The organism is Sphingomonas sp. PL20, assembly GCF_017875905.1.
Lineage (GTDB): Bacteria > Pseudomonadota > Alphaproteobacteria > Sphingomonadales > Sphingomonadaceae > Sphingomonas > Sphingomonas echinoides.
Genome location: NZ_JAGINH010000002.1, coordinates 3,452,255 through 3,682,940 on the forward strand (window position 1 = coordinate 3,452,255; position 230,686 = coordinate 3,682,940).

The window sequence follows — 230,686 nt, forward strand, 5'->3', positions numbered from 1 at the left end:
ATCTTCCACATCAAGCTTCCCGAAGATGCTTCGCAGATGCGTTTTGACCGTGTCTTCCGAGATCGTCAGCGTTCGCGCGACCTGCTTGTTCGACTGGCCAAGCGCGACCCGGCGCAGGACCTCGATTTCGCGTTCGCTGAGTTGATCTCCCCCCGCGTACAGCGCCATCTCCTGGGCGACTTCTGCCGCAATCGAGCGGCGGCCCGCGTGGACGGTGCGGATCGTATCGAGCAATTCCCGCCGCAATCCGCTCTTTAGCAAATAGCCCGCCGCACCCGCGCGAAGCGCGCGCAACGCTTGGGTATCGCCGACATAGGTCGTGAGCACGATGATCCGGGCATCCGGATGACCACGCCGGATCGCCTCGATCGCACCCACGCCATCGACGCCCGGCAAATGAATGTCCATCAGCGTGACATCGGGAAGGAGGGTCTGGAACAGCGCGATAGACTCTTCGCCGGTCGAAGCTTCGCCGATCACCACCATATCCTCGCGCGGCGCGATGACGGAGGCGACGCCCGCGCGGAGCATCGGATGATCATCGACAATCATGATTCGGATCGGCGGGGTAAGTACGGAGGAAAGCATCTTATGTCTCTGGCCTGTCGCGCGCGCGCAGCGAAGATGCGCGACCCCGCGCTGAGCGATCGTAGGCGATGCGGCCGGGAATACGCAATGCGATGAACAGCGATCCGCCGGTGCGCGGCGATAGCGTAACGCGGCCCTCGAGTCCGCAGGCAAGCGCGCCGAGCGCATCGCCCAAGGCTAAAAGATCGCCGTCAGGAAGCGGAGGATTTGGCGGTGTCAGCCGTCCCCCCTCCTGCTCGAAGGTGATCTCGAGCGACTGGCGCTGGCAGCGCACCCGAACGCTCAGACGATCGGCGTGTTCGAGATGAGTCGCGTGCTGAAGAACGCGTAAAAAGACCTGCGCCACAGCTTCGATCACGCGCTGGTGGACATTTTTGCGACCGGCACCGGCGGTGACGGTTACGATGGTGGGGAAACCGCCGAACAAGCGATGGTCGAGCGCGACCTCTTCCAGCGCACGCACCAATCCGGTTCCCTCCGCATGGTCCCGTAATTCCTGCAGGCGCGTCCGCGACGCGATCAGCAGCCTGTCGGCACTATCCAACGCGGCTTCGAGCATAGCGGCCGCTGGCTGCTGCATCGAGGCCTGGTTTGAGATGGCGTGGAACCGCAGGATCAGTCCCTGAAGATCCTGGAGCAAAGCGTCATGGGAATCGCCGATCGCCTGCGCGCTATCCGCAATCCTTCCCGCGTTACGTCCGTATCTGAAAGCAAGCTCAAATGCGGCGCGTTTCCACGCGCGAGCCCGTCCGTAGGCTTTCCTTAGAAAGCGGTGGGCTGGCACCGCCCAGCGCATGATCAGGCCCGCGAACGCGCCGACCGTGCTCCCGCCGACAATCCGGGCTCGGCAGGTTCACCGAGGGAATTGGCCGCATCGCCTATAACGGGAAAGCTGAGGCCGAACGCGACCCCTTTGGATGTGGCCGCATCAAGCTTGCCCCCCGCCTGCAGGGCGATTGACTCCAGTTCGGCAGGCGGGGCTATCGGAAGCCGCCCGGTGGTGCCCGCATGACAAATCGAGATGTGGACCCGGTCCCCGTCGCGATGCGCCTCCACCTCTAGAACGCAAGGATCTTTCCTCGGCTTCGATCCGGCGGCGGCGTGGAGCAGCAGCTCCAGCAGTATCTGCTGTGCGAGGACACGGTCGGCGCGCACTGCCGCCAGCGCGTCCGGCAGACCGATGCGCACCGAAGCGCGCGCCTGGTGCAGCGCGTGACGCGCGAGGGCTATCGACTGTCCAACCATCTCGGATATCGAGACTTCTGTGATTTCTGGCCGACATGGGGCGCTGAGGGCCGCCACGTCTCGCATCAGGTTCGCCGCCCGCGTGATTTGCGCGATCGCTCTGCGCTCGGCGTTGCGGGCCTCTTCGACGTCGGGTGTGGGACGGGCGCGCCAACGCGTCGCAGCGGCGTTTTCGATCGAAAGCGCCGCTGCGATCTGCGCCAATTCGAAGCTGATTGACGGAGACAGACGTTGAAGCAGCGCGGCGCGTGAGAGATGGCCGGCATCGACAGGCCGAATGCGGTCGAGCGAGGTTTTCATTTCCAGCTTCCCGGCTACGGACAAGGCGGCTGTCATCTCGGCCGCTTCGCACAATGCCATGGTATGCCGGGTGGTGCTGCGGACGGAAACCACCAGCGGCTTAGCAAAACCTCCCCCGACCGAGTGATTGACGAACGCGAGCCCATGTGCACGGGTGCGCGGCGCGCTCCTATCCTGGGGCAACGCCGTAAGCCGAGCGGCCCGCATGCGAGCGATCTGCTTTCCCGAAAGGTGATGGATGGATTTGAGCCCAATGCCGGCGGACAGCGCGATCGGTGCCTTCCTTTTGGCGTTCCCCGCGCTTTTTTCGATCGTCAACCCGATCGGTGCCGCGCTCATCTTCAACGAAGTCACGACCGGGCGGTCGCGCGACGAGCGAAAACGCCTCGTCTCTCGCATCGCGTTCTACTCGTTGGCCGTTCTGCTCACATCGCTCTGGCTTGGCGGTTATATCCTCACCTTCTTCGGCGTGAGCTTGAGCGCATTGCGGATCGCCGGCGGCCTGGTGGTCGCCGTTCGGGCGTGGAGCCTGCTGATGCAACCCGAGGTGCATGAAGAGCGCAAAGCGAGCGCTGCTGGCCCCGCCCATGACTCGCACGAAGATGTTGCTTTCTTTCCGCTGACAATGCCGCTCACGACCGGTCCAGGTACGATCGCAGTGGCGATCGCCTTGTCATCGCAACGCCCGGTCTCGGGGGTCCGGACCCTGGCCTTTTTCGGCGGCCTCAGCGCTGCGGCAATCTGCGTCGCGGCCACGGTGTGGATTTGCTATAGTTCTGCAGGGCGGATCGAGGCCCTGCTCGGGCCAGGCGGCGCGCGCATCATGTCGCGATTGGTGGCCTTTCTGCTGCTGTGCATCGGTGTCCAGATCATGATCACGGGTGTGATCGGGGTTTCCGCGCTGTTGACGTTGCCGATGCCTGCAAGGACCTGAGCAGAGGTGCCGCCAGCCTTTTGCGAAAATCTTGTTGCCGCGCCCCCTGACTATACGCAAGTATAGTCCGCGTCGCCGTGGGAGTGATGGCGTAGCACTCCGACCCAAGCCACACCCGAATCCGCCCGCGCGTTCTACCGCGCTCTCGGAGAACGATCATGTCGTCTACCACCACCCACGCACCTGCCGATCGAGCAATTGATTTTGATTCCGTGCTGAAAGCCAATGCGCAGCGTGTGTTCAGCGAGCCGGATGCCGCCAAGCGCATGGCAGCATTGACCGAGCTCTGGGCGGAAGACGGCGCGTTGGTGGAGCAGGATGCTATCGCCAGCGGCTATGAAGCGATCTCCGCCAGCGTTGGCGCGTTGCTCGCCCATTTGCCGTCTGGAATTCTGTTCGTTCCGCAGGGCGACGCCGCCGGGCACCACGGACTGGCGCGGCTTCGCTGGCGCGCGACGGCGGAGGACGGGACGCCGGTTCCGGTATCGGGCACCGATATCGCCATGATCGAGGATAATCGTATCCAGCGATTGTACGTCGTTCTCGATCCGATGCCGTGAAGCCAGGTCGCGCGTCACCACCGGGCGGCGCTACGCCGCGTCACCACGAAGCGGGGTCGCCAGGATCGTGAGGCGACCCCGTGCCCGCGATTTTCGTTTCGAATGGCCTGTCGCGCGGCTTTTGCAACCGACCCTCCGCGCCCTGCGACACCCCTGCATCTTCCATCGCTTCGGACAGCGTGTGGCGATAGCGGTCTGGGTGATCGGCCTTGCCGCGCTGCCGGTCGCCAGCTTCAGCGCGCCCCGCACCACCCTCGCCAATTACAAACACACGAGATGGACCAAGGAGGAAGGAGCACCGACCGGAATCCGAGGCATCGCACAAACGACCGACGGCTTTCTCTGGCTTGCCGCGCAGGAAGGAGTGTTCCGGTTCGACGGCGTACGCTTCGAGCAAATCGCCGCTCCAGCGGCGCAAGCGGCCCGCGGCAGTCGGCCGATCAGCCTTGCGGCGGACGCGCACGGTTCGCTCTGGGTCGGCTATGACCAGGCGGGCGGAATCGCCGTTCTGCGCCAGGGCCGGCTGATCGATACGCACATGCCCTCACCGCCGCCGATCATCGGCGATATCCAGGTCGACAGCAGCGGCACGCCGTGGGCCAGCTGGGGCGGGTTCGGCAATCGCCTTTGGCGTTACACCGCATCGCAATGGAAACCGGTCGACGCCGCGCTTGGCGTTCCTTTCGGTAGCCTCGCCTACATGTTTCCTTCGAGCAAAGGCGTCCTGCTGATCGGCGTGTCCAACCCGGCGACCCGCAGCAACAGCATTGCCGCTTTGATACCCGGTGCCCGCCGCTTCCGTGAACAATCGGTGCCGAATCAATTCACGACGTTTGCCGAGGACAGTGCGGGCCAGCTGTGGATGTCGGATGTCGCCGGGACGCGGCGGTTTCATATCGATGCTGCGGGACGCATCACCCCGGATGCTACAACCTATCCTGCGTCGCATCAGGTCCGGCCGCCGATCATCCGTGCCGCGCGGGACGGATCGATTTGGGGCAGCACGCGCGGGTCGGGCATTTTCAGAATAGCGCCTGGTGCCGTTCCACCGAGCGCAGTCGAGCGCTATACCTCGGCCCAGGGGCTGACGTCCGACTTCGCCGATACGACCCTGGTCGACCGCGAGGGGAATATCTGGATCGGCACCGAAAACGGGCTCGATCGGTTCCGACAAGTCGACGTCGTGGCGGACGCAACACTTCCGGGCCCAGAGTCGTTGGCCGCGCTGCAGTTGGCGCGAGGATCGGACGGCACCGTCTACGTCAATAACAAGGACGGTCTTTACGAAATCCGCGCGAACATGGAGCCCAAGCGTCGGCTGAGGGTTGACGGGCGCGAGTGGCAGCGCTTCTGCGCCGGCCAAGGCGGATCGGTTTGGCTCGCCCATACGGGCAAGGCCGTGCGGCTCATGGGCACCGCCATGTCGAGTATTCCCGTCCCGGGGCCGCCCGCTGCGATCCTGGATTGCACCGAAGACCCGGCCGGGCGCTTCTGGATGACCGGCCTCAAGCAAGTGCGCTGGCACGACGCAAAGGGTTGGCACACCATACCGACCGCCCCTCTTGGCATCAGCGACGCGTTGGAGATCGCAAACGATCCCGGCGGGGATGTCGTGATCAACCTCGAGGGCACTCGTCTTGGGCGCGTCGTCGGCACCCGCATAACGGCAATTTCGGCGCAAAAGCTTGGGATCGGCTATATTAACGGCCTCAGCACCGGCCGTCATTACGTCCTGGTCAGCGGTTCGGCCGGACTCGGCAGTTTTCACAACGGGCATTTCAGGCTGCTCGATGCGGCGCGCCACCCCTGGGCGACGCGGTTGCGCGATGCGACGGAAAGCCCGTCCGGCGACACCTGGGCGTTCGGCGCGCAAGGCATAGTCCGGGTCAGGACGGCGGCGCTCGACTATGCATTCGATCACCCTGGAACGCCGCTCGCCTTCCAGCAGTTCGATGTGCAGGACGGGCTCAAGGGCTCGATCCAACATTTCGGCATTCGCGGTCCGCAGATCGCCGCAGGGGCGGACGGTCGGGTTTGGGTCGCCACCAAAAGCGGGCTGTTTCGGATCGAAGCGCGGCGTCTGCCGCTCAACACAACGCCGCCCCCCGTCAAGATCACGGCGCTTGTCGCGAACGGTGTTTCCCTGCGCGATCCGGCATCGGTCATATTACCGAAGGGTACCCGCAATGTTTCGATCAGTTACACCGCGCTTAGCCTGAGTTCGCCTTCAAGAAACCGTTTCCGCTATAAATTGGAGGGAATGGATGACAATTGGGTCGATCCGGAAACGCGACGACAGGCGTTCTACACCAACCTCGGGCCGGGCCATTATCGCTTCCGCGTGATCGCCGCCAACAATGACAGCGTCTGGAACCGGACCGGGGCCGAGCTTCGCTTCGAGATCAAGCCGACATTCGTGCAGAGTCCGCTATTCTTGCTGCTCTGCGCAGCAGCCGGGCTCGCCTCGCTGGTAGCGCTCTACAAGCTTCGCGTCCGCTATCTCTCGGATCGCATCCGGACGCGAATCGAAGGGCAGCAAGCCGAACGCGAACGGATCGCGCAAGATCTCCACGATACGCTTCTGCAAAGCGTCCAAGGGCTCCTGCTGCGCTTTCACGGATTCATGCTTCGGCCCGAGATCACCCCCTGCACGCGCCAGGAAATGGCGGACGTTCTCGATGCTGCCGAAGCGGCATTGGTCGATGGCCGCAACCGCGTCGGCGGGCTTAGGAGCGGTGTCACCCAGTCACTTCCCGAGCAGATCGCGGCGTTTGCCGAGCAACTCGATCTGCGGGATCATCCGGTCGCCGTTGCGATACAGGGGGCGGAGCGTGCGATGGTGCCGTCGGTGCAGGAGGAGGCGATCCGGATCGCGTTTGAGGCTTTGCACAACGCCGCGCGACACGCTCGGGCGACGCGGATCCACGTCACCATCCGGTTCGATCGCGATGCGTTCCGGATCGAGGTGACCGATGACGGCGTCGGCATCGAACCGGAAGTGCTGGAACGCGGTGGCCGCGATGGCCATTACGGGCTGCAGGGGATGCGCGAGCGCGCCAAACGCGGCGGCGGCTTGGTGACAATCCGGAGCGGCCCCAGCGGGACGACCGTCGCATTGTGTGTGCCAGCCAAAGCCGCCTATCTCGATCCCCCCAAGCGTAGCTGGCTCCGCCTCGCCCGATGGTTTCGCCAGTGGAGCGGCCTCGGTTAGCCGCGTCTTGAAAGCGCGATCGAGAAACGGCTTTCGTGGCCGTGGGGGTGCTGGACGGAGAGGCCCACCCCGCCAATAGTTGGCGACGCTTTGATCGGTTCTCCTAAGACCCCCGGCCGTTCGCTCATACAGGCGTATGAAGGGCGCATTCGACAGTAGAATATCGGCGCGAGCCCTCACGGGTCCATACCTCCTTTATACATTGAGGAGGCCGAAGTGACGCATGCTAGTACCAGAAAGATCAATTCGGATCGCGCAAAAGCACAGAGTTATCTTTGCTTAGGGAAGTTGGAATGCGGCGTAGCGCTGCAGTCAACGATGAAAGGCTTGGCCGTCGCGGCGCTGCCGGCGTGCTTTGCCTTTATCGGCACCTTCCGAGCGGTCGACGATGCGCTCATCGGCACCATGGTTGCGGGCATCGTGTTTGTGCTGGTGGCGAGCTTCACCTTGAGCGGCCAAAGCCGGAGCGTCCGGCCATGACGCAGATGGCGAAAGCGTCTCGAACGCTGGCAGGGATGCTGCTGCGGCTCTCCCCTGACGAGGCGATGGCGGTGGAACTCGGCGCACGCCATTTCTTCGCGGGCACCGTCACCATCCTCGTCGGTGCGATTGCTGCCGCCTGCCATACCGACGATAAGCCGCGCGCCTTCCGATAGCGGTGCTGCCCCTTATGCCGCGCTCCGTTGCAAGCATCCTCGGATAACGAGCGTAGCCTGTCCGCAGTCGTCAAACTAAGCGGCAGCGCCGCTTCTGCTCACGAATAGCGCTCTTCCGACCACGGATCTCCCCGCATGTGGTATCCATTGACTTCCCAGAACCCAGCTTTGTCGGCAGCCATGAAGTCGATCCCGCGGATCCACTTGGCGCTCTTCCACAGATAGAGGTGCGGGATCAGCACCCGCGCCGGGCCGCCATGCGCGCGGGTCAGCGGCTTTCCCTCCCAGCTATGCACGACCATCGCCTCGCCGTCCGCGAAGTCGGCAAGCGGCACGTTGGTGGTATAGCCGTCATAGCCGTGGAGCAGGACAAAGGCCGCCTCCGCGCTTGGCTGGACGAGATCGAGCAGGTCCCGCGTGGCTACTCCTGTCCAATCGTTGTCGTAGCGCGACCAGGTCGTCACGCAGTGCATATCCGATCGAGTCCGCATCTGTGGCAGGGCCATAAACGCAGCCCAGTCCAGCCTCATTGGGCGGTCGACTAGGCCACCGATTTCCAGCGCCCAATGCTCCCGCGCAACGTCCGGCTGACGGCCCAGGTCGAGCACCGGCCAATCGCTTACCAGATGCTGGCCCGGCGGCAGGCGCTCGTGCGCGTTGCGCGCGTCTTCCCCCGTGATGAATTTATGTTCGCTCGCCCAGCGCTGCTTAGAGCGGGTGAGCTTGCTAACCGTCGGCGGCGTGTCGTCTGTCATGGAGGTCTCCAGCGATAACCGCACCATCGACTACCGCTGCCGCGGGCGCAATCCGATCGAGCAGATGTTCTCCGAGCTCAAGGCGCGGCTCCGTAAAGCCGACGAGCGATCCGTCGATGCAACATGGAAGCGGATCGGCTCCCCTCGCGACCAACCTTTATCGTCATGATTATTAGATGACATTTCCCTGTACAGTCATCAAACTTCACGGCCGACGCTGCGCTGGCTGCCACCGCCCGGCGGTAACCGCGAACGTCATCATGTCATCTGCGCGTGTTTGACGGTCCCAGACAGGTCGAACGGGCGATTCTCACGAACCCGCCCGCCCACCAGCCGCCCATGCGGGCGGGCCGAAATACGATCTTACGAGCGCGCTTTTGTGCAGGATGATTTTCTGCACGACGATGGTGGGGTCCTGCATGAAGACCTTCAGGACGTGGCGGCCCGGCGCGTCGACCGGTAGCGTGAAGCGAATCGTCCGCGCATTGGCGGCGGTATTTGCGGCGTGTTGTTCGCCGAGAAAATCCTGGGCCGCGCGCGTCGTCGGTGTGAACACCGCCTGCGCGACGGGGGCGGCATCGTCGAAGCCAACCGCGACCGCCAAGTGCCGTCCGGGATAGACCTCCAGCGTCGGCGCGGTGACGAGGTCGATGTGGTACGGGCCGCTTTCGCCGAGGAAGACGTCATATTCCAGGCGCGGCGCGTTCGCAGTATCGGTGAAGGGTTCGGCATCGACCGGGAAGACCGACATCGCGGCGTCGCCTTGGCCGTAATCCGGGATGGGCTCCCAGCGGACACCGCGCGCCGCCACGGAACGATCGAAACGTGCCGCAGCGAGCGAAAAAGCGCCAGTGAGCCCCCCGCCTGCCCCCCGCGCCTCGCGCTCCTGCTGCGCAGACGCGCGGAGTGCGGTAAGACGCACCGTGACCGTCTGGTGTCCCTCGACGGTTATCGTCGCTTCTGATCGGCCGGTCTTCACCGCGTTCCAGTCGATATCGACCCAGAATCGGCGATCCCGCGTCGAGACGCCGAACGCCTTGCCTTCCTCGATCACGACCCACGGTTGATCCGCCGTCACGGTGACGGGTGCCGGACCGGCACCGCGCGGGAACACCTCAATGAAGGTTTTCTCGCGCGTCAGGCTATCGAGAATGGGAAGCTCCGGCGGCAGATAATAGCCCGGCCACGACCGCGCGCTGCCGTCGACCGCGACGCCAAAGCCGTTGGCAGGATCGAGGTCGATCTCGGCAACCGGCGGCATAATGTCGGTACCAGGCGGGTACCAGTCGAAATAGCCGATATGCGTCTGGTCCATCATATGGTCCCATTTGCCGCCGGCCATCGTGTGATTGTAATAATCGCGCAGGTCGTGGTCGCGGTGAAAGCGGCGGCGCACCTCGTCCGCTTCCGCGCTTGTGCTGGCGCGCCCCTGTTCGGCGAAGCGGGCGTTCCGCGCCGCCGCGACATACATTTGGGTCAGGTTCGAACAGGCGCGCACGGGATAGAGGACGAGCTGGTAAAAGGCGTCACGCTGGTCGGATCGCAGCGTCTCGTTGACCGCATCAGCGCGGCGTTCGAGCTCACGCCACGCGTCGCAAACGCGCTCCGCCTCGCGATAGTTTTCAAGGCTATAACTGTCGGGCTTGAGCTGTTCGGGCTTTCGCCAGGCATTGTATTTGGCGTAGCGGGCGGCAAGCAGCGCGATCTCCGCGGCATGCTCCGGTCCAAATTGGCGTTCTGCCCAGGCGTGCGTCCAGCCAGCGATCTTGTCCTTTCCAATGTCCGACGGCCGCCACGCCATGGCGAGGAGGAACTCGATCGGCAGTTCGAGCGGCTTGAGATCGCCGACATTGGCGATCCAGATCTCGTTCGCGCCGTAGCGATGGGCGAGATTCATTTGCTCCCAGATCTTGGGCAGCGGGTTCGAATTGATCCACTGGTATGAAAACGGCCCGCCGTGCATGTCCATGTGGAAGTAGATGCCGAACCCGCCGGAGCGGGCGCGCTCCGACGGCAACGGCAGGCGGCGGAGATTGCCGACATTGTCGTCGGCGAACATGATCGTGACGTCGTCCGGCAGCTTCAGGCCCGCATCGTAATATTTGTACACCTCGGTAAACAGGACCCACACTTGGGGAACCTGCTCGGCGCGCCTGCCCATGCCCTCGGCGATGATCCGGCGCTGGTCGGTGATGACGCCTTCAAGCAGTGTCACGTCCGACTGCAGGCTGCCGCTGCTCTCCAGCGCGACGTCGCCGTCGCCGCGCATGCCGACCGTGACGATGACCTCGTTATGCGCGTTGCGATCGATGCCCTCGCGGAAGAAGTCGCGGATCGCCGGAGCGTTCGTCGCATAGTTCCATTCGCCATTGCCATAATGCTGGCGATGGTCGGTCCACTCCTTATGCGCCTTCATCATCGGCTCGTGATGCGAAGTCCCCATGACGATGCCATAGTCCTCGGCGAGCGGCGCGTTGGCCGGATCATCCACGGCAAAGGCGTTGTTCCACATCGCGGGCCACAGATAATTGGCGCGAAGGCGCAGCAGCAGTTCGAACAGCCGCCCATAAAAGGCCGCGTTCATTCCGCCGAAGGTCTTGGCGGTCCATCCCGACAGACAGGGCGCTTCGTCGTTCAGGAAGATGCCGCGATATTTTACGGCGGGAGAATCCTGAACATACCGACCGTTGGCGACGCGAAGCTGGCTTTGCCGCACGACGGGTACGTCAGCCCACCAATACCAGGGAGACACGCCGATCATCCGCGACACGTCGTAAACGCCGTAGATCGTGCCGCGCTTGTCGCTGCCGACAATGACCAGCGCCTCTTTGACGCCGGGCATGGGATTGGCGACGGTCTGGATCAGGAAGGCTTCCCACTTGCCCCGAATGTCATGGACGGCAATCTTCCCGGCTGCGACCAGCTGGTCGATCAGCGGGCTCGTACCGAGCGCGCCCACCAGGATGACGCGATCGGGCAGCGCGCGCGGATCATGCACGATCCGCGCGTCCGTTCCGGTTACCCGGCCGATGTCCGCCGCCAGATCGGCGGCGGCGCGGCGCACACCGGCAAGGTCCGCCGCATCGACGAAGATCGGCGTGATCGCATCCCCGGGAGACGCGATGTCGAAGCCCGGCCTGCGGCGATCGGTCTGGAGCGCGGCAGCCAGCGGGGACCCCAGCAGGCTGCCCGCCAGCGCACCGCCGACCACGCCTCGTCTCGTCAACATCACGCGGCTCCTTGCTGCAGGTGGCGCACACGCGCGGCGGGGCTAAACGCGCCCGATACCGGGGATATACGGGCCCCACACCGCCTCATTGGAAAAGCGCGATCGGGACCGCTTGGCCCATTTTCGCATAGCCTGCCGGGGATGGGTGCAGGCCATCGCCCGAATCGAACGCCGGTGCCAGTCGCTCGGGACGCGACGGGTCGCGCATGACCACGTCGAAATCGACCACCGCGTCGAACACACCGGCGCTGCGGATCCAGCGGTTGATCGCGAGGCGGTCGGCCTCACCGGGTGCGCCGGGGTGATAATAAGCCGATCCGCCGAACGGCAGAATCGTCGCGCCGATCACCTTGATCCCGCGATCATGCGCGCGTGCGACGATCTGGCGATAGCCTTGCTCGAGATCGGCTATGAGCGCTGTATGCTCGGCCTCCGGGACGGGATGGTCGCGCGTCAGCACGCCGAGATCGTTGACCCCCTCGAGCACGATCAGAGAGCGCACGCCCGGCTGCGCCAGAACATCACGGTCGAGCCGCGCGAGCGCGTTGGGCCCGAGCCCGTCACGCAACACGCGATTGCCACCGATCCCCTGATTGACGATCGACAGACCCGCGCCCAGCGGCAGGCGCGCGGCGAGCACGTCGGTCCAGCGATCGTCGCCATCGGTGGTCGCGCCATGCCCGTCGGTGATTGAATCGCCGAGCGCGACGATCGTGCCACCACAGCCGGCGACATCGACGCCCGATAGGAAATACCAATGCTCGACACGTTCGCCGGTGAGCGCCGCATCCGCAGAATGGTTGCCGGCGGCGATGTAGCTGCTCGTGCGCGAACCGGGGTGGCCGGTCACCCCGCTTGGGGCCTGCGGCAGATGGAGGCTGATCGACAGCGTCGCGCGATCAGGAACCGGAAACGCGATCGGATCCGACACATAGTCGGCACCAGCTGGGATCGTCACCTGTGCGCGCCCGCCGAACGACAGCGTGTGATCGCTTCCGGCACGGACACGCGCCGACCCGCTCGCCTCGGCCAGGGCGAGATGCACCGAGTCGATCGTGAGCGGGGCCGTGCCGATAAGGTTGGAGAGGTGGATCCGCAGCCGCGCGCCGCCGCCCGACAGGCGCACCGTCTGACGCAGCGTCGCATCGCGCAATTTGGCGGCGATCCCGGTATCCGCCTGGTCCGGCTCCTTTTGCGACGATGCCCAACTCGTATGCCATTGCGCTGCGCAGGGGTGGCCGGTTGCGGCGCTCGCCAACGCAGGGGCGGCAAGCGCCAGCATCGTGGCCAGAGAACGAAGGATCATCGGCAAGTCTCCCGACTGGATGGCGGCACGGCGCGTCATGCGATCTGCTCGGGCGCGACCGGCGCGTAACGCGGCACAAGCAGGTGGATTACGCCGAGCGCGACCAGATAGGCGCAGGATGCGACGAGGAAGATCGGCTGATAGCTGCCAAGCGTTGCCAGGATCGTGCCCGCAAACTTCGCCATGATCATCCCGCCCAGCGCCCCGGTCAGGCCGCCGAGCCCGATCACCGATCCGGCGCGCCCGCGTGGGAACAGGTCACCCGGCAGCGCATAGACATTGGCCGAAAAACCCTGATGCGCGGCGCAGGCCAAGCCGATCAGCAGCACCGCGACCCACAAACTGGGGGCGTGCGCGGCAAAGGCGATCGGCAGCGCGAACAAGGCGCAGGCGAACATCGCGGTCTTGCGCGCGCGGCCCGTCTGCCAGCCGCGCGACAGCAGCCGCGACGACAACCAGCCGCCGCCGATCGAACCGACATCGGCGAGCAGATACACCGCTACCAAGGGCGGCCCGAAGTCGAGCATCTTCACATGATATTGCCGATTGAAGAAATCGGGCAGCCAGAACAGGAAGGTCCACCACACCGGATCGATCAGGAAGCGCCCGAGCATATAGGCCCAGGTCTGGCGCAGGCCGAGCAGCTTGCGCCACGCGATCGGTCGCGCGCGCTCGGCCGGCTCGCGTTCGATCCAGGCGCGTTCTTCGGGCGAGACCGCCGCATGGTCGCGCGGACGACGATAGAAGCCGAGCCAGGCGATCAGCCACAGGATCGTCAGCGCGCCGGTGGCGATGAACGCCATCCGCCAGCCAAAGGTCACCGCGATCACCGGCACGACCAGCGGGGTGACGATCGCACCGACGTTCGACCCGGCGTTGAAGATGCCGATCGCCAGTGCGCGCTCGGACTTGGGGAACCATTCGCCCGTCGCGGCGAGGGCCGCAGGAAAGGCTCCCGCTTCACCGATCGCGAGCGGCACACGGGCGAATGCCATGCCGAGCGTACTGGTGAACAGCACGTGCGCGACATGGCCGATTGTCCACAACGTCACCGCCAGCGCGTAGCCGATCCGCGCACCGACGCGGTCGACCAGCCGACCGAACAGCACATAAGCGAGGCCGTAGGCACCCTGGAACCAGATGGCGAGATTGGCATAGCCTTGCTCGCTCCAGCCATATTGTGCCTGCAGGCTGGGTTTCAACACCGGCAGGACGAGACGATCGACGTAACTGAGCACGACCGCGGCGAACAGCAAGCCGCAGATGACCCAGCGGACGTTACCGCGCGGTCGCCGCTCGGCGGTCACCAGTTATACATCGTGCCGTCTTCGAGACGGTTCACTGGCAGGTAGGCGCGCTTGTAAGGATATTGCGCAGCGAGCACCTCGTCGAGCTCGACGCCAAGGCCGGGTTTCTCGCCCGGATGCATCATCCCGCGCTCGAAGCTATAGGCATGCGGGAACACCGCATCGGTTTCGGCGGTATGCCGCATATATTCCTGCACGCCGAAATTGGGCACCGACAAATCGAAATGGAGCGCCGCCGCCATGCACACCGGCGAGAGATCGGTCGCGCCGTGGCAACCGGTGCGGATCTGGTACAGATCGGCCAGCGCCGCGATCCGGCGCAAATGCGTGATGCCACCGGCATGGACGACGGTCGCGCGAATATAGTCGATCAGTTGGTTTTCGATCAGATGCTTGGCATCCCAGATCGAATTGAAGATCTCGCCCACGGCAAGCGGCGTGGTGGTGTGCTGGCGGATCAGGCGGAACGCGTCCTGGTTCTCGGCGGGCGTCGCATCCTCGAGCCAGAACGGGCGGTAGGGCTCGAGATCCTTGCCGAGTCGACCTGCCTCGATCGGCGTCAGGCGGTGGTGGATATCGTGCAGCAAATGCACGTCCCAGCCGAGCGCTTCGCGGGCTGCGGCGAACAATTCGGGCACAACGCGCAGATATTTCTCGGTCGACCACAGGTTTTCGGTCGGCAGATCGGCATCGGCAGGTTCGTAGAACATCTTGTCCTTCGACACGCCATAGGTCGAGGGCAGGCCGGGCACGCCGCATTGCAGGCGGATCGCCTTATAGCCTTGGCGCTGATAGTCGCGCGCCACCTCGACCGTCTCCTCGATCGAGACACCATTGGCATGGCCATAGACCATCACGCCGTCCCGGCTCGCGCCGCCGAGCAATTGGTAGAGCGGGAGCCCGGCGACCTTGCCCTTGATATCCCACAAAGCGGTGTCGACCGCCGCGATCGCCGACATGGTCACCGGCCCGCGCCGCCAATAGGCGCCCTTGTAGAGATATTGCCAGATATCCTCGATCCGATGCGCGTCGCGGCCGATCAGCAAGGGCACGACATGGTCGCTCAGGTAGCTGGCGACCGAAAGCTCACGCCCGTTGAGCGTCGCATCGCCGAGGCCGTAGGCGCCGTCCTCGGTCTCGATCTTGAGCGTGACGAAATTGCGGCCCGGGGACGTGACGATCACCTTGGCATCGATAATCTTGGGCATGAGGTCTTTCCGTGCGAGTGGGGGAGGAAGGGGCGTGCTGCAGCAATCAGGTCGACAGGACCGTCGCCGCGCCGATCATAGGATCGAAGCAGGGGCGTGTTGCGCGAGGACTGGTATGTCCGGTCATGGCATCCTTCCTGTCGGCCGCTTCGGAGAAGCGGAGGAACGCTCTGCGGTGGCGTTCTTACGATAGCGCTACCATTCTAGATTGCGCATCATCTTGTCAATGATGTGTGTCAGGCAGGTTGAAGTAAAAAGACGGTAAGGGCCACTCCCGTAACGGAGCCTATGCCAAACCGAAGCGCTGCCGGCGCGCGGTGAGCGTCGCATCCAGCTCGGCGAGCTCCTGCACTTCGGTGGCCTGGATCAAGGCCGCGAGCACTTTGTCGAGATGCGTGCGCATGGCCGCGCGCGCCAGATCCGGGTCGCGCGCCGCAAGCGCCTCGAAAATCGCGAAATGTTCGTCGATTCGCGGGCCTACCCCGGCGCGATGCGCCTTTTGAGACAGCGCCTTTTCTTGCGGCGACCGCAGGCGGGCCTGCCACAGCGCCTCGACCGCGCCGGAAATGGCACTGTTGCGCGTCGCTCTGGCAATGCTGATGTGAAACTGGTGATCGAACGCCTCGGCCTTCGCAACATCTTCGCCCGCGGCCACCAGATTGTCGAAAAGCGTTCTGAGCTGCTTGATGTCGTTCGCATCGACTCGCGTGGCCGCGATCGCGCAGGCCTCGCCCTCGATCGCGCGGCGCGCTTCCAGCAGCTCGAACGGGCCCACGCCGATCGCGGAAAATTTGCCGCCACGCGGAGTCTTTGCGGAAACGTACACGCCCGACCCCATCCGGATGTCGACCAGGCCATCGACCTCCAGCGCGATCAATGCTTCGCGGATCGTCGGGCGCGACACATTGAAGGCCTCCGAGAGCTCACGTTCTGAGGGAAGACGCGTGCCCATCGGATACTGATCAGCGAGAATTTGCCCGCCAATCTGCCGAGCGATTTCCGCATAGAGGCGTACGGTCTTCAATTCCCCATCGTCCTTTCGGTTACCCTGCGGGGCACCCTATCCTCACAAAACGGGCGGCGAGGTCCGCGCGCGCAGCATGCCGCAGCAAGGCGCACAGTGCAATTATCTGAACGATTGGCCTTACAAAATGTGTTTTTGTGTTTGACAGGTTGCGCCTGTCACGCCAGATGGTAGCGCAATCATAGCGCTGGAGAACGTGGCGCGTGCAAAATTAGGAAGGGGATCTGACATGAGCTTTCTCGCCGGTGCCGCACGCCTGACACGGGGCGCGCTTCTTGGAGCGACCATTCTTTCCGGCCTTTGCGCCCAGGGCGCGTTCGCACAGTCCACGCCCGTTCCGCCGCGCACTGGCGAGCAGGCTTCCCCGCAAGAGACCTTGCCGGATACGGCGTCCGCCGAGGACATCGTGGTGACCGGCTATCGCAACAGCCTGGCGCTTTCGACGAATGCCAAGCGCGCGTCGACCGGCTTCACCGATGCAATCTTTGCCGAGGATATCGGCAAGTTCCCCGACACCAACATCGCCGAATCGTTCAATCGCATCTCCGGCGTGACCATTACGCGCGACATTACCGGTGAGGGCACCAACGTCGCGATCCGTGGGCTTGGCTCCAACTTCACCAATGTCACGCTGAACGGCGCGCCGATCGCAGTCGCCTCTTCGGGTGCAACCGACGCGCAGGGCACCGATCGCTCGGTCGACCTCAGCTTTTTCCCGACCGATCTCTTCACCAAGCTGACCGTCAACAAGAGCTATACCGCCGATCTGCTCGAAGGCGGCGCTGCCGGTAACGTCGATCTGCGCTCAGCCCGGCCTTTCGACCGCGCCAAGAATTACCTGGCGTATAATGTCCAAGGGTCGAAGCAAGGAGACGCGGACCGCCTCGGCATCCGTGGGTCGCTGATCGGCAGCTGGCACAATGACACGATCGGCATCCTGGCGGGCGTGTCTGGCCAGCGCTCTTTCACCGATACGCGCGGTTTCGAGACGATCGGCTATACCAATCCAGCACTGACCGCCGCGCAATGCGGTGCCGCAACCGGCTGTAACAGCACCGGCGGCGGCAACTGGACGATCCCCGCCGTCGTGCCAGTCGGCGCGGGTGGCGGACTCGTAGCAGGAACTGTGATCGATCAGGCGTTCCTGCTCGCCCACAATCCCGGTGCGACGATCCAGCAGATCGACAATGCACTGCTTCCGCGGCTTGGGCGTACGTCGGACGAGCGGGGCACGCGCGACCGTGTCAACGCGATCGTCAGCGTGGAATGGCGTCCGAGCGACACGCTGCATTTCTATGTCGATAGCCTGTACGGCTATAAGCATAACAATCTGATCCGCGAGGATATGGCGTGGATCGTGCGCAATAGCGCCATCATTCCGCTCAACGAAACCTTCGACAAGAGCGATTGCAGCGCGGGCTGCTCGGTCACCGGCGGCACCTTTGCCAATGCCCAGTTCTTCGACGAATTCCGCCCCTATATTGAGACGACCAAGCTGTTCAGCGTCAATCCGGGCGGCGAATGGGAAATCTCGGACACGCTCAAGCTGACGGCGCAGGGCAATTACTCGCGCTCGACCTTCCACCGCGAAAGCCCGACGGTCGGCGCGACCACCGCGCTCGGCGTGGGCACGACGGTGACCTACGCCAACACCGATAACGGCCCGGTGATCACGCCGAATATCGATCTCAACAACCCGGCGAACTTCGGCTGGAACGCGGGATCCCGCGTCAACATCTCCGACGAGCGGCGCATCAACAAGACCAAGGGCGCACGCGCCGATCTGACCTGGGGCGGCCCCAAGCTGAACCTCAAGGTCGGCGGTGCCTTTGACGACGTATCCCGCCTGATCCAGGGCTTCGACAACAGCCAGGCGTGGCAGAATGCGGTCTGCGGCAATAACCCGAGCGTCTTCGTCCCGTCGCCGAACACACAGCCGTCGTGCGTCGGACTGAACGCACCCGGCGCGGCACCCGCCGGTTACCCGACCTATCCCGGCTATGGCACCGGCTCGACTGCCGGTTTGTCCGGCCCGGTCACTTATGGCGGCTCACTCGTGCCCAATGCCGCCTTCCCGAGCTATCTGATCCCGGGACCGGCCGGTTTCGTCACGGTGGACTTCCCGAAATTCGCCAATGCGACCAACTATCAGTCGTTCCACGACAACGAACCCACCGTCGGCGCGGCCAACACCGGCGCGAGTGGCGGCTATATCCGCGAGGTTGTGAAGTCGGCCTTCGCGACGCTGAATGGTTCGCAGGAGCTTGGCGGCAACACGCTGCGCTTTAATGCCGGTCTGCGTTTCGTCGACACGATCCAGACGATCACGGGGACGGTGTCGCTGCCGGATCCGCGCAACACGCTGGCCGGCGGTGCTTCGCTGCCCGATGGCAGCCGGTATCCGAACATCTCGACGAGCGTGACCACGCGCAACGAATATCGCAACTGGCTGCCCGCCGCGACCTTCGCCTACGACATTGGCGCGCATGCCGTCGTCCGCGTCGCGGGGTCGCGCACCATGACCCGGCCCGACCCCTCGGCGCAGCTGCCCGGCGTCAACTTCGGCGCACCCTCGGCCGACCAGGCAACGATCGGCAATCCCGCGCTCAAACCCTATCTGTCGACCAATCTCGATCTCGGCTTCGAATATTATACCGGTCGTGAAGGGGTGATCAGCGTCAACGCCTTCCGCAAGTCGATCACCGGCTTCACCACCACCAATATCACGACGGTGCCGTTCAGCTTCCTGGCGCAATACGGCATCACCTACGACACGCTGAACCCGACGCAGCAAATCGCGCTCAATTCGCGCGGCGGCCCAACCCAGGCGCAGGTCCAGCTTACGTCGCAGACCAACGTGCCCGACAAATTGACGATCAACGGCCTGGAATTCCAGTGGGTCCAGCCGCTCGATTTCCTGACCAAGCACATTGGCGTGACCGGCTTCGGCTTCAACGCCAATGCGACGATCGTCGACCAGACGAGCAAGGGCGCCGCGATCGCTTATGGCGTCGCCCCCTTCACCTACAATATCACGGGCTATTACGAGAAGCATGGCGTGATGTTGCGCGTCTCGACGACGTCCCGCCGTGGTTCGCAAAGCAGCGGTGCCGCGCAGAACGGCATCCCGGCTGCGGCGTTGTTCAACAATGACTATACGTCGTACGATTTCTCGTCAGCATTTGATCTCGACAAGATCTTTGGCATCAAGAATCTACCGCAACTGACGGTAAACGTCGCGAACTTCACCGATGCGACGTTGAAATCCTATTTCCAGTTCAGCAACGACACCTTCACCCAGTATAAGCCGGGTCGACAGGTTCTGGTCGGGTTGCGCGGGACTTTCTAATCCCTCCTCGGGACCTCGGCGGGAGCGGCACGGCCGCTCCCGCCTTTTTTTTCGGGCGGGTAAAAGCTGCGCCGCGTCAGAAGTCGGGATCGAAGTTGAAATAGATCGGGTTCGACAGCGCGATCATCTTGCCGCTCAGCACCGTCGAAACCGGCACTTGCGGATAGGGGGTTTGCGGGCCTTCCACCTCGACCCGGTAATAGCTGCGCCCCTTTGCGGCGGGCGTGTCGGCGAAGCTTACGGCGTTGCTCGCCGGGTCGGTGTCATAGGTGCCGAGCGGATCGCCATTCTTGATCACGCGAACGTGATAGACCGCACCGGCCACGCCACCGCCGACCAGACGCACCTGGAACGTGACCGGTTTGCCGGTCGGGCGCGCATTGTCGCCCATCATCATGTCCATACGCCCGTCCCCGTCGAGATCGGCGCGCAGCTCGACGCGCGGGTCATAGGGATTGGCGCTGATCGACACGCGTCCGTTGGTCAGCGCGTCGACCACGCCCTTGGCATTGTGCGTTTTCGCGAACACCCAGGTGGTTGGCGTGCCGACATAATTGGCGCTGCGCTCGCCCGTGTGGGACGTTTTCTGCTCGGGCGTGTCGGGCGTGCCGTGATGCGAGTCACTACCACCCCGCCCGGTCAGCTTGCGCCCCGATTTGAGCATGTCATCCCAGATCATGATGGCGGCGGCATTGTTGGGCCAGATCGCCGAATTCCACACTTCGAGCGAATCGAGCATGTCGAAGCTGAAGCCCCAATGGTCCTTGCCGGCGGGATGGTTGCCCGAAAGGTGGATGCCGAGCGCTTTCTTGACCGCGAGGATCTTCGCGTCGCGCGCATCGCGCACGTCGTACAGGCGCTGATGGTCGTACGGCTTGGCCGAGAAGACGTTGCCATGGCCGCGCTCGGTCGTCCATTCTGCGGCGTAGAGCAGGATTACCGACTTGGATTTGAATTCGGGGTCGCTCCAGGTGTGGTGCGCTACGTCACCGGCGACGTGATTGTCGTGATCGGTGATCGCGAGATAGTCGAACCCCGTATCCTCGGCGAATTTTATGATCTTCGCTTCGGGATTGTTGGTGGAATCCTGGCTGTGACGCGAGTGCAGGTGGAGATCGCCCTTGAGCCACTGGCCATCGGTCAGGCTGGCAACCGGCGGAATGCGCGGGGGATCGCCGGGAGCGGCCAGCAACGGCGTCTGCGCTACGACAAGCGCCAGCAGGGTGAGACCAACACGCACGGCAGGATCCTTTCGAAAAGCGAAAGCGGCGCGCAGCGTGAGGGCGTCACGCCGCGCACCCGCCTCAGAAGCGGTAGGTCAGCGACCCGCGATAGTTCCGTTGGTAGAGCGAGCTACCGATATAGACCGGCTGCCCGGCCTGGCTGTTGTCGATCGTCCCCGCGCGCGGGTTGCCGTTGACCAGACCGAACGCATTGGTGACGTTGGCGACGATCAGCCCGAATTGCAGCTTGGGCGTGATCTGGAATTGCGCGTCGAAATCGACCGACCAATAGGATGGCAGCCGGATCTGGTTGGCGACATCGGTATAGAGAGCGCCAACATAATTGACGTCCGACTGGAGCCGCACCTTGCGGTCGAACAGCGTCAAACCGGGGGTGATGCGGAAGGTATTGTCGGGCACGCCGTTGACCTTGTGGTGCGAATAATCGGTCAGCACACCGGCGCTGTTGGTATAGACGAACTTGCTGAAGCGATTGTCCTGCCACGTCCAGGAGGCGTGCAAATCGAACCAGTCGGTCGGCCGCCACGTCCCCTCGATCTCGGTGCCGGTGGTCTTGGTATCGCCATAGACCGTGACCGGCGACAGCAGACCATTGGCGAGCTTCTGATAATCGCTGATCGCGTAGCTGTTATACACGGTGCGGAAGGCGGTCGCGTAGAGATCGACCTTACCGCGCGAATATTTCACCCCGCCCTCAAGCATGTTGAGCGTCTGCACGACGGGGGTCGCATTGGCGTTGGTGATGAAGCTCGACACCGCCGGTAGCCGGAACGTGTCTGTATAGCGGGCGAACACCCCGAAGAACGAACGGACCTGATAATTGGCGGCGGCGGTCCAGCCGACATGATCGTATTTCCGCGAAAACGGCGTGAACACGCCGGTGCCGACGCCGACCGAGTCATCGGCGCTGGTCGGGCTTTGGCCGAGATTGACCTTCTTGGTGCCTTCGACCTGCCCGCGCGTCTTGATCTGCTCGTAACGCACGCCGCCCTCGAGCCGAAACTTGCTCGTCAGCTGCCATTCGTCGCTGGCATAGGCGGCGATATTGTCCGAACTGCCGCTCGCATTGGCATATTCGGCACCATATTGGATGACGCCATTGTCGCTGATCTTGAACAGCTTGTTGCCCTTCGCATCGACGAGATAGGCATCGAGCACTTCGGCATGCGGTTTGACGTCGGTCAGCACGGCGGCGCTGAGCGCGTTATAATCTTCCTGCTCGCGCGCATAATAGACGCCGAACGCCAGGTTGTGTGTGCCGAACAGATCAACCTTGCCGACCAGACGGGTGTCGGTGATAAATTCGTCAAGCGGCACGGTGTGCGTCCGCGCGAGATCGATCAACGCCAGGCCGTTGCCGTTCTGCTTGGCAAGGTCGAACGCCGCGCCGCTGTCGCGATACACCAGCGCATAGCTGGTGCCCGCCGGGGGCTTGCCGAAGGCACCGGTTACCAACGCGCTTGCCGACGCGGCGACCGAGTAAGGCGTGATGCTGTTCCGCTGCGTCCAGCTCGTGCGATAGCGGACATTCTCCTCGACCTTGAAGCTGTCGGCAATGTCGTAATGCGCCTGGAAGCTCAGCTGGGTCAGCTTGACGCTGCTGCCAATGCCATTGTCGAACTTGACCGTACCGTTCGGCGTCAGGAAATTGAAATAGCGCGTGTCGGGGCCGACGACATTGTCGACCTTATTGTCGAGGCCCACGACATTGCTCGGCGTGCCGTCGACATTGGCCTGATAGATGCCGCCGCCCCAATAGCCGACGCGCTCGTCGATCCGCTTGACGCCGAAGCTGATTCCACCGCGCTCAAACTCTTTGGACAGGTTGACGCGGAACTGCCCGCCACGGTCCTGCGTGTAGCCCGAATTGTGCGGACCATCCGACGCCCGGTAATAGCCGCCGGCGAAGAAATGCCACCCGGTTGCGCCGATCGGGCCGCCGATCCACCCGTCGACCCGGTGCGAATTGTAGCTCGCCGCTTCGTAACGCGCGAGCGCTTCGAGCGTATCGCCACCTTTTCGCGTAATGAAGTTGATCGCAGCGCCGGGCGCATTCGAATAGAAGATCGCCGACGGCCCACCGCGCACCACTTCGATCCGCTCGACGCTCTGGTCGATGCGCAGCGACTGGTCGCCGTTGAGCCAGCCGAGACCCGGATCGCCCTGGATCGGGATACCGTCCTCGAGCAAGGCGACGGTCTGATAGCCGTCGCTCGGAATACCGCGCACGCGCACGCCGCCGGCGACTTCGCCCGAGGTCGGCGCACTATAGAAACCGGGCACTTGCTTGAGCGCCTCGGCAACGCCGATCGGGGCGCGGATGCGCAGATCCTGGTCCGAAATCGTCGAGATTGCGTAGCTCGTCTCGACCTTGCGCTGGCGCGACGTGCCCGCCCGACCGGTCACGACGATGTCATCACCATCGGCGACACGCGTCTTATCCGGTTCCTCCTGCGTCGGCATGGCCTGATCGGCGGTTGCGTTGTGCTGCGCCAGCGCTGGCGTGGCGATCGCGGTGCCAGCCAGCAAGGTGGCGACCAGCGCCGATCGATGAACAAGGGAATGGATCATTGTGCGCCCCGAATGATTCGTGTCGACGCGCATATGATAGTCTTTGGTATCGTTTTTATGACAGGTCGCGAATTGTCCCGTCAGGCCTGGATCGACGCGGCGAGGTCGGACGCCTCGGTGGCACCGCGCGTCGGGGGCACCCTTCCCAAATCGGGGTGATAATAAAGCGAGCGAAAAATATAGGTCAGATCTTCAAAGACGTGTTCCCGCGAACCGGCCTCTTCCTTGAGCATTTCATCGACCGAATAGGCGATCTCGACCGCCAGCCGCGTACGTCGGTGGATCAGCTCGCGGGGGATGCCAGGGAGATAGGTTGCGTACACATCCGTCATCAGATCGGTGACGAAATGATGCGAGGAGAGGCGGATATGCGCGAGGCTCGGCACCGCGCGCAGCGCCCGCATGATCCAGATCGCGCCCGGCTGCTGCCCCGTGATCGCGTCCATTTCGCGAACCAGATCTTCGACATGGTCGACCAACGTATCGTATCCCGCATCCCGATAGCGGTCGATCCAGCGCGTCAGGGCTTCGTTCTGGCGCTGCATCAGTCGTTCCGCCAGCGCCTCGATCACGGCATATTTGTCATCGAAATATCGATAGAAAGCGGGGGAGGTCAGCTTGGCGCGCTGGACGATGAGGTTGCTCGAAATCCGCTCGATGCCAACTTCCTCCAGCAACGATTCCGCGGCCGAGAGGAGGAGCTCATACGTCTTGCGCGACCGCTCCTGCATCGGCTTGCGATGATTGCTCAACCCATCTCTCCCGCCGCGCTCACCCGCCTGCGACCTTCTCACGATCGCACCGTAACGGCAATGCGATATTGATAGCTATCGTTTCCCGAGATTCAACCGCGCGCGGATCATGGGTGCGGAGGGCATCAGCAGCGGGCGCGACCTCCATTTCAGGATCGCCCGACGTCAACGGTGTCGGTCAGGTGGTTACGCCATACTTGTTCAGCCGAAGCTCAAATTCTTCCTGCAACTCCGGCCAAGCGTCAAACGCTGGTTGAATAACCAGCAGCCCTATTTCGGCGAGCGCCGCTGCTATGCCTTTCCGAAGATCGGTATCTTCCGGCAGATTATGCTTCAAAATATCATACAACCGCACCAATTCACGGGAGGCAGCGGTCCCACCATTGGCCAAAATCCGAGCCATATCTTTATCCATATCGCCCTCTCGACCGCCTGGCGCCATCCTGCGGCTGCCCGTTATGTGGTTATATCTTTGAACTTATCCACGCCGCCTAGGCCCTGCCTGCATGCGTAGAGCAAGACATTGCGCTCTATCAACGCCATCCGCAACAATAGCCGCTCATCTTTCCCGGTCCGCTCAACCCGCCAGCCACAGCATGCGCTGGTGGAAATCGAGCGGCGGGTCGACGTCGCGAAAACCGAGCTTGAGGTACAAATCGCGCGCACGGGTGTTGGAATGCGCGACATGCAAATCAAAGCCCTGGCCGCCCGCTGCGGCGAGCAAGGTCTTGGTCCAACGGAGCAAGGCCACGCCAAAGCCGCGCTTGTTCGGCAGAAAACTCATCTCCAGCGCGCGCCACACGGGACCGTGACGATCGAGATAATAGCGCCCGATCGGTGCCACCGTATCGCCCTCCACGCGCTCGACGATCCAATAGTCGCCGCGCGGGAAGGCTTTCAGAAAATGGCGATGCTGCAGGTCGAACTGTTCGCGGATGATACGCTCGCGCGCCTCGGTGCCCCATGGCGCCAGCACGAAATCGGGCGCGCTGATCGCGCGGTGCAGCGCGCGGAGAAAGCCAAGATCGTCACGCCCCGCCGCCCGGAGCCGTACCCCCGCTGCCGCCAGCATCGGCGTCAGCGCGGGCGTCGTGGCGCGCGGATCGGGAAAACGCGGCAATGGGCGATCAATGCGCGTTTGAATGGTTGCGCCCGTCTTTGCAGGCTTTACCATTGCAGGGGCAATCGCAGTGGCGACAAAGCAACGCATAGGGGAAAGACAATGAAACTGCCGGCGGCGGAGGATTTTGAGCCTTGGGTGGGCAAAGCGGTGCGAGTGTTGACGGTGCCTGAACCCGTTGAAGTGCGGCTGCTGCAGATCGACCGCAAAAGCCATTTGGTCAACCACTTCCGCGAACCCTTTACGCTCATCTTCGAATCGCCCGAAACCGTCTATCTGCTCGATGAAACCTATGAGTTCGATTGTGGCAAGGGCGGCCCCTACCCCATTGCCATAAGCCAGTTACAGCCGAGGCCCGGACAGCCCCGACTGTATCAGGCGACCTTTTGTTAAGGGCGCGTCGGCCAAATGCCAGAAGTCGCGATGATGGTGAAGATGCCGATCGATGGCTGAATGTTGGGCACAGGGAAGTTGTTACCCGTTGAACCCGTGGTGACCGTTCCCTGCGGGGTGAAGGAACCACCCGTCACCGTGAGCCCGCCGATATTGACTGCGGTCGTGCCGGATCCGGCGGGCGCATACACTTTAACCGCGCCCGGGCCGCTATTGGGGAACCCGTTGCTAAGCTGACTTCCGGCAGCTGGAGCGTTCGTCACTTGCGTGGTCGTGGCTGCGGTCAGGACCGAGAGGGTGCCCGATGCCGTCGTCGCCCCTGCTGTTCCATGAAACACCGCCGTGTGGTTGTGCTGGGGCAGGTTGCTGAGGGTCAGCACGTTGTTTTCGTCACCGGTCGTTTCCCCAACAATATAGTTGGACAGGCCAGGCCCCTGGCCCGTGCCGACCATGACGCGACTGCGGACATCTGGAATGCCATAGGTGTTGACGCCGTCACCGCCGAAATTTGTGCCGAGCAGCGCAAACAGCGCTTGGTTTTGCGAAATCGGTAAAATCTGCCCAGCACATTGCAGCCAACCTAATGGTGCATAGGTGAAGCCGACCTGCATGATCTGGCCGATAAAAGGGTCGGACATACTGATTCTCCTTGTTTTGTTAAGATTATACAGGACAAGAAACAAAGGTACGCGACGCTACTTGAATCCGCTCGATACACTGCGGCCTGCAAATAATGCGACCAAGGCGGGTGTGTACGCAAGTGTAATGGGCCATACCGCGAAAATTTGAACGGAGATCGCGTATCATGGTGCGGTGCACCATGTAATGTCGCACATAAAGTCTATGAATATTAAGCGCTTTATACGCGCAGAGTGCGCTACACTGCGGAAATCCATCCGCGCCAATTGCGGATACGGGGCAAGCCGATCGGCCAGAAGACCGCCGACTTGCCCCGTTCCTGCTAGGGTCCGTCAGTAGAACCCCTTTTCACGTTAGAACTGGTAGGAAACCTTCATCGTCGCGGTGCGGCCCGAGTCCACGATCGACCCGATCGTCGAGCTGTTGCGCCCGATCGTGGCATAGTAGCTGCGTTGATTGGTCAGGTTCGACAAAGCAGCTTCGAGCTTGGCGCGGCCATAGCGATAGCCGACGTGCAGATCGAGCTGGCTGTTGGCGCGCACCCAGCCATCGAGGTCGCTCTTCCCGTCAATCACCGCATATTGGTACACATAGGACCCGATATAGCGATACGACAGATCGGCCTGGAACGTGCCCAGCACATAGGACAATTGCGCGTTGCCGGTCAGGTTCGGCTGGTTGAGCAGACGTTCGTTGCTCGACAAGCCACCCTTGGGATCGACGCTCGATCCTTCCAGCGTAACGTTCCCCGACAGGATGAAGTGGCCTGGAATGCTGGCCGCAGGATCCAGCACGGTCGAGGCCGCCAGTTCCAGCCCGTAGACATCGCCTGCGCCACCGTTGACCGGTTGCACAATGGTGGTGGAATTACCTGCCGAGACGCCAGTGGCGTTGGTGTAGTTGTTCACTCGCGAATATGTGAAGTTGTCGATGTGTTTGTAAAAGGCGCTGATCGAGCCGGACGTTTTAGCGCTCGAGAACTCGGCGGACGCGTCGACATTGGTGGAATCGAGTGCCTTCAAATTAGGATTACCCATCGTAATTGTGGTCGTCGCACCACCGTCCGAGCGAGAGTAGCGCTGGCCACCAGCCAATTGGAAGAACGACGGCGCGACATAGGAGCGCGACACCGAGAAACGGTACACGCTACCCGCATTCGGCCGATAGTTGACCGCGAAGCTCGGCAAAACCTTGTCATAGGTCGTTTTGCTCGACGCGAAATTGCCGACAGCTTCCGTGCCGTTGGCGGGCAACGGCAGCACCCAGAAGGTATTGGTGATGCCGGTATGCTCATACCGCAGGCCCGCCAGGATTTCGGCGTGACCGGTCTCGAACGTCCCCATAGCGTAGAGCGAGGTGATCCGCTCATGCCCGGTTTGTGTGTTGCAATTCTGGTTGTTGACATTCTTGATCGCGGGATTGGGATCATTGCAACTGTCATCGGCGGCGGCGAAGGAGCCGTAGGTCGCGAGGATCGCCTTGTTGTATACCTGGTCATACGCAGCGCGGCTGATCAGCGGGGCCGCGAAATTGTATACGCCCGGCACGATCGATGGCACGCTGCCCCCGAATATCCCCAGAGTCGTCCAGTTCACCTCGGCACCTGCAGCATTGAAAACGCGCGGTGTATAATAATCGTTATACGTGTGCTTGCGATACGCATCGCGGTATTTGGCACCGAAGCTGATTGTCTTCAGAAAATTGCCATCAACATCAATATCAGCATCGAATTTCGCGCCATATTTGCTCTGGCGGCTGAATTCCGCCGATAGATCGCCGAAGCGACGCGCGTTATAATTGGCGATGTCGTTGATATAAGCATATTGCGCCGCCGACCCGATCAGCAGCGGGATGCCGTTCTGATAGGTGAACATGGTCGAGCCACTATACGGGAGCGCCGCACCGCTATTGGGCTTGCGTGCCGAAATTTCCGCATGGTCCGGCGCGTTATATTCACCATAGCTGAAGAAGACATTGGGCTGCAGCGTCAGCTTGCCGAGCTTCAGCTTGCCGCCGAACTGCGCGGTCGCCAGCAACGCCTGTTCGGGCGAAGTGGTAAAGTAATAGCGTGGCCGGATCTGCCCGATGCTGGGGGCATAGACACCGCTGGTGCCGATCTGGGTCTGGCCGACGCTGTCGCCGTAAATCTGCGCATAATAGGAATTCTGCGTGATCTCGTTCTGGGCATAGGTGCCGCGCAGATACCAGCTTTGGGTGTCGCTTGGGGTCCAATCGAGCGAGAGGCTGCCGCCGTAGCGCTGGTTGGTGCCCTGGGTGAACCCGGCATTCACCCCGGTGGAAGTGAGATTCTGCGCAGGCGACAGACCCGAGGCGCTGGTGCCGTCCTTATTCTGGCTGGCATAGGCCCATTGGCCGTTGGTCGCCGCCGGATAGACACCGTCGATGATGGTGTTGGTGAAGTTGGAGCGGTCATAATAACCGCCGACGTAAATGGTGAAGGCCTTCGACTCCCCAAAGCCGTGCGCGACTTCCAGCGAGGCGGTCTCACCGTCGGACTTCTGGCCATAATCGCGCGCGCGCGTGTTGATGCGACCGGTCACCGATACGTTGAGCGCCGAGCTATTCTCGAAATCCGCCGCAGTCGGCGTGCGGAAATCGATCGAGCCGCCAATCGCGCCGCCGTCTTCGGTGGCGAGGAAGGATTTGTTGACGACCACGCGGTGCATGCCGCTGGGTGGCAACAGGTTGAGCGGCACCTGGCGGCTGAACGGCATGCCCTGCGCGCCTTCGACGCCATTGATCAGGTTGATGTTATATTCGGCCGCCATCCCGCGCAGCGAGACGTAATTGCCCTGGCCGCGACCGGCGATATCGACGAACACGCTGTTGGTGTTGCCCTGGCCGCCGTTGAACACGGACACGCCGGGCAAGCGCGCGAGGGCTTCGGCAATGTTCACATCGGGGGCGCGCTCGATCGTCTCGGGCGACAGCACGGCGATCGCGTTGGGCGAGGCCACCTGTTCCTGCGCTGTGGTCTGCGCAACCTTGCGGTTGCCCGTGACGACGATGGTCTTGGTGCCCGTCGTCTCTGGCTCGGCATCGGTCGGCTTGGTGCTTTGCGCGTGCGCCATGATCGGCATCGCGAAGACCGATGCGATCAGCATGGATTTAAACGTAAAACGACAATGGTTCACAACGACCCCCAATGGATGATTTTTGGTCCGACCGACGTACAAAGCCGATCGGTCGGGGCCGCCTAACAGGGGGGTGTGTCAGCGCGGGTGCAACGCCGCGTCAGATTCGTTACGGTGTCGTTACAAAATAAATCATTCTTAAGGATGACGTCGCCTGTTTGCGAACGGCGTCCGGGCGGTGCCCTAACCGACGGCGTTTTGTTCCATCAACCGCGTCACTTCGGCCAAGGGGCAGAGACCACGCTGCTTGATGGCGGCAGGGATCCCACGACAGGACGGCAGCACCAAAATCTGATGCGCCGGTGCCTCCTTGCCGGAGAATGGGACGAGGTGCCGGATTTGCTGCGGATCGGCGGCTTCGAAGAAGAGCCGGGCCCAGCGCCGCCCGCGCCGATCGCGCAGGACCTCAATCCCGAGCGCACCGCCCGGTGGCGGATCCCCAGCAGCATAGCCGCGCGCCGCCACGCGCACGCCGAGCATGGCCGATAGCGCCGCGACATTGGTGTCGTGGCCCATGAAGATACTCACTTTGGCCGCGCCAGGATCGCGCAGGGTCGCCGCGATCCGCAGCGCCAACGGCCCCGCGACCCGCGCCGCCATATAAGGCGGCCGCGCATAGACATCGAACAGCGCGGCATGGAGCGCGCCCAGCCGTGTAACCGCGGCCGGACTGGTCCGCCCCCAGCCAACGTGCGACAGCGGCATCCCCTCCAGATATTCGAGCAGCAAGATCTGGGCGGTGCCGGAATAGCGGCGGATCGGCCCGGTCAGCGCGATATCGCGGCCATCATCGGCGACGCGAACCTCGGCCGGCACGCCCGCCAGATCGCACGGCGCAGCACCCTGGTCGCAGCCGATGACATGGGCAATCTCGCGCAAGCCAGCTATATGGCGCGCGGTCATGGCGGCCACGCCACCGGTATAGGCCTGGATCGAGGCGAGCGCGGCCGCACCGTCAAAGCGCAGCGGGCTGATATGCAGCGGTTCGAACAGCGGGTCGGTTTGCCCATCCGCGAGATGGCCGATCGGCACGGCACATCCCGGTGCCAGGCCGTTGGCGAGCGCCGCGCCGCTGGCGATGGTGCGCGCGGCGGTGTTGGTCCAGATCGTCAGATCGCGCGGGCCCGGGCATTGCCCGCGCCACAGCCCGCTTTGCACGAACTGCCGTCTGCGCCACGCCCCGATCAGCCGCAGCGCTTCCGCACCGCGCGGGGTGAGCATGCTTGGAGCGACGGGCCAGGCCGGCATGGGGGCATGCGCAAGATCATCGATCGCTGCCTCCGTATCCAACGGTGCGCGCACGCCGTGGCGGTAGAGCAATACCACCTTTTCCACAGTGAACTGCGGACGGGCACGCGCGACGGCCGCGCCGCCTGCACCCAAGAGAAGCGCAAGCGCGGCAATCGCCAGAGTCATGCCGCGCATCATGGCAGCCGCACCGTAAAGCCGAGATGCAGCGGATCGGGCGCGCCCGGATAATAATCCGTACTGATGATCTGCGCGCCCGACCGCAACGCCGCCTGGAACCGGCGATAATCCCCGCGCCGCGCCTCGACCGTGTCGGAATCGGCGCGGGTGCGCACGATAAAGCCCTGCGCGACCGCCCGACGAATGCGCTCTTCCTCCGCAACCGGATTTTGTATGTTGAGGATGGCGGCTTCCGCATCACCTTCGGGATAGGTGCCGAACATCGCGCGGCCACGCAACGCGGCATGGCCATGCCGGTAGACGTCGAGCACGCGATCATTGGTGTCGAGCACCAGCAGCACCTTGCCCCGCGCCGCCGTCAGCCCCGGCCAGCCGCCGTGCAACACCGCCTCGCGCAAGGTCGGCCAATGGCCGCGCACCTGATCGGGCGTGATCAGGCGGGCGGACCCGAAAATCGCGCGCGCGCTGGCATCGATCGCCGCCAAAGCCTTTGCGTCGAAGGGCATTAACTGCGGCATGATCGGATTGTCGCCCTGCCCGTCGCTGGCATTGACCAGCACGGTGATCGGCGTGTGCCCCGGATGTGCCCGTGACCACGCCGCGACTTCAGCGAAACAGGCGTCGAGCGTCAGGCACAGGCTGTGCCGGTCGACAAACGGCACGTGCAACACCTTGGCACCGGGCTGGCGCATCGCCGCAAAGCTGGCGGCATCGCCAACATAAGGCGCGGCGAACAGACCGCCAAATGGGTCCGCAACCGGATCGAATTCGACTTGGCGCAGCCCGAGATCGAGCTGCCGCGCAATCGGCGGATGGCCATATTCCACGCCCGGGGATTCGACACCAAGGATGCGCCGTTGCTCCGCCAACGCCTGCTCGGTCAATTCGGGGCGATAGGAATTGTGCGAGCCGAGCACGCGCATCGCGTTGAGACGCTGGTCCGGTGCCTGCGCGGCAACCGATCCGATCGCGCACAACGTCGCCAGCAAAGCGGCAACGAGTCTAAACACCATCATGCACCTTCTCGTTGACAGCTTCCCACCGGGCGGCGGGCGCTTGGATAAGCCCCACCGCTGTCACCACACGGCAATGACGTCGCCATGACAGGTGCCTTTAAAAAACACGCCGTGCCATCGCATGGCTCGGCCGCAGTCAGAACTGCTGGCGCACCGTCAGCCCGGCGGACCGTGGCTGGCCGATCGTGCCGAAATAGGCCCCATACAGGGTCGCCCCGCCAAGTGGGTAGCTCTCAAGGCGACGGATATCGGCCAGGTTCTTGACCCACAGCTGCACGGTGGTCCCGGAATGGTCGCTCGTCCAACCGAGCTGCGCGTTGGCGATGCCGACATTTCCCAACCGCGAATAACGGCTGTTGTCGATATTGCCGAAATAGGATGACCGGTATCCATAGTCGAACCCGATCGACGCCAGCCCGATCGCCCGCACATGACGGCTATACTGTGCCGATGCGTTCACGATCCAGCGGGGCGCATCCGCCAACGGAGCACCGCTCAAGTCGCAAGCGGTCGCGCCCGCCGCCTCGGGCGGGCACGGGGCGGTGCGATAGCTATCATAGTGCGCATCATTATACGCTGCCGTCATGGAGAGGTCGAAGGCCGGCGCTGCCCGCCAACGCGCCTCCACTTCCACGCCCCGCGTCGACACGCGCCCGACATTCGTCAGGATCGCCCCGAACAAGCGGTTCAGCGTCGCCTGATAATCGCCGATGCGCGTATAAAAGAGCGCAAGGTCGACATGGATCTGCCCACGCAACGCGGTGGATTTCAGGCCAAGCTCGAAGCTGTCGGCATGCTCGGGCCGCACGATCTGATCGTCCTGCGCCGTCGCGACAATCGGATTGATCCCGCCAGCCTTGGTCCCGCGCGCATAGCTTGCATACAGATGGAGGGCGGGAGACCAGGCATAGCTAAGCGCGAGCGTGCCCGAGGGATCGACCTCCTCAACCGCCAGCGCTTGATGATAGCCTGGCTGCGCGGCATTGGCCGAACGATCGATCACGCCGGATTTGCGCTCATACGTGCCGCGCACACCGAGCGTCAGCGCGAGCTTGGGATCGAGGTGCCATGTGCCCTGCACAAACGCTGCGGCACTTTGCGCGTTCAGATCGGATTCGGTCGAGCTGGTGGTGCCATTAAAGGCGGCGAGAAAGGGCGGCGGGGCGACCGTATTGCCCAGGAAATTCGCCGCTTTCCCGGCAAAGACGAGACGCAGCGCCGATTGCAGCGATTGCCGGAAATAATACACCCCCGCCGTCACATCGATCTTGCCGCCGCTCCGATTGGCGATGCGAAGCTCCTGGCTGAATTGCCAGTCGTCGGTCGGCACGGCGGCGTTGGCATAGGCGTCTGCGCTCGACAGATCCCCGTCAAAGCCCGCGCGATAATGCCATTCGCGATACCCGGTGATGGCGGTAACCTCGGCCGCGCCCAGATCATAAACCAGGTTGGCAGTGATCCCGCCTTGGTGAACGCGCACGAATGTGGGGGCATTCACGCTGGTCCGATAGGCGTCGCCACCCAGCACCGCACTGCCGCCAGCAGCGACCACGCGCGCCACATAGGTCGCCGATGGTGGCCCGAACGAGCCCGCGACCAGGCTGCAGCAGCTGTCCTGCTCTTCATGATAGTCCGCGATCAAGCGCAGGCGAAGGCGCGCGGTCGGCTCGATCAGAAACTGGAGGCGAGCCCCGGTCCGATCGGTGCCGTTCAGCGGACTGGGGTTGTCGATCCGGTTTATCCACCCGCGTTGCCCGGTGTGGTACACCGACACGCGCGCCGCGAGCACATCGTCGATCAGCCCGGTTGATACGGTTCCGCGCAGCTGCCCATAGGCATTCGTCCCCCCCGATAGGTCGGCACTGCCCTCGCGCGTGAAGGTCGGCGCTTTGGAGGTGATCACGATTGCCCCCGCCGTCGTGTTCTTGCCGAACACGGTGCCCTGGGGTCCGCGCAGAATTTCGACAGCGTCGATGTCCGCCAGATCATAGGCGGCCATGCCAGGCCGCCCGAGATATACGCCATCGACGAAAATCCCGACAGCGGGTTCCAGTCCATCGCTCGCCGGATTGCGACCGATACCGCGGATCGAGACGTAGTTTCCGCGCGGGTTGAAATAGCTGATGTTCAGGCTGGGAGAGAGCTGTTTGAGGTCCTCAATCTGGTAAAGCCTGCGGCGATCGAGCGTTTCCCCTGTGACCTTGGTAAGCGCCACCGGGACATCCTCGGCCTTTTCGTCGCGTTTGCGTGCCGTCACGACGATGTCGTCCTGCCGCTCGGCCGCCAAGGCATCGGTCGCGCCACAGGCCGCGAACAGGCGGCACGCCCCCGCCAGCAGCAGCAATCTATGCGTGTTTGTGCCGCCCGCCATTCGCTTTGAGTCTCGCCCCCGCGCCACGCATCATAACGGTGGCCTCGGGGGTGCGAAAGGGCGCGACCGGCGCTCGCCATATGTCGTCCCCAAGAGGCACCACAAATCGGTTGACGATCACCTCCTTTATGTTAGTTATACTAACATGGAGTTGGCATCACCACCCCGATGAGTCGTTCGACACGGTCAGGGTAGTGCCGCCGCACATAAGCGGAGGCTGAGACATGTTCGACGAGGTAAGCGCGCGCGACGATGCAGATACGCCTGTCGATGGCGACAGCGCATCACGCCAAGCCGACATCGACCCGCTCGGGCTTTTGCTCTTGCGGGTGCGTCACGGCGACCAACGCGCCTTCAAACGGGTCTATGACATGACCGCGCCGCGCCTCTTGTCCAAAGCCTTGTCGATCCTCTCGACGCGCGACACGGCGGAAGACGTGCTCCAGGAAACCTATGTCCGGATCTGGCGCAATATCGCGCAGTTCGATCCGGCGCGCGGCAGCGCCGCGACGTGGATCCTGCGCATACTCCGCAACGCGGCGATCGACCGGCTTCGGCACGATCGAACGATCGCCCGCTACCAGACCACCACCGACACCCTTCCCGACCTGCCCATCGCGCCGGAGCCGGTCACCGACCGCATCGATCTTGACCGGGCACTGGCCCGGATTTCGCCCGAGCAACGCGCGTCGATCTGCCGCGTCGTCGTCCATGGCTGGACGCATGACGAAGTCGGCAAGCTGGACGGCGTGCCGACCCCCACCGCCAAGGCCCGTGTGCAGCGCGGCCTTCGCCGCTTGCACGCCGCCCTCACCGACATCCCCCCGGACGCAAGGGTGGCAAATGCGGCGGAAAAGGCGCTAGCATGATCGGTGCTTTCGACCGCGATACTGGCAGGTTTGGTAGAGAATGACGAACGACGCCGCCAAGGCACCGTATCAAAGCCCGCTCCGCGCGCGCCTGAAAGAGCAGACGTCGCTCATCATCCTCGAAGCGGTCGGCTCGGTTATCCGCGATGCCGATCTCGCAGCGGTGAGCATCGCCGAAGTCGCACGCGTCGCCGAAGTGACCGAACAGACCGTTTACCGGCATTACCGCACGCGCGACGAACTGATCCGCGCCTTCATCAAATGGCATTTGGAACGCGCGGTCGGCGGGCCCGAAATCCAGCTTCCGCGAACGATCGACGAGCTGCTCGCGTGGTTGGAAGGTCGGTATCGCGCCTGGGAACAGGATGGACAGATTGTCAGCGAGACGTACCTCTCGGCAATCGGGCGCGAGCTGCGCAAGCCCCTGTACGACCTTGGCTATCAAAACCTGAACCGGATGCTCAGCAACGAACATCCAGAACTGAGCGATGCGATGCGCAATTACGTAGCGTCGGCCATGCTGACGCTGATGAGCACCGAGAATTTCGTCTTCCTGCGCTACAACCTCGGATATGACGCGCATGCGGTGCATGGCAGCGTGGTCAACGCCATCAACGCTATCCGTCGCGGCCTCGAGCCGGATCTGCCCGCCGACTATATTTGAGCAGGGCTCCGGTCATCCGTTCGCGGACGTGGTAAGCCGCGCCTCGATCGCCGCCCATACGTCCGGCGATGGCAGCTCGGACGCGGCCTCCTCTCGCGCCGTCGCAGCGGGCGAGACCAGCGAATCGAGTACGGCACGGTAACCGTCAACAAGATCTCGAAACACAGCATCGTCGATCAACCGATCCTTTGCCTGGTTGAGCAAAGGTGCCCGCAACACCCCCAAAACAAAATCCAGCGCCAGCGCCTGTTCCGGTAAAAGAGACGTCGCATTCCTGAACGACGGGATCGCCATATGGCCAGGCATGCTTTGCTTTTCCATCACGCCATACGCCATCTATATTTGGTGATTTTCAACAAAATTCGAAGCGACCTCGGCAATAGGATGTTCAGCGACGGCGGAGACATCACGCTTCCGAAGCTGGGGACGAAAATACGGGGAGCATCGCTCCCCGTATTCCGGACAAACGCACACACCGCCGGACGCTCCCGTATCGGGGGAAGCGGTTGCGTCCGCCCGGTATGCGCCCCGATCACAAATGCCGATCCCCGGGGTTGGGACAGATCGGCAGTGTCAGGCCGACATGGCTGACGCTTTTTCTACGGAAGTCCTCGGGCGTTTGGATGCATGCCCGCGAAAATTTCGCGGCTACCGCCAACACCCGCCCAAAAAATTGCGAAGCCTGTGCATCCACGGTCAGTGCGCGGCCGTAATAAGGGCATCGGCGGGCAGATTTCTAAGATCCTGCTTCCTCCGGTCGCACAGATGACGTGTGCGCTCCTCTGCATCTTTAGACTTACTGCCTGAACATTTCATCATCTTGCAACATTGAAGGATTTTTTCATGAACAAGACCATTCTTGCTTCGATCATGCTTGCCACGGCAAGCGTTGCCGGCGTCGCTACCGCTGCAATGGCGATGCCCGCGCCGGTCACCGTTGGCGGTGCGCCAATGTATGCCAACAAGAACATCATCCAGAATGCGGTGAATTCGAAGGATCACACCACGCTGGTCGCCGCAGTGAAGGCCGCCGGTCTGGTCGAGACGCTGTCGGGCCCGGGTCCGTTCACGGTGTTCGCGCCCACCAACGCCGCCTTCGCCAAGCTGCCCGCCGCCACCGTTCCGACGCTGCTGAAGCCCGAGAACAAGGGTCAGCTCACCTCGGTCCTCACCTATCACGTGCTGCCGGGCAAGCTGTCCGCCACCGCGCTGCGCGCGAAGATCAAGGCCGGCAATGGCCGCGCAATGTTCAAGACGGTCCAGGGTGAGGAACTGACCTTCACCATAGCGGGCCGCCGTCTCCAGATCACCGATTCCAAGGGTGGCACATCGACGATCACGATCGCCGACGTCAACCAGAGCAATGGGGTGATCCACGTCGTCGACGCAGTGCTACTCCCGTAAGGCATTGCTCCGACCTGGGGGGAGGCCAACCTCCTGCGCTTCCCCCCAGTTTTCTTCATTCGATGGCGCAGGATCCTGACATGACAGCGCGCAGCCTCGCCAGACCACGCCGCGTGACCATCCACCCGCTGATCGTGCGGCTGTGCCACTGGATCAACGCGGTTGCGATGATCGTGATGATCCTGAGCGGCTGGGCGATCCACAATGCGGACCCAATCGCGCCGTTCGTCTTCCCCAATGCGATCACGCTCGGCGGCGGGTTGATCGGCGGGTTGCAATGGCATTTCGCGGCGATGTGGGTGCTGTTCGTCAACGGCATCCTGTACCTGGTCTATGGTTTCGTAAGCGGCCGGTTCGCGCGCAAACTTCGCCCGATCAGCCTGCACGATGCGGTTATCGACGGTCTCGCCGCGCTGCGCGGTCGGCTCGGTCATGCCGATCTGTCGGTCTATAACGGGGTGCAGCGCCTGCTGTATGCCGGTGTGATCGCACTCGGCGTGCTGGTCGTGGCGAGCGGCCTGTCGATTTGGAAACCGGTGCAGTTCGGCTGGCTGACCTGGCTGTTCGGCGATTTCGATGTCGCCCGTATCGTCCATTTCGCGGCGATGAGCGGCATCGTTCTCTTCTTGCTTGTCCATGTTGCGATGTCGCTGCTGGTACCGCGCAGCCTGCTCGCGATGATCCGGGGGGCGTAAGCCATGAACGACGAAACCCGCTATATCCTGAGCGACGCCGCGCGCGGCCTCGACGTGCCGACGCGGCGGCTGTTCCTGCGCAACGCGCTGGGGCTTGGCACGCTTGCGATGCTGAGCGGCTGCGACATGGTGGACGGCCTGAGCGCCGAGCGCGTGCTCGGCGCGATGTCGGATTTCAACGACCGCGCGCAGGCCTGGCTGTTCAACCCCAACACGCTCGCGCGCGAATATCCCGCGCGGATGATCACCCGCCCGTTTCCGTTCAATTCCTTCTACACGCCCAATTCACCCGATCTGGCCCCGCGGATCGACCCGCGCGAGTTCCTGCTCAACGTCACCGGGCTGGTCGAGCGCAAGGACGATTGGACGCTGCGCCAGCTCTACGCGTTGCCGCGCTTCACTCAGATCACGCGCCACGTCTGCATCGAAGGCTGGAGCGCGATCGGCAAATGGACCGGGGTGCGCTTTTCCGATTTTCTGGCGCGGGTCGGGGCGGATCGGCACGCGAAATACGTCACCTTCCGCTGCGACGACAATTATACCACCTCGATCGACATGGCGACCGCGCTCCATCCGCAAACCCAGCTCTGCTTCTGGATGAATGACGCGGTGTTGCCCCGCCAGCACGGTTTCCCGATGAAGTTGCGCGTGCCGACGAAGCTTGGCTTCAAGAACCCCAAGCACATTGGCGAGATCGCGATCGGCAATGACTATACCGGCGGCTATTGGGAGACGTACGGCTATAACTGGTTCAGCGGGCTCTGAGCCAAAGCCCGCGATCAGGCCGGGCGCACGACCAGAATGTGGAACGTGCCCGGCAGCATCGCCGGTCGCCCACCGCCGGCCGGGGCAGGTCCGAATTTCGCGCTTGGCAAATAGAGCGTGCCGGTTTTGGGATCGAGCGCGCCGGTGCGCGCGCCCACTTCGGTCTTGACCGTGCCGACATGCGCAACCGCTGCGCCCGACAGCGAGAGAATATCGAGCACGCCATCTTTACCACAGGGGATGAACGCCAACTGCCGCGCTTCATCCAGGATGACGGCGTCTGGCCCCGCGCCGATCGCGATCAAGCTCGTCAGCGTGCGGGTCGCGACATCGACGACCGCCGCTTTGCCATTGGCGCACGCCGCGATCAGGCGGTTGTGGGGCGTGTCATAAGCAAGGCCGGTCGGCGCGTCGCAGCCGGGCAGCGCAATCGCTAAACCCGCCACCCCGCGCGCGACATCGACCGTCTCGATCTCATTGGCTTCTTCATTGTTGATGAACAGCGTCCCGTCCGCCGCGAACGCCGCATATTCGAGCGCGGGTTTGACGGTGATGGTTTGGGTCAGCTTGGCCGTGGCGAGATCGATCACCGACACGGTGCCGCTGGTCGCGTTCATTACATAAGCGTGGGTCTTTGTGGGATCGAGGATCGCCGCGTCGGGCTTCTTGCCGACGGCGATCGTGGCACTCTCGGTGCCCGTGGCTGGGTCGAGCACGCGCACAGTACCATCGGTCCCGCTGGTCACCAGCAGCGCGCCGCCCGGCAGCGGCACCGCCGCATGGCCGCGCTGAACGTTTCCGATCGACGAAACCTTGCCCGTTGCCAGATCGACCACCGTAACGCTCGTGCCGCGTGCGACATAAAGGTGCGTGCCGTCATCGTCGGTCCGCGCATAATCCCACGGCCCGTCCGGCCCCGCAATCGCAGCGGCGACGCTATAGCGCGGCGCGGCGGCGGCCCCTCCCGCCAAGGGCAAAGCAAGGGCAACGAACGCAGCAAGAAGCGATTGAGGACGCATGGCGGTCTCCACGATAAAGCGAGGCGGCCCTTCTGACGGCATCACCCGCGCGCGTCACGTTAGCGTTTCCTAATGCGGTGTTTTTGTAGCAAAACGGCGATGATCCGCGCAGTATTGGGTCAGATTGTGAAGAATCAATGTCCAATCCCGGCCATCTGCATCCATAGCGCGAGCATCGCTTTCCAACGCCATGCTCGGAATTTCATGAACGGCGAAACACGGCCTGCGCGGCGACTCGCTTCTCGCTTTACGGCGATCCTGCTCGCGGGATTCCTGAGCGGCTGCGCGCATTATGCAGCGCTGCCGCTGGCGACCAACCCGCCGCTCGCCCCCACGATCGCGGCGCTGGATCGCGCAAGTCCCGCGCCGCCGACCGGCCCCTTGTCCGTCGCCGACATTGTCGATCTAGCGCTGGCCAACAATCCCGAGCTCAAGGCCGCCCGACTGAAGCGCGCCCTTGCCGCCGGGCAGGCGAAACAGGCTGGAACCTTGCCCAACCCGTCCCTCACCGGGGCATTTCTGCCACTGCTGTCGGGGGTGGGCACGGTCCCGGCGTGGAATGTGGGGCTCGGCCAGGATCTCAAGACGCTGCTCACCTATCGCACCCGCCGCCGCGCCGCGCAGGATAGCGAGCAGCAAGTCGCCGCCGATGTCGTGTGGCAGGAATGGCAAGTCGCGGGCCAAGCGCGCCAGATCGCGAGCGACCTGATCGTCGGGCGCACCAGCCGCGCGAGCTATCTCGCCGCTTATCAATTGCTCGCCGCGCGCAATGCGAAGCTCGAACAGGCGCTGGCGGCGCGGAACGTAACGCTGGTGACCGTCGCCCCCGATCGCGTCGCGCTGCAGGCGGCGCGCAGCGCGCTCAATGCGCTCGACCAGAAACAGCTCGCTTTGGCGCATCAGCTCAATGCTTTGCTCGGCCTTGCCCCCGATGTCGTCGTGCCGCTGGCGACGCAGGTCGATTTGCCGCCGTTCGACCCGGCTGCGATCCGCACCGGGCTCGCCACGCTGCCCGAACGCCGCCCGGATCTGATCGCGCTGCGCATGGGCTATGCGGCGGCGGACGAGCAAGTGCGCCAGGCGATCCAGTCGCAATTTCCCGATCTGGTGCTCGGCGGCAGCGTCAGCAGCGACAATTCCAGCGTCGTCAGTGGCGGCCCGACCGCGACGCTCAGCCTGCCCGTGTTCGATCGCAACCAGGGCAATGTCGCCATCACACGGGCAACGCGCGCGCAACTCCATGCCGATTATGCCGCGCGGCTGGCATCGACGATCGGGACGGTCGGCGCGCTGCTGCGCGAGATGGAGCAACTCAGCGCCCAGCTTGCCGAGGCGCGCCGCGACCTTCCCGCCGCGCGTCTGGCCGCCGAGCGCGCGCAAGCGGCGTTCGGTGCCTCCAATCTCGACGAGCGCGGCTATGTCGATCTCGTCTCGAACCGCTTTGCCAAGGAACAGGACATTATGACGCTGGAGCTGGCGCTGCTCGACCGGCAGATCGCGCTGCAAACGCTGGTTGGCGACGGTCTGCCGGCGGTCGAGACCGGGACGACCGCGCGATGAAGGCGCTGATCGCGTTAACCGCAGCGTTCGCGCTCGTCGGCTGTGGAGCGGCATCCGACGAGACCAAGGCCGAACCGCAAAGCGTGCTGGTTTCCACCGTCGCGGCAAAGCACGGCGCGCTGCCGCAGACCGTTACCGCTTATGGATCGGTTGCGCCCGCGCTCAACGGCGCGCAGACCTTCAACGAAGCGCAACCGGGGCAACTGACCAAGCTGCTCGTTACGCCGGGCGCGACGGTGCGGCGCGGGCAAGCGCTGGCAGTGTTCGTCCCTGCCCCCGCCAGCCGCAGCGGCTATCTCCAGGCGGTCGAGGCGCTGGATTCGGCGCGCAAGCAGCGCGCGACCACCGCGCAACTGCTCGCGCAGCAACTGGCGACGCAGGATCAGCTCGTCCAGGCGGACAAAGCGGTGGCCGATGCGCGCACCGCGCTGGCCGCGCTGCAAGCCGAGGGTGCTGGCCGCGCCGTCCACACGCTGACCGCGCCATTCGACGGCATCGTAACCACTGTGAGCGTGGCGCAGGGCGACCGTACGCAAGCCGGGGCCACATTGCTCACCGTTGCGCGGGCAGGCGGCATCGTCGTCACCGCCGGGGTCGATCCGGCGGAGCGCGACAAGGTCGCGATCGGCCAATCGGCGTCCTTGCTCCGGCTGTCGGGGGGTGCCGCGCTTTCGGGCCACGTGCTGCGCGTCAGCCAGGCGCTCAACGCCAAAACCCGCATGGTCGATGTCGATATCACCTTTCCCGCAGGGGCCTTGCTGCCCGGCGAAGCGATCCAGGTCGCGATTGCGACCGGGCAGGTTTGCGGCTGGATCGTGCCGCACCGCGCGGTGGTGACGGCGGGCGGTGCGCCGCATGTCTTTCAAGTCACAGGCACCAAGGCCAAGGCGGTGCCGGTCACCATCCTGCTCGCCTCCGATGCGGGCGATGTGGTCACCGGCGCGATCGATCCGAAGCGCCGCCTGATCGTCGATGGGGCGTATCAGGTCGGTGATGGCGATACCGTGCGGTGGGCGCACTGATGCTCGAACGTTTGCTGCGCGAGCAATCGCGCGCCTTCGTTCTGATCGCGCTCGCGGTCGCGCTGGCGGGAATCGTCGCCGCGCTCGCCTTGCCGGTCGGGCTGTTCCCGCAAGTGTCGTTCCCGCGCGTGGTGGTCGATCTCGATTCCGGCAGCCGCCCCGCCGACCAGACCGCACTCACCGTCACCCGCCCGGTCGAGGAGGCGATCCGCGCCATTCCCGGCGTGCGCGATGTGCGCTCGGGCACCAGCCGCGGCACTGCGCAAATCTCGATCGATTTCGGCTGGGGCCGCGACATGACCGCCAGCACCTTGCTGGTCGATTCCGCTTTGGCGCGGACGCTGCCAACGCTGCCGCCGGGCACGCAATATACCGTGCGCCGGATGGACCCGACGGTGTTCCCGATCCTCTCTTATGCTTTGGTGTCCGAAACGGTCGATCCGGTGGCGTTGCAGGAAATCGCCAAATATCAGGTGACACCGTTGCTCTCCGCCATTCCCGGGCTGGCGCGCGTCGGCGTACAGGGCGGCGGCACCGCCGAGGTGCAAGTGCTCGCCGATCCGCACCGACTGGCCGACCACAATCTGTCGATGGCCGACCTCAGCGCGGCGATCAAGAACGGCAATGTGCTGAGCGCGGTCGGGCAAGTGCAGGATCGCGGGCGGCTGTCGCTGGTCATCGCCGATCGCAGCGTGGCGAGCGCGGCGCAAATCGGCGCGATCGTCATCAGCGCCGATCCGCAAGGCGTGCTGCGCGTCCGCGATGTGGCGACGGTGCAGGAAGGCGCGGTTCCGGTGTGGCAGCGCATCGTGGAGGATGGCAAACCCGCCGTGCTGTTCAACATCTATGAACAGCCCGACGGCAATGCCGTGCAAATTGCCCAGGCGGTGCAGCAGAAACTGACCGGGCTGGCGCTGCCGAGCGGCGTCAAGCTGGTGTGCTGGTACGATCAAAGCGCACTGGTAACCGAAGCGGTGGCGAGCGTGCGCGATGCAGTGCTGATCGGCCTGGTGCTCGCCGCCTTGGTGTTGCTGGCGTTCCTGCGGAGCTGGCGCGTCACGCTGATCGCGGCGATCGTGGTGCCGGCGACGCTGGCGGCCACCGTGCTGGTGCTGAGCGTGCTCGGCATGAGCTTCAACATCATGACGCTGGGTGGCATCGCCGCCGCAGTCGGCCTGCTGATCGACGATGTCATCGTGATGGTCGAACATATCGCGCGCCGCGCTGGTGCCACCGGCGCGGATGGCACGCCGCGCGGCGATGCCGCCGTCATCCCGGCGGCGCGCGAGTTTCTGGCACCGCTAACCGGCTCCAGCCTCGCCACGCTGATCGTGTTCGTGCCCTTGTCCTTCCTGACCGGGGTGACGGGTGCCTTTTCCAAGGCGCTGTCGCTGACGATGGCGGCGGCGCTGGCGATCTCCTGGGCGATGACCGCGTTTGTCGTGCCGGTGCTGGTGCGCTGGCTGGTCGATTTCGATTCCTGGCATGATCCCGGCGCGGGCAAGGACGACCACATCGCGCGGCTGCACAGCCGCACGCTCGACCGGCTGAATGCGCGGCCGTGGTTGCTTGCGGTCATCGCGGTGCCGCTGCTGCTGCTTGGCTATGTGAGCTACAGCAATGTGCCGAGCGGCTTCATGCCCAAGGTCGATGAGGGCGGGTTCGTGATGGACTATTATACCCCGCCCGGCACCTCGCTCGACGAGACCGAGCGGCAAGTCGGCCAGATCGATGCGATGCTGCGCGCCAATCCCGATGTCCTCACCTTCTCGCGCCGCCTTGGCACCGGGCTCGGCGGCGATTTGGGGCAAAGCTATCATGGCGACTATTTCGTCCGGCTGAAACCCACCCACGCCCCGACCGAAGAGGTCGCCGCCGACGTCGCGCGGCAAGTGACCGCCAAGGTGCCCGGCGTGCAGATCGAAGTGGCGCAACTGATCGAGGATTTGATCGGCGATCTCACCGCCGTGCCGCAACCGATCGAGGTGAAGCTGTATGCGGCGGATCCGGCAGTGCTGCCGGGCGAAGCGCGAAAGGTCGCCGCGCTGATCGGCAAGATCGATGGCGTGGTCGAAGTGAAAGACGGCGTGCAACTGGCCGGCGATGCGCTCACGGTGCGGGTCGATCCGGTGCGCGCGGGGCTGGAAGGCGTCACCCCCGCCGATGTCGAAACCCAGCTCAATGCCGCATTGACGGGCAGCGTGGCGACCACGCTGGCGCAAGCGAGCAAGGCAGTCGACGTGCGCATACGCCTGCCCGAGGCGCTGACCATGAGCGAGACCGGCCTCGCCCAGCTCCCGATCCGCGCGACCGACGGGCACGTATTCCCCTTGTCGCGCGTGGCCTCAATCCAGCCGGTGACCGGCCAGCCACAGATCGGCCGTGAAAATCTGGAGCCGATGATCGCGGTGACCGGACGCATTCAGGCGCGCGGGATCGGTGCCGCCGTCGCCAATGTCACCGCCGCGCTCGATCGGCCGGGGACGCTGGCCCCCGGCATCCGCTACGAACTGGGCGGGCTGTATCAGCAACAGCAGATCGCCTTTGCCGGGCTGGTCAAGGTGTTCGGGGCCGCGCTGATCGCGGAATTTGCGCTGCTGCTGATCCTCTATCGGCGCTTCTGGCTGCCGGTCATCATCATCGGCTGTTCGCTATTGTCGACGACCGCCGTATTCACCGCCTTGTGGGCGTCGGGGGTCGATCTCAACATCACCGCGCTGATGGGGATGACGATGATCATCGGCATCGGCACCGAAATGGCGATCTTCTACGTGTCCGAATTCGAAGATCTCGCGCGGCACATGCCACCCGCCGAGGCTGCGCGCGCGGCCAGCCGCAATCGCCTGCGCCCGATCACCATGACCACGCTGGCGGCGATCTTCACGCTGCTGCCGCTCGCGCTTGCGATCGGTCAAGGATCCGGCATCCAGCAACCGCTCGCCATCGCGATCATCGCCGGGCTGTTGCTGCAATATCCGCTGGTGCTGCTCGCCATGCCAGTGCTGTTGCGGTTGACGACGGAGCGTCGTGCCACCTGATTGCTCCGCACACCCTCTTTTTGCGAATGGTACCGCAATCGCGGCATCTTGGCGTTTCTGCGGGAGCGCGGTACGACCTCCGCCGAGAGAGGAATTTCGTCATGACATTTCGTGTTGCGGCTATGCCGTTGCTGCTGGTCGCTGCGTCGGCCTCCGCCCAGGTCGCAGCCCCGCCTCCACCGTCTCAGACCGCGCCCGACGCCGGTATGCCCGTGCTGCCCGAATGGACGAAGCCCGCGCTGCGCGGTGCCTGGAACGATATCCGCCTGTCCCCCGATGCGCGCGCCAAGGCGCTGCTCGCCGCGATGACGCGCGACGAAAAGCAGACCCTCGTCTTCGGCTATTTCGGCACCGACTTTCCACGACTGCAATACCGCGCACCCGCCGCCGCGCATAGCGGCTCGGCCGGTTATGTGCCGGCGATCGCACGGCTCGGCATCCCGGCGCAGCATCAGACCGACGCCGGGGTCGGCGTTGCCACTCAGGGCGGTGCCGCAGTAAAGCGCGAGCGCACCGCTTTGCCCTCCAACCTCGCCACCGCCGCAAGCTGGGATGTCGCGATTGCGCGCGCGGGCGGCACCATGATCGGCGATGAAGCGCGGCGCTCGGGTTTCAACGTCATGCTGGCTGGCGGGGTCGATTTGCTGCGCGAGCCGCGCAACGGCCGCAACTTCGAATATGGCGGGGAGGATCCGCTGCTCGCTGGTACGATGGTCGGCGAACAAGTGATCGGCATTCAGTCGAACCATATCGTCTCGACGATCAAGCATTACGCGATCAACGACCAGGAGACCGATCGTAACGCGGGAAACTCGGTGCTCGATCACAGCGCGGCGCGCGTGTCCGATCTGCTGGCGTTCCAATTGGCGATCGAACGTGCGGATCCGGGTTCGATCATGTGCTCCTACAACCGCGTCGACAGCGTTTACGCCTGCGAGAATAGCTGGCTGCTGACCGACGTGCTGCGCAGCGATTGGGGGTTCAAGGGCTATGTGATGAGCGACTGGGGCGCGACGCACAGCACCATCGCCGCCGCCAAGGCCGGGCTAGACCAGGATTCGGGGTTCCCGTTCGACAAGGAACCCTATTTCGGAGGGCCACTGCGCCAAGCAATCGAGCAGGGCACGGTCCCCTCGGCCCGGCTCGACCTGATGGCACACCGCATCCTGCGTGCGCTGTTCGCGCAAGGCGTGTTCGAGCGTCCAGTGAGCGAGCAGCCGATCGACTATGCCGCCCACGCCGCCGTGACGCGTGCCGGAGCGGAAGCCGGGGCCGTGTTGCTGAAGAATGAACGTGGGTTGCTGCCGCTCGCCGCCAGCGCGAAGCGGATCGCGGTGATCGGCGGCCATGCCGACAAAGGCGTGCTCGCCGGGGGCGGATCGTCGCTGGTCTATCCGGTCGGCGGCAATGCCGTGCCGGGCTTGCAACCGACGATTTGGCCCGGGCCGATCATGTATTACCCGTCCTCGCCGCTCGACGAGATCCAGCGCCAGGCCCCGGGGGCCACGGTCCGCTACGCCGATGGCAACGACCCGGCGGCCGCGGCGGCGCTTGCGCGGGACAGCGATGTGGTGATCGTGTTCGCCACACAATGGGCGGGCGAATCGTTCGACGTGGCGATGGCGCTCGACGGCAATCAGGACGCGCTGATCGGCGCGGTCGGCGCGGCCAACCCCAACACCGTGGTGGTGCTCGAAACCGGCGGGCCGGTGGCGATGCCGTGGATCGATCAGGTCGGGGCGGTGCTCGAGGCCTGGTATCCGGGCACGGCGGGGGGCAAGGCCATCGCCAACCTGCTGTTCGGCAAGGCCAATCCGTCGGGCCGCCTGCCGGTAACCTTCGCCCGCAGCGTCGATCAACTGCCCGATCCCGCCAAACCGCATAGCGGCGACGTGGTGTATAAAGAGGGCGCGACGGTCGGGTATAAATGGTTCGACGCCAAGGGCATCGCACCCTTATTCCCTTTCGGCCACGGCCTGTCCTACACGCGCTTCGTCAGCGAGGGCCTGCAGGCAGCAGCGCCGGGCGGCGTGCTCACCGCGACCTTCTCTGTGCGCAACACCGGTGCGCGGGCAGGGGCAAGCGTTCCGCAGCTCTACGTCGCCCCGGTCGCGGGCGGCTGGGAAGCCCCGAAGCGTCTTGCCGGTTTCACCAAGGTCGCGCTGGCACCCGGCGCGCGCAAGGCGGTGACGCTGACGGTCGATCCGCGTTTGCTCGCCACATGGGATGAAGCCCACCATCGCTGGCACATTGCCGGAGGTGCCTACAGGGTCATGCTGGCGGACTCGGCGCGCGACATCCGGCAGACGGTCACGGTGACGCTGCCCGAGCGCACGCTGCCCGCCACCTGGCGCGCCCGCTAAAGCGGGGCGCGTCAGGCGTTGCCGGTTTCGGGGACGCGCAGCATCGCAAGTGCGGCGAGCGCCATCACCGCCGCCGCAAAGGCCATCGTCCAGATCGGCTCGGTCGGAAAGAACGCCTTGAGCACCGACCCCATCACCGTCGCCACAAGCAATTGCGGCACGACGATGAACACGTTGAACAGGCCCATATAGATGCCGAGCTTGGCCTGCGGCAGGCTGGAGGCGAGGATCGCATAGGGCATGGCAAGGATTGAAGCCCAGGCGATCCCGACCCCGATTTCGCTCAAAACCAGCAAATTGGGGTCGCGGATGACGAGGAAGCTCGCATACCCAAGCGCACCGCAAAGCAGCCCGATACCGTGCGTGCGCACTTTGCCGATCCGCGCTGCCAACCGCGGCAACACCAACAGCGCCACGATCGTCGCGACGCCATTATACACTGCGAACAGCACCCCGACCCAATCGCCACCGGCATTGTAGGCGGCGCTGGTCGGGTCGCTCGAGCCGAAGGCATATTGGGCGACGACGGGGGTGGTGTAGATCCACATGATGAACAGCGCCGACCAGCTGAAGAACTGCACCAGCGCCAGCCGCTTCATCACCGTCGGCATGCCTGAAAAGTCGCCGATGATCAGGCTGAGCGGATTATCGGCCTTGCCGCCGCGCGCGAGCAGGATCGCCGCGATGCTGGCGAGGCCATAAGCGATCAGCAACGCCCCCAGCAGATAGACCTCCTTCTGCAGGCCAAGCGTGGGCACCGTGACCACGACGCCCGCGCCCGCTGCGATCCAGCAAAGGCTCGCGCCGAGCCCGCGTGCCGCGAGCGCGTGGACGGGTTGCGTCGCGGGCTCGCCGAGCATCGGCTCGCCAAAGGCCTTCATCTCGGCCGGGCTATATTCGCGCGTCGTGCCGACGGTCCACAGCACCGCCAGCAGCAACGCTGCACCGCCGAACCAGAAACTGTAGCGGACCGTCGCCGGAATCCCGCCCAGCGCGTCGCCCGACACGCCAAGATGGGTCAGTACGAACGGGAAGAGCGAACCGACCACCGCGCCCGCACCAATGAAGGCCGTCTGCAGCGCATAGCCCGCCGTATGCTGGTCCTTGCGCAGCATGTCGCCGACAAACGCGCGAAACGGCTCCATCGACACGTTGATCGACGCATCGAGCACCCACAGCGTCAACGCCGCGAACCACAGGATCCGGGCGTCGGGCATGACGAACAAGGCCAGCGCCGCCAGCACCGCGCCCGCAAAGAAATAGGGGCGTCGCCGCCCGAACCGTGTCCAGGTGCGGTCGCTATAATGGCCGATGATCGGCTGCACCAGCAGCCCGGTGAGCGGGGCCGCGATCCACAGATAGGACAGATCATCCAGCGATCCGCCAAGCGTCTGGAAAATGCGGCTCATATTCGCGTTTTGCAGCGCAAAGCCGATCTGGATGCCGAAGAAGCCGAAGCTGATATTCCACAACCCGCCGAAGCGCTGCACCGGTTTCTCGTTCAAGCCCACCTCCCCTGCTGCGGTTCCGCTCGGTCGGCCGCAGTCTGTCGCGCCTGACTGCCGACAAGCCCGGTAGCGCACAAGGGTGCATACGAATACGCAAACCACCACGCCGCTTGCGAGGATCGTCCCGCGCCGGGCATGACGGTGCGATGTCGATGACCGTAACCCTCCACCACCAAGGCCAGGAGCAGCGCCCGCTGCTCGTGCTCGACTCGTTCTGGAGCGACCCCGAATTGCTCCGCGAAGATGCCGCCGCACTGCGGCTGACCCCGATCGGACCGCATTATCCGGGCCTGCGCGCGCCCGTGCCGCCGCGACTGGCCGAGGCGATGCGGGCGAAGGTAGCACCCCTGCTCGCCACCCATTTCGGGCTTGAGCGCGCGCCGGCGGTGTCGGAGGCTTATTATTCGCTCGTCACCACGCCGCCGGGCGCGCTCGCACCGATCCAGCGTTTGCCGCATTTCGATGGGGTCGAGCCGCGCCGCATCGCGCTGCTGCTGTTCCTGGGCCACACTGCGCAGGGCGGCACCGCCTTCTACCGTCAACTTGCTACCGGTTTTGAAAGCGTCGATGCTATGCGGCTCGAACGCTATTCCGCCGAACTCGACGCCGAGGTGCGCGCGCATGGGTTACCCGCGCCATCCTATATCGCCGGGGACACGCCGCTGTTCGAGCAAATCGTGGTGCAGCCGGGGGCGTTCAACCGCGCGCTCGTCTATGCGGGCAACACGCTGCATTGTGCGTGGCTGCCGCCGGAAGTGGTGCTTACCCCCGACCCGTTGGTCGGGCGGCTGACGCTCAACCTGTTCCTGTTCGACGATTGAGGCTCACGCGCCGCTGCTGGCGCGCGCGATCAACCGGGTCGGCAGCGGCGGCGGTGTGATCGCCGTACCGCGCAGCTGGCCGAGCAAGGTGCTGACGAGCAATGCCCCCGCCTGTCGCGTGTCTTGCGCGACCGTCGACAGCGGTGGCGTCGTCAAGGAGGCCGACGGAATGTCATCAAACCCGACCACCGCGACATCGCCCGGGATGCTCCGCCCCTCCGCCGCCAGCGCCCGCATCGCGCCGATGGCGATGCTATCGCTCGCCGCGAAAATCGCGTCATAGACCGCACCGCGCGCCTTGAGCGTGGCAACCGCCTCGACACCAGCCTCCTCGCTGGTGATCGCATCGACGCGCAGCGCAGGATCGGCGACCAGCCCCGCTTGCGCAAGCGCATCCCCATAGCCGCGATGCCGTTCCTCAAGCTCGGGATAGCGGCTGTCGGCCGAACCGAGGAACGCAATCCGTCGCCGCCCCTGGGCGATCAGATGCGCCGTCGCTTGCGCACCGCCCCCGCGATTGTCCGAACCGACGGTGATGCCCGCAGGCCCCGTCCCGACCGCGCCCCAGCGCACGACATGCGTGCCCTGTTCGGCCAGATGATCGAGCCGCGCGCGATACGCCTCGTAATCGCCATAGCCGAGCAGGATGATGCCGTCGGCCTTGTGGCTGTCCTGATAGTCGACATGCCAGTCGCCCGAAAGCTGCTGGAACGAGATCAGCAGGTCGTACCCAGCTCTCGCACTGGCCCGGGTGATCGAGCCGAGCATCGACAGAAAAAAAGGATTGATCGTCGCGTCCTCATCCGCCGTCTCTTCGAAGAACAGCAGCGCAAGCGTGTTCGACGCCTGGCTGCGCAGGCTCGATGCGTGTTTGTCGACCGCATAATGCAAGCTGTGGGCAATCGCTTCGATCCGCGCGCGCGTTTGCGCATTGACCGATTTCACCCCGCGCAACGCACGCGACACCGTCGGCTGCGAGACCCCGGCAAGTTGTGCGATATCGAACGAAGTCGGCCGCTTGGCCATCCCAGTCATACCAGTGTATTGTTTAAATAATACAGCAGAACCCCCGACCCGCCGCCCCTGTGAATACGTATGCCCGCCACTTTTGCAATGACCCCGTCCGAAATATAGCCTGCTCTTAGCCAATCGACGCGGATGACGACGTCGAGGAAACTGAATTTCGTGAGGATGTGCGGGTTCGTCCCGCTTGAGGGGAAACCAAATGACCAAATTCATGCCGGGCCGCGCCGATCGCGCGGTTGCGCCGACGCGCCACCTGTCCTTGTCCGCGCGGCTCGCGGAATGCGCCAGCATAACCGCGCTCGCCGCCGCACTGGTGATGCCGGGCGTCGCCTTTGCGCAGGCCACCACGCCAAACGCCAACCCGACCGCCAAAGCGCAGGTCGAAGCGACCACCAGCCAGGCCGATCCGACCCCGCAGCCCGGAGCCCCGGCGGTGCCCACGCCTGCCGATGCACCCGCTGCGGTCGATGACTCCATCGTCGTCACCGGCATCCGCGCTGGCCTTGAATCGTCGGCGAAGATCAAGCGCCAGTCGGTGTTGATCGTCGACTCGGTCTCCGCCGAAGACGTCGGCAAGCTGCCCGACGTATCGATCGCGGACTCGCTCGCACGCTTGCCCGGCGTGACCGCGCAGCGGCTTGAAGGCCGCGACCAGCGCTTGTCGATCCGCGGCCTCGGCCCCGATTTCTCGACCACGCTGCTCAACGGCCGCGAACAGGTCACCGTCGGCGACAATCGCGGCGTCGAATATGATCAATATCCCTCGGAATTCTTCAAGACCGTCAACGTCTACAAATCCGCCGACGCCTCGCTCGTCGCCGCCGGCATTTCGGGCACGGTCGACCTGCGCATGCTGCGCCCGCTCGATCAGGGCAAGCGCGTCATCGCGGTCAGCGCGCGCGGGGAAATGAACGGGATCAACAAGCTCAACCCCGATGGCACGCGCTACGGCTATCGCGCCTCGGCGACCTATGTCGACAAATTCGCGGGCGACACGCTCGGCATCGCGCTGGGTGCTTCCGCCACGCTGACCCCGTCGCAGGACGAGCGTTACAACGCCTGGGGCTATGCTGGCAGCGGCACGGCAGCCAGCCCGTTCGTGCTCGGCGGTGCCAAGCCCTATGTCCAGTCGAACGAGCTCAAGCGCTATGGCGGCGTGGCGACGATCGAATGGCGTCCATCGGACGTGTTCCATTCGACCTTTGACGCGCTCTATTCGCATTTCGAGGAAACGCAGCATCTGCGCGGCATCGAATTCCCGCTCGGCTTTTCCAGCCCCACGCAAAGCGGCGTGACGGTGAACGATGGTTTCGCAACCACCACGACCTTCTCTGGCGTGCATGCGATCCAGCGCAACGACTATAACCAGCGCAAGGCCGAGAATTTCTCGTTCGGCTGGAACAACGACCTGAAGCTGACCGAGAAAATCCACCTCAATGTCGATGCGAGCTGGAGCCATGCCACGCGCACCGACTTCCTGCTCGAGACCTATACCGGCGTGGGTTATGGCGGCACCGGTCCCAACGACACCGTCAAGGTGACGCAGCAGGCGAACGGCATCTACAAGATCGTGCCGACGCTCGATTATACCGACACCAGCGTGTTCAAGCTGACCGATCCGCAGGGCTGGGGCTATAACGGCACGCAGGCCGTGGTGCAGTCCGGCTTCCTCAACCGCCCAAGCTTCAAGGACGACCTGAAGTCGCTGCGCGCCAGCCTCAACGGCGAGTTCGATAACAGCATCATCAAAAGCTGGGAGGCGGGTGCCAATTATAGCCGCCGCGAGAAAACCAGCGCCTACCAGTCCTACTTCCTCTGCCCCAAGGGTGCGGGCACGAATTGCACCGTGGCCAGCGGCACGCCAACCTCGGCCCCGATTCCGAGCCAGGCGATCCTCGGCAAGATCCCGCTCGACTATCTCGGTGTGCCGGCGGTGCTCGCCCTCGATCCACTGTATCTCTACAATAACAGCTTCAACACCTTCTACGACAACCGCCCGTCGTCGCTGGTGCGCGACAATGTCGTGACCGAAAACGTCTATACCGGCTATGCCAAGATCACCATTGACGGCGATGTGGGGGGCAAGGCGCTCAAGGGCTCGATCGGCACGCAAGTCGTGCATAGCGAGCAGCGCTCCGACGGGCAGATTGCCAGCGTCGTCAACGGCGTGGTGACGATCGCACCGGCGTCGCAGAAGATCAGCTACACCAACGTGCTGCCCTCGGCGACGATGGCGGTCGAACTGATCCCGCTTGGCTATGTCAAGCTGGGTGCCTCGCAGACGATGGTGCGCCCGCGCCTCGATCAGGAGCGCGTCACGCAGGATGTCGCCATCAACGTCGCCAACATCCAGACCAACAATACCAATGCCGGGCTCAATCCGGTGTTCACTTCGTCCGGCGGCAATGTCGCGCTGAAGCCCTATCAGTCGACCAATATCGACGTGTCGCTGGAAAAGTATTTCCACGGCGGCGGCTATGTCGCGCTGTCGGGCTATTTCAAGCATCTCACCGACTTCGTCGATCCCAACAACAGCTATGCCTATGACTTCTCCTCGCTGCTCGGCGCGTTGACGCCGGCCCAGCAAGCGATCGTCACCGCCAACAAGTTGACCATCGGCAATGTCAGCGCCCCCGCCAACACTGGTCGCGGCACGGTGCTGGGGCTCGAGGCGACGGTGTCGGTACCGTTCAAGTCGCTGACCAAGGCGCTGGATGGTTTCGGGGTGTTCGTCTCGGGCAATTACACCGAATCCGAAATCAAGTTCGCAAGCAACCCGACCCAGCCGATCACCTTGCCCGGCCTGTCCAAATGGACCGGCAGCGGGACGGTCTATTACGAGAAGAACGGCTTCCAGGCGCGCGTGAACTATCGCTACCGCTCGTCGTTCCTGGCCGAGGTGGCCGGCCTTTCGGCCAACCCGACCTATCGCACCGCGCGATCGGAAGGGATTTTGGATGCGCAGATCGGCTATGAGTTCCAGGAGGGCTTCCTGAAGGGCTTCGCGATCCTCGCCCAGGCGAAGAACCTCACCGACCGGCCGTTCGTGACCTATCAGAATGACGACCCGCGCCAGGTGATCGATTACCAGCGCTACGGACGTGATTATTATCTGGGCGTCACGTACAAGTTCTGAACGACGATGCCATCGGCGAGCGGTGGGGGCACCCATCGCTCGCCCTTCCGGTACCTGAAATTGAATAAGCGGGGACGCGGACCATGGCCAATCCTGCGGAGCCGAATGGCTCCAGACCGATCCGGATCGTCATTGCCGGCGGCGGCACCGCTGGTTGGATGACGGCGGCCACATTCGCGCGCTTTCTGGAAGTCGGCTTCGAAATCGACCTGATCGAATCCGAAGAGATTGGCACGGTCGGCGTGGGCGAGGCGACGATCCCGCAAATCCGGCTGTTCAACGACGCGCTGGGGCTGGACGAAGACGCGTTCCTGCGCGCGACGCAGGGGACGTACAAGCTCGGCATCGAATTTGTCGACTGGGGTGCCCCCGGCCAGCGCTATATGCACGCGTTTGGCGACATCGGCCGCGATGTCGGGCTGCTGCCATTCCATCATTATTGGCTGCGCGCGCGAAAACTCGGGCTGGCGGGCGATCTCGCGGCCTATTCGCTGAACAACCAGGCGGCGCTGGCCGAGCGGATGCAGCGCGGGGCGGCGCGCACCGCGCGCGTGCTGCCGGACATGCCCTATGCCTTTCACTTTGACGCGGGCCTCTATGCGCGCCACTTGCGCCGCTATAGCGAGACGCGCGGCATCACCCGCATCGAGGGCAAGATCGTCCGCGTCACGCAAGATGATACGGGCGACGTATCGGGGCTGGTGCTCGAAGACGGCACCACCGTCAGCGCGGACCTGTACATCGATTGCACCGGTTTCCGAGGCCTGCTGATCGAACAGACGCTCCACACCGGTTATGACGACTGGACGCACTGGCTTCCCGCCGACCGCGCGCTGGCGGTGCCGTCGGCGCGCAGTGCTGCCTTTACCCCCTATACCCGCTCCACCGCCAAGGCGGCCGGCTGGCAGTGGCGGATCCCGCTGCAGCATCGCACCGGCAACGGCATCGTCTATGCCTCGGCGCATCTGAGCGACGACGAAGCGACCGCGACGCTGCTCGCGGGGCTCGACGGCGAGGCGCTCGCCGACCCGCGGCCGATCCACTTCCGCACCGGCAAGCGCCGCAAGCTGTGGAACCGCAATGTCGTCGCGATCGGCCTCGCCGGGGGCTTCCTCGAACCGCTCGAATCGACCAGCATCCATTTGATCCAGTCGGCGATTGCGCGACTGATGAAACTCCTGCCCGGCCGCACCATCGCCGAGGCCGACCGCGTCGAGTTCAATCGCCAGAGCGACTTCGAATATGAGCGCATTCGCGACTTCATCATCCTGCACTACGCCGCCAACGCGCGCAGCGAGCCGTTCTGGCAGAGGTGCCGCGACATGGAGTTACCCGAAACGCTGTCGGCCAAGATCGACCTGTGGCGCGGCAACGGCCACATCACGCGCGAGCATGAGGAACTGTTCACCGAGGTCGGCTGGTTGCAGGTGTTCGCCGGACAAGGCGTGCTGCCGACGGGCCATCACCCGCTCGCCGATGCGATCCCGGCGAGCGATCTCGCCGAGTTCATGGACACGATCGCCAAACTCAATGCGCGCGAGGTCGCCCAGATGCCGAGCCATGCCGATTTCATCGCGCGCCACTGCGCCGCGCCGCAGCCGGTGACGGCATGAGCATCGCCGCCGCGCTGCTCCTCGCGCTGGCTGGTCCGGCCACGGTGCCGATCGAGCAGGTGCGTGCGCGTGCGCCTGAAGACGAGATCATCTATTTCGTGCTGCCCGATCGCTTCGACAATGCCGATCCGACCAACGACACCGGCGGCTTGACTGGCGACCGGCTGGCCACCGGCTATGATCCGACCGCCAAGGGCTTCTATCATGGCGGCGATCTGAAGGGGCTGACGCGGCGGCTCGATTATATCGAGGCGCTTGGCGTTACCGCGATCTGGGTTGGGCCGATCTTCAAGAACAAACCGGTCCAGGGTGCGCCGGGGCAGGAAAGTGCGGGCTATCACGGCTATTGGATCACCGACTTTACTACAGTCGACCCGCATTTCGGCACCGATGCCGACTTTTCCGCGTTCGTTGCTGCGGCGCACGCGCGCGGAATCAAGGTCTATATGGACATCATCGCCAATCACACGGCGGACGTGATCCAGTATCGCGAATGCGTCGGCAAACCCTGCGCCTATCGCAGCAAGGCCGACTACCCGTATCAGCGGCGCGGCGGCGTGAACGGCGCGCCGATCAATCCGGGTTTTGCGGGCGATGCCGTGCAAACGCCCGAGAATTTCGCGCGGCTGACCGACCCGGCTTATGCCTATACGCCCTTCGTCCCCGCCGCAGAGAAGGCCGTCAAAGTCCCGGCCTGGCTCAACGACCCGCATTATTATCACAATCGCGGTGACTCCACCTTTGCGGGGGAATCCGCGCGCTATGGCGATTTCGCCGGGCTCGACGATGTGATGACCGAGGACCCGCGCGTCGTCGCCGGATTCATCGCCATCTATGGAAGCTGGATCGATCGCTTCGGCATTGACGGATTCCGCGTCGACACCGCACGGCACGTCAATCCCGAATTCTGGCAGGCGTTCGTCCCGGCGATGCAGTCGCGCGCGGCGGCACGCGGCATCCCCAACTTCCCGATCTTCGGCGAAGTCTATTCGGAGACCGTCGATCCCGGTTATACCGCGCAATATACCCGCCGCGACGGCTTCCCCGAAATTCTCGATTTCTCCTTCCAGGCGGCAGCGCGCGCGATGCTGTCGGGCAAGGCTGGCACCGACCTTTTCGCCAAGCTGATCGACGGCGACGTCCTCTACGAAGGCGGTGACGCCACCGCGCAGCGCCTGCCGACCTTCCTTGGCAATCACGACATGGGGCGGATCGGGCATATGCTCGATCTCGCCTGGCCCAATGCGACCGAAGCAGAGCGGCTCCAGCGCCTCACGCTCGCGCATGTCCTGCTGCTGTCGGCGCGCGGCGTGCCGACGCTCTATTCGGGCGACGAACAGGGCTTTACCGGCCATGGCGGGGACCAGGATGCGCGCGAGGACCTGTTTGGCAGCCAAGTCGCCAGCTACAATGACAACCGCCTGATCGGCACGACGACCACCACCGCAACCGCGCATTTCGGGACCGAAAACCCGATTTTCCAGACGATCGCCAAACTCGCGCAGATCCGTCGCGACCATGTCCAGTTGCGCCACGGCCGCACGGTGGTGCGCGCCGCATCGGACAAGCCCGGCCTGCTCGCCTTCACGCGCGGTGCCGATGACGGGCATGAAATCCTGGTCGCGCTCAACACGTCGAACCAGCCGGTCAGCGCCAATGTCGAAATCGGTGTGCGCTCGGCCGGCTTCACCACGCTCGCCGGGGCCTGCCCCGCCCGTGCCACCGCGCCCGGTAGCATCTCGATCATGCTGCCCCCGCTCGGCTATGCCATCTGCGCCGCCCTCCCCAGCGAATGAGCCTCATGACCCCATCGACCGCCCAGCCGAAACCCGATCCCGCGCCCACGACGCCGTGGTGGAAGGGGGCCGCGATCTATCAAATCTATCCGCGCAGCTTCGCCGATTCGAACGGCGACGGCATTGGCGATTTGAACGGCATCACCGCGCATCTCGATCATGTCGCGGCACTCGGCGTCGATGCGGTGTGGCTGTCGCCCTTCTTCACCTCGCCGATGAAGGATTTCGGCTATGACGTCGCCGATTACCGCGATGTCGACCCGATCTTCGGCACGCTGGCCGATTTCGACGCGCTGATCGCGCGCGCACATGCGCTGGGGCTGCGCGTGATCATCGACCAGGTCTATTCGCACACCTCGAACGAGCATCCGTGGTTTCAGCAAAGCCGCGCGAGCCGGTCGGGCGACAAGGCCGACTGGTATGTCTGGGCCGATGCCAAGCCCGACGGCAGCCCGCCGTCCAACTGGCAATCGGTGTTCGGCGGCCCCGCCTGGACGTGGGACGCGCGGCGCCAGCAATATTACATGCACAATTTCCTGAAGGAACAGCCGCAGCTCAACGGGCACAATCCGGCGGTGCAGCAGGCCTTGCTCGATACCGCGCGCTTCTGGCTCGATCGCGGGGTGGACGGCTTCCGCCTCGATGCGATCAATTTCGCGATGCACGATCCCGCGCTGACGGATAACCCGCCCGCGCCCGCGACCAACCGCGCACGCACGCGGCCGTTCGATTTCCAGCTCAAGCTGCACAATCAGGGCCATGCCGATATCCCGCCCTTCCTCGAGCGGATCCGCGCCTTGCTCGACGAATATGGCGCAGGGTTCACCGTCGCCGAGGTCGGCGGCGAAGACAGCGACCGTGAAATGAAGCTGTTCACCAAAGGCGGCACGCGGCTCGACAGCGCGTATGGCTTTGACTTTCTCTATGCCGAGCGTCTCACCCCCGCGCTCGTCGCCGATGCGGTGGCACGCTGGCCCGATGCGCCGGGCATCGGCTGGCCGAGTTGGGCCTTCGAAAATCACGACGCCCCGCGCGCCTTGTCGCGCTGGACGACGCCCGAGCACGCGCCTGCCTTTGCGCGGATGAAGATGCTGTTGCTGGCGTGCCTGCGTGGCAACATCTTCCTGTATCAGGGCGAGGAATTGGGGCTGACTCAGGTCGACATTCCGTTCGACGCGCTGCTCGATCCCGAGGCGATCGCCAATTGGCCGATGACGCTGTCGCGCGATGGCGCGCGCACGCCAATGCCGTGGATCGGCACCGCGCCCGATCTTGGCTTTGGCAGCGAGACGCCGTGGCTGCCGTTCGGGGGCGACCATAGCGCGCTCGCCGCCGACCAGCAGCACGCCGATCCGGACTCGCTGCTGCACTGGACCCGGCAGGTGCTGGCGGTGCGCAATGCCCATCCGGCGCTGCGCCAGGGCGACATCCGCATCCTGCACAGCGATGACGCGGTGCTCGCCTTCGAGCGCCGCGATGCGGGCGAACGCTTGCTGTGCGTGTTCAACCTCGGCGATACGACGCGCGGCTGGCCATCCGACCTTGCCCAAACGGGCGCGGTGCTGCTCAGTGCGAACGCCGCCAGCGCCGCTGCGCTCCCGCCCTTTTCGGGGCTGGTGCTGCGAGCGTGACGCGGGCGGCCGCAGGCAAGGCGATCGTCATCCTCGGCGGCGGCACCGCCGGGTGGATGGCCGCCTGTCTGATCGCGCAGCGGTGGCCGCACGCGCAGGTGACGCTGGTCGAAAGCCCCGAGATCGGCATCGTTGGCGTCGGCGAAGGCTCGACCCCGCAATTGAAGCACTTCTTCGACCGGCTCGGCATTGCCGAGGCCGAATGGATGTCGGCCTGCGACGCCACCTACAAGCTCGGCATTGGCTTTCACGGCTGGTCCGACCGGGCCGGTTATACCGCCTATTTCCACCCCTTCCCGACCGCGCTTGACAGCCACACCGCGCCGCATTTCTTCTACAATACGCGCGCGCGGCGGACCGGGCGCGATGTGGTGGCGCATCCTGATCGGTTCCTGCTCCCCGCCCGGCTCGCGGCGGCGGCCTGCGCGCCGCAACCGGACGCCAATTTCCCGTTCGAAGTGAGCTACGGCTATCATTTCGACGCCCACAAGGTTGGCGCGTTCCTGGGGCACCATGCGACGACCAAGCTGGGCGTGGTTCGGCTCCAGCGCACCATCGTCGATGCCGAGCGCGATGCGAGCGGCGATATCGCGGCGCTGCTGTGCGACGATGGCGAGCGTATCCCGGGCGACGTCTTCCTCGATGCCAGCGGCTTTCGCAGCATCCTGTTCGAAAAGACGCTCGGTGTACCGTTTCAATCCTATGGCGACACGCTGTTCAACGATCGGGCGGTCGTCCTGCCCACGCCGCGCGACGAAGCGGCACCCTTGCCCAGCCAGACGCGCGCCACCGCGCTCAGCGCCGGATGGGTGTGGGACATCCCGCTGACCACGCGCACCGGCAATGGCTATGTCTATTCCAGCCGCCATCTTTCGCCCGATCAGGCCGAGGCGGAATTGCGCGCGCATCTTGGGGTGGGCGACGTCGGCAGCGCGCGCCATCTGACGATGCGCGTTGGTCGCGTCGCCAAAAGCTGGTCGCACAATGCACTGGCGATCGGCCTGGCCCAGGGCTTTATCGAACCGCTTGAGGCAACGGCGCTGCACATCGTGATGGCGACGGTCGAGGCATTTCTGGACGCGGTCGATGCAAACGGCTTCACCCCAGCCGCCAGCGCGCCATTCAACGACACGATCGCCGCGCGCTATGACGGCGTGCGCGATTATATCGTCGCGCATTACCGGCTCAACCAACGCGCCACCGACCCGATCGGCTATTGGGCCGCGGCGCGCGCGCTGTCACACCTGTCGGATCCGCTCAAATCGCTGATGTCGGCATGGTTCACCGGGGCCGACATGGCGGCGCTGATCGAGCAAATGGGAATTGGCCGCTATTACAGCGCGATCAGCTGGCACTGCCTGATGGCCGGTTACGGCACGTTTCCCGACGACGCCCGGCTGGTCCCGGCCGGGCCCGAGATCGAGCGGATCGACATGCTCAAGATCGACGATTTCCTCGATCGCTGCGCGCTGAACTTCCGCCCGCACCTGACTCACCTCCCCGGTCAACGAAATTGAGAGATACGCGATGAAACGCCTGATCCTTGCAGCCTTGCTGACCACCGCCGCACTGCCGCTCAGCGCGACCGCCGCGACCGCCACCCCGCAAGCCGCCGTGCTAACCGCGCAGCGCGATGGGGTCGAGGTGACGGCGGGTGCGCTCAAAATGCGCCTGATCGCGCTCGCCGACGGCGTGGTGCGCGTCCGCATCGCGCGCGACGGTGCCTATCCCGAAGACGCCAGTTGGGCGGTGCTGCCCGAGCAGCGCAAGGCGCGCGCCACGGTAACGGCAACCGCAGACGGCTTCACCACCGCCAGCCTGCGCGTCCGCATCGGTGCGGGCGGCGCAATCACCTTCGAAACGCGCGACGGCAAGGTCATATCCGCCGATGCCGCACCCGTCGCGATCGACGGCAAGAGCTTTACGCTGCGCAAAAGCCTGCCGATCACCGAGCATTTCTACGGCCTTGGCGACAAGACCGGCGGGCTCGACCGGCGCGGCAAAGAATTTGTCGACTGGAACACCGACGCGTTCGGTTTCACCAGCGCCGACGACCCGATCTACAAATCGATTCCGTTCTTCCTCTCGACCGGCGCGCCGGGCGGCAGTTACGGCATCCTGCTCGACAATACCTATCGCACCTGGTTCGATTTCGGCCACCGCGATGCCGATACGCTGACCTTTGGTGGCCCCGATGGGCCGATCGATTATTATTTCGTCGCCGGTCCCAGCCTGGCCGAGGTCACGCGGCGCTATGCCGATCTCACCGGTCATGCCCCGCTCGCCCCGAAATGGGCGCTTGGCTATCAGCAGTCGCGCTACAGCTACATGTCCGCCGACGAGATCCGCGAGATCGCGCGCCATTTGCGCGCGGATCGCGTGCCGACCGACGTGATCTGGATGGACATCGACTATCAGGACCGCAACCGGCCCTTCACCACCAACCCCACAACCTTCCCCGATCTGCCCAAACTGACCGCCGACATGAAGGCGCAAGGAATCAAGCTGGTCGCGATCACCGATCTGCATATCGCCAAGGTCGAGACTGGCTATGCGCCGTATACGAGCGGCAAACGCGGCGACGAATTCGTCAAAAACCCCGATGGCACCGATTATGTCGCGCCGGTCTGGCCCGGCGCGTCGGTCTTCCCCGACTTCACGCAAACCAAGTCGCGGACGTGGTGGGGCACATTGTACAAGGGGTTCCTTGAGGACGGCATCGCCGGTTTCTGGAACGATATGAACGAACCGGCGATCTTCAACACGCCGACCAAGACGATGCCGCTCGACACCGTCCACCGCATCGCCAGTGACGATTTCGCGCCCCGCACCGGCGACCACCGCGAGATCCATAATGTCTATGGCATGCAGAATACGCGCGCGACCTATGACGGACTGCTGAAGCTACGCCCCAATGAGCGCCCCTTCGTGATGACGCGCGCCAGCTATGCCGGGGGGCAGCGCTATGCCGTCACCTGGACCGGCGACAACAGCGCGACCTGGGATCACCTGAAGCTGTCGGTGCAGCAGATCATCAATCTTGGCCTGTCGGGCTTTGCCTATAGCGCCGCCGACGTCAGCGGCTTTGCGGGCGGCCCGAGCCCCGATTTGCTGACGCGCTGGTTCGAGATCGGGGCGTTCACCCCGGTCTTCCGCGACCATAGCGCGACCGGCACGCCGCGTGTCGAGCCGTGGGTCGATGGCCCCGATCACCTCGCGATCCGCCGCCGCTTCGTCGAGGAACGCTATCGCCTGATGCCGTATTTCTATGCGCTGGCGGACCAGAACAGCCGCTTCGGCGACCCGATCATGCGCCCGGTCTTCTACGATTACCCCAGCGCCGCGAGCATGGGCTGCAACCAGTCGATGGCCTTCACGCTCGGCAAGGCGCTGCTGATCGCGCCGCCGCCCAGCCCGGAATCGCCACAAACCTATGATGTGTGCCTCCCCGCCGGGGGCTGGTATGATTATTGGACCGGCCTGCGGGCGGGAACGCCCGAAGCGGCCACCACCGGTCCGATCCAGTCGGCAACCCAAGCCGTGCCGACCGAACACGCCAAAAGCGAGCGCGTGCTCGAAACGCCACGGCTTGATCGCTTGCCCGTGTTCGTCCGCGCCGGAACAATCCTGCCGCGCCAGCCGCTCGTGCAGAGCACCGCGCAAACCCCGTCCGGGCCGCTGATGCTGGACATTTATCCCGGCGGGGAGTGCAGCGGTACGCTGTACGAAGACGATGGCACCACGCTTGGCTATCAACGCGGCGCGTTCTTCCGTCAGACCGTGCGCTGCGCCGCCACTGCGACAGGCGTCACCGTTACGTTTGATGGCAAAGAAGGGTCGCTTGCGCCGTGGTGGAAGCAGATTGCGGTGACGCTGCACGGCTGGCAAGGCCCGGGCCGCGTGACGCAAAACGGAGCGTCGCTCAGTGCGGAAAGCGACGTGTCGGCCCAGACGCTGCGCTTCACCGTCGCGGCACCGGGCAAGGCGGCGCGAGTCACGATCGAGAAGAACTGAAGGCAAAAGTCCCGGGCTGGGCCCAGCGCCGCGTATAGCTGCCAGAGGCCGGGATCGTTACCGCAAAGCGCTCGGCGCCGAGCCGGATCTTCACCGTCGATCCGGCCGGTGCCGAAAGCGTGAGCGCGGTCACACGGCCCTGCCGCCAGGTCAGATCGACGCGGACGCCACCGCGTGCCCGGACACCCGCGATCGAACCGTCGGGCCATGCCGTTGGCAGAGCGGGCAGCAAATGCAGTTCCCCGCCCCAGGACTGCACCAGCATTTCGAGAATACCCGTCGCCCCGCCGAAATTGCCGTCAATCTGGAAGGGCGGATGCGCGTCAAACATATTGGGATAAGTGCGCTGCGGGCCGAGCAAACCCTTCAGCACCGCGTAAGCGTGATCGCCCTCGCCCATGCGCGCCCACAGGCACATGCGCCATGCGGTTGCCCAGCCGGTCGACAAATCGCCGCGTTGGCGCAAGCTGACCTTGGCCGCCTCGATCAGCGCAGGCGTGTCGCGGACGTTGATCTGAGCGCTCGGATACACCGCATAAAGGTGCGAAACGTGCCGATGGTGTGGATCGGGGGCGTGCGCATCCCAATCCTCGAGCCACTCCTGCAACTGTCCCCCCGCGCCGATACGATCGGGCGCAATGCGCGCACCGACCTGTTCGAGCATGGCTAGCCATTCGCCGTCCCGACCCAGCGTCCGGCCAGCGACCACCGTATTGGTGAACAGGTCGCGGACGATTTGCCGGTCCATCGCCGGGCCGACGCAGAGCGACGATCCGAACGGATGTTCGTTTTCGGGCGAGAGCGAGGGCGAGGTCACCAGCCCGCGTCCCTTGGTATCCTCGATCAGCGTGTCGACGAAGAAGTGCGCGGCGCCCTTCAGCAGCGGGTATAGCCGCGCCAACAGTGCCGGGTCGCGGGCAAAATCCCAATGCGTGAATAGGGTGTTGCAAAGCCACGCGCCGCCGCACGGCCACAGGCCCCATAACGGCCCATCGATTGGCGCGGTCGCGCGCCAGAGATCGGTATTGTGATGCGCAACCCAGCCCCGCGCGCCGTACATCGTCCGCGCGGTCCGTGCGCCGGTTACGGACAGATCCTCGACCATCCGCACCAGCGGCTCGACACAGAGGCCGAGCCCGCCCGGATCGGCTGCCCAATAATTCATCTCAGTGTTGATGTTGATGGTGTATTTGCTGCCCCAAGGCGGGGTCGTCCCCTCATTCCAGATGCCCTGCAGCGTCGACGGCTGGCTGCCCGGTCGCGACGAGGCGATGAGCAGATAGCGGCCATACTGCAAATACAGCGCCGCCAGCGCGGGATCGACCGCGGTCGCGCCCGCCGCAATGCGCGCGTCGGTTGGCAACGCCGCCGCCGGGCTGGTGCCCAGATCGATCTTCACCCCGCCGAACAGCGCCGCATGATCCGCCACATGCGACCGTCGCAACGCGGGGTAGCCCTTTCGTTCGGCCGCCCGACCAGCGGCACGCACCGCGCCAACCGGATCGCCGCCGGTATCGCTATAGCTGCGATAGCTGGTCGCGGCGGTGATCAGCACGGTCACGCTGCGCGCGCCGGACACGGTTATGCCCTTTTGGTTCGCGATGATGGCGCCGTCCCCCACCGCCTGCACGCGCAGCGCGTAGCGCAACCCTGCAGGCACGCCGAGCGCGGCTTCGTTCGATCCGGTCACCAGCAGGGCATGCGCGCCATCGGCAGCGATCGTCACGTCCGGTCCGGGCCGCTCCGCATCCTCGCGCTGCATCCACTCGGTCGGCCGCGTGGTCTGGGGTGTCGCCCCCTCGGAGAATTGCGCGCGCGGCGTACCGATCGCACGCGGAGCGCGGTAGGCGAGATCGAAGTCGAGCGTGCCACCTTCCGCTTCCAGCCGCATCACGATCACCTGATCGGGGGCCGATGCAAACACCTCACGCCGGTAACGGCCGTCCGCGGTTTCGAACTCGGTTGTGGCGATGCCCGATGCGAGGTCGAGCTCGCGCCGATAGACGGTCGGGACGTGCGCGGAGGCGAAGGTCAGCAGCAGATCGCCGAGCGTGCCATACGGCATCTGCGCCGACGGTTTCCCCATCATCTTTGCTGACGCAAGGTCCGTCGCGTCCTTATAGCGTCCGGCGGCGAGCAACGCTCGAACCTCCGGCAACGCGGCAAGGGCTTCGGGATTGTCCGGATCATAGGGCGCACCCGCCCATAGCGTGTCCTCGTTGAGCTGAAGCCGCTCCTGCGCGACGCGACCGAACACCATTGCGCCCAACCGTCCGTTGCCGACCGGGAGCGCCTCGGTCCAGGCTCCCGCAGGCTGCCGATACCAAAGCCTCAGGTCGCTGCTCGCGTCGCTCGCTTTCGCCGCCAGCAGCGTCGGTGACGCCGCAATCGCGAGCCCCGCCGCCAGCGTCTCGCGTCGATTGACGGCTGCGAACGCATCGCTTGATGGCATCATCGCTCTCCTCATGCGGCTTCGTCCAAGCTCCAAACCGTGTGTGTGGTGCCGATACCCGCATTGGCAAGGCGCTGGTAAATATTTTGTCGGACTATTGACCGCCGAACGAACCGCCGTCTAGCAATGCCGAACGATCCATAAACGCGCGCGCTGCACAATCGGCGAAAACAAGAAGCTCCGGCCAGCCTAAGGCCGGGCGATCGGGAGAAGACCGGATGACCGGAGTGGGGCGATCCGTTGATCGACGTCGTGCTTGGTTCGCATCGCATGGCGCGGGTCGCGCCGCATTGTGCGGAGTGGCGTTGCTGCTGGCCGCCCCCGCCATGGCGCAGGACGCGCGGATGGTGCCGACTGTCGCCCCGGCCGAACCCAATGCGATCCGGCTCGATACCGGCGACGCCGCGGGCGCGACCGCACCGGAGTCGTGGTTCCGCCAATATGGCGTCGCGATGACGCGCAACGTCAGCACGGCAACACTGACGCCCTTCCTCCCCGATCCGGCAAAGGCGACCGGCGCGGCGGTGATCGTGGCACCCGGTGGCGGCTTCTTGATGCTGTCGATGGAGAATGAGGGGTGGCGCGTCGCCCGCGCGCTCGCCGATCACGGGATCGCCGCGTTCGTGCTGAAATACCGCCTGAAGCCAACCCCTGCCGCCATGCCCGACTTCGAACAGGCGGTGGCGGCGATGTTCGCAGGTGCCGGCCGGCCCACATCGCGGCTGCGCCCCGAGGACGCCGCCGCCGGGCTGGCCGAGCCGATCGCCGACGCGCGCGCCGCCTTCGCGCTGATCCGTGCGCACGCCCGCGAATGGCGGGTCGATCCCGCCCGCATCGGGATGATGGGCTTTTCGGCAGGGGCAATGACGACGATGGCCACCGCGCTCACCGCCCCCGAGCTGCACCCGGCGTTCCTCGCGCCGATCTACGGCTCGATGGAGGCGGTCAGCGTTCGCCCCGATGCCCCGCCCCTGTTCGCGGTGCTCGCCGCCGACGACCCGCTGTTCGCGCGCAAAGGGCTCGGCCTGATCGATTCCTGGCAGCAGGCAGGGCGGCCCGTCGAATTTCATTTGTATGGCCAGGGCGGCCACGGCTTCGGCCTTGGCAAAGCAAACACGACGAGCACCGAGTGGTTCGACGCCTTCGTCCGGTGGCTCGACATGAACGGCTTGCTGACACGCCTGCAGGACGGCGGCGCGGCAGGCGCAAGCGGCACGGGAGCACCAAAGCCATGAAACCGACCAAGATCGCGATCGTATTGGCAACGAGCGTCGTTGCGCCGTTGACCGCCGGCTTGGCACAACAGGCACCCGCGCCTGCACCCAGTTTCGAGCCCTATTTTGCCGCGCCGACGAGTGCGCCGCTGGCTCCCGACGCCGACGGGTTTCTGCAACGCTGGCTGCTGCTGGAACCGATCGTCAAGCCAAACCGCAGCAACATCGGTTTCACGCAAAGCTATGTGCGCGCGGCGCTGAGCGATTTCCCCGGCCGCACCGAGGCCGTGCCGCGCGATGGTGCGTTGATCAAGACGCCGGAGCCGCTGCGCTGGCACGCGCTCGATGCGCGCTTGTTCGATGTGAAGCTGTTCAATTTCGCGCAGAGTCTCGGCAAGCCGGTTTATGGTGTGATCTTCCATGCGATAACCGTCGTCGACAGCCCACGCGACATGCACAATGTGCGGCTCGCGGTCGGCTCGAACGCGGCATCGATGTGGTGGGTCAATGGCACCGAAGCCGTCGGCCTGTACGGCGACCGCCGGATGGTGATGGACGATGGCGTATCGCAACCGCTCACGCTGCACAAAGGGCGCAACATCATCCGCGGCGCGGTCATCAACGGCCCTGGGCTCAGTGACTTTTGCGTCCGCTTTGTCGATGCCGACGGGCGACCGGTCCGCGACCTCACGATCGACCTGAAATAGCCCCGACTTCGCTTGAACGCGCGCGATCCCGTTGGAGAGACCATGAAGTACGCTGCGATTGCCGTCCTGTCGGCCCTGCTCGCACTGCCGGGTGCCGCCGCTGCCCAATTGGGGGGCGAGCCCATTATCCATGACCCCTCCACGATCGCGCTGTCGGACGGGAAATATTATACGTTCGGAACCGGTCGCGGTGGCCTCGTGTCCGAAGATGGCTGGACCTGGCATAGCGGTGGCGTGCGTCCCGGCGGTGGGGTCGCGCCCGACATCATCCACATCGGCGATCGCTATTACGTCGCCTATGCGGTCGGCGGCGGCGGGATGAATGGCGGCCATGCCAGCCAGATCAAGGTGATGTGGACCCATTCGCTTGACCCGAGCTCGCCCGCGTTCGGATATCATGAGGTGGGCGTCGTAGCGGAAAGCAACGGCATCGAAGATGCCGACGCGATCGATCCCGCCTTCCTGCTCGCCGATGGCCGGTTGTGGCTGAGCTATGGCACCTATTTCGGCTATATCCGCATGGTCGAGCTCGATCCCGCAACGGGTGCCCGGCGTGCGGGCAACCAACCGGTCGATATCGCGATCGACATGGAAGCGACCGCGCTGCTGTACCGCGACGGCTATTACTATCTGCTGGGAACGCATGGCACGTGCTGCGACGGGCCGAATTCGTCGTACAACATTCGCGTCGGGCGCTCCCGCTCACCGACCGGCCCGTTCGTCGACCATATGGGCGTACCGCTGCTGAAAGGCGGCGGGAAGCTGGTCGTGGCGGCGCGCGGGCGGCGCTATGGGGCCGGCCATTTCGGCCTGATCGACCTTGGCGATGGACTCGAGAAGTTCTCGATGCACTATGAAGCCGACATGGATCGCAGCGGGCGCAGCGTGCTCGCGATCGAGCCCTTGCTCTGGAAGGATGGCTGGCCGGTCGGCGGCGAAAATCTTGCGGCCGGAACATATGAGATCGAATCGCAGCGCAGCGGCGGCGCACTGGAGCTTGCCGTCGACGACACCCGCATCGCCTTCGATGCGCGCCGCAGTTTCTTTGCCCCACCGAACACGCCGGTCAGCCCGATTGCGAACCAGACGCTTGGCGAAGATCAGGCGAGCTGGCCAAGCGGGCCGATCAAGGTCGACCTTGGCGACTATATGATCCGGCCGCATCAGCAATGGACGATCACGCCCGTCGCCGGGGCGGGCGGCTATTTCGGCGCGCCATATTATAGCATCGTCATCGCGGGCACCGGCCGCGCGCTCGCGGTGTCGGGGGACACGGTCACAACCGTGCCGACCTTCACCGGCGCACCCGAGCAATTGTGGCGGATCGATCAACTCACCGACGGCACCTACCGGATAACGCCGAAGGTGACGGGACAAGGCGCGTCGCGCGCGCTGATTGCCGTAGGAGCCAGCACCCCCGCGCTGGCCCCGTTCGACCCCGCCAGCGTCGTCGGCCGGTGGACCTTCAAGCGACCATAGCGGAGCGTGCCACCGCCGGTCTGTGCGGAAAGCCGTCCTACGATAGTCGCAGTTTCCGTCACGACTGGCTGCTGCTAGAGTCCGGCGCTGTGACGATCGAACATTCCCTTTCCCTGGTTGAAGAGGCCGGACCCGCAATCGACAGCGAGCCGCCAACGCGTTCCGCGCGCGGCAAGGGTCGGCGGCTGCGCGGGGCCATTGCCCACAAACTCGGCGTGGCGATCCTGTCAGGCAAATATGCCCCGGGCGAAACGCTTTCCAGCGAGACCGTCTTTGCCGAATCGCTCGACGTATCGCGCAGCGCTTATCGCGAAGGCATCCAGGCGCTGATTGCCAAGGGACTGGTCGAAAGCCGACCAAAAGCGGGAACGCGCGTGCTCCCGCGCGATCGCTGGAATTTGCTCGACCCCGATGTGCTCGGCTGGGCCTTTGCCGGTGAACCCGATCCGCAACTGGTGCGCAGCCTGTTCGAACTGCGCTTGATCATCGAGCCTGCCGCCGCCGGGATGGCCGCCGTCAAGCGCGACCGCAGCGAACTCAAACGCATGAAAGAGGCGCTGGCCGCGATGCGGCGGCATTCGCTCGCAACCGATCTCGGCCGCGCCGCCGACCGGCAGTTTCACGATACGATCCTGCGCGCGACCCGCAATGATGCGTTGGTGGTGCTCAGCGCCTCGATCGGCGCAGCGGTCAGTTGGACAACGCAGTTCAAGCAACGCCTGCGCGCGCTGCCGCGCAACCCGATCCCCGATCACGTCCTCGTTTACGACGCGATTGCCGCAGGCGACCCCGACGCCGCCAGCGCGGCAATGCGCCGTTTGGTCGAACTCGCGCTGGAAGATACCCAAAGCGCGATGGCCAGCTGATCGCGCGGGGGTCAGCGTGTCAGCGCTGCCTCGGACCAGCTCACCGGATCGGGGAAGTGCATCGGCGTCGCGGTGCGTGCGACGAGCTCGATCAGCGTGACGCCGCGCACATCGACCGATAGCGGCGCGGCCGCGTCGCCGTACCGCATCGGTGCCGACTGGCCGAGCAACTTGCCATCGCCATAGACCGCGAAGCGCACCGGCTGGCTGCGGTCACGCGCCGAATCGTCGACCCCGACCAGCGCCGAGAAGCGGGCAAAGCCCGTATTGCGCACTTCGAGCCGCGAATTGGCGAGCACGCCGATCCCGGTAGTGAAGCGCCGCCCAGCCACTTGCAGTGTCTCCCCATAAGGCGTGCCATCCGCCTGCGCCCCGCCCCAGCCGCCATAACGCGGGTGGTCGCCATCGCCGCGCGTCCCGCGCCACGGCAGGATGCCGCGGTGGATCAGCGGTTCATGCTCGGGGACGATGACGCCATCCACCGCCGGATTCACCCGGCCCGGCTGTTCCGACAGATAGAGGCCGCCGGGCAATTGCCGCGTGCCGTGCGCGGTGAACACAAGCGTCTGATGCGGCGCGAGCGCGAGCTTGGTCTCGCCGCGGAAATGCGTCGTGCCCCCATCCCACAGATCGTCGAGGGTGACGTCAGTGTTAGCGGTGAATTTGAGATGGTCGGCCGTCAGCACCGCCTGCGCGGGCGACGCGGTACGGTTGAAGATCGCCACCGCCTTGTCGCCGCTGGCCAACGTCTTGACGAGGATCTGCACATCGTCGGTATCGAACGCCAGCACCGCCTGGTTGCCGGCGGGATCCTGGTCGAGCGCGATGATCCCGGAATTGCCGAGGATTGCCAGCATCGTTGGCGGGGCCTTGCGCAAGTCATAGCCGATGAACAGCGGCGCATTCGCCATCGCCCAGAGCGAAAAATGCGTCCGCGCCTCGGTCCTGTGCGCCGCATCGAAATCGCCGGTGCCGATGAACAGCATGTCGGGGTCGTTCCACGACCCCGGATGCGCGTAGAGCGCGCGGCGCGACACGCTGTCGAAATTGTGCAGCATCCGCGACCAGCTTGGCGAAATGTCCTCGCTGGTGCGCGAGATATTGCCGACATCCTTGCCCCAGGCGCGGACGTCAGCCGCGCCCCACAGGCAGATCGAATAGAGGAAGTCATTATCGGGGTTGTAGCGCTTGAGCGCGCGCCCGACCTCTTCATACAGCCCGCGCACCGCCGCAATGTCGCTACGCCCGACCGATTCGACATCGACCAGCGGTGCGAGCGCGCGATACTGGCCCGCCTTCACGCGCGGATCGCTCTCTGGGAAAGCGCGGATGCCGCAGCCGTCGACCTTGATCAGATCGAAGCCCCATTCCTTGAAATAGAGCGCGATATCCTGGTCGACATGGCCGTAGAGCGCGACCTCGCGCTCGGCGAGCGTGCCCTCGGGCATATTGGCCATGGTCGAGGTGAACGCCTGCCCGCAGGTATTGCGCCCGATATCCGAATAGATGCCGGCCTTGAGCCCCATCGCATGGAGCCGGTCGGTAAAGGGGCGGAAGCTGGTGTCACCGCCCGGCCCCGCTCCCTTGGCCGAGGGAAAGGTCGTGGTGCGGATGACCATCCGCCCGTCGCGCGCGCGGCGCTGGAGCCACCAGCCATCATCGACGTCGATATAGCGATAGCCCTTCGCCGCCAGCCCTGAATCGACGATGATCTGGGCCGAGGCGAGCACCTTTTCCTCGCTGACATCTTCGTAAAAGGCGTTCCAGCTGCTCCACCCCATGGGCGGCACTTGCGCTGCACCCGCGCTATAGGCGCTCCACCGCGCGCTCGGCGCGAGATCGTCAGACTGCGCGATCGCGGGCACGCTCGAAACCGTCGCTGCGAGCAGCGCCGCACCGCCCTGCAAAAACATGCGCACGCTGGGCATCAGCGCGCCCCCTTGGTCACGAGGTTCTTGCCGAAGAAGGGCATGACATAGTCCTGAAAGCGGACCGCGACGTCGCTGACATGCGTCCCGTGGTACAGTTCGAAGCTGTTGGCGACGCCATAACGGTCCAGCGTCGCGTGGAGTTTGGCGGCGTCGTCCTTTAGACCGTCCTGATCGCCGACGTCGATCGCAATCGCGCGATACTGGCGCAAATTGCCGATATATTGGTCGACAAAGGCAAGCGGCGCGTTCGCCGCCCATTTCGCCAGCACCTCGGGCTGCACGACGCCATTCTTGGTCGGCAAATCGAGGAAGAAGGGCGGGTTTTGCGGGTTGGGCGACCAGGCGGCGGCGGTGGCGAATTGCGCGCGCCCGAAAAAGGGCAGCGCGGTGGCTTCCTCGCGGCTATGGATGGCCTCCAGCGCGGCGGCGGCCTTGGGGTCGATCTGGCCGGGATCGCGCGGCGACAGGCAGCACGGGCTCATCATATAGATCGCGCCGAACATGTCGGGATGCCGCATCCCGATCCGCGCGGTGCCGTAACCGCCCATCGAATGCCCGACGAGCCCGCGGCTGCGCCGGTCGGCGATCGTGCGATAATGCGCGTCGACATAATGGATCAGGTCGCGCGCGATGAAGGTCTCGAAATCGCCGGTGGTGACCGAACTCGAATACATCGATCCGTTATGCAGCGTTTTCGAATCGGGCAGCACCACGATCATCTCGGGCACCCCCGTGGCGAACGCGCCCTCGATCGTCTGCGGCACATGGATTTCATGGGTCCATTGCTCTGCACCGATCGAATAGCCGTGGAGCGCGTAGAGCACCGGGTAACGCCGCTTCGGGTTGGCGGCATAGCTTGGCGGCAGCATCACCAGGACATCGCGGTCCGCCGAATCGCCTTCGAGATTGCCGACGATGGTGGGGGCGTGGACCTTGATCCGCTCGATCGTCACGGCCGGAGCACCGGCAACCGGCGGCGGCACGTGCGTTGGCACTTGCCCGATTGCCGACATCGCGCCCAACATCAAGGCGGCCGTGCCCGCGCCTATAATACGCGCGGCACGCCACACCGCGCTTAGCTGCCGATGCGATCGCATATCTCTCTCCCACACCCCATTGGGCCGATATCGCGTCGTCGCGACGCGCCGTCTTGTCTGTCTAAAGCAAGCGCGCGTCAATTCCCTGCCGCGCCTTTTCCCGCCGCTCGCTCACCCGCCGCGCAGCAGCCGCATCACCAGCGCGCGGATCCGCCCATAATTGCCGCTGCGAAGTGGTCCCAGAATGCCATGCTGCTGTTCCGGCAGATGCGCGAGCGGATGCCCATCGGGGCGAAAGACATAATGGTCAAAGAACGCCCGCCATGCCGCGCGCTCGGGTGCCGGGCGCTCGGCAATCGCGATCATCGCGAGCAGCATCGCGGTATGCGGCGCATCCGGACCGCTGGCAAAGCCATCCCACCAGTAATTCACCAGCACGTTGAAAGGCGCGGTCGCTTCAACCGAATGCCACCACAGCTTCGGCAGATACAGCGCATCGCCGGGTGCCAGATCGACGGTGATGGCGCGCGCCCGGGCGTTGGCGAAGGCCGGATAGCGCCCATCGCCCGGCGGCGCACTGGCGGCCAGACTGACCGGTTGCCCGGCCAGCGTATGATCGATCGGCCCGACATACAGGTCGGCAATCGCATCGGGGGGATAGAGCGTAAAACGCCGCCGCCCGGCCACAACGCAGGCAAGGTTGTCGAACGTATCATAATGGCAAGCGACCGACGACGCGGTGCCGAGCCAGATCCGTGCCCCGACATCTGGCGACAACATCGTCAGGGTATTTTCGGCAGAAAAACCAGGAAGATAGTCATCCGTCGGCAGCGAACCGACATAGATTGACGGTTCTGACGGAGACTGGGCAGCCGCCGCGATCCGTCGCAGCGCCTCGCCGAACTGCACGCTTTCCCGCGAAAAGGTAAACCCGCTCAACCCATCAGCATAATCATATCGTCCACCGATCGCAGGGTCGCCGACGAACATCTCGGCCGCGCGGTCGACCGCGAAGCGCGCCAGATAGGCGACGAGCGCCGCCTGCGATTGCGCCTGCGCCGCATAGGCCGGCCAGTGGCGACACACACCGCGCAGCACGACGGGCGCGCAGGGCTCCGCAATATCGCGCAGGAACCGGTCGCGGTCCAACGCGCCACCGTCAAGGGTGCGCAGACGCGGCGAATCGAGCGCTGTCATCCGCCAACAAGGCGATCGTTGCGCAGGTGCGCGAGCCGGGAAATGTGGTGTTGCGACCCAAGCACGGCATGCGCCAGCGCCAGATCGCCCTGTCGAAACAGGTCGATCACCGCAGCGTCATCGAGCTCGGCCAAGGCATCGCGACTGATCGTATAGAGCCCCTCCAACGCGAGTCGTTCGCCATCGTCGAAGCGGAACGACAGGTCGATCGGCTCCACCAGTTTCCGCGCAAGCAGCCGCTTGAGGAACTGCTCGGTCTGCGGCAACCCCGCGTGCAACTGGCTCAGCGCGCTCTGGACGCGTCGCAGCGCCACGGCGGGCGTTCCCCCGTCGTCGAACACCGGTTGCCCGCCCGCGCGCACAAATCGGGTGTGCGCCGGATCGATCGCAATATGATCGCCGGAGATAAAGAAGCCCTGCCGCACCAGATCGAACAGGCGGTCAACAGCGGCGCCATCGCCCGAACCGGCGGCGATATTTTCACCGGGCTTCAGGCCCAGCAGCGCGCCGGCATAAAAGGCCCCGGTTTCCGGATGCTTGGTAAACAGGATCGGAAATCGTGCCGCAACCGACTCGAATTCATCGAGGACAATCTGCACGAAATGACGGTCGGCGGACAGCGGCGGACCAAGCCGCAACCCGGCATGATGATCGGTACTCAAGACCTCAAGCGTCGCCATCCACGTCCTCTCCAACATCTCGCGCCGCTGCTCACGGTCGTCCGACAGGCATAAGCGGCGCACCCGCATCTGGCCAAGTGGGTTGATTGTTTTTTCGCATTACACCGACAAATACCATTGCGCAGCGTCTCTGGTAGCGATAACAATCTCTCCAGCGCGATATGTCGGACAATACCGGCAGCAGTGCAAGTGGCTTCCCCGACGCCAAGAGTTTTGGGTCAAGCCACTGAATAATAATGATAGTTCAAGAGGGAGGGGATTGTGACGTACATGACCGCACGCGGCATTAGCGCTTCATCAGGCTCACGCCGGCGCAAATTTATCCTGATTGGCGCTCCGAGCTTGCTCGCGCTCGCTTTGGCAGACCCGGCTGCAGCGCAAACCAGCGACGCCCAAAATATCCAGACCACGCAAGTGGTAACGCCGCAGGCTGGAGCGGCGACCGACACCGCCACCCCCGACGAGGTCAGCCAGGACATTATCGTCACGGGTCTGCGCGGCTCGCTCCAGCGCAACCTCGACATCAAGCGTTCGGCCACTGGCGTGGTCGACGCCATCTCGTCCGAAGACATCGGCAAATTCCCCGATTCGAACGTCGCGGCCTCGCTGCAGCGCCTGCCGGGCGTGTCGATCCAGCGTTCGGGCGCACGCGGCGAAGCCACCGGCATCACCGTCCGCGGCTTTGGCGGCGACTTCAACACCACGTTGTATGATGGTCGTCGGATCTCGACCGCGACCGGCAACCGCCAGATCGATTTCTCGACCGTCGGTTCCGATTTCATCGGCCGCTTGAGCGTCCTCAAGACGCCCGACGTAGCGCTGACCTCGAGCTCGATCGGCGCGACCGTCAATGTCGAATTTCCCAAGCCGTTCGATCATCCGGGGTTCCGTCTGGCGACCAGCATTGCGGGCTCGATCCAGGATCGCTCGGGCAAGATCGTTCCGACCGGCGGCGTGCTGCTGAGCGACACCTTTGCCAATGGCACGCTCGGCGTGCTGGCCGACTTCATCTACACGCGCCGCGATACCAACACCAACCGTGTCGGCGTGAACGGCTGGGAGGGCGGCTATTACGCGCCGTGCCAGCTGAAGGGCACCACTGCGACCAGTTGCTCGCCAACCAGCGACTCCAAAAGCGCCGCCTATGCCGACGCCCGCAATCGCCAGACGGTGGTCGGCTGGTTCCCGCAGCAATATGTTTACGAGCAGGACCGCACCAAGGACGAACGCTATGACGGGCGCATCGCGCTGCAATGGCATCCGTCGGACGATGTGATGGTCACGATCGACGACAATTTCTCGCGGCAGAAGGTCGTCACCGACATTTACGGCTTCGGCGTGTGGTTCAACCAAGGCGCGCTGCGCAACGTCGAGCTCGACAAGAACGGGCAGACTACCAACTTCACGCAGACCGGCTCACCAACCGACTTCACCTCGGCAATCAACACCGAAGTGCTGCAGACCAACGCCATTGGCGGCAACGTGAAATGGGACGCAACCGAACATCTGACGCTCGAAGGCGATCTCAATTACGCGCAGAGCTGGCGTAATCCGGACGGCAATATCGGCAGCCAGAATGGCGATATCGGCTATGGTGGCGCGCTCGGCACGACGACCGGGCTGCAAATTCTCGGCAACAGCAGCAACGCCATTCCGGTGCTGACCGCCTTTGGGCCCAACGGCACCGCCGCAGATTTCGCCAATCCGGCGCTGATCGGGTCGCATGTCACCGTCAACCAGACCCAGCGCAACACCGATACCCTGAAGCAAGCGCGCTTCAACGCGACCTGGCATCAGGACAATCTGACGATCAAGGCCGGCGGACAGTATATCGAGGACCGCTTCCAGCTCAGCAACCAGAGCACCTTCACCAACAACTTCTGGCAGGCCTATGCCGGCTACGGCACACCGTCCGCGCAGGGTGGTGGCATCGCGCCGCTGCCAAGCAGCCTGTATCAGGGCACGATCTCGACCAACAACTTCATCCCCGGTTTCCAGGGCTCGCTGCCGCCGTCGTTGATCATGTTCAACCCGATCGCCTATCAGAACTATCTGACCAGCCTCGGCAACCCGCAGACCAAGAACATCCCCGGCTATAACTATTCGGGCGTGACAGGCTTCACCGGAACCTTTGACGAAGCGGTCGACCCCGGCAGCATCCAGGACGTTCGCGAAAAGACCTGGTCGCTCTACATGAGTGTCAACTTCACCGCCGATATCGGCAGCATGCCGTTCCACTTCAACGCGGGCGTGCGGAACGAGAACACGCATCTAACCTCGATCGGCCAGGGACGCCTGCCGTTGGTGCTCAGCACCAGCAGCGCCGATCCGACGCTGCTGACGGTGTCGAGCTATACGCCGGTGCAGACGGTGTCGAGCAAGAGCAGCTATTCGTTCCTGCTGCCGACCCTCGACGCGCGGCTTGAAGTCACCGACCGGCTGCAGCTGCGCTTCGACGCCTCGCGTACGCTGACGCGCCCGGCGCTCAACCTGCTGTCGCCGGTGCTCAACGTCGGCAGCGGCCAGCGCGTCAACGCGCTGACGGCAAGCGGCGGCAACCCCAACCTCAAGCCGTATCTGTCGGACAATTTCGACGTCGCGGCCGAATGGTATTACAAGCGCAATTCGTACGTTTCGGTCGATTTCTTCGTCAAGAACGTCAGCAACTTCATCGTTGGCGGCGTGACGCGGCAGTCTATCAACGGCGTGGTCGATCCGACCACCGGGCAGCTCGCCAACTTTGCGGTGACGCAACAGGTCAACGGACCCGACGCGACGGTGCGCGGGGTCGAGGTTGCATGGCAGCAGGTGTTCGGCGAATCGGGCTTCGGCTTCACCGCCAACGCCACCTTTGTCGATACCAACAAGCCGTATGACCCGACCAACATCTCGCAGACCGGTTTTGCCGTGACCGGCCTGGCCAATTCGGCGAATTTCGTTGGCTTCTACGACAAGCACGGCTTCCAGTTCCGGGCGGCCCTCAACTGGCGCGACAAATATCTGCTCCAGTTCGGCCAGAACCAGAATACCGGACAATTCGGGGCCGAGCCGACCTTCGTCAATTCGAGCCTGCAGCTCGATCTGTCGTCGAGCTATGACATCAACAAGCACTTCAGCGTGTTTGGCGAAGTCCAGAACGTCAACAACAACCAGCAAAGCACCCACGGCCGCTTCGACAATCAGTTGCTCGATGTGTTCGACTATGGACGGCGCTATCTGGCAGGCGCGCGCTTCCGCTTCTAGTCTCTGCCACCTCGGGGGTGCCGTATCGGCACCCCCCCATTTTTGGTAGTCGGGAGCGATGCAGAGCGTCAAAAACATCGTCATCGTCGGTGGCGGGACGGCTGGTTGGCTGACGGCCGGCATCATCGCCGCGCGGCATCGCAGCCGGATGGCAGAGGGCTTTTCGGTCACGCTGATCGAATCCGCAGGAACGCCGATCATCGGGGTTGGCGAAGGCACTTGGCCGACGCTGCGCACGACGCTTTCCAAAATCGGTGTGTCGGAAAGCGATTTCTTCCGCGAATGCAACGCATCGTTCAAACAAGGCGCGCGCTTCGCCCGCTGGACAACCGGCGAGCCCGATGAAGGCTATTATCATCCGCTGATGCTGCCGCAGAGCTTCTCGCGGGTTAATCTTGCGACGCATTGGCTGGCCGACGGCCATGGCCAAAGCTTTTGCGACATGGTCTCGCCGCAAGGGCGGCTGTGCGATGACGGGCTTGCCCCCAAGACGATCGCCACCCCCGAATATGAGGCGCTCGCCAACTACGCCTATCATCTCGACGCCGGGAAATTCGCAGGGTTTCTCCAGCGGCACTGCTGCGAAACGCTCGGCGTTCGCCATGTGCTCGCCGATGTCCAGCATGCGACGCAGGCCGAAAATGGCGACATCCTTGCCGTCGTCACAGAACAAGCGGGCGAGATCGCGGGTGATCTGTTCATCGACTGCACTGGCTTTGCCGCGCTGCTGATCGGTAAGACGCTCGACGTGCCGTTCAAGAGTTGCAGCGACACCCTGTTTTGCGACACCGCGCTGGCGGTGCAGATCCCGCATGACGATCCGGACGGGCCAATCGCTTCGCACACCATCTCGACCGCGCAATCGTCGGGCTGGATCTGGGATATCGGCTTGCCGACGCGGCGCGGCGTCGGGCACGTCTATTCGAGCAGTCACATTTCCGACGATGCCGCCGAGCAGGAATTGCGCGCCTATCTCGGCCCGCGTGGCCGCGATCTGGCGGCGCGCAAACTGGCGATCCGGGCCGGGCACCGCGAAACCTTCTGGAAAAACAATTGCGTCGCGATCGGCCTCGCCGCCGGTTTTCTCGAGCCGCTTGAGGCATCGGCGATCGTGCTGATCGAACTGTCCGCCAAGCTGGTGGCCGAACAGATGCCGGTGTGCCGCGAAGTGATGGACATCCTCGCCGCGCGCTTCAACGCTACGACGCTGTACCGCTGGGGCCGGATCATCGATTTCCTGAAGCTGCATTATGTGCTGACCAAGCGCACCGACAGCGATTTCTGGCGCGACAATGTCCGGCCCGAATCGATCCCCGACCGGCTGCGCGATCTGCTGACCCTGTGGAAATACCAGCCGCCCTGGTTCCACGACGAATTTGACCGTGTCGAGGAAGTCTTCCCGGCGGCGAGCTATCAATATGTGCTCTATGGCATGAACTTTCACACCCAAGTCTCGCGCGATGCGATCGCGGGCGAAACCCGGCTCGCGGCGCAGGCACGGCGCGAAGCCGCGACCCAGACCGAACGGCTGCGCGCAGGCTTGCCACGACACCGTGATTTGATCCGCAAGATCGTCGAGCATGGATTGCCGACGATCTGATCCTCCGACGACTCCTTCCCTCCCCCGGATTTGAGGTACAGCATGGCATCGACCGTCTCTTTCGCATCGCGCGCGCTGCTGCTGGTGAGCGCCAGCGTCGCGACCATTGCATCGCAAGCGCAGGACCTACCCGGCGCAGCGCCACCCAGCGTGGCGCGCGCCGAGGCCGACCGCCTTGCGGCAACGCTGGTTGCGCAGATGACGACCGAGGAGAAGTTGCCGCAATTGCTCAACGTCGCGCCTGCGATCCCACGGCTGAAGATCCCGGCGTATAATTGGTGGACGGAATCGCTCCACGGGGCGCTCGGGCCGATCCCCACCACCAACTTCCCTGAGCCGATCGGCCTCGCGGCAAGCTTCGATGCGCCGCTCGTTCATCAGGTCGCCGACGCGATCAGCACCGAGGTGCGCGCGCTCCACACGCAGGGTCGGCAGACGGGCAAGCTCGGCCGGATCGGCACCGGGCTCGATACGTGGTCGCCCAACATCAACATCTTCCGCGATCCGCGCTGGGGCCGCGGCCAGGAGACCTATGGCGAGGACCCCTATCTCGCCGCGCGCATGGGCGTTGCGTTCGTAACGGGCATGCAGGGGCCAAACCCGGATCTGCCGCGCGTGATCTCTACGCCCAAGCATTTCGCGGTCCATAGTGGCCCGGAATCGACGCGCCACGCCGCCAACGTCTATGTCTCGCCGCACGATTTGGAGGATACCTACCTCCCCGCCTTCCGCGCGGCTATCGTCGAGGGGCGCGCGGGTTCGATCATGTGCGCCTATAATCGGATCGAGGGGCAGCCGGCGTGCGCCAGCGACCTGCTGCTCAAGGACCATCTGCGCGGTGCCTGGGGCTTTACCGGCTATGTCGTGTCCGATTGCGACGCGGTGAAGGACATTGCCGACAATCACAAATACGCCCCCGACCAGGCGACCGCCGTCGCGGCAGCGATGAAGGCGGGCGTCGACAATGAATGCAACACGCAGACGATCGGCGATATCGGCGGCCTGCCCGATCGGTTTGGCGACGCGCTCAAGCGCAACCTGATTTCGCAGGGCGATATCGATCGTACGCTGGTACGGCTGTTCTCCGCGCGCCTGCGCAATGGCGATTTGCCGGGCGTGGCGGGCGCACCGACCGTGATGCCGGTAAGCGCGATCCTCACGCCCGATCATAGGGCGCTCGCGCTGGATGCCGCCGAAAAGAGCCTGGTGCTGCTCAAGAATGACGGCGTGCTGCCGCTGCGCCCCGGCGCGCGGATCTCGGTGGTCGGCCCGCTGGGCGATGCGACGCGCGTGCTGCGCGGCAATTATTCCTCGACGCAGTCCGCGCCGCCGGTGTCGGTAGTGGAGGGTCTGCGCCAAGCCGCCGGTGCCAGCACGGTGACGCTGGTGCCCTTCGGGGAATCGATCACCGATGGCGATCGCGTGCCGCCCACAGCGCTGCTTGGGCCAGACGGTAAGCCCGGGCTGCTCGCGCGCTATTTCAACCCGGTCACCCCGCCCGTCCTGCCGTTCAAGCCCGGCACCGACCGGGCCATCCTCGCCGCGCTCGCCTATCAGGATCGCCCCGCCGTAACCCGGCGCGAGGCCGACGTTGCCGCACGCGCCTTCGATCTCCCGACCGTCAACGATTATCACCGCACCGAATGGACCGGGTTTCTGGTAGCACCCGAGACGGGCAGCTATCGCCTTGGCCTCGGCGGCAGCGGGCTGCTCGAGATTGACGGGCACACCTTCCTCGATGTCGGCGGCGAGCATCACAGCCCGCTGCCCACGCTCAAGACGGTGACACTGCAAAAGGGTCAGCGCTATCGCCTGCGGCTGGTCTCGACCGCGCGCGGCTTCGGCAATACCGACCTCGTGTGGAAGCGGATCTCGGCGCAGCCCGAGGCCGATCTCGCCGCCGCCGCTGCCAAGGCCGACGTGCTCGTCGCGGTGGTCGGGCTGACGTCCGACATGGAGGCCGAGGAAACCGGCACCGACATTCCGGGCTTCAAGGGCGGCGACAAGACCTCGCTCGACCTGCCCGCCGAACAGCAAGCGCTGCTGGAACGCGCAAAGGCGACCGGCAAACCGCTGATCGTGATCGCGATGAACGGCAGCCCGATCAACCTTGCCTGGGCCAAGGACAATGCCGCCGCGATCGTCGAGGCCTGGTATCCCGGCCAGTCGGGCGGGCTCGCGGTCGCCAACGTGCTGACCGGCAAGACCAATCCCGCCGGTCGCTTGCCGCTGACCTTCTACCACAGCGTGGCCGACCTCCCGCCCTTCGACGATTATGCGATGACGGGGCGCACCTATCGCTACTTCACCGGCACGCCCGTTTACCCGTTCGGCTATGGCCTGAGCTTCACGCGCTTCGCCTACGCCCCGCTGACAGTGACGCCTGCCGCCGGCGGTGCCGAGACCGGGCTGCGCGTGACGACCGAGGTCAGCAACACCGGCCAGCGCTCGGGCGACGAAGTGGCGCAGCTCTACCTCAATTTCCCCGATCAACCAGGCACCCCGCGCGTCGCCTTGCGGGGCTATCAACGCATAACGCTCAAGCCGGGCGAGCATCGCGTCATCAGCTTCGACCTGTCGCCCCGCGACTTGAGCGCAGTGGCGGTCGACGGAACGCGCCAAGTGATGGCGGGCCAATACCGCGTCAGCGTGGGGTCGGGCCAACCCGACACCGGCGTGCCGACCAGCACCGCCAGCTTCACCACCAGCCGCGCGGTCCGGCTGCCGCTCTGACGAATAGGCAACTTCTCCCCTCCCTGAAAGGGAGGGGCCGGGGGTGGGTCGGCCCGTGGAGGGTGGGACAGGGGTTCGAGGGCGCTCGCCGCGTGGCCCGGCTACTTGGGTCGGCACGAGAGACAAAGGTCTCGCCCTACTGAGGCCAACCCGCCCCCAACCCCTCCCTTTCAGGGAGGGGAGGAAGTCGGGATATTTTCACATAAACCCAGAGCCCCAAAGGCGGTCCGCACCTACAGCGTAGGACCGCCCTCGCGGCCTCACTGCAAATCGAGCACCACGACCGACATAGGCGGCAACGTCGTGCTCAGCGTGCCACCGCTCACATGCGCGCCGGTGAAGGCGACCGCCTTGACCACATCGGGCTGCTCAAAGCTGTTATGCGCGTCCATCGTCGTGCCCGTGACGATCCGTCCCGAAACGCTGCTGGCAGTGACGCCGGCCAGCGCGATCGACAGCGGGATCGCGCGGTTGGGATCGAGATTGACCAACGCGACATGCACTTGCCCGGCCGTGTCACGCACCGCCGACGCACTGATCGCGGGAAGTGCCGTTGCATCCTTGTGATACCAGGGCGACTTCACATCGATCGGCAAGACTGTCGCGTCCTGCCACGGCTTGTACAGATCGAACACCCAATAGGTCGGCGTTTTGACCATCTTCGCGCCGTCGGTGAGCAGCATCGCCTGCAGCACATTCACCATCTGCGCGATCGCCGCCATCTTCACGCGGTCGGCATGATGCGCGAAGATGTTGAGGTTGAGCCCCGCGACCACCGCGTCGCGCACACTGTTCTGCTGGACGAGGAAGCCCGGATTGCTGCCGGGCGCGGGATCGTACCAGGTGCCCCATTCATCGACGACCAGCCATACCTTCTTGGCCGGATCATATTTGTCCATGATCGCCGAATGCTTGGTGACGAACTCGTCCATTTGCAGCGTGTGCGCCATCGTGCTGGCCCATTCGCTCTCCGGAAAGCCGAGCGCGGCCCCCTTGTCCTTCCATTCCTGGTCGCGCGGGCGCGTATAATAATGCAGCGAAAGACCATCGATATTCTTGCCCGACAGCCGCATCAGCGTGTCGGTCCACTCATAATTGGCGTCGCTTGGACCGCTGGCGATCTTGAGCATCTTGCCGGTGCCCGACTTGGCGAAGAGCGCATAGCGATTGGTCAGGTCCGCAGCATATTCGGCGCGCATGTTGCCACCGCAGCCCCACAGCTCATTGCCGATGCCGAAATAGGGGACCTTGAACGGTGCCGCATGACCGTCCGCTGCGCGTTGCTTGGCGAGCGTCGATCCGTTCGGCGAGGTCATATATTCGACCCATTGCGCGGTCTCGCTCGGTGGTGCGCTGCCGACATTGGCGGAGACATAGGCCTCTGCCCCCAGCCGCTCGACAAAGCCCATATATTCGATCGTGCCAAATGCATTGTCTTCGTTGACGCCGCCCCAATTGGTGTTGATCTTGACCGGGCGTTTGCCGCGCGGCCCCACCCCGTCACGCCAGTGATATTCATCAGCAAAGCAGCCGCCGGGCCAGCGCACCACCGGCACCTTGATCGCGCGCAATGCCTCGAGCACGTCGCGGCGATAGCCATGGTCGTTGGGAATCGAGGACGTTTCCCCAACCCAGATGCCGCCATAGATGCCGTGGCCGAGATGTTCGGCAAACTGGCCGAACACTTGCCGGTTCATCACGGGGCCCGGCTGATCGCCATGCAGCGTGGCCGTCGGGCCGCTGGCGCTGCCAATAGTGTCCTGGGCAAAGCCCGCGCCGGGCAGCGTGGCGACAAGAGCAAGGCCGAGCAAAAGGTGGGCGCGACGGATCATGACAGGGGTCCTTTGACGCAGAGCGTGGGGGAAGTCGGCGAAAGCGCGACCGGTATCAGGAAGGGCGAGTGTTTCGGGGCGGCCAGACGCCGCGCGGGATTGCAGATCAAACGCAACACTCCCCCCTCACCCCCGCAAAGAGCGCTGACGAGCCCTTGCGCTTTCCGTTATATTGTCTGAGTATAAGCACAGAGCCAGTGCGTCAACGGCGTGAAACGCGCAATCGTCAGACGGTTCGATGGAGAGGGTCGTTCATGCGTCGCACCTATGCTTTGGGAACGAGCGCGCTCGCGCTGGCCTTCTGCACCCTCGTCGCTCCTGCCGCTGCTGCGCCAACCGTGGGTGGCCTGCTGTCCGACCACGGCGTCATCCAGCGCAACCAGCCGATCGTGGTGACGGGCGACGCGATCGCCGGAGAGCCAGTGACCGTCGTGCTGGCCGGCCACTCCGCCCAAGCCCGCGCGGACCGCGACGGGCATTTCCGCGTCACCGTGCCACCCTTGCCCGCAGGCGGCCCCTATGACGTTCTGGTGATGGCCCCAAGCGGCACAACCGCGCTGCACGACGTGCTGATCGGCGATGTCTATCTCTGTTCGGGCCAAAGCAATATGGAGCTGCCGGTCGAGCGCGCGCAGGACGCGATCGGCGCGATCATGGGGAGCGCCGACAACCAGCTGCGCCTGGTGACCGTCGCCAAGCGCACATCGGCGACACCGCGTGACCGGTTCGCGCAACAGCCCAATTGGAGCGCCGCCGACGCCAAGACGACCGGCGGCTTTTCAGCCGCCTGCTTCTACATGGTGCAAGCGCTGCGCAAGGTGGCCAAGGTGCCGATTGGCGCGATCCACTCGAGCTGGGGCGGGTCGCAAATCGCGGCCTGGATGGGCGAAGAGGCGCAGCGCGCCGCAGGGCGCGGCGCGCAAGCCGACCTGCTGTCGCTCTACGCTCGCGACCCCGCCGCTGCCGAACGCAGCGCGAGCGCCACCTGGGAAAGTTGGTGGCGCGACAAGACCGGCGACGCGCGCGGGCACGAACCGTGGCAAGCGGACGCTGCGCTCGACTGGCAGCCGGTCCCGAAGATCGCCTTTTACGAAGAGTGGGGCGTGCCAGCGCTCGAGACCTATCTTGGCATGCTGTGGTATCAAAAGACGGTCACTTTGACGCCCGACCAAGCCCGCCAGATGGCGACGATCGCCATCGGCGCGGTCGACGATGCCGATCGCACCTGGATCAACGGAAAACCCGTTGGCGGGCGCGGTGGCTGGGACGCGCGGATGTACACCGTCCCCGCCGGCACGTTCGTGGCCGGACGCAATGTCATCACCGTCAACGTGGAAAATGCCTATGCGACGGGTGGCATGCCCGGCCCGGCGGAGGCGATGAAGCTGACCTTCGCCGATGGCAGCAGCGTGCCGATCGCCGATGGCTGGCGCTATGCGGTCGCCAAACACATCAGCGGCACCTCACCTCGCGTCCCTTGGGACGAGATCACCGGCGCGGGCACGATCTACAATGCGATGATCGCCCCGCTCGGCCAAACCGCGCTGGCGGGCGTGGCCTGGTATCAAGGCGAATCCGATACGGACATCCCCGGCTATGCCGACCGCCTGAAGGCGATGATGGCCGAGTGGCGGCATCAAGTGGCGCAGCCGCACTTGCCCTTTGCGATCGTGTCGCTCGCTGGTTTTGGCGCGCCATCGATCGCGCCGGGTGAGAGCGGCTGGGCGCGAGTCCGCGACGACCAGCGCCGCGTAGCGCAGGAAGACGGCCATGCGGCGGTGGCGGTGACGCTCGACCTTGGCGACGCCCTCGATATTCATCCGGGCGAGAAGCATGAAGTCGGGCGGAGGCTGGCGCGCGCGATGGGCTCCCTCGTTTATGGACAAACCGCGTCGGCGTCGGGACCGCAGCCCGTGGCAGCCACGCGCGACGCCGCTGGCACGGTGACCGTGACCTTTACCGGCGTGACAGGGGCGCTGCACTCGCGCAGCGCCGATTACGCGACTGGCTTCGAGCTGTGCGGCGCTGACGCGGGCTCCTGCCGTTATGCCCGTGCGACCGTCGCGGGCAACCAGGTCTCGCTTTCAAGCGACAATCGCCCCGTCACGCGGGTGCGCTATGCTTGGGCGGATTTTCCGGTCGTCAATCTGGTCGACGCGGCGCAATTGCCAGCGGGGCCGTTCGAACTGCCGGTTAAGTGATCGCCGCACCTATACCCTAGCGACAGCCGAGCGCGCCGTTCAGCCCGCCCCCAGCGCCCGCGCGCGGCGGCGCTGCACCGACGACCCGATGCCCAGCGCCTCGCGATATTTGGCGACGGTGCGCCGCGCGATGTCAAAGCCCTTGGCGTTGAGCAGTTCGACCAGCGTATCGTCCGACAGGATCTTGTCGCCCTCGCCCGCGATCAGCGCCTTGATCGCCGATTTCACCGCCTGCGCCGACACCGCATCGCCGCCGTCGGACGATTGGATCGCCGAGGTGAAGAAGTATTTCAACTCATACAGACCGCGCGCGCACGACAGATATTTGTTGCTGGTGACGCGGCTCACCGTCGATTCGTGCATCTCGATCGCATCCGCCACCTGGCGCAGCGTCATCGGCTTCAGATGCGCGACGCCGTGCAGGAAGAACGCCTCCTGCTGTTTCACGATCTCGGTCGCGACCTTGATGATCGTGCGCTGGCGCTGGTCGAGCGCCTTCACCAGCCAATTAGCGCTGGCGAGCATGTCGCCCAGCCACGCCTTGCTTGCCTTGTCGCCGCGCGCGGTCGACAATTCGCTATAATAGCTGCGGTTGACCAGCACGCGCGGCAGCGTGGCGGCGTTGATCTCGATCCCCCAGCCATCCTTGCGCTTGGCCACGAACAGATCGGGCACCACCGCCTGGGTCGGTTCCCCGCCATAACGGCAGCCGGGCTTGGGATCATAGCCGCGCAATTCACGGATCATGTCGGCGAGATCCTCGTCGTCGACATCGCACAATCGCCTGAGCCGCGCGAGATCGCCGCGCGCGACCAGGTCGAGATTGTCGATCAGCCGCGCCATGCACGGATCGTAGCGATCGGCCTCCTTGGCTTGCAGCGCGAGGCATTCGGCCAGATCACGCGCGCCGACGCCGGTCGGATCGAAGGTCTGGATGATGCCGAGCACCGCCTCGATCCGCACCAGCGGCACGCCCAGACGAGTCGCGACATCGAGCAGCGAAGCGGTGAGGTAGCCGCATTCGTCGATCTGGTCGATCAGATGCGCCGCGATGAACAGGTCCGGTCCATCCACCGCCGTCCCCGCTTGGGCGAGCAAATGGTCCTGCAGCGTCAGCGCGGTATCGGCGAAGCTGTCGAAATCGGGGCCATCTTCACCTAGGCCACCACCGCTGCTGGCCCCGTTGAGGCCAAGCGCCCCGTCCATGCCCGCCGCGCCCGGCTGATCGCCGATCGAATCCGATGCGCTGTCGTGGTGGAAGCTCTCGGCGGTGAAATCGACGTCGAGCGAGGCCTCCCCGGCATCGCCGCCGCTGATCAGCAATTGGTCGGCGGTGGCGGGTTCGTCGCGGATCGGCGCATCGGCTTCGCGTTCCTGGGTCGGCCCGTCATCATCGGGTGCTCTTGCCTCGAGCAGCGGGTTGCGCTCGATCTCCTCGGCGAGGAAGCCCTCAACCTCGAGGTTCGACAACGCCAACAAGCGAATCGCCTGCTGCAATTGCGGCGTCATCACCAGCGATTGCGACTGGCGCAGGTCGAGGCGCGGCGCGAGGCTCATCGGCTGGCCACCCAAATACCGTTCGCCCTGAGCCTGTCGAAGGGCCCGCACAGCGAGCGAGGTCCCATCTGCGGCGAGCAGTGCTTCGACAAGCTCAGCACGAACGGATTAAGAGCACTCCGCATACCCTAAAGCGAGAAGCCCTCGCCCAGATACAGCCGCCGCACGTTTGCGTCCGCCACCAGTTCCTCGGGCGAGCCGGTGAACAGCACGCGGCCATCATAGATGATATAGGCACGATCGACGATTTCGAGCGTTTCGCGCACGTTATGATCGGTGATCAGCACGCCGATGCCGCGCTTCTTGAGTTCGCAGATCAAGTCACGAATGTCGGCGATCGACAGCGGATCGATCCCCGCAAACGGTTCGTCGAGCAGCATGATCGAAGGATCAGCCGCGAGCGCGCGCGCAATCTCGGCGCGGCGGCGTTCACCGCCCGACAGCGCCATCGACGGGGAATCGCGCAACCGCGTCAGCCCGAACTCGTCGAGCAAGGTGGTCAGCCGCGCCATGCGCTGCGCCTTGTCGGGCACCGCGAGTTCGAGCACGCTCAGGATGTTCTGCTCGACCGTCATGCCGCGAAAGATCGAGGTTTCCTGCGGCAAATAGCCAAGCCCCAGGATCGCGCGGCGATACATGGGCAGGCCGGTAATATCCTGCCCGTCGAGCATGATCCGGCCCGAATCGGGCTTCACCAGCCCCATCACCGAATAGAAGCACGTCGTCTTGCCCGCACCGTTCGGGCCGAGCAGGCCGATCACCTCACCCTTGCCGACCGACAGCGACACATCGGTCAAAACGCTGCGCTTGTCATAGGATTTGGCGATCGACACGACCGACAAGCCGTCCAGCACCGGCACTTCGGCGATCGGCGGGGCGTTTTCGAGGGTGAGGGTCTCGGTCATTACAGGTCCCGTGCTCGCACTTTAGAGTGAACGAAAGGTTACCGCGCCGTATTTGGCAGGATTCGTGCATGGTCGCGTGCGCAACCTAGGCGAAACCCGTTCGGCTGGGAAGATGCCGCCAGCCGAAGCGTGCGCGCGGTCGCCTCAGTTGTCGCGCTTGGGCACCGAGAAGGTGCCGCTGACGCGACCGCCACTGCTCTTGGTTCCGGTCGCACCGCCGCCCACCGAATTGCCGTCGATCACCGCGCGCCCGGTATCGAGGTTGATCGTCAGCCGACCGCCATTGACGGTGTTGCCGCCCTGGATCAGCGTGACCGCGCCCAGCATCGTCACCACGCGCTTGTTGAGATCGTACACCGCGAAATTGCTGCGCGCGGTCTGGTCGGGCCGCGTGACGGTGACGCTGCCCGAGGCGTCGAGGCGCGACACTTGCGGGCTGCCATCCACGATCTGGCCGGTGTAAGCGACTGTCATCCGCGCGGAATTCAGCGTCATCTCGGCTTGCTTGACCACGACATTGCCCGTCAGCACCGCGCGATTGGCCTTGTCCTGCAGTTCGATATGGTCGGCCGAGAAATTGATCGGCGCAGTCGAATTATGCGCAGTCTGCGCATATGCTGCCCCCGCAAGGGCGGACGACAGGGCGATAAGGGCAAGGGTGCGACGCATGTGCGCTATCTCGTCTTTCGCGGGACGATCCGCAAGCGGGCATTACCGTCCAGCCGAACAACATGATTCTCAAGATCGGCGTTCATCTGGTCGCCGCTGAACGTGCCCTGCGGCACCGTACCCGTAACGGCACCCCCGCTTTTCAACGTCTTGGACTTGAGATCGAGCGTCGAATTCTGCGTATCGAGCCGGTAGCCGCCGCTGCTTTTCACCTGCAACGGCCCATCGATCGTCACTTGCTGACGATCCATATTATAATGGCCGCGATCACCAACCACATCGGCCGGCCCGTCGGACAGCCCGATTTGCGCCGACAATTGCTGCAGCCAGACGATCGGCTCGGCCGAACTCTTCTGGATCGCCGACCCCGCCACCAAAGCGAAGGGCTGCCCCTTATCGTCATTGCCGCGATAGGTGGCCGACTGCACGCGCAGCCGTTCCTTGGCGACTTCGACCTTATTCTTGTCGAGCAGGAAGCTGACATCGCCGCCCGAATACAGCGGCAGCACCACCACAAACGCGGCCAGCACGCCGATCAGAATCGGCAGCACCACGCGCAGCACGCCGATCGTGCGATCGTGGCTGCTGCCCGGCGCGGCCCAGATCAGGCGCTGGCTGCGGATGGCCCCCGAATCAGGCATGCGCGAAAATATCGACCTCCGGCCAACCCGCCAGATCGAGCTCGGCGCGCCATGGCAGGAACTGGAAACACGCCTGCGCCAGCTCGGTGCGCCCTTCGCGCGCCAGCCGCACGTCGAGCTCGTTGCGCATCGCGTGGAGATAGCGCACGTCCGACGCGGCATAATCCTTCTGCGCGTCGCTCAGCACCGGGCCGCCCCAGTCGGACGATTGCTGCGCCTTGGAAATGTCCTGCCCCAGCAATTCGCGCACCAGCTCCTTCAGCCCGTGGCGATCGGTATAGGTCCGCACGAGGCGCGAGGCGATCTTGGTGCAATAGACCGGGGCTGCGGTCACTTCGAGATAATGGCTGATCGCGGCGAGATCGAAGCGGGCGAAGTGGAACAGCTTCACCCGTGCCGGATCGGCCAGCAGCGCACGCAAATTGGGCGCGGCATAATCGCTGTCGGGGGCAAAGCGCACGAGATGCTCGTCCGGCCCGCCATCGGAAAGCTGCACCAGGCACAGCCGGTCGCGCGGCGTGATCAGGCCCATCGTCTCGGTGTCGACGGCAATGTCGACGCCGGGGACGAACAGATTGGCGGGGATGTCTTCTTCGTGGAGATGCACTGTCATCGCGCGGCCCTAGCGGCGAATCGATGCGTGCTCAATGGGGTCCGCCGTTAGCGCTGCCGCGCGCGGGCCTTGCGCGCGGCGATGTTGAGCGTTTCGACCAGCGCCGAAAACGCCATTGCCGCGTAGATATACCCCTTTGGCACATGCACGCCGAAGCCATCGGCGATCAGCACCGCGCCGATCATCAGCAGAAAGCCGAGCGCCAGCATCACCACGGTCGGGTTACGATCGATGAAATTGGCAAGCGGCGTCGCCGCCACCAGCATCACCCCGACCGCGACGATCACGGCGACGATCATCACCGGCAAATCGTCGGTCATGCCGATCGCGGTCAGGATCGAATCGATCGAAAACACCATGTCGAGCAGCAGGATCTGCACGATCGCCGCGCCGAACGACATCGCGACCGAACTCTTCTTGTCGAGCACGTCGCCCGAATCGTCGGGGTCGATTGTGTGATGGATCTCGGTGGTCGCCTTCCACAGCAGAAACAGCCCGCCCGCGATCAGGATCAGGTCGCGCACCGAAAAAGCGGTTTCGAAGGACGGCACGCCGTGCGCATCGACCGCACCGGCAATCCCCAGATCGAACACCGGCTCGACCAGCCCGGCGATCCAGGCGATTGCCGACAGCAGCACCAGCCGAAGCCCCAGGGCCAGCCCGATCCCGACGCGGCGCACCTTCACCCGCTGCCCCTCAGGCAGCTTGTTCGACAGCAGCGAAATAAAGACGAGATTGTCGATGCCGAGCACGATCTCCATGACGATCAACGTGGCAAGTGCCGCCCAGGCGGCGGGATTGGCGAGCAAATGGAGGAGCGACATAGCGCCATCCTGTGCCGGTATTGCCACGCTCGCGCAAGATCGACACAGGAAGCGCCGCATTTTGGACGAATTTGTTCGCAGCGCTTCAAATTTTAGGCTAACACGAGTCGGTGGCACATTTGGTTTGGTGCACGAAGCCCTGCGTCTTTCGTCCGACGCAACGGTTGCTATAACGATGTCGGACGAACCGGGAAGACGAACAGGGCATGAGTTTCGATAAAGGACGCCGCGGTGATCGTGGCGGGCGTGGGCGCGACAAGCGCGACGGTTTCGGCGACAGCGGCGGCTTCGACGGCGGTTTCGGCGGCGGTGACCGGTTCGGTGGCGGCGATCGCTTCGGCGGTGGCGGTGACCGGTTCGGCGGCGGTGGCGATCGCTTCGGCGGCGGCGGCGGTGGCGGCGGCTTCCGCAGCGGCGGTGGTGGCGGCTTCGGCGGCGGTGGCGCAGGCGGCGGTGGCCGTGGCATGCCCCCGCAGGTCGTTGGCGAAGGCACCGGCGTCGTCAAATTTTTCAATGGCCAGAAGGGCTTTGGCTTCGTCGTTCGCGACGATGGCGGCGAAGATGTGTTCGTGCACATTTCCGCAGTCGAGCAAGCTGGCCTGACCGGTCTGGCCGAGGGTCAGCCGCTCGGCTTCACGCTCGTCGATCGTGGCGGCCGCATTTCGGCGACCGACCTCAAGATCGACGGCGAGCCGCTCCCCGTCACCGACCGCGGCCCGCCGCGCGACCGTGACGCAGGCCCCGGCGCACCGCGCGGTGCCGCCCCCGGCGGCGCACCGCAGCGCCAGCTGACGGGCGAAAAGGCGACCGGCACGGTCAAGTTCTTCAACGCGATGAAGGGCTTCGGCTTCATTCAGCGCGACGACGGACAGCCCGACGCGTTCGTCCACATCTCGGCGGTCGAGCGTGGTGGCATGACCTCGCTCAACGAAGGCGACCGGCTTGAATTCGAGCTGGAAGTCGATCGTCGCGGCAAGATGGCAGCGGTCAATTTGACCTCGATCGCGTAAGCGCTCGCGCCACTGGCGAAAAGATTGAACCCGGCGGGCCTTTAGGCCTGCCGGGTTTTTCTTTGTGTGCGAGTTCAACGCGCCACCCTACGACTCGGGCGACCCCGGCAATGGCCGGAAGGACTGTAGAAGGACCCTCTATGCGCCTCGTTCTCGCCGCGATCGCCCTGACCCTCGCCGCTCCGGCCCTCGCCGCCCCTGCTCCAAAGGTCGCCGCGACCAGCTTCACCCAGCTCAAGACCCCGCTCCCGCTTCCTTATGACGAAACCGCCGACGCAAAGGCGCAGGTCGCCGCCGCCCGCGCGCGCGCCAAGGCGCAGCACAAATTGCTGCTGATCGACCTTGGCGGCAATTGGTGCCTCGATTGCCGTCTCCTCGCGGGCACGATGGAATTGCCCGAACTGCGCAGCTTCCTGGCCAAAAAGTATGAGATCGTCACCGTCGATGTCGGCCGCTTCGACAAGAATCTCGACATTGCTGCGAAATATGGGCTGAACGGTCACTTCGGTGGCGGCGTGCCGAGCGTGCTGATCGTCGACCCCAAGACCGATTCGCTCAAGAATGCCGGTCGTACCGCCGCCCTCTCCGATGCCCGCAGCCTCAGCCCGCAGGCGCTCGCCGACTGGCTGGCAAGCTGGACGAAATAAGCGCGGCTGTCCGCACCAATCGCGAGTTCAGCCGATCGCTCGATTGGCTGGACTAGATGTCTCTTTGCGGTGCTCACCTGGGCATTTACAAAGAAACCAAAATACACTGGTTGAGATATGTCGCACTGAATACAGCCATCACTCCCGTTTATTTATCAGCGACTTGACTCTGAATATCAAAGGAGCACTATCGAGGCCTTCTCGAACGGGAGATGGACCATGCTGTCGAAGCTCGTAAAGATAGTGTCTTTGGGATCTGTTATTGCCGGTGCCACGATCGCGCCCGCAGCGGCACAGTATCGGCGTCAGGATTACGTAGTGATTTGGTACACGGACGAAAATGAGACCACCATTTCGGGTCAACGCGTCGTCTTTTGCGACGGCGGTAGCGTCCGGGTCGGCACGCCGACTTTGTATGAAGAAACCATCTATTACGGTTGCAGCTAAAAAAGCGCAGGAAGAGATAATACTGATTTAGCCGTCCGCGAAGCGATCGGTCGCGCGGATCAACTGGTCGAGGATGCCGGGCTCGTTATAGGCGTGGCCAGCGCCCTCGATCAGATGGAACTCGGCCTCGGGCCAGGCCTGGTGCAGCGCGAAGGCGTAGCGCGCCGGGCACGGCATGTCGTAGCGGCCATGCACGATCGTCCCCGGAATGCCCGCGAGCCGACCAGCATCGCGCAGCAACTGGCCCTCTTCCAGCCACGCATCATGCGCGAAAAAGTGATTTTCGATCCGCGCGAAGGCGAGCGCGAAATGCCCGTCCTGGAACGCCTCGCTCAACGCGGGATCGGGCAGCAGCGTGATCGTCTCGCCTTCCCAGATCGTCCATGCCTTGGCGGCTTCGAGCTGGGCCGTCGGATCATCGCCGGTCAGGATGCGGCGATAGGCCTCGACCATATCGCCGCGCTGGTCTTCGGGGATCGGCGCGAGGAAGCCCGCCCATTTGTCCGGGAACATCTCGGACACGCCGAACTGATAATACCAGTCCCGCTCCGCCCGGGTGACGGTGTAGATGCCGCGCAGGATCAGCGCACGTACTCGTTCGGGATGCGTTTCGGCATAAGCCAGCCCCAACGTCGATCCCCACGATCCGCCGAACACCACCCACCGCTCGACGCCGACAAACGCACGCAACCGCTCGATATCGGCGACCAGATGCCAGGTCGTGTTCGCCTCCAGACACGCATGCGGCGTCGATTTCCCACACCCACGCTGGTCGAACAGCAACACGTCATAGCGCGCCGGATCGAACAGGCGGCGATGGCTCGGCGAAATGCCGCCGCCCGGCCCGCCATGCAGGAACACCGCCGGCGTCGCCCCCGGCGTGCCACAGCGTTCGTAATAGACGCTATGCCCATCGCCGACATCGAGCATGCCGGTCGCATAGGGTTCGATCTCGGGGTACAGCGTGCGCAAGTCGGTCATCGGGGATTGATAAGGCCGCACCCCGGCCATGTCACGCCACCTCAGGTGATCATCCGCTTGAGCGCCACCACCGTATCCGCCTCGGCGGCGGGCTTGTCGGTGCGGATGCGCGCGATGCGGGGGAAGCGCATCGCCACGCCCGATTTGTGGCGTTTGGAGGCGTGGATCGAATCGAACGCGATTTCGAGCACCAGCGTCTTTTCCACCTCGCGCACCGGGCCAAAGCGCGCGGTCGTATGGTTGCGCACGAACTGGTCGAGCATCTTCAATTCGTCATCGGTGATGCCCGAATAGGCTTTTCCCACCGGGAGCAACTCGCCGTCCTCGGTCCAGCAGCCAAAGGTGTAGTCGCTGTAGAAAGACGATCGCCGCCCGCTCCCGCGCTGCGCATAGAGCATCACGCAATCGGCGGTCAGCGGATCGCGCTTCCATTTGTACCACAGACCGGTCTTGCGCCCGCCGACATACGGCGAATCGCGCCGCTTGAGCATCACCCCCTCGATCGCGGCGTCGCGCGCGCCCTCGCGGATCCCTTCGAGCGCGGTAAAATCCTCTGCGGCAATCACGGTGCTGAGATCGAACCGCCCGGCATCGAGCCGCGCGACAAACGCCTCCAGCCGCGCGCGCCGGTCACTCCACGCCAGCCCGCGCAGATCGTCTTCGCCATCATAGAGAATGTCGTAAAGCCGCACGAACGCCGGGGCCTCGGCCAGCATCTTCGGCGAAACCACCTTGCGCCCCAGCCGCTGCTGCAAAGCATTGAAGCTCGCGGCACCGCCTTCTTCGGTCGCCGCGCCTTGCGCATCGCCCTTCACCATCAATTCGCCGTCGAGCACGCCCGGCGTGGCGAAATCGCGCGCCACCTCGGGGAAACTCGCGGTGATGTCGTCGCCCGTCCGGCTGTACAACCGCGTCTGCCCGGCGACATGCACCAATTGCACGCGAATCCCGTCCCATTTCCATTCGGCGGCATAGTCGGCGAGATCGACGCGCAGATCCTCCAGCGGATGCGCCAGCATGAATGGGCGGAACACCGGCACGTCGGCGCTGGTCGGCTGCGCGCCGCGTCCCTCCGCCCAATCAAACAGCGCTGTGTAAGGCGGCGCGATCCCGTGCCACACTTCCTCGACCGCCTCGACATCGAGCGCAAACGCCTGCGCGAGCGCGGTCTTCGCGAGGCGCGCGGAAACCCCGATCCGCAACGCCCCCGTTGCCATCTTGAGCAGGGCAAAGCGTTCGTCGGCATCGAGGCGGTCGAGCATCGCGGCCAGCACGGCGGGCGTATCCGATCGCGACAATGCCGCCAGCCGATCAACCGCCTGCGCGATGCCGAGCGGCTCGGCATCCGGCACGACCATGGGTTTTGGCCACAGCAACGCGACCGTTTCCGCAGTATCGCCGACATAATCGCGGCTCATGCGGAACAGCACGGGATCGACGCGTTCCTCGATCAGCGCGCGAATCACCGCCGGTTTGACGCCGGGCAGGTCAAGCTCCCCAGTCAGCGCCGCCATCGCCCAGCCGCGATCGGGATCGGGCACGGCGCGCAGATAATCGACGATCAGCTTCAGCTTCGCGTTGCGCGAGCGGGTGTAGATCAACCCGTCGAGGAGATCGGCAAAAGCACGCATCGTCGCAGCACCATGGCGCATCGCGTCCCGTCCCGCTAGCAGTCCCGCCATGTCGCGTATCCTTCGATTCGTCGCGGGCCTGGTCCTGATCGGGCTTGCCCTGTTGATTGGCAGCTATGCCGCCTCCCGCGCCGATCCGATCGTCCGCCGCCTTACCGTCGCCTTGCCCGATTGGCCGAAGGGGGCATCGCCGGTCACGCTGGCGCTGTTGACCGACATTCATCTCGGCAATGCCAGCATGGACCGCGCACGGCTCGATCGCATCGTCGATCAGGTCAACGCGCTGAAACCCGATCTGGTTCTGCTCGGCGGCGACTTTCTGGCCGAATATGACAAGGCCAAAGCGCCCGTACGGTCCAGGCTCGTCGCTGAATCGCTTGCGCGGTTGCAGGCCCCGCTCGGCACGGTGGCGGTGCTTGGCAATCATGATTATAACACCGATCCGCAAGCCGTTACCGGCGCGTTTGCGCGTGTCGGAATCCCGGTGTTGCAAAACACCGCCCTCCAGCGCGGGCCAATCGTCATCGGCGGGCTCGGGGATTTCGATACCGGTCACGCAGACGTCGCAGCAATGAGCGTAGCGATGGCCAAGCTGCGCGGTGCCGGCGTCGTCCTGACGCACACACCCGACATCCCAACTCCGTTGCCCGCTGCAATCGGGCTGCTGCTGGCCGGCCACATGCATTGCGGGCAAATCGTACTGCCGCTGCTCGGTGCGGTCAGCGTGCCGCCGACTCAGCGACGCTATCTGTGCGGCGTCGTCCACGACGGCAACCGAACGGTGGTGGTATCGGGCGGCCTCGGCACCAGCAACGCGCCGCTCCGCGTCCACGCGCCGCCGGACCTGTGGCTCGTCACCGTCGGTCCGGCGAAACGCTGAGGGTTCAGCCCTTGCGGCTGGCCTCGAACAGGAACCAGGCGCGCCGCTCGGCCTGATCGGTCCAGTCGTCGATCACCGCGCTGGTGGCATTGTCCTTGGCCGCATCGGCCAGGTCCTTGGCTTCGCGCAGCGCCTCGACCATCTTCAGATTGTCGTCACGCAGTTCGCTGAGCATCGCTTCTGGCGCGACGAAATCGGCATCATTGTCAGTGATCGTCTGGTGGCGTGCGATATCGCCGATCGAGCGCAGCGTGGTCTGGCCGATCTTGCGCACGCGCTCGGCAATGTCGTCGGTGGCGGCAAAGATCTGTGCGGCCTGCTCGTCGAGCATCAGGTGATAATCGCGGAAATGCGGGCCCGACACGTGCCAGTGGAAATTCTTGGTCTTAAGATACAGCGCGAACGAATCGGCAAGGATACCGTTCAGCGCCTGCGACACCGTCTTGACGGCGTTGGTCTTCAAATCGGTCGGGGTCTTCAGTGCGTCGGCGGCCATGTTTCGCTCCATCGGCAGGCGGGATATTCGGTTCGGTGCTGAAACGAAGCGATAGCGAATTGGCTCCCGATCGGCTTGGATAAAATTACGATCTCAGCGATCGACCGCCTAGATAAGGCGCAGCGCCGACAGCGCCTGCACCGCTCCTGCCACCATCAACGCCGCCGCTGCAACCAGGCGCAGCGCGGTGGTCGGCAGTTTGCGCATACCCTTCTCCCCCAGCAGGATCGCCGGGATGGTGACTGCAATGCTGCCGATCGTCGCGCCGATCGCGGCAAAGGCTGGCGTAATCGCCTGTGCCGCAAGCGCGGCGGTGATGAATTGCATACGATCGCCAAACCCAAGCATCACCACCGCGACAAAGCTCGATCCGAGCGCCCCCAGCCGCCAGCTGCGCGCTTTGGCGGGCTTGATCGGCCAGAACCCCGCCACGCCGCCCGACAGCAAGGCGAGCGCCAGCAACAGCCCCTGCGCATTGGGCGACAGCATCGGTGCCACCACCATCCCGCCAATCGCGCCCAGCGCATTGCCGAACGCCAGCGCCAGCGCGACGCCCGCAATCACCACGCCCTTATTGTCGTATCGATCCGCCAGTGCCGCCGCTGCCCATGGCGTGCGGTCGCTGACCTGGGTCAGCAGCGCCGCGACCAGCGCGGCCATCAAAGCGTCCATCGGCTGGGCTTCAACCGGCCAGGCGAACCGAGCAGGCAGCGGCAAAGGTTTCGCAGGCACTGCGGTCCTGCCGATCCGACGACACCGCATCGCGCAGGATTGCGATCCAGCCCAGCACCAGCGGCCCGCGCTCGCCCCGCGCCAATGCGGCATCGATCGCATGCGTCACGGCGACCGCGGGATACAGGCCATAAGCCTGCGCCGCCGCGCGAATCGCATCGATCTCGGCGGCCAGTGCGGCCGTCGACGCGGTGCCCGCGCGCATCCCCGTCAGCGCGACTCGCGCGGCGAGTTCGGCCTGTGCTATTGCCATCGCGCTGTCAGGTGCCGTCACAATCCGTCCCCTTTGGCGGGCATCCTGCGCCCGCACTGGTAAACACGCGCTTAAACCCTGCCGAACCACCGGTCTTGCTTGACATCGCGCGCCGCTTCCTTCATCGGGCGACGCTTAAGAGCGGCGACCGGTTCGCCGCTTTTGCATTTTCAGATCACAGGAATTCAGGTCATGGCAAAGCCGACCACGGTCAAGATCAAGCTCGTCAGCACGGCGGACACTGGTTTCTTCTACACCACCAAGAAGAACCCGCGCACCAAGACCGAGAAGCTGAGCTTCAGCAAGTATGATCCCGTCGTGCGCAAGCATGTCGAGTTCAAGGAAGCCAAGATCAAGTAAGCCCGGCGCTGGCGTCCTGCCAGCCGGAGCGACAAGGGGCCGCGAGCGCATGCTCGACGGCCCTTTTCGTGTTTTGTCTTGCTTTCCACATACCTCCCCTCCCTGAAAGGGAGGGGATTGAGGGGTGGGTTGGCTGATAGCGAGGTGTTACGCCCGATTACGGGCCGACCCACCCCCAGCCCCTCCCTTTCAGGGAGGGGAGAAGGCTCAGCCCGAACGGCGGTGGGGCAAACTTGCCCACCCCGCGCCTCTCACACCAACGCCGCCACCGCATCCACGAAGCGCATCAGCGAAATCGGCTTGGACACATAGGCATCGGCGCCCGCTGCGCGGATCCGCTCCTCATCCTCGCGCCCGGCATAGGCCGTCACCGCCATGATCGGGATGTCGCGCAGGGCGTCATCTGCCTTGAACTGCAGGATCAAATCATAGCCGCTCAGATGCGGCAGCTGGATATCGGTCACGATCAGGTTGGGTGCGAACGCGCGCGCGCGCGCCACGGCTTCGCGCCCATCGCGCACGCCCTCGGTCACATATTCGTGCGCGCGCAGCAGATCGCAGAAAAGTTTCAGGTTGAGTTCGTTGTCCTCGACAACGAGCACCCTTTTTGCCACGCCCAAATCGTCCTGGTCCATGGAATTTCCCTAAGCAATGCGCGCCCGAGAAACAAACCCCGAACCGGCCGAACTGGCGCTGCGCGCGCTGGTGTGGACGCTGGGCGAGCCGGACCGGGCGCTGCGCTTGCTCGATGTGACGGGCATGACCCCCGCCGATTTGCGCACGCGCGCGGGCGAGCCCGCCGTGCTGTCGGCAGTGCTCGGCTTTCTGGAGTCGTACGAACCCGATCTGATCGCCTGCGCAGACGGGATTGGCGAGCGGCCCGAAGCGATCGTCGCGGCGCGCGCCGCGCTGGAGAATGCCGCATGAAGGGCCTGTTGATCTGCGATTGCGACGAAGTGCTGCTGCACATGGTGCGGCATTTCGGCGTGTGGCTGCGCGAGCATCATGACATCGATTTTACCGCCAATGGCGGCGATTTCGCCACCAGTATGACGCGCATCTCGGGTGGCCCCGCACCCACGCGCGAAGAGATGTGGGGCCTGCTCGAGGGCTTCTTCCCCGCCGAGATGAGCCGCCAGACGCTCGTGCCCCATGCCCGCGAAGCGCTAGCCGCGCTGTCGCAGGTCGCCGATGTCGTCATCCTGACCAACCTCGCCGACCACAATCGCGAACCGCGCGTCGCGCAATTGCTCGGTCACGATATGGCGTACCGGGTCGAGACCAACCAGGGCGGCAAGGGCGATCCGGTCGCACGGCTGGTGGCCGAACATGGCAACCCCGTCACGGTGTTCGTCGACGATCTCGCGGTCCACCATGCCTCGGTCGCCAAGCACGCGCCACAGGTTTACCGCCTGCACATGATTTCCGAGCCCTCGCTCGCCCCCAACGTGCCCCCCGCGCCGGACGCGCATGTCCGCATCGATGATTGGCAGGCGGCGCAAGCGTGGATCGCCGATCGTTTCGCGGCTGGGCTGCCCGCCGCCTCATCCCCCGAAAGGACCTCCGCATGACCGACCGTATCGACCGCAAGCTTTCCGAACTCGGCCTCGCTTTGCCCGCCGCCGCCGCGCCCGTCGCCTCTTATGTGCCGACCGTAGATGCGCATGGCCTGCTCCACATTTCGGGCCAATTGCCGTTCAAGGATGGCGCAGTCATCACCGGTCGGCTGGGCGAGTCGGTCGATCTCGAAGCCGGTGCCGCCGCTGCACAAGCGTGCGCGCTGATGCTTGTCGCGCAGATCAAGGCAGCGCTCGGCGGGCTGCACCGGGTCGAGCGGATCGTGAAGCTCGGCGTGTTCGTCAATTCGACCGCCGATTTCACCGATCAGCCCAAGGTCGCCAATGGCGCGTCGGATCTGATGGTCGCGTTGTTCGGCGAAGCGGGCAAGCATGCCCGCAGCGCGGTCGGCGTCGCCGCGCTCCCGCTGGGCGCGGCGGTCGAAGTCGACGCGATCGTTCAGATCACGGCTTGAGCGCACTCGGCGCGGGTCCGCGGACCCGCGCCGCCGTCACGCCGGTTGGGCGAGTGCCGCCAGCGCATCGCCGGTGACGCGGTACACCGTCCATTCCTCCATCGGCGCTGCCCCCATCGAGCGATAAAAGGCGATCGCCTTTTCGTTCCAGTCGAGCACCGACCATTCGAAGCGCGTGCACCCGCGCGCCACCGCCAGCGCCGCCAGATGCTTGAGCAACGCCTTGCCCACGCCGCTCCCACGCGCCTCGGGCGTGACGTAGAGATCCTCCAGATACAGCCCACGCCAGCCGGTCCAGGTCGAGAAATTGTGGAAGAACAACGCCATGCCGACGGGCTTGCCGTCGAGTTCGGCAATCACTGCCTCGGCTGCGGGATGCGCGCCGAACAACGCGTCCTGCAACAACGGCTCGGTCGCCACCACCTTGTCGGGCTCGCGCTCAAATTCGGCGAGTTCGCGCACCAGATGCAGGATCAGCGGCACGTCGGCGGGGGTAGCGGGGCGGATATGGGTCATGCGGCAGCCTCGGTTTGCGGGGCGGGCGCGGCATGGCCGCGCACCGCAGCGACGCACCCCGCGATGATCAGCGCCGCACCGAGCGTTGTGTAGAGCGACACCGTCTCGCCGAACACCCACCATCCGAGCAACGCTGACCACAGAAAGGCGGTATATTCGACCGGTGCCAGCACCTGCGCCTCGGCCCGGCCATAAGCCCAGGCGAGCACCATCGCCGAGACCGAGCCCAGCACCGCCGCCGCACCGATCTGCGGCCATTGCGCGACCGTCGGCAGCCCCGAGAACCACGGTGCGCCGATCAACAGCAAGGCACCGAGCACGATGCTGGTGAACAACGCGACCTCCAGCGGATCGGCGACCTGCGCCTGCTGCCGCAGCAGGATCAGGCTATAAGCGTAGAAGATCGACGCCGCGAAAATAGCGATCGACCCCAGCACATGTGCAGTCGAGGCATGCGCCTGCACTTCGCCCGCCGCGATCACCAACACGCCCGCGCTTGCCACGATCGAACCGAGGATCGCCCCGCGCCGGATCGTCTCCCCCAGCAGCGCCGCGGCGAAATACAAGGCGATCAGCGGCGCAAGAAAGGTCAGCGCCACCCCCTGCGCCATCGGCACGCGCGCGAGGCCCCAGAAGAACAACACCACCGAAATGCCGGCAGTCGCGCCGCGCAGCGCATGCAGCCGCAACGCCGCCCGCCCCGGCCACGGCCGCCGCCGCGCGACGAACACCGGGCCGAGCAGCACCACACCCGCCACCGATCGCCACAGCACCGCCGAATAGGCCCCGCTGGCGATCGATAGCCCCTTCATCAGCACGTCCATCGTCGAATAGGTGGCGATGCCGATCGCGGCGACAGTGAAGGCGAGCGTGGCGGAAACGGGCTTCATGGCGCTGGCCATAGCGCGTGCCGGGCCTCCCGTCAGGGTAAAGATCGTCCCCCCGGTCAGCGCATGCCCGCTGCGGCCTCGCGCTGCACCGCCTGCAATAGGGCAAGCGCCTGTAGCGCTTGCGGCTCGGGCACGAAGACATTGTCGTGATGATAAGCCGCGATCATATTGCAGGGGATGCCCGCATCGGCGAGCGCCGTCGCAACGCCAGCGGTCAGGCCAACCCCGTCGAGCGCGGAGAACACTTCCAGCACAATCCGGCGCATCGGCAGCGACACGTCGAAGCCATGCGCCGCCGCGTCAGTGTGCGTCAGGACCAACGCAAGCCCCTCCGCTTCGCGAAACAGCGCGAGGCTCTTGGGTGCCAGGGCAGCGGCCGCCGCCGGGTCGGCGGTCGAGCAGAAGATATATAGTCCCTCCGTCCGAACCGGAGTCATTCCCGCGAGCATCGCCTGTCGCTCGCGCACGAGTTTGTGCGTTTGTGTCATTGTTCCACCTGAAAGTTCGAAAATAGCCTGAAGGGACCCAGCCTGACGGATCAGGCTGGGCGGCTAATTCGATTGGCGCAGGGGTAATGACGGAGCATCGCGCACTGATACCTTCGATTCGACGCCATGCCCAGATGCCTTGGCGGCGGCAATCGAGCCCAACCGCGCTATCGGCGCAAATCTTCGGACCGATAAAAAGCATTCAGCTCCCGCGCCGTCGCGAGCTTGATCTTCGGCAAGGCAATGTCGGCGAACATCGCGGCATAGCGTTTGCGGCTCGCCGGTGTGACAACCGCGATGTGATGGATCATCAGCCAATTCACCCTGTCGATACCTCCCTCAAGCGCCCCGTGGCGATTCCGCTGAAACCAGCATCGCTGAAAATAGCGCAGCAGGCTGGTCAGCGTTGAGGCGTCCAGCAAGATGATTCCGGTGGCACGCTCCAGCCGCTGTGGCAGGCAGCGGGAGTAATTGCCCTCTATTACCCACCGATCCCCCAAAATGGCCGCGTCATGCAAAGCGACGAACTCTGCTTCGGGTCGCTCTTGCCAGTCGGTATTGGGTCGATGACGGAGCTGGTCGAGGTGGACCGGGGACAGACCGCGCGCACGACCAATCGCTACCGCCAACGTGGACTTGCCACTGTTCGACGGCCCCATGATGCAGATGCGGGGGCCAAGCGCGTCGAGGGTCATGAGGTCGATCTTCTACAGCGCCGGCCCACCGTGCCGCAATCTCGGTACGGGGCGGATCTCCTCAAAAACGAGGCTCTCCCCCAGCCACGCAATCGCGCCCTCTTGGACCGACTCTTTCAAAGCGCCGACCGCGCTGAACCGAGAGCGTGTCCTTGCCGCACGCTCCCCGGCGAAGGCCGAGGAAGCGCGAACCGAAAGCCGAAGCGCCTCTTATTCCGCCGCCACCGCCTGTTGCGCCTCATGCGCCTCGATCGCTGCGGCCTTTTCCTCGACCAGCTTGACGATGTGCTCGAGCATGTCCTCGCTGTTCACGGTGTGGTCGGTCACGCCCGACAGATACACCATATGCTTGCCATTGCCGCCGCCGGTCAGGCCGATATCGGTCTCGCGCGCTTCGCCGGGGCCGTTGACGACGCAGCCGAGCACGCTCAGCGACATTGGTGTGCGGATGTGCTGGAGCCGTTCCTCCAGCGCCTGCACCGTGCGGATCACGTCAAAGCCCTGCCTCGCGCAGGACGGGCACGACACCACGCGCACGCCGCGATTGCGGATGCCGAGCGCCTTCAGGATCTCGAAGCCGACGCGCACTTCTTCCTCGGGCTCGGCCGAGAGCGAAACGCGCAGCGTATCGCCAATGCCATACCACAAAAGCGACCCGATCCCGATCGCCGACTTCACCGTGCCGCCGACGAACCCGCCCGCCTCGGTAATGCCCAGATGCAGCGGGCAATCGACCGTCTCGGCCAGTTGCTGGTACGCCGCCACCGCCAGGAACAGGTCGGATGCCTTCACCGCCACCTTGAATTCGTGAAAGTCACGGTCCTGCAGAAGCTTGATATGGTCGAGCGCGGATTCGACCAGCGCCTCGGGGCACGGCTCGCCGTACTTTTCGAGCAAGTCCTTTTCGAGGCTGCCCGCATTCACGCCGATGCGAATCGCGCAGCCATTGGCCTTGGCGGCGTTGACCACTTCGTTGACGCGCTCGGCCGAGCCGATGTTGCCGGGGTTGATCCGCAGACACGCAGCACCCGCATCGGCGGCTTCCAGCGCGCGCTTATAGTGGAAATGAATGTCGGCGACGATCGGCACGCGACTCGCGCGGACGATCTGCTTCAGTGCAGCGGTGCTCTCCACATCGGGGCAGGATACGCGGATGATGTCGACGCCAGCGTCTTCGCAGCGGCGGATCTGGTCGATCGTCGCCTTGGCATCGCTGGTTGGGGTGTTGGTCATCGTCTGGACGGTGACCGGCGCATCGCCGCCTACAGGGACGTTGCCGACCATGATCTGGCGGCTTTGGCGGCGGGTAATGTCGCGCCACGGGCGAACGGACATGGAGAAATTCCTCTGGGTTGCGGTGCCCCTATAGCGCCGTCCTGCGCCAACCGAAACCGCTAGAGTTTGCGCCCGCAAAGACAACACCCTAGGGCCCCCGGATGGAACGGCATTACGGACTGGACTGGTTGCGCATCGGCGCATTCGGTCTGCTCATTCTCTATCATATCGGCATGGTTTTCGTCCCCTGGGGCTTTCACGCCAAGACCGCGCAGCCGCTGCCATGGGTGGTGGTGCCGATGCTGGCGATCAACAGTTGGCGCTTGCTGCTGCTGTTCGTGGTGTCGGGCTATGCCAGCCGCGCGCTGCTGGTGCGCGGGGATGGCACCCGGGATTTCGTCGCCAACCGCACGCTGCGCCTGATCCTGCCCTTGCTGTTCGGGGTCGTGGTGATCGTGCCGGTGCAGCCCTGGGTCGAGCTGGTCACGCAGCATGAGTATCCGCATGGCTTCGGCTATTTTCTGGTCCACGATTATTTCCGCTTCGCCACCATCAGCGGCATCGCGCTGCCGACCTGGCAGCATCTGTGGTTCGTCGGCTATTTGTGGATCTACACGATGCTGCTGGCGCTCGCCGTCGCGCTGGTGGGGCGGCGAAGCTTCCAGCCGGTGTTCGACCGCATGTTTGGCGGCGTGCTGGTGTGGCTGATCCCGGCGGCATGGCTGGTGCTGGTCAGCGCCTGGCTGTTCCCCGGCGTCGCGCCGACCAACGATCTGGTCGGCGACATGGTGTCGCACGCGCAATATCTGCCGGGTTTCCTGTTTGGCTTTGCACTTGCAGGGTCCACGACCGGGCTGGCGGCGATGCGGCGCTGGTGGCCGTGGGCACTCGGCGTCGGCTTGCTCTGTTATGCGCTGGTCGCCGCAATCGAACTGCGCTGGCCGAACAGCTCGAGCCCGGCCTGGCCGTGGGGTATCCTCTTCGCCAGCGCGCGCGCGGTGCAGGGATGGAGCATGATCGTCGCACTGATTGGCCTGGCCGATATCTATCTCAACCGCGACCACCCGTGGCGGCGCGCCCTGACCGAGGCGGTGTTTCCCTTCTATCTCGTCCACCAGACGATCATCGTCGGGGTCGAGGGTTGGTTGCTGCACTTCGGCCTGCCGCGCGTCGCCGAATTTGCTATTCTGGTGGTGGCGACGCTCTGCGGTTGCTGGATCTTTTATGCGGTGGGGCGCGACATCGGCTGGTTGCGGCCGCTGATCGGGCTGCGACCGCGCGTGCGTAAGGACGGAATGCAATGACCTGGACGTTGGTGCTGCACGGCGGCGCAGGGAAGATGACGCGCGACTCGATTACGCCCGCGCAAGCCGAGGGCGCGCGCGCTGGCCTGGGCCGGGCGCTCGATGCCGGGGCGGCGATCCTCGCGGATGGCGGCGCGGCGCTCGACGCGGTCGAAGCAGCAGTACGCGTGCTGGAGGATGACCCGCATTTCAACGCCGGGCGCGGTGCCGCGCTGACCCGCGCGGGCGTGGCCGAACTCGACGCAGCGATCATGGATGGGCGCGATCGTGCGGCGGGGGCCGTCGCCGGGGTCACCGCCACGTGCCACCCGGTCTCGCTCGCCCGCGCGGTGATGGCGCACAGCCCGCATGTGTTGCTGAGTGGCGCGGGGGCCGAAACCTTCGCCCGCGAACAGGGCTGCGAGCCCGCCACCCAGGACTGGCTGATCCTGCCCGAACGCCGCGCGCAATTGGAAGAGATGCTCGGCGGCGGCGGCGCGTTCGATGTCGACATGAAATATGGCACGGTCGGCGCGGTGGCGCGCGACACCGCTGGCCATGTCGCCGCCGCCACCTCGACTGGCGGCGTGACCGGCAAGAATTGGGGCCGCATCGGCGATTCGCCGCTGATCGGGGCTGGCACCTATGCCGATGATCGCGCGGGCGCGGTGTCGTGCACTGGCTCGGGCGAGTTCTTCATTCGCGTCAACGTCGCGCACGAAATCTGCGCGCGGGCGCGCCTGGCGGGCGAATCGCTGGAGGTCGCGGCCCGGGTCGTGCTGGCCGAGGTCGCCGCGCTCGGTGGCACCGGCGGGGTGATCGTCACCGGCCCGAGCGGCGAGGCGCTGTGGCACTTCACCACGCCCGGCATGTACCGCGCGCGCCTGGGCTCCGACGGCCAGCGCGAAGTCGCCATCTTCGGCGACGATTGAAATTCCCTCTCCCAACGGGAGAGGGAAACGATCTGCGCTTTCGTCAGCGGCACCACACGACTAAAGCCATCCCATGACCTGTATCCGTCGCGTTCGCCCCGGCTTTGCCGTTCTCGCCACCCTGCTGGCCGCCAGCGTCGCGGCACCCGCTTCGGCCTATTGGGAATATGGCCACCAGACCGTGGCCCGCATCGCCGAAGCCAATGTCCGCCCCAAGACGCGCGCCGCGATTCGCGACCTGCTCCGCCATTCCGATTTACTGGCCACGCCCGAATGCAAGGCGGGCACGATGGCCGACGCGAGTGTCTGGGCCGATTGCGTCAAGCCGCTTAAGGACGCGAACGGCAAATCGCGCTTCGGTTATGCCTATACGTGGCACTTTCAGGATGTGAACATCTGCCACCCGTTCGATCTGGTGGTGCCGTGCAAGGACGGCAATTGCGTGTCGGCGCAAATCACCCGCGACGTCGCCTTGCTGAAGAACCGTCACGCGCCGGAGAAGGACCGCGTTCAGGCGCTCGCTTTCCTGATCCACTTCGTCGGTGATCTCCACCAGCCGCTCCATGCCGGCGAGAAGGACGACAAAGGCGGCAATGACGTGAAGGCGGTCTATGGCAGCTACGGCCCGGCCCGGCTCAACCTGCACAGCATCTGGGACGGCTATCTCGCCGAACGCGCCATCACCACCGGCCCGTCGCTGGTGCGCCGCTACCCCGCCGCCGTGCGCGCGAAGATCGCGGCGGGCGACGTCACCGACTGGAGCCGCGAAAGCTGGCAGGTCGCGCATGACGTGACCTATGGCAGCGTGATGCCCGACCCGTGTGCGCCTACCCCGGCACGGGTGACACTCGACGAACCGACGATCGAGAAGCTCGTGCCCGTCGCGCGGCTCGAGGTCGAACGCGGCGGCCTGCGCCTCGCCAAATTGCTCGACGCCGCGCTGGGGTGAGAGCCTTCCGTTCGTCCTGAGCCTGTCGATGGGCACCCTCGCCCACGCAACCGCGCATGCGGCGGGGGGGCTTCGACAGGCTCAGCCCGAACGGTATGGGGCGTTTACCGCCCCACGAACGTCGCCACCGCTTCCGCGATGCTCGATGAAATCGGCAGCGTCGCATCGCGATAGGTGGCAAGGTTCGCCGCACGATCACCACTCGCCACGGGCCGCAGCACATGATTGATGCCGGGCAGCAGCGTCAGCGTCGCCTTGGGTTGCGCGCGGTGCAGCGCCTCGGCATCCGCGACGCTCACCTGAAGATCGCGCGTGCCCTGCAGGATCAACACCGGCAGTTTCACCGCCGCGACCAACCGCGCCGGATCGTGCGACAACAGATCGATCCAATAGCCCTGCAGGCGATCGGGAAACAATGTCTGCAGGGGCGCGGGCAACTGTGCCGAATCGATGCGCTTGCCGGCCTCGAGCGATGCAATCGCCGCCTCGGCGGCGGGGAGCAGCGGCGCATTGGCCGGGTTCGCCCGCAATTGCGCGCGCAGCACCGCCCCCATCGGCCGCCCGATGCTCGACACCAGAATCAGCCCGCAAATCCCGGCAGGCGTCTGCGCCGCCTGCAACGCGACCAGCCCACCCTCGCTATGGCCGAGCAGCCAGAGGCACGCCCGCCCGGTCCGCGCGCGGGCGACTCTGCTCCACGCCTGCACGTCGGCGGCATAAGCGGCGGTGGTCACGGCATTGGGGTCGGCCTGCGCCGCCTTGCTGCCGAACAGCCCGCGCTTGTCGATGCGCAGCGTGCCGATGCCGTTGGCGGCAAGCGCCTCGGCGAGCTGGCGATAGGGGCCGCCCGCCACGCCCAGCGGATTGTTGCCGTCGCGATCGGTCGGGCCCGATCCGGGGATCAGCAACACCAGCGGTGCCTTGCCATCGGGATCAAGCAGCGTCCCCGCGAGCGGTCCTTCGGGGCCCGGCGCGGTCAACTCGACCGGGGCCGGAGGAGCGGCCAAAGCGGGTGATGCCGCCAGCGCCGCCACGACGAGAAGCCCGCCGCGGATCATTTGCGGACACCCCAATGCCAGCCCAGCCCGCCTTCGGTCTTGCGGATCGCCACCATGGTGAAAAGCGCGAACAGCGCCACGCCAATGCCAATCTGCGCAATCTGGTCCGAAATGAAGCGGACATCGGCGACCAGCAGCGCAGCAAAGCCGATCGTGACGAGCCACCCTTGCCAGGTGACCGGGGTAACGCCGAAGCCAAACATGTGCGGCACGAACCAATAGCCCTTTTCGACCCGATAATGATCGACCAGATCACGCGTCTTCATGGTCTTCTCCCTTGGGTGGGCGCCCGCGCCGGGGCGGGTTGGGGGCGGCGAGTTTCACGCCGCGCTTGGCCAGCGCCTCGCGCAAGAGGCATTCGAACTCGGCATTGACGCTCCGCAAATCGGCCGCCGCCATCCGCTCGACCGCGGCATAGAGCGCGGGGTCGAGACGCAAGGGAAACGCCTTTTTGGGGGGAGCCGCCAAGGTGCGCGTCCTATTGGTAGAGCGAGCCGGCGTTGACGACCGGCTGGGTATCGCGCTCGCCGCACAGCACGACCATCAGATTGCTGACCATCGCCGCGCGGCGTTCATCGTCCAGCTCGACCACGCCCTTGGCCGAGAGGAGATCGAGCGCCATCTCGACCATACCGACCGCGCCCTCGACCAATGTCTTGCGCGCCGCGACGACCGCTTGCGCCTGTTGCCGGCGCAGCATCGCGCCGGCAATTTCCGGGGCATAAGCAAGGTGCGTGAAGCCGCACTCGTCGACGGTGATGCCTGCCGTCACCAGCCGCGCGATCAATTCCTGGCGCAACTCCGCCCCGACCTGATCGTGATTGCCGCGCAGCGTCACTTCCTGATGCTCGTAATCGTCATAAGGGTAGCGCGCGCCGATCGTGCGCACCGCCGCCTCGATCTGGACGATCACGAACGCCTTATAATCATCGATATCGAACAGCGCCTGCGCGGTATCGGTCACACGCCATACGACTTGAGCCGCGATCTCGATCGGGTTGCCGCGCAGGTCGTTTACCTTCAGCCGTTCCGAAATCATGTTGTTGGCGCGCAGCGACACCTTCTTGCGCCCCAGCCACGGCAACAGCCAGCGCAGGCCGGTGTTGCGATCGGTACCCTTATACGCGCCGAACAGCGTGATCGCCGTCGCCTGATTGGGCTGCTGCATGTAGAAACCACCGGAGACGAACACGAACACGATGCTCGCCACCGCCACGATCGGGCCGCCCAGCGCGGCATCGTGCTTGAGCAGCGTGAGACCGAAAATGCCCAGCGCCAGCGATGCCAGCATCACCATCAACATCGCATAGCCGCTCGATGTCGCTGCTTTATGCTCGCTCGACAGCGTCAGCGCGGTGTTGCGTGTACCCGACTCGACCATCATGCCCTCCGTTAAATATGATATCATATTTATATCGAAGTTATGCGCGCTGCAAGGGGGCAAAAGAACCGACGCGAACGGGTGAAAAGCAGCAAAAAGGGCGACGCCGACAAAGCCGACGCCGCCCTCTTTCTCAACCCCGCCAAGGCGGAGCAGGCAATCTTAATTGAGAACGATGGTCACCGCGCGACGGTTCTGCGCCCAGCTTGCTTCGTCCGAACCCAGCGCGATCGGGCGTTCCTTGCCATAGCTGATCGTCGAGATGCGGCCGGGTGCCACGCCGCGCGCGGCCAGATAGTTCTTGGCAGCGAGCGCGCGGCGATCGCCCAGTGCGAGGTTATATTCACGCGTGCCGCGTTCGTCGCAATGCCCTTCCAGGCTGACCGGCACGTTGGGATACCGCGTCAGCCACTGCGCCTGGCTATCGAGGATCGCGCGCGCACGGTCATCGAGCGAGAAGCTGTCGAGCGCGAAATTGACGGTGTTGCTGGTGACCGAGCGCTCGAAGTCGGCGCGCGAGCCCGGCGCGATGCTGGGCTGACCGGCATTGGGATCGACGACCGACTGGCCAGGCGGGGGCGGAATCACCGCAGGCGGCTTCTTGGCGCACGCGGCGGTAAACAATGCAGTCCCGATCAGCAGCGAGGTCGTCAATTTAGCCATGTCAGCGTCTCCTTAGGGGAAGAGGTGGTGATGCACGCGTCTACACACGATTTGCGTCAGGGGCGTAACGGTCCCCAGGCGGGATCGGATCCATCGAGCACGGTCGGAACGCGGCGAACGTTCACCCCCGTCAGGTCGACCGACCACAGATCGGCGCGGCCGTTGCCGCCGCCGCTTGAGCGGAAGAACATCAGCACGCGGCCATTGGGCGACCAGCTTGGCCCTTCATCCTGCGCACCGTCGGTCAGCAACTGCTCATTGCCCCCGGCCGGGCTCATGATGCCGATGCGGAACGACCCGCCAATCTTGGTGAAGGCGATGAGGTTGCCGCGTGGGCTCCACACCGGCGTCGCATAGCGGCCGCTGCCAAAGCTGATGCGCTGCTGCTGCGATCCGTCGGCGTTCATCACGTACAATTGCTGCGTGCCCGAACGATCGCTTTCGAACACGATGCGCGAGCCATCGGGCGAATAGGTGCCGCCGGTGTCGATCGCGGGCGAATCGGTCAGCCGCTGCGGCGTACCGCCGTTGAAGGGGACGCGGTAGATGTCGGTATTGCCGCCAACCGCCATCGAGAACAGCACCCATTTGCCATCGGGCGACACGCGCGGCGCGAAGGTCAGATTGGTGTCGGGCACCAGCAGCCGCTGCCGCCCGCTTTCAATGTCATAGACATAGATGGCGGGGCGATCCTCGACATAGCTCATATAGACGATCGAGCGCTGGTCGGGCGACAGGCGCGGCGTCAGCGCGATCGCCTGGCCGTTGGTCAGGAAGCGGTGGTTGCCGCCATCCTGGTCCATGATCGCCAGCCGCTTGATGCGCTTGCCCTTGGGGCCGGTCTCGGAAACATAAACGACGCGGCTATCGAAATAGGGGCCCTCGCCGGTCAGCTTCGAATAGACCATGTCGGCGCATTTGTGCCCGGCGCGGCGCCATTCGCTCGGCGGCACGACAAAGCCCTGCCGCGCCAGTTCGGCGCGCGACGTCACGTCATAGAGATAGCAACCGACCGTCAGCGTGCCATCGCCATTGGCGCGGATGAACCCCTGCACCAGCGCCGACGCCCCGGCCCCGCCCCAATAATCGAAGGTCGGCGCGGTGACTTCGGGGAAGAGCACTGGCTTCACGCCCGAATCGAGCGGCTTGAACAGGCCCGAATTGCGCAAGTCGGTAGTGACGATCTGCGCGAGCTGCTGCCCGAGCTGATCGGTGCGGCCAGCCGGCGTATTGACCACGTCGGAGGTCGGCATCACCGGAATGGCGATGCCGAGCGGGGCAGACACGCCGCCCACGACATCGACCACCAATTCCCCTTGCTGCTGCGGGTTGGTGCCGCCGGGTTGGCCGGGAGCCTGCGGCGCGGGTGCGCCGGTCTGCGGCGCGTTTGGGAACGGCACGGGCAAAGGTGCCGGTGCGGTCTGCGCCTCGGCCACACCTGCGGCGACACCGGCGAGCGCAAGCGCGAGGATCATCTTGTGGAACATCATCGTCCTTCTCAGCCCGGCATGTGGTATGTCAGGGTAAACACCTTCCACCCGCGTGGCACGTCATAAAGCTCGAGCGGCAGCCCGCGTAGCGGCGTGCAGCCCATGAAGGTCGCAATCGCGGCACGGTCCACCGCATCGACATAGATGCGGTTATCGTCATCGACGCCGCGGTGGCTGGGCAGGATCGCCGGGCGCGCCGCCAGCGACCCGTCGCGATTAAACTGCAAGCGCACATAAGCGACGATTTTCGCCGCGCCCGGGCCGGGAATGACCTGGCGATTGGCGCAGGGTTGCACTTGCCGCTGAATCGCCGAGCCGATGTCCGCCGTTGCCTTGGCATCCATCGTCGCGCCCGGGGCGGCTTGCGACACCTTCGCGTGCGACGGGGCCTGGGTCAGCCCTTTGCGGAAATCATCGTCGAGCAGCGATCCGGTCGGGCGCGGCTTGGTCGCTTTCGGGTTGGTACCGGCCGCCTTGGCCACGGTCGCCTTGGCCTCGGTCTTCGCCGCAGGAGCCGCCGCCTTTGCAGGCGGCGTCTTGGTCTTGACCGGCTTATCGGGCTTTTCCGCGACGGGCTTTTTGGGCGCAGGAACGGGCTTGGGCGCTGGCTTGGGCGGTGGTGCCGCCTCCGGCTGCGGCTTGGGCGGAGCGGGTTCGGGCGTAACCTTTGCAACCTTGGCCGGAGGCGGGGCTTCTTCGGGAGGCCCCGCTTCGGGGGCAGTGGATTGTGCGGGCGGCTCTGGTGCCGCCGGAGCGTGCTGATCAAGCGCGACATCGTCGGCGAGCGACACTTCGATTGGCTTGTTCTGCGGCGGCGGGGGCGGGGCGCTTGTCCAGGCAAGCGACAGCAGCGCGAACACCGCGACATGGCCGACCACGGCCAGCCCAAGCCCCAGTCCGTCACGCTGCGTCATTTGCCGTCCTGGCCGACCGTAACCAGCGCGACGCGGTTGAGCCCGGCGCGGTTGAGTTCGCCCATCACGCGCATCACCCGCCCATAATCGAGCTTGCGATCGGCGCGCAGGAACACTTGCGGCGGCTTGGCAGGATCGGCCTTGGCGGCGATCTGCGACAGAATATCGGGCAGCAGCGCCTCATTGACCGCTTCCTTGTCGACGAACAGCTTGCCCGCGGCATCGATCGAAATCTGTACCGGCTTCTGGTCCTGATCGAGCGGCTTGGCGCGGCTGTCGGGCAAATTCACCGGCACGCCCGCTGTCAGCAACGGTGCGGTGACCATGAAGATGATCAGCAACACCAGCATCACGTCGACCATCGGCGTAACGTTGATGTCGGCCATCGGTGCGCGCCGCCCGCGGCCGCGCTGGGAGGGAAGGTTCATCGCCATCGCGGTTTACGCCCTGCCCGCGATCCGGAGGGACCCCATAGACAGCACGCTCACCGCCGAACCTCGACTTCAAGCTGGCGGCTGAGGGTTGCGTGGAACGCATCGGCAAAGCGGTTGAGCCGCGCCTCGATCCGGTTGATGCTGTGGCTGAAGCGATTGTAGGCGATCACCGCCGGAATGGCGGCAAACAGGCCGAGCGCGGTCGCGAACAGCGCCTCGGCAATGCCCGGTGCCACCACCGCGAGCGACGTGTTCTGCGCCGCCGCAATGCCGGTGAAGCTGCGCATGATGCCCCACACCGTGCCGAACAAGCCAACGAACGGCGCGACCGCGCCGACCGTCGCCAGGATGTTCAACCGGTCCGACAGCGTATCGATCTCGCTTGCCACCGCCGAGCCCATCGCCGTCGCCAGCCGCTCCCGCGTGCCTTCACGGTCGACATGGCCGCCTGCGGTCGAGCGCCGCCATTCCGCGACCCCCGCCGTAAACACGCGCGCGATCGGCAATGTGTTCTCGCTTTCCACGCGGTGGAACGCATCGATATCCTCGGCCTTCCAGAAATCCCGCTCGAACCGCGTGATCTGGCGACGCGTGCTGCCCAGCTTGAACAGGAAACCAAGGATCACCGCCCAGGTCGCGACGCTCGCCAGCATCAGGCCGATCATCACCGTCTTCACCACCCAATCCGCCTGAAGGAAAAGCGCGATCGGCGACAGTGTCGTCGCATCGGTATTGAGCATGAATCCAGTCACGAACGTTGATCTCCTGCTGTCGTAACGCCTTCGCCCATCACTTGGGCGAAGGCGGCAATCCAATCCCTGGGCTGGCGCACCGCGCGCCCCGCTGCACCGACCAGCGCTGCGGTCACGTCTGCCTCGGTCAGTATCTCACCGCCGCGCATGACTCGCTGATGAATATCGACCGATGCAGCGCGAACTTTTGTAAGCCTGGTCACAACGAGCAGCGCGTCATCGAGTTTCGCCGGCGCGCGATAGCGGATGTTGAGCGCGGTCACGGCATAGGCCCCGCCGCCGCTTTCCTGATGCGCACGCTGGTCGATGCCCGCCTGGCGCAGCATGTCCGAACGCGCCCGCTCCATATAGCGCAGATAATTGGCGTGGTAGACGATCCCCGAAAGATCGGTGTCCTCGAAATAGACGCGCAGCGCGAAACGATGCTCGCCTGCGACGATACGGCCTTGCGTCGGCAAATCGAGGTCGGCGTGCGGCATGACGTCGCCCTGTAACGGCACGCGCGCGATCCGAAAACCCCGGATAGGCGCGCCGTACCTACTGGACGGCCATGGTGTATCGCTTAAACAGAACACATGATCGATTCCCCGCACGCGCCCGCCTTGCGCATCCGAGGCCTGGCCAAGAGCTTCGACAAGCCTGTCATCGCCGGGCTCGATCTCGATATTGCCGGGGGTCAGCTTTACGCGCTGCTCGGCCCGAACGGCGCGGGCAAGACCACCACGCTGCGGATGGTCGCAGGGCTCGCCAAGCCCGACGCCGGGTCGATCGAAATTTTCGGCATCAACACCCGGCGCGATCCGCTTGGGGCCAAGGCGATCACCGCCTGGCTGCCCGACGAGCCAATGCTCTATGACAAATTGTCGCCGCTCGAATATCTCGCGTTCGTCGCCGGGCTGTGGCGGATGGACCCCGGCTTCGCGGCGCGCGAGGCCGATCGGCTGCTCCACTGGCTCGATTTGTGGGAGCAACGCGACACGCGCTGCGAAGGCTTTTCGCGCGGCATGAAGCAGAAGGTCGCGCTGGCGGGGGCGTTGATCCATGATCCCAAGCTGCTGATCCTCGACGAACCGCTGACCGGGCTCGATGCGAACATGGCGCGTTCGGTCAAGGATGCGCTGCGCGCGCAGGTGGAAGCGGGCAAAACCGTAATCGTCACCACCCATATCCTCGAAGTGGCCGAACGCATGGCGGACCGCATCGGCATCATCGGCGGCGGGCGCTTGCTCGCCGAGGGCACGCTCGACGAACTGCGCGACCGCGCGGGCACCGAGGGCATGACGCTGGAAGACACCTTCATCCGCCTGACCAGCGCGGAGCCCGTCGCCGCATGAACTGGGCGATGCGCCGGGCACGCCCGGGAAGCTTCGCCTGGCTGGCGCTGCACGAATTGCGCCTGACCTTCCGCGCCCGCCCCAGCAAGGGTGCCTCGCGCTGGATCGGCTATGGTCTGCTCGCGCTGTGGCTGTTGATCGGATGTGCAACCGGCTGGGCGCTGCGGGATACCCCGATTCCGGTCTTGCCCGAGATGTTGATCGGCGCGCTTGGGGCGAGCCTGCTCGCGCTGACCTTCATGACCGCGCAAGCGATGATCGGCAGCCAGCGCACACTCTATGATAGCGGCGACCTGTCGCTGCTGTTTACCGCGCCCGTGCCCGAACGAACGGTCTTGCTGGCCAAATTGCTGGGGATCGCGGGTGCGATTGCTCTGACCTACGCAACCTTGCTGTTGCCGATGGTCGTCCCGGTTGCGATTCTCGGCCATCCACAGCTGTTCGGGCTGGTCGCGTTGCTCGCCGCACTCGCTTTTGCCGCCGCCGCTCTTGGCCTCGCGCTGACGCTGACGATCGCCACGCTGGTCGGCCCGCGCGCCGCGCGCACCGTCGGGCAGATCGTCGCGGCAGTGCTCGGCGGCGCGATCTTCCTCGGCACGCAATTGGTGTCGCATAGCGACCGGCGCGCGGGTGCCTTGGTCGCGTTGTTCGAGCGTCTGCGCGCAAACGGCGTTGGATCGCACGGGCTCTCCGCTTTGCCCGGTCGCGCGGCCTTGGGCGATCCGCTCGCCATCGTCATCCTGCTGGGCGGTGCGCTGCTGCTGTTCTTCGCCGCCGGATCGGCGCTGCAGCGGCTGTTCCTGTCGGGCTATCAGGATGGCGGGATGCGCCTGTCGCGCAGCAAGCCGACCGGCCGCGCCAGCGGACGCCTGTTTCACGCCGGGCTGACGCGCACGATCTTCGCCAAGGAGTGGCGGCTGCTGGCGCGCGACCCGGCGCTCGCCTTCCAGATCGTGGTGCGGCTGATCTACATGGCCCCCTTATTGTTCGTCGCCTTTGGCAAGGGGCACACCCTTCCGCTCCCGGCGACCTTGGCGTTTGGCAGCGTGTTCATCGCAAGCCAGCTCGTCGGCAGCTTTGCCTGGCTGACGGTTTCAGCGGAAGATTCGCGCGATCTGCTGGCGGTGGCACCGGTCGGCAAGGACGAGATCGACATTGCGAAACTGCTCGCCGCCTTTGCGATGGCCACGCCGTTCGCGCTGCTACTGCCGATCGCTATCGCAACCCAGACGGTGCCGGGGGCCGCGATCACGCTGGTGATGACCGCCTTTGGCGGCGCGGCGGCGGGCTATGTCGAACTCAAGCTCGGCAAACCCGGCCAGCGCAGCACCTTCGTGCGCCGTCGCCAGGGCGGCGTGGTCGCGGGCATCTTGTCGTTGCTGATCGCGCTGGTGTTCGGCGGTGGCGCGGCGCTCGCGGTGTTCCTGCTCGGCGGCGGGTTGGCGCAGCTCGGCTGAGGCTCAGGCCGCGCGCTGTGCCAGCGCGGCGGCGGCTTCCTCCATCAGGCTGGCGATGATGTCGGCAACCGGTTCTTCCTTGGTGACCATGCCGACCGACTGGCCCGCCATCAGGCTGCCATGCTCGACATCGCCCTCGATCACCGCGCGGCGCAGCGCGCCCGCCCAATAATGTTCGATTTGCAATTGCGCCTCGCCCATCGCGATCGTGCCCTCGTCGAGCGCTTGCGCCACTTCGCGCTGCTTGGCGGTGAACAGATCGGCCCCGGCGTTCTTCAGCGCGCGCACCGGGATGACCGGCAAGCGCGGGTCGATCTGCACGCTCGCCACCGCATCGCGCGCCGAAGCGCGCAGAAAGGCCTTCTTGAAGTTCGGATGCGCAATGCTCTCGGTCGCGCAGGCAAAGCGCGTGCCGAGCTGCACGCCCGCCGCGCCCATGTCGAGATACGCAGCGATCGCCTCGCCGCGTCCGATGCCCCCCGCCACGAACACTGGCACCTTGTCGGCGACGTCGGGCAGGATTTCCTGCGCAAGCACGCTGGTCGACACCGGGCCGATATGCCCGCCCGCTTCCATGCCCTCGACGACCAGCGCATCCACGCCCGAGCGGATCAGTTTCTTGGCGAGGCTGAGCGCCGGGGCAAAGCAAATCAGCTTGGCACCCTTGGCCTTGATCGCGTCGATCGATCCCGCCGGGGGCAAGCCGCCGGCCAGCACGACATGGCCGACGCCGTGGCGACTGCACACCTCAATCAGATCGAACAGCGCGGGGTGCATGGTGATGAGGTTCACCCCGAACGGCTTGTCGGTCATCGCCTTGGTCGCGGCGATTTCGGCATCGAGCAATTCCGGCGTCATCGCGCCACAGGCGATCAGGCCGAACCCGCCCGCATTGGAAATCGCCGAGACAAGGTGCCGCTCGGACACCCACGACATCGCGCCGCAGATGATCGCGGTCTGGCTGCCGAGAAAGGCGGTTCCGCGCGCCATGCGGCGCTGAAGACGCTCCGCGCCGGAAAGCGGAGCTACAATGGGGGTCGCTTGGGTCATGCCATCGTGCCTAGCCGCTACGGGCAAGACCATCTAGCCCCATCCGACATTCCCCCGATCAGCCGTTCACACCGGCGAAGCAAACGCTCGTCCTTTCCGCGCGCCATTCGCTCCAGATCGGAGCAACCTCGCTCAATCATCGCGGCAAACCGTCAAATTGGTTCAGCAACACGGTGCAATAATCTCCATCCATAGTATGAGCGTCATGTCGCTTATAGGATGTTGCGATGACACTATCACCGACGCCTTCTACGCATCATATCTATTGATCGTCTTTCATCGGGATAGCGATCTACCGCCTAGACTGGCTGATCTGATACCTCTTGTCGCAAGTTAGTGATGTGCAGCGTATCCTTCTCGCAATGGAGATGATCATGCCTAGCCAATATACCATCTATCTGGTCAACCAGTCTTCCTCGACTCAGACATTCTGGTGCTTCCTCACCCGGCCTGCAGAAATCGCGAGCGATCCCAACGTCTTTGCCAATTCGAGCGCCTCGATCGCGATCGATTCGAACGATCCGAGCACGAATTACTTCGTCATTCCCGTGCAATATTCGGTCGGCGCGGGTGCCAGCAACAACGCCGTCGGCCTCGACGTTCAAGTCACTTCGACGATCTCGCAAAACAGCGAGCTCGCGCAGGTGTGGAACGCCGATTATGCCAACGCTCCGCCCAAAAAGGGGCCAAAACTGAACTTGGCGAGCACGTCGACCGGCCCCAACAGCATCAAACTCGTCACCAATTCCTTCAACCAGGAAGATAACGAGGCGCTGGGCTGGTACAGCAACCAGTCGTTCGGCATCCAGACAGCCAGCGGTTTCATGGGGATGACCTGGTCTCCCTCGCCCAACCAAAGCCGGACGCTGACGCCGAAACTCAGCTTCTATATCAGCGTTGGATCGTTCGGATCGTCGACCCTCGCCGACTGGACGCAAGTGAGCAACGACTCCGCCCAGGTTTCGGTCCCCGGCTCCTTCTCCGGCGGGGCCTGCACCGTAACGCTGCTGAACAACGGAAAGTGGAAGATCGCGCCGGGCAAGCCAGCTCAGTTCGCGTTGCTGGAAAACCTGGCTTTCCTGAAATCCGATGAGCATTCGCAGTTGATGGCGATGGCGTATCTGGAAGATGCCACGATCCAACAGGATACCGTGACGCAGGTTCACTGGGACACGGCGTCTGTGGCAAAGCTTTCCGCCGAAGAAGAAGCTGAGGGCTATGTCGCGAACACGTTCCTCACCGGGACGATCACCGTGGCGACAGCGTTGACGGCCGGATTTGCCTACTTCGTGGTGAGCGGGGTGCAATTCTCGATCACCAGCGTCAACGGTGCCACCACCGTGAACTTCAGCTATAGCGGTGCGCAATCGGCCGCCACCATCCAAAACCTCCTGGTCGCGGGTGCCCAGGCCATCTTTGGCGGCAACAGGCCCTGAAGGGCGCAACCGTCCGTGCGGCTCGGCAAAGGCGACATCCCGGTGAAAACCACCCCCTTCTCACCGACGCCCGCCGAGCTCGCACAGGCAAACCCGCGCTTCACCCCGGTGGCTGCAGACACGCTGTATGCAGCCACCGCATACCCGCCCACCACGACCGTCACCATCAAACCTGCGCAGGATTACGCAATCGCGCTGGTGGCGACCTTCTTCCCCGTAAACATGGCGCAGCTTGGCGGGGAACGCATCGTCGCCGGACTGCAGACCGTCGACACCACCGTCTACATCGCCTTCAACCGCGATCTGCCGGTGTCATGGTTCGCATCGATTTATAAGACGGGCGAGATCAGCCCCAATGCGGCGGCGTTTCCCTATTCCAGCGATGCCGACAGCTTCATACTGCCGCTCAACAAGGCGGTCACGCTCACCCATGATTCGGCCGGGTGGCACATCCCGAGCTATGATGCCACGCTCTACAAAGTGACCGTCGGCTTTGGCCTCGGCAGCGATCCGATCTTTTGTGCCTATGCACTGCAAGTCTCGCCCGTCAGCACCGCCGTGGTGGCAGCGGGCGGATTTCAGCTCGTCCGCAATGCGGGCGGGCAGGAGATCGGCGACGTCATCTCGGTGGCGGAGGAAGCCTGGTCGATGCCGATCGGCGGGCAATATATCCTGACCTTCGATGCTTCCGGTAACGGCACGCTCAGCACGCGCTGAGCGGGCCGTTTTCGCCGTTCAGGCGGCATCCTCGGCATCGAGGCCATACGCCGTGTGCAGCACGCGCACCGCGAGTTCGGTATAATCCTCCTCGATCAGCACCGAGACCTTGATCTCGCTGGTCGAAATCGCCTGGATGTTGATGCCGCGCTCGCCCAGCGTGGAAAACATCGTGCTGGCGACACCGGCATGGCTGCGCATGCCCACGCCCACCACCGAAATCTTGGCCACGCGCGTGTCGTGCACCAGCGACACGAAACCGATCTTCTCGCGCGCGGCGTTCAGCGCCTCGATCGAGCGCGCCAGATCGGCCGCCGGTACGGTGAAGGTCACGTCGGTCGAGCCTGCCGCATGGGCGATATTCTGGATAATCATGTCGACGTTGATGTTCGCCGCCGCGAGCGGCTCGAAGATCGACGCGACCGCGCCGGGCTTGTCGGGCACTGCCGTCAGCGTGATCTTGGCTTCGTTCTTGTCATGCGCGATGCCGGTGATGAGCTGGCTTTCCATGTCTGCAATCTCCTCTTCGCCCACGATCATCGTGCCGGGCAACGTATCCGCCATCGGTGCATCCTCGCCCGTGAAGGACGACAGCACTTGCACGCGCACGCCTTCCTTCATCGCGAGCCCGACCGAGCGTGTCTGGAGCACCTTCGCGCCGACGCTGGCAAGCTCCAGCATCTCTTCGTAGGTGACCTTCTTCAATTTGCGCGCGCGCGGCACGATGCGCGGGTCGGTGGTGTAGACCCCGTCGACATCGGTATAGATGTCGCAGCGATCGGCCTTCATCGCCGCGGCCATCGCCACGGCCGAGGTATCGGAGCCGCCACGGCCAAGCGTGGTGACGCGGCCTTCCGCATCGATGCCCTGGAAACCGGGGATAACCGCCACTTCGCCCGCCGCAAGGCTGGTCTCCAGCGCTGCCATGTCGATTCCCTCGATCCGGGCCGAGGCGTGCGCGTCCGACGTGGCGATCGGCAATTGCCAGCCGAGCCAGCTCCGCGCGGGCACGCCCGCCGCCTGCAGCGCGATCGCCAGCAAGCCGCTGGTGATCTGTTCGCCTGCCGAAACGACCACGTCATATTCCTTGGGGTCGTAAAGCGACGAGGCTTCGCGGCAGAAGCCGACCAACCGGTCGGTCTCGCCCGCCATCGCCGACACCACCACCGCGACCTGATTGCCCGCCGCGACTTCGCGTTTGACGCGCGCGGCCACGCTACGGATCCGTTCGATCCCGGCCATCGAGGTGCCGCCGAATTTCATCACGATACGGGCCATGCGCAGCAGACATCCTTGAGCTGGGGCTTGGGCTATTGGGGGCGTCCTGATAGGAAGCACGCATGAAGAGCGCAACCGTAACGTCTGTAACCACTATCAACCCCGCCGAGGCCGCCCATTTCGGCGCGATGGCGGCGGAGTGGTGGGATCCGAAGGGGTCCTCTGCGATGCTGCACCGCTTGAACCCGGTGCGGCTGCGCTATCTGCGCGAACGCATCGACGCGCACTGGCATGGCGACGAGGCGGGCTTCACCCCGCTCGCGGGCAAGCGCGCGCTCGACGTCGGCTGCGGTGCCGGGCTGCTGTGCGAGCCGCTGGCCCGGCTGGGCGCAGACGTCACCGGGCTCGACGCGGCGGCGGAAAATGTCGCGGTGGCAAGCGCGCATGCCGCACAATCGGGCCTCGCGATCAACTATCGCACCGGCAGTGTCGAGGATCTGGACGGCGCGACCTTCGATCTGGTCACCAGCCTGGAGGTGATCGAACATGTCACCGATCCTGCCGCCTTCATCGCCGGTCTGGCGGGCGCGCTGGCCGAGGGCGGCCTGCTGATCCTCTCCACCCCCAACCGTACGGCATTGTCACGTCTCGCGCTGATCACCGTCGGCGAAGGCTTGGGGCAAATCCCGCGCGGCACGCATGACTGGGACAAGTTCCTGACGCCCGATGCTCTGACCGAATTGGTCGAGGCGGCAGGGTTGCGCGTGGTCGATGTGCGCGGGCTTGGCTTCTCGGTCGCCAAGGGCTTCGTGCTGTCCGATGATACCAAGCTCGATTATTTCGTAACGGCGGTGCGGGCGTAACACCTCCCCTCCCTGGAAGGGAGGGGCCGGGGGGTGGGTGGCTCTCCGTGCTGGGCGAGGGTCCGACCAACGGGCCGACCCACCCCCGCCCCCTCCCTTCCAGGGAGGGGGGTCAGCGCTCGCTACAACCCCAGCCGTCGCTCCAGCCACCGCGCCGCACCCTCAGGCGACACTTTGTCGCGATCACGGTCGACCAGATAATTCGCCTCGCGCATGACCGACACCGGAATGCGCCCGACCAGCGGGGTGAGCGCCGCCGCCAGCCGAGCGTCCTTCGCCCGCTTGGGTGCCAGCAGCAGGATCGCATCATAACCCGGAATCGCGCGGCGCGGGTCCGTAAGCACGGTCAAATGCTCCGCCGCGATCCGCCCGTCCGACGAAAAGGCCGAGATGACATCGGCCTGACCGCTCTCCAGCGCGCGATACATGAAGGTCGGGCTATAGGCATGCGTCGCGGCAAAGCGGATTGGATAGGCACGCTGCACCGCCGCCCATTCGGGCCGCTCCAGAAACTCGAGATCGGCGCCGAGCGTCAGCCCCGGCACCGCGCGCACCAGATCGTCGAGCGAGACGATCCCCTTCGCTCGCGCCGCCTCGCCGCGCATCGCAAAGGCATAGGCATTTTCGAACCCCAAAGCTCCGAGCAGCCGCACCCCTGAGGTCCGCGCACTCCAGTTGCCGATCGCCGCTACCATCGCGGGCCGCGCGGGCGTATCACTGCGTCGCATCGCATTGGTCCACAGCGTCCCTGCATAATCGACATAGACGTCGATCGCGCCCGAACTGAGCGCGCCATAGATCACCGCCGAGCCCAGCCCCTCGCGATATTCGACGCGGTAGCCCGCGCGTTCCAGCCGATGCCCGATCACGCGCGCGAGGATATATTGCTCGGAGAAATTCTTGCTGCCGATCACGATCGTCGGCGCACGCGGCACCGCCAGCGGCGCGAGCGCGGCCAGCACGCCTAACAGCAGTACCGCGCCCGCTGCAAAGACTCGCCCGCGCCTGCGGGTCGCAATACCGCGCTCGATCAGCCCGAGCAGTGCGTCCACCGCCAGCGCCAGCCCCGCCGCGCTGACGCACCCCGCCAGCACCAGCGCCCAATTCTGCGTCTGCAACCCGGCGAAGATCAAATCGCCCAGGCTCGGCTGGCCAACCGTGGTAGACAAGGTCGCGGCGCCGATCGTCCACACCGCCGCCGTGCGCACCCCCGCCATCAGCACGGGTGCCACCAACGGGGCCTCGACCAAGCGCAGCTTCTGCCATGCCGTCATGCCGATGCCGTCCGCCGCCTCGATCACCGCAGGGTCGATCCCGGCCAGCCCGGTCACGCCGTTGCGCAGGATCGGCAGCAGCGCATAGAGCGTCAACGCCAGCAGCGACGGCAAGAAGCCGAGCGCGGGAATCCCGCCCCCGACCAGCCCCGACACGAACAGCAACAGCGGATAGAAGAGCGCGAGCAGCGCCAAGCTCGGGATCGTCTGCACCAGACTGGCAAAGCCCAGCGCCACGCGCGCCACACCCGGCCGCCGCGCCGACCAGATCGCCAGCGGCAGACTGATCGCCAACCCCAGCGCCAGCGCCGCCGCCGCGAGCAGCAGATGCGCCGCCAGCAGCGGCGGCACGCGCGTCATCGCGTCGAGGAACGGGCTCATGCCCCGTCCTCCAGTGCGCGCAACCGGCGGGCCTGTTCGCGCGGCACCGCCACCAATGCATCCGCCACCGCGCCCCCCTGTCCGGCGAGCAAGGCTTGCGGTGTCGCGTCCGCCACGATCCGCCCGGCGTCCATCACCAGCACGCGGTCGGCCAGGATCAGCGCCTCGGCCATGTCATGCGTCACCAGGATCGTGGTCAGGCCCAGCCGGTCGTGGAGCGCCCGCACCTTCGTGCCGAGTTGGTCGCGCGTCACCGGATCGAGCGCACCGAACGGCTCGTCGAGCAACAACAGCCCCGGCGCGGTGGCGAGCGCGCGCGCCACGCCGACGCGCTGGCGTTGCCCGCCCGACAGCGCATCGGGCATCCGCGCGGCGAAAGCCTGCGGCAAATCGACCAGATCGAGCAACGCCGCGACACGCGCCGCCGTGTCACGCTCCCCCGCCAGCCGCAGCCCGATCGCGACATTCTCGCCGACCGTCATATGCGGGAACAGCCCGATATTCTGAAAGACATAGCCGATCCGCCGCCGCAGCGCATATGCGGGTCCATCGGCAACGTCCGCACCATCGATCCGCACGACGCCCGCACTCGGCACGATCAAACGGTTGATCATCTTGAGCAGCGTCGATTTGCCCGATCCCGAACTGCCGACCAACGCAACGAAAGCGCCGCCCGCAATCTCCAGCGAGACATCGTCCACCGCGACCGCGCCGCCGGAGTAGCGCTTGGTCACCGCGGCGAATGCCACGCTCGGGCCTGTACTGTGCGAATCCGCCATCGACGCGGACACTGGGGGAGGATACCGTTTGCGTCAAAGGGGAGAGGCACTATGGCCCAACAAAAGGCGATCTTCATCACGGGCGGCGGCTCGGGCATCGGCCAGGCGACCGCGCGGCTGTTTGCCGAGCGCGGCTGGCGCGTTGGCTTGGCCGATGTCAACACGACGGGCTTGCGCGAAACCGCCGCAATGCTGCCGACCGGCATGGTCGAGACCTATCCGATGGACGTGCGCGACCGCGCCGCCTGGGTCGCCAGCCTCGACGCCTTTACCGCGACCACCGGCGGGCGGCTCGACGTGCTGTTCAACAATGCCGGGATCGGCACCGGCGGGCCGATTATCGACATGACGTTCGACGATCTCGACCGCGTGGTGGCGATCAATCTGGTCGGCGTGCTCAATGGGGCCAAGATCGGCTATGCCTATCTCGCGCGGACGCCCGGATCGTGCCTGCTCAACACCGCCTCCGCCTCGGCCATCTACGGCTCGTCCGGGCTTTCGGTCTATTCCGCGACCAAATTCGGCGTGCGTGCGCTGACCGAAGCGCTGGACGGCGAATGGTATGGCGCAGGCGTCAAGGTGCGCGATCTGGTGCCGAGCTTCATCGATACGCCGCTGCTCGCGGTCCCGGCGGGCACTTCCAATTATTCGATCAAGCAAGTTGTCACCAATGCCGGGCTCGAACTGACCGGGGTCGATGCTGTGGCGCAGGCCGCATGGGACGCCGTGCATGGCGACAAAGTCCACACCTATGTCGGCAAAACCGCCGACCGTATGGCCTTTGCCGCCCGCTGGCTGCCCGGTCGCCTGCGCAAGATGATGCGCCGCGGGATCGCGACGTCAGCCGATTAAAAGGTCGATCGCTTCCGCCAGCGCCACGTCCTTATGCGACAGACCGCCTGCATCATGCGTGGTCAGCAGCACATCGACGCGGTTCCACACATTGGACCATTCGGGGTGATGATCGGCCTTTTCCGCGAGCAAGGCGACGCGCGTCATGAAGGCGAACGCCTCGCTGAAATCGGCGAAGGTGAAGGTGCGGGTGATCGCATCGCGCGCTTCGTCGAAATCCCATTCGTCGAGCGCGTCGAGCGCCTCGGTCCGTTCGTCTTCGCTCAGTGGTTCAACGCGCACCGCTTGCTCTCCTGCTGGCGCACCGTGCGCCTTCGCCGTAAGGCATAGAGGATGGTGCAGGCCGATCAACCTTCGGGCCCGTCTTTTGGCCCCGCCGCCGCTGCCGACGCCCCCGGCGCGGGCGACGCGCTCGCCTTTCGCGACGTCACCTGCGTGCGCGGCGGGCGCGTGCTGTTCGAACGCCTGTCCTTTGCGGTGCCGCCGGGCGGCGCGGCGTTGGTCACCGGCCCCAACGGCATTGGCAAATCGAGCTTGATCCGCGTTGCCGCCGGGCTATTGCGGCCCGCCAGCGGCGCGATTGCGGGAACGGCAACGCGTACGCTGATGGCCGAAGCCGCCGCGCTCGATGCCGCGCGCGCCTTGCGCGATGCGCTCGGCTTTTGGGCGGCGCTGGATGCCGACCCAGCCGATCCGAATGGGCGCGTCGCCCAGGCGCTTCATGCGGTCGGCCTGTCGCACATCGCCGAAGTGCCGGTGCGGCTGCTCTCGACCGGCCAGCGCCGCCGTGCAGCACTGGCCCGCGTCGTGGCGAGCGGTGCGATGCTGTGGCTGCTCGACGAACCCGCCAATGGCCTCGACGTGGCGAGCATCACGGTGCTCGAACACTTGATCGCGGCGCACCGCGGGCGCGGCGGCGCTGTGCTGGTCGCGACGCATTTGCCGATCGCCTTGCCCGATGCGCAGACGATCTCGCTGCTATGACCGGGCTTGGCGCGCTCATCACCCGCGACGTGCGCATCGCCTGGGCCAGCGGCGGCGTGGTCAATGCGCTCGCTTTCTTCCTGCTCGTCACCATCCTGTTTCCCTTTGCGGTCGGGCCCGACACGGCGTTGCTGGCGCGGATCGGCGGCGGGGTGATCTGGGCGGCGGCGCTGCTGGCGGCGTTGATGCCGGTCGAGCGGCTGGTCGGCCCCGATGCCGAGAGCGGCGTGCTCGATCAGTTGAGCGTGCGCGGTTTTTCAATGCCGGTGGTCGCGGCGGCGAAGATCGTCGCACACTGGATCAGCTTCGGGCCACCGTTGCTGCTCGCGACCGTCATCGCGGCGGGATTGCTGGGTTTGTCGACGCAAACGCTGGGCATGGTCGAGCTTGGGCTGCTGATTGGCACGCCGGGGCTGGCGGCGCTGGCGGTGGCGACGGCCGCGCTGGTGACCGGGCTGCGCGGCGCGGGCTCGGTCGCGGGGCTGGTGATGCTGCCGCTTGCCGTGCCGCTGCTGATTTTCGGCGCGGGCTCGATCGATGGCGGCGTGGGCGCGCTCAAACTGCTCGGCGCGGTCAGCCTGATGCTGGTGGCGGGCGCGCCGTTCGTCGCCGGCGCGGCGATGCGCGGCACGTTGGACTAAGCGCTCCAGCCCGACCGGTGCCGTCGATTAAGCCCGGCGGCCCAAAAAAATCTGAAAAAACTGTCATGTGGGGCGGGGCGGGAAACATTTGCGACAAACCATCGTTACACGATCCCAACGATGTTAAGCCCCCGCCCTCCCGCCTCTCATATCCTGGCCTATGCGCAGACGCTGGACGGCGGCGGCGTGGAAAAGGCGCTGCTGCGGCTGGTGCGCGGCTGGAGCGATCTCGGGCGCCGCGTCACCTTGGTGCTTGGCGACAGCACTGGCCCGCTCGCCCGCGATGTGCCGGCCGCCATCGAAACGCGCATTCTGGGTCGTCCTTCGATGATCGGCATGGGCAGCCTCGCCAGCGTGACCGAAGAGATCGCGCCGGACGTGCTGTTTTGCCCCGGCAACCATTATTCCGCGCTCGCCGCCTGGACCAAGATGCGGCTCGGGCGGCGCTGTCCGCCGATCGTGGCGAAGATCTCCAACGCGCTGGTTCGGCGCGATCATGGCGCGGCCTTTGCCGCCGCCTATCGCACCTGGCTGCGCTGGCATCCGCACTTTCTCGACGAACTGGTCGCGATGAGCCCGGCGATGGCCGACGAGGCGCGGATCGAAATGGGCGCGCGGCCCGAAATGCTGCACGTCATCCCCAATCCGCCGCTCCGCCCAGTGCTTGGGGCGAGCGTTCCGGCGCTCCCGAACGGGCGCTTTCTCCTCGGTGTTGGGCGGCTCGCGCCGCAAAAGCGCTGGGATCGGCTGATCGACGCCTTCGGCCAGATGGCGCAACGCGATTTGACCCTGGTGATCATCGGCGAAGGCAATGAGCGGGCTGCGCTCGAAGCGCACATCGCGCGCCTCGGCCTGCACGGTCGCGTGCTGCTGCCGGGACACGTCGCCGATCCGACGCCAATCCTGGCGCGCGCGGCGGCGCTGGCGCTGGTGTCGGATTTCGAGGGGGTGCCGGGCGTGTTGCGCGAGGCGCTCGCGGTGGGCACGCCCGTGGTGACCACCGATTCAAGCGTCGCCGTGCGGGAAATCGTAACCCATCCGTCGCTCGGCAGCGTTGTCCCGCCGGGCGATGCGGCGGCCTTGGTGGCGGCCCTCGACCATTGGCTGGTTCCCGGACGGGCGCGTCCGACGCCGGTCCCCCAACCCGGCGAAAATGCCGCCGCCGCTTACCTCGATCTGTTCGATCGCGTCGTGCTCGATCGTCGGGTCAAGCTTGCGGCTTGACCCGATCGGGGTGCGCCGCCGCGATTTCGGCCACATTTGCGGCTGCTTTATCAGCGGCCAGCAGGCGTGGGAACGCATCGAGCGGCACCGAAAAGCGCCGGGCATTGTAAAGCTGCGGCACTAGACAGACGTCGGCGAGATTCGGCGTATCGCCTCCCAGAAACGGTCCCGGCGCGGACGCTGTCATCGCCTCCAGCGCGGTCAGGCCTTCGACCATCCAATGCACATACCACGCCTCGCGCGCGGCCTGATCCGCGCCGAACTGGCTGGTCAGCCGGTTGAGCACGCGCAGATTGTCGATCGGGTGAAGATCGGCGGCGATCACCAGCGCCTGCGCCAGCACCGCCGCGCGCGCGGCCGGGTCTGACGGCACCATTGGCGGTTTTTTGTGCATCGCGTCGAGATAATCGATGATCGCGAGGCTCTGCGTCAGCACTGCCGTTCCGATATCCAGCGCGGGCAGCAGCCCTTGCGGATTGCGCGCCAGGAACGCCGCCGACCGCTGCTCGCCTTGCGTCAGATCGATTGCGACGCGGTCATAGGCGACGTGCTTGAGATTGAGTGCGATCCGCACGCGATAGGCGGCTGAGGACCGCCAATAATCGTAAAGGACCGGCGTCACGCTGCGCCCGCGCTTTCGTCTTGCGCCTCGGCTTCCGAACTGCGCTCGAGTGCCACCTTGATCATCGCGGTCAGCGGATCGGCCAGCGTCAGCCCCAGCACGCCAAACAGCGTTCCCGCCAGGATCTGCATCGACAGCGTCAGCGCGGGCGGCAAATCCACCGTGCGCCGCGCCACCATCGGGATGACGACATAGCCATCGAGCGTCTGAATGAAGACATAGATGGCGATCGCCCAGAAGCCGGTGTGCATCCCCGCGCTGAACCCGACCGCGACCATCAGCACGCCGCTGGTGATCGCGCCGATATTGGGGACGAACGCCAGAATGCCAGTGATGATGCCCAGCACCAGCGCCATCGGCACGCCCGCCAGTGCAAGCGCGATGCCCGTCATCACGCCTTCCAACGCCATGCCGAACAAGCGCCCGGCGAGCAGCCGCCGCATCGTCGTCGCCATCTGCTCAATCGTGCCGGCGAAGCGCGCGCGCTGGTCGCGCGGGATCAGCCATTGCAGCCCGCTTTCATACAAACGCGGTTCCATCGCAATGAACAGGCCGATCACCAGCACCATGACGAGGCTGGCCAGCGCGCCAAAGGCGATGCCGAGATAGGAGGTGAGCTTGCCGAACGAGCCCAGCGCCTGTTGCGCGATGCCGTTGAGATCAGCCTTGCCGGGCATGATGCCGATGCGCGACGCCCAATCCATCAGCTTGGTCGCCTGCGTCATCAAGGTGCTGCGCAATTGCTGAACCTGTTCGGTGATGCCTGCACCCGTCAGGTACATCACGCCCACGATGAACGCGACGGTCAGCACCACCACGATCAGCAACCGCCACGGCCGCCCGATCGGCAGCACGCGGCGCAGCAACCGCACGCCGCCGTCGAGCATCGAGGCGAAGACGAGCCCGCCGAAGATGATCAGCAGCGGCTGTACCAGCAGCACCACCAGCGCGATCGCCCCCGCAAGGCCGAGCCAGATCGTCGCGCGCTTCAGCTCCTGCCGCACGAACGGATCGCGCAGTTCGTTGGGGGCCGGTTCGCTGACCAGCTCAGGCTTTGCGCCCTGGCTCATTTATCGCGCTCGGCATGAAGCGAGGTGCCGGCGCGCCCGCCCCGGAAGGATTGCCCCCAGGTCAGCGGATTCCAGCTGCCCAGCCCGGTCTTGGAAAAGGTGATGAACTCGGCGCGGCCGCCAAGATATTCCCACGGCACCGGCCCACCCAGGCCCTGTTCGGCCAAGCTGAAGCGGCTGTCGGCACTGCGATCGCGATTGTCGCCCATCAGAAAAACATGCCCCGGCGGGATCAGCGTTTCGGGATAATTGTCGCCCGGCGATGGCCCCAGATCGACCGTCTCATAATGCCGCCCGTTCGGTAGCGTTTCGGTATAAATCGGCAGACGGCAATAGTTCTTTCCGTCTGCCCCGGTGTGGAGCGCGCCGGGATATTGCAGCGGGTCGCAGGTCACGCCGGGTTCCGACACCAGCGGCGCGCCGCCATAATTGGGGATGTCGACATAATGCAGCGGCCCGCGCTTCAACGGCACGCCGTTGAGGATGACGATGCCGTCGCGCACCGCGATACGGTCCCCCGGCAAGGCGATCAGCCGCTTGATATAATCGGTCTCGGTGCCGGGCGGGGTGACGATCACGACATCGCCGCGCTCGGGCAATTGCCCGAGCAAGCGGCCATGGATGAAGGGCAGCACATGGAAGGTCGGCGAGACGAACGACCAGCCATAGGGGAATTTGCTCACCACCAGCTGATCGCCAACCAGCAGCCCCGGCAGCATCGATTCCGACGGAATATAAAAGGGCTTGGCGATAAAGGTGTGGAAACCGAGCACCGCCAGGATCAGCCAGAAGATGCCGCGCAGCTCGGACGCCCAATCGGTCTTGGCCGGTTTGGTGGGAGAAGCCGTGGCGCGCTCGCTTTCGCCGGGCTCCCCGGCTTCGGTCGTGCTCAGCGCCAAGTCGTCCTTCATGTCTCGTCCTTCGGGCGCTCAGCCACCGCGCGCGCTTCAAGGACGACCAGCGCCTGTGCCCAGGGATGGTCGTCGGTCATCGTCAAATGTACCACCGCGACGTGGCCGTCGGGCGTCAACGCGTCAAGCCTCGCCTTGGCCCCACCGGTCAGCGACAAGGTTGGCGCGCCCGAGGGGGCGTTGACCACGCCAATGTCCTTCATGAACACGCCGCGCTTGAATCCGGTACCGACCGCCTTGGAAAAGGCTTCCTTGGCGGCAAAACGCTTGGCCAGCGTGCCCGCCTTGGTGAAGGGGCGCTTGGCTGCCTTGGCGCGCTCCACCTCGGTGAACACGCGCTGCTCGAAACGGTCGCCGAAGCGATCGATCGATGCCTGGATCCGCTCGATATTGCACAGGTCGGAGCCGAGCCCGATAATCACAACGAATTCCCCTCCCGCTTGCGGGAGGGGTTAGGGGAGGGGCGTAGCATCGCCGCAACGCGCGCCGGGACGTGCCCTCCCCCACCCCCTCCCGCAAGCGGGAGGGGAGAAGGCGTCCCGATGATCACCGCGCCGCGTCCATCGCTGCGCGCATTTGCTGCACGCTGGTCGCCAGCCCGACGAACAGCGCCTCGCCGATCAGGAAATGCCCGATATTGAGCTCGCGCACTTGCGGGATCGCCGCGATCGGCGCGACATTGGCATAGGTCAGTCCGTGCCCGGCATGGACCTCAATCCCGTTACGCGCGGCCAGTGCCGCCGCATCCGACAGGCGGCGCAGTTCGACCGCCTGCGCTTCGCCCTCCAGCTCGGCATAGCGGCCGGTATGCAGTTCCACCACCGGTGCCCCCAGGCGAATCGCTGCGTCGATCTGCCGCGCATCGGGCTCTATGAACAGCGACACGCGGATACCCGCCTCACGTAGCGCGGCGACCAAAGGGGCCAGAGTGTCGAACTGACCCGCCGCATCCAGCCCGCCCTCGGTCGTCCGCTCCTCACGCTTTTCGGGCACGATGCATGCCGCATGGGGCCGATGCCGCAAGGCGATCGACAACATTTCGTCAGTCGCCGCCATTTCCAGGTTGAGCGGGATCGTCAATTCGGATGACAGCCGCGCAATATCGTCGTCGGTAATGTGCCGCCGATCCTCGCGCAGATGCGCGGTGATGCCGTCCGCACCCGCCTCCGCCGCGAGCAACGCCGCGCGTACCGGATCGGGATAGCCCGACCCGCGCGCGTTGCGCACCGTCGCGACATGGTCGATGTTGACGCCGAGGCGCAGCGCCTTGCTCATGCCGCGCGGCTCCCCGGCTTGATCGCGGGAATCGCCGCCAATTCGGGCGGCAGCGAATCGGCGGCATAGGTCGGCACGTCGAGCCGGATCAGCGGGAAGAACGGCACGCCCAGATCAGCGGTCCCGTTCGAGCGATCGACCAACGCCGCCGCCGCCACCGTCTCGCCGCCCGCGCGCGCAATCGCGGCGATCGCCTCGCGCGAGGAAAGTCCTGTGGTAACAACGTCTTCCATCATCAACACCGGGGTGCCCGGATCGAGCCGGAAACCGCGGCGCAGCTCAAACACGCCCTCAGGCCGTTCGAGAAACATCGCGGGCACGCCCAGCGCGCGCGCCATTTCGTGCCCGGCAATCACCCCGCCCATAGCGGGCGACACCACGGCGGCGATGCTGTCGCGAATCTCGGCAGGGATGCGGGCGGCCAGCGCCGTCGCCAGGCGGCTGCCCCGCGCCGGATCCATCAACACGCGCGCGCATTGCAAATAGCGCGGCGAGCGCAAACCGGACGACAGGATGAAATGCCCCTCCAGCAACGCCTCGGCGGCGCGGAATTCGCCCAGAACATCGTCGTCGGTCATCGTGGTGGTCATCACTTCTGGTCCTGCGGAATGGGATGCCTGATTAGGGTCCGGGGGGCGCTGGTGCAACGATTGCGCCAAAAAAGGTGCCGCGCGGCTTGAGGCCCCGGCATCGCCTGCGTATAGACACAGGATAGAGGGCACATATCTGCCCCATCCTGCCCCGCACGATCGGGGCGATTGATAGGGGTAGACGCAGGGGATGCACATGATCGGGATCAAATCGATCGTACTGGCAGCTGGGCTGGCGATGTTGAGCGTTGGGGCGGCGCAAGCGGCACCCGCTGCGCCAGCCGCAAAGGCTGTGGCGGCCGCACCCGCCGCAACCGTGTCGCAGGATCCGATGCTCGCGGTCGACGGCGCGCCGGCCATGGCGATCGACCCCAAGGTCGGCCAGCCGGTTGACGGACTCATCACCATCCAGCCGCAAGTCACCCCCAATGGGCAGCAGGCGCTGTGGTTTCACAACACGCTGCTGATGCCCGTCATTACCGGCATTTGTATCCTGGTGCTGGTGCTGCTCGGCTGGGTGGCGCTGCGCTATCGCCGCGCGGCCAATCCAGTCGCCTCGAAGACGTCGCACAACACTATTCTCGAAGTGTTGTGGACCGGCATTCCGGTGCTGATCCTGCTCGGCCTCGCTTTGCCGTCGATCGGGCTGCTGCAGGCGCAGTACAAGCCCGCGCCCAAGAATGCGGTGACGCTGAAGGCGATCGGCAACCAATGGTATTGGACCTATCAATATCCCGATCATGGCGGGTTCGAGATCACCTCCAACATGCTCAAGGAAGCGGGGGAAATCGGCAAGGGCGAACGCGCCCGGACCGCGATCGACGGCCCGCGCCTGCTCGCTACCGACAATCGCGTCGTGCTGCCGGTCGGCGTGCCGATCCGCCTCATCACCACCGCCAATGACGTGATCCACAGCTGGGCAATCCCGGCCTTCTGGATCAAGCTCGATGCAGTGCCCGGCCGCCTGAACGAAACCAGCTTCACGATCAACAAGCCCGGCGTCTATTTCGGCGTCTGCTCGGAACTGTGCGGCGCGCGGCATGGCTATATGCCGATCACGGTCGAGGCGGTTAGCCCGGCGGTGTTCGCGCAGTGGATCAAGGCCAAGGGCGGCACCATGCCGGGTGCCGCGCCTGCGCCCGCCGCCGCGCCCGCAACCGCCACCGCTTCGATTGCCACCCCAGGCGCACCGGCCCCGACCGCTGCCGTCGTCACCGCTGGACAATAAGCCATGACCGACACCGCCCTCACCCCCAGCGCCTTCGAGGCGCATCATGATGACGCCCACGCGCATGACACGCATGAGATGTCGTTCTTCGCGCGCTGGTTCATGTCGACCAACCACAAGGACATCGGCACGCTGTACCTGATCTTCGCAATCGTCGCGGGGATCATCGGTGGTGGCATTTCGGGCCTGATGCGCCTCGAACTGGCGCAGCCGGGCATCCAGTATCTCGGCATCTGGGCAAGCTATTTGCCCGGCGGCGAGCAGGGCCTCGACCATTCGCTGCACCTGTGGAACGTGCTGATCACCGCGCACGGCATCATCATGGTGTTCTTCATGGTCATGCCCGCAATGATCGGCGGCTTCGGCAACTGGTTCGTGCCGATCATGATCGGCGCGCCCGACATGGCCTTCCCGCGGATGAACAACATCTCGTTCTGGCTGCTCATCCCCGCCTTCACGCTGCTGCTCGCCTCGCCCTTCTTCGGCGGTGCCGGTAACGGCTGGACGCTCTACGCGCCGCTCTCAACCTATGGCGAGCCTGGCCCGTCGACCGACATGGCGATCCTCGCGCTGCACTTGGCCGGTGCCTCGTCGATCCTCGGCGCGATCAACTTCATCACCACCATCTTCAACATGCGCGCGCCGGGCATGACGCTGCACAAGATGCCGCTGTTCGTGTGGTCGGTGCTGGTCACTGCCTTCCTGCTGCTGCTCTCGCTGCCGGTGCTGGCGGCAGCCATCACCATGCTGCTGACCGATCGCAATTTCGGCACCACCTTCTTCGACCCCGCCGGTGGCGGCGACCCGATCCTGTACCAGCATCTGTTCTGGTTCTTCGGCCACCCCGAAGTGTACATCATGATCCTGCCGGGCTTCGGCATCGTCAGCCAGGTGATCTCGACCTTCTCGAAAAAGCCCGTCTTCGGCTATCTCGGCATGGCGTACGCGATGGTCGCGATCGGCGTGGTCGGCTTCGTCGTGTGGGCGCACCACATGTTCACGACGGGCCTCAGCGTCAACACCAAGATGTACTTCACCGCGGCCACGATGGTGATCGCGGTGCCGACCGGCATCAAGATCTTCTCCTGGATCGCAACGATGTGGGGCGGCTCGCTCACCTTCAAGACGCCGATGCTGTGGGCGATCGGCTTCATCTTCATGTTCACCGTCGGCGGCGTCACCGGCGTGGTGCTCGCCAATGGCGGCATCGACGATTATATGCAGGACAGCTATTATGTGGTGGCGCATTTCCACTATGTGCTGTCGCTGGGCGCGGTCTTCTCGCTCTTCTCGGGTTTCTATTACTGGTTCCCGAAAATGACCGGCAAGATGTACAATGAGTTTCTCGGCCAGCTGCATTACTGGGTCTTCTTCGCCGGCGTGAACTTGCTGTTCTTCCCGATGCACTTCCTGGGCCTGCAGAACATGCAGCGCCGCGTGCCGGATTACACCGATGGCCTCGCGCATTGGAACTGGGTCGCCAGCATCGGCTATGCCGTGATGGCGGTCGGCATGGGTGTGTTCTTCGTCAACCTGATCTGGTCGTTGCTCGCGGGCAAGAAGGCGGGCGACAATCCGTGGGGCGAAGGTGCCACCACGCTCGAATGGACGCTGTCGAGCCCGCCGCCGTATCACCAGTTCGAAACGCTGCCCAAGATCGATTGATGTAATCCCCCTCCCGCGTGCGGGAGGGGACGTTTCTTATTCCCCTCCCGCTTGCGGGAGGGGCTAGGGGAGGGCCATGAACGCCCGCCCGACACAGCCCTCCCCCAACCCCTCCCGTAAGCGGGAGGGGAGGATCAATTCCATGACCACTGCCACCATACCGAGCACCACCCTCCCCGCCGACTGGCGCGATTTCTTCGCGCTGACCAAGCCGCGGGTGATGCGTTCGGTCGTGCTGACCGGGCTGTGCGGCATGCTGGCAGCGCCGGTGCATCTGCCGTTTGCGCTCGGCTTCACCGCCATCCTGTGCATCGCGCTGGCGGCGGGTGCGGCGGGCGCGCTCAACCAATGGTATGAATCGGACATCGATGCGCTGATGAAGCGCACCGCCAAGCGCCCGCTCCCAGCCGGCAAGATGGACCGCGAGACCGCGCTCCATTTCGGCGTCGGGCTCGGCGTGTTCTCGGTGCTGCTGATGGGCCTGGCGATCGGCCTGCTCGCGGGTGTTCTGCTGGCGGTGTCGATCCTGTTCTACGTGCTGATCTATACCGTCGGCCTCAAGCGGCTGACCCCGCAGAACATCGTCATTGGCGGCGCCGCCGGGGCCTTCCCGCCGCTGATCGGCTGGGTTGCCGCCACCGGCAGCCTTTCGACGCTGCCGCTACTGATGTTCGCGATCATCTTCCTGTGGACCCCGCCGCATAGCTGGGCGCTGGCACTGCTGATTCGCGAGGATTACGCCAAAGGCGGCGTGCCAATGCTCCCGGTGGTGGCGAGCGCCGCCACCACGCGCTGGCAGATGCTGTTCTACGCGGTGCTGATGGCCGCTGCCGCCGTTTCCCCCTGGGCGCTCGGGCTGGCCGGGATCACCTATGGCGCGGTCGCTACGATCGGCTCGGCATTGTTCCTCGGCCTCACGCTCTGGGTCGTGGTCGCGCGGGCGGGCACGCCCGCTGAAATGAAGGCCGAACGCTTCCTGTTCGTCTATTCGATCGGCTATATTCTGATGATCTTTATCTCCCTCGCAGTCGATCGGCTCATCGCATGACCCCGGACCCGCACAGCGACCTCGTCCGCAAGCGCCAGCGCAGCCGCGCCACCGCGCTTGCTTTGCTGCTCGGGGCATTCGTCGTGCTGGTGTTTGCGATCAGCATCGCCAAGATCCAGGCGGGGATGCCGCACTGATGGTGATCGACCGCAAACTGCGCACGGCGTTGTTCGCGGTCGCGGGCATTTGCTTCATGAGCGGGCTCGGCTGGGCGAGCATCCCGCTCTACCGCCTGTTCTGCCAGGCGACCGGCCTCAACGGCACCACGCAGCGTGGGCTGGTCGCGCCGGGCGCGGTCAACCGGCAGATCCGCATCGATTTCGACACCAATGTCGCCCCGCACATGCCGTGGAAGTTCGCGCCCGAGCATCCGTCCGAAACCGTCGATATTGGCGGGCGCGACATGGCGTTCTTCACCGCAACCAATACCTCGGACCATCCGATCACGGGCACCGCGACCTACAACGTCACCCCGGCGCAAGCGGGCAAATATTTTACCAAAATCCAGTGCTTCTGCTTCACCCAGCAAACGCTGAAACCGGGCGAAACCGCGCGTATGCCGGTGATCTTCTTCGTCGACCCGAAGATCCTTGCCGATCCGGATGCGAACGACGTGCAGACGATTACACTCAGTTACACTTTTTACCCGGTGGATTCCACCAAAGCCAAGAGCTAGAACCGAACGACAAAAGAGGACGAGGGACAGATGGCCGGCGCCAAGAACCACGATTACCACATCCTTCCCCCCAGCATCTGGCCCTTGGCCGGGGCGATGGCGGCGCTCGCCATGGCATCGGGCGGCATCATGTGGATGCATTCGGCGGCCGGGGGCGGCGCGGTCTTCTTCGCTGGCGTCGCGGGCGTGCTGGCGGTGATGTACGGCTGGTGGCGTCAGGTCATTATCGAGGCGCATGCGGGCGACCATACCCCGGTCGTGCAATTGCACCTGCGCTACGGCATGATCCTGTTCATCGCCTCCGAAGTGATGTTCTTCGTCGGCTGGTTCTGGGCGTTCTTCGACTTTTCGCTGTTCCCCGCGCACATCGTCTATGATTCGGTGACCAAGACCGCTTCGGTCGCCGCCGATGTGGCGGCGCAATGGCCGCCCAAGGGCCTGGAAGTCATCGACCCCTTCCGCTTCCCGCTGCTCAACACGCTGATCCTGTTGACCAGCGGCACAACGATCACCTGGGCGCACCACGCGCTGATCCATGGCGACCGTGACGGCCTGAAGAAGGGACTGTGGGTTACGATCATCCTCGGCCTGCTGTTCAGCTCGATCCAGGCCTATGAATATGCCGACGCGCCCTTCCCCTTTAAGGGCCTGAACTATGGCGCGTCCTTCTTCATGGCGACCGGGTTCCACGGCTTCCACGTGATGATCGGCACGATCTTCCTGATCGTCTGCCAGATCCGCGTTTATCGTGGTGACTTCACTCCGCAGCAGCATTTCGGCTTCGAAGCCGCCGCCTGGTATTGGCATTTCGTCGACGTGGTGTGGCTGTTCCTGTTCGTTTCTATCTATGTCTGGGGTGGCTGGGGCGCGCCCATCCACGCCGGCTGATCGCGATCCGATGACCGAGGTGCGGGCCGAGGCCGTAACGCCGACGCCCGAACCGGCCCCCCTGCCCGCCGCGTTCAAGGGCCTGTGCCCACGCTGCGGCGCACCGGGCTTGTTCAAGGGCTGGCTGGCTTTTGCCGATCGCTGCCCGGCGTGCGGGCTCGATTACACCCGCTTCAATGTCGGGGACGGCCCCGCCGCGCTGCTGGTGCTGCTGCTCGGCGCGATCGTGGTGGGCGCCGCGATCACGATCCAGCTGACGCTCGCCCCGCCGATCTGGCTGCAACTCATCCTCTGGGTGCCGGTGACCATCGCCGCGGTGATCGGTGCCTTGCGCGTCGCCAAAGCAGCCTTGCTCGGTTCGGAATATCGCACCGCAGCGCGCGAGGGTCGCATGACGCCCATCGAACCGAAACCATGAAGCGCATTCCCGTTCTGCCGACCCTGCTCGTCGCCCTCGCCATCGCCGCGATGATCGCGCTCGGCGTCTGGCAATTGCAGCGCCGCGCCGAGAAGGAAGCGCAGCTCGTCCAGTACGCCCGCAACATCACGCTGCCGCCAATCGCCTTCCCGCGCATCCCGGTCGATGAGGATGGCAGCCTGCTGTTCCGCCGCGCCAGCGCCTTCTGCCTGGAGCCGGTCAGCTTCCGCATCGAAGGCGGGCGCAATGCGCGCGGCGGCACTGGCTGGCGACAGATCGCCGAATGCCGCACCGGCGCGGAAGGTCCCGGCTTCACCGTGCAGATCGGCTTCGGCAATGACCCGCACGCCAAGCCGAACTGGAAGGGCGGTCCGGTGCGCGGCTATATCTCGCACGTCCCCGGCCACGCCCCGCTGATCGCCTCCGCTTTTGGCACTACGCCCAAGATGCTGATGCTCGTCGCCGATCCCCCCGCCGCCGGGCTCGACCCCAATCCCGCGCCCGATCTGTCGGCGGTGCCCAACAATCACCTCGCTTATGCGGTGCAGTGGTTCATCTTCGCTGGACTCGCCGCCATCATCTATGCGCTGGCGCTGCGGCGGCGGACGGTTGCCCCGGCGGCTCCACCTCGCTAACCGCAGGGGCCATGCGCTACACAAGCACGCGCGGCTCCGCGCCCACCCTCGATTTCCGCGACGTCACGCTCGCGGGCCTGGCCAAAGACGGCGGACTCTATCTGCCCGAAAGCTGGCCGAGCTTCTCGACCGAACAGATCGCCGCGTTGCGCGGCCTGTCCTATGTCGACACCGCCGTCGCGGTGATGCTGCCCTTCGTCGAGGGCACACTCAGCGAAGCCGATCTGCGCGCGCTGTGCTCCCAGGCTTATGGCCGCTTCGCCCATGCCGCCGTGGTGCCGCTGGTCCAGCTCGATCCGCAAAACTGGCTGCTGGAGCTGTTCCACGGCCCCACGCTCGCCTTCAAGGACGTCGCGCTGCAGTTGCTGGGGCTGTTGTTCGAGCGCTTCCTCACCGGCAGCAGCCAGCAAGTCACCGTGATCGGCGCGACCTCGGGCGATACGGGCTCCGCCGCGATCGACGCGCTGGCGGGCCGCGCCGGGGTCGATGTGTTCATGCTCCACCCCAAGGGCCGTGTGTCGGAGGTGCAGCGCCGCCAGATGACCACCGTCATCGCCCCCAACATCCACAATATCGCGCTGGAGAATGCCAGCTTCGACGATGCGCAGGCGCTGGTGAAGGCGATGTTCAACGACCCCGCTTTCTCGGGCAAGTTCGCGCTGTCGGCGGTCAATTCGATCAACTGGGCGCGGCTGATGGCGCAGGTGGTCTATTATTTCTACGCCGCCGTGCGTTTGGGCGCGCCCGAGCGCCCCGTCGCCTTTTCGGTGCCGACCGGCAATTTCGGTGACGTGTTTGCAGGCTATGTCGCCGCCAAGATGGGCCTGCCCGTCGCCAAATTGATCGTCGCGACCAACGTCAACGACATCCTCCACCGTGCGCTCAGCGCCGGCGACTATTCGCAAGGCACCGTCGTGCCGACGCCAAGCCCGTCGATGGACATTCAGGTGTCGAGCAATTTCGAACGGCTGCTGTTCGATCTCGGCGGGCGCGACGGCCCCGCACTCGCCGAGCAGATGCGCGGCTTCGAATCGACCAAGGCGATGCGGCTGACCAATGCGCAGCGCGAAGGCGCCGCCGCTTTGTTCGGCAGCGACCGCGTCGATCTCGACGACATGGCGCTGGCGATGCGCTGGGCGCATGAAGCGAGCGCCCAAGTGATCGATCCGCACACCGCGATCGGCCTCGCCGCCGCGCGCCGCGCCGGGTTACCGGTCGATGTGCCGGTGGTGACACTGGCAACCGCCCACCCCGCCAAATTCGGCGACGCGGTCGAACGCGCCACCGGCCAGCGCCCCGCGCTTCCCGCCCGCATCGGCGATCTGATGGACCGCGAGGAACGCTATGCCTCGCTGCCGGGCACGTTCGAGGCGGTCACCACCTATATCGCCGAACGCGCGAGCGCGCGGTGAGCGTGGTCACGCCCTCCTCCCCTCCCTGGAAGGGAGGGGTCGGGGGTGGGTCGGCCCGTGGAGAGCACGCCGCCTGCCCTAGACCTACCCACCCCCAGCCCCTCCCTTCCAGGGAGGGGAGCAAGAAGCCATGACCAATCTCATCACCCTCATCACCGAACCCTGGCCCGATTACGGCCTCGTCGACTCCGGCCATGGCCGCAAGCTCGAGCGCTATGGCCGCTTCCGCTTCATCCGCCCCGAACCGCAGGCGATGTGGGCCCCGGCGTCGGACAGTTGGGAAGCCGATGGCGATTTCATCGGCGCGTCGGATGAAGAAGGCGGCGGGCGCTGGCATTTGTCGCGCGATGTGCCGCGCGGCGGCTGGCATGTGCGCTGGGAGGAAGTGCTGTTCCTCGCGCAGAACACCCCTTTCCGCCATCTCGCTTTCTTCCCCGACATGGCCCCGCAATGGCAATGGATGCGCGGCCGCGTCGCCGAGGGCGATCAGGTGCTCAACCTGTTCGGCTATACCGGGGTCGGCACGCTCGCGCTCGCCGCCAAGGGGGCGGCGATGACGCATGTCGATGCCTCCAAGAAATCGGTCGAGGCGGGCAAGGCCAACGCCTTCCTTTCGGACATGGCCGATCGCCCGATTCGCTGGATGGTCGACGACGCCGCCAAATTCGCCGCACGCGAAGTCAGGCGCGGCAAGCGGTACGACGGCATCTTCCTCGATCCGCCCAAATTCGGGCGCGGGCCTGATGGCGAAGTGTGGCGGCTGGAAGAGGGGCTGCCCGGCCTGATCGCCGATTGCCGACGTTTGCTCGACCAGGACAGCAAGTTCCTGGTACTAACCGTCTATGCCGTGCGGATGTCGGCACTGGCGATCGGTGAGGTGGTGCGTCAGGCACTTGCCGATCTCGGCGGCACGGTCGAAGTCGGCGAAATGGCGGTGCGCGAGGAAGCGCGCGGGCTGTTGCTGCCCACCGCCATCTTCGCGCGCTGGTCGCGTTAAACCCGTCGCGCCCGCCCGCTCGCCTCATCATATTGGATGGAATGATGGCTCCGCCTCTTTTCTTGGCGTTTGCCGCGCCACACTTATGCCGCTAATGCGCGGCAATGGAGCCGCCGGAACCGGTCAAAAAGCGGACAAACGCGCCACGTGGATAACATTACGACTGGGCCGACGATCGGCGTTTCGACGCAGAGCGTGACCGCGCATATGACCTTGCCGCCAATGCCTGGCCTGTCCGGGGTGCCCGATCTTGCCGGTCTGGAGCCGATGGCACCGCTGACCCGACGCTGGCCGTCCTATCTGGGGGCCGCCGTCACCGTCGTGATGATCGTGTGGCTGGCGCTGAAGCTGCGCGCGCTCGGCGTGGACAATCTGGTTTCGGCACTGCCGAGCAACCCGCTTTTCTACCTCTTCTTTGGCCTGCTCTATATCTCGCCGGTCACGGGCGACTTCATCATCTTCCGCAAATTGTGGGGGATTCCGGCGGCGGGCTTTGTCGCGCTGACCAAAAAACGCATCGCCAACGATGTGCTCAATTATTCGGGCGAGGCGTATTTCTACGCCTGGGCGCGGCAACGCTCGTCAATGGTGGCGGCCCCGTTCGGCGCCGTAAAAGACGTCAGCATCCTGTCGGCGATTGCCGGCAACATGGTCACGCTCGCGATGATCGCGGTGGCAATGCCGCTCGGCGTGGGGCTGCTGACCGAACAGCAATTGCACAATGCGATCTGGTCGGTGGTCGTGGTGTTCGCGATGTCGCTGCCCTTCCTGATCTTTTCCAAGCGCGTCTTCTCGCTGCCGCGCGCGACCTTGTGGTGGATCTTCGGCGTGCATTGCCTGCGGCTGATCGCAGGATCGGTGCTGATCGCCTTTGCCTGGCATTATGGCTTGCCGAGCGTCTCGCTTGGCATGTGGCTGCTGCTGTCGGCGGCACGGCTGATCGTCGGGCGTCTGCCACTTGTGCCGAACAAAGACCTTCTTTTCGCCACCTTCGCCACCCTATTGATCGGTCAGGACGCAGCCTTGTCGGTGCTGATCGCGGTCACCGCGGCGCTGCCGTTGCTGGTCCATGTTGTGCTCGTCGCGATGTTCGGGCTGGTCGACTTGGTGAGAAAGAGTTGAAAATGGTGCGCAAGGTTTTGATGGCGGCGGCAATCACCGGCGCAGCGATTCTGCCCGTCACGGCCAGCGCCGCGCAGATTCTGGGTAGCGACGCCGCAGCCTGCACCTCGGGCGGCCCCGCGATTCGCGTGACCGTCGACGGGCTGAAGGATCGCACCGGCGAATTGAAGCTCGAACTGTTCCCCGCCAACGACGCCGATTTCCTGAAGGACGATCGCGATCTGATCAAGGAAGGCAAGTTCTTCCGCCGCGTGCGCCTGCCCACCCCGGCCAGCGGCCCGATCGTGCTGTGCATCCGCGTGCCGACGCCTGGCCCCTATGCCTTGCTGTTCACGCACAATCGCGACGGCAAGAACAAGTTCAACCTGTGGCAGGATGGCGCAGGCTTCCCGACCAACGCGCGGCTCGGCCGGTCGCGCCCCAAGGTTGCCATGGCGCGGATCGTCGTGCCGCAGGGGGTGGTATCCACCGAGATTCGGGCGCAATATCTGCGCGGGCTCGGGGGGTTCGGGCCGCTCAAGGACGAATAGACGCCATGCGGATCGTCGACGTCAACGAATTCTACTCGCCGACCGGCGGGGGTGTGCGCACCTATATCGATCGCAAGATGGGCATCATGTCCGATCTCGGGCATGAGCTGATTGTGCTCGCGCCCGGTCGCGAGAATGCGGTCGAGGAGCGTCCAGGCGGCGGCAAGGTGATCTGGATCCAGACCGGGCATTTGCCGCTCGACCAGAATTACGGGCTGTTCTGGGAATCGGCCCCGATCCTGAAGCTGCTCGACCAGTTGCAGCCCGATGTCGTTGAAACCTCCTCGCCGTGGCGCTTGCCCTGGGTGATCGGCAAGTGGCAGCCGAAATATGAGGGCGGTGCAGTGAAGAGCTTCTTCCTGCACAATGACAATATGGCGGCCTATGCGCTGCGCTGGTTTGAAGGCCTCGCGCCGCAGGAGCGGATCGAGCGCGCCTTCTCCTGGTACAGCCGCTATATGAGCGGCTTCCTCCAGCATTTCGACGCGGTCGTCACCAACGGCCCGGCGCTCGAAAAGCGCTTGAAGGCGCGCGGTGTGCGGATCGATGCAGCGATGCCGCTGGGGATCGAACGCGGCCATTTCTCGCCCGATCTGCGCGACGATCGCTTGCGCGCCGCCTTGCTCGCGCAATGCGCCCTGCCGCCGAGCGGGCATTTACTGCTGGGGCTGGGCCGCCATCATCCCGAAAAACGCTGGCGACTGGTGATTGACGCGGTCGAGCGCGCCGGTTCGGATTTGCCGGTCGGGTTGATCCTGCTCGGCACCGGCGTCGAAAGCCGCCAGATCGAGGCGCGTATCGCGGGTTCGCCGCATATCCGCATGTTCCGCCCGGTCTATGACCGCGAACGCCTCGCGCGCATCGTCGCGAGCTGCGACGCGTTGATCCACGGCTCCGAAGCGGAGCCGTTCGGGCTGGTCGCGTCCGAAGCGATGGCGGGCGGCTTGCCGCTGATCGTGCCTGATACCGGCGGCTGCGCAGAGGTTGCCGACCGCCATGCGTCCGAATTCTACACCGCGCGCGACGCGCAAAGCGCGGCGGCGGCGATCCACCGGCTGTTCGCGCGCGACCAGCGCGTACTGCGCCGTGCCGTGCTGGTGGCGGCCACCAAGGTTCGCAGCGACCGCGACCATGCCGTCGAACTGATGGACTATTATCAGGGGCTGGTCGACGCCAAGCGCAATGGAGCGATGCTCAAGGTCGCCTGACGTACAAGCGGAAGCGCGTGCTGTTGATCGCCACCGTCCGATACCCTCGCGCGATCGCCCAGTGTTCGAGCAAGGCATCGGTGTCGCTGTCACCCGCCGTCCACGGGGCCTCACCACCAATCAGGACGGCGGCAGGGGGCGCGCGATCTAGGTCGGCTGGACGATCGGCCGACACGACATGGAAGCGCGGCTCGATCGCCGGGTCGGCGAGCTGGTGGGTGCGGTAATAAAACGGGCCAGCCGCGAAACGCCGGTCGGGCAAACGCCCGGTTACGCCGAGAAACTGCGGCGACAGCGTTGCGACCGGGCCCTGTACGCCAGCCGAGTCGAGCGCGGTGCGGATCGCCCGTCCCTCGCGCAAGGCAACCAGCATCGATGACCCGTCCAGCGCCTGGACCGCCGCCGCCACGCTCGGCGCGAGGCCAGCGAAGATCGTCACCACGGTAAGGATCCGCAGCCCGCGCCCCGGCGGTGCCCGGTCCCACACCAATGCCAGCACAACGAACAGCGGCGGCAGAACCGGCAGCAGATATTGCCGCCAGGTGGGGAACGGCAGCAGCGCGGCGACCAAACCAGCCAGCACCAGCCACTCGACCACGCCGGGCCACATCAAACGGCGGCGCACCAGCACCAGCGCGAGCAAAGCAGGCCCGAGCGCGAAGAACTTCAGCGCATCGACCGCCTTGGCGAGATAGGACATCTTCCACGATCCCGGCGTGTAATATTCTGCCGGAGCCAGCGCCGGGAAGCGCAGTGTGCCGAACACAAAGGCGTCGGGTGCGATCGCCCAGGTCCAGGCGACAAACGCCACCATCGGCATCGCTCCGGCCAGCACCGCGAGCGGGCGGTGCCGTCGATCGATGAGCGCATACACCCCGTAAGCCGCCGCAGGCAGCGCGTAGGACACTTTCGCCGCCCCAGCTGCGGCCAGCAACAGCCCGATCAGCACCGCCTGTCCCGCGCTGCCACGCCCCTGCTGTGCCCGCACGATCGGCACCAGCGCAGCAGCGAGCAAGGCCGCAGGCAAGGCGTCGTTGCGGGCAGTGGCGATGCTGAACAACAGGATATCGCTCAGCGCGAGCAACCCCGCCGCGATCAGCGCAGCGCGCGCGGAGGCCCCGGCCTCGCGCGTCGCGCGCCAGACACAGCCGACCAGCACCGCGCCGAGCGTAGCATTGAGCAGCCGCAGCGCGGGCCACACCCACGGCCCGGCCAGCCACGCGACAGGCGCAAACAGGAACGGCTGCAACGGCGTCTGCAAATAGGCAAAGTCACGAAAGGGCAGATATCCGTGCGCGGTGAGCACGGCCGCCGCGACATATTGGCTCTCATCATGATCGACCGAGCGGATCAGCGCGCAGAGCGTGAAAAATACCAAGACACCCGCGCCGTAACGCCAGGGAAATAGCACCGGATCGGTCGTTCGCTCGTCCATCGGGCGGCTTTAGCCAAGGGCGATCGCACTGTCACGCAGACGCCATATCGAGGGCGCAGGGGCTCGGCATTAGCTGGAGATGTTCCCATGACCCTTCGTATCGATCGCCGCTCCTTCCTGCTCACCGGTTCGTTCGGGCTCGGCGCGTTCGCGGTGCCGGGCTTTGCGCAAAGCAACACGGTTGCGAGTGCGCGGGGCTTCACCCATTCGGTCGCCAGCGGTGAACCCGCCAGCGATTCGATGCTGCTATGGACCCGCTATGTCCCCGCCACCGGCGACACCGCCGAAGTCCGCGTCGAACTGTCCGAAACGCCCGATTTCGCGCATGTCGTGGCGGGGGGATCGCAAATCACGGGTGTGTGGCGCGATTTCACGGCGAAGATCACCGTCGATGGCCTCGCGCCGGGCCGCGTCTATCATTACCGCTTCATCGCGCCCGATGGCAGTTTCTCGCCGGTCGGCACCACCAAGACGCTGCCGGTCGGTCCGGTCGATCGCTTCCGCGTCGCGACCTTCTCCTGCTCGAACATGCCCTATGGCTATTTCAACGCATACGCCCATGCCGCCGCGCGCGACGATCTCGATTTGACGATCCATCTCGGCGACTATTTCTACGAATACCGCACTGGGGATTATCCCGCGCAGAAGGATCAGGTCGCCGGGCGCGTGCCGCTTCCCGCCACCGAATTGCTGCATCTCGCCGATTACCGCATCCGTTACGCCAGCTATCGCAGCGACCCCGATCTGATGGCGCTGCACGCCAAATTGCCGATGATCGTGCAGTGGGACGATCACGAATCGTCAAACGACAGCTGGGAAGGCGGTGCCGAAAACCACCAGCCCGACGAAGGCGATTGGAATGCCCGCCGCGCCGCCGCGATCCAGGCCTATCGCGAATGGATGCCGGTGTCGGACGAGCCGTGGAAGGCCTATGAGATCGGCACGCTTGCCACGCTGTTCCGCACCGAAACGCGCCTGCTCGCGCGCACCAAGCAGCCCGATGTCGCAGGCCTGTTCAAGGCGGCCGATCCGATCGCGGCGCTGAAGACCTTCCGCGACGGCGCGTGGCTGGACCCGGCGGTGACGATGATGGGCTCGCAGCAGGAAAGCTGGCTCAACCACGCGCTCGCGCAATCGGTCCGCCAGGGCCAGCGCTGGCAAGTCGTCGGCTTCGGCACGATCATGGGCGCAACCGTGATGCCGCAGGATGCGCTGAGCTGGGTCGCCCCCGATGCTCCGGCGCGCGCCAAAAACTATATTCTGGCGGGCGTTGCGGCGGCCAAACTTGGCTTGCCGTTCAATTACGACAATTGGGGCGGCTACCCCGCCGCGCGCGCGCGCTTCCTGAAGGGCGCGCAGGCGCAAGGAGCCAACCTCATCGTACTGTCGGGCGACAGCCACAATGCCTGGGCCTATGATCTGGCGCAGGACGGCAAGCCCGCCGGCGTCGAATTTGCCGGCCATTCGGTCACCTCGCCGGGCTATGAAGCCGCCACCAAGACCGACCCCAAGCTGATCGCCGCGACGCTCGTCCGCGCCAATTCCGAACTCAAATGGTGCGACACGTCGCGCCGCGGCTATATGGCGATGACGTTGACGCCCAGCAGCGCCAGCAACGACTGGATCATGGTCGACACGATCAAGACGCACACCCCCGCCGCCAGCATCGGCCACACCGCGACGATCCAGCGCGGGCGCAACACCATGGCATGACGGTTGCCGAGACCCCGCTGGTGCGGCACACCCGTGCGCCACACCAGCGGGGCATTCGGGAGCGGCGACTTTGCGCGTAACGATCAAGGACGTATCTCGCGTTTCAGGGGTATCGATCAAAACCGTGTCGCGCGTCCTCAACAAGGAGCGCTATGTCGGCGAGGAAACGCGCGCAAAGGTTGAGGCGGCGGTTGCCGAGCTGAACTTCCGCCCGAATGCGGCGGCGCGCTCGCTGGCGGGAAAGCGCAGTTTTCAGATCGCGCTGATCTGCGACAATCCCAGCCCCTATTATGTCTACGAAATGCAATCGGGCATTCGCGATCGCTGCGTGGCGGACGGCGTGCGGATGATCGCCCAGCCCTATGATCGCAACTCGACCACCTTGCTCGACGATATCGAAAATCTGGTCGACGCGACGCATGTCGATGGCTTGATCCTGACGCCGCCGGTGTCGGACTATCCGCAAGTGCTCGATCTGCTGCAGCGGCGCGGGGTGCGCTTCGTGCGCGTTTCGCCGGGCAGCGCGCTCGAGCTCGCGCCGTCGACCTTCATCGACAATGCCGCCGCCGCCGCGACGATGACCGCGCACTTATTGTCGCTCGGCCACCGGCGGATTGGCTTCATCGCCGGACATCCGAGCTATGCGACCAGCGGCCAGCGCTTGCAGGGCTATACAACAGCGCTCGGGCAGCAGGGCATCGCCTTCGATCCCGCACTGGTGCGCGAGGGCAGCTATGATTTCGCCTCGGGCGCAGCAGCCGCCGAGGCGCTGCTCGCGCTGCCGCAGCCACCAACGGCTGTGTTCGCCTCCAGCGACGACATGGCGGCGGGCGCGCTTACGGCGGCGCACCGGCGCGGCCTCTCGGTGCCGGGCCAGCTGTCGGTCGCCGGATTCGACGACACCGCGCTGGCCGGCTTCGTCTGGCCGCCGCTCACCACGATCCGTCAGCCAACCCGGAAAATGGCGTATCAGGCCGCCGACCTGCTACTCGCCCCCGCGCACGCCGCGATCGAGCGCCGCGAAGTGGCCTATGAGCTGATCGTGCGTGAATCGACCGGGTCGGTGACAGGGTTGTAAGCCCGATTTTTTCTCCCCTCCCTGGAAGGGAGGGGCCGGGGGTGGGTCGGCTGATGGCGAGCGTTTCGCCCGACTACGGGCCCACCCACCCCCTACCCCTCCCTTCCAGGGAGGGGAGAACATCAGCCCCCTGGCCTACCCACGGGCAAAACGATCACCCGATCAGCACCAACGCCGCAACCAGCGCCAGCCCGAACGCCACCAGCGTCGACGCCAGGATTACCAGCAACGGCTTGGGGCCCGCCTCGAGCAATTGCGACAATGGCGAGCGGATCGCGGTCGCGGTCACCGCCGCCGCCAGCATTGCCGCCGCAATCCGCTCGGCACCGGTCGCGACCACCGCCGGGATCACCCCGAAGGAATTGATCCCCGCCAGCACAAAGAACCCAACCACGAACCACGGCACACCCGGCCCCTTGGCATGGCCCTCGCCCCCGCCGCCCCAGCGCGCCAGCCCCATCGCCACCACCGCCAGCACCGGCGCGAGCAAGGCAACGCGCGTCAGCTTGACGATTGCGGCGATCGCGCCCGCGCCGTCCGAATAGGAATAGCCCGCGCCAAGCGCCTGCGCGACATCGTGGATCGACGCGCCCAGCAGAAATCCCGCTTTCAAGTCGCTCATATGAAAGGCATGCGCGACCAGCGGATACAGCATCATCGCCGAGGCGCTCATCGCCGAAATGCCGACCAGCACCAGTGTCAATTGCGCCTGGGTGGTGCGCTTCTCGCCCAGGGTCGTCGCCAGTGCCATCGCCGCCGACGCCCCGCAAATCGCCACCGATCCGCCCGCCAGCAAGCCGAAGGCGGTATCGAAGCCGAAGCGCCGCGCCGCGAACACCCCCGCCGCCATCGTCGCCGCAACGATGCCGACGACGCACAGCAAGGCAACCGGCCCCAGCGCAACGATCTGCCCCGCCGTCACCCGCACGCCGACCAGCACGATGCCCCAGCGCAACAGCGAGCGCGAGGCAAAGGCCAGCCCCGGCGTCAGCCGCCCATCGACGCTGAGAAAGTTGAGCGACAGGCCGATCAGCAACGCCATCAGCGTCAGCGGCACGCCGTAATGATCCGACAGGAACCCGGCGGCGAGCGTACCCATCGCCACCACCAGCAGCCCGGGGACATAGCCGCGCCAGCTGCTTTTTGGGCTGCTCTCCATGTCGCCGTACAGGTCGCCATACAGGTCCGCCGCCATCGGAAGCGGACGGGTGCGCTGCGGGATCGTCATCGTACTCGCCGCCTTTTCCGTCACCCCGGGCTTGTCCCGGGGACCACCGTGCCGCACACCGCACGGACAGGTTTTGCCGCTCGGTGGCCCCTGGGACAAGCCCGGGGTGACACAATGATTTGGACCTAGCCCAAAGCGATCATCTGTGACAACGCTGTCTCGATAAGAGCCGGGAGCGGATAAAATGGCACTACGCGGCGGCGCAGCACGCTGGATCATCGTGGCGATGGTGTTCGTGGCGGTGATGCTGAATTACGTCGATCGCCAGATCCTGGCGCTCCTCAAACCCACGCTCGAGGCGCAGTTTCGCTGGTCCAACCGGGATTACGCCACGCTCGGCATGGCGTTTCAGGTTGCGACGGCCTTCGCCTTTCTTGGGACCGGTTGGTTCCTCGACCGGGTCGGGCTTCGGCTCGGGTTCGCGCTCGGCGTGCTGGTCTGGAGCCTGGCCGGGATGGCGCATGCGTTTGCCGCGACCGTTCCCGCATTCTTCGCTGCCCGCATTGTGCTCGGCATCGCCGAATCGGTCGGCACGCCAGCGGCGGTGAAGACCGCCGCGACCTATTTCAACCATAAGGATCGCCAGCTTGCGCTCGGCATCGGCAATATCGCGCCCAATGTCGGCGCGATCGTCACCCCGTTGTTCATCCCCGCGCTCGCGGTCGCTTATGGCTGGCAAGCGGCGTTCCTGCTTGCGGGTGGGCTCGGCGTGCTGTGGGTCGGCGTGTGGCTGGCGCTCCGGGTCAAGCCGGTCGCGCTCGACGCCGTGGCCCCCGCGCCCGTGCCGTGGCTCAGCATCCTGCGCTCGCGCGAGACCGCCGCGATCGCGATCGCGAAGATTCTCTCGGACCAAGTGTGGTTCTTCATGCTGCTTTGGCTGCCCGACCTGTTCCACCGGCTGTTCGGGCTGGCGCAGGGCACGCTGGGGCTACCGATCGCGCTTGTCTACGGGATGGCGGCGTGCGGCGCGCTGACCGGCGGCTATCTGCCGACGCGGCTGATTGCGCACGGGTGGAGCGTCAACCGCGCGCGCAAGATGACGATGCTGGGCTATGCCGTGCTCGTGCTGCCGGTGGTGTTCGTCCAATCGGTCGAAAGTCCGTGGGCGGCGGCGCTGCTGCTCGGTCTGGTACTGTTCGCGCATCAGGGGTTTTCGACCAACGTGTTTGGCGTCACGACCGACATTACCCCGGCCCGCGCGGTCGGCAGCCGGATCGGGATCGCGGCCTTTTGCGGCAATCTCTGCTCGGTTGGGATGATCGCGTTCCAGGCCTATGCGCTCGAACATGGCTGGGGCTATGCGCCCGCGCTCGCGATTTGCGCAGGGTCGTACCTTACCGCGCTGCTGGCGATCCACCTGCTGATCCCGGTGATCGTACCGGTCGGCGAGCGCAGTGCCGACGTGATCGTCGCACACTGAAACACCCTCCCCCGCGCTGCGGGGGAGGGTTCACAGAATCAGAACGTCACGCGCCCGGTCACCCCGAAATAGCGATCGGCGTCGCGCGGGATCTGGTAGCGATAGGCTTGCCCCGGCCCGCCATTGATGATCGATGCGGCAAAGCTCTTGTCGAACAGGTTGCGCACCTGGAAGGTCAGCTTGTAACGATCGTCCTTGCTGACCAGCCCGGCGCTGAGGTTGACCAGGCTATACGCCCCGATCGTCCCCAATTGCCGCTGCACCGCATCGGCCGAGAACAAGCCAAGCTCGCTGCTCTGATACGAGCCCTGCGCGCCGAGCAGCACATCGGCAAAGCCGCCGGTGCGTACCCGGTAATCGACGCTGACATTGCCCTTCCACTTAGGCGCAAAGCCGAGCGGGGTTCCCGCCGGGATCGTCGCCGAACCGGCTGGCGCGTTGAACTTGTCGACATGCGCGTCGGTATAGGCGGCACCCCCTGTGATGCTCAAGTCGCGCACCGGCCGCAACGTCGCGTCCAGCTCCACACCGCGTGTCGAGACGTCGCCCGCATTGGTGAAGCGCGTGACGACCACGCCCGCGACCAGATCCGGATTGTTCGCCTGAAAATTCTTATATTTGGCGTAGAATGCGGCGAGGTTGAGCGTCAGCTTGCCGCCGAGCAGCGTGTTCTTCAGGCCGATCTCATAGGAATCGGACGTTTCCGGCGCGATCACATTGGTGCCGGTCGCGGTCAGATTGTAGAACACGTTGAACGCCGGGCCCTTATAGCCGCGCGCATAGGTCGCATACGCGGTCGAGCCGTGCGAAATGTCGTATTGCACACCCGCCTTGCCCGACAGATTCTCGTTGGTCGCTTTCGCGCGGAACGGCACGCCGTTGGACGCGCTCACCGCCTGCGATGCCGCAGTCGTCGCCGAGACGCCGATCCCAATCAGCCGGACATATTCGTTATACACGCCCTGATCGAAATTGGCGTTGATCCCCGGCCCCGCGAGCGTGGTGGCGCGCGAATGGAACACATCGAGCTGATCGACGGTGTAGCGCAAGCCCCCGATCAGGCGGAAACGATCGCTGATGTTAAGCGTGCCCTGCCCGAACAGCGCGACATTCTTGAACACCGAGCCGAAATCGGCGGTGCCGGTAGGGAAGGTCGAGGGGTTGGCCGACGCGCTCGAGCACGGCGTCAGCGCGGTCGGTGCCGGCGTTACCGCTGCGGTGCACACCTGATCGTTGCGCGTGAACACCCGCTCGCTCGCGGCGCGCGAATAATAGGCCCCGAGCACATAGGTGAGGAACTGATGCCCCGGCGAGGTCAGCCGGATTTCCTGGCTGAACGTGTCGCCGGTCTGCGGCCCGAAATCGTGGAGCTGGTTGAAACCGATATAGGCCGCGGGCAGGAAATCGCCGTCGCGGATCTCGGTATTTTTGTAGTTGCGATAGGCGGTGATCGACGTGACCGTCTGCGTGCCCGCCTGGATGTCGGCCTGGAGCGAGAAGCCGTAGCCGGTCTCCTTGGTCCGCGTCGTCAAATTCTGCGCGAGTTCGCGGGTGTCGGTGCCGCGTGGCGTTGGCAGCGCTGCTGTCGACGCATTGGTGGTCACCGCTCCCGTTGCGGTGTTGATCGGCCCGGTCGCGATCACTTCACCGCAGCAATCGTCATTGTTGCGGTGATAATCGGCGATGAAGGCGAGCTTCACATTGGGTCCGGCATCGGCATCGACCTGCAAGCGCCCGCCATAATGTTCGAAGCCGTTGACCAGCTTGCCAGTGGTGACGTTGCGGATGTTGCCGTCATAATTGGTGTAGAAGCCGGTCAGGCGCGAGCGCACATACTCGCCCAGCGGCACATTAATCGCGGCGCGTGCGCGATATTCGCTGTCGCTGAAGAACCCGTCCTCGACATAGCCGCCAAACGTGCTCGTCGGCTTTTTCGAGATGATGTTGATGACGCCGGCGCTCGCATTTTTGCCGAACAGCGTGCCTTGCGGCCCACGCAGCACTTCGATCTGGTCGACATCGACCAGGTCGCCAAACGCCTCGCCCGCGCGGCTGTAGACCACGCCGTCGACCACGGTCGAAATCGATGGCTCGCCCGCGATCGAGAAGGTCGAGGTGCCGACCCCGCGCAGGAACAGCGACTGGTTGAGCGTCGTGCCCGATTTCAGGAAATTGAGCGACGGCACCAGATATTGCGCGCCCTCCAGGCTGGTCTTGCCCTGCGCGGCGATCGCATCGCCGGACACCACGGTGACGGCGAGCGGCACGTCCTGCAACCGTTCGGAGCGCTTCTGCGCGGTGACGATGATGTCCCCGGGCGCGTCCTCGGACGCCGCAGGGGCAGGCGCGGTCTGCGCGAAACTCGGTGCGGCTGACACCAATGCCAGCGCCGCCGCGCCCGTCAGGTACAATGCTTTCATCCTATCCCTCCTCAGAAATCCCATCTTTTCGATGGGTATTATTCTTTTTGCGCGGCGGACATCGCTGTCATACTTTTCCGCCGTAAAGCTGGGCTTGGTCTCAGAACCCCAGTTCGGCCATCTCCACCACACGGTGCTCGCGTGCGCTGATCTCGGCGGCGGTGCCGATCGCGACCGCCATCATGCCATCGGTCGCGGTAACCTCGACCGGCCCCGCCCCGCGCACCGCCGCGTTGAAGCGCTGATGTTCATAGAAGGTCGATCCGTGATGGCTCCCGGCGGCGAGCGCGGCCTGGTCGACCTCGACCACCCGCCGCGTCACCCGCTTGGCATTGCGGAAGCCGACGCGCGGCGCATGCACCAAAGCGCCTTCGGGGATCAGCACGTCGAGCCGCGCTTTATCGCCGACTGCGGTAATCTCCTCCTGATTTTCCGCGCCATCGGCGAACATCGACAAATCGAGCAGCGCCCGCACGCCGTTCGCGAAATCCACCGTGGTATAGCTATTGTCGATAATGTCGGGGGTCTCGCCGCCATAACGCTCGTCGAGATGGTTCACGTCCATCGCGCCCGAACAATAGACGCGCACCGCCTCGCTGCCGGTGATCAGCCGCATCAAATCGAAGAAGTGGCAGCATTTCTCCACCATCGTGCCGCCGGTATTGCGGTTGAAACGGTTCCAGTCGGCGACCTTGACCAGGAATGGAAAGCGATGCTCGCGGATCGACAGCATCTGCAACCGCCCGATCGCGCCGCTGCGGATTTCCTCGATAAAGGCGGCCGCCGGCGGCATGTAGCGATATTCCATCGCGGTCCAGAACACGCGGTCGGTCTGCGCGGCGCGTTCCACGATCCAGCGGCAATCATCGAGCGTCGTCGCCACCGGCTTTTCGCACAGGATATGGAGCCCGGCGTCGAACAATGGCTCCAGCACGCGGCGGTGCGTGTAATTGGGGCTCGCCACGATCACCGCGTCGCACAGTCCGCTTGCCGCCAGCGCCTCGACCGAGTCGAACACCGTCGCCGGGCCCGCCCGATCGCCCAGCGCGCTCGTCGCCCAACCGATCGATTCCGCCACCGGATCGGCCAGCGCCGTCACCACCGCGCCCGGCGTGATCGCCAGGTTGGTGATGTGCTCGACGCCCATCATCCCGGTGCCGACCAGACCGTATCGGACTTGCTCTCCCAACATGTTCACCTTTATATGACAGCGATGTCTGAAATCACACTTACACCCGAATTGCGTCCCCTCGGCAAGAGCGGAGTGCAGGTCAGCCCGATCGCCTGGGGCATGTGGCGTTTCGCCACCGCTACCGTGGCAGAAGCACGGACGCGAATCGAGGCTGCGTTCGCCGCCGGAGTGACGCTGTTCGACACCGCCGATATCTATGGATTCGATGGCGTTGGCGGCTTTGGCGACGCCGAAACGCTGCTCGGCAAGGTGTTCGCCGAAGCCCCCGGCCTCGCCGCACAAATGGTGCTGGCGACCAAGGGCGGCATCCGCCCACCCGTCCCGTATGACCAGAGCGCGGCCTATCTCGGCCAAGCGCTCGACGCTTCGCTTGCGCGACTCGGCGTCGATCAGGTCGATCTCTACCAGATCCACCGCCCCGACATCCTCGCCCATCCGCAGGAAGTCGCGCGTACGCTCGAGGATATGGTCCGCGCCGGCAAGGTCCGCTCGGTCGGCGTGTCGAACTTTACGCTCGCCCAGACCCGCGCGCTCGAATCGTTCCTGACGATCCCGCTCGCCAGCCTCCAGCCCGAACTGTCGCCGCTCGAACTGGGGCCGATCGAAACCGGCCTGCTCGATCTGGCGATGGAGCGCGATATCGCGGTGCTCGCCTGGTCGCCGCTCGGCGGCGGACGCATCGGCGCGCCCGAGGACGACCGGTCGAAGGCGGTCGCGGTCGCGCTCGACGTCGTAGCACAACAGGCTGGCGTCTCCCGCGCCGCCGCCGCTTATGCCTGGATCATGGCCCACCCGGCGCGCCCGATCCCGATCGTCGGCACGCAGAATCTCGACCGCATCGCCGAGATTGGCGAAGTCTATAAGGTCCGCTTCACCCGCCAGAGCTGGTATGACGTTTTGGTCGCATCGCGTGGGGAGCGCCTGCCATGAGCGCGCTGCCGCCCTGCGAAATCAGCTGGTTCTCTGCGCTGTGCGATGACGATTACGAATTTCTCGGCGTCCCCGATGCGCATTTGCAATCGAGCTGGGCGCATTGCCGCGACATCGTGCTGCAGGCGGAGACCGGCGGCTTCGACAATATCCTGCTGCCCTCGGGCTATGCGCTGGGCATCGACACCACCGCCTTTGCCGCCGGTATCGCGCCGCTGCTGCGCCGCCTCGCGCTGTTGATGGCGGTGCGCGTCGGCGAAAGCTGGCCGCCGCAACTCGCCCGCCAGATCGCGACGATCGACCAGATGCTGGGCGGTCGCTTGCGCGTGAATATCATCTCGTCGGACATGCCCGGCGAGACGCTCGCCTCAGCGCCGCGCTACGCCCGCACGGTCGAGGCGATGCACATTCTGAAAACGCTGCTCAACGGCGAGCCGCTCGACCATGATGGCGAGTTCTGGAAGCTGAAGCTGGATCCGCCGCGCCTGCGTACCGTCTCGGGCAAGGCCCCCTTGCTTTATTTCGGCGGCCTCTCGCCCGATGCGCGCGACGCCGCTGCCAAGGGTGCCGACGTGTTCCTGATGTGGCCCGACCGGCAGGAAGCCGTCGCCGCGATCATCGCCGACATGACCGCGCGCGCCGCCGCTTACGGCCGCACGCTCAAATTCGGCTATCGTGCGCATGTCGTGGTGCGCGAGACCGAAGCCGAAGCGCGCACCGCCGCCGACCGCCTGCTGTCCAAGCTCGACGCCGCCGAGGGTGCCGCGATCCGCGCCAAATCGCTCGATTCGCAGTCGGCCGGCGTCGCCGCGCAAGCCGCGCTGCGCGAAAATGCGGGTGATGACGGCTATGCCGAGGCGAACCTGTGGACCGGCATCGGCCGCGCCCGCTCCGGCTGCGGCGCGGCGATCGTCGGCGATCCCGATCAAGTGCTCGCCAAGCTCAACGCCTATCGCTCCATGGGGATCGAGGCGTTCATCCTCTCGGGCTACCCCCACGCCGCCGAAGCTGATCTGTTCGCGCGGCATGTGCTGCCGAAGATCGAGCATGGGCTGTTGGCGGGGTAAGCGAACCCACCTCCGTTCGCCCTGAGCCTGTCGAAGGGCAGCTCTCCGCACGCGATCGCTTCGCCTGCTGAGAGCAGGGCTTCGACAAGCTCAGCCCGAACGGCTTGTTGCTTAGCCCCCCGCCTTGATCGCAAGATCGGTGAACAGAAATTCGCCCGTAGAACAGACGATCCGCACCACCGGCTCCGCCACCTTCAACGGGAAGCTCTTGGACTCCTTGCCCAAATTTACCACCACCGTGCTGCCATCATAGGATAGCGAGAAGGTTTGGAGGATGAAGGGTTTCTCCAGCATCGAGAAGCTCAGCAGATCGTCATCCTTGCCGCTGACACTATACGCCAACATCGGCACCGCCGCCGCGCCCGACGGCGTCTTCTTGGGGTCCGCCGCAAGCGCGGACAGCGTGAACCCGACATATTCCTTCGGGCTTTCCCCCGGCGCGACCGCAGCGGCGATCTGGAGCCGCGCGAGCGGCACATAGGTTTTGCTTGCCGCCATCGCGTTCATCTGGACATGGCCGGAAACGGTGAAGCGCACGCCGCTGGTCGGCAGGCTCAATTCGGAAAAATGGTTGGCGGCGGTGTCGCAATCATACGTTATGCCCGCCGCCATCGCCGTCCCCGGCAGCGCCAGCAACGCGGTGGCGGCTGCGCAAAGGCCAAATGCTGATGTCATGATGTTCCCCCCGTTCACCGAACTGCACCGCTCGGGCCTAGCGCAAGGTGCCGGTCGATCGGCACAGGGGCAAGTCCTGTTTCTCGGGAAGGGTTTGAGGAGCGGCAGTCAAGCCGCCCAACCCTCGCGCGAAATTCCCCATGAAGAGGTGTCACCCAAACCCCTGCGCCCGCGCCCAGCCCAGGAACAACTCCGGCCACGCCGCCACCGGCTTGCCGACTGTGCCGCGCAGGCCAAAGCCGTGCCCGCCCTGGGCGAACAGGTGCATCTCCACCGGCACGGCCGCGCGCGCGCACGCTGCGCGGAACGCGAGCGTGTTCTCCACCTTCACCACCCGATCATCCTCGGCATGGAGCAGGAAGCAGGGCGGCGTGCGTGGCGAGACATTGGCGGCGGTCGAGTGCGCGCGTTCCAGCGCAGCACTCGGCGATGGCCCCAGCAGCAGCGCGCGCGACCCAGCATGCGCCACTTCCGCCGCCATTGACTGCACGGCATAGATTGGCGCGGCGAGGCACGGTCGCGCGCTCAGGCGGTCGGCGGCATCGACCGGCGCATAGACCGGCGCGTCGAAGCGCGTCGCCAGATCGCCGCAGACATGCCCGCCCGCCGAAAAGCCCATCGCGGCGACGCGTTCGGGCACGATGCCATAATCCGCCGCGCGCGCGCGGATCAGCCGCATCGCGCGCTGTGCATCGGCCAGCGCCACGTCCGGCCCTGCCGCCCAGCCATCCCCAGGCAGCCGGTAAAACAGCACGAACACCGTGAACCCGCGCGCCGCGAGCCAGCGCCCGATCTCATAGCCTTCCTTGTCGATCACCACCAACCGATAGCCCCCGCCCGGCGTCACCAGCAGCGCCGCGCCATTGGGCGTGCGCGGGCGAAACACGACCAGGCGCGGTCGGCTGATGCCCTGCACCGCACGGTCGTTCAGCGCGTGATCCTTGCTGCGTTCGTCGACCGTCTCCACCGGCAGCGTCGGCGGCGCGCCCGGCGCACCCTTGGGCCACAGGTCGATCGTTTCGTCGGGTTCGGGCAGCGCCGTCGCCGGTGCGGCACCGCCAACTCGCGGCGGCGGCGTCTGCGCCAGCCCGCGCGCCGACCACCCGCTCGCCGCCCACCCGCTCGCCAAGGTTCCGAGAATGGCGCTGCGGCGGTCGATCACGGGCATGCTCCTGAAAAACGAACGGGCGTCGCCATAGCATTGGCAACGCCCGAACGGAGAGGAAGGGTGGTCCAGACTTACATCTTCACGCGCGCACCGAACAGGATGGTGCGGCCGAAATGGTTGTTCTCATAATTCCGGTTCGCGTCGAGATCGGTGTAGCGATAGCGATAGGTGTCGGTCAGGTTGGTGCCCTCGACCGAAACCTCGAGCCATTTGGTCAGGCGATAGCGCACCGAGGCATCGAAATTGGTGGTCGCGGCATAGCCCTCGAACACGTTGCCGGTGCCGCTATTCTGGTCAACATACGGCCCGCGATAGCTGATCGAACCGCGCGCGCTGAACTTGGCGTCTTCATAATAGAGCGTGCCGTTGAACGCTTTCTTCGACAGGCCGAACAGCGTCGAGGTCCGCTGCACCGCGCTCGGCGCGACGAGCTTGCAGGTAAACTGCGTTGCGCAGACCAGCGTCGATGGCCCAACCACGCCATAGCCGGCCGTGCTGTCGATGAAGGTCGCGTTGGCGATGCCGCCAAAGTTCTTCAGGAAGCCGGGCAGGAATTTGAACGGTGCCTGGACCGAAAGCTCGATGCCCTTCAGCGAGGCACCGGTGCCGTTGATCGTATTGGAGACGGTGTAGAGCTGGTTGGGATCGTTCTTGATATAGCCAGCCGAGCTCGGCAGCAGCACGTCGCGCGTCAGCCCCGCCTCGGCCAGCGTCTGCGTGACGCTGTTGGACACAGGGAAGCTGTCGATCGATTTCTTGAACACCGCGATCGACGCGATCGACTGCGGCGCGAAATACCATTCGATCGCCAGATCATAAGCGGTCGCGCGGAACGGATCGAGGAACGGATTGCCGTTGGTGATCTTATAATTGTTGCCATCCGCCGATCCGCCCGGCGTCAGATTGCCAAGCGTCGGGCGCGTCATCACCTTGGCCACCGCGCCGCGCACGATGATGTTCTCGGTCGGATAAAAGGCCAGGTTGAGCGCGGGCAGCCAGTCATCATAGTCCCGCTTAACCGTCAGGGTCGCGCTGTTGATGATGCCCGTCGAAACCTGGTTGGTCTTCACATAGCGCACGCCCGCATTGAAGGCATAGCGCAGGCCGAACAGTTCGCCCTTGGTATCGAATTCGAGATAGCCGCCCTTCACCTCTTCCGAGACACTGCGGGTATTGCCGGCATCGGGGGTCAACGCACGGCTATAGAGGTTGGTCAAAGCGGCGGCGGCGGGAATGTTGGCCACGACATATTGCGAGGTCGTCCCCGCCGATTGCCCAGCCGAACCGAGATTGACGAGATCGGTCAGCGCCGCCGTCACCGGGAAACCATAGACCGAACCCGGCGCAATCGCCGATGTCGGCGAGCAGGTCAGCGTGCCAAGCACCAGATCCTTGCCGCCATTGCCGCACACCACGGTATCGCGGGTGAAGCCGACCGTATCGAAGGTGAACTTGCGATAGACGCCGCCCGCCTTGACCTGGAACCCCTCGGCCACATCCCATTCGGTGCGCAATTGCACGGTGCGGAATTTGTTGACGGTATCCGACGGACGATCGCGGATTTCGGACAGCTGATAGGCGCTCGGGTCGGTCACGCTGCTGCCATAGGTCAGCGTCGGGTTCGACATGTTGGTATAGTCGTATTTGAAGCCCTGCGCCGCCTTGTTGTCGAGCAGGATCGTCGTTTCAACCGGGATGTTCGCATCCGATTTCGACAGACCGCCCAACAGCGTGAAGCGGAACTTGTCGCTCACATCCTGATCCCAGGTGCCGCCAATCTGATAGAATTCGGTGCTCGACTTGCGCAGATAATGCTCGTTGCGATTATACGCGTCGTTCAGCGTCGCCGAGACGATGTTGTTGTTCGCGTCATAGACCGGATTGACGAGGTCGATCGAACGCTCGTTGCTGCGCGCCAGCACTTCGAGCCATTGCTCCTCGCGGGTTTCCTTGAACTTGGAATAGAGGCCGTCGATCGAGATCTTGGTCTGGTCGGTCGGCGCGAACTGCACGCTGGCGGTGATGCCGAGGCGCTCGCGATCATGCTTGATCACGCCGTAGCGCGGGATGCGCGGATGGAAGGCCTGGGCTGCTTTGTCGCACGCCGCACTCTGCCGATAGACGCCGCCGCTATTGGCAGCGGGGGTGGTGAAGGCCTGTGCCGCACCAGTACCGGTGGTGTTGTAATAGCATGGCGTACCATTGACCGAGTCGAACTGCGCCTGCGCCCAGCGCGTGGTGTTGTTGCCGAGTTCGAGCGTGTTGACCTTGGAATAGGCCGCCGACACCGATGCCCCGAAGGTGCCCGCCTCGTTCCGCCACGACAACAGCCCGGCAACGCGCGGTCCGACGGTCTTGGCGAGATCGTTATACGACCCCTGCATCGACAGCGCGCCCGAGAAGCCGGCTTTCTTGCCGCCAAGCGGGTTGCCGGTGTTGAGATCGACGACCGCGCCCAGCGAGCCTTCGTCGAGCGAGGCTTCGGCGGTCTTGTGAACCACCAGCGAGCTGAACAGTTCGGACGCAAACACGTTGAAGTCGAACGCGCGGTCGCGGTTGGCGCTGGCACCGTCGGTCGAGGTCGCCACCGTCTCCATGCCGTTTACGCGGACGCGGGTGAATTGCGCGCCAAGCCCGCGCACGGTGATCGCGCGGCCTTCGCCGCCATCGCGCTGGATCGAGATGCCGGGGATGCGCTGCAGCGATTCGGCCAGGTTCTGGTCGGGGAACTTCGCAATGTCTTCGGCGACGATCGAATCGACCGCAGCGACCGAGTTCTTCTTCACGTTGAGTGCAGCCTGAAGCGACTGGCGGAAGCCGGTCACGACGATGTCCTGCCCGGTATCCTCGGTCGCGGGCGCAGGCGGCGTTGGCTCGGTCTGCGCCAGGGCAACGCCCGGCAAGAACAGTGCGAGCGCAAGCGCGCCTGCCGAGACACCGTGCTGCACCGTCGCTGCCGCAGAAATCTTGCGCATTCTTCATCCCCCCTTGGCGTCGCAGCCGTGCAACGCCGATTGACACCGGTAGCCATGCCGCGCCGGCGAATCGGCGGCGGAGTGGCGGGCGGAAGAAGGGAAAGGCGCACTTTCGCGGCGCATCGCTCCTCTCCTGCCCAACGGTCGCTCTCTGGCAACTCGTCCTGACGCTTAAATGTCGCGTTTGGTAACCGGTGTCAATCAGCTTTTTGGCTTATGTGCCCGGCTGAATATACGGAACGCGCGCAAACAGTTCGCGCTGCCAGCGGCGGGGATCGTCCTCGCGATGCGGCACCGTGTCGAACACCATCGTCGCACGTTGCGGCAGATCGTAGCGGGGCCATTGCGGCAACCCTGTGTGATTGGGGTCACCCGTTTGCGCAAAGGCGACGAAGCTGTTCTGCATCGCCTGCGAGGCCGCCTGCGCATCCGCTCCGGTGCCGGTGTGCGAGCCCTTCGCGCCGATCGTGCCAAACACCAGCGGGATGTCGATGGTGTGAAAGGCACCGCGCCGGGGGTCGAGCCGCGACGTGAAATCGACCTGATAGACAAAGGCCGGAGCCCCAGCCTGCGCGCACGCTTCCGCCTCGATCACTTGCCCGCGCCAGCTCCGCCCGGCGGTGGTCGCGCCGTAAAACACTTCGGTCGGCGACCAATCGGGGAAGTGCGTGCGATACTGCGCCACCACCCATTCGGGCAGGATGTCGATGCGCAATTCGGGGGCAATCCGCGCAGCGACATTGTCCCAGGTGAGCCCGCGCACCTTATCCGAGTCGGGCGAGAGAAAGCCGCGCGTCTCATCGCGGACATTGCCCAGGATCATCGGGATGCCGAGCCCGTGCGGGTTGGCATTGGGCCAGAAGGGATGCCGTGTGAGCCATTTCATATCGAGCACCGGCCCGAAATAAACGCCACCGCCGAGGATCGGGTCGATAGCGTCAAGCGCGGCCACCAGGCGATCCTGCGGCATCGTCAACAACGGCGACAGGTCGCCCGCATCCACGCCGAGCCGAGCGAGATAGGCCCGTGCGCGTGCGGTCGCGTTGAGCGGGCCCGAGGCGGTGACTTGTTGCCCGCTCATCGTGGCGGCGCGGTGAAACAGCCCCTTGGCGGCGGGCATTCCCAGCATCGTCGCGATCTTGGCCCCGCCGCCCGATTGGCCGAACACCATCACCCGCCCCGGATCGCCGCCGAACGCCGCGACATTGTCGCGCACCCATTGCAGCGCCAGGATCAGGTCGAGCTGCCCGGCATTGCCGCTATCGGGAAAGCGCGGATCGAGCCGTGCGAGATAGAGATAGCCAAAGGCGTTGAGCCGGTGGTTGACCGTCACCACCACGACATCGCCGCGTGCCGCCAAGGCCGCGCCGTCGTTGAGCGGATCGGTCACGCTGCCGCCCGAATAGGCCCCGCCGTGGATGTAGAGCATCACCGGCAGCTTGGCCGCGCGATCCGGCCGCGCGGTCCAGATGTTGAGGAACAGGCAATCCTCGCTTTGCGGGCCATAGGTGCCGCCCGCTTGCGGGGCGACCGGGCCGAAGCGGTCGGCCGGGTGCGGCGCAGGCCCGTATACGAACGGCGTCGGCGCGCGAAAGCGTTCGGCCCGCCCGTAGCGGATGCCGCGATAGGCGCGGATCCCGTTCGCCTCTGCCGTACCGAGGAAGCGCCCCGCCGCGCACGCAACCGGCGGGGCCAGCGTCGCGCGCAACGGTGTGGCGGCGGCGGCCAGCGCTGCCGCGCCGCTGCCGATCAGCGCGCGGCGGGTCAGCTCAGCGCCGGACATCCAGCCCGCCTGCGAGATAGGCGTCAATATCGGCCTGGCGGAACAGGCTCGCATCGCCCGGCAGCGAGTGTTTGAGCGCGGCCAGCGCAAGCCCGGTGCGGGCCGCCTCGGCACTGTCGCCGCCCCGGCGCAGCGCGTGCAGTACGCCTGCCGCAAAGGCATCACCGCCGCCGATCCGGTCGACGATCCCGGCAAGCACGACTTCCTCGGTCTGCGCCGATTCTGTCCGGGTATCGACCCGCGCCGATAGCCGATGAAGATCGACATGCTCGACATGCCGCGCGGTCGAGGCGATCGTCTGCAGCTTGGGGAACGCCGCGAAGGCCGCGTCCACCGCCTCGCGCCGCCGCCCCTCGCCTTCGCCGCCAAAATCGCGGCCGAGCAGCAAGGCGATGTCGCGGTGGTTGCCGAACAGCAAATCGGCCTCGGCGACGAGCTGCGTCAGGATGCCGCGCGGATCGCTATCCCAACTCTCCCACAATTTGCCGCGCCAATTGCCGTCGAACGACACCGCAATCCCGCGCGCCGCCGCCGCCTGCGCCGCCGCGATCGCGCTGGCAGCGGGCACCGGCCCGAGCGCCGGGGTAATGCCCGACAAATGCAACCGGTCGACGCCGTGCAGCAGCGTGTCCCAATCCCAGGCGTCGCTCGGCATTTCGGCAAAGGAGGACCCAGCGCGGTCGTAAATCACTTCGGTCGCGCGCAAGCCGGCACCCGAGGTGACGAAATACAGCCCCATGCGATCGCCGCGAAGCTGGATGCCGACAGTATCGACGCCTGCGCCGCGCAAATAAGTCAGCGCCGCGCGGCCCAGATCATTGTCGGGCACGGCACTCGCAAAGGCGACGTCATGGCCAAGCCGGGCGAGCGCACCCGCGACATTGGCCTCGGCCCCGGCCACCCACACGTCGAGCTTGGGCGTCTGCAACAGCAACTCACGCCCCGGCGGCGAGAGGCGCAGCATGATTTCCCCAAAGGCCAGAAACGTCATTACCCTACCCTCTCGCGTCACCCCGGCCTTGTGCCGGGGTCCACTCCTCAAATCGGTCGCACGCTTGCGGCGCGGTGGTCCCCGGGACAAGCCCGGGGTGACGATGAGGCTCCCTTATCGCGCCAGCCAACCGCCATCGACCGCCAGAATATGCCCTTGCACATAGTCCGCCGCACGGCTGCACAGAAACACCGCCGCGCCGCCCAGATCGGAGGGATCGCCCCATTTGCCCGCCGGAATGCGCTCGAGGATCGAGCGGTTGCGCGTCTCGTCAGCCTGCAAAGCCGCGGTATTGTTGGTCGCGATATAGCCCGGCGCAATCGCATTGACGTTGATGCCCTTGCCCGCCCATTCATTGGCGAGCAGCTTGGTCAGCCCGCCAATGCCGCTCTTGGACGCGGTATAGCTCGGCACGCGAATGCCGCCCTGAAAGGTCAGCATCGACGCGATATTGACGATCTTGCCGGCCCCTTTCGCGATCATGTGCCGCCCCGCCGCCTGGCACAGGAAGAACACCGATTTGAGATTGGTGTCGATCACCGCATCCCAATCGTCCTCGGTAAAATCGACCGCATCGGCGCGGCGGATGATGCCGGCATTGTTGATGAGAATATCGAGACCGCCGAGCTTATCCACAGCCTCATCCACAACCCTTTGCACAGGCTCGATCGTGGAGAGATCGGCGGAAATGATTTCGGCGCGGCGCCCCAACGCGCGGATCTGCGCCACCGTGTCCTCAGCCGGTGTCCGCCCGACACAGGCCACATCCGCGCCAGCCGCCGCCAGCGCTACCGCAATCGCCTGGCCGATGCCGGTATTGGCCCCGGTGACGACGGCAACCTTGCCGGTGAGATCGAAGGGATTGGTCATGTTTCATTCCTTTCCCCTCCCGCTTGCGGGAGGGGTTAGGGGAGGGAATGGGAAGGACCTGCGAGCATGCCCTCCCCCAGCCCCTCCCGCGCGCGGGAGGGGGGCGTTACGCCAGCTGGCAAATATCCAGCACGCTCATATCGGTATAATCCTGATTCTCGCCCGCCATCGCCCAGATAAAGGCATAGGCCTTGGTGCCCGAGCCCATATGCACCGACCAGGGCGGGGAAATCACCGCTTCCTCATTGGCCATCACGATGTGCCGCAGCGCCTCGCCTTCGCCCATATAATGGAACACCCGGTCGTTCGGCCCATCCAGTTCGAAGTAGAAATAGATTTCGCTGCGGCGTTCATGAATGTGCGGCGGCATCGTGTTCCACACCGAACCCGGCTTCAGCACCGTCAGCCCCATCACCAATTGCGCGCTGTCGCAAATGCCGGGGATGACCATCTGGTAGATCGTCCGCTCGTTCGATTCCTCCAGGCTGCCGCGCTCCAGCTTGGTCGCGTCGGCAACCGAAATCACGCGCGTCGCGAACGCCTTGTGCGCCGGGCACGACGCCAGATAGAAACGCGCGCCTTCGCCGGAAAACACCACGTCCTTCGCGCCCATCGTCACGTACAGGCAATCCTTGTTGCCGAGTGTGAACACCTCGCCATCGACCGTGACGGTGCCGGTCGCGCTGCCGACATTGACCACCGCCAGCTCGCGCCGCTCCAGAAACGGGTGTCCGGCAGCAGACGCCGGCTCGGTCTGGTCGGGCAGTTTCACGGCGGCATCGGCAATGGCCACGCCGCCAATCACGAAGCGATCGGCATGGGTGTAATTCAGCACGCATTCCCCGGCGCGGAACAGGTCCTGGATCAAATAGCGATCGCGCAATTCCTCATTGGAAACGCATTCCATCATGTCGGGATGCGTGGCGTAATAAGTGCGGTCGAACATGGGGCTCTCCGGGGGTCAGGCCGCTTTGGCGGCGATTTCGGGGGAATCGATACGATAAGCGCGGCGGACGAGGCCGCTGGTCAGTTCCTGCGCCAGTTCGGCGGCTTCCCAATCCGCAAGGCGATGCTCGGCCACTAGGCGCGCGAGGAATCCGCAATCGACGCGTCGGGCGACATCGTGCCGCGCCGGGATCGACAGGAAGGCGCGCGTGTCATCGTTAAAGCCGACGGTGTTGTAGAAACCCGCCGTCTCGGTGGTCATCTGGCGGAAGCGGCGCATCCCCTCGGGGCTGTCATGGAACCACCAGGACGGCCCCAATTTCAGGCACGGATAATGCCCGGCCAGCGGGGCCAGCTCGCGCGCGTACACGCTCTCGTCGAGCGTGAAGAGGATGATCGACAGTTCGGTCGAGGTGCCGAAACGATCGAGCAGCGGCTTCAGCGCATGGACATAATCGGTGCGCATGGGGATGTCGGCCCCCTTGTCGCGGCCATGGCTCGCGAACAGCCCGGCATTGTGGTTGCGGAACGAGCCGGGGTGGATTTGCATCACCATCCCGTCCTCGACCGACATCGCCGCCATTTCAGTCAACATCTGCGCGCGGAACAGCTCGGCATCGGCGGGGGTCCAGCGGCCACCGACGATCTTGCCGAACAAGGCTTCGGCTTCGACCGGGGACAGATTGGCGGTCGCGGCGGTCGGGTGACCGTGATCGGTCGCGGTCGCGCCCGCCGCACGGAAATCCGCCCGGCGCTTGCGGTGCGCGGCGAGATAGCCCTTCCAGCTATAGACATCTTCGCCGGTCAGCTCGGCAAAGCGCGTCATTGCGCCCGCGAAGTGCTCATGCTCGACATCGATGACGCCATCGGGGCGATAGGTCGTGACGACGCGCCCGCCCCAGCCCGAGGCGCGGATGCGGTGGTGCGCGCCCAGATCGTCCTGCGGCCCCTCGGTCGTCGCCAGAAAGTCGATCTTGAAGCGATCGAACAGCGCGCGCGGGCGGAAGGCCGGGCTGGCCAGCTTCTCGGCGATCGTATCGAAATACAGGTCGGCAGTATCAGCCCCGAGCGCCACCTCGAACCCGAACACCTCGGCAAAGACATGGTCGAGCCACATGCGCGAAGGCGTGCCGCGAAACAGATGCAGGTGCTGCGCGAACACCCGCCATGCCGCGCGCGGATCGGTCGCGGGCGTGCCGCTGCGGCGCGGAATGGCGAGCGCGTCGAGGTCGATGCCCTGGCTGTAGAGCATCCGGAAAATGTAATGATCGGGCGCGAGCAGCAACGCGGTCGCGTCGGTCCAGGCGGTGTCGTCGGCAAACCATCCGGCATCGGTGTGGCCATGCGGGCTGACGATCGGCAGGTCCGCGATTTCCGCGTAAAGCGTGCGCGCAATGGCCCGCGTCGTTGGATCGCTCGGAAACAGGCGATCGGGGTTCAGGTCGAGCGGCCGTGCCATTGTCATTCTCCCTCCCCGCACTGTTTTATGCGGGCTCTGGTAACCGGTGTCAGCTTGCGTCGCAAGCCCGTTAATCGACGCCCGCTAGGCGCTCGGTGCCGCCACCGAACCGCGCCGAATCAGCGTCGACAGGAACAGCGACGGTTCCTCGACAATCGCTTCCCCGTCCAGCCCCGCCGTCAGCTTTAGCGCGGCCGAGCGCGCCATTGATGCGATCGGCCAGCGTACCGTCGTCAATGGCGGCCAGACATGCGCCGCGACGGGCGTATCGTCGAAGCCGACGATCGACAGATCCTTCGGAATATCGAGCCCGCGCTGCCGTGCGGCATGCATCACGCCCGCCGCCATTTCATCATTGCTGGCAAAGATGGCGGTCGGGCGCGGCATCAGGTCGAGCAACCGCTCGGCTGCGGTCAAGCCGGACTCGAAGGTATAATTGCCATCCGCAATCATGCTGCGCGGGAGCGCGATGCCGGCTTTGCTCAGCGCTTCCTCAAAGCCCAAACGGCGCTCGCGCGCCGAACGGAAGCCATGCGGCCCGGCGATCAAGCCGATCCGGCGGTGCCCCTGATCGATCAGATATTCGGTCGCGGCGCGCACCGCCTCGCAATCATTGGAGGCGACCATATGATCGTTATCGTCGAGCGGGGCCGACCCCATGCGGACATAGCGGCAGCCGATTTCCGCGCACAATTTGGCGATCGTGTCATTCTCGCTGATCGGCGGCAGCAGGACGAGCCCGAACAAGCGCTGGCGTTCCAGAAAGTGCCGCAGGTCGACCAGCATCGTCGCCGATCCGCGATCGACCGGGCGCACCACCAGTTCGAATTCGGTGCCGTGCAGCGCCTCCAAAATCCCCTGCTGCACATTCATCACCATTTGCGCATTGGGGTTGTCGTGGACGAGCCCGATCAGGAAATTGCGGCGCAGCGCGAGCGCACGCGCCTGCGGATTGGGAATATAGCCGAGTTCGCCGATCACATCCTCGACGCGCCGCCGGGTGTCGTCATTGAGCAAGGGCGAGCGGTTGATGACGCGGCTGACGGTCTTTTTGGAAACGCCCGCGATCCGCGCAACATCGTTGATCGTCGGTTGACCGCTGCTTTTCATGCGGTCGGCTTAACCCCAGGATGGCGGGCTTGGCTAGTCCGGGCGCGCACCGCCGCGATATCGGGCGCCCCTTGCCAAGCGCCGGTCGGCTGGGGCAGAGCGATGATACCGGTTACCAACAAGCGAGCGACGCGCGTGGCAAAAGCCCTTCTGGTGCATCCCGACGACAGCGTCGTAACCTTGGTCGAGCCCGTGCTGGCGGGCGATGCCGTCACCTTCGACGGCCGCAGCATTCCGGCGCTGACCGATACGCCAAGCGGCCACAAGATTGCGATCAGGCCCATCGCGGCGGGCGCGCCGGTGGTGAAGTTCGGCTTTCCGATCGGCACCGCCACCGCCGCCATCGCAGTCGGCGCGCACGTCCATTCGCACAATCTGGCGACCGCGCTCGACGGGACGCTCGCCTATCGCTTCACGCCAAAGGCCCCCGCGCCAACGCGCGAACCCGAGGAAACAGCGACTTTTGAAGGCTATGTGCGCGCGGACGGGCGCGTGGGCACGCGCAATGAAATCTGGATCTTGCCGACGGTCGGCTGCGTCGCGCGCACCGCGACGCGCATCGCCGCACAGGCCAATGCCGCCCTGGTCGGCGATGGCGCGGATGGCACGGTCGATGGCGTCCACGCCTTCACCCATCCCTTTGGCTGTTCGCAGCTTGGCGACGACCTTGACGGGACGCGCAGCATTCTGGCGGCGCTCGCGTGCCACCCCAATGCCGGCGGCGTGCTGATCGTCGGTCTGGGGTGCGAATCGAACCAAGTCGACGCCTTGCTGCGCGAAATTCCCGAAGCGCGCCGCCCCGCCATCCGCACGCTCGTCACGCAATTGGCCGGGGACGAGATTGACGAGGGCCTGGCCAAGGTCGCCGAACTGGTCGCGCTCGCCCGCAGCCAGCGCAGCACCGTCGCGCTCGACCGGCTGGTGCTTGGGGTGAAATGCGGCGGGTCCGATGGCTTGTCGGGCCTCACCGCCAACCCGCTGGTCGGCCGCATCAGCGAGCGCGTGGTCGCGGCGGGCGGAAGCGTGTTGCTAACCGAAATCCCGGAAATGTTCGGCGCGGAACGCCTGCTGATGGACCGCGCAGTCGACGAAAGCGTGTTCGACGGCATCGTCACGATGGTCAATGATTTCAAACACTATTTCCTCGACCATGGCGAACCGGTGTCGGAGAATCCCTCGCCCGGCAATGTCGCGGGGGGCATCACCACGCTTGAGGAAAAATCGCTCGGTGCGGTGCAAAAGGCCGGACGCGCACCGGTCTCGCATGTTCTCCCCTATGGCGCGCGCGTCGGCGGGCGGGGGCTCACCGTGCTCGAGGCACCGGGCAACGATGCCGTATCCTGCACCGCGCTGGCCGCCGCAGGGGCGACCGCCATTCTGTTCACCACCGGGCGGGGAACGCCGCTCGGCTTCCCGGTGCCGACGCTCAAGATCGCGTCGAACAGCGCACTCGCCACGCGCAAGCCGGGCTGGATCGATTTCGACGCGGGCGAAGTGCTCGATCACGGTTTCGACGCCGTGGCGCAGGCGCTGGCCACGCGCGTGTGCGCGATTGCGTCTGGCGCGGCGACCGCTGCCGAGCGTAATGGCGAGCGCGAAATCGCAATCTGGAAGCGGGGCGTAACCTTATGACGCGTTTGGGATATGGCACGCTCGATCTTGTGCCAGCACGCGTGACTCGCCCCAATCGCTCCGCACCGCCAACCACCGGGATCGTCCATTTCGGCCCCGGTGCGTTTCACCGCGCGCACCAGGCGGCGTATATCGATACGCTGCTCGACAGCGAGCCCGATTGGGGCATTGCTGCGGTGTCGCTGCGCAGCGCAGCAACGGTTGCGGCGCTGACCGAGCAACAAGGGCTGTACACGCTCGCCGTCCGCGACATCGCGCCTGCCTATCGCATCATCGGCGCGCATAGCCGCTTTCTGGGCCCCGACGACGCGGAGCAGACGCTCGCGCTGCTCGCCGACCCGGCGGTGCGGCTGGTGACGACGACGGTGACCGAGAAGGGGTATTGCCTCGCCGCAGACGGCACGCTCGATCTGACGCATCCCGACATCGCGCACGATCTCGCGGCTCCCGCCGTGCCGCGCAGCGTGATCGGGTGGATCGTCGCTGGGCTCGCCGCGCGCCACGCGCGCGGGATAGCACCGTTCATGGTGATGCCGTGCGACAACCTCGCCAATAACGGAGCCAAAGTGCGGGCCGCGCTGATCCGCTTTGCCGAGGCGCAGACGCCGGAGCTGGCGGCGTGGATCGCCACGCAGGTGCGCGTGCCCGGCACGATGGTCGATTCGATCACCCCTGCGTCGGACGACGCGCTCTATGCCGATGTCGCGGACGTGCTGGGCGTCGAGGACCGCGCCGCCGTGCAGCGGGAGGCGTTCACGCAATGGGTGATCGAGGATCTGGGCGATCCGGTCTGCGTGGCGTTGGGCCGCGCCGGAGCGACGCTGACCGACAATGTTGCCGGCTATGAACAAGCGAAGCTGCGCATCCTCAACGGGTCGCATTCGACGCTGGCTTATGCCGGTTTGTTGCGCGGCCATGCCAGCGTGGCCGATGCGATGGGTGATGCCACGCTGGCGGACTTCATCGATACGATGATCCGCGACGACATCATCCCGACCTTGCCGCCCGTCGCCGGGCTCGATCTCGATGGCTATCGTGCGGCGGTGCTGGCCCGCTTCCGAAACCCCGCAATCGTCCACCGGCTGGAGCAGATCGCCGCCGATGGCAGCCAGAAAATCCCCTATCGACTCGGCGATACGCTGGCCGCGCAGCGCGCGCAGGGCCGGTTGCCGCGCCATGTGCTGGCCGCGCTCGGCTGCTGGATCGCCTTTTTGATGCAGCGCGCACGGGCGGGCGTGCCGATCCTCGACCCGGCGGGCACCGCCCTCGCCGATCTTGCCGCAACGGACGACGCACACGCGGTGCTGGCGCGGCTAATCGCGGCAAAATTGGGGTTTTCCGAGGCGTTGGCGCACGATTCCGACGCGACGCGGTCGATCGCGCGCGCCGCGCAGGCGGCGTTTGAGGGCGATTGGGCGAGCGCCTTTCCCGGCTGATCGCCGCCAACCCGCGATCACCCTCTTGTCAATGACACCGGTTTCCCATACCCAGTCGTGGAGATCGCCTTAGCGGTCCATGAGGGGATAAAGCCACGTGCCGGCCAAGAAACGTCAAGACAATATCGCGCGAGTCGCAACCGAATTTGTCAGCGCACGGCGCAGCGCGTCTGCACTCGTCGATTACCCCGGCACCATGCCCGCCGCGCTTGCCGAAGCCTATGCGATGCAGGACGCCGCCATCGCGCTCGCCGACCGCGTGATCGCCGGGTGGAAGGTCGGGCGGATCAACCCGCCACTGGAGGGGGCCGACCGCCTCGCCGGGCCGATCTTCGCCGACCAGACCTTCGACGCCGGGGAAACCCCACGCGCAATGACGGTCTATGCCGGTGGATTCGCGGCCGCCGAGGCAGAATTCCTGTTGCGGATCGGCACGGCACCCGATCCTGCCAAAACCCATTATACGCTGGCCGAAGCGACCGCGCTGATCGACCGGGTGTGTGTCGGCATCGAAATCGCCAGTTCGCCCTTTGGCGGCATTAATGACCATGGCCCCGGTGTCACCATTTCCGATTTCGGCAACAATAACGGGCTGGTGATCGGCCCCGATATTGCCGACTGGCGCGACCTCGACCTCAATCAATGGCCGGTCGAGCTGACCATCGACGGCGCATCGACCGGAATCGCCACCGCCGCGACGATGCTTGACGGCCCATTTGGTGCCGCGCGCTTCCTGTTCGAACTGATGGCACAGCGTGGCATCGCGCTGACCCCGGGCCAGTGGATTTCAACGGGTGCGGTCAGCGGGGTCCACCAGGTCGAAATCGGCGCGCAAATCGCGGCCATTTTCGACGACCGGCTGACGGTGGCGTGTAGCATCGCAGCGCAATAACCGCGATTAGGATCCGGCAAAGGTTCGAAACAGGGCCGCCGACAGGAGAGAGATGATGGCGACGGTCGAACTTCCGATCGACACGGGTGCAAGCGGGACCAAAACGGCCGACGCAAGCGCGGTCGGGCGCTATCGCTGGGTGATTTGCGGCCTGCTCTTTGCCGCCACCGCGATCAATTATGTCGATCGGCAGATGATCGGGCTGCTCAAGCCCAACATTTCGGGCGAATTCGGCTGGGACGAAAATGCCTATGCCGACATCGTCTTCTGGTTCCAGGCGGCCTATGCGATCGGCTATATCAGCTTCGGCTCGATCGTCGATCGGGTCGGCGCGCGGATCGGTTATTCGATCGCCTTCATCATCTGGACGCTCGGCCACACTTTGTGCGGCTTTGCCGGATCGACCTTGCAGTTTGCGGCAGCACGTGCGGTGCTGGGTCTGGGCGAATCGGGCAATTTCCCGGCAGGCATCAAGGCCGTGTCGGAATGGTTTCCAGCGCGCGAGCGGGCGCTGGCGACGGGCGTGTTCAATGCCGGGGCCAATATCGGCGCTGTAGTCACGCCGCTGATCGTGCCGGCCATCACGATCGCCTTCGGCTGGCGGATGGCGTTCATCGTCACCGGCGTGGCGAGCCTGGTGTGGCTGGTCGCCTGGATCGCCATCTACCGCCGCCCGCGCGAACAACCGCGCCTTAGCGCCGCCGAACTCGCCCATATAGAAAGCGACCCCGCCGACCCCGCACAGAAGATCGCATGGACGCGGCTGCTCGGCTATCGCGAGACTTGGGCCTATGCGCTCGGCAAGTTCCTGATCGACCCGATCTGGTGGCTGTTCCTGTTCTGGACGCCCGATTTCCTGTCCAAAGCCTATCATCTCGATTTGAAGAGCTTCGGCCCGCCCTTGGTCGTGATCTATCTGATCTCGGACTTTGGCAGCATTGCCGGGGGCTGGTCCTCCTCACGGCTGATGAAGCGCGGCTGGTCGGCCAATGCCGCGCGCAAGACGACGATGCTGGTCTGCGCCTTCCTCGTGATGCCGATCTTCTTTGCGCAATATATCGCCAATCTATGGGCAGCGGTCGCCATCGTCGGGCTGGCGACGGCGGCGCATCAGGCATTCTCGGCCAATCTCTACACCATCCCGTCCGACATGTTCCCGCGCAAGGCGGTGGGGTCGGTGGTCGGCATTGGCGGCATGGTCGGCGCGATTGGCGGCATGGGGATGGCCAAGTTCACCGGCTACATCCTGCAGACGACGGGCAGCTACACGCTGATCTTCGCGGTCGCGGGTAGCGTGTATCTGATCGCGGTCGGGGTTATCCATCTGCTGTCACCGCGACTGGCGCGTGTCGATGCGCTGTAAGACTGGGCTGGCGAGCCTGCTCGCAATTGCCATCGCGACACCCGTTTGCGCGCAGGATGCCAATGGCCTGTTGTTCCGCGTCTCCGCCGACAAGAGCCTGACCGCAGACGTGGCTGCGGGCGACCCCGTGCCCAATTTCCGCAGCGGCGTCAGCGTCGTGCCCGATGGCGCGATCGGCGGCGCGGCGCGCTGGGCCGATGATGGCTATGTCGCGTGGAAGGCACCGGGCAATATGCGTGCGCAGCGCGGCACGCTCAGCTTCTTCTGGCGGCCGCGCGAGCCGCTCGGCGTCGCGCCCTTCGTGATCTTCCGCGCGGGCTTTGCCGATCACAGCAGTTGGGACATGGCGTTCCTGCGGATCGACTGGAACGGCCACGGCTTCGACGCCTTCGTCACCGATGCCAACCTGTCGCGCATCCGCGTCTCCTGGACGATCCCGCAGACGCCTGCTGCCGACGCCTGGAAGCACATCGCCTTTGCCTGGGATGAGACCAAGGGCGTCCGCCTCTTCGTCGATGGCCGCGAAGTCGCGCGCAAGGATCAGGTCGCCGATCTCGATTCAGGGCTGGATCAGTTCGGCCTCGCAGGGCGCGTGCTCTCCCCCCACCAAGTGCAGAGCCGCTACCATTTCATGCGCGGCAGCGATCTCGACGAGATTCGCGTGTACGATCGGATGCTGGCCGCCAGCGACATTGCCACGCTCGCCGACAAGCGCGATCCTGCCCCCGCCCCTTCCGAGGACGCCGCCGCCCGCCGCACCGCCTGGCTGCACCGTTATGGCTGGGATGCGGGCGCACCGCCGGTGCTCGATGCCCCCGTCACCACCGTGCGCAAGGTCGAGTTCGCCGACGCCAAGGATTTGAAAGAGTGGATGTGGAAGGGTGTCGACGGCATCGCCGAGACGACCTGGCCCGGCGTCTATAACCGCTCCAAATTGCCCGGCCGCGACGATTATTTCGAACTGCCCGACTGGAACGTCTATGTCGAAGGCGGCAAGCGCTATGACCTGACCGTGCCGCCCGGCGAACGCTTCAACCGCGTCGAAATTCGCGGCGCGGCTTATGGATCGCTGCTATGGTCGGACGCTGGGCAAACCACCACGCTCGCCACCCGCGCGCAAGGCACCGTCCGCAGCGTCAGCGCGATACCCGAGCGGCAAGGCGGCACGCTCAGCTTCGTCAACACGGTGCAGGAGCAGCCGATCCAGGAGTTGTGGGCCTATGACGTGAGGCCGGGCGCGGAACCGGCGGGATCGTTCAAGCTCTCCTACACCGTCGACGCCACCGCCTCGACCAAGGTCGCCGCGCTCGCCAGCCTCGAATCCTTCATCACCGGCCGTTATGCCCCCGACGAGCGCAGCATGGTCGTCGCCTTGCCCAGCTCCGGCATCAAGGCGGCGGTCGGCGCGGCGGCAGCGGGGGCGGGCGCGCCAGCGCAGACGCGCACGCGCGGCCTGCCGATCGTCCACATCCTGATCCCGGCCAGCCTGGGCGATGCCTATGCCGACAAGCCGCTGGCGCGCGCCTTCGATTATGGCTGGCAGAATCTGCATGACGGGCTCGACGGCATCGCGATCGATTTGCCCGCGCTCGCCGGCACCGGGCTGATCCCGCTCAACCTCCGCGTCAAGGACCCGCTCTGGCCCGCGCGCGACCTGATCGACCTGTCGGTCAGCGTGCCGGCAGGCACGCCGCGCACGCTGTGGCTCGACCTGCGCGACCGCATCCTGTCTCAGGACAGCCTCTATCTCAGCATTGCCTCGGCCCTGCCCAGCTTCGATGCCGCCGCACTCAACGGCGCGAAAATCCGTTTGGTGTTCAAGGATCGCGCGGCGGCGCTGCCCGAACATATCGCCGACCGGCTCAACCAGGTGAAGGACAATTGGGGCTTTCTGGTCGAGGAGCATACCGCCTCCAAGCGCGAAGCGCTGTATGCGCGCCTGTTCGGCGACATCACCGACCTGCTGCGCGTCGACCCTGACAATGTGACCGCCCGCCAATATTGGGCCGACATCAATTACCGCCCCGAAAACATGCCCACCGTCACCCAGCCGACCGCGCCGCCCGGCGTGCCGCTCTGGGCATTCCGCCAGCTTGAGGATTTGAAGCTGGTCCGCCAGTTCGTCGACTGGTGGATCGACCATCGCCAGGTGCCTTATGGCGATTTTGGCGGCGGTATTTCCGATGATACCGATCTGACGCAGCAATGGCCCGGCCTCGCGCTGATGGGGGTCGAGCCTGACAAGATCAACGCGTCGCTGCGCGCCCTCGCCGATGCCGCGTACAAAAACGGAATGCGCGTGAACGGCCTCGGCTATATCACGACCGACGAGCTTCACGCGTATGAAGAGGGGCTCAACTCGGATGCCGAGCGGCTCTATCTCAATTGGGGCGAACCGCGCTCGATCGAGCGGCTGATGACGACCACCAAGGCGCTGCAAGGCGTGATCCTGAAGAACCCGGCCGGCCATCTGCATTTCGCGAGCAACTGGTATGGCGGGCGCACGATGTACCGCGAGGGGGCGTGGGAATGGCAGAAACCCTATAGCTTCACCGTGCTGCACGCGCCGATCCTGCTCGGCCTGTATAATGGCAGCGCACCCGCGCGCGCGCTGGTGACCGGCGTGATCGACGGCTGGATGGCGCATGGCAAACAGGGGGCCGACGGCGCATGGTCCTACCCCAATGAGATCAACTGGCGCAGCGATGCCGAGCGCGCTGGCGATGGTGGCGGGGTGAGCACGCCGCTCCAGGCAAGCTGGGCGGCATGGCGCTTTACCGGGGACGCCAAATATCTGCGGCCGATCGAGGCGCGCGTCGCCAAAAGTCCGGCGGGGCTGGCGGAATTCAACGAAAACGCCTTCACCGCCTTGCCCGATGGTGCATCCCTGCGCGCGCGTGCGGCAAAGAGCGAGGAGCCGTTCGGACGCTATGCCGCCTGGTCCGCGACGGGTGACATCGCCGTGCTGGCCACGCTGCACGGCGAGGCGATCGCCGATAAGATGCAGCATATGGCGATGTACACCGAAGGCCATTGGTGGAGCGACCGCGTCGAACAGCCGAGCGACATCCTCCAGCGCGAACGGCTCGGCGGCATCGCATTGAAGCGCAACCAGACCTGGCCCGGCAATACGGTGAGCTGGCGTTTCGCCACGCCGGGTGCTGCCGAACAGGTCGCGATCCTGCTGCCCGGCGCAACGCGCGACCGCTTCCGCGTGATTGCCTATAACACCAGCGACCGCCCGCAAGCCGCGACGATGACGGCGTGGAACGTCACCGCCGGAAGCTGGTCGATGACGGTCGCACGCGGCGCGGTGTCGTCGCCCACAACCGTATCGCTCGAACGCAGCGCCGCGATCCCGCTGACCTTCGCGCCCGGCGAAACCGTGCTCGACTTTGCGCTGGTGGCACCCGCCACCCCGGTCGAGACCCGCCCTGACCTCGGCATCGGTCGCGACGATGTGACCGTTGCGGGCCAGCGCGTCACGGTCACCGTCCATAGTCTCGGCGCGGTGCCGAGCGCGGCGGGGCGCGTGGCGCTGTGGCAAGGAAACCGCGTGATCGCCAGCGCCCCGGTGCCGCCGCTCCCCGCGCCAAGCGACCTCACTCCCAAAACCGCGCGCGTGACGCTGGCGGTGCCCGCAGGCATCGATCCCGAACACCTGCTCGTGCGCGTCGAACAGAGCGATGGCACCGCCGAAGTCACCCAGCAGAACAACGCCGTCGCCATCGCCGATCGCACGCCATGACGACACGGCGGGCGCTGCTCGCCGGGGGCGCGGCTCTGGCACTCGCCAGCCGCGTGCGTGCCGCCCCCAGCCCAGCTTTGCGCGCCGCGCTCGATGCGGCGGCGGCGTTGCCGCACGATCCGGGAGCAGCACTGGCGCTGCTGGCGGGATTTGACCGGAAGGGCCTGCCCCTCGCCGCGCAGCTCGACCTCGACACCGCCCGCGCCGGACTGGCGATCGACCTCGAGATAGTGCGCCGCTTCGCGGTCGACCCGCGCGGCAAGGGGCCACCGCGCAACCCGGAGCACGCCCTCCTGCTCCTCCGCCGCAAGCTCGGCGATGACCTCGATCCGCCCGCGCTCGAGGCCCAATTGGAGACCGAACGCCGCCGCTGCGCCGCCCGCGCCGATGCGCTGTTCGCCCGGCTCGGGGTGGCGGGGGCCACCACCGGCGCGCGCTTCTCCGCTTTGTGGCGCGACCCGCGCCAGGCTTATGCCAGCCCCGACGCCGCTTTGGCCGATATGAACCGCTGGCTGGCGGAGCTACGCCCGCGTGTCCCCGCCTTGGTCGGCGCGGTGCCGCGCTGGTGCCTGAACGTCGCCGCCAATCCGCCAACCGCCGCAGACCGCACCGCCGCCCATTACGGCTATCGCACGCTGCCTACGCCCACGCAGCCCGGCGGCTACGTCCCAGACCTTCAGCGCCTTGCCGAGCGCCCGGCGTTCACACTGCCGAGCGTCGTCGCGCACGAATTGCTCCCCGGCCATATGGTGCAACTGCCGCTGGAGGCCGCCGCCGATCCGCACCCGCTGCGGCTCGATTATGCGCCGGGCTTTGCCGAAGGATGGGCGATCTATACCGAGCGCCGCGTTGCCGATGCGGGGCTGTATGCTGCCGATCCGCTGGCCGAACTCGGTTCTCTCCATTGGCGGCTGTTCCGCATCGGGCGCGCGCTGGTCGATCTCGCTATCCATCTGCACGGCCTGTCGCTGCGTGAGGCACGCGCGCGCCTGGTCACCTGGCAGGGCGAACCCGCCTATTTTGCCTCGTTCGACACAGATCTTGCGCGGATCGTGCAGGAGCCAATGACGCGCGCTGCAGAAATGCTGTTCGCGCTCGCCATCGAAGACGGCGCGCGCGGGCGATCGGGCACGGCGCTGCGGCGCTATCACCATCTGCTGCTCGATCACGGTCGGATGCGCAGCGATGAGCTGGCGCGCCGCGCCCGGAGGATTTGATGCGCCTCACGCGCCGCGACGCGCTCGCCGCCGCTGGCGGCAGCGCTGCATTGCTGCTCCCCGCCAGCACCGCCGCAGCGCCCGACACCCTCGCCGCATATCGGCGCGGACTGGACCAGCAACGCATCGCCGATCTTGGCGACGGGCGCTTCCTCAATCCGGTGCTGTCGGGCGATCGCCCCGACCCCGCTATCCTGAAAGACGGGCAGGACTATTACCTGACCTTCTCCAGCTTCGATTCCTATCCCGGCCTGATCCTCTGGCATTCGCGCGATCTGGTGAACTGGCGGCCGATCGGCCCCGCGCTCCACCGCAACATCGGCTCGGTGTGGGCGGTGAGCCTCGCCAAGCATGACGGGCGCTATTTCCTCTATATCCCGACCAAAGCCTCACCCAATTCGATCTGGGTGATCCATGCCGATCGCATCGAAGGGCCGTGGAGCGAGCCGATCGATCTCGGCCTGCACGCGCATATCGATCCGTGCCATGTCGTCGGCGAGGACGGCTCGCGCTGGCTGTTCCTGTCGGGCGGTGACCGCGTGCGCCTGTCCGCCGATGGCCTGTCGACCGTCGGCAACCCCGAACATGTCTATGATCCGTGGCGGTATCCGAGCGACTGGGTGGTCGAGGGTTTCTCGCCCGAAGGCCCCAAGATCGTCCGCCACGGCGGCTATTTCTACCTCATCACCGCCGTCGGCGGCACCGCCGGGCCACCGACCGGGCATATGGTGATCGCCGCCCGCGCGCGCTCGATCCACGGGCCGTGGGAGGACTGCCCCGCCAACCCGCTGGTGCGCACGCGCGACCGGTCCGAGCGCTGGTGGTCGCGCGGTCACGCCTCGCTGGTCGAAGGGCCGGCGGGTGACTGGTGGGCGCTCTATCACGGCTATGAGAAGGACTATTGGACGCTCGGGCGGCAGACGCTGCTCGATCCCGTCGCCTGGACCGCCGATGGCTGGTTCAAAATGACCGGCGGTGATCTGTCGCGCCCGCTCGCCAAGCCCAGGGGCGGCAGCGCGGTGCCGCACGGCATGGCGCTGTCCGACGATTTCCAGACGCTCGCGCTCGGCACCCGCTGGAGCTTCTTCCGCCCGCGCCCGAACGAGGCCGATCGCCTGTCGGTCGCCAACCGCACGCTGACGCTCACCGCCAGCGGTACCGCACCGGTCGATTCGGCACCCTTGCTGTTGATCGCGGGCGACACCGGCTATCGCTTCGACTGCGACATCGAAATCGATCCCGGCACCACCGCCGGGCTTATCCTCTTTTATGACGACAAACTCTATTGCGGCCTCGGCTTCGATCAGCAGCGCTTCGTCACGCATCAATATGGGCAGGAGCGCGGTCGCCCGCATAATCCGCACGGGTGCCAAATGCGGCTGCGCGTGACCAACGATCGCCACATCGTCACCTTCGATACCAGTGGCGATGGCGGGCACCATTGGACGCGCTTTGATCGTGGCATGGAAGTGTCGGGCTATCACCACAATGTGCGTGGCGGCTTCCTCATGCTCAGGCCCGGCCTCTATGCAGCGGGCATCGGTGCAGCGCGCTTTCGCGACTTCCGGTTTACCGCGCTCTAAACCGCTCCGGACGGAGGAGCGAAAGCGCGACCGGGTCGTCGGCGGTGTCAATTTTTCTGGACAGTCATGGCACGATAGTGTCGAATGTGCGTTCGGGAGAGTCGATAAAAAGCAGGAGCAGGACTGATGCAAACAGGACCCATCAAGCGTCTCGGCCGCGTGACCTTTGGCGTGGCATGCGCCACCCTCGCGCTCACGGCCTGCGCCAAGAAAGCCGAGAGCGACAGCAGCACGACGACGACCACCACCACTGCCGCGACGACCACGCCAGCCGCCGCACCCGCAGCGGAACCGGCAGCGCCAAAGCCTGCCGCCGTCGCCGCCGACAATACCGACACCATCGCCGGGGTGAAGCTCGCCGCCTATACCGGCGACGCCAAGAAGGGCGAGACCGACTTTATCACGTGCAAGACGTGCCATGCGATCGAAGCCGGCGTGAACAAGATCGGGCCATCGCTGCACGGCGTGGTTGGCCGCAAGGCCGGCAGCATCCCGGGCTTTACCTATTCGACCGCCAACAAGAATAGCGGCATCACCTGGACTGAGGAAAAGCTGTTCCAATATCTGGAAAATCCGCAGCGCGTTGTTCCCGGCACCAAGATGACCTTCGCCGGGTGGCCAACCGACCCGCAAAAGCGCGCCGATGTGATCGCCTATCTCAAGAGCAATTCCTGATCCCCGCGCATCCGCGCGATCAACCCGAGGCCCGGCAGCGATGCCGGGCCTTTTTCATGCGCGACGGCTGCGCACCAGATCCGCGACATGCACCGGAAAGGACGCCGCGAGCGCCAGCGCGACCCACGGCCATGGCATCCCGGTCAAGGCCGCGCGCACCGCAAGCACCATGCACGCCCCCGGCACCAGCCGCAGCGCAACCGCAACGGCCGACCAGCCACGCGACCGCATCAGCCAGCCCCCTTCCAGCAGCAGGATCACAAGAATGATGTCGACCGCATGGCCCTGCGCGAACAGCCATGTGGCCAGCGAGTTCAGCCGAACGGTCCGTTCAGCCGGACGATGGTCATGTTGAGATATCCGGCAAAGGTCACCCATCCCAGATAGGGGAGCAGCAACAGGCCGGCGGACATTGAGCGCGGCCACACCAGATAAATCCAGACCGCGATCGACACCCACAGGCCGACCACCTCGACCGCTGCCCAATCCGGCCGATGCAGGCGAAAGAATAAAAAGCTCCACAGGATATTGAGAAAGCCGTTGAGCGCGAACAGCCCGATCATCCAGTCCGCGCCCGATCGATCGGGCATTGCGCGCCACCCCGTCACCGCCGCCATCGCCGTGCAGACATAGATGGCGGTCCAGGCGACGCTATAGGCCGCCTCGGGCGGGGCCCAGCGCGGCTGGAGCAGCGTGCGATACCAGGGCCCGACCTCGGTAATCGTCGATCCCATCACCGCGACGACCAGAGCCATCAGGGCGGCAATGACAATCGGCAACCCCCAGGAGCGATGCAGCATGGGTGCCCCCGCCCTCACGCCGATGCCAGCCCGAGCAAATGCCGCATATCCTTCCAGAAGATGCGCAAATGCGCCCCCGGCTTGGCGCGGACCAGGCGCTTGTTCATATACGCGTCCCAGGTCAGCCGTTGGACATCGGGATCCTCGCAGATCTTGACGAAGCGTTCGCGGCGCGTGTCGCTGGAATACCAGAAATATTGCATAATCCCGAGGATCCAGAACACGCGGCCATGCGCCCGCAGGAAGCGCTTGCGGGCAAGGCGCAGCGCGGAGGCCTTGCCGGTCGCCAAGAACACCGTCACCGCTTCGGCTGCATGGCGGCCGCCCGCCATTGCATAATAGATCCCCTCGCCAGAGGCCGGTGCCACCACGCCTGCGGCATCGCCTGCCACCACGACATCGCGACCATTGTCCCAGCGCTTGAGCGGCTTGAGCGGGATCGGGGCACCCTCGCGCCGCAGCGTCGCACAGCCATCAAGGCCGGTCTGCGTGCGCAGTGCCGCAACCGCCTCGCGCAGCGCAAAGCCTTTCTGCGCGCTGCCCACCCCGATGCTGGCGGTCGCGCCATGCGGGAAAACCCAGGCGTAAAAGTCGGGGGAGTGCTTGCCCTGATAGAAAACATCGCACCGCTCTGGCGCGAAATCGACGCGCTCGCCCACTCCGGTCGCGGGCGCGGCGATGATTTCATGATAGGCGAACACGCACGGTACGGTGCCGCCCCCTTTCACCTCGTCGCGCGCCACTCCCGAGCGCGCACCATCGGCACCAATGATGCAGCGTGTCGTCACCCGGCGCTCATCCGCGCCGCGGGCGTCGCGATAGACAACGGTTGCGACATCCGGGGCATCCCGCTCGATCCGGACGAAGGTACCGCTGCGGCGTTCAGCGCCAGCCAGCGCCGCGCGCGCGCGCAACCATTCGTCGAACACCTCGCGATCGACCAACCCGACAAAGCCGTCCCCGACCGGCATGTCGACCGTCTTGCCCGAAGGCGCGACCATCCGCGCGGCGCTGGCCTTGGCGACCAGCAAATGGTCGGGAATCGCGAAATCGGCGATTGCACGCGGCGGGATTGCCCCACCGCAGGGCTTTATCCGCCCTGCCCGATCGAGCAGCAGCACATGGTAGCCACCGCGTGCCAAGTCGGTGGCGGCGGTGGCACCGGCCGGGCCGCCGCCGACGACGACACAATCAAAGTCCGCGATCGTCATATCACAACCTCCCCACCAAGATGGGCGACGCGTGGCGGCGCGCGCAGCGAGAGGGCGGCGGCCAACAGGAACAGCAACGCCTCGGCCCCGAAGACCAGCATGAAGCTTTCCGGAACCGATCCGGTCAGGGCTTCGGCCGCATCGACCGCGACGGCACCGGTCAGCCCGCCCAGCCCGAACGCAATCGCCTGCGCCGCGCCCCACACGCCCATCCGCAGCCCGGCCCGGCTTGATCCACCGTCTCCGGCCAGCGCCATCATCCGGCCGATCGCGGCCACGGCAAAGACGCCATTGGCAAAGCCGAGCAAAAAGATCGTACCGACAATCGGCCAACCCGGCCCGTAGCGCGCCGCCAGCACCAGCCCGGTCAACGCCAAGGCCGACCCGATACACCCGCCGACGATCCAGCGTGCGAGCGTGGCCGCGTCACGCCCACCGAACGCACTGCCGCCAACGCCCACCAACACCATGCCCAGCAACACGCCGCTATGCTGCACGCTCGACATCTGCGTCGATTGGCCCGGCGTCATGGCAAAGCGCAGACCGCTAAACGGCTCGAGGATCAAATCCTGCATCGAATAAGCGAGCATCGAGAGAAACACGAACATCGTGAAACGCCGGTGCTGCGGATCGGCCCAGATTTCCGCCAGCGCCACCGCAAACGGCGGAGCCGGGGGCCCTGCAACGACGCGGGCCGCATCCACGCGTTCCACGCCGAGCACCGCGACCGTCGAGAGCAGAAAGGCCATGCCCGCGACGCCAGCGACGACGCCTTCAAGGCGGGCCAGCGAGAAGGGATCGATCCAGTGGCCCGCCGCCGCCGAGGACACAATGATTCCGGCGATCATCATGATCCAGGTGAGCGAGGCCGCCGCCGCGCGCCGGGCAGGGGCAACCTGCGCGGCGAGCAGCGCCAGCAGCGACGTTCCCGCAGCACCCACGCCCGCGCCGATCAGCGAAAAAGCGAGGATCGCCAGCGCATACCCCACCCAGCCGTGCGCGACGATCACGCGGAGCGATTCGGCGGCCAGCATCGCCCCCGCCGCCAGCACGCCCATCCCGCCGATAATCCACGGCGTCCGGCGGCGCCCGCTATCCGATTCATGTCCCCATAATGGGCGCGACAGCTGCACCGCATAATGCCACGCCACCAGCCCGGCCGGGAGGGCGGCAGGCAGGGCATATTCCACCACCATCACGCGGTTGAGCAACGTTGTCGCGAGCATCACGATCGCACCGATCGCGGCTTGCACCAGCCCGAGCCGTGCGATGCCAAGCCAGCTCAGGCCGCGCGGGGTCACAGCCCCAGGACCCCGCCAAGCCCGAACGCCGCCGCGAGCATTCCCAGCACATACAGGCTGGTGCCCGTGGCATTGTACCACGGCGTGAACTGCAGCGGATCGCGCAGCAATCGCCGCATCAGCGCCACTTGTCCGATCAAAAATCCCCCCACGACGCCAGCGACGATCGCATGCCCCCAAGACGCGAGCAGCGCGATGACGAGGATTTGCGGCAGCGCCATCGCCAGACACGCGATCCGCGCCGCGCGGTCGACGCCCAGCATCGCCGGCAGCGAGCGGATGCCCATCGCGCGATCCCCCTCGACCGCTTTGAAATCGTTGAGCGTCATGATGCCGAACGCGCCCGCGCTGTACAAAATCAGGATCGTCAGAATGGAGGCGGAGGGCAGTGCCCCAGCCATCACGCTGGCACCGGTAAACCAGGTCAGCCCTTCATAGGTCAGCGCGACGGCAGCCGGCCCCCATATGCCGCTCATCTTCAGGCGAAACGGCGGCGCGCTATAGGCCCAGGCAAAGGCGAGGCCGACACAGGTCGCCGCCAGCACCCATTGGCCCGTGCCCGCCGCAACCGCGAGCGCGACCGCCGTCCCGATCAGCGCGATCCACAACCCCCAGCGCCCGGCGATACGACCAGAGGGAATGGGGCGATTGGGCTCGTTGATCGCATCGACATGGCGGTCGAACCAATCGTTGACCGCTTGGCTGGTGCCACACACCAGCGGCCCGACCAGCAGCATCCCCGCCAGCACGAACGGCCAGCGGCTCCCAATGGGAACGCCCGAGGACACGACGCCGCACACAAACGCCCAGATCGGCGGAAACCATGTGATCGGCTTGAGCAGTTCGGCAACGTCGCGCAAGCGCGGAACGGAGACCAGTGCCAGCGGATGAGTCGTCGCGCGCGCCATCCCATAAGGCTATACTTGACACTTTATGCCGTCAAATTTATTTGACAGCCGTCGCCGACAATTCGGTCACTCGCCGCCGGCGACCAAATTTCCCAACCCGTGACGGTGCAGCTTCGAATAGAGGCTTTGGCGGCTTACCCCCAAAATCTCCGCTGCGGAGGCGCGGTTGTCCGAGGTGTAGGCAAGCGCCGCCTCGATGCACAGCCGCTCGATCAAATCGGTCGATTCCCGGACGATGTCCTTGAGCGACATGCGACCGACCAATTCGGTCAATTGTTCGACCGATCGCGGCAGATCGCGCTCCGGCGTCGCGACACTGCGCAACCGCCGCCCGACATTGCGGATCGTGAAGCCATAGCAATCGCCTTCGCTGCGCGGGGCCGCCACGCCCGAGACTTCGACCTCCTCCCGCGCACCGGCGGAGCCGCGCAGAATGGTGGCGACGTTGCGCACCGAGCCATGCTCGCGCAACTGGCCCAGGATGAGCTGCAGATCGATGCCGGGCCGACCGAGCCAAGTCGCCAGCGGCTGCCCGGTCACCCGATGCACCGAAGCTGCACCCGACAGTTCGACAAAGGCCGCATTCGCGACGAGAATGTTCAGATCGGCATCGACCAGCACAAAGGCGTCGGGCATATGCTCGACCACGTCGCCAAGCGCCGCCGCGTGATCGGTGCCCGGCCGGGCCGACTCCGCCGAGAGGATGCGCACCAGCAAGAGCGCCGCGCGCCCCTGACGGAACAGCCGTGCACACATCCGCGCCTCGGCCATGGTGCCCGCAAGCCGCGCCGCAAAGGGGACCAGATCATCGCTGGCGCTCGCCGCGCCGAGATGCGCGATGAAGCCATCCCGATCGGAGGGCTGTACGATTGCGCCCACGGGTTGATCCACCCATTCGCCGTCGCCCGCGCCGAGCAGGCGCTGCGCCGCCGGATTAATTTCCCGAATGCGGCGGGTGGTGGCGTCGACGATCAGCACCGGTTCGCTGCCCAGATCGAACAACAAGCGATACCGTGCTTCTGCCTGGCGCAACTTGATATAATCGCGTTCCAGCGATTGCTGGGTCTGCAGCAGGCGCTGCTGGATGGCGGCGGCGGCGCGCATATCGCGCCCGATCGCGATCGCACCACCCTCCTGACCAATCTTCATCACGAGATACCGGATCGGCACATCGCCATTGGGCGTCGTATGATTGACCTGCCGCCAGCGCGGCGGTCCGGCATCGCCAATATCGGCCAGCATTTCCTCGATCTTGCCGGTACTGTCTACCCCGACCAGCGAATCCCAGCGTTTGCCCTGCCAATCGCCAAACCCCTGTCGCAGCAAATCGGGATTGGCGACCGCGACATCGCGGATCGTCCCATCGCCATCCAGCACGAGCGCAACGTCGCCCACAGCGGCAAGCAGCGCAACAGCGACCTGGGGAGACAGCGCGTCAGACAGCAAGGCAGGGTTGTCAAAAGCATCCGGTGCGCCAAGGGGGGGACGATCGCTCATCGACGAACCGCTCATGCTCCAATACGTCCTATGCCCCACGGCTCCCACCCAGGACCGCGAGACCTCATAGCGAGATCAACCGGACATTGGCGAAACCGCCTCCCGCGCGACGGCGTCGACCAAATCGCTGGCGACCCCTAGCGCAATCCTCGCGTCGGGTGCCGTTCCGTCCGCGCCGACCGACACGGCCAGCTCAGCGTTGTTGATGAACACCCGCCCCCCGACCATCACGCAAATCCTGGGGTTTCGCGAAGACACCCGGAGGGCGCGGACGATAGAAGGCAAAGGCGCGATATGACAGTCACAGGTGATCGTCAATCCGGCCAGATCGAACCATTCGCTACGGACGCGGTCCATCAACTCGGACGTGGAGGCTTCGTTGATGCGGTGCGTCGTCCAGCCGTTCGAGCCGAACAGTTCGTCGATCACGACCGTCCCGAAGCTGTGCTGATCCCCCTCCAGCGAGGCAAACAAGGCCCGACGCACCGGGCCGGGGCCCTGCTGCAGCCCATAGGTCGATCGTCCCGATATCTCATGGACGACCTGTTGCAGCCGCCAAAGCCCCATCGTCACATCGACAAAATCGCAGCGGTCATCCTCCCACAACTCCCCCAGCAGCCGCGCCGCCGGAGCGAGCAAATCGACCAGCAGCGTTTCGTGGGACACGCCCCGCGCGATCAAGCGATCGACATGTTCCAGGAGTTCATCCGCCTCGACTTGCAGCGTGAGCGGGGCAAAGGTGGCGACGTCATCGGGCAGCACCGCGCCGCCGCGCGGGTCGGTTGGCACCCCGTGCGCGCCGTTGCTATGCGCGACCAGCAGGCGGGGGATAATCTCGCTCTCGATCAAACGGGTCAGCGATCGGGCGTATTCCATGTCGGCGCGATGGCGAAAGCCTGCCAGATCATGCGCCGGTGCCGATTCCCGACCGGGACCGGTCCGGCGCTGTGGATGGGCGCTGGCACCAATGTGGTCGATCCTCATCACCGAAGCCATGCCCGACCCTCCCGGTCTGGTTGAACACGCAGTTACGGCATGGATCACCATCGTTTGGCTGATCCGGCGACTCGCACCGTATGCCTCTTGAAAGCGTCTGGCAACGCACTAACGATGCCGCGTTGCAGCATGTGTCCATTTTATTTTACGTCAAATCTTGTTGACACTCAAACGCGGTCGGACCTACCTTCCCTGACAGAGAGGCGGACCCGAACGATGCGGACAATCGATCCATCGGACAGCAAAACCCCGCGTAACCCGGGCACGCCGCTCTACACGCCCGAGCAACGCCGCCGCCGCGACTCGACTCGCTGGACCTTGGTGCAAGGCCTGCTCGCCCCGCTGCAATTCCTCATCTTCCTGGTCAGTGCCGCGCTGGTGCTGCGCTATCTCGCAACCGGCGAAGGCGCGTTCGCGGCGACGGTGTCGATCGTGGTGAAGACGATCGCGCTCTACACGATCATGGTCACCGGCTCGATCTGGGAAAAGGTCGTGTTCGGCAAATGGCTGTTCGTGCCTGCCTTCTTTTGGGAGGACGTATTCAGCATGCTCGTGCTGGCGCTGCACACCGCCTATCTCGTCATGCTGATCGGTGGCCTTGGCACCGAACGCGGCCGTATGCTGCTCGCGCTCGCCGCTTATGCGACCTATGCGATCAACGCGACGCAATTCCTGCTCAAGCTGCGCGCCGCCCGACTGCAGGCGGCCGAGCCCACCCGCAGCATGGCGATGGCGGCATGACCCCCGCGCTGCCCCTGGCGCTGCCGACCGCGCCCGAATGCGCGCCGGTGCTGCGCGAACGTGGGCAGCGCGAAGTGTTTTGCGGGCTGACCGGGATCATCTGGCTGCATCGCAAGGTGCAGGACGCCTTCTTCCTCGTCGTCGGCAGCCGCACCTGCGCGCACCTGCTGCAATCGGCAGCCGGGGTGATGGTGTTCGCCGAGCCGCGCTTCGGCACCGCGATCATCGAGGAGCGCGATCTCGCCGGTATGGTCGATTGCAATGCCGAACTCGACCGGATCGTCGCGCGCCTGCTCGATCGCCGCCCCGACATCACATTGCTGTTCCTGGTCGGCTCGTGCCCGTCCGAGGTGATCAAGCTCGATCTCGGCCGCGCGGCAAAGCGGCTGTCGGCGGCACAAAATGGCGCACGGCGCATCCTGCACTATTCGGGCAGCGGCATCGAAACCACCTTCACCGAAGGCGAAGATGCGTGTCTCGCCGCGCTCGTCCCAGAATTGCCCGCTGCGGCGCCGGAGGCTGCGGCCGAATTGATGATCGTCGGCACCTTGCCCGACGTGGTTGAGGACCAGTTCCAGCGGTTGTTCGCACAGCTCGGCATCGCCACCGTCCATGCGCTCCCGGCGCGGCGCGCGGACGCGATGCCGCCGGTCGGCCCCAATACCCGCTTCCTGCTGGCACAACCCTTTCTCGGTGAGACCGCGCGCGCGCTGGAAGATCGCGGCGCGGTGCGACTCGATGCGCTGTTCCCGTTCGGGGCGGAGGGCACCACCGACTGGCTGCACGCCGCCGCGCAAGCCTTTGGCGTGGACGAAATGCACTTCCGCGCGGTGATCGCGCCGGGCCGCGAACGCGCCAAGCGCGCCATCGCGCATTGCCGCGAACGACTCGTCGGCAAGACGCTATTCTTCCTGCCCGATTCGCAGCTCGAAATCCCGCTCGCGCGTTTTCTCACGCAGGAATTGGGCATGGTGCCGCTCGAAGTCGGCACGCCCTATCTCCACCGCCGCCACCTCGCGCAGGAACTGGCGCTGCTGCCGCGCACGACGGTGATCAGCGAAGGGCAGGATGTCGACCGCCAGCTCGACCGGGTGCGTCTGGCACGGCCCGACCTGACGATTTGCGGGCTCGGCCTCGCCAATCCGCTCGAAGCCGAGGGGCTGACGACCAAATGGGCGATCGAACTGGTCTTCTCGCCGATCCACGGCTTCGACCAGGCGGGCGATCTCGCCGAACTGTTCGCGCGGCCGCTGCGCCGCCGCGACGTGTTGCGCGTATGACCGCCGCCCGCCGCCCCCGCTTTCTGCTGTCGCGGAGGCCGCGATGCAATTGACGGTGTGGACCTATGAAGGCCCGCCGCATGTCGGCGCGATGCGCATCGCCACCGCGATGGAGGGCGTGCATTATGTGCTGCACGCGCCGCAGGGCGACACTTATGCCGACCTGCTGTTCACCATGATCGAACGGCGCGGCAAGCGCCCGCCGGTCACCTACACCACCTTCCAAGCGCGCGATCTCGGCAAGGACACCGCCGACCTGTTCCAGAGCGCCGCGCGCGACGCCTATGCGCGCTTCGCCCCGCAGGCACTGCTGGTCGGCGCTTCCTGCACGGCCGAATTGATCCAGGACGATCCCGCGGGGCTGGCCGAGGCGCTGCGCTTGCCGATTCCGGTAATCGCGCTCGAGCTGCCAAGCTATCAGCGCAAGGAAAATTGGGGCGCGGCGGAGACCTTCTATCAATTGGTGCGCGCGCTTGCCGACACCGGCGCACGGCCACCGCGCGAAGGTCGGCGGCCCAGCGTCAATCTGCTCGGCGCGACGGCACTCGGCTTTCGCCACCGCGACGATGTGGTCGAGATCACGCGCTTGCTCGCCACGCTCGGCATCGACATCAACGTCACCGCACCGCTCGGCGCGACTCCGGCAGACCTGGCGCGTCTGGGTGACGCCGATTTCAACATCTGCCTCTATCCCGAAATCGCCGACACCGCCTGCCGCTGGCTGGAGCGGCAATTCGGTCAAAAGACCGTGCGCACCGTGCCGATCGGCCATAATGCAACGCGCGACTTCATCGCCGAGGTTGCCGCGCTGGCCGGGGTCGATCCCGCCGCCGCGCTCGACAACTCGCGCCTGCCCTGGTGGAGCCGCTCGGTCGATTCGACCTATCTCACCGGCAAGCGCGTCTTCATCTTCGGCGACTCGACCCACGCCATCGCCGCCGCCCGCGTCGCCCGCGACGAACTCGGTTTCGAAGTCGTCGGCCTGGGCTGCTACAATCGCGAATTCGCCCGCGATCTGCGCGCCGCCGCGGCGGACCATGGGCTCGAACCGCTGATCACCGACGATTATCTCGAAGTCGAGGACGCCATCGCCACGCTGCAGCCCGAACTCGTGCTGGGCACGCAAATGGAGCGCCACATCGCCAAGCGGCTGCGCATTCCCTGCGCGGTGATCTCGGCCCCCGTCCACGTGCAGGATTTCCCCGCCCGCTACAGCCCGCAAATGGGGTTTGAAGGGGCGAACGTGCTGTTCGACACCTGGGTGCACCCGCTGGTGATGGGGCTGGAGGAACATCTGCTGACGATGTTTCGCGACGATTTCGAATTTTCCGACGCCGCCGGCGCAAGCCATTTGGGGCATGGCAATGCTGCTCCCCTCCCGCTTGCGGGAGGGGCTGGGGGAGGGCCTGTCGCGGTGCCCATACTTGAGGAGACATTCCCTCCCCTAGCCCCTCCCGCAAGCGGGAGGGGGACTTGGTCCGCAGAAGCCGAACGCGAACTGCTCAAAATCCCGTTCTTCGTGCGCGGCAAGGCCCGCCGCAACACCGAGAAATATGCAGCAGAGATCGGCGTCCGCGCGATCACGCTCGACACCCTCTATGACGCGAAGGCGCATTATGCCCGATAGCGCTCGCCAGCAGGTCCGGGTCGTCATCGTGACGCTCGACAACCATCTTTCGGGCGCGGTGCTGCGCGCGCAGGCGCGGCTCGCGCGTGAAAATCCGGGGGTGACGATCGGCTTCCACGCCGCCGCCGATTGGGAGGAAAAGCCCGAAGCGCTGGCCGCCGCGCGCGCCGACATCCTGCGCGGCGACATCGTGCTCATGACGATGCTGTTCCTGGAGGATCACATCCGCGCGGTGCTGCCGCAATTGCAGGCGCGCCAGGAGGCGTGCGACGCGATGATCGGGCTGATGTCGGCGGGCGACGTCGTCAAGCTGACGCGCATGGGCGACTATCGCATGGACAAGCCCTCGACCGGGCTGATGGCGCTGCTCAAGAAACTGCGCGGCAGCCGCAAGCCCGGTGCCAGCTCCGGAGCCGGGCAGATGGCGATGCTGCGGCGCCTGCCCAAAATTCTGAAATATGTTCCCGGCACCGCGCAGGACGTGCGCGTCTATTTCCTGACGATGCAATATTGGCTGGCCGCGTCGGACGACAATGTCGTCGACATGGTGCGCGGCCTGATCGACCGCTATGCCGATGGCCCACGCCGGGCCTTGCGCGGCACGATGAAGGCGCAGCCCCCGCGCGATTACCCCGAGATCGGCGTTTATCACCCGGCTTTGCCCGATCGCATCGCCCACACCGTCACCGAGCTGCCGCGCCACCGCGCGCCCAAGGGCACGGTCGGCGTGCTAATGCTGCGCTCTTATGTGCTGGCCAAGGATACCGGCCATTATGACGGCGTGATCGCCGCGCTGGAGGCACGCGGGCTCGACGTGATTCCGGCCTTTGCCGCCGGTCTCGACGCCCGTCCAGCGATCGACGCGCTGTTCCGCCGCGATGGCGTGACGACGGTCGATGCCGTCATCAACTTGACCGGTTTCAGCCTGGTGGGCGGCCCGGCCTATAACGACACCGCCGCCGCCGAGGCGACGCTCGCCGCGCTCGACGTGCCCTATATCGCCGCGCATCCGGTCGAGTTCCAGACGCTGCAAGCCTGGGGCGCGAACCGCCAGGGCCTGCTGCCGCTCGAATCGACGATGATGATCGCGATTCCCGAGCTGGACGGCGGCACCGTGCCGATGGTGTTCGGCGGTCGTTCGGATGGCAGCGCAACGCCTTGCACCGGCTGCCAGCGCCGCTGTACCTTCCCGGCGGCAAGCGAAGTCCGCGCGATGCAGAGCTGCAGCGAGCGCGCCGAAACGCTCGCCGCGCGCACCGCCAAAATCATCGCCTTGCGCCGCGCCGCCAATGCCGAGAAGCGCGTTGCCGTCGTGCTGTTCAACTTCCCGCCCCATGCCGGGGCGGCGGGCACCGCGCAGTTCCTCAGCGTGTTCGCCTCGCTCCACGCGACGCTGCAGCGGCTGGCGCGCGAAGGCTATGCTGTGGAGGTGCCCGCCAGCGTGGATGCGCTGCGCGACGCGATCCTGCACGGCAATGCCGCGCGCTATGGCACCGAGGCCAATGTCCATGCCCGCGTCACCGCCGACAGCATCGTCGCGCGCGAAACGTGGCTGGCCGAGATCGAGGCGAGTTGGGGGCCGGCACCCGGCAAGCTGCAAGCCGATGGCACCGCGGTGCAGATCCTTGGGTGCCAATTCGGCAATGTCTTCGTCGGCCTGCAGCCTGCGCTCGGCTATGAAGGCGATCCGATGCGCCTGCTGTTCGAGGGCCGTTTCGCCCCGACGCACGCCTTTGCCGCTTTCTATCGCTGGCTGCGCGAGGATTTCCGCGCGCACGCCGTGCTGCATTTCGGCACGCATGGCAGCCTGGAATTCATGCCCGGCAAGCAAAGCGGGCTCAGCGCCGAATGCTGGCCCGACCGGCTGATCGGCGACCTGCCCAACATCTATCTCTACGCCGCCAACAACCCGTCCGAAGGCGTGCTGGCCAAACGCCGCTCGGGCGCGACCTTGGTGTCCTATCTCACCCCGGCCTTGACCAATTCGGGCGTCTATAAAGGGCTGGCCGCGCTGAAAGCCTCGGTCGAGCGCTGGCGCGCCGCCCCGCCCGACAGCGACGAACTGCGCGATCTCGCCGAATTGATCCGCGATCAGGCGGAAGCGCTCGATCTCGACGGCGACGTGCCGACGCTCGCCGCCAAGCTCTACGAAATCGAGCGCGAGCTGATCCCGCAAGGGCTGCACGTTGCGGGCGAAGCGGCGACGCGCGCGGAGCGGATCGACATGATCGCGGCCTCGTCCGAAGCGCGCGGCGAACCGCTGCCGCGCGATACGATCGTCGCCTTGGTCGATGGCGCGATCAAGGCCGACACGCCGTTGCTGAAGGACATGGCCGCGCTCGACCATGCGCTCGCCAGCAATGGCGAGATCGATGGCCTCGTCCGGGCGCTGTCCGGTCACTACATTCACCCGGTCACCGGCGGTGACCTGCTGCGCTCGCCCGAGATCCTGCCGACCGGGCGCAACATCCACGGCTTCGACCCGTTCCGCATCCCGAGCGCTTATGCCGTCAAAGATGGTGCCGCGCAGGCGCAGCGACTGATCGACCGCAGCCTCGCCGATTCGGGGCATTTGCCCGAAACGGTGGCGATGGTGCTGTGGGGCACCGACAATTTGAAAAGCGAAGGGGCGCAAATCGCCCAGGCGATGGCGCTGATGGGCGCGCGGCCACGCTTCGACAGCTATAACCGGCTCGCGGGCGCGGAACTGGTCAGCCTCGAAGAGCTTGGGCGCCCCCGCATCGATGTGGTGGTGACGCTGTCGGGCGTGTTCCGCGACTTGCTGCCGCTGCAAACGCGGATGTTGGCGCAAGCCGCCTTGCTCGCCGCCGAAGCCGATGAGCCCGAGGCGATGAACTTCATCCGCCGCCACGCGCTCGCCCATCTGGCCGAACAGGGCGGCGATCTGCCGACCGCGGCGTTGCGCGTTTTCTCCAATGCCGAAGGGGCTTACGGTGCCAACGTCAATCTGATGATCGACACCGGTGCCTGGACCGACCCCGACGAACTAGCCGACAGTTTCGAACGGCAAAAGGGCTTTGCGTATGGCGTGCAAGGCCCCCCGGTCCGCCAGGCCGCAGTCTTCGCCGCTGCTCTGAAGACGGTCGATTGCGCCTATCAGAACCTCGAAAGCGTCGAACTCGGCATCACCAGCATCGACCAATATGTCGATACGCTGGGCGGCATCAGCCGTGCCGTGACGCGCGCGCGCGGCGGGCAGACCGCGCCCGTCTATATCGGCGACCAGACGCAGGGCGCCGGCAAGGTGCGCAGCCTGCAGGAACAGGTCGCGCTCGAGACGCGCACGCGCATCCTCAATCCGGTGTGGACCGAGGGCCTGCTGCGCCACGGCTATGAAGGCGTCCGTCAAATCGAAGGCAGCGTCACCACCACGATGGGCTGGTCGGCAACGACCGGCGAGGTCGACCCATGGGTCTATCAGCGCATCGGCGAAACTTATGTGCTCGACCGCGCCATGCGCGAACGCCTCGCCGCACTCAACCCCAAGGCGGCCGCGCGCGTCGCCGGTCGCCTGATCGAGGCGAGCGAACGCAACTACTGGACTCCCGACGCGGCGACGCTCGCCGCACTCCATGCCGCCAGCGATGAACTCGAGGATCGTCTCGAGGGCATCATCGCGGTGGCGGCATAAAGGATCTGACCATGGCCCTGCTCGACCCACCCGCCCGCGGCCTCGATGGCGAAGGTTCGCTGCAAGTCGCGCTCGACCCCAAGGACCGGATCGGCACCGCCAAGGTGTTCGCGGTCTATGGCAAAGGCGGGATCGGCAAATCGACCACCTCGTCCAACCTGTCGGCCGCTTTCTCGCTGCTCGGCAAGCGCGTGCTGCAGATCGGCTGCGATCCCAAGCATGACAGCACCTTCACGCTGACCAAGAAATTGATGCCGACGGTGATCGACGTGCTCGAGACGGTCGAATTCCATGCCGAGGAATTGCGGCCCGAAGATTATATGTTCGAGGGCTTTAACGGCGTGATGTGTGTCGAGGCGGGGGGGCCGCCAGCGGGCACGGGCTGCGGCGGCTATGTCGTCGGGCAGACGGTCAAATTGCTCAAACAGCACCATTTGCTCGAAGAAACCGACGTGGTGCTGTTCGACGTGCTGGGGGACGTGGTGTGCGGCGGGTTTGCGGCACCATTGCAGCATGCCGAGCGCGCGGTGGTCGTCGCCGCCAACGATTTCGACAGCATCTTCGCGATGAACCGCATCGTTTCGGCCATCAAGGCCAAGGCCAAGAATTACGACGTGCGCATGGCCGGCGTGATCGCCAACCGATCGGCGGCGACCGACGAAATCGATCGCTTCAACGCCGCCACCGGCCTCAAGCGGCTCGCGCATTTCCCCGATCTCGATGCGATCCGGCGTTCGCGCCTCAAGAAATGTACCTTGTTCGAAATGGACTCGACCCCCGAGGTCGACGCCGCCTGCCTCGAATATAAGCGCCTGGCCGCACAGATGTGGGCGGGCTGCGAGCCGCTCGACGCGCAGCCGATGAAGGACCGCGAAATCTTCGAATTTCTGGGGTTCGAGTGATGACAACGGCCAGCTACACCCAGTTTCGCGGCAATCTCGAAACCTATTTCGACCGCACCGCCGCCAGCGCCTGGGCGCAACTGACCTCGGATGCGCCGGTCAGCGGCATCCGCGCGACGGTGCGTGCGGGGCGCACCGAAATGCGCGAAACATTGTTGTCGTGGCTGCCCGCCGACATGAGCGGGCTGCGGCTGCTCGATGCGGGCTGCGGAACGGGCGCGCTGGCGGTGGCAGCGGCCGAGCGTGGGGCGAGTGTGGTGGCGATCGATGTTGCCGCCAGCCTGGTGCAGATCGCGCGCAATCGGGCACCGGCAGATTTGGCGATCGACTGGCGCGTGGGCGATATGCTCGACCCCACGCTCGGCCAGTTCGACCATGTCGTCGCGATGGATTCGCTGATCCATTACCGCGCGTTCGACATCGTCACCGTGGTGCAGCAATTGGCCGAGCGCACGCGCGGCTCGGTCGCCTTCACCTTCGCACCGCAAACGCCGCTGCTGATGGCGATGCTCGGCATCGGTCGACTGTTCCCGCGCGCCGACCGCTCGCCCGCGATCCTGCCGGTGCGCGACCGCTTGCTGCGCACCTTGCTGCGCAACGCCGTTCCCGGCTCAAAGCTCGGGCGCGACCGCAAGGTTTCGGCGGGTTTCTACAAAAGCCATGCGCTGGAGCTGATCCCGGCATGAGCAGCCTCGCCGCCTTGAAAGCCTCGCTGGCCCCGCGCACCGATGCCACCCGCGCTGCGGACAAGCTCGCGGCACTCAAGAGCGGCAGTTTCTGGAATCGCCTGGGCACGCGCTTCCTGCCCTTTGCCGATGCCGCCTCGCCCGATCTGCCGCTCGCGCGCTTGCTCCGGCTGTCGCTGTTCCAGGTGTCGGTCGGCATGGCGGCGGTGTTGCTGACCGGAACGCTCAACCGCGTGATGATCGTCGAACTCGGCATGGCCTCCTCCGCCGTCGCGGCGATGGTGTCGCTGCCCTTGCTGTTCGCGCCGCTGCGGGCGTTCATCGGCTTCAAGTCGGACCATCACCAGTCGCTCCTCGGGTGGAAGCGCGTGCCCTATATCTGGTTCGGCACGCTGCTGCAGTTTGGCGGCTTCGCGCTGCTGCCTTTCGCCTTGCTGGTGATGACGGGGCTTGGCCATGGTCCGGCGATCATCGGCCAGATCGGCGCAGGACTCGCTTTCCTGATGGTCGGCGCCGGGATGCACACCACGCAGACCGCGGGGCTCGCGCTCGCCACCGATCTGGCACCGCCCGAAACCCGCCCGCGCGTCGTCGCCTTGCTGTATGTCATGCTGCTGCTCGGGATGATGGTCAGCGCGATCGTGATCGGGCGGCTGCTCGACCATTTCACCCCGACGCACCTCGTGCAGATCGTGCAGGGCGCGGGCCTGCTGACGGTGGTGCTCAACATCACCGCTCTGTGGAAGCAGGAAGCGCGCCGCCGCGGCGGCACCGCGCCCGAGCCCGACCGGCCGAGCTTCCGCGAAGTGTGGGCGATCTTCGTCAAGCGCCCGCGCACGCTGCGACTGCTCGCCGCGACGGGCCTCGGCGCTGCCGCCTTTTCAATGCAAGACGTGCTGCTTGAACCCTTTGGCGGGCAGATCCTCGGCCTGTCGGTCGGTGCGACGACCTCGCTCACCGCCTTGTGGGCGGTCGGCATGCTCAGCGGCTTCGCGCTCGCCGCGCGCAGCCTGGCGGCGGGCGGAGAGCCGCACCGGCTGGCGGGCTTTGGCGGCGTCGCCGGGGTGGCGGCGTTCCTCTGCGTCATCTTCTCGGCCCCGCTTCACGCGACCGCGCTGCTGGCGATTGGGGCAACGATCATCGGCTTTGGCGGGGGGCTGTTCTCGGTCGGCACGCTGACGGCGGCGATGGCGATTTCGGACAGCGAGGAGCTGGACGGTCGCACCGGCCTCGCGCTCGGGGCCTGGGGCGCGGTGCAGGCAACCTGCGGTGGCGCGGCCATCGCGATCGGCGCGGTGGTGCGCGATCTCGTTTCCGCCGCCGCGGTGGCGCGCGACATGGGCGCGACGCTGGCCAATCCGGCAACGGGATATGGCGCGGTCTATGCGCTCGAAATCGTCTTGCTGCTCGCCACGCTGGTCGTGCTCGGGCCGCTCGTCCGCCCCGTCACCGATACCAGCCAAAAGCGCTTCGGCCTCGCTGAATTCCCGGCCTGAGAGAAAGGGAGAACGACCATGCACCCGACTTTGACCCCCGGCATCGATGTCGCGATGGTGGTGTTTTACGCCTTCGTGTTGTTCTTCCTCTGTCTGGTTTTCTATCTGCGGCGCGAGGACCGGCGTGAAGGCTATCCGCTCGAGGACGAAATGAGCGGGCGGCTCGATACGCGCGGCGGGCCGCTGCTCGAAGCCGAACCCAAGACCTTCCTGCTTCCCTTCGGGCGCGGCACGGTGACGACCCCGACCAAAGGGCGCGAGCCGTTCGACATTGCCGCACGCCGCACCGATCGCTTCGCCGGTGCGCCCTATGCGCCGACCGGCAACCCGCTGGTCGATGGCGTCGGCCCGGCGGCTTACGCCAATCGCGCGAAATGGCCCGATCTCGACATGGAAGGGCATCCGCGCATCGTGCCCTTGGGCGCCGCGCTCGATTATGCGATCGAACGGCGCGATCCCGATCCGCGCGGCTGGCCGATCCTCGGCTGTGATGGGCAACAGGCGGGCATAGTGTCCGAAGCCTGGGTCGACCGCGCCGACCGCCTGATCCGCTATCTCGCGGTCGATCTGCCCGCTTCGGGTGGCACGGTGCTGGTGCCGATGATGATGGTCTCGGTCGATCGCCGCCAGGCGCGCATCGTGTGCGACGCGGTAACCGCAGCCCAATTCGTCGATGCCCCGCGCATCGCCGCCGCTGACCACATCACGCTGTACGAAGAAGACCGCGTGCTCGGCTATTTCGGCGGCGGCTATCTCTACGCAACCCCGGATCGTCAGGAGCCGTTTCTGTGACCGAGCATGATTATGAGCCGATCCCCGGCCTGCCCGGGTTGCTGCCCAAGGACGAACGCATCCTGTGGCAGGGTGCCCCCGATTGGCGGGTGCTGGCGCGGACCGCCTTCCACACGCGGCTGGTGAAGGGCTATTTCGCGCTGCTGGGGGCGTGGGCGCTGGCCGCCGCGATCGCGCGCGGGCTGCACGGGCTGGGCGACCTTTCGGGCGTGGCGCTGACCGCGATGTTCGGCATACTCGCCATCGGCCTGCTCAACCTGCTCGCCTGGGGGGCGGCCAAGACCACGCTCTACACGCTGACCAATCGCCGGATCGTGCTGCGCATTGGCGTCGCCTTTTCCAAATGCATCAATCTGCCGCTGTCGCGCGTCGGCACGCTGGGCCTCGCCACCTATGCCGATGGATCGGGCGACGTGCCGATCGCGCTGACCGGGGACCGCAAGCTCGGCTATCTCGCTTTGTGGCCGCACGCCCGGCCGTGGCATGTCAGCACCCCGCAGCCGATGCTGCGCGCGCTGCCCGATGCCGCCGAGGTCGCCGCGCTGATTGGCCGCACCTGTCTTGCCGCGAACCCGCACGGGCAATTGGTGCCGCCTGCGCCTGTCGCACAGGCTGAGCCTGGCTTTAGCGGAGCCATTGCAGCATGAGCCACAGTCATGAAGTGCATTTGCCGCGCGGCGCGCTGATCCTGGCGGGGACGCTGGTCGCCTTTGCCTTCACGCTCACTGCGACGATGCGCATCGCGCATGTGCCACCCGCCGCCTCGCCCGTGCTGCTGCGCAGCGCCGAGCATGTCGCCCCGGTCAAATCGCGCACCTTGCGCTTCATCGATGCTGCCGATCGCGGCGTGCGGATCGAGGATGTCGGCACGGGTGCCACCGCCGCGACGATCGTGCCCGGCCAGCAAACCGGCTTCATCCGCGGCGTGATGCGGGGGTTAGCGCGCGAGCGGCGGCTGCACGGCATTGGCAGCGCGCCGCCCTTCGTGCTCACCCAGTGGCAGGATGGCGAATTGTCGCTGACCGACACCGCCACCGGCCGCGCGATCGAACTGAACGCGTTCGGCACCACCAATCGCGCCGCTTTCGCGGCCCTGCTGAACGCCCCGGAGACCACGCGATGATCGCCTTCCGCCGCGCCAGTTTCGAGACGCCGTGCCGGATCGAGGTCGAACATAGCGACGAATTCCTGTGCGCGCATGTCGAGCTGGCGGACGGCGTCGCGATCAACCCCGGCGACCAAGTGCGCGTGCATGGCGCGCCGATCGAAGTGCCCTTTGGCGAACGCCGCGTGTTCAACCGCCTCGCCACGGTCGAGCGCGCGGGCGCGATCGAGCGGCTGTGGACCAAGCTGCTCGGCCATTTCGAAATGGCGGAATTGTACGAAGTCAGCTTCTCGGATCGGAGACTGTCATGACCATGCATCGCCCGGTGACCGCCACCGACACGCTCGCCATCGCCCGCAGCGAGACGATGCTGTCGCCGCGTTTCTACACCACCGATTTCGCGGCGATGGACCGCATCGACGTATCGCCGGTGCGCGCCGAATGGGATCAGTTGATCGCCGAGATGGTCGCCGATCCCAACCGCCGCCATTTCCGCCGGACCGATGCGTTTGACGGGGTGATCGAAAGCCTGCCCGATGGCCTGCGCGAGGAATTCATCGATTTCCTCGTGAGTTCGCTGACCGCCGAATTTTCCGGCTGCATCCTCTATGCCGAAATTCAGAAGCGCGCGCAGAACCCCGATATCAAGATGCTGTTCAAGCTGATGAGCCGCGACGAGAGCCGCCATGCCGGTTTCATCAACGATACGCTGAAGGATGCGGGCATCGGGGTGAACCTCAGCTTCCTCACCAAGACCAAGAAATACACCTATTTCCGCCCGAAATTCATCTTCTACGCGACCTATCTGTCCGAGAAGATCGGCTATTCACGCTACATCACCATCTTCCGGCACCTGGCGCAGCACCCTGAGTGGCGCTTCCACCCGATCTTCAACTGGTTCGAGGAATGGTGCAATGACGAGTTCCGCCACGGCGAAGCCTTCGCCATTTTGATGCGGACCGACCCGAAATTGCTGAGCGGCCACAACAAACTGTGGATCCGCTTCTTCCTCGTCGCCGTCTATGCGACGATGTATGTGCGCGACCACAACCGCCCGGCCTTCCACACCGCGCTCGGCATCGATCCGACCGATTATGACCACCGCGTGTTCAGCGTCTGCTCGGCGATCACGCGGCAAGTGTTCCCGGTCGTGCTCGACACCGATTCCCCCGCCTTCCGCGCCGGGTTGGAGCGGATGCGCAAGATCGCTGCCAGGATCGACGACGCCAAGGCGCAAGGCGGGGTGATCGGCGCGGTCAAGCGCGTCGCGCTGACCGGTGCCGCCGCGCTCGCCTTCGCCCGGCTGTATCTCACCCCGGTCCAGCGCAACACGATCCCCGTGTCGGCGCGGCTGGCCCCGGTCTGGTGACCATCCCACCGCTCCTCTTCGCGCTGATGCTGTGGTTCATCGGGACGGCGGCGGTGGTGTGGCTCGACAGCCGCCCGCAGCATACCTTCCGCACCAGCTTCACGCTGGTCGGCTGGCTGGCGCTCATCGCCACCGGCGCGGTGTGGGCACGCGCGGACGATGCGAGTTGGGGCGGCGCCTATCTCGGCTTCGCCGCCGCAATCGTGATCTGGGGCTGGCACGAAATGGGCTTTCTGATGGGCTTCGTCGCCGGGCCGAACCGCGCGCCCTGCCCGCCGGGCGCACAAGGCTGGGCGCGCTTCCGTGCCGCCACCGCGACCGTGATCCATCACGAAGTGGCGATCGCCGCGACCGCATTGCTGCTGTTCGCGCTCACCTGGGGCCAGCCCAACCAGGCCGCGCCGCTCACTTTCCTGCTGCTGTTCGTGCTGCGGCTCAGCGCCAAGTTCAACCTGTATCTGGGCGTGCCCAATCTCAGCGACGAAGTGTTTCCGGCGCACCTCGCCTATCTCAAAAGCTATTTCCGCAAGCGCGCGTTCAACGCGCTGCTGCCGCTGTCGATCGGCGGGTCGGCCGCGCTTGCCGGGTGGGCGTGGACGCTGGCCGAGGCAGCACCTGCGCAAAGCGGCGCTGCCACCACCGCGACCTTGCTCGCTGGCCTGGCGGTTTTGGGCGTGGTCGAACATCTTTTCCTTGTGTTGCCGCTCAGGGATGCCAAACTCTGGCACTGGGCGTCGGCGAAGAACCAAGCGGCAAAAGCCGCCTTACGCGATTGATCGGGGAGGTACGCCATGGACTATGAGGCATTCTTTTCGGGGCAACTCGATACGCTGAAGGAAGACGGGCGCTACCGCATCTTCGCCGAACTGGAACGCAAGGCGGGCAGCTTCCCGCGCGCGAAGCACCATACCGAAGACGGCATTGGCGAAGTCACCGTATGGTGCAGCAATGATTATCTCGGCATGGGCCAGCACCCCAAGGTGCTGGACGCGATGCACGAGACGCTCGACGCCTGCGGCGCGGGCGCGGGCGGCACCCGCAACATTTCGGGCACCACCCACGCGCATGTCCAGCTCGAGGCCGAACTCGCCGATCTGCACGGCAAGGAAGCCGCTTTGCTGTTCACCTCGGGCTATGTCTCCAATTGGGCGGCGCTGTCGACGCTCGCCGCGCGGCTGCCCGATTGCGTCGTGCTGTCCGACGCGCTCAACCACGCCTCGATGATCGAGGGCATTCGCCACAGCCGCGCCGAGTGCATCCGCTTCAAGCATAGCGACCCCGAGGATCTCGACCGCCGCTTGTCCGAGATCGCGCCCGACCGACCCAAATTGGTCGCGTTCGAAAGCGTCTATTCGATGGATGGCGACATCGCCCCGATCGAGGAGATTCTCGACGTGTGCGAACGCCACGGCGCGATGTCCTATCTCGACGAAGTCCACGGCGTCGGCCTGTACGGCCCGCGCGGCGGCGGCGTGGCCGAGGCGCGCGGGCTGATGGACCGCATCACCGTGATCGAGGGGACGCTGGGCAAGGCGTTCGGCGTGATGGGCGGCTATATCGCGGGCACGGCGGCGATGTGCGATTTCGTGCGCAGCTTCGCCAGCGGCTTCATCTTCACCACCGCTTTGCCGCCCGCGCTCGCCGCAGGCGCCACCGCCAGCATCCGCCATTTGAAGCAAAGCAACTGGGAGCGCGAGCAACACCACGCCCGCGTCGCGCAAGTGCGGCGGCGGCTCGACGCGATCGGCATTCCGACGATGGACAATCCCAGCCACATCATCCCAGTGATGGTGGGCGATGCGCACAAGTGCAAGATGATCAGCGACTGGCTGTTGGAACATCACGGCATCTATGTGCAGCCGATCAATTACCCGACCGTCCCCGTCGGCACCGAACGCCTGCGGCTGACGCCCTCGCCGGTGCATTCCGACGGCGATGTCGACCGGCTGGTGAGCGCGCTTTCCGAAATCTGGTCGCAATGCGCGCTGGCGCGGCGGGCGATGGCGGCTTGAGGGGGGCGGAGGGGGCACTCTGAACCACGCGGTGATTGCGAGCCAACGTTCCCGATCCACGCTCCTGATCGGGAACGGAACAGCCCGCTATTGCACACCTACCTTGATCCCGAAATTGGTGTTGAGTGCGTGCGCGCCAGCCCGCGTTATTGAGATCGTCCGCGAACCATCGATGCGGCGTATCCAGTCGTGTTCGAAGCACGCAGTCAACAACGCCGCACCAATCGTTCCGGCGATGTGCGGGCGACGTTCGCTCCAATCTAGGCAGGGACGACAGAACAGCCTGCGCGCCGTTGTACGGTTGAACGCAGTATCCACATCGACGCCGATCGATCGGAGGAACGCCACGCCTTCGGCGGATAGCTGGCCACCATCCGCCAGATCCGTGATGTATCCCTGCTCGCTCATACGATCAGCGACCGTCACCGCAATGCTGCCGGCAAGGTGGTCGTAACAAGAGCGAGCACGGCGCATCGCCGCGTCTCGAGGCCCCGTTCTCACCTTACGTTTAATGCTGTTCGTCGGCTCGGCGGCAACCGCCATGATACCTTCGATCATGGTGGCGACGGTTGCCGATGCCAGCCGATGATAGCGATGGCGTCCCTGCCGTTCGACAGCCAGCAGCCCCGCAACCGTCATCCGTCCCAAGTGGCTGCTCGCTGTCTGAGGCATTATTCCCGCAACGTTGGCAAGTTCACTTGCTGTAAGCGCGCGCCCGTCCATGAGCGCAACGAGCATCGCGCTTCGGGCCGGATCACCGATAAGGGCGGCGATTTCGGCAATTCCGGTCGTAGTCAGCATCTATCTTTCACTCGAAACAAGCCCTCTTGCAGGCCACTTCGCATATATGCCCCCCTTCATGCTTCGATGGCGGTCGAAGCATCGATCGATGCGTGCAGCCTACACTGGTCCGGTTACGACAATACCGGAAGGCTAGCTATGATAACGTGTTTCATCCGCTACGAAATCGACCCGTTTCGTGTCGATGCGTTCGAGGAATATGCCCGCAACTGGGGGCAGGCGATACCGCGTTGCGGGGCCGATCTGATAGGCTATTTCGCGCCGCACGAAGGGTCAGCCACGACAGCCTATGGGCTCTACAACATCGAAGACCTCACCGCTTACGAGGCTTACCGTGCCCGACTTCGCGATGATCCCCTCGGCCGTAGCAATTACGAGTTCGCGAAACGCGAGCGTTTCATCCTGCGTGAAGATCGCATGTTTCTCCGGCTTGCTTCTACCCCCCATGCGCCGCTGGTAAAACCATGATCGCCGTCATCTTTGAGGTCGAGTTGGCCGAAGGGCGGATGGATCGATATCTCGAGCTCGCCGCCGCATTGCGCGGCGAGCTCGAAACGATCGACGGCTTCCTGTCTGTCGAGCGCTTTCAAAGCCTGTCCACGTCAAACAGGATGGTGTCACTCTCATTCTTTAGGGATGAGAAAGCTGTTCATGCGTGGCGAAACACAATTGCGCATCGCGCCACGCAGGCCCAAGGGCGAGCGGGCATCTTCACAAATTATCGGCTGCGTGTCGCGGATGTTATACGCGATTACGGAATGGTCGATCGTAATGAGGCGCCGGCGGACAGCGTCGCTATTCATCCCCCTACTCCGCCAACCCCCGCCGCAGCCGACGCGCGAACAGCCAGGCGGCGGTGAACACCACGGGCACCGCAGCGGCCATCACCCAGTCCTTCCAGGCATGTGCCGGGCCGGCGAGATAGCCGACCAAGGCGACGGCATAATAACTGATCGCCACCACCGACAGCCCTTCGACCGTCTGTTGCAGGCGCAATTGCAAATGCGTGCGCGTGTCCATCGACGTCAGCAGATCGCGATTCTGCTTGGCCAGCGCAATGTCGATGCGGGTGCGCAGCAAGCTGCTGGTCCAGGCCGCGCGCTGTTGCAGATCATCGAGCCGGGCCGAGAAGGAATCGCAGGTGCGCACCGCAGGCGTCAGGCGGCGTTCGGTGAAATCGGCGAGCGTCTGATACCCAGGAATCGCGCCGATGCCGAGCGTGTGCAGCCGATCGAGGCTCAATTGCGCATAAGCGCGCGTCGCGCTCATGCGGTAGCGCGTCTCCGCCACCAGCCGGGCGAGCTCGGCCGAGAGATAGGTCAGCTCGTCGAGCAAGGTGTCGTCCTGCGAAACGCGTTCGGACACCGCGCCGGTCAGCACGGCGAGGCGCGCCTCGAGCCGGGTGACGTCGGGGGTCAGGCGTTGCGCCAGCGGGAGGCCGAGCAGCGCCATGTTGCGGTAATTGCCCAGCTCCTGCAACCGCAGCACGAGTTGCGCGGGTTCATCGCGCAGCAGCCCGTGATCGAGCACCAGCAGCCGCCCGAAGCCATCGGGGTTGAGCCGGAAATCGGACATCACCGTCGCCTTGCCGCCCGCCACTTCGCACAGGATCAGCGCATCGGGCGAGAACAGCGTGTCGAGCGCGGCGTCATCGGGCGGGGGCGTGCCCGGCGGATAGACCGCGATCTGCGTCGCGCGGATCACGTCGCCGGGCATATCGGCCAGGATTTCGCCCGCGATCGGATCGAACAGATCGGGCGTGAAGGGCTGGTCGAACGCGCCTTCGCGGATGAAGGTGTAGCTGGCGAATTCGGTGTGCCGCTCCAGCACCAGCGTCATGCCCGCAAGCGCGACCACGGCATATTTGCTGGCAGGCGCGAAGCCCAGGCCGTGGCGCAGCGCGATCGCATCGAAATGCGCGGCGGCACCGCCCGCCCCGGCCTCGCCCAGCACCGACACGATCTGCATCAGCCGACACGGCGCGGCAAAGCGCGGCAAGCGGCGGACGTGCATTTCCTCCGACAGCGCGGCGCGCAGCGGGTGGCTGTGGGTGTTCAGATCCTGCACCGCGGTGCCTCCGCGCGCCGCCGGGCACACAGCCCCGCGCGTGCGCAACCGCTCGGCTGCGCACGCTGGGGCATCATGGCCGCCGTGTCATCGCCTGCGGGTTGGCCATCAGCGCCGGCACCGCCTTGCCCGCAGCGCCCCCCTCGGCCGCGACGACGCGCGTCGGCGGGGGTTTGAGCGCCGGGTTCGCCGCCAGCATGGACACCCCGCCGAGCGGCTTGGACTGGCCCTGGTGGCAGGTCTGGCAGTTCACCTTATAGGGATCGCCATGCGGCCCCTTGCGATAGGCCGGGAAGACCGAGGCGAGCGGGGTGATATAGTCCGCGTTCACATCGCGCACCATGCGGATGCCGTAATAGGCCGTCACGCGCTGCGGGCGGCTGATCGTCCAGGAGCGGAACGACTGGCTGTTGTGGCAATAGGTGCAATTGACGCCGAGCGCGCTGCTCATGTGCATCATCAGGCCGTACGTCTTCTCCGCATCCTTGATCGATACGACATGGTCTTTGGACGGATATTCGCTGCTCGCCGCGACGCGGATCTGCGCCTTGCCGGCAAGATAGGTCGCGAAAGGATCATAAGGCAGCGAGGCGAAACCCACACTGGCATTGGGCGAATTCTGGCCATGCTTGTTGCGCAGGATCGTGTCGGGATCGGGCGTGCCCTCGGCGATCGCCCATTTATAGCTCGGCACGGCATTGCCACGGTGGCAGGTGTAGCAGGTCACGCCGGTGTTCTTGACGTGGCTCGACCATTTGCCGTTGATGGTGAGCGTCATCTGCAACATCCGCCGCGCGACGACCTTGGTGTATTTCTCGTCCGACGCCATGTTTTCGGGGTTATGGCAGTAATTGCAGCCCTGTTCGGGCGGCGCGACCCATTGGTTGATCGACGCCATCAAATGGTTGAAGCGCTCGGTCGAGACGTTCCCCAGCACCTTCACATTCTGGTACGTTTGGCCGGCACGCGGGCCGCTATCGTCGGGCGTCGCATAAGGCGGGGCGGGGATCGCGGCGAGCTTGGCGACATGGTCGGGATCGACGATCTGGTCCATGCCGGTGCCGCGAAACCCGGTCTGCTGCGTGGTCTTGGGGCCAAGCTCGCACCCGCCGAGCAGCACCGCGCCCGCCACCGCCGCGCCCGCGAAGAGTTTGCCGACCGCGCTCATTGCGATGCTCCCGGAAGCGAGGCGGGATCGACGACGCCGGTCCCCGGATAGGATGGGGCATAGCCATGCTGGATCGCCCATAGATACCAATTGTCGACGACGGTGCCCGTCAGCAGGATGCCGATCCCGCCGGTCAGCGTCGTCAGCACCGCGAACCACCACGCCCAGCGATGGATCGATTCATAGGTGGCGTTGAAGCCCATCGTCCAGCGCCAGAACAACGCCGCGCGCTCGGCGGCGGTGCCGCGATCGGTGATATGTTCTAGCTCGCGCTCACCGCCATAACGGCCAACCGCCAGGATCGTCGCGCCATGCATCGCGAACAGCAAGGTCGATCCGTAAAGGAACACGATCGAAAGGCAGTGGAACGGATTGTAGAACAGGTTGCCGTAGCGGATCGAGAAAGCCGCGGTCCAATCGAGGTGCGGGAAGATGCCGAACGGCACCGCCTCGGCCCAGCTGCCCATCAGCATCGGGCGGATGAAGCCCAGCACCAGCATCAGCCAGATCGCGCTGGCAAAGGCCCAGGAGACGTGCGTGCCCATCCCCAGCGCGCGCGCGCGGCGGAAGGTACGCAGCCACCACAGCAGCACCGAGGTGGTCATCGAGAAACCGGCAATCTGCCACCAGCCGCCATGCGCCAGCGGCACGAACAGCTGGAAGCCATATTCAGGGCCGGGCGGCTCGAGCGCCAGCCACGGCAATTGCCGCACGAACTGGATGGGGTTCCAGCCGACCGACGCCCACATGTTGAGCCCGACCACCTCAAAAGCGAGGAAACCGAACATCAGCGAGAGGATGCCGAGCCCGCCGAGATAAATCGGCCCGATCTGCGCATTGCCGATCTTGCCCATCCAATACGAGACGCCGGGCTTGCCCAGCCGGGGAAAATCATAGCCGCCCAGCGCCGGGCCCATTTCGGCCGGGCCACGCAGCTGGATTTGCGTGAAGATGTTCTGATAGCTTGCCATCGTACCCCTCCCCCCTCAGGACCAGATCGGCAGGTTGAGCCACCAGCTCCACCATTCCGGCCAGCCACGGGTCCACAAGGGCCCGGAAATGATGATGCACACCGCACTCCAGAAGCCCGCGCTCAGCGCCAGGAACAGCCCCAGGCGGTGGATGCCGAGCGTACCGACCGAATAGCCGATCGTGTCGCGGAAGAAGGCGTCCTCATATTCGGGCGTCTTCACCTCGCCGCCGCCAATGCCGTCCTTGGGCGTGTTCACCGCCGACAGGATCAACCCGCCATGCAGAGCGAGCGCGAGCGTCGTGGTGAAGAAGAAGCTCACCGCGAGCATATGCGCCGGGTTGTAGTGGAAATGCAGATATTGGTAGCCGGTGTTCGACACCCAATCGAGATGGCTGAAAATGCCATAAGGGAAGCCGAAGCCCCACGCCCCCAGCAGCCACGGGCGGATCACCACCAGCGAGACATAAGCGAAGATTGCCACGCCGAACGCGGCGGGCACATGATAGCCGATGCCGAGCTTGCGGCAGATCTCGACCTCGCGCAGCGCCCAGGACACGAACGACCCGATCGCGCAGATGGTGATGATCTGCCAGAACCCGCCCTCTCGCAGCGGTGCCAGGGACAGGCCATATTTGATGTCGGGCGGGGCGATGCTGATCAGCCATGGGTTCCATGTCGGCCCGAGCGAGGCGGCGTAGAAGATCAGCGCCGTGCCCAGCCCCGCGAACAACGCCGTGGTGACGCCGAAAAAGCCGACATAAAAGGGACCAACCCAAAAATCGAAAAGGTCGCCGCCGAGCAGCGTGCCACCGCGAACACGGTATTTCCGTTCAAAACTCAGCAGCGCCATGACGACACCTCCCCAAACCCCGCTTCAGCAGGGTCCCTTCTTGCTGTGACACGCACCGCGACGCGCCATATCGCGCGCCGGGCGGCGGTGGACGTGGGCGGGTGGGATAGCGCCCGCCCACGATCGACCGGCTAGGGCGTCGGTGCGGCGGGTGCCGTAGCGGCGGCATGCGCCGTGTGCGGACCGTCGAGCCAATTGTAGCGATCCGTGCTGAGCAGGATGAAGTGGATCAGCAACGCCAGCACGAACAGGAACGCGAACAGCGCGACCAGCGTCCGGCGCGGATCGAAAATAAGCCATATTCTCCACATGATGTGGACTCCTTTTTAGAGCATCGTACGATGGATCACTGAATCCAGGGCTTCCACACCCACACCAGAATATGCGCGACAACCGCGATGCTGGTGAAGATCAGGAAGCTGGTCACGAAGATCTTGTGAAATTCCTTGGCTTCGTCGGGCGTCAGGTATGTTCCTGGCCCCAACCTTTCATTTCTATTGTCGCTCATCGCTCCGTCTCCATTCTGACGACCAAGAACAGGAGCGTTGAAGGCGCTCCCCGGCTGCATCCACGCGGCCCCTGCCGTGCGGATTTCGTGTCCGCGCAGTGGCGGAAAGAGGGGGGCGGGCGCTCATCCGCCACGACTTTCGGCGATCGCCGTCGCCAGATGATCCGGCGTCACGCGCGCTTCGCCTGCGCGGCGCGCACCGCGTTCGGCGGCATCGCGAATGCGCTTGGCAGCGGAAATGCGCACCAGCACGGGCTCGCGCTCCACCACCGCATCGAGCGCGGCCTTGGCGGCATCGTCCCACGCCAGCTCGCGCTCGATCCGCGCCGGGGTCGCCTCGACCGTGTCGAGCTGCCCCGCCAGCGGCAGGATCGTGAACAGCGCATCGAACAGCGCGTTGCACACTTCCTGGATGAGATAAGTCGCGCCAGCATAGCCCATGAACGGGGTGCCGGTATGGCGGCGGATCACCGCGCCGGGGAAGCTCGCCGGAATATAGACGCCGCGCGCGCCGGTCTCGGCCATGTACATGCGCTCGTTGAAGCTGCCGAACACGATCAGCGGCGGATTGGCCTTGATCGCATCGAGCACCGCCTGGTTATCGGGCTTGACCCCCGCCGTCCGACTGAACGCGAAATGGCAGGGTAGCCCCATGTCGGTTTCGAGGAAATTACGGATTCCCCGCGCGTACGTGTCGGTCGCGACGATGCCGAAGCTCGCCGTGCCGAAGAAATCCTGCGTGACCGAGCGCCACAGATCCCAGAGCGGCTTGATCGTCGTGTGCTTTTCACGCTCGATAAAGGGTTCGGGGTCGAGCCCGAGCAATTCGCCCAGCTTGCGCAGGAACAGGGTGGTCGAGTGCAGCCCGATCGGCGCTTGCAGATAGGGCCGCTCCAGCGCCTCGCACAACCCGCGCCCGAATTCGCGGTAGAGGCAGATATTGACGCGCGCATCGGCGAGCTTGCGGACATCGGCCAAATGGCTGCCAAGCGGGAAGACCATCCCCACTTCGGCACCGATCCCCTCCACCAGCCGCCGGATTTCGGCGAGATCGGAGGGCATGTTGAAACAACCATACATCGGCCCGATCAGGTTGACCTTGGGCCGCTCGCCGTCCTTCAGCGGGCGCAAAGCGGGCACTTTCTTGGGGCCGAATTGCGTCCACAGCCAAGTCAGCGCGCGGTCGCCCGCTTGCCATTGGTCCTCGTCGATCGTGCGCGGCAGGAAGCGCTGGATGTTGGTGCCCTCGGGCGTGACGCCGCCGCCGATCATCTCGGCGATCGAGCCGGTCACCACCACAGCGGGCAAATCGGGATCGAGCGTCGCCCAGGCGCGCTTCATCGCGCCTTCGGTGCCGTCGCGACCGAGTTCCTGCTCGCCAAGCCCGGTAACGACGATCGGCAATTCATGCGGCGGCAGCGCATCTGTATAATGTAGCACCGAGGTGACGGGCAGATTCTCGCAGCCGACCGGGCCATCAATGATGACTTGCAGCCCCTTGATCGCGGTGAAGGCGTAGACCGCCCCCCAATAGCCGCCCGCCCGATCGTGATCGAGGATGAGGGTCATACGCCGACGCTTTCTTCGGCCTTGGCGGCGGCGATGCGTTTGGCGGCGTATTTCGCCTTGAATTCGGGCCGGTCGACCGGCGTATTTTCCCACACGCCCGCACTCGGCCCGGCGCCGACGCCCTCGAAAAAGGCGGTCATCGTGTCGAAACGCGCCTGGTTGGCGAGCGCTGCATTGACCACCAGCGCGAGGCTGCCCGCCCCGGCCGGCCCCATCAGCGGCCGCGCCGAGATGAGGTTGGTGAAATAGAGTGCCGGGATCGCCTTCTGCTTGGCATGCTGCACGACCGGCGTGGTGCCGATCGCGAGATCGGGGCAGAATTCGTCGACCGCCGCGAGATCCTGTTCGAGGCTGGCGCGATACTGCACGCGGCAGCCCCGCGCGATCAGCCATTCCCGGTCGGGATCGGACCAGATCGTGCGCGGGCAGGCGGTGCCGACATAGGGCACGTCCGCGCCGCTCTCGATCAGCAGCCGCGCGACCAGCAATTCCGAGCCTTCATAGCCCGACACGGTGATCCGCCCGGATATGGGCCGCGCCGCGAGCGCACCGCGAATGGCGGGCAGGAAGCGGTTCTTCGCCGCATCGACCGTGTCCTGCGCGATGCCGCAGGCCACGCCGATCGCATCGAGCCAGGCGGCGGTGCCCTCGACGCCGACCGGGGCCGAGCCGACCACGCTGCGCCCCGCCGCTTCGAATTCGCGCACGCTGGCGGTGTAAAAGGGGTGGATCGCGGCGACAGCGGCGCAATCGAGCGCAGAATAGAGCTCGCGCCACTCGCGCGTCGGGACGACCGGGCCGGCCGCAAGGCCCAGCGGTTCGAGCAATAGCCCGATTCCTGGCGGGTCAGCCGGAAACATCTCGCCAAGGAGAGTCACGGTCGGCCGGTCCGGTCGTTGTTTTGGCGCTGCGACCGGGCCCTGTTCGGCCTCGCGGCGCGCATAGCTCAGCATCGCGCCTGCCAGCACATCCTTCGCCTCGGCATGGGTCGGGATGCCGAAGCCCGGCACGTCGATGCCGATGATGCGCACGCCATTGATCTGATCGGGCAGCAATTGCAGCGGCACGCCCGATGCGGTGGGCACGCACAAATTGGTGACGATGACGGTGTCGTACAGCGCCGGATCGGCGACCTGATGCACCGCCTCGCGAATGTCCTCGAACAGTTTTCCGGTGACCAACGTCTCGGACGAGAAGGGCACATAGCCGACGCTGCGTTTCGCCCCGTAGAAATGCGAGGTGAAGGTCAGGCCATAAACGCAGCAGGCCGAGCCCGACAGGATCGTCGCGGTGCGGCGCATCCGCAGGCCAACGCGCAAGCTGCCGAACGCCGGGCACATTGATTGCGGCTGATCGTGCGGTCCCTTGGGGTAATCGGCATCGTAGCGCGCGAGCACATTGGATTTGCCGGCCAGCTCGGCGGCTTCGCGCAAGGTGGAGCCGCTGGCGCAACTGCCGCTTGTCGCGGACAGGTCGATCCGATCACGATTTCGCTCCTCCCCTCCCTGGAAGGGAGGGGTCGGGGGTGGGTCGGCCTGGGGCGAGCGATCGGCGGCGACAACGGGCCGACCCACCCCCAGCCCCTCCCTTTCAGGGAGGGGAGACGCAACAAGGCCCACCTCAGACGGCATCGTACACCACCTCCAGCGTCGGCTTGGGCACATAGGCCACGCCGCGCATGTCGGCTTGCGTCGCCGGGCGCAGCGCATAGTCCGCCCCCGTCACATCGGCCGAGAACAGGCCGAGCAGCCCATCCTGGTCGAGCGGGGTCGGGCGCAGCGGCGGGGCTTCGGCGACGTTGACCGCAAGCTGTTCGAACAGGCTCGCCCATTGCCCGCCCGGCTTGCCGATGATCTGGTAATTGGCGCTTTTCTTGCGAATATCCTCGTTCGCCGGGATCGCGGTCAGCACCGGAATGCCGACGGCCTCGGCAAAGGCATTGGCCTCGCCCGTGCCGTCGTCCTTGTTGAGGATCATCCCCGCGACGCCGACATTGCCGCCCATCTTGCGGAAATATTCGACCGCCTTGCAGACATTGTTCGCGACGTAGAGCGATTGCAGGTCGTTCGAGGCGACCACGATCACCTTCTGGCACATGTCGCGCGCGATCGGCAGGCCGAAGCCACCACACACCACGTCGCCCAGGAAATCGAGCAGGACATAGTCGAAGCCCCATTCGTGGAAGCCCAGCTTCTCCAGCGTCTCGAAACCATGGATGATACCGCGCCCGCCGCAGCCGCGCCCGACTTCGGGCCCGCCCAATTCCATCGCGAACACACCGTCGCGCTGGAAGCAGACGTCCTCGATGCCGATTTCCTCGCCTGCCAATTTCTTGCGCGACGAGGTTTCGATGATCGTCGGGGTCGATTTTCCGCCGAACAACAGGCTGGTGGTGTCGCTCTTGGGGTCGCAGCCGATCAGCAGCACGCGCTTGCCCTGCTGCGCCATCATGTAGCTGAGATTGGCCAGCGCGAAGGATTTGCCCGAGCCGCCCTTGCCGTAGATCGCGATGATCTGCGTTTCCTTGGTCACCGGCCCGCTGTGCACGGGGTCGGGTTCCTCGTGCGCTTCGTCGCGCAGCACGCCTGGATCGAGCATACTCATACGTGTCTCCAATCGAGGACCATTTTCAGGCAGGCGGGATCATCGAACGCGGCGGGATAAGCGGTGCGCGCCTCCTCGGCCGGGCGGACATGGCTGATCAGCCCGTCGAGCCGGAGCGCGCCGCTTGCGATCAAGGTGCTGACCGCGGCCACGTCCGCGGGCGTGAATTCAGCCGAAATGCGTAACCGCGCCTCGCGCTGGAAGGCGGGGGCAAAGGCGAAGGAGAGGCGGTCGTAAAAGCCCGCCAGCACGATCTCGCCGCCCTTGGCGATTCGCGGCACCAGTATGTCGAGCAGATCGGCGGCACCGCTTGCATCGCACACCGTCGCATAATCGCGCCGCGCATCGGCCTCGGGCGCGAGCACCGCATAACCCTGGCTCGCGCGGCGATCGGCATTGGTTTCCCACACCGTCGGCGGCGGAGCTCCGAGCGCGATCACGATCCGCGCGATCAGCCGCCCGAGAATGCCATGCCCGATCACGAGTTGTGGCGGTGCCCCCCCGGCCACCGCATGATGCGCGGTCGCCGCCAGCGCGATCAGGATGCCATCGGCTCCAAGCCTCTCGTCGACCGGCAACGCGCGCGCGGCGGGCAGGATCACGCGGCGGGCGGTGCCGCCGAACAGGCCGCGCGCATCGGCGTAACAACTCGCGCCGGGCACGAACACCCATTCGCCCAGCCGCCCGCGCACATCGCCCCCGGCATCGACGATCCGCCCGATCGATTCATAGCCCGGCACCAGCGGATAGCCCATGCCCGGGAAAGACGGCATCCGGCCCGACCAGAACAGCTTTTCGGTGCCCGAACTGATCCCGCTCCACGCGACATCGATCAGCACGTCGCCCGCGCCGAGGGCGGTGAGCGTGAGGCTGCGCAGGGCAATGTCCCCCGGTGCCTCCAATACCACCGCCAGTGTTTCCACCGTGCATCCTCCCCGTCGCGCGCCGCTACGGCCTGCTTGGAGTGTCAGTTTATATGGACACTATTCAATGTCAATGTGAATTGACGAAGGTTAACGACAGGCGATCATGACACGACAGGTCAGCGGCAGCGCGGTTGCGGCCAGGCGGCTGGTGCGGAACCCCGCCGCCGCCAGCATCGCGCCGATTTCGCGCGGCGTGCGCGGACGGCCCGATCCCATGGCGAGCAGATACAGCCCGAAATAGGCGTCGCCCGCCGGCTCGGCCCCGGGCGTGCCCGCCATCGGCTCGGCGATCAGCAGCCGTCCGCCGGGCGGGAGCGCGGCGTGGACTGCGCGCAGCAGCGCCAGCGCGGACGCATCGTCATGGTCGTGCAGCACGCGCACCAGCGTGATCAGATCATGCCCCGGCGGCAGCGGATCGACCAGAAAACTGCCGCTATGGATCGTCACGCGATCGTCCAGTCCTGCCGCCGCCAGGCGCGTCTGCGCCCGCGCGCCGACTGCTGGCAAATCGAACAGAGCAAGCTCCAGCCCCGCCACCCGCGCGCCCACCGACTCGAGGAAACGCCCCTCGCCGCCACCGACATCGAGCAGCCGCCGATGCCGTGCAAAGCGATAAGAATCGAGGATTTGCGCAGCGACCAGCGGCTGCGACGCCGCCATCAGCCGCGAATAGGGTGCCGCCACCGCCGCATCCGAGTCGCCCGCTTTGTCATAGTCCCAATAGCCCGCCAGCGTGCCCGCGCGCTCCCCGCGCAGCAGCGCCACCGGATCGGCGAGATCGGCGTAGAGCAAGCGGTGATGCGCCACCATCTCGGCAATCCCACCATTGCCGCGCAGCGCCGCGCCGTCGCTGCCCAGCGTCCAGCGGTCGCCGACTCGCTCGACCAGCCCGATCGCCGCACCAGCGCGTAATAGCCGCAGCGTGGCATCGTGGGACAAGTCGATGCGCGCGGCGATCGCCGCGCTCGCCAGCGTCTCCTTCGCTAGCATTTCGATCAGCCCGGTCTCGAGGCAGGCCGCCAAGGTTTGCGAATAGACGAAGCCCGCGACCAGATCGAACAGCCGCCGCGCGCGCGCCCGCGCCACCGGGCGGGTCAGCCAGCAGCGCGCGGCAAAGCGCTGGAAGCCGGGCGAGGCGAGCACGCGGTTACGCGCCGCGACGAAGCGATGGTGCAGCCCAGCAACGAGACCCTTTGACATGCGCACCATCCTGGACAACACTTACTGTCCAGTTGACTGGACAGAAACGAATCCGTCAACCGTCGCGAGGGACAGGCTATGGCGACGCACGGCACGGTGATCATCGGTGCAGGCATAGGCGGCCTGGTCAGTGCCGCCTTGCTCGCCGCGCGCGGGCAAAGGGTGACGGTGGTCGAGGCGGCGCACGCCCCCGGCGGCAAGCTGCGCACGGTGACCGCTGGCGGTCGTGACATCGATGCCGGGCCAACGGTGTTCACGCTGCGCTCCATATTCGACGAGATTTTCGCCGCCTGCGGCACCACGCTCGGCGCGCACGTTACGCTGCGCGCCGCGACGATCCTCGCGCGCCATGCCTGGGGGGAGGATCGGCTCGACCTGTTCGCCGATGCGGAGGCAAGCGAAGCCGCGATCGGTGTCTTTGCCGGAGCGGACGCAGCGCGCGGCTATCGCGCGTTCCGCGCCGAGGCCAAGCGCATCTTCGACACGCTCGACCGCCCGTTCCTGCACGCACCCCAAACCAATCCGCTCGGGCTGACCTGGCGGATGGGGCTGCGCGGCTTTGCCGATCTCACCCGTATCCGCCCTTATGAGTCGCTGTGGCACGCGCTGGGCGACCATTTTCAGGACCCGCGCTTGCGGCAATTGTTCGGGCGCTACGCCACCTATTGCGGCTCCTCGCCCTTTGCCTGCCCGGCCACGCTGATGCTGATCGCGCATGTCGAGGCGCGCGGCGTGTGGCTGATCGACGGCGGGATGCACGCCCTCGCCCGCGCGCTCGAGGCGCTGGCCCGCCAAAACGGTGCCACCTTCCGCTATGCGGCCCCCGTGCGCGAGATCGTGGTCGAGCGCCGCCGCGCCGCCGGGGTGGTGCTCGCTTCGGGTGAGCGCATCGCCGCCGATAGCGTGGTGTGCAATGCCGATCCCGCAGCACTGGTCGCAGGGGCGTTCGGCCCGGCGGTGCGCCGCGCAGTGCCAGCCCTGCCCCCCGCGCGACGTTCGCTTTCGGCCCTGGTGTGGTGCGCGACCGCACGCACCAGCGGCTTCCCGCTCACGCGCCACAATGTCTTCTTCTCGGGCGATTACCCCGCCGAATTCACCGCCCTCGCGCGCGGACGGCTCGCCGCCGCGCCCAGCCTCTATGTCTGCGCGCAGGACCGGGGTGGCGATGACGCCCCTGCGCATCCCGGTGGCCGCGAACGCCTGCAGATCATCCTCAACGCGCCGCCCAATGGCGACACCCACCGGCTCACCCAAGCGGAGACAGAGCAATGCACGACGCTGATGCACGCCATGCTGGAGCGCGCTGGCCTGAGGCTGGAGCGCCTCGATTCGGCGACGGTGCTGACCACGCCGAGCGATTTCGAAGCGCTGTTCCCACGGACGGGTGGAGCCCTTTATGGACCGGCCTCGCACGGGTGGGCGGCGTCCTTCCGGCGCCCCGGCAGCCGGACACGGATCCCTGGGCTTTATTGCGCGGGCGGGAGTACCCATCCGGGCGCGGGCGTCCCGATGGCGGCCTTGTCCGCCCGCTTAGCCGTCGCATGCCTGCTCAAGGACCACGCTTTGATGGCGCGGTCGAGCCCGGCGGCTATGCCTGGTGGTATGTCGACGCGACCAGCGCCGACGGCCGTTTCGGCCTGACCGTCATCGCCTTTGTCGGCTCGGTCTTCTCGCCTTATTACCGGCTGTCGGGCAGGCGACGCCCCGACAATCACTGCGCCATCAACATCTCGCTGACTGGGCCCCGCGCCAGTGCCTGGGCGATGACCGAACGCGGCGAAGCGCGCGTGTCGCGCGACCGCGATTGCTTCGCGGTGGGGCCAAGCGCCTTGCACTGGGATGGCGACACGCTCGTCATCGACATTGCCGAAATCTCCGCGCCCCTGCCCTATAAGGTGCGCGGCCAAATCAAGCTGCGGCCCGGCGCGATCGGCACCACCGCCTTCGCGCTCGATCCCGCCGCCTGCCACCGCTGGCACCCGGTCGCGCCGCGCGCGCGGGTGAAGGTGGCGATGACTCACCCCGACACGCACTGGACCGGCGCGGGCTATTTCGATTCGAACTTCGGCGATGAACCGCTCGAAACCGGCTTTGACGATTGGCATTGGGCGCGCGCGCATCTCAAGGAAGATGTCGCGGTGCTGTATGAAGGGCGCAGGCGCGGCGGCGATCCGTTCGAGCTGGCGCTGAAGTTCGACCGGCAGGGGCGCTGGCACGATGTCGCACCGCCGCCGCGCGTGCGGCTCCCGCGCACCGGCTGGCTGGTCGATCGCGCCACTCGCGCCGATGCCGGGGCGACGCCGCGCATCGTCAAGACCTGGATCGACGCGCCCTTTTACGCGCGCTCGGCGCTGCAAACGCGGCTGTTCGGAGAAGAGGTGCGCGCGGTGCATGAAAGCCTGTCGCTCGGGCGCTTCCGCTCACCGATCGTCCAGTCGATGCTCCCCTATCGGATGCCCCGAGCGCTCTGGTGAGGGGGCCTCATCCTTTTGGCTCGCCCGGTCGCGCGCGATCTCGCGCGTGATCGAGACCCATTGCCAAATGCCCCAGCCAAGCGCGGGGACGCCGACGATCGCCATGTCGAGCAAGGCGAAAGCAGTGTGCCTCACGCCGCCGCCCCGGCGAACTGCGCGATAATCGCGGCAACCTCCTCGGCGCGTTCTTCATGCGCGAGATGGCCGACGCCCGGCAATATTTGCACCTGAGCGCCCCGCATCAGCCCCGCCGCCGCCTCGACCGACGAACGCGGGATCGCCGCATCCTGCGCGCCGTGGAGCAGCAGCACGGGCGTTTCCACACGCGGCAAATCGCGCGCCAGCGACGCCAAATCCCAATCGGCCATCATCGTGATTGCCCCCGCGCAATGGTCGGAGGTGGCGAACAGCCGCCGGTAATATTCGACCCCGGCGGCATCGATCCGCGAGCCCGTACTGCGCTCGAGAAAGCGCCCCGCCTCGCCCGGCGTGCGCGCCATCGCCGCGAAGATGTGCGGCGCGAACGGATTGACGAACATCAGCCGCGCAAGCGTCGGAAACAGCGTCGCCGCGAGGCCCGGAAACGGCATCAGCGCCGGGCCAAGCCCCACCACCGTCGCTGGAGCAGCATGGCCGTCCAACACCATCCGGAGCGCGATCGCAGCACCTGCCGAATGGCCGACAAGAGCATCGGGCACGATGCCCAGTTGCCCCAGCAGATCGGCTACCGCCTTGGCCATCGCCCCCATCGACAGCCCACCGGACGGCCGCCCGGTGGTGAAGCCATGGCCGGGCAGATCGGGTGCCACCACGGTAAACTGCCGCGCCAGCACCGGTGCGAGATCACGCCAGCTATGCGTCGCCGCTCCCGTGCCGTGCAGCAGCAACAGCACCGGCCCCGCCCCCATCATCTGCACATGCCAGCGCAGCCGCCCGGTGTCGACGAACCGGCTGGTGCCGCGATTGGGCCAGTCGCGGCCCTCTTGCTCCCACTGCGCGCGGCTCATCGTGCCTGCGCTGCGGTGACGGCGCGGTGCATCGCTGCGGCATCGGCGCGCGGCAAGGGCAGGTAGCGCGCGCCCATCGCCAGCGCGAGCCGCGCACCCTCGGGCCGTGGCCGCGCGGATGTGTCGACGAACGCCGCGCCAATCGCGGCCTGGCCGATCGCGCGCGCGGCATCCTCGGCATCGCGCTCGGCCTGCTCGCGCTGGGTCGATCCGTCCGCCGCGACATTGGCGCGCCCGTCGGTCAGCACGACGATAAACGGCGTGCGGCCCCGCGTGCGTGCCGCTTCGGCCAAGCCCCGCGCCGCCGCCAGCCCTGCCGCCAGTGGCGTGCCGCCGCCGCCCGGCAGCTCGGCCAAGGCGCGCCGCGCGCGCGTCAGCGATCGGGTCGGCGGCAGCAGCGTCTCCGCCGCCATCCCGCGAAACGCCACCAGCGCCACTTGCGCGCGTTTGACATAGGCCTCCGCCAGTAACAGCTCGACCGCGCCCTTCGCCTCGGCCAGCCGCGCCGCCGCCGCTGAGCCCGAGGCATCGACCGCAAAGATCGTCAGCGTTTCCGCGCGCGTTTCAAAGCGGCGGATGTGCAGGTCGGCGCGGCGGATGCGGACCGGCCCATCGCCGCGCGCGCGCAGGCGCTGCCAGGGTGCCGCCGCGCGCAGCGTATCGATTACGCTCAAGCGCAGCCCCCCGCGCGGAACCCCGGCGCGCGCGCCCAGCGGCCGCCCGCGGTGCGCCGATTGGCGACGCTCCCCCGCGCCCCGCGCGCGCGCCGCACGGCTGCGCGTGCGCCCGGCGGCAAGCTGTTCCAGCACATCGCGCGGCAACGCCGCCAGCGCCGCCGCCAGCACCACGTCGTCGAGCGCTTGCGGCGCGGCCTGCTCTTCCTCGCCCGAATCGCTCTGCCCGCCATCGTCGGGCGGCGGCGGCGGCGCGCTCGCCTGCTCCTGCTCGGGCGGCGCGGGCATCCGCGTCGTGCGCGGGGCCAGCACCAGCCGCGTCGCCACGATCACATCGGCCTCGCGAACCTCGTCGCGCCCGTCCAGCGCCGCCGCCGCCATCGCCGCCCGCAGCGCAAACAAAGGCGCGCGCGCCGAATCGATCCCGAGCGCCAGCGCCGTCCCGGCAATCGCTTCCAGCATGTCCGTCGGCACTGCGACCGACGCCGCCCGCGCAACCGGTTGCCCCGGCGCAATCGGGCAAGGCCGACAGTCGCCAAGATCGATCCGGAACGCCAGCCGCTCGATTAGCGCCATCGGCGGCGCTTCATCCTCGACGCCGTCGTCAAACGCCACCACGGCAACGCGCGCGGGCGCGCCGTCGATTTCGCCTTGATCCAGCACCGCCGCGATCCGCGCGGCGGTCGCATCGCCCATCCGCTCGGCCATCGGCAGCACCACCACACCGCCATCGGCCGCCGCCAGCACGCCCTGCTGGCGCAGCGGTCGCCCGTGCGCGAGCGTCGCGCCAAGATCGAGCCCACCGAGCAAGGCGGCATCGTCGACATGCGCCGGAATGCGCCGCAGCGGCGCGCCCTCTGGCAACGCCTGATGCAGCGCCGCCACCACCGCATCACGCAAGTCGCCCCCGCCGCGCAGGATCATCCCCCCTAGGCCGACCGGATCATAGGCACATAGCCGCGCGGCGAGCAGTGCGTCGTCGAGCGCCCCCGCGTGCGGCGGCGCGACATAGGTCACGCCGCCAGTTCCTCCAGCGCCCGCGCGATCCGCACCGTCGATCCGGTCTCGTCCAGCACCCCGCGCCGTAAGCGATGACGCAGCGCCAGCGGGGCCACGCGCGCAATGTGCTCGGGCGTAACCGCCGCTGCGCCGTCCAGCGCCGCCAACGCGCGCGCCGCCCGCATAAGGGTCAATTCCCCGCGTAAACCATCCGCCCCCACCGCCATGCACAGGCTGGAGGCGCGCGCCAGCATCGCATCGGGCATCGTGACTTGCCCCACCGCCGCGCGCCCGCGCGCGATGCGTTTGAGCGTTTTCTTCTCGGCCGAGCGCCAGCTTTCGGCGAAGGCTTCGGGTGCGCGTTCGAACGCGTCGCAGCGCTTGAGGATTTCCACGCGCGTCGCGAGGTCCTGCGGCGTGCGCACCTCGACCGAGAGCCCGAAACGATCAAGCAATTGCGGCCGCAACTCGCCCTCTTCGGGATTGCCGCTGCCAACCAGCACAAAGCGCGCCGGATGCCGCACCGACAGCCCCTCGCGCTCGACGACATTCTCACCCGACGCCGCGACATCGAGCAGCAAATCGACGATATGATCCTCGAGCAGATTGACCTCGTCGATATAGAGGAACCCGCCATTGGCCCGCGCGAGCAGACCCGGCTCGAACGCCTTGACCCCCGCCCCCAACGCGCGCTCCAGGTCCAGCGCGCCGACCACCCGGTCCTCGGTCGCGCCCAACGGCAAATCGACGAACGGCACCGGCACCATCGCCTTGGGCGCGGGTGGTGGCAGCTCGCTCGACTGGAACCCCGCTTGCGACGCGGGCACCGGCGGCAAAAGCGCCGCGAGCGCGCGCACCGCAGTGGACTTTCCGGTGCCGCGATCGCCAAACACCATCACTCCACCGATTCGCGCATCGACAGCGGCGAGCAGCAATGCCAGTTTCATCTCGTCCTGGCCGACGATCGCGGAAAAAGGAAAAGACATGCGCATACGCCATGTGTACCACTTGCTTGACACGCGACAAGTGGACAGTGCCGCTTTAGCCCTTCCAAACACGACGGGACGCCGATGAATCCGCTTTATGTCGCCTTGGGCTGTGCCGTCGTCCTGCTGGTCGTAGGGGGCCTCGCCACCCCGATCGGCCCCTGGTATCACGCCTTGCGCAAGCCGCCATGGCAGCCACCCAATTGGCTGTTCGGCCCGGCCTGGACGGTAATTCTGGGGCTGGCGGCCTGGTCCGGTGCCACCGCCTGGGTGATCGCGCCGGATGCCGCGACGCGGCAATCGGTGATTATCCTGTTCGCGGTCAACGCGGTGTTCCATTTTCTGTGGAGCCCGCTGTTCTTCGCCCTCCGTCGGCCGGATTGGGCGCTGGTCGAAGTGGTGTTCCTGTGGGGCTCGCTGGTCGCATTGCTCGTCGGGCTATGGCCGATCTCGCCTTTTGCGGCGGTGTTGATCCTGCCTTATTTCCTGTGGGTCAGCTTTGCCGCGGTGCTCAACGCCGCGATCGTCCGGCTTAACGGCCCGTTTGGCGGGGATCGCCACTCAGCGCCCGCCGCACCGCCGCCATCTTGATAAACTGGTCGATCGCCGCGATCCGCTCGGCAATATCGGGGCGGTAGGGCGCGTTGGCCGGGGTTACCGAGAGCGCATAAGCCCAGGCCGGGCGTGCCGCAGCCACATCCCCCGCATCGACCTGCGCCATGCCCAGGAAGAAGGCGGGGCCGGGCGTTCCCGGGGCCAGCGTGACCGCGCGGCGAAAGGCGAATTTGGCGGACGGCGACAGCCCATGATCGTGCAGCGCCAGCGTATAGCCAAGCGCGGTCCACAGCACCGCATCGCCGGGCCGTGCGGCGAGATCGCGCGTCAACCCCGCGATCGCGCCCCGCGCATCCCCCTCGCGCAGCCGCGCATCGGCGCTGGCCAGCGCCAGGCCATCGGCGGGCGACGGCGCGAATACGGCGTCGCGAAACGCCACCATGCCGGGATCGATCACGATCGGTTCGACATTGGCCGCAACCGGCTTGCCCGTCAGATGGCGTGGCCCCTGCGCGGCAAAGCCTGCAGCCCCCAGCATCAGCGCCGCGCCCGCAATCGTCCACAAACGCCGCGATACGCCCAGCGCCCATAACAGGCCCGTCGTGGCCATCCCCACCAGCAGCAGGATCAGCCAGTTCATACCCGCCGCCGCTTCTTGAAGCTCGCCCGCGCGAGCCATGCGCCAAGCGCCAGAAGCACCAGCGGCGTAATCCACAGCGGCGCGGTGACCGCGCTCAGTGGCGGATCGTAACTGACATAATCGCCATAGCGCGCGACCAGCCACGCCCGGATCGTCTCGGGGCTTTCCCCGGCAGCAATGCGCGTGCGCACCAGCGAGCGCATGTCGCCCGCCATCTCGGCATTGCTGTCGGCGATCGACTGGCCCTGGCACACCACGCAGCGCAGCGTCAGCATCAGCGCCTGTGCCTTGGCCTCCTGCGCCGGATCCTTGAGCTGAACATTGGCAAGCGGCGCGGGCGGTTGCTTGCTGTCGGCCAAGGCAGGCCCTGCCAGCACCAGCAGCCAGAGCGCCAGCCACCTCACCGCGCGTTCCTGACGGCCGCGATCAAGCCCGGCACGTCCTCGTCGCGAATATCGCCGACATGCTGCAGCACGACCCGCCCGTCACCACCGATGACGAAGGTCTCGGGCACGCCCGACGAGCCCAGCGCGAGCTGCACCGCGCTCACCTTGTCATCGCCAATCGCGGCATACGGATCGCCATTGCGCGCAAGGAAATCGGCGATGGCAGCGGGCGTATCGCGGATCGCGACGGCATCGATCTCAACGCCCGCTTGCTTGAGCGCGAGCAATTTGGGGGCCTCGGCGATGCACGGGATGCACCAGCTGGCGAACACATTGAGCAGCCGCGGCTTGCCCGTGGCGAAGGCGGTCGTCGCCAGCCCCGGCTTGCCTGGGACGATCGGCGGCAAATTGAATTTGGGCAAAGGCTGCCCGACCAAGGCCGAATGGACGGTGCGGTCGGCGGGCTTGTACAGCCCCCAACCGATCACCGCGAACACGGCCACCACCGCGAGGAACGGCACCCAGATCAGCAGCCGCTTCATGCGTACGCCTCGCGCAGCGCCGCGCGCCGCCCGCGCGCCAGCCGCCCGAGCAGCGACAGCGCGCCACCGATCGCAATCAGCGCGCCGCCGAACCAGATCAGCGTCACGAACGGTTTCCACCACAGCCGCAATTGCCAGCGCCCGGTCCCGTCCGGCTCGCCCAGCACGGTATAAAGCTGCCCGTCCCAGCGCGTCGCGATCGCGGATTCGCTCGTCACCGTCACTGGATTGGCGAAATAGCGCGACTGCGGCCGCAGATAGAAGACCGCACCGTCGTCGCCGCGCCGCGCGCTGAGCCGCGCCTCCAGCGCCGACCAGTTCGGCCCGATCACGGGCTTGATCCCGTCGAGCGTCACCGTGAACGGCCCGACATGCTGCGGCTCGCCGACGCGCGCCGCGACCAAGGTCGCCTGCGTAAACGCCGTATCACACGCCATCCCGGCCAGGCTCACCGCAATGCCGAGGTGCGCCACCACCATGCCATAGGTAAACAGCGGTGTGCGACGCAGGTTGCGCTTCCAAAGGGGTGCGACGCTCGCCACCGCCAGCCCCGCCGACAGCGCCAGCCCGAGCATTGGCAGCAAGGCAATCCCGCTCATCGTCGCCAGCAGGATCAGCGCCACGCCCGTCGCGGCGACCGGCACCGTCATCCGCCCGAACAAAGCCGCCAGCGTATCGCGCCGCCAGCGCAGCAGCGGCCCTGCCGCCATCACCGCCACCAGCACCAAAGCGACCGGCCCCGCCGCTTTGTCAAAAAAGGGCGGGCCGACCGACAATTGCGTGCCGAACGCTGCCGCCACGATCGGGTAGAGCGTGCCGATCAGCACGATCCCCAAGATCACCGTCAGCAACAGATTGTTGGCGATCAGCGCGCCTTCGCGGCTGACGAAATCAAAGCCATTGCCTTGCTTGACCGTACCGACGCGCAACGCGAACAACAGCATCGCGCCGCCAATATAGAGCGCCAGCAACGCCAGGATAAAACTGCCCCGCGTCGGATCGACCGCAAAGGCATGGACGCTGGTGAGAATGCCCGAACGCACGAGAAAGGTGCCGATCATCGACATCGAAAAGGCGACCACCGCCAGCATCAGCGTCCAGGCGCGCAAGCCATCGCGCGTCGCCAGGACCGTTACCGAATGCAGCAAAGCCGTCGCCGCCAACCACGGCATCAGCGAAGCATTCTCGACCGGGTCCCAGAACCACCAGCCGCCCCAACCCAGCTCATAATAGGCCCAGTAAGATCCCGCCGTGATACCCAACGTCAGGAAGATCCACGCCCCCAGCACCCAGGGCCGCATCGCACGCGCAAAGGCCGGGCCGACATCGCGCGTGATCATCGCGCCGACCGCGAAAGAGAACGCGATCGAGATACCGACATAACCAATGTACAAGGTCGGCGGATGGAAGGCCAAGCCGGGGTCCTGCAGCAACGGGTTGAGGCCATTGCCATCGGCGGGGGCCGGGTCGAGCCGCGCGAACGGATTGGAGGCGAACAGCAGGAAGGCGTAAAAGCCAAGCGCAATCGCGGCTTGCGCGCCCAGCGTCGCGATCAGCGTCGGCTTGGCGAGCGTACGCTCGAGCAACGCCACCGCCGCCCCGGCCATGCCGAGGATCGTCACCCACAGCAGCATCGAGCCTTCGTGATTGCCCCAGGCACCGGCGATCTTGTACAGCATCGGCTTGTCCGAATGGCTGTTCTCCGCGACCAGCAGCACCGACATGTCGCTGCGCGCGAACACGGTGATCAGCAGCAGCATCGCCAGCAAAGCCAGCACCCCCTGCACCACCGCCACCGGGCGCACGGCGGCCATGATCTCCTCGGTCAGCACGCGCTTCGCGGCGTCGCCCTCTTCCGCCGTTCGGGCTGAGCCTGTCGAAGCCCCCTGCGCAACGGGAGGCCGCTCGCCCGCTGCGCGGTGCCCTTCGACAAGCTCAGGGCGAACGGAAAAACGACTGCTCCGCCACACGCCCAAAGCCGCCAGCACCAATTGCAGCAGCGCAAGCGCGGCGGCGAACCACAAGGCGGCAAGACCGGCTTCGGCGATCATTGTTTCAGCGTCTTGGTTTCGTGCATCTTGCCCGCAATTTCCGGCGGCATGTATTTCTCGTCATGCTTGGCGAGCAAATTGGTCGCGGTGAAGCTGCCATCGGGGTTGAACGACCCTTCCGCCACCACGCCCGATTTCTCGCGGAACAGATCGGGCGCAATGCCCTTGAAGGCGACCGGCACCGTCGCCACCCCGTCCGTCACGACAAAACGCATCGAAACGCCATCGGACAAACGCTGGATCGAATGATCCGCGACCATCCCGCCGAGCCGCACCGCGCGCCCGAGTGGAAGCCCGTCCTTCTTCACATCGCCCGGCGCGTAGAAGAACGCCGCCTGGTCCTTCAGCGCCGACAACGCCAGCACGCTCGCCCCGCCGACGGCCGCCAGCGCAAGCACCACCAGCGTGAGGCGTTGATGCTTGGCCTTCATCGTTTCTCGCTCCGCCGCATCGCGGCATAGCTCCACACCGCCAGCCCCACCGCGACCATGCCGGTCAGGACGTAAGCGGCAATCACGAACGGCCAGGGGTTCATGCGCCCACCTCCACGACATGCGCCATCCGCCGCATCCGCGCCTCGGCCTTGGTCCGCGCGAGGATCGTGCGCATCCGCATCAGCACGATCGCGGCGAAGAAACAGGTGAAACCGCTGAGCGTGAACCATAAGGGCCACAGGATCGTCGCATCGATCTTGGAAGAGGTGAGGCCGATGCTCTGCCCCTGGTGCAGCGTGTTCCACCACACCACCGAATAGCGGATGATCGGCAACAGCACCGATCCCGCCAGGCCGTAAATCGCCGGAATACGGCCGTCGCCGCCGCGATCGTCATCGGCGCGCAGCAGCGCCATGAACCCCAGATAGACGAAGAACAGCAGCAGCATCGAGGTCAGCCGCCCGTCCCATTGCCACCACGTGCCCCAGGTCGGTCGCCCCCAGATCGATCCGGTCGCCAGGCACAAGGCGGCAAACGCCGCACCGGGCAGCGCAATCGCGCGCGCCGCGATCATCGCCAGCGGATGCCGCCACACCAGAAAGGTCAGCGACGACACCGCGATCCCGCTCCACCCGGCCATGCCGAGCCATGCCGTCGGCACGTGAATGTAGAGAATGCGAACCGTCTCGCCCTGCAGATAATCGGGCGGAGTCCGCGCCAGCCCGCCCCACACGCCGTAAGCGATCAACAACACGCCCGCCCAAAAGAGCGGCGGCGTCAACGGACGCGCCAGTTTGAGGAAGCGCGCCGGATTGGCGAAGGTGTGAAGGCTTGCCACGCAGCACCGATACGCAAGATCGATCGGCGAATCTACAGGGCGTTTCATCGCAGCCCCCGCGACTTACTCGGCGGCGCGCAAGGCCTGTTCGTCATAATTGACGTCTTCGGGCAGCGCCCACAGCAAGTCGGGCTTGGTCAGCACCCGGCCATCCCAGGCGCGGACCTCGATCGGTGCGATCGGGCGCATGTCGCGCTTGTCGACCAGCACCGGGCTTGCGCGAAAGCCGGTTTCCCAGCGCTCACCCCATTGCCGCAGCGCGAGCATCGTCGGCAGCAACGCCGTGCCCTTTTCGGTCAGTTCATATTGAATTTTGCGTCGGTCCTCAGGCATTGCCGTGCGGGTCAAGATGCCATGATCGACCAGTCGCCCCAGCCGGTTGGCGAGAATGTTGCGCGCAATGCCCAGTTCGGACTGGAACTGCTCGAAATGGTGCAAGCCGTTAAACGCGGCGCGCAGGATCATGAAGCTCCAGCGTTCCCCCATCGCCTCCAGCGCCGCGGGCAGGCTGCACTTGACCAGTTCCCGCAAGGGTTCGCGCAGTTTTTCGTCCATAATCGTCAACCTTATCCCATCTTCACCCGTCATGGGACTGAAATATACGTTTCTACTTGCAACTCGCATGTGCAGCATTTAGGTGGCCCTTAGCAACTGATTTATGAGGACCGTCGCCATGATTCGTACGCTCGCCGCCGCCGCCGTTCTGGCCTCGGCCACTTTGCTCGCGCCGATGGCCGCCCATGCCGCCGACGACGCCGCATATTACGCCGCCACCCCGGTCGCCGCCCCCACCAAGACCGTGCTCATCACCAGCGGAACGCTGTGGAAGTGGAACAACACCGCCTTCACCGCCGCCAAGGGCCCACAGCGCGACGTCATCGTGTGCGAAATGGTGGCACAGCGCGCTGGCAAGCTTTCGGCCTTCACTGCTGCGGATAAGGCCTTTGACGCCGATGCGCTCGCCAAGTGCAACGCTCGCGCCAAATAAGCATCCTCCCCGAGAGGTGCATTGCCCCTTCCGCGCCCGCGCGGGAGGGGCTTTTTTTGGCGTGTCGGCTAAACATGTTGCAAAGCAACAGCCTCCGACGCCATCTTGGGCGCTAGATGCTACGTCAATATGAACTCGTCGATCGGGTCCTCGATTACGATCCCACCGCCAATGAGGCACTGCTGAACCGCGCTTACGTGTTTTCGATGCAGGCACATGGCAGCCAGAAGCGCGCCAATGGCGATCCCTATTTCAGCCACCCGATCGAAGTGGCCGGCATCCTGACCGATCTGCATCTCGACGATGAGACGATCGCGACCGCGATCCTGCACGACACGATCGAGGACACCGTCGCCACGCCCGAGGAGATTACCCGGTTGTTCGGCCCCTCGGTCGCGCGGCTGGTCGACGGCGTCACCAAGCTGTCCAAGATCGAAGCGCAGACCGAAAATGAACGCGCCGCCGAAAATCTGCGCAAATTCCTGCTGGCGATGTCGGACGATATTCGAGTGCTGCTGGTCAAGCTCGCCGACCGGCTGCACAATATGCGCACGCTGCATTTCATCAAGAATCCCGACAAGCGCAAACGCATCGCGCGCGAGACGATGGACATCTACGCCCCGCTCGCCGAGCGGATCGGCATGTATGAATTCATGAAGGAGATGCAGACGCTCGCCTTCGCGCAG

The 230,686-nt window shown here is 65.5% G+C and carries 207 protein-coding genes and 1 pseudogene (2 of these 208 cut by a window edge); 99 read left to right on the forward strand and 109 right to left on the reverse strand.

The features are described 5' to 3' along the window. The 3 genes in view from H4W01_RS16245 to H4W01_RS16255 are tightly spaced (at most 2 nt apart) and all read right to left on the reverse strand, a layout consistent with a single transcriptional unit that may run on beyond the window. Nucleotides 1–588, reverse strand: partial view of a response regulator gene (locus H4W01_RS16245; protein WP_209612403.1) — the 5' portion only. The gene continues 51 nt to the left of window position 1, outside the view; the window shows 588 of its 639 coding nt (coding positions 1–588); it begins with the start codon at nt 586–588; its stop codon lies off the left edge, out of view. A gap of 1 nt (nt 589) precedes the next feature. Further along, a complete protein-coding gene (locus tag H4W01_RS16250) occupies nt 590–1,384 on the reverse strand; it encodes a hypothetical protein (protein ID WP_209612405.1) in 795 nt (264 codons plus the stop codon). Between the two features lie 2 nt (nt 1,385–1,386). Then, nucleotides 1,387–2,133 (reverse strand): hypothetical protein, encoded by a 747-nt coding sequence (locus H4W01_RS16255; RefSeq protein WP_209612407.1) that lies wholly within the window; start codon nt 2,131–2,133, stop codon nt 1,387–1,389. Nucleotides 2,134–2,386: 253 nt separating this feature from the next. On the opposite strand from H4W01_RS16255, the gene H4W01_RS16260 reads away from it, so the two are divergent. From H4W01_RS16260 to H4W01_RS16280, 5 genes are all read left to right on the forward strand, one after another. After that, nucleotides 2,387–3,067, forward strand: a complete 681-nt coding sequence (locus tag H4W01_RS16260) for a MarC family protein (protein ID WP_209612409.1) — start codon at nt 2,387–2,389, stop codon at nt 3,065–3,067. Between the two features lie 158 nt (nt 3,068–3,225). After that, a complete protein-coding gene (locus H4W01_RS16265) occupies nt 3,226–3,627 on the forward strand; it encodes a nuclear transport factor 2 family protein (protein WP_209612411.1) in 402 nt (133 codons plus the stop codon). A gap of 181 nt (nt 3,628–3,808) precedes the next feature. Further along, nucleotides 3,809–6,838, forward strand: a complete 3,030-nt coding sequence (locus tag H4W01_RS16270) for a sensor histidine kinase (RefSeq protein ID WP_209612413.1) — start codon at nt 3,809–3,811, stop codon at nt 6,836–6,838. Nucleotides 6,839–7,156: 318 nt separating this feature from the next. Next, nucleotides 7,157–7,318 carry a hypothetical protein gene (locus H4W01_RS16275; protein WP_209612415.1) on the forward strand — a complete coding sequence of 54 codons (162 nt, stop codon included), beginning with the start codon at nt 7,157–7,159 and terminating at the stop codon, nt 7,316–7,318. Continuing rightward, a complete protein-coding gene (locus H4W01_RS16280; protein ID WP_209612417.1) occupies nt 7,315–7,494 on the forward strand; it encodes a hypothetical protein in 180 nt (59 codons plus the stop codon). Before H4W01_RS16275 ends, H4W01_RS16280 begins: the two co-directional genes overlap by 4 nt. Nucleotides 7,495–7,592: 98 nt before the next feature. On the opposite strand, the gene H4W01_RS16285 is transcribed toward H4W01_RS16280, so the two are convergent. Beyond that, the gene (locus H4W01_RS16285) at nt 7,593–8,249 is read right to left on the reverse strand and encodes a sulfite oxidase-like oxidoreductase (RefSeq protein WP_209612419.1); all 657 of its coding nucleotides are present in this window, start codon (nt 8,247–8,249) and stop codon (nt 7,593–7,595) included. A gap of 49 nt (nt 8,250–8,298) precedes the next feature. Between H4W01_RS16285 and H4W01_RS22990 the strand changes: the two are divergent. Next, nucleotides 8,299–8,418: pseudogene (locus H4W01_RS22990) on the forward strand (IS630 family transposase); the annotation flags it as partial. A gap of 141 nt (nt 8,419–8,559) precedes the next feature. On the opposite strand, the gene H4W01_RS16290 reads toward H4W01_RS22990, so the two are convergent. The 5 genes from H4W01_RS16290 to H4W01_RS16310 form a co-directional block, all read right to left on the reverse strand. Beyond that, entirely contained in the window at nt 8,560–11,478 is a 2,919-nt protein-coding gene (locus H4W01_RS16290) for a glycosyl hydrolase 115 family protein (RefSeq protein ID WP_209612421.1), read from the reverse strand. Nucleotides 11,479–11,563: 85 nt separating this feature from the next. Beyond that, the gene (locus H4W01_RS16295; RefSeq protein WP_209612423.1) at nt 11,564–12,784 is read right to left on the reverse strand and encodes an SGNH/GDSL hydrolase family protein; all 1,221 of its coding nucleotides are present in this window, start codon (nt 12,782–12,784) and stop codon (nt 11,564–11,566) included. A gap of 35 nt (nt 12,785–12,819) precedes the next feature. Further along, nucleotides 12,820–14,091 (reverse strand): MFS transporter, encoded by a 1,272-nt coding sequence (locus H4W01_RS16300; RefSeq protein ID WP_209612426.1) that lies wholly within the window; start codon nt 14,089–14,091, stop codon nt 12,820–12,822. Then, entirely contained in the window at nt 14,088–15,299 is a 1,212-nt protein-coding gene (gene manD / locus H4W01_RS16305; RefSeq protein ID WP_209612428.1) for a D-mannonate dehydratase ManD, read from the reverse strand. The genes H4W01_RS16300 and manD overlap by 4 nt, the downstream gene beginning before the upstream one ends. A gap of 286 nt (nt 15,300–15,585) precedes the next feature. Beyond that, nucleotides 15,586–16,323, reverse strand: coding sequence for a FadR/GntR family transcriptional regulator (locus tag H4W01_RS16310; RefSeq protein WP_010404897.1), 738 nt, complete (start codon nt 16,321–16,323; stop codon nt 15,586–15,588). Between the two features lie 229 nt (nt 16,324–16,552). On the opposite strand from H4W01_RS16310, the gene H4W01_RS16315 reads away from it, so the two are divergent. After that, the gene (locus H4W01_RS16315; protein WP_209612430.1) at nt 16,553–19,672 is read left to right on the forward strand and encodes a TonB-dependent receptor; all 3,120 of its coding nucleotides are present in this window, start codon (nt 16,553–16,555) and stop codon (nt 19,670–19,672) included. 76 nt (nt 19,673–19,748) lie between these two features. On the opposite strand, the gene H4W01_RS16320 is transcribed toward H4W01_RS16315, so the two are convergent. The 5 genes from H4W01_RS16320 to H4W01_RS16340 form a co-directional block, all read right to left on the reverse strand. Continuing rightward, entirely contained in the window at nt 19,749–20,912 is a 1,164-nt protein-coding gene (locus H4W01_RS16320; RefSeq protein ID WP_209612433.1) for a CehA/McbA family metallohydrolase, read from the reverse strand. A 64-nt stretch (nt 20,913–20,976) separates the two neighbouring features. Beyond that, nucleotides 20,977–23,487, reverse strand: a complete 2,511-nt coding sequence (locus H4W01_RS16325) for a TonB-dependent receptor (RefSeq protein ID WP_209612435.1) — start codon at nt 23,485–23,487, stop codon at nt 20,977–20,979. A gap of 80 nt (nt 23,488–23,567) precedes the next feature. Further along, nucleotides 23,568–24,239 carry a TetR/AcrR family transcriptional regulator gene (locus H4W01_RS16330; RefSeq protein WP_209612437.1) on the reverse strand — a complete coding sequence of 224 codons (672 nt, stop codon included), beginning with the start codon at nt 24,237–24,239 and terminating at the stop codon, nt 23,568–23,570. 178 nt (nt 24,240–24,417) lie between these two features. Further along, on the reverse strand, nt 24,418–24,654 hold the full coding sequence (locus H4W01_RS16335) for a hypothetical protein (RefSeq protein WP_154651302.1): 237 nt from the start codon (nt 24,652–24,654) through the stop codon (nt 24,418–24,420). A 162-nt stretch (nt 24,655–24,816) separates the two neighbouring features. After that, nucleotides 24,817–25,359: a GNAT family N-acetyltransferase gene (locus tag H4W01_RS16340; protein WP_209612439.1), complete on the reverse strand. Its 543-nt coding sequence runs from the start codon at nt 25,357–25,359 to the stop codon at nt 24,817–24,819. 102 nt (nt 25,360–25,461) lie between these two features. On the opposite strand from H4W01_RS16340, the gene H4W01_RS16345 reads away from it, so the two are divergent. Next, nucleotides 25,462–25,752: a DUF6916 family protein gene (locus tag H4W01_RS16345; RefSeq protein WP_010404912.1), complete on the forward strand. Its 291-nt coding sequence runs from the start codon at nt 25,462–25,464 to the stop codon at nt 25,750–25,752. Here the strand turns inward: H4W01_RS16345 and H4W01_RS16350 are convergent. From H4W01_RS16350 to H4W01_RS16370, 5 genes are all read right to left on the reverse strand, one after another. Then, the gene (locus H4W01_RS16350) at nt 25,749–26,390 is read right to left on the reverse strand and encodes a phage tail protein (protein ID WP_010404914.1); all 642 of its coding nucleotides are present in this window, start codon (nt 26,388–26,390) and stop codon (nt 25,749–25,751) included. The two genes, H4W01_RS16345 and H4W01_RS16350, sit on opposite strands and share 4 nt — an antisense overlap. Nucleotides 26,391–26,744: 354 nt before the next feature. Continuing rightward, nucleotides 26,745–29,516: a TonB-dependent receptor gene (locus H4W01_RS16355; protein ID WP_209612441.1), complete on the reverse strand. Its 2,772-nt coding sequence runs from the start codon at nt 29,514–29,516 to the stop codon at nt 26,745–26,747. A 213-nt stretch (nt 29,517–29,729) separates the two neighbouring features. Beyond that, nucleotides 29,730–30,962: a histidine-type phosphatase gene (locus H4W01_RS16360; protein WP_209612443.1), complete on the reverse strand. Its 1,233-nt coding sequence runs from the start codon at nt 30,960–30,962 to the stop codon at nt 29,730–29,732. Nucleotides 30,963–30,970: 8 nt separating this feature from the next. Beyond that, nucleotides 30,971–31,990, reverse strand: coding sequence for a Ca2+-dependent phosphoinositide-specific phospholipase C (locus H4W01_RS16365; RefSeq protein ID WP_209612445.1), 1,020 nt, complete (start codon nt 31,988–31,990; stop codon nt 30,971–30,973). A 136-nt stretch (nt 31,991–32,126) separates the two neighbouring features. Beyond that, nucleotides 32,127–34,361: a TonB-dependent receptor gene (locus H4W01_RS16370; protein ID WP_209612447.1), complete on the reverse strand. Its 2,235-nt coding sequence runs from the start codon at nt 34,359–34,361 to the stop codon at nt 32,127–32,129. Between the two features lie 224 nt (nt 34,362–34,585). Between H4W01_RS16370 and H4W01_RS16375 the strand changes: the two genes are divergently transcribed. Both H4W01_RS16375 and H4W01_RS16380 read left to right on the forward strand, forming a co-directional pair. After that, nucleotides 34,586–35,230 (forward strand): RNA polymerase sigma factor, encoded by a 645-nt coding sequence (locus H4W01_RS16375; RefSeq protein ID WP_209612449.1) that lies wholly within the window; start codon nt 34,586–34,588, stop codon nt 35,228–35,230. Nucleotides 35,231–35,270: 40 nt separating this feature from the next. Next, complete coding sequence (locus tag H4W01_RS16380; protein ID WP_010404922.1) at nt 35,271–35,894, forward strand: TetR/AcrR family transcriptional regulator; 624 nt, start codon at nt 35,271–35,273, stop codon at nt 35,892–35,894. A 12-nt stretch (nt 35,895–35,906) separates the two neighbouring features. Here the strand turns inward: H4W01_RS16380 and H4W01_RS16385 are convergent, their stop codons facing one another. After that, entirely contained in the window at nt 35,907–36,230 is a 324-nt protein-coding gene (locus H4W01_RS16385; protein WP_209612452.1) for a hypothetical protein, read from the reverse strand. Between the two features lie 507 nt (nt 36,231–36,737). Here H4W01_RS16385 and H4W01_RS16390 point away from each other — a divergent pair. From H4W01_RS16390 to H4W01_RS16400, 3 genes are all read left to right on the forward strand, one after another. Continuing rightward, a complete protein-coding gene (locus tag H4W01_RS16390) occupies nt 36,738–37,298 on the forward strand; it encodes a fasciclin domain-containing protein (protein ID WP_209612454.1) in 561 nt (186 codons plus the stop codon). A gap of 80 nt (nt 37,299–37,378) precedes the next feature. Next, nucleotides 37,379–37,993 (forward strand): cytochrome b/b6 domain-containing protein, encoded by a 615-nt coding sequence (locus H4W01_RS16395; RefSeq protein WP_209612456.1) that lies wholly within the window; start codon nt 37,379–37,381, stop codon nt 37,991–37,993. A 3-nt stretch (nt 37,994–37,996) separates the two neighbouring features. After that, complete coding sequence (locus H4W01_RS16400) at nt 37,997–38,758, forward strand: molybdopterin-dependent oxidoreductase (RefSeq protein ID WP_209612459.1); 762 nt, start codon at nt 37,997–37,999, stop codon at nt 38,756–38,758. A 14-nt stretch (nt 38,759–38,772) separates the two neighbouring features. On the opposite strand, the gene H4W01_RS16405 is transcribed toward H4W01_RS16400, so the two are convergent. Beyond that, a complete protein-coding gene (locus tag H4W01_RS16405) occupies nt 38,773–39,777 on the reverse strand; it encodes a YVTN family beta-propeller repeat protein (protein WP_209612461.1) in 1,005 nt (334 codons plus the stop codon). A gap of 204 nt (nt 39,778–39,981) precedes the next feature. On the opposite strand from H4W01_RS16405, the gene H4W01_RS16410 reads away from it, so the two are divergent. The 4 genes from H4W01_RS16410 to H4W01_RS16425 all read left to right on the forward strand — a co-directional run bounded on the left by H4W01_RS16410 (nt 39,982) and on the right by H4W01_RS16425 (nt 47,760). Then, on the forward strand, nt 39,982–41,337 hold the full coding sequence (locus H4W01_RS16410; protein WP_334685315.1) for a TolC family protein: 1,356 nt from the start codon (nt 39,982–39,984) through the stop codon (nt 41,335–41,337). Next, on the forward strand, nt 41,334–42,359 hold the full coding sequence (locus H4W01_RS16415; protein ID WP_209612463.1) for an efflux RND transporter periplasmic adaptor subunit: 1,026 nt from the start codon (nt 41,334–41,336) through the stop codon (nt 42,357–42,359). Before H4W01_RS16410 ends, H4W01_RS16415 begins: the two co-directional genes overlap by 4 nt. Next, nucleotides 42,359–45,397: an efflux RND transporter permease subunit gene (locus tag H4W01_RS16420; protein ID WP_209612465.1), complete on the forward strand. Its 3,039-nt coding sequence runs from the start codon at nt 42,359–42,361 to the stop codon at nt 45,395–45,397. Before H4W01_RS16415 ends, H4W01_RS16420 begins: the two co-directional genes overlap by 1 nt. Before the next feature lie 101 nt (nt 45,398–45,498). Next, on the forward strand, nt 45,499–47,760 hold the full coding sequence (locus tag H4W01_RS16425) for a glycoside hydrolase family 3 C-terminal domain-containing protein (protein ID WP_209612467.1): 2,262 nt from the start codon (nt 45,499–45,501) through the stop codon (nt 47,758–47,760). 11 nt (nt 47,761–47,771) lie between these two features. On the opposite strand, the gene H4W01_RS16430 is transcribed toward H4W01_RS16425, so the two are convergent. Beyond that, nucleotides 47,772–49,271 (reverse strand): MFS transporter, encoded by a 1,500-nt coding sequence (locus H4W01_RS16430; protein ID WP_209612470.1) that lies wholly within the window; start codon nt 49,269–49,271, stop codon nt 47,772–47,774. A 143-nt stretch (nt 49,272–49,414) separates the two neighbouring features. On the opposite strand from H4W01_RS16430, the gene H4W01_RS16435 reads away from it, so the two are divergent. Continuing rightward, complete coding sequence (locus H4W01_RS16435) at nt 49,415–50,089, forward strand: DUF6445 family protein (RefSeq protein WP_209612472.1); 675 nt, start codon at nt 49,415–49,417, stop codon at nt 50,087–50,089. Between the two features lie 3 nt (nt 50,090–50,092). Here H4W01_RS16435 and H4W01_RS16440 read toward each other — a convergent pair whose 3' ends face one another. Continuing rightward, nucleotides 50,093–51,115: a LacI family DNA-binding transcriptional regulator gene (locus H4W01_RS16440; protein WP_209613411.1), complete on the reverse strand. Its 1,023-nt coding sequence runs from the start codon at nt 51,113–51,115 to the stop codon at nt 50,093–50,095. A gap of 199 nt (nt 51,116–51,314) precedes the next feature. Here H4W01_RS16440 and H4W01_RS16445 point away from each other — a divergent pair, with 199 nt between their 5' ends. The 6 genes from H4W01_RS16445 to H4W01_RS16470 all read left to right on the forward strand — a co-directional run bounded on the left by H4W01_RS16445 (nt 51,315) and on the right by H4W01_RS16470 (nt 63,305). Then, nucleotides 51,315–54,251 carry a TonB-dependent receptor gene (locus H4W01_RS16445; RefSeq protein ID WP_209612474.1) on the forward strand — a complete coding sequence of 979 codons (2,937 nt, stop codon included), beginning with the start codon at nt 51,315–51,317 and terminating at the stop codon, nt 54,249–54,251. Between the two features lie 83 nt (nt 54,252–54,334). Further along, the gene (locus tag H4W01_RS16450; protein WP_209612476.1) at nt 54,335–55,864 is read left to right on the forward strand and encodes a tryptophan halogenase family protein; all 1,530 of its coding nucleotides are present in this window, start codon (nt 54,335–54,337) and stop codon (nt 55,862–55,864) included. After that, nucleotides 55,861–57,660 (forward strand): alpha-amylase family glycosyl hydrolase, encoded by a 1,800-nt coding sequence (locus H4W01_RS16455; protein WP_209612478.1) that lies wholly within the window; start codon nt 55,861–55,863, stop codon nt 57,658–57,660. Before H4W01_RS16450 ends, H4W01_RS16455 begins: the two co-directional genes overlap by 4 nt. A 5-nt stretch (nt 57,661–57,665) precedes the next feature. Beyond that, a complete protein-coding gene (locus H4W01_RS16460) occupies nt 57,666–59,291 on the forward strand; it encodes an alpha-glucosidase family protein (protein ID WP_209612481.1) in 1,626 nt (541 codons plus the stop codon). Then, on the forward strand, nt 59,288–60,808 hold the full coding sequence (locus tag H4W01_RS16465) for a tryptophan halogenase family protein (RefSeq protein WP_209612483.1): 1,521 nt from the start codon (nt 59,288–59,290) through the stop codon (nt 60,806–60,808). Before H4W01_RS16460 ends, H4W01_RS16465 begins: the two co-directional genes overlap by 4 nt. 10 nt (nt 60,809–60,818) lie before the next feature. Beyond that, nucleotides 60,819–63,305: a glycoside hydrolase family 31 protein gene (locus tag H4W01_RS16470; RefSeq protein ID WP_209612485.1), complete on the forward strand. Its 2,487-nt coding sequence runs from the start codon at nt 60,819–60,821 to the stop codon at nt 63,303–63,305. Here H4W01_RS16470 and H4W01_RS16475 read toward each other — a convergent pair. Then, nucleotides 63,286–65,760, reverse strand: coding sequence for a glycoside hydrolase family 95 protein (locus H4W01_RS16475; RefSeq protein WP_334685316.1), 2,475 nt, complete (start codon nt 65,758–65,760; stop codon nt 63,286–63,288). The genes H4W01_RS16470 and H4W01_RS16475 overlap by 20 nt on opposite strands. 215 nt (nt 65,761–65,975) lie before the next feature. Here H4W01_RS16475 and H4W01_RS16480 point away from each other — a divergent pair, with 215 nt between their 5' ends. The 4 genes from H4W01_RS16480 to H4W01_RS16495 all read left to right on the forward strand — a co-directional run bounded on the left by H4W01_RS16480 (nt 65,976) and on the right by H4W01_RS16495 (nt 70,023). Further along, nucleotides 65,976–66,992: an alpha/beta hydrolase gene (locus H4W01_RS16480; RefSeq protein WP_209612487.1), complete on the forward strand. Its 1,017-nt coding sequence runs from the start codon at nt 65,976–65,978 to the stop codon at nt 66,990–66,992. Beyond that, the gene (locus tag H4W01_RS16485; RefSeq protein WP_209612489.1) at nt 66,989–67,678 is read left to right on the forward strand and encodes an acetylxylan esterase; all 690 of its coding nucleotides are present in this window, start codon (nt 66,989–66,991) and stop codon (nt 67,676–67,678) included. The genes H4W01_RS16480 and H4W01_RS16485 overlap by 4 nt, the downstream gene beginning before the upstream one ends. A gap of 42 nt (nt 67,679–67,720) precedes the next feature. Continuing rightward, nucleotides 67,721–69,157, forward strand: coding sequence for a family 43 glycosylhydrolase (locus tag H4W01_RS16490; protein ID WP_209612492.1), 1,437 nt, complete (start codon nt 67,721–67,723; stop codon nt 69,155–69,157). 113 nt (nt 69,158–69,270) lie between these two features. Then, a complete protein-coding gene (locus H4W01_RS16495; RefSeq protein ID WP_209613413.1) occupies nt 69,271–70,023 on the forward strand; it encodes a FadR/GntR family transcriptional regulator in 753 nt (250 codons plus the stop codon). 11 nt (nt 70,024–70,034) lie between these two features. Here H4W01_RS16495 and H4W01_RS16500 read toward each other — a convergent pair whose 3' ends face one another. From H4W01_RS16500 to H4W01_RS16515, 4 genes are all read right to left on the reverse strand, one after another. Then, a complete protein-coding gene (locus H4W01_RS16500; RefSeq protein ID WP_209612495.1) occupies nt 70,035–71,951 on the reverse strand; it encodes an NPCBM/NEW2 domain-containing protein in 1,917 nt (638 codons plus the stop codon). Then, a complete protein-coding gene (locus H4W01_RS16505) occupies nt 71,951–73,051 on the reverse strand; it encodes an alpha/beta hydrolase (protein WP_209612497.1) in 1,101 nt (366 codons plus the stop codon). Before H4W01_RS16505 ends, H4W01_RS16500 begins: the two co-directional genes overlap by 1 nt. A gap of 111 nt (nt 73,052–73,162) precedes the next feature. Beyond that, the gene (locus H4W01_RS16510; protein WP_209612499.1) at nt 73,163–74,188 is read right to left on the reverse strand and encodes a cupin-like domain-containing protein; all 1,026 of its coding nucleotides are present in this window, start codon (nt 74,186–74,188) and stop codon (nt 73,163–73,165) included. Next, on the reverse strand, nt 74,185–74,868 hold the full coding sequence (locus tag H4W01_RS16515) for a SapC family protein (RefSeq protein ID WP_209612501.1): 684 nt from the start codon (nt 74,866–74,868) through the stop codon (nt 74,185–74,187). Before H4W01_RS16515 ends, H4W01_RS16510 begins: the two co-directional genes overlap by 4 nt. Before the next feature lie 270 nt (nt 74,869–75,138). Between H4W01_RS16515 and H4W01_RS16520 the strand changes: the two genes are divergently transcribed. The 3 genes from H4W01_RS16520 to H4W01_RS16530 are packed head-to-tail and all read left to right on the forward strand — an operon-like array spanning nt 75,139 to nt 82,444. Next, on the forward strand, nt 75,139–78,111 hold the full coding sequence (locus H4W01_RS16520) for a TonB-dependent receptor (RefSeq protein ID WP_209613414.1): 2,973 nt from the start codon (nt 75,139–75,141) through the stop codon (nt 78,109–78,111). A 58-nt stretch (nt 78,112–78,169) separates the two neighbouring features. Continuing rightward, nucleotides 78,170–79,711 carry a tryptophan halogenase family protein gene (locus H4W01_RS16525; protein WP_209612503.1) on the forward strand — a complete coding sequence of 514 codons (1,542 nt, stop codon included), beginning with the start codon at nt 78,170–78,172 and terminating at the stop codon, nt 79,709–79,711. A 42-nt stretch (nt 79,712–79,753) separates the two neighbouring features. Beyond that, a complete protein-coding gene (locus H4W01_RS16530) occupies nt 79,754–82,444 on the forward strand; it encodes a glycoside hydrolase family 3 C-terminal domain-containing protein (protein ID WP_209612505.1) in 2,691 nt (896 codons plus the stop codon). Nucleotides 82,445–82,704: 260 nt separating this feature from the next. Here the strand turns inward: H4W01_RS16530 and H4W01_RS16535 are convergent, their stop codons facing one another. Further along, entirely contained in the window at nt 82,705–84,276 is a 1,572-nt protein-coding gene (locus H4W01_RS16535; protein WP_209612508.1) for an alpha-N-arabinofuranosidase, read from the reverse strand. A 254-nt stretch (nt 84,277–84,530) separates the two neighbouring features. Between H4W01_RS16535 and H4W01_RS16540 the strand changes: the two genes are divergently transcribed. Beyond that, nucleotides 84,531–86,477, forward strand: a complete 1,947-nt coding sequence (locus H4W01_RS16540) for a sialate O-acetylesterase (RefSeq protein ID WP_209612510.1) — start codon at nt 84,531–84,533, stop codon at nt 86,475–86,477. 39 nt (nt 86,478–86,516) lie between these two features. On the opposite strand, the gene rpoN is transcribed toward H4W01_RS16540, so the two are convergent. The 6 genes from rpoN to H4W01_RS16570 form a co-directional block, all read right to left on the reverse strand. Beyond that, a complete protein-coding gene (gene rpoN, locus H4W01_RS16545; protein ID WP_209612512.1) occupies nt 86,517–88,034 on the reverse strand; it encodes an RNA polymerase factor sigma-54 in 1,518 nt (505 codons plus the stop codon). A gap of 128 nt (nt 88,035–88,162) precedes the next feature. Beyond that, nucleotides 88,163–88,939, reverse strand: a complete 777-nt coding sequence (lptB, locus tag H4W01_RS16550; protein ID WP_010404999.1) for an LPS export ABC transporter ATP-binding protein — start codon at nt 88,937–88,939, stop codon at nt 88,163–88,165. A 144-nt stretch (nt 88,940–89,083) separates the two neighbouring features. Beyond that, a complete protein-coding gene (locus H4W01_RS16555) occupies nt 89,084–89,608 on the reverse strand; it encodes an LptA/OstA family protein (protein ID WP_010405000.1) in 525 nt (174 codons plus the stop codon). A 5-nt stretch (nt 89,609–89,613) separates the two neighbouring features. Then, the gene (lptC, locus tag H4W01_RS16560) at nt 89,614–90,249 is read right to left on the reverse strand and encodes an LPS export ABC transporter periplasmic protein LptC (protein ID WP_010405003.1); all 636 of its coding nucleotides are present in this window, start codon (nt 90,247–90,249) and stop codon (nt 89,614–89,616) included. Further along, entirely contained in the window at nt 90,242–90,862 is a 621-nt protein-coding gene (locus H4W01_RS16565) for a ribonuclease D (RefSeq protein WP_209612514.1), read from the reverse strand. Before H4W01_RS16565 ends, lptC begins: the two co-directional genes overlap by 8 nt. Nucleotides 90,863–90,909: 47 nt before the next feature. Beyond that, on the reverse strand, nt 90,910–91,686 hold the full coding sequence (locus H4W01_RS16570; RefSeq protein ID WP_209612516.1) for a TerC family protein: 777 nt from the start codon (nt 91,684–91,686) through the stop codon (nt 90,910–90,912). A 206-nt stretch (nt 91,687–91,892) separates the two neighbouring features. Between H4W01_RS16570 and H4W01_RS16575 the strand changes: the two genes are divergently transcribed. The 3 genes from H4W01_RS16575 (at nt 91,893) to H4W01_RS16585 (ending at nt 93,790) form a co-directional block, all read left to right on the forward strand. After that, complete coding sequence (locus H4W01_RS16575; RefSeq protein ID WP_209612518.1) at nt 91,893–92,696, forward strand: cold-shock protein; 804 nt, start codon at nt 91,893–91,895, stop codon at nt 92,694–92,696. Nucleotides 92,697–92,836: 140 nt separating this feature from the next. Next, a complete protein-coding gene (locus tag H4W01_RS16580) occupies nt 92,837–93,343 on the forward strand; it encodes a thioredoxin family protein (RefSeq protein ID WP_209612519.1) in 507 nt (168 codons plus the stop codon). Nucleotides 93,344–93,562: 219 nt separating this feature from the next. Beyond that, nucleotides 93,563–93,790, forward strand: coding sequence for a hypothetical protein (locus H4W01_RS16585; RefSeq protein ID WP_209612520.1), 228 nt, complete (start codon nt 93,563–93,565; stop codon nt 93,788–93,790). 27 nt (nt 93,791–93,817) lie between these two features. Here the strand turns inward: H4W01_RS16585 and pip are convergent, their stop codons facing one another. Both pip and H4W01_RS16595 read right to left on the reverse strand, forming a co-directional pair. Then, nucleotides 93,818–94,771, reverse strand: a complete 954-nt coding sequence (gene pip, locus H4W01_RS16590; RefSeq protein ID WP_209612521.1) for a prolyl aminopeptidase — start codon at nt 94,769–94,771, stop codon at nt 93,818–93,820. Between the two features lie 41 nt (nt 94,772–94,812). Continuing rightward, the gene (locus H4W01_RS16595; protein WP_209613415.1) at nt 94,813–96,402 is read right to left on the reverse strand and encodes a cisplatin damage response ATP-dependent DNA ligase; all 1,590 of its coding nucleotides are present in this window, start codon (nt 96,400–96,402) and stop codon (nt 94,813–94,815) included. A 49-nt stretch (nt 96,403–96,451) separates the two neighbouring features. Between H4W01_RS16595 and H4W01_RS16600 the strand changes: the two genes are divergently transcribed. Next, a complete protein-coding gene (locus tag H4W01_RS16600) occupies nt 96,452–97,282 on the forward strand; it encodes a metallophosphoesterase (protein WP_209612522.1) in 831 nt (276 codons plus the stop codon). A gap of 4 nt (nt 97,283–97,286) precedes the next feature. On the opposite strand, the gene H4W01_RS16605 is transcribed toward H4W01_RS16600, so the two are convergent. The 3 genes from H4W01_RS16605 to H4W01_RS16615 form a co-directional block, all read right to left on the reverse strand. After that, on the reverse strand, nt 97,287–97,778 hold the full coding sequence (locus tag H4W01_RS16605; protein ID WP_010405025.1) for a Dps family protein: 492 nt from the start codon (nt 97,776–97,778) through the stop codon (nt 97,287–97,289). Between the two features lie 108 nt (nt 97,779–97,886). Continuing rightward, nucleotides 97,887–98,450, reverse strand: coding sequence for a TMEM165/GDT1 family protein (locus tag H4W01_RS16610; RefSeq protein ID WP_209612523.1), 564 nt, complete (start codon nt 98,448–98,450; stop codon nt 97,887–97,889). Nucleotides 98,451–98,460: 10 nt separating this feature from the next. Further along, a complete protein-coding gene (locus tag H4W01_RS16615) occupies nt 98,461–98,784 on the reverse strand; it encodes a hypothetical protein (RefSeq protein ID WP_334685317.1) in 324 nt (107 codons plus the stop codon). Nucleotides 98,785–98,955: 171 nt separating this feature from the next. Here H4W01_RS16615 and rpmG point away from each other — a divergent pair, with 171 nt between their 5' ends. Continuing rightward, on the forward strand, nt 98,956–99,123 hold the full coding sequence (gene rpmG, locus H4W01_RS16620; protein ID WP_010162189.1) for a 50S ribosomal protein L33: 168 nt from the start codon (nt 98,956–98,958) through the stop codon (nt 99,121–99,123). Nucleotides 99,124–99,374: 251 nt separating this feature from the next. On the opposite strand, the gene H4W01_RS16625 is transcribed toward rpmG, so the two are convergent. Next, a complete protein-coding gene (locus H4W01_RS16625; RefSeq protein ID WP_209613417.1) occupies nt 99,375–99,737 on the reverse strand; it encodes a response regulator in 363 nt (120 codons plus the stop codon). A 37-nt stretch (nt 99,738–99,774) separates the two neighbouring features. Here H4W01_RS16625 and H4W01_RS16630 point away from each other — a divergent pair, with 37 nt between their 5' ends. The 3 genes from H4W01_RS16630 to H4W01_RS16640 are packed head-to-tail and all read left to right on the forward strand — an operon-like array spanning nt 99,775 to nt 101,155. Further along, on the forward strand, nt 99,775–100,050 hold the full coding sequence (locus H4W01_RS16630; RefSeq protein WP_033965466.1) for a DUF3572 domain-containing protein: 276 nt from the start codon (nt 99,775–99,777) through the stop codon (nt 100,048–100,050). After that, the gene (locus tag H4W01_RS16635) at nt 100,047–100,694 is read left to right on the forward strand and encodes an HAD family hydrolase (RefSeq protein WP_209612525.1); all 648 of its coding nucleotides are present in this window, start codon (nt 100,047–100,049) and stop codon (nt 100,692–100,694) included. The genes H4W01_RS16630 and H4W01_RS16635 overlap by 4 nt, the downstream gene beginning before the upstream one ends. Next, complete coding sequence (locus H4W01_RS16640) at nt 100,691–101,155, forward strand: RidA family protein (RefSeq protein ID WP_010405044.1); 465 nt, start codon at nt 100,691–100,693, stop codon at nt 101,153–101,155. The genes H4W01_RS16635 and H4W01_RS16640 overlap by 4 nt, the downstream gene beginning before the upstream one ends. A gap of 36 nt (nt 101,156–101,191) precedes the next feature. Here the strand turns inward: H4W01_RS16640 and H4W01_RS16645 are convergent, their stop codons facing one another. The 5 genes from H4W01_RS16645 to ispG form a co-directional block, all read right to left on the reverse strand. Next, a complete protein-coding gene (locus tag H4W01_RS16645; RefSeq protein WP_209612527.1) occupies nt 101,192–101,671 on the reverse strand; it encodes a GNAT family N-acetyltransferase in 480 nt (159 codons plus the stop codon). Next, nucleotides 101,668–102,573 carry a DMT family transporter gene (locus tag H4W01_RS16650; protein ID WP_209612530.1) on the reverse strand — a complete coding sequence of 302 codons (906 nt, stop codon included), beginning with the start codon at nt 102,571–102,573 and terminating at the stop codon, nt 101,668–101,670. The genes H4W01_RS16645 and H4W01_RS16650 overlap by 4 nt, the downstream gene beginning before the upstream one ends. A 44-nt stretch (nt 102,574–102,617) precedes the next feature. Further along, nucleotides 102,618–103,049 (reverse strand): ACT domain-containing protein, encoded by a 432-nt coding sequence (locus H4W01_RS16655; protein ID WP_209612532.1) that lies wholly within the window; start codon nt 103,047–103,049, stop codon nt 102,618–102,620. 167 nt (nt 103,050–103,216) lie between these two features. Then, nucleotides 103,217–103,744 carry an AAA family ATPase gene (locus H4W01_RS16660; RefSeq protein WP_209612534.1) on the reverse strand — a complete coding sequence of 176 codons (528 nt, stop codon included), beginning with the start codon at nt 103,742–103,744 and terminating at the stop codon, nt 103,217–103,219. A 210-nt stretch (nt 103,745–103,954) separates the two neighbouring features. After that, nucleotides 103,955–105,079 carry a flavodoxin-dependent (E)-4-hydroxy-3-methylbut-2-enyl-diphosphate synthase gene (gene ispG / locus H4W01_RS16665; protein ID WP_209612536.1) on the reverse strand — a complete coding sequence of 375 codons (1,125 nt, stop codon included), beginning with the start codon at nt 105,077–105,079 and terminating at the stop codon, nt 103,955–103,957. A gap of 101 nt (nt 105,080–105,180) precedes the next feature. On the opposite strand from ispG, the gene H4W01_RS16670 reads away from it, so the two are divergent. From H4W01_RS16670 to H4W01_RS16680, 3 genes are all read left to right on the forward strand, one after another. Next, nucleotides 105,181–106,323: an acyltransferase family protein gene (locus H4W01_RS16670; protein WP_209612539.1), complete on the forward strand. Its 1,143-nt coding sequence runs from the start codon at nt 105,181–105,183 to the stop codon at nt 106,321–106,323. Continuing rightward, nucleotides 106,320–107,234: an isoaspartyl peptidase/L-asparaginase family protein gene (locus H4W01_RS16675; protein ID WP_209612540.1), complete on the forward strand. Its 915-nt coding sequence runs from the start codon at nt 106,320–106,322 to the stop codon at nt 107,232–107,234. The genes H4W01_RS16670 and H4W01_RS16675 overlap by 4 nt, the downstream gene beginning before the upstream one ends. A gap of 73 nt (nt 107,235–107,307) precedes the next feature. Next, entirely contained in the window at nt 107,308–108,183 is an 876-nt protein-coding gene (locus H4W01_RS16680) for a S1/P1 nuclease (protein WP_209612541.1), read from the forward strand. A 104-nt stretch (nt 108,184–108,287) separates the two neighbouring features. Here the strand turns inward: H4W01_RS16680 and H4W01_RS16685 are convergent, their stop codons facing one another. From H4W01_RS16685 to ybgC, 10 genes are all read right to left on the reverse strand, one after another. Further along, on the reverse strand, nt 108,288–109,241 hold the full coding sequence (locus H4W01_RS16685) for an alpha/beta hydrolase (protein WP_209612542.1): 954 nt from the start codon (nt 109,239–109,241) through the stop codon (nt 108,288–108,290). Further along, nucleotides 109,238–109,507 carry a hypothetical protein gene (locus tag H4W01_RS16690; RefSeq protein WP_209612543.1) on the reverse strand — a complete coding sequence of 90 codons (270 nt, stop codon included), beginning with the start codon at nt 109,505–109,507 and terminating at the stop codon, nt 109,238–109,240. The genes H4W01_RS16685 and H4W01_RS16690 overlap by 4 nt, the downstream gene beginning before the upstream one ends. Further along, entirely contained in the window at nt 109,494–109,709 is a 216-nt protein-coding gene (locus H4W01_RS16695; protein WP_126849379.1) for a toxin-antitoxin system HicB family antitoxin, read from the reverse strand. Before H4W01_RS16695 ends, H4W01_RS16690 begins: the two co-directional genes overlap by 14 nt. Nucleotides 109,710–109,719: 10 nt before the next feature. Further along, nucleotides 109,720–110,622, reverse strand: coding sequence for an SPFH domain-containing protein (locus tag H4W01_RS16700; protein ID WP_209613418.1), 903 nt, complete (start codon nt 110,620–110,622; stop codon nt 109,720–109,722). Nucleotides 110,623–110,784: 162 nt separating this feature from the next. Beyond that, nucleotides 110,785–111,285 (reverse strand): peptidoglycan-associated lipoprotein Pal, encoded by a 501-nt coding sequence (gene pal / locus H4W01_RS16705; RefSeq protein WP_010405070.1) that lies wholly within the window; start codon nt 111,283–111,285, stop codon nt 110,785–110,787. Between the two features lie 56 nt (nt 111,286–111,341). After that, the gene (gene tolB, locus H4W01_RS16710) at nt 111,342–112,775 is read right to left on the reverse strand and encodes a Tol-Pal system beta propeller repeat protein TolB (RefSeq protein ID WP_209612544.1); all 1,434 of its coding nucleotides are present in this window, start codon (nt 112,773–112,775) and stop codon (nt 111,342–111,344) included. 8 nt (nt 112,776–112,783) lie between these two features. Next, a complete protein-coding gene (locus H4W01_RS16715) occupies nt 112,784–113,689 on the reverse strand; it encodes a cell envelope biogenesis protein TolA (RefSeq protein ID WP_209612545.1) in 906 nt (301 codons plus the stop codon). After that, entirely contained in the window at nt 113,686–114,123 is a 438-nt protein-coding gene (tolR, locus tag H4W01_RS16720; RefSeq protein WP_010405075.1) for a protein TolR, read from the reverse strand. Before tolR ends, H4W01_RS16715 begins: the two co-directional genes overlap by 4 nt. Nucleotides 114,124–114,173: 50 nt before the next feature. After that, nucleotides 114,174–114,863, reverse strand: a complete 690-nt coding sequence (gene tolQ / locus H4W01_RS16725) for a protein TolQ (RefSeq protein ID WP_010405078.1) — start codon at nt 114,861–114,863, stop codon at nt 114,174–114,176. A gap of 8 nt (nt 114,864–114,871) precedes the next feature. Next, nucleotides 114,872–115,354 carry a tol-pal system-associated acyl-CoA thioesterase gene (ybgC, locus tag H4W01_RS16730; RefSeq protein ID WP_209612546.1) on the reverse strand — a complete coding sequence of 161 codons (483 nt, stop codon included), beginning with the start codon at nt 115,352–115,354 and terminating at the stop codon, nt 114,872–114,874. Nucleotides 115,355–115,450: 96 nt separating this feature from the next. On the opposite strand from ybgC, the gene H4W01_RS16735 reads away from it, so the two are divergent. Then, nucleotides 115,451–116,209, forward strand: a complete 759-nt coding sequence (locus H4W01_RS16735) for an ABC transporter ATP-binding protein (protein ID WP_010405082.1) — start codon at nt 115,451–115,453, stop codon at nt 116,207–116,209. Between the two features lie 8 nt (nt 116,210–116,217). Further along, nucleotides 116,218–117,666, forward strand: a complete 1,449-nt coding sequence (locus tag H4W01_RS16740) for a hypothetical protein (RefSeq protein ID WP_334685318.1) — start codon at nt 116,218–116,220, stop codon at nt 117,664–117,666. 3 nt (nt 117,667–117,669) lie between these two features. On the opposite strand, the gene H4W01_RS16745 is transcribed toward H4W01_RS16740, so the two are convergent. Continuing rightward, nucleotides 117,670–118,656, reverse strand: coding sequence for an NAD(P)H-dependent flavin oxidoreductase (locus tag H4W01_RS16745; protein WP_010405086.1), 987 nt, complete (start codon nt 118,654–118,656; stop codon nt 117,670–117,672). A gap of 434 nt (nt 118,657–119,090) precedes the next feature. On the opposite strand from H4W01_RS16745, the gene H4W01_RS16750 reads away from it, so the two are divergent. After that, nucleotides 119,091–120,152, forward strand: coding sequence for a hypothetical protein (locus tag H4W01_RS16750; protein WP_029622570.1), 1,062 nt, complete (start codon nt 119,091–119,093; stop codon nt 120,150–120,152). A gap of 42 nt (nt 120,153–120,194) precedes the next feature. Next, on the forward strand, nt 120,195–120,869 hold the full coding sequence (locus H4W01_RS16755) for a hypothetical protein (RefSeq protein ID WP_334685319.1): 675 nt from the start codon (nt 120,195–120,197) through the stop codon (nt 120,867–120,869). Nucleotides 120,870–120,887: 18 nt separating this feature from the next. Here H4W01_RS16755 and H4W01_RS16760 read toward each other — a convergent pair whose 3' ends face one another. Next, the gene (locus tag H4W01_RS16760) at nt 120,888–122,147 is read right to left on the reverse strand and encodes an aspartate kinase (RefSeq protein WP_209612549.1); all 1,260 of its coding nucleotides are present in this window, start codon (nt 122,145–122,147) and stop codon (nt 120,888–120,890) included. Nucleotides 122,148–122,209: 62 nt separating this feature from the next. Here H4W01_RS16760 and ubiG point away from each other — a divergent pair, with 62 nt between their 5' ends. Then, the gene (gene ubiG, locus H4W01_RS16765; protein ID WP_209612550.1) at nt 122,210–122,950 is read left to right on the forward strand and encodes a bifunctional 2-polyprenyl-6-hydroxyphenol methylase/3-demethylubiquinol 3-O-methyltransferase UbiG; all 741 of its coding nucleotides are present in this window, start codon (nt 122,210–122,212) and stop codon (nt 122,948–122,950) included. Nucleotides 122,951–123,072: 122 nt separating this feature from the next. On the opposite strand, the gene H4W01_RS16770 is transcribed toward ubiG, so the two are convergent. Further along, nucleotides 123,073–124,605: an ABC transporter permease/substrate-binding protein gene (locus H4W01_RS16770; protein ID WP_209612551.1), complete on the reverse strand. Its 1,533-nt coding sequence runs from the start codon at nt 124,603–124,605 to the stop codon at nt 123,073–123,075. Then, nucleotides 124,602–125,384 (reverse strand): ATP-binding cassette domain-containing protein, encoded by a 783-nt coding sequence (locus tag H4W01_RS16775; RefSeq protein ID WP_209612552.1) that lies wholly within the window; start codon nt 125,382–125,384, stop codon nt 124,602–124,604. Before H4W01_RS16775 ends, H4W01_RS16770 begins: the two co-directional genes overlap by 4 nt. Nucleotides 125,385–125,435: 51 nt before the next feature. Here H4W01_RS16775 and H4W01_RS16780 point away from each other — a divergent pair, with 51 nt between their 5' ends. Next, complete coding sequence (locus H4W01_RS16780) at nt 125,436–126,236, forward strand: SDR family oxidoreductase (protein WP_209612553.1); 801 nt, start codon at nt 125,436–125,438, stop codon at nt 126,234–126,236. Here H4W01_RS16780 and H4W01_RS16785 read toward each other — a convergent pair. After that, the gene (locus tag H4W01_RS16785; protein ID WP_209612554.1) at nt 126,225–126,518 is read right to left on the reverse strand and encodes a 4a-hydroxytetrahydrobiopterin dehydratase; all 294 of its coding nucleotides are present in this window, start codon (nt 126,516–126,518) and stop codon (nt 126,225–126,227) included. The two genes, H4W01_RS16780 and H4W01_RS16785, sit on opposite strands and share 12 nt — an antisense overlap. 51 nt (nt 126,519–126,569) lie before the next feature. Here H4W01_RS16785 and ccmA point away from each other — a divergent pair, with 51 nt between their 5' ends. From ccmA to H4W01_RS16800, 3 genes are all read left to right on the forward strand, one after another. Next, complete coding sequence (ccmA, locus tag H4W01_RS16790) at nt 126,570–127,220, forward strand: heme ABC exporter ATP-binding protein CcmA (RefSeq protein WP_209612555.1); 651 nt, start codon at nt 126,570–126,572, stop codon at nt 127,218–127,220. Then, nucleotides 127,217–127,861 carry a heme exporter protein CcmB gene (locus tag H4W01_RS16795; protein WP_209612556.1) on the forward strand — a complete coding sequence of 215 codons (645 nt, stop codon included), beginning with the start codon at nt 127,217–127,219 and terminating at the stop codon, nt 127,859–127,861. The genes ccmA and H4W01_RS16795 overlap by 4 nt, the downstream gene beginning before the upstream one ends. Nucleotides 127,862–127,981: 120 nt before the next feature. Next, the gene (locus H4W01_RS16800; protein ID WP_209612557.1) at nt 127,982–129,085 is read left to right on the forward strand and encodes a glycosyltransferase; all 1,104 of its coding nucleotides are present in this window, start codon (nt 127,982–127,984) and stop codon (nt 129,083–129,085) included. Here H4W01_RS16800 and maiA read toward each other — a convergent pair. The 6 genes from maiA to pyrE all read right to left on the reverse strand — a co-directional run bounded on the left by maiA (nt 129,069) and on the right by pyrE (nt 133,541). Next, nucleotides 129,069–129,707: a maleylacetoacetate isomerase gene (maiA, locus tag H4W01_RS16805; RefSeq protein WP_209612558.1), complete on the reverse strand. Its 639-nt coding sequence runs from the start codon at nt 129,705–129,707 to the stop codon at nt 129,069–129,071. The genes H4W01_RS16800 and maiA overlap by 17 nt on opposite strands. Further along, nucleotides 129,704–130,777, reverse strand: a complete 1,074-nt coding sequence (locus H4W01_RS16810) for an AI-2E family transporter (protein ID WP_209612559.1) — start codon at nt 130,775–130,777, stop codon at nt 129,704–129,706. The genes maiA and H4W01_RS16810 overlap by 4 nt, the downstream gene beginning before the upstream one ends. Beyond that, a complete protein-coding gene (lepB, locus tag H4W01_RS16815; protein WP_209612560.1) occupies nt 130,774–131,688 on the reverse strand; it encodes a signal peptidase I in 915 nt (304 codons plus the stop codon). The genes H4W01_RS16810 and lepB overlap by 4 nt, the downstream gene beginning before the upstream one ends. Then, entirely contained in the window at nt 131,685–132,110 is a 426-nt protein-coding gene (gene acpS, locus H4W01_RS16820) for a holo-ACP synthase (RefSeq protein WP_209612561.1), read from the reverse strand. Before acpS ends, lepB begins: the two co-directional genes overlap by 4 nt. 124 nt (nt 132,111–132,234) lie before the next feature. Further along, nucleotides 132,235–132,963, reverse strand: coding sequence for a pyridoxine 5'-phosphate synthase (locus tag H4W01_RS16825; protein WP_209612562.1), 729 nt, complete (start codon nt 132,961–132,963; stop codon nt 132,235–132,237). Further along, nucleotides 132,960–133,541 carry an orotate phosphoribosyltransferase gene (gene pyrE / locus H4W01_RS16830; protein ID WP_209613420.1) on the reverse strand — a complete coding sequence of 194 codons (582 nt, stop codon included), beginning with the start codon at nt 133,539–133,541 and terminating at the stop codon, nt 132,960–132,962. Before pyrE ends, H4W01_RS16825 begins: the two co-directional genes overlap by 4 nt. A 208-nt stretch (nt 133,542–133,749) precedes the next feature. Between pyrE and coxB the strand changes: the two genes are divergently transcribed. From coxB to H4W01_RS16895, 13 genes are all read left to right on the forward strand, one after another. Next, the gene (gene coxB, locus H4W01_RS16835) at nt 133,750–134,781 is read left to right on the forward strand and encodes a cytochrome c oxidase subunit II (RefSeq protein ID WP_209612563.1); all 1,032 of its coding nucleotides are present in this window, start codon (nt 133,750–133,752) and stop codon (nt 134,779–134,781) included. 3 nt (nt 134,782–134,784) lie between these two features. Then, a complete protein-coding gene (gene ctaD, locus H4W01_RS16840; RefSeq protein WP_209612564.1) occupies nt 134,785–136,446 on the forward strand; it encodes a cytochrome c oxidase subunit I in 1,662 nt (553 codons plus the stop codon). 142 nt (nt 136,447–136,588) lie between these two features. Continuing rightward, complete coding sequence (locus H4W01_RS16845; protein WP_209612565.1) at nt 136,589–137,494, forward strand: heme o synthase; 906 nt, start codon at nt 136,589–136,591, stop codon at nt 137,492–137,494. Next, a complete protein-coding gene (locus H4W01_RS16850; RefSeq protein WP_010405120.1) occupies nt 137,491–137,631 on the forward strand; it encodes a hypothetical protein in 141 nt (46 codons plus the stop codon). The genes H4W01_RS16845 and H4W01_RS16850 overlap by 4 nt, the downstream gene beginning before the upstream one ends. Next, entirely contained in the window at nt 137,631–138,170 is a 540-nt protein-coding gene (locus H4W01_RS16855) for a cytochrome c oxidase assembly protein (RefSeq protein ID WP_010405123.1), read from the forward strand. Before H4W01_RS16850 ends, H4W01_RS16855 begins: the two co-directional genes overlap by 1 nt. A 30-nt stretch (nt 138,171–138,200) precedes the next feature. Beyond that, nucleotides 138,201–139,058, forward strand: coding sequence for a cytochrome c oxidase subunit 3 (locus H4W01_RS16860; RefSeq protein ID WP_209612566.1), 858 nt, complete (start codon nt 138,201–138,203; stop codon nt 139,056–139,058). Nucleotides 139,059–139,068: 10 nt separating this feature from the next. Beyond that, nucleotides 139,069–139,476, forward strand: a complete 408-nt coding sequence (locus tag H4W01_RS16865; protein WP_209612567.1) for a DUF983 domain-containing protein — start codon at nt 139,069–139,071, stop codon at nt 139,474–139,476. Next, nucleotides 139,473–140,111: an SURF1 family protein gene (locus H4W01_RS16870; RefSeq protein WP_209612568.1), complete on the forward strand. Its 639-nt coding sequence runs from the start codon at nt 139,473–139,475 to the stop codon at nt 140,109–140,111. The genes H4W01_RS16865 and H4W01_RS16870 overlap by 4 nt, the downstream gene beginning before the upstream one ends. Nucleotides 140,112–140,122: 11 nt before the next feature. Next, nucleotides 140,123–141,523, forward strand: coding sequence for a threonine synthase (thrC, locus tag H4W01_RS16875; protein WP_209612569.1), 1,401 nt, complete (start codon nt 140,123–140,125; stop codon nt 141,521–141,523). 130 nt (nt 141,524–141,653) lie between these two features. Next, the gene (locus H4W01_RS16880) at nt 141,654–142,520 is read left to right on the forward strand and encodes a class I SAM-dependent methyltransferase (RefSeq protein ID WP_209612570.1); all 867 of its coding nucleotides are present in this window, start codon (nt 141,654–141,656) and stop codon (nt 142,518–142,520) included. Nucleotides 142,521–142,667: 147 nt separating this feature from the next. Then, the gene (locus H4W01_RS16885; RefSeq protein WP_010405135.1) at nt 142,668–143,642 is read left to right on the forward strand and encodes a hypothetical protein; all 975 of its coding nucleotides are present in this window, start codon (nt 142,668–142,670) and stop codon (nt 143,640–143,642) included. Nucleotides 143,643–143,644: 2 nt separating this feature from the next. Further along, nucleotides 143,645–144,172 carry a DUF2141 domain-containing protein gene (locus H4W01_RS16890; protein ID WP_209612571.1) on the forward strand — a complete coding sequence of 176 codons (528 nt, stop codon included), beginning with the start codon at nt 143,645–143,647 and terminating at the stop codon, nt 144,170–144,172. A 5-nt stretch (nt 144,173–144,177) separates the two neighbouring features. Further along, nucleotides 144,178–145,380, forward strand: coding sequence for a glycosyltransferase (locus tag H4W01_RS16895; RefSeq protein WP_209612572.1), 1,203 nt, complete (start codon nt 144,178–144,180; stop codon nt 145,378–145,380). Here H4W01_RS16895 and H4W01_RS16900 read toward each other — a convergent pair. Further along, nucleotides 145,367–146,815, reverse strand: a complete 1,449-nt coding sequence (locus H4W01_RS16900; RefSeq protein WP_209612573.1) for a DUF2029 domain-containing protein — start codon at nt 146,813–146,815, stop codon at nt 145,367–145,369. The genes H4W01_RS16895 and H4W01_RS16900 overlap by 14 nt on opposite strands. An 87-nt stretch (nt 146,816–146,902) precedes the next feature. Here H4W01_RS16900 and H4W01_RS16905 point away from each other — a divergent pair, with 87 nt between their 5' ends. Together H4W01_RS16905 and H4W01_RS16910 are read left to right on the forward strand one after the other, a co-directional pair. Further along, on the forward strand, nt 146,903–148,528 hold the full coding sequence (locus H4W01_RS16905; RefSeq protein WP_209612574.1) for an alkaline phosphatase D family protein: 1,626 nt from the start codon (nt 146,903–146,905) through the stop codon (nt 148,526–148,528). A 70-nt stretch (nt 148,529–148,598) separates the two neighbouring features. Then, complete coding sequence (locus tag H4W01_RS16910) at nt 148,599–149,606, forward strand: LacI family DNA-binding transcriptional regulator (RefSeq protein ID WP_209612575.1); 1,008 nt, start codon at nt 148,599–148,601, stop codon at nt 149,604–149,606. A 154-nt stretch (nt 149,607–149,760) separates the two neighbouring features. Here H4W01_RS16910 and H4W01_RS16915 read toward each other — a convergent pair whose 3' ends face one another. Beyond that, entirely contained in the window at nt 149,761–150,834 is a 1,074-nt protein-coding gene (locus H4W01_RS16915; protein ID WP_435803873.1) for a YeiH family protein, read from the reverse strand. A gap of 184 nt (nt 150,835–151,018) precedes the next feature. Here H4W01_RS16915 and H4W01_RS16920 point away from each other — a divergent pair, with 184 nt between their 5' ends. Next, nucleotides 151,019–152,254: an MFS transporter gene (locus H4W01_RS16920; RefSeq protein WP_209612576.1), complete on the forward strand. Its 1,236-nt coding sequence runs from the start codon at nt 151,019–151,021 to the stop codon at nt 152,252–152,254. A gap of 38 nt (nt 152,255–152,292) precedes the next feature. Here H4W01_RS16920 and H4W01_RS16925 read toward each other — a convergent pair whose 3' ends face one another. Together H4W01_RS16925 and H4W01_RS16930 are read right to left on the reverse strand one after the other, a co-directional pair. Further along, on the reverse strand, nt 152,293–154,674 hold the full coding sequence (locus H4W01_RS16925) for a TonB-dependent receptor (protein ID WP_209612577.1): 2,382 nt from the start codon (nt 154,672–154,674) through the stop codon (nt 152,293–152,295). Nucleotides 154,675–154,774: 100 nt separating this feature from the next. Continuing rightward, complete coding sequence (locus H4W01_RS16930) at nt 154,775–155,866, reverse strand: Gfo/Idh/MocA family protein (RefSeq protein WP_209613422.1); 1,092 nt, start codon at nt 155,864–155,866, stop codon at nt 154,775–154,777. Nucleotides 155,867–155,887: 21 nt separating this feature from the next. On the opposite strand from H4W01_RS16930, the gene H4W01_RS16935 reads away from it, so the two are divergent. Both H4W01_RS16935 and H4W01_RS16940 read left to right on the forward strand, forming a co-directional pair. Further along, nucleotides 155,888–156,796: an aldo/keto reductase gene (locus H4W01_RS16935; RefSeq protein ID WP_209612578.1), complete on the forward strand. Its 909-nt coding sequence runs from the start codon at nt 155,888–155,890 to the stop codon at nt 156,794–156,796. Further along, a complete protein-coding gene (locus tag H4W01_RS16940) occupies nt 156,793–157,863 on the forward strand; it encodes an LLM class flavin-dependent oxidoreductase (protein ID WP_209612579.1) in 1,071 nt (356 codons plus the stop codon). Before H4W01_RS16935 ends, H4W01_RS16940 begins: the two co-directional genes overlap by 4 nt. Nucleotides 157,864–157,974: 111 nt before the next feature. On the opposite strand, the gene H4W01_RS16945 is transcribed toward H4W01_RS16940, so the two are convergent. From H4W01_RS16945 to H4W01_RS16985, 9 genes are all read right to left on the reverse strand, one after another. Beyond that, nucleotides 157,975–158,538 carry a hypothetical protein gene (locus tag H4W01_RS16945; RefSeq protein WP_209612580.1) on the reverse strand — a complete coding sequence of 188 codons (564 nt, stop codon included), beginning with the start codon at nt 158,536–158,538 and terminating at the stop codon, nt 157,975–157,977. A gap of 151 nt (nt 158,539–158,689) precedes the next feature. After that, a complete protein-coding gene (locus tag H4W01_RS16950) occupies nt 158,690–159,700 on the reverse strand; it encodes an alpha/beta hydrolase (RefSeq protein ID WP_334685321.1) in 1,011 nt (336 codons plus the stop codon). 77 nt (nt 159,701–159,777) lie between these two features. Further along, on the reverse strand, nt 159,778–162,681 hold the full coding sequence (locus H4W01_RS16955) for a TonB-dependent receptor (protein WP_209612582.1): 2,904 nt from the start codon (nt 162,679–162,681) through the stop codon (nt 159,778–159,780). A 214-nt stretch (nt 162,682–162,895) separates the two neighbouring features. Next, entirely contained in the window at nt 162,896–164,464 is a 1,569-nt protein-coding gene (locus H4W01_RS16960) for a carboxylesterase/lipase family protein (protein WP_209612583.1), read from the reverse strand. After that, the gene (locus H4W01_RS16965; protein ID WP_209612584.1) at nt 164,451–165,455 is read right to left on the reverse strand and encodes a sugar kinase; all 1,005 of its coding nucleotides are present in this window, start codon (nt 165,453–165,455) and stop codon (nt 164,451–164,453) included. Before H4W01_RS16965 ends, H4W01_RS16960 begins: the two co-directional genes overlap by 14 nt. A gap of 114 nt (nt 165,456–165,569) precedes the next feature. After that, nucleotides 165,570–166,325, reverse strand: coding sequence for a 2-dehydro-3-deoxy-D-gluconate 5-dehydrogenase KduD (kduD, locus tag H4W01_RS16970; protein ID WP_209612585.1), 756 nt, complete (start codon nt 166,323–166,325; stop codon nt 165,570–165,572). Between the two features lie 106 nt (nt 166,326–166,431). After that, a complete protein-coding gene (kduI, locus tag H4W01_RS16975) occupies nt 166,432–167,271 on the reverse strand; it encodes a 5-dehydro-4-deoxy-D-glucuronate isomerase (protein ID WP_209612586.1) in 840 nt (279 codons plus the stop codon). A 15-nt stretch (nt 167,272–167,286) separates the two neighbouring features. Continuing rightward, entirely contained in the window at nt 167,287–168,729 is a 1,443-nt protein-coding gene (gene uxaC / locus H4W01_RS16980; RefSeq protein ID WP_209612587.1) for a glucuronate isomerase, read from the reverse strand. Nucleotides 168,730–168,813: 84 nt separating this feature from the next. Beyond that, complete coding sequence (locus H4W01_RS16985; RefSeq protein ID WP_209612588.1) at nt 168,814–169,839, reverse strand: LacI family DNA-binding transcriptional regulator; 1,026 nt, start codon at nt 169,837–169,839, stop codon at nt 168,814–168,816. 102 nt (nt 169,840–169,941) lie between these two features. Between H4W01_RS16985 and H4W01_RS16990 the strand changes: the two genes are divergently transcribed. The 8 genes from H4W01_RS16990 (at nt 169,942) to H4W01_RS17025 (ending at nt 182,385) form a co-directional block, all read left to right on the forward strand. Beyond that, nucleotides 169,942–171,471: a UxaA family hydrolase gene (locus H4W01_RS16990; RefSeq protein ID WP_209612589.1), complete on the forward strand. Its 1,530-nt coding sequence runs from the start codon at nt 169,942–169,944 to the stop codon at nt 171,469–171,471. Next, nucleotides 171,468–172,907 (forward strand): mannitol dehydrogenase family protein, encoded by a 1,440-nt coding sequence (locus H4W01_RS16995; protein WP_209612590.1) that lies wholly within the window; start codon nt 171,468–171,470, stop codon nt 172,905–172,907. Before H4W01_RS16990 ends, H4W01_RS16995 begins: the two co-directional genes overlap by 4 nt. A 97-nt stretch (nt 172,908–173,004) precedes the next feature. Next, nucleotides 173,005–173,799 (forward strand): 2-keto-4-pentenoate hydratase, encoded by a 795-nt coding sequence (locus H4W01_RS17000; protein ID WP_209612591.1) that lies wholly within the window; start codon nt 173,005–173,007, stop codon nt 173,797–173,799. 55 nt (nt 173,800–173,854) lie between these two features. Continuing rightward, nucleotides 173,855–175,162, forward strand: a complete 1,308-nt coding sequence (locus H4W01_RS17005) for an MFS transporter (RefSeq protein ID WP_209612592.1) — start codon at nt 173,855–173,857, stop codon at nt 175,160–175,162. Further along, nucleotides 175,152–178,910 carry a LamG-like jellyroll fold domain-containing protein gene (locus tag H4W01_RS17010; RefSeq protein ID WP_209612593.1) on the forward strand — a complete coding sequence of 1,253 codons (3,759 nt, stop codon included), beginning with the start codon at nt 175,152–175,154 and terminating at the stop codon, nt 178,908–178,910. The genes H4W01_RS17005 and H4W01_RS17010 overlap by 11 nt, the downstream gene beginning before the upstream one ends. Then, nucleotides 178,907–180,127, forward strand: coding sequence for a DUF885 family protein (locus H4W01_RS17015; RefSeq protein ID WP_209612594.1), 1,221 nt, complete (start codon nt 178,907–178,909; stop codon nt 180,125–180,127). The genes H4W01_RS17010 and H4W01_RS17015 overlap by 4 nt, the downstream gene beginning before the upstream one ends. Then, nucleotides 180,127–181,710 (forward strand): family 43 glycosylhydrolase, encoded by a 1,584-nt coding sequence (locus H4W01_RS17020; protein ID WP_209612595.1) that lies wholly within the window; start codon nt 180,127–180,129, stop codon nt 181,708–181,710. Before H4W01_RS17015 ends, H4W01_RS17020 begins: the two co-directional genes overlap by 1 nt. A 126-nt stretch (nt 181,711–181,836) precedes the next feature. Then, nucleotides 181,837–182,385, forward strand: coding sequence for a c-type cytochrome (locus tag H4W01_RS17025; RefSeq protein ID WP_010405185.1), 549 nt, complete (start codon nt 181,837–181,839; stop codon nt 182,383–182,385). A 54-nt stretch (nt 182,386–182,439) separates the two neighbouring features. Here the strand turns inward: H4W01_RS17025 and H4W01_RS17030 are convergent, their stop codons facing one another. From H4W01_RS17030 to H4W01_RS17060, 7 genes are all read right to left on the reverse strand, one after another. Further along, on the reverse strand, nt 182,440–182,646 hold the full coding sequence (locus H4W01_RS17030; protein ID WP_334685322.1) for a hypothetical protein: 207 nt from the start codon (nt 182,644–182,646) through the stop codon (nt 182,440–182,442). Nucleotides 182,647–182,699: 53 nt separating this feature from the next. After that, nucleotides 182,700–183,185: a TspO/MBR family protein gene (locus H4W01_RS17035; RefSeq protein ID WP_010405188.1), complete on the reverse strand. Its 486-nt coding sequence runs from the start codon at nt 183,183–183,185 to the stop codon at nt 182,700–182,702. 14 nt (nt 183,186–183,199) lie between these two features. Beyond that, a complete protein-coding gene (locus H4W01_RS17040) occupies nt 183,200–184,396 on the reverse strand; it encodes a geranylgeranyl diphosphate reductase (RefSeq protein ID WP_209612596.1) in 1,197 nt (398 codons plus the stop codon). Further along, nucleotides 184,393–185,697, reverse strand: coding sequence for a BCD family MFS transporter (locus H4W01_RS17045; protein ID WP_209612597.1), 1,305 nt, complete (start codon nt 185,695–185,697; stop codon nt 184,393–184,395). The genes H4W01_RS17040 and H4W01_RS17045 overlap by 4 nt, the downstream gene beginning before the upstream one ends. Next, a complete protein-coding gene (gene chlG / locus H4W01_RS17050; protein ID WP_209612598.1) occupies nt 185,694–186,605 on the reverse strand; it encodes a chlorophyll synthase ChlG in 912 nt (303 codons plus the stop codon). Before chlG ends, H4W01_RS17045 begins: the two co-directional genes overlap by 4 nt. Nucleotides 186,606–186,671: 66 nt before the next feature. After that, a complete protein-coding gene (ppsR, locus tag H4W01_RS17055; protein WP_209612599.1) occupies nt 186,672–188,102 on the reverse strand; it encodes a transcriptional regulator PpsR in 1,431 nt (476 codons plus the stop codon). A 75-nt stretch (nt 188,103–188,177) separates the two neighbouring features. Then, on the reverse strand, nt 188,178–189,098 hold the full coding sequence (locus H4W01_RS17060) for a cobalamin B12-binding domain-containing protein (protein ID WP_209612600.1): 921 nt from the start codon (nt 189,096–189,098) through the stop codon (nt 188,178–188,180). Nucleotides 189,099–189,314: 216 nt separating this feature from the next. On the opposite strand from H4W01_RS17060, the gene bchF reads away from it, so the two are divergent. Genes bchF through hemA form a run of 14 tightly spaced genes read left to right on the forward strand, consistent with a single transcriptional unit; the run spans nt 189,315 to nt 204,760 of the window. Next, nucleotides 189,315–189,839: a 2-vinyl bacteriochlorophyllide hydratase gene (gene bchF, locus H4W01_RS17065; RefSeq protein ID WP_209612601.1), complete on the forward strand. Its 525-nt coding sequence runs from the start codon at nt 189,315–189,317 to the stop codon at nt 189,837–189,839. Continuing rightward, entirely contained in the window at nt 189,836–191,119 is a 1,284-nt protein-coding gene (locus H4W01_RS17070) for a ferredoxin:protochlorophyllide reductase (ATP-dependent) subunit N (protein WP_209612602.1), read from the forward strand. Before bchF ends, H4W01_RS17070 begins: the two co-directional genes overlap by 4 nt. Before the next feature lie 43 nt (nt 191,120–191,162). Next, nucleotides 191,163–192,746 carry a ferredoxin:protochlorophyllide reductase (ATP-dependent) subunit B gene (bchB, locus tag H4W01_RS17075; protein ID WP_209612603.1) on the forward strand — a complete coding sequence of 528 codons (1,584 nt, stop codon included), beginning with the start codon at nt 191,163–191,165 and terminating at the stop codon, nt 192,744–192,746. Beyond that, a complete protein-coding gene (locus H4W01_RS17080; protein ID WP_209612604.1) occupies nt 192,736–196,398 on the forward strand; it encodes a magnesium chelatase subunit H in 3,663 nt (1,220 codons plus the stop codon). Before bchB ends, H4W01_RS17080 begins: the two co-directional genes overlap by 11 nt. 11 nt (nt 196,399–196,409) lie before the next feature. Then, a complete protein-coding gene (gene bchL / locus H4W01_RS17085) occupies nt 196,410–197,300 on the forward strand; it encodes a ferredoxin:protochlorophyllide reductase (ATP-dependent) iron-sulfur ATP-binding protein (protein ID WP_010405207.1) in 891 nt (296 codons plus the stop codon). Further along, complete coding sequence (bchM, locus tag H4W01_RS17090) at nt 197,300–197,986, forward strand: magnesium protoporphyrin IX methyltransferase (protein WP_209612605.1); 687 nt, start codon at nt 197,300–197,302, stop codon at nt 197,984–197,986. Before bchL ends, bchM begins: the two co-directional genes overlap by 1 nt. Next, entirely contained in the window at nt 197,983–199,482 is a 1,500-nt protein-coding gene (locus H4W01_RS17095; protein WP_209612606.1) for a BCD family MFS transporter, read from the forward strand. Before bchM ends, H4W01_RS17095 begins: the two co-directional genes overlap by 4 nt. 18 nt (nt 199,483–199,500) lie before the next feature. After that, nucleotides 199,501–200,274, forward strand: a complete 774-nt coding sequence (gene puhA, locus H4W01_RS17100; protein WP_209612607.1) for a photosynthetic reaction center subunit H — start codon at nt 199,501–199,503, stop codon at nt 200,272–200,274. After that, nucleotides 200,271–200,921 carry a photosynthetic complex putative assembly protein PuhB gene (gene puhB / locus H4W01_RS17105; protein WP_209612608.1) on the forward strand — a complete coding sequence of 217 codons (651 nt, stop codon included), beginning with the start codon at nt 200,271–200,273 and terminating at the stop codon, nt 200,919–200,921. Before puhA ends, puhB begins: the two co-directional genes overlap by 4 nt. Next, nucleotides 200,918–201,397, forward strand: coding sequence for a photosynthetic complex assembly protein PuhC (puhC, locus tag H4W01_RS17110; RefSeq protein ID WP_010405222.1), 480 nt, complete (start codon nt 200,918–200,920; stop codon nt 201,395–201,397). Before puhB ends, puhC begins: the two co-directional genes overlap by 4 nt. After that, on the forward strand, nt 201,394–201,690 hold the full coding sequence (locus H4W01_RS17115; RefSeq protein WP_209612609.1) for a hypothetical protein: 297 nt from the start codon (nt 201,394–201,396) through the stop codon (nt 201,688–201,690). Before puhC ends, H4W01_RS17115 begins: the two co-directional genes overlap by 4 nt. Then, the gene (gene acsF / locus H4W01_RS17120; protein ID WP_209612610.1) at nt 201,687–202,748 is read left to right on the forward strand and encodes a magnesium-protoporphyrin IX monomethyl ester (oxidative) cyclase; all 1,062 of its coding nucleotides are present in this window, start codon (nt 201,687–201,689) and stop codon (nt 202,746–202,748) included. Before H4W01_RS17115 ends, acsF begins: the two co-directional genes overlap by 4 nt. Next, entirely contained in the window at nt 202,745–203,524 is a 780-nt protein-coding gene (gene puhE, locus H4W01_RS17125; protein WP_209612611.1) for a putative photosynthetic complex assembly protein PuhE, read from the forward strand. The genes acsF and puhE overlap by 4 nt, the downstream gene beginning before the upstream one ends. A gap of 15 nt (nt 203,525–203,539) precedes the next feature. Next, entirely contained in the window at nt 203,540–204,760 is a 1,221-nt protein-coding gene (gene hemA / locus H4W01_RS17130; RefSeq protein ID WP_209612612.1) for a 5-aminolevulinate synthase, read from the forward strand. Nucleotides 204,761–204,847: 87 nt separating this feature from the next. Here the strand turns inward: hemA and H4W01_RS17135 are convergent, their stop codons facing one another. Next, nucleotides 204,848–205,561 (reverse strand): ArsR/SmtB family transcription factor, encoded by a 714-nt coding sequence (locus H4W01_RS17135; RefSeq protein ID WP_209612613.1) that lies wholly within the window; start codon nt 205,559–205,561, stop codon nt 204,848–204,850. Between the two features lie 66 nt (nt 205,562–205,627). On the opposite strand from H4W01_RS17135, the gene H4W01_RS17140 reads away from it, so the two are divergent. Together H4W01_RS17140 and H4W01_RS17145 are read left to right on the forward strand one after the other, a co-directional pair. Then, entirely contained in the window at nt 205,628–206,029 is a 402-nt protein-coding gene (locus H4W01_RS17140) for an NIPSNAP family protein (RefSeq protein ID WP_334685323.1), read from the forward strand. After that, on the forward strand, nt 206,026–206,421 hold the full coding sequence (locus H4W01_RS17145; RefSeq protein ID WP_209612614.1) for an antibiotic biosynthesis monooxygenase family protein: 396 nt from the start codon (nt 206,026–206,028) through the stop codon (nt 206,419–206,421). Before H4W01_RS17140 ends, H4W01_RS17145 begins: the two co-directional genes overlap by 4 nt. Here H4W01_RS17145 and H4W01_RS17150 read toward each other — a convergent pair. The 11 genes from H4W01_RS17150 to H4W01_RS17200 all read right to left on the reverse strand — a co-directional run bounded on the left by H4W01_RS17150 (nt 206,369) and on the right by H4W01_RS17200 (nt 217,426). After that, nucleotides 206,369–207,628, reverse strand: a complete 1,260-nt coding sequence (locus tag H4W01_RS17150; protein WP_010405238.1) for a DUF3422 family protein — start codon at nt 207,626–207,628, stop codon at nt 206,369–206,371. The two genes, H4W01_RS17145 and H4W01_RS17150, sit on opposite strands and share 53 nt — an antisense overlap. A 73-nt stretch (nt 207,629–207,701) precedes the next feature. Continuing rightward, a complete protein-coding gene (pufC, locus tag H4W01_RS17155) occupies nt 207,702–208,796 on the reverse strand; it encodes a photosynthetic reaction center cytochrome PufC (protein WP_209612615.1) in 1,095 nt (364 codons plus the stop codon). Further along, nucleotides 208,793–209,767, reverse strand: coding sequence for a photosynthetic reaction center subunit M (gene pufM / locus H4W01_RS17160; protein WP_209612616.1), 975 nt, complete (start codon nt 209,765–209,767; stop codon nt 208,793–208,795). The genes pufC and pufM overlap by 4 nt, the downstream gene beginning before the upstream one ends. A 15-nt stretch (nt 209,768–209,782) precedes the next feature. Then, nucleotides 209,783–210,619, reverse strand: coding sequence for a photosynthetic reaction center subunit L (gene pufL / locus H4W01_RS17165; protein ID WP_010405244.1), 837 nt, complete (start codon nt 210,617–210,619; stop codon nt 209,783–209,785). A 131-nt stretch (nt 210,620–210,750) separates the two neighbouring features. After that, complete coding sequence (pufA, locus tag H4W01_RS17170) at nt 210,751–210,930, reverse strand: light-harvesting antenna LH1, alpha subunit (protein WP_010405245.1); 180 nt, start codon at nt 210,928–210,930, stop codon at nt 210,751–210,753. 35 nt (nt 210,931–210,965) lie between these two features. Beyond that, nucleotides 210,966–211,127 carry a light-harvesting antenna LH1, beta subunit gene (pufB, locus tag H4W01_RS17175; protein ID WP_010405246.1) on the reverse strand — a complete coding sequence of 54 codons (162 nt, stop codon included), beginning with the start codon at nt 211,125–211,127 and terminating at the stop codon, nt 210,966–210,968. A gap of 123 nt (nt 211,128–211,250) precedes the next feature. Next, nucleotides 211,251–212,696 (reverse strand): chlorophyllide a reductase subunit Z, encoded by a 1,446-nt coding sequence (gene bchZ, locus H4W01_RS17180; RefSeq protein ID WP_209612617.1) that lies wholly within the window; start codon nt 212,694–212,696, stop codon nt 211,251–211,253. After that, a complete protein-coding gene (bchY, locus tag H4W01_RS17185) occupies nt 212,693–214,327 on the reverse strand; it encodes a chlorophyllide a reductase subunit Y (protein ID WP_435803872.1) in 1,635 nt (544 codons plus the stop codon). The genes bchZ and bchY overlap by 4 nt, the downstream gene beginning before the upstream one ends. Next, nucleotides 214,317–215,300, reverse strand: coding sequence for a chlorophyllide a reductase iron protein subunit X (locus H4W01_RS17190; protein WP_209612618.1), 984 nt, complete (start codon nt 215,298–215,300; stop codon nt 214,317–214,319). The genes bchY and H4W01_RS17190 overlap by 11 nt, the downstream gene beginning before the upstream one ends. After that, on the reverse strand, nt 215,297–216,223 hold the full coding sequence (bchC, locus tag H4W01_RS17195; protein WP_209612619.1) for a chlorophyll synthesis pathway protein BchC: 927 nt from the start codon (nt 216,221–216,223) through the stop codon (nt 215,297–215,299). The genes H4W01_RS17190 and bchC overlap by 4 nt, the downstream gene beginning before the upstream one ends. 90 nt (nt 216,224–216,313) lie before the next feature. Next, nucleotides 216,314–217,426, reverse strand: a complete 1,113-nt coding sequence (locus H4W01_RS17200; RefSeq protein WP_209612620.1) for a methyltransferase — start codon at nt 217,424–217,426, stop codon at nt 216,314–216,316. 78 nt (nt 217,427–217,504) lie between these two features. Between H4W01_RS17200 and crtD the strand changes: the two genes are divergently transcribed. Both crtD and H4W01_RS17210 read left to right on the forward strand, forming a co-directional pair. Then, the gene (crtD, locus tag H4W01_RS17205) at nt 217,505–219,067 is read left to right on the forward strand and encodes a 1-hydroxycarotenoid 3,4-desaturase CrtD (RefSeq protein ID WP_209612621.1); all 1,563 of its coding nucleotides are present in this window, start codon (nt 217,505–217,507) and stop codon (nt 219,065–219,067) included. Further along, a complete protein-coding gene (locus H4W01_RS17210; RefSeq protein WP_334685324.1) occupies nt 218,968–219,900 on the forward strand; it encodes a hydratase in 933 nt (310 codons plus the stop codon). Before crtD ends, H4W01_RS17210 begins: the two co-directional genes overlap by 100 nt. 131 nt (nt 219,901–220,031) lie before the next feature. Here the strand turns inward: H4W01_RS17210 and bchO are convergent, their stop codons facing one another. The 3 genes from bchO to H4W01_RS17225 are packed head-to-tail and all read right to left on the reverse strand — an operon-like array spanning nt 220,032 to nt 223,572. Next, a complete protein-coding gene (bchO, locus tag H4W01_RS17215) occupies nt 220,032–220,907 on the reverse strand; it encodes an alpha/beta fold hydrolase BchO (protein WP_209612622.1) in 876 nt (291 codons plus the stop codon). Continuing rightward, nucleotides 220,904–222,598: a magnesium chelatase subunit D gene (locus H4W01_RS17220; RefSeq protein ID WP_209612623.1), complete on the reverse strand. Its 1,695-nt coding sequence runs from the start codon at nt 222,596–222,598 to the stop codon at nt 220,904–220,906. Before H4W01_RS17220 ends, bchO begins: the two co-directional genes overlap by 4 nt. After that, complete coding sequence (locus H4W01_RS17225) at nt 222,595–223,572, reverse strand: ATP-binding protein (RefSeq protein ID WP_209612624.1); 978 nt, start codon at nt 223,570–223,572, stop codon at nt 222,595–222,597. Before H4W01_RS17225 ends, H4W01_RS17220 begins: the two co-directional genes overlap by 4 nt. Nucleotides 223,573–223,650: 78 nt before the next feature. On the opposite strand from H4W01_RS17225, the gene H4W01_RS17230 reads away from it, so the two are divergent. Further along, the gene (locus tag H4W01_RS17230) at nt 223,651–224,157 is read left to right on the forward strand and encodes a TspO/MBR family protein (protein WP_209612625.1); all 507 of its coding nucleotides are present in this window, start codon (nt 223,651–223,653) and stop codon (nt 224,155–224,157) included. Here H4W01_RS17230 and H4W01_RS17235 read toward each other — a convergent pair. From H4W01_RS17235 to H4W01_RS17265, 7 genes are all read right to left on the reverse strand, one after another. Continuing rightward, the gene (locus H4W01_RS17235) at nt 224,099–224,761 is read right to left on the reverse strand and encodes a tetratricopeptide repeat protein (RefSeq protein WP_209612626.1); all 663 of its coding nucleotides are present in this window, start codon (nt 224,759–224,761) and stop codon (nt 224,099–224,101) included. The two genes, H4W01_RS17230 and H4W01_RS17235, sit on opposite strands and share 59 nt — an antisense overlap. Then, the gene (locus H4W01_RS17240; protein WP_010405260.1) at nt 224,758–225,165 is read right to left on the reverse strand and encodes a cytochrome c-type biogenesis protein; all 408 of its coding nucleotides are present in this window, start codon (nt 225,163–225,165) and stop codon (nt 224,758–224,760) included. Before H4W01_RS17240 ends, H4W01_RS17235 begins: the two co-directional genes overlap by 4 nt. Next, a complete protein-coding gene (locus H4W01_RS17245) occupies nt 225,162–225,689 on the reverse strand; it encodes a redoxin family protein (RefSeq protein WP_209612627.1) in 528 nt (175 codons plus the stop codon). Before H4W01_RS17245 ends, H4W01_RS17240 begins: the two co-directional genes overlap by 4 nt. Next, nucleotides 225,686–227,740, reverse strand: coding sequence for a heme lyase CcmF/NrfE family subunit (locus H4W01_RS17250; RefSeq protein WP_209612628.1), 2,055 nt, complete (start codon nt 227,738–227,740; stop codon nt 225,686–225,688). Before H4W01_RS17250 ends, H4W01_RS17245 begins: the two co-directional genes overlap by 4 nt. Continuing rightward, nucleotides 227,737–228,171, reverse strand: coding sequence for a cytochrome c maturation protein CcmE (ccmE, locus tag H4W01_RS17255; RefSeq protein WP_209612629.1), 435 nt, complete (start codon nt 228,169–228,171; stop codon nt 227,737–227,739). Before ccmE ends, H4W01_RS17250 begins: the two co-directional genes overlap by 4 nt. A gap of 100 nt (nt 228,172–228,271) precedes the next feature. Beyond that, the gene (gene ccmC / locus H4W01_RS17260) at nt 228,272–229,060 is read right to left on the reverse strand and encodes a heme ABC transporter permease CcmC (RefSeq protein WP_435803869.1); all 789 of its coding nucleotides are present in this window, start codon (nt 229,058–229,060) and stop codon (nt 228,272–228,274) included. 15 nt (nt 229,061–229,075) lie between these two features. Continuing rightward, a complete protein-coding gene (locus H4W01_RS17265) occupies nt 229,076–229,567 on the reverse strand; it encodes a winged helix-turn-helix transcriptional regulator (protein ID WP_010405266.1) in 492 nt (163 codons plus the stop codon). A gap of 118 nt (nt 229,568–229,685) precedes the next feature. Between H4W01_RS17265 and H4W01_RS17270 the strand changes: the two genes are divergently transcribed. Both H4W01_RS17270 and H4W01_RS17275 read left to right on the forward strand, forming a co-directional pair. Then, a complete protein-coding gene (locus H4W01_RS17270) occupies nt 229,686–230,000 on the forward strand; it encodes a CC_3452 family protein (protein WP_010405267.1) in 315 nt (104 codons plus the stop codon). Nucleotides 230,001–230,116: 116 nt separating this feature from the next. Beyond that, on the forward strand, nt 230,117–230,686 hold the start of the coding sequence (locus H4W01_RS17275; protein ID WP_010405268.1) for a RelA/SpoT family protein. The gene runs 1,521 nt beyond the window's last position; the window shows 570 of its 2,091 coding nt (coding positions 1–570); its start codon is at nt 230,117–230,119; its stop codon lies beyond the right edge, outside the window.

Bases quoted from the DNA above. Each gene is read 5' to 3' on its own strand.
- H4W01_RS16250 (WP_209612405.1), bottom strand. From the start codon at position 1,384: ATGCGCTGGGCGGTGCCAGCCCACCGCTTTCTAAGGAAAGCCTACGGA.
- H4W01_RS16255 (WP_209612407.1), bottom strand. From the start codon at position 2,133: ATGAAAACCTCGCTCGACCGCATTCGGCCTGTCGATGCCGGCCATCTC.
- H4W01_RS16260 (WP_209612409.1), top strand. From the start codon at position 2,387: ATGCCGGCGGACAGCGCGATCGGTGCCTTCCTTTTGGCGTTCCCCGCG.
- H4W01_RS16265 (WP_209612411.1), top strand. From the start codon at position 3,226: ATGTCGTCTACCACCACCCACGCACCTGCCGATCGAGCAATTGATTTT.
- H4W01_RS16275 (WP_209612415.1), top strand. From the start codon at position 7,157: ATGAAAGGCTTGGCCGTCGCGGCGCTGCCGGCGTGCTTTGCCTTTATC.
- H4W01_RS16280 (WP_209612417.1), top strand. From the start codon at position 7,315: ATGACGCAGATGGCGAAAGCGTCTCGAACGCTGGCAGGGATGCTGCTG.
- H4W01_RS16285 (WP_209612419.1), bottom strand. From the start codon at position 8,249: ATGACAGACGACACGCCGCCGACGGTTAGCAAGCTCACCCGCTCTAAG.
- H4W01_RS16290 (WP_209612421.1), bottom strand. From the start codon at position 11,478: ATGTTGACGAGACGAGGCGTGGTCGGCGGTGCGCTGGCGGGCAGCCTG.
- H4W01_RS16295 (WP_209612423.1), bottom strand. From the start codon at position 12,784: ATGATCCTTCGTTCTCTGGCCACGATGCTGGCGCTTGCCGCCCCTGCG.
- manD (WP_209612428.1), bottom strand. From the start codon at position 15,299: ATGCCCAAGATTATCGATGCCAAGGTGATCGTCACGTCCCCGGGCCGC.
- H4W01_RS16315 (WP_209612430.1), top strand. From the start codon at position 16,553: ATGAGCTTTCTCGCCGGTGCCGCACGCCTGACACGGGGCGCGCTTCTT.
- H4W01_RS16325 (WP_209612435.1), bottom strand. From the start codon at position 23,487: ATGATCCATTCCCTTGTTCATCGATCGGCGCTGGTCGCCACCTTGCTG.
- H4W01_RS16335 (WP_154651302.1), bottom strand. From the start codon at position 24,654: ATGGATAAAGATATGGCTCGGATTTTGGCCAATGGTGGGACCGCTGCC.
- H4W01_RS16345 (WP_010404912.1), top strand. From the start codon at position 25,462: ATGAAACTGCCGGCGGCGGAGGATTTTGAGCCTTGGGTGGGCAAAGCG.
- H4W01_RS16350 (WP_010404914.1), bottom strand. From the start codon at position 26,390: ATGTCCGACCCTTTTATCGGCCAGATCATGCAGGTCGGCTTCACCTAT.
- H4W01_RS16355 (WP_209612441.1), bottom strand. From the start codon at position 29,516: ATGCTGATCGCATCGGTCTTCGCGATGCCGATCATGGCGCACGCGCAA.
- H4W01_RS16360 (WP_209612443.1), bottom strand. From the start codon at position 30,962: ATGACTCTGGCGATTGCCGCGCTTGCGCTTCTCTTGGGTGCAGGCGGC.
- H4W01_RS16365 (WP_209612445.1), bottom strand. From the start codon at position 31,990: ATGATGGTGTTTAGACTCGTTGCCGCTTTGCTGGCGACGTTGTGCGCG.
- H4W01_RS16370 (WP_209612447.1), bottom strand. From the start codon at position 34,361: ATGGCGGGCGGCACAAACACGCATAGATTGCTGCTGCTGGCGGGGGCG.
- H4W01_RS16375 (WP_209612449.1), top strand. From the start codon at position 34,586: ATGTTCGACGAGGTAAGCGCGCGCGACGATGCAGATACGCCTGTCGAT.
- H4W01_RS16380 (WP_010404922.1), top strand. From the start codon at position 35,271: ATGACGAACGACGCCGCCAAGGCACCGTATCAAAGCCCGCTCCGCGCG.
- H4W01_RS16385 (WP_209612452.1), bottom strand. From the start codon at position 36,230: ATGGCGTATGGCGTGATGGAAAAGCAAAGCATGCCTGGCCATATGGCG.
- H4W01_RS16390 (WP_209612454.1), top strand. From the start codon at position 36,738: ATGAACAAGACCATTCTTGCTTCGATCATGCTTGCCACGGCAAGCGTT.
- H4W01_RS16395 (WP_209612456.1), top strand. From the start codon at position 37,379: ATGACAGCGCGCAGCCTCGCCAGACCACGCCGCGTGACCATCCACCCG.
- H4W01_RS16400 (WP_209612459.1), top strand. From the start codon at position 37,997: ATGAACGACGAAACCCGCTATATCCTGAGCGACGCCGCGCGCGGCCTC.
- H4W01_RS16405 (WP_209612461.1), bottom strand. From the start codon at position 39,777: ATGCGTCCTCAATCGCTTCTTGCTGCGTTCGTTGCCCTTGCTTTGCCC.
- H4W01_RS16410 (WP_334685315.1), top strand. From the start codon at position 39,982: ATGAACGGCGAAACACGGCCTGCGCGGCGACTCGCTTCTCGCTTTACG.
- H4W01_RS16415 (WP_209612463.1), top strand. From the start codon at position 41,334: ATGAAGGCGCTGATCGCGTTAACCGCAGCGTTCGCGCTCGTCGGCTGT.
- H4W01_RS16420 (WP_209612465.1), top strand. From the start codon at position 42,359: ATGCTCGAACGTTTGCTGCGCGAGCAATCGCGCGCCTTCGTTCTGATC.
- H4W01_RS16425 (WP_209612467.1), top strand. From the start codon at position 45,499: ATGACATTTCGTGTTGCGGCTATGCCGTTGCTGCTGGTCGCTGCGTCG.
- H4W01_RS16435 (WP_209612472.1), top strand. From the start codon at position 49,415: ATGTCGATGACCGTAACCCTCCACCACCAAGGCCAGGAGCAGCGCCCG.
- H4W01_RS16440 (WP_209613411.1), bottom strand. From the start codon at position 51,115: ATGGCCAAGCGGCCGACTTCGTTCGATATCGCACAACTTGCCGGGGTC.
- H4W01_RS16445 (WP_209612474.1), top strand. From the start codon at position 51,315: ATGACCAAATTCATGCCGGGCCGCGCCGATCGCGCGGTTGCGCCGACG.
- H4W01_RS16450 (WP_209612476.1), top strand. From the start codon at position 54,335: ATGGCCAATCCTGCGGAGCCGAATGGCTCCAGACCGATCCGGATCGTC.
- H4W01_RS16455 (WP_209612478.1), top strand. From the start codon at position 55,861: ATGAGCATCGCCGCCGCGCTGCTCCTCGCGCTGGCTGGTCCGGCCACG.
- H4W01_RS16460 (WP_209612481.1), top strand. From the start codon at position 57,666: ATGACCCCATCGACCGCCCAGCCGAAACCCGATCCCGCGCCCACGACG.
- H4W01_RS16470 (WP_209612485.1), top strand. From the start codon at position 60,819: ATGAAACGCCTGATCCTTGCAGCCTTGCTGACCACCGCCGCACTGCCG.
- H4W01_RS16475 (WP_334685316.1), bottom strand. From the start codon at position 65,760: ATGATGCCATCAAGCGATGCGTTCGCAGCCGTCAATCGACGCGAGACG.
- H4W01_RS16480 (WP_209612487.1), top strand. From the start codon at position 65,976: ATGACCGGAGTGGGGCGATCCGTTGATCGACGTCGTGCTTGGTTCGCA.
- H4W01_RS16485 (WP_209612489.1), top strand. From the start codon at position 66,989: ATGAAACCGACCAAGATCGCGATCGTATTGGCAACGAGCGTCGTTGCG.
- H4W01_RS16490 (WP_209612492.1), top strand. From the start codon at position 67,721: ATGAAGTACGCTGCGATTGCCGTCCTGTCGGCCCTGCTCGCACTGCCG.
- H4W01_RS16500 (WP_209612495.1), bottom strand. From the start codon at position 71,951: ATGCCCAGCGTGCGCATGTTTTTGCAGGGCGGTGCGGCGCTGCTCGCA.
- H4W01_RS16505 (WP_209612497.1), bottom strand. From the start codon at position 73,051: ATGCGATCGCATCGGCAGCTAAGCGCGGTGTGGCGTGCCGCGCGTATT.
- H4W01_RS16510 (WP_209612499.1), bottom strand. From the start codon at position 74,188: ATGACAGCGCTCGATTCGCCGCGTCTGCGCACCCTTGACGGTGGCGCG.
- H4W01_RS16515 (WP_209612501.1), bottom strand. From the start codon at position 74,868: ATGGCGACGCTTGAGGTCTTGAGTACCGATCATCATGCCGGGTTGCGG.
- H4W01_RS16520 (WP_209613414.1), top strand. From the start codon at position 75,139: ATGACCGCACGCGGCATTAGCGCTTCATCAGGCTCACGCCGGCGCAAA.
- H4W01_RS16525 (WP_209612503.1), top strand. From the start codon at position 78,170: ATGCAGAGCGTCAAAAACATCGTCATCGTCGGTGGCGGGACGGCTGGT.
- H4W01_RS16530 (WP_209612505.1), top strand. From the start codon at position 79,754: ATGGCATCGACCGTCTCTTTCGCATCGCGCGCGCTGCTGCTGGTGAGC.
- H4W01_RS16535 (WP_209612508.1), bottom strand. From the start codon at position 84,276: ATGATCCGTCGCGCCCACCTTTTGCTCGGCCTTGCTCTTGTCGCCACG.
- H4W01_RS16540 (WP_209612510.1), top strand. From the start codon at position 84,531: ATGCGTCGCACCTATGCTTTGGGAACGAGCGCGCTCGCGCTGGCCTTC.
- rpoN (WP_209612512.1), bottom strand. From the start codon at position 88,034: ATGAGCCTCGCGCCGCGCCTCGACCTGCGCCAGTCGCAATCGCTGGTG.
- lptB (WP_010404999.1), bottom strand. From the start codon at position 88,939: ATGACCGAGACCCTCACCCTCGAAAACGCCCCGCCGATCGCCGAAGTG.
- H4W01_RS16555 (WP_010405000.1), bottom strand. From the start codon at position 89,608: ATGCGTCGCACCCTTGCCCTTATCGCCCTGTCGTCCGCCCTTGCGGGG.
- lptC (WP_010405003.1), bottom strand. From the start codon at position 90,249: ATGCCTGATTCGGGGGCCATCCGCAGCCAGCGCCTGATCTGGGCCGCG.
- H4W01_RS16565 (WP_209612514.1), bottom strand. From the start codon at position 90,862: ATGACAGTGCATCTCCACGAAGAAGACATCCCCGCCAATCTGTTCGTC.
- H4W01_RS16570 (WP_209612516.1), bottom strand. From the start codon at position 91,686: ATGTCGCTCCTCCATTTGCTCGCCAATCCCGCCGCCTGGGCGGCACTT.
- H4W01_RS16575 (WP_209612518.1), top strand. From the start codon at position 91,893: ATGAGTTTCGATAAAGGACGCCGCGGTGATCGTGGCGGGCGTGGGCGC.
- H4W01_RS16580 (WP_209612519.1), top strand. From the start codon at position 92,837: ATGCGCCTCGTTCTCGCCGCGATCGCCCTGACCCTCGCCGCTCCGGCC.
- H4W01_RS16585 (WP_209612520.1), top strand. From the start codon at position 93,563: ATGCTGTCGAAGCTCGTAAAGATAGTGTCTTTGGGATCTGTTATTGCC.
- pip (WP_209612521.1), bottom strand. From the start codon at position 94,771: ATGACCGACTTGCGCACGCTGTACCCCGAGATCGAACCCTATGCGACC.
- H4W01_RS16595 (WP_209613415.1), bottom strand. From the start codon at position 96,402: ATGCGTGCTTTTGCCGATCTCCTCGACGGGTTGATCTACACCCGCTCG.
- H4W01_RS16600 (WP_209612522.1), top strand. From the start codon at position 96,452: ATGTCGCGTATCCTTCGATTCGTCGCGGGCCTGGTCCTGATCGGGCTT.
- H4W01_RS16605 (WP_010405025.1), bottom strand. From the start codon at position 97,778: ATGGCCGCCGACGCACTGAAGACCCCGACCGATTTGAAGACCAACGCC.
- H4W01_RS16610 (WP_209612523.1), bottom strand. From the start codon at position 98,450: ATGGACGCTTTGATGGCCGCGCTGGTCGCGGCGCTGCTGACCCAGGTC.
- rpmG (WP_010162189.1), top strand. From the start codon at position 98,956: ATGGCAAAGCCGACCACGGTCAAGATCAAGCTCGTCAGCACGGCGGAC.
- H4W01_RS16630 (WP_033965466.1), top strand. From the start codon at position 99,775: ATGCGCGCCCGAGAAACAAACCCCGAACCGGCCGAACTGGCGCTGCGC.
- H4W01_RS16635 (WP_209612525.1), top strand. From the start codon at position 100,047: ATGAAGGGCCTGTTGATCTGCGATTGCGACGAAGTGCTGCTGCACATG.
- H4W01_RS16640 (WP_010405044.1), top strand. From the start codon at position 100,691: ATGACCGACCGTATCGACCGCAAGCTTTCCGAACTCGGCCTCGCTTTG.
- H4W01_RS16645 (WP_209612527.1), bottom strand. From the start codon at position 101,671: ATGACCCATATCCGCCCCGCTACCCCCGCCGACGTGCCGCTGATCCTG.
- H4W01_RS16650 (WP_209612530.1), bottom strand. From the start codon at position 102,573: ATGGCCAGCGCCATGAAGCCCGTTTCCGCCACGCTCGCCTTCACTGTC.
- H4W01_RS16655 (WP_209612532.1), bottom strand. From the start codon at position 103,049: ATGACACAAACGCACAAACTCGTGCGCGAGCGACAGGCGATGCTCGCG.
- H4W01_RS16660 (WP_209612534.1), bottom strand. From the start codon at position 103,744: ATGACCCTCGACGCGCTTGGCCCCCGCATCTGCATCATGGGGCCGTCG.
- ispG (WP_209612536.1), bottom strand. From the start codon at position 105,079: ATGTCCGTTCGCCCGTGGCGCGACATTACCCGCCGCCAAAGCCGCCAG.
- H4W01_RS16670 (WP_209612539.1), top strand. From the start codon at position 105,181: ATGGAACGGCATTACGGACTGGACTGGTTGCGCATCGGCGCATTCGGT.
- H4W01_RS16675 (WP_209612540.1), top strand. From the start codon at position 106,320: ATGACCTGGACGTTGGTGCTGCACGGCGGCGCAGGGAAGATGACGCGC.
- H4W01_RS16680 (WP_209612541.1), top strand. From the start codon at position 107,308: ATGACCTGTATCCGTCGCGTTCGCCCCGGCTTTGCCGTTCTCGCCACC.
- H4W01_RS16685 (WP_209612542.1), bottom strand. From the start codon at position 109,241: ATGATCCGCGGCGGGCTTCTCGTCGTGGCGGCGCTGGCGGCATCACCC.
- H4W01_RS16690 (WP_209612543.1), bottom strand. From the start codon at position 109,507: ATGAAGACGCGTGATCTGGTCGATCATTATCGGGTCGAAAAGGGCTAT.
- H4W01_RS16700 (WP_209613418.1), bottom strand. From the start codon at position 110,622: ATGGTCGAGTCGGGTACACGCAACACCGCGCTGACGCTGTCGAGCGAG.
- pal (WP_010405070.1), bottom strand. From the start codon at position 111,285: ATGGCTAAATTGACGACCTCGCTGCTGATCGGGACTGCATTGTTTACC.
- tolB (WP_209612544.1), bottom strand. From the start codon at position 112,775: ATGATGTTCCACAAGATGATCCTCGCGCTTGCGCTCGCCGGTGTCGCC.
- H4W01_RS16715 (WP_209612545.1), bottom strand. From the start codon at position 113,689: ATGACGCAGCGTGACGGACTGGGGCTTGGGCTGGCCGTGGTCGGCCAT.
- tolR (WP_010405075.1), bottom strand. From the start codon at position 114,123: ATGGCGATGAACCTTCCCTCCCAGCGCGGCCGCGGGCGGCGCGCACCG.
- tolQ (WP_010405078.1), bottom strand. From the start codon at position 114,863: ATGCTCAATACCGATGCGACGACACTGTCGCCGATCGCGCTTTTCCTT.
- ybgC (WP_209612546.1), bottom strand. From the start codon at position 115,354: ATGCCGCACGCCGACCTCGATTTGCCGACGCAAGGCCGTATCGTCGCA.
- H4W01_RS16735 (WP_010405082.1), top strand. From the start codon at position 115,451: ATGATCGATTCCCCGCACGCGCCCGCCTTGCGCATCCGAGGCCTGGCC.
- H4W01_RS16740 (WP_334685318.1), top strand. From the start codon at position 116,218: ATGCGCCGGGCACGCCCGGGAAGCTTCGCCTGGCTGGCGCTGCACGAA.
- H4W01_RS16745 (WP_010405086.1), bottom strand. From the start codon at position 118,656: ATGGCGCGCGGAACCGCCTTTCTCGGCAGCCAGACCGCGATCATCTGC.
- H4W01_RS16750 (WP_029622570.1), top strand. From the start codon at position 119,091: ATGCCTAGCCAATATACCATCTATCTGGTCAACCAGTCTTCCTCGACT.
- H4W01_RS16760 (WP_209612549.1), bottom strand. From the start codon at position 122,147: ATGGCCCGTATCGTGATGAAATTCGGCGGCACCTCGATGGCCGGGATC.
- ubiG (WP_209612550.1), top strand. From the start codon at position 122,210: ATGAAGAGCGCAACCGTAACGTCTGTAACCACTATCAACCCCGCCGAG.
- H4W01_RS16770 (WP_209612551.1), bottom strand. From the start codon at position 124,605: ATGAGCCCGTTCCTCGACGCGATGACGCGCGTGCCGCCGCTGCTGGCG.
- H4W01_RS16775 (WP_209612552.1), bottom strand. From the start codon at position 125,384: ATGGCGGATTCGCACAGTACAGGCCCGAGCGTGGCATTCGCCGCGGTG.
- H4W01_RS16780 (WP_209612553.1), top strand. From the start codon at position 125,436: ATGGCCCAACAAAAGGCGATCTTCATCACGGGCGGCGGCTCGGGCATC.
- ccmA (WP_209612555.1), top strand. From the start codon at position 126,570: ATGGTGCAGGCCGATCAACCTTCGGGCCCGTCTTTTGGCCCCGCCGCC.
- H4W01_RS16795 (WP_209612556.1), top strand. From the start codon at position 127,217: ATGACCGGGCTTGGCGCGCTCATCACCCGCGACGTGCGCATCGCCTGG.
- H4W01_RS16800 (WP_209612557.1), top strand. From the start codon at position 127,982: ATGTTAAGCCCCCGCCCTCCCGCCTCTCATATCCTGGCCTATGCGCAG.
- H4W01_RS16810 (WP_209612559.1), bottom strand. From the start codon at position 130,777: ATGAGCCAGGGCGCAAAGCCTGAGCTGGTCAGCGAACCGGCCCCCAAC.
- lepB (WP_209612560.1), bottom strand. From the start codon at position 131,688: ATGAAGGACGACTTGGCGCTGAGCACGACCGAAGCCGGGGAGCCCGGC.
- H4W01_RS16825 (WP_209612562.1), bottom strand. From the start codon at position 132,963: ATGAGCAAGGCGCTGCGCCTCGGCGTCAACATCGACCATGTCGCGACG.
- pyrE (WP_209613420.1), bottom strand. From the start codon at position 133,541: ATGACCGACGACGATGTTCTGGGCGAATTCCGCGCCGCCGAGGCGTTG.
- coxB (WP_209612563.1), top strand. From the start codon at position 133,750: ATGATCGGGATCAAATCGATCGTACTGGCAGCTGGGCTGGCGATGTTG.
- ctaD (WP_209612564.1), top strand. From the start codon at position 134,785: ATGACCGACACCGCCCTCACCCCCAGCGCCTTCGAGGCGCATCATGAT.
- H4W01_RS16845 (WP_209612565.1), top strand. From the start codon at position 136,589: ATGACCACTGCCACCATACCGAGCACCACCCTCCCCGCCGACTGGCGC.
- H4W01_RS16850 (WP_010405120.1), top strand. From the start codon at position 137,491: ATGACCCCGGACCCGCACAGCGACCTCGTCCGCAAGCGCCAGCGCAGC.
- H4W01_RS16855 (WP_010405123.1), top strand. From the start codon at position 137,631: ATGGTGATCGACCGCAAACTGCGCACGGCGTTGTTCGCGGTCGCGGGC.
- H4W01_RS16860 (WP_209612566.1), top strand. From the start codon at position 138,201: ATGGCCGGCGCCAAGAACCACGATTACCACATCCTTCCCCCCAGCATC.
- H4W01_RS16865 (WP_209612567.1), top strand. From the start codon at position 139,069: ATGACCGAGGTGCGGGCCGAGGCCGTAACGCCGACGCCCGAACCGGCC.
- H4W01_RS16870 (WP_209612568.1), top strand. From the start codon at position 139,473: ATGAAGCGCATTCCCGTTCTGCCGACCCTGCTCGTCGCCCTCGCCATC.
- thrC (WP_209612569.1), top strand. From the start codon at position 140,123: ATGCGCTACACAAGCACGCGCGGCTCCGCGCCCACCCTCGATTTCCGC.
- H4W01_RS16880 (WP_209612570.1), top strand. From the start codon at position 141,654: ATGACCAATCTCATCACCCTCATCACCGAACCCTGGCCCGATTACGGC.
- H4W01_RS16890 (WP_209612571.1), top strand. From the start codon at position 143,645: ATGGTGCGCAAGGTTTTGATGGCGGCGGCAATCACCGGCGCAGCGATT.
- H4W01_RS16895 (WP_209612572.1), top strand. From the start codon at position 144,178: ATGCGGATCGTCGACGTCAACGAATTCTACTCGCCGACCGGCGGGGGT.
- H4W01_RS16900 (WP_209612573.1), bottom strand. From the start codon at position 146,815: ATGGACGAGCGAACGACCGATCCGGTGCTATTTCCCTGGCGTTACGGC.
- H4W01_RS16905 (WP_209612574.1), top strand. From the start codon at position 146,903: ATGACCCTTCGTATCGATCGCCGCTCCTTCCTGCTCACCGGTTCGTTC.
- H4W01_RS16915 (WP_435803873.1), bottom strand. From the start codon at position 150,834: ATGACGATCCCGCAGCGCACCCGTCCGCTTCCGATGGCGGCGGACCTG.
- H4W01_RS16920 (WP_209612576.1), top strand. From the start codon at position 151,019: ATGGCACTACGCGGCGGCGCAGCACGCTGGATCATCGTGGCGATGGTG.
- H4W01_RS16925 (WP_209612577.1), bottom strand. From the start codon at position 154,674: ATGAAAGCATTGTACCTGACGGGCGCGGCGGCGCTGGCATTGGTGTCA.
- H4W01_RS16930 (WP_209613422.1), bottom strand. From the start codon at position 155,866: ATGTTGGGAGAGCAAGTCCGATACGGTCTGGTCGGCACCGGGATGATG.
- H4W01_RS16935 (WP_209612578.1), top strand. From the start codon at position 155,888: ATGTCTGAAATCACACTTACACCCGAATTGCGTCCCCTCGGCAAGAGC.
- H4W01_RS16940 (WP_209612579.1), top strand. From the start codon at position 156,793: ATGAGCGCGCTGCCGCCCTGCGAAATCAGCTGGTTCTCTGCGCTGTGC.
- H4W01_RS16945 (WP_209612580.1), bottom strand. From the start codon at position 158,538: ATGACATCAGCATTTGGCCTTTGCGCAGCCGCCACCGCGTTGCTGGCG.
- H4W01_RS16955 (WP_209612582.1), bottom strand. From the start codon at position 162,681: ATGCGCAAGATTTCTGCGGCAGCGACGGTGCAGCACGGTGTCTCGGCA.
- H4W01_RS16960 (WP_209612583.1), bottom strand. From the start codon at position 164,464: ATGTCCGGCGCTGAGCTGACCCGCCGCGCGCTGATCGGCAGCGGCGCG.
- H4W01_RS16965 (WP_209612584.1), bottom strand. From the start codon at position 165,455: ATGACGTTTCTGGCCTTTGGGGAAATCATGCTGCGCCTCTCGCCGCCG.
- kduD (WP_209612585.1), bottom strand. From the start codon at position 166,325: ATGACCAATCCCTTCGATCTCACCGGCAAGGTTGCCGTCGTCACCGGG.
- kduI (WP_209612586.1), bottom strand. From the start codon at position 167,271: ATGTTCGACCGCACTTATTACGCCACGCATCCCGACATGATGGAATGC.
- uxaC (WP_209612587.1), bottom strand. From the start codon at position 168,729: ATGGCACGGCCGCTCGACCTGAACCCCGATCGCCTGTTTCCGAGCGAT.
- H4W01_RS16985 (WP_209612588.1), bottom strand. From the start codon at position 169,839: ATGAAAAGCAGCGGTCAACCGACGATCAACGATGTTGCGCGGATCGCG.
- H4W01_RS16990 (WP_209612589.1), top strand. From the start codon at position 169,942: ATGATACCGGTTACCAACAAGCGAGCGACGCGCGTGGCAAAAGCCCTT.
- H4W01_RS16995 (WP_209612590.1), top strand. From the start codon at position 171,468: ATGACGCGTTTGGGATATGGCACGCTCGATCTTGTGCCAGCACGCGTG.
- H4W01_RS17005 (WP_209612592.1), top strand. From the start codon at position 173,855: ATGGCGACGGTCGAACTTCCGATCGACACGGGTGCAAGCGGGACCAAA.
- H4W01_RS17010 (WP_209612593.1), top strand. From the start codon at position 175,152: ATGCGCTGTAAGACTGGGCTGGCGAGCCTGCTCGCAATTGCCATCGCG.
- H4W01_RS17015 (WP_209612594.1), top strand. From the start codon at position 178,907: ATGACGACACGGCGGGCGCTGCTCGCCGGGGGCGCGGCTCTGGCACTC.
- H4W01_RS17020 (WP_209612595.1), top strand. From the start codon at position 180,127: ATGCGCCTCACGCGCCGCGACGCGCTCGCCGCCGCTGGCGGCAGCGCT.
- H4W01_RS17025 (WP_010405185.1), top strand. From the start codon at position 181,837: ATGCAAACAGGACCCATCAAGCGTCTCGGCCGCGTGACCTTTGGCGTG.
- H4W01_RS17035 (WP_010405188.1), bottom strand. From the start codon at position 183,185: ATGCTGCATCGCTCCTGGGGGTTGCCGATTGTCATTGCCGCCCTGATG.
- H4W01_RS17040 (WP_209612596.1), bottom strand. From the start codon at position 184,396: ATGACGATCGCGGACTTTGATTGTGTCGTCGTCGGCGGCGGCCCGGCC.
- chlG (WP_209612598.1), bottom strand. From the start codon at position 186,605: ATGGCGCGCGCGACGACTCATCCGCTGGCACTGGTCTCCGTTCCGCGC.
- ppsR (WP_209612599.1), bottom strand. From the start codon at position 188,102: ATGAGCGATCGTCCCCCCCTTGGCGCACCGGATGCTTTTGACAACCCT.
- H4W01_RS17060 (WP_209612600.1), bottom strand. From the start codon at position 189,098: ATGGCTTCGGTGATGAGGATCGACCACATTGGTGCCAGCGCCCATCCA.
- bchF (WP_209612601.1), top strand. From the start codon at position 189,315: ATGCGGACAATCGATCCATCGGACAGCAAAACCCCGCGTAACCCGGGC.
- H4W01_RS17070 (WP_209612602.1), top strand. From the start codon at position 189,836: ATGACCCCCGCGCTGCCCCTGGCGCTGCCGACCGCGCCCGAATGCGCG.
- bchB (WP_209612603.1), top strand. From the start codon at position 191,163: ATGCAATTGACGGTGTGGACCTATGAAGGCCCGCCGCATGTCGGCGCG.
- H4W01_RS17080 (WP_209612604.1), top strand. From the start codon at position 192,736: ATGCCCGATAGCGCTCGCCAGCAGGTCCGGGTCGTCATCGTGACGCTC.
- bchL (WP_010405207.1), top strand. From the start codon at position 196,410: ATGGCCCTGCTCGACCCACCCGCCCGCGGCCTCGATGGCGAAGGTTCG.
- bchM (WP_209612605.1), top strand. From the start codon at position 197,300: ATGACAACGGCCAGCTACACCCAGTTTCGCGGCAATCTCGAAACCTAT.
- H4W01_RS17095 (WP_209612606.1), top strand. From the start codon at position 197,983: ATGAGCAGCCTCGCCGCCTTGAAAGCCTCGCTGGCCCCGCGCACCGAT.
- puhA (WP_209612607.1), top strand. From the start codon at position 199,501: ATGCACCCGACTTTGACCCCCGGCATCGATGTCGCGATGGTGGTGTTT.
- puhC (WP_010405222.1), top strand. From the start codon at position 200,918: ATGAGCCACAGTCATGAAGTGCATTTGCCGCGCGGCGCGCTGATCCTG.
- H4W01_RS17115 (WP_209612609.1), top strand. From the start codon at position 201,394: ATGATCGCCTTCCGCCGCGCCAGTTTCGAGACGCCGTGCCGGATCGAG.
- acsF (WP_209612610.1), top strand. From the start codon at position 201,687: ATGACCATGCATCGCCCGGTGACCGCCACCGACACGCTCGCCATCGCC.
- hemA (WP_209612612.1), top strand. From the start codon at position 203,540: ATGGACTATGAGGCATTCTTTTCGGGGCAACTCGATACGCTGAAGGAA.
- H4W01_RS17135 (WP_209612613.1), bottom strand. From the start codon at position 205,561: ATGCTGACTACGACCGGAATTGCCGAAATCGCCGCCCTTATCGGTGAT.
- H4W01_RS17140 (WP_334685323.1), top strand. From the start codon at position 205,628: ATGGCGGTCGAAGCATCGATCGATGCGTGCAGCCTACACTGGTCCGGT.
- H4W01_RS17145 (WP_209612614.1), top strand. From the start codon at position 206,026: ATGATCGCCGTCATCTTTGAGGTCGAGTTGGCCGAAGGGCGGATGGAT.
- pufC (WP_209612615.1), bottom strand. From the start codon at position 208,796: ATGAGCGCGGTCGGCAAACTCTTCGCGGGCGCGGCGGTGGCGGGCGCG.
- pufM (WP_209612616.1), bottom strand. From the start codon at position 209,767: ATGGCAAGCTATCAGAACATCTTCACGCAAATCCAGCTGCGTGGCCCG.
- pufL (WP_010405244.1), bottom strand. From the start codon at position 210,619: ATGGCGCTGCTGAGTTTTGAACGGAAATACCGTGTTCGCGGTGGCACG.
- pufA (WP_010405245.1), bottom strand. From the start codon at position 210,930: ATGTGGAGAATATGGCTTATTTTCGATCCGCGCCGGACGCTGGTCGCG.
- pufB (WP_010405246.1), bottom strand. From the start codon at position 211,127: ATGAGCGACAATAGAAATGAAAGGTTGGGGCCAGGAACATACCTGACG.
- bchZ (WP_209612617.1), bottom strand. From the start codon at position 212,696: ATGACCCTCATCCTCGATCACGATCGGGCGGGCGGCTATTGGGGGGCG.
- bchY (WP_435803872.1), bottom strand. From the start codon at position 214,327: ATGCCGTCTGAGGTGGGCCTTGTTGCGTCTCCCCTCCCTGAAAGGGAG.
- H4W01_RS17190 (WP_209612618.1), bottom strand. From the start codon at position 215,300: ATGAGTATGCTCGATCCAGGCGTGCTGCGCGACGAAGCGCACGAGGAA.
- H4W01_RS17200 (WP_209612620.1), bottom strand. From the start codon at position 217,426: ATGTCAAAGGGTCTCGTTGCTGGGCTGCACCATCGCTTCGTCGCGGCG.
- crtD (WP_209612621.1), top strand. From the start codon at position 217,505: ATGGCGACGCACGGCACGGTGATCATCGGTGCAGGCATAGGCGGCCTG.
- H4W01_RS17210 (WP_334685324.1), top strand. From the start codon at position 218,968: ATGCCTGCTCAAGGACCACGCTTTGATGGCGCGGTCGAGCCCGGCGGC.
- bchO (WP_209612622.1), bottom strand. From the start codon at position 220,907: ATGAGCCGCGCGCAGTGGGAGCAAGAGGGCCGCGACTGGCCCAATCGC.
- H4W01_RS17225 (WP_209612624.1), bottom strand. From the start codon at position 223,572: ATGCGCATGTCTTTTCCTTTTTCCGCGATCGTCGGCCAGGACGAGATG.
- H4W01_RS17230 (WP_209612625.1), top strand. From the start codon at position 223,651: ATGAATCCGCTTTATGTCGCCTTGGGCTGTGCCGTCGTCCTGCTGGTC.
- H4W01_RS17235 (WP_209612626.1), bottom strand. From the start codon at position 224,761: ATGAACTGGCTGATCCTGCTGCTGGTGGGGATGGCCACGACGGGCCTG.
- H4W01_RS17245 (WP_209612627.1), bottom strand. From the start codon at position 225,689: ATGAAGCGGCTGCTGATCTGGGTGCCGTTCCTCGCGGTGGTGGCCGTG.
- H4W01_RS17250 (WP_209612628.1), bottom strand. From the start codon at position 227,740: ATGATCGCCGAAGCCGGTCTTGCCGCCTTGTGGTTCGCCGCCGCGCTT.
- ccmE (WP_209612629.1), bottom strand. From the start codon at position 228,171: ATGAAGGCCAAGCATCAACGCCTCACGCTGGTGGTGCTTGCGCTGGCG.
- ccmC (WP_435803869.1), bottom strand. From the start codon at position 229,060: ATGAAACGCCCTGTAGATTCGCCGATCGATCTTGCGTATCGGTGCTGC.
- H4W01_RS17265 (WP_010405266.1), bottom strand. From the start codon at position 229,567: ATGGACGAAAAACTGCGCGAACCCTTGCGGGAACTGGTCAAGTGCAGC.
- H4W01_RS17270 (WP_010405267.1), top strand. From the start codon at position 229,686: ATGATTCGTACGCTCGCCGCCGCCGCCGTTCTGGCCTCGGCCACTTTG.